Annotated in this window: 223 protein-coding genes, 4 tRNA genes, 4 pseudogenes and 1 riboswitch (2 of these 232 running past the window's edge); of the genes and pseudogenes, 97 read left to right on the forward strand and 134 right to left on the reverse strand. The window is 63.1% G+C overall.

Annotation, left to right across the window (positions count from 1 at the left end):
- Window positions 1-1,354, forward strand: partial view of a calcium-binding protein gene (locus ABVK50_RS13315; protein WP_353641111.1) — the 3' portion only. It extends 143 nt beyond the left edge of the window; only the last 1,354 of its 1,497 coding nucleotides appear in the window; the start codon falls outside the window, past its left edge; its stop codon occupies window positions 1,352-1,354.
- A gap of 354 nt (window positions 1,355-1,708) precedes the next feature.
- Here the strand turns inward: ABVK50_RS13315 and ABVK50_RS13320 are convergent.
- Window positions 1,709-1,793, reverse strand: a tRNA-Leu gene (locus tag ABVK50_RS13320).
- Window positions 1,794-1,987: 194 nt separating this feature from the next.
- Between ABVK50_RS13320 and lipB the strand changes: the two genes are divergently transcribed.
- Window positions 1,988-2,731, forward strand: a complete 744-nt coding sequence (gene lipB / locus ABVK50_RS13325; RefSeq protein WP_353641110.1) for a lipoyl(octanoyl) transferase LipB — start codon at window positions 1,988-1,990, stop codon at window positions 2,729-2,731.
- Window position 2,732: 1 nt separating this feature from the next.
- On the forward strand, window positions 2,733-4,499 hold the full coding sequence (ggt, locus tag ABVK50_RS13330; protein WP_353641109.1) for a gamma-glutamyltransferase: 1,767 nt from the start codon (window positions 2,733-2,735) through the stop codon (window positions 4,497-4,499).
- Between the two features lie 278 nt (window positions 4,500-4,777).
- On the opposite strand, the gene ABVK50_RS13335 is transcribed toward ggt, so the two are convergent.
- The 24 genes from ABVK50_RS13335 to ABVK50_RS13450 form a co-directional block, all read right to left on the reverse strand.
- Window positions 4,778-5,476 (reverse strand): ABC transporter ATP-binding protein, encoded by a 699-nt coding sequence (locus ABVK50_RS13335; RefSeq protein ID WP_353641108.1) that lies wholly within the window; start codon window positions 5,474-5,476, stop codon window positions 4,778-4,780.
- Window positions 5,473-6,762 (reverse strand): lipoprotein-releasing ABC transporter permease subunit, encoded by a 1,290-nt coding sequence (locus ABVK50_RS13340; RefSeq protein ID WP_353641107.1) that lies wholly within the window; start codon window positions 6,760-6,762, stop codon window positions 5,473-5,475. The genes ABVK50_RS13335 and ABVK50_RS13340 overlap by 4 nt, the downstream gene beginning before the upstream one ends.
- Window positions 6,759-8,084, reverse strand: a complete 1,326-nt coding sequence (gene proS / locus ABVK50_RS13345) for a proline--tRNA ligase (protein ID WP_353641106.1) — start codon at window positions 8,082-8,084, stop codon at window positions 6,759-6,761. The genes ABVK50_RS13340 and proS overlap by 4 nt, the downstream gene beginning before the upstream one ends.
- A 646-nt stretch (window positions 8,085-8,730) precedes the next feature.
- The gene (locus ABVK50_RS13350; RefSeq protein ID WP_353641105.1) at window positions 8,731-10,380 is read right to left on the reverse strand and encodes an IS1634 family transposase; all 1,650 of its coding nucleotides are present in this window, start codon (window positions 10,378-10,380) and stop codon (window positions 8,731-8,733) included.
- 152 nt (window positions 10,381-10,532) lie between these two features.
- The gene (locus ABVK50_RS13355; RefSeq protein WP_353641104.1) at window positions 10,533-10,802 is read right to left on the reverse strand and encodes a DUF1467 family protein; all 270 of its coding nucleotides are present in this window, start codon (window positions 10,800-10,802) and stop codon (window positions 10,533-10,535) included.
- Entirely contained in the window at window positions 10,799-11,203 is a 405-nt protein-coding gene (gene mce, locus ABVK50_RS13360; protein ID WP_353641103.1) for a methylmalonyl-CoA epimerase, read from the reverse strand. The genes ABVK50_RS13355 and mce overlap by 4 nt, the downstream gene beginning before the upstream one ends.
- A 157-nt stretch (window positions 11,204-11,360) precedes the next feature.
- Window positions 11,361-13,034 carry a ribonuclease J gene (locus tag ABVK50_RS13365; protein ID WP_353641102.1) on the reverse strand — a complete coding sequence of 558 codons (1,674 nt, stop codon included), beginning with the start codon at window positions 13,032-13,034 and terminating at the stop codon, window positions 11,361-11,363.
- Window positions 13,035-13,174: 140 nt separating this feature from the next.
- Entirely contained in the window at window positions 13,175-14,002 is an 828-nt protein-coding gene (locus ABVK50_RS13370; protein ID WP_353641101.1) for a biotin--[acetyl-CoA-carboxylase] ligase, read from the reverse strand.
- On the reverse strand, window positions 14,003-15,439 hold the full coding sequence (gene nuoN, locus ABVK50_RS13375) for an NADH-quinone oxidoreductase subunit NuoN (protein WP_353641100.1): 1,437 nt from the start codon (window positions 15,437-15,439) through the stop codon (window positions 14,003-14,005). It abuts the gene before it with no gap.
- A 13-nt stretch (window positions 15,440-15,452) separates the two neighbouring features.
- Window positions 15,453-16,997: an NADH-quinone oxidoreductase subunit M gene (locus tag ABVK50_RS13380; protein ID WP_353641099.1), complete on the reverse strand. Its 1,545-nt coding sequence runs from the start codon at window positions 16,995-16,997 to the stop codon at window positions 15,453-15,455.
- Between the two features lie 3 nt (window positions 16,998-17,000).
- On the reverse strand, window positions 17,001-19,004 hold the full coding sequence (gene nuoL, locus ABVK50_RS13385; RefSeq protein ID WP_353641098.1) for an NADH-quinone oxidoreductase subunit L: 2,004 nt from the start codon (window positions 19,002-19,004) through the stop codon (window positions 17,001-17,003).
- Window positions 19,005-19,014: 10 nt separating this feature from the next.
- Window positions 19,015-19,323, reverse strand: a complete 309-nt coding sequence (gene nuoK, locus ABVK50_RS13390; RefSeq protein ID WP_008836435.1) for an NADH-quinone oxidoreductase subunit NuoK — start codon at window positions 19,321-19,323, stop codon at window positions 19,015-19,017.
- Between the two features lie 2 nt (window positions 19,324-19,325).
- Window positions 19,326-19,946, reverse strand: a complete 621-nt coding sequence (locus ABVK50_RS13395) for an NADH-quinone oxidoreductase subunit J (protein ID WP_353641097.1) — start codon at window positions 19,944-19,946, stop codon at window positions 19,326-19,328.
- Between the two features lie 133 nt (window positions 19,947-20,079).
- Window positions 20,080-20,571 (reverse strand): NADH-quinone oxidoreductase subunit NuoI, encoded by a 492-nt coding sequence (gene nuoI, locus ABVK50_RS13400; RefSeq protein ID WP_008836437.1) that lies wholly within the window; start codon window positions 20,569-20,571, stop codon window positions 20,080-20,082.
- A 2-nt stretch (window positions 20,572-20,573) separates the two neighbouring features.
- The gene (locus tag ABVK50_RS13405) at window positions 20,574-20,765 is read right to left on the reverse strand and encodes a hypothetical protein (protein ID WP_353641096.1); all 192 of its coding nucleotides are present in this window, start codon (window positions 20,763-20,765) and stop codon (window positions 20,574-20,576) included.
- Window positions 20,765-21,808: an NADH-quinone oxidoreductase subunit NuoH gene (gene nuoH / locus ABVK50_RS13410; RefSeq protein ID WP_353641095.1), complete on the reverse strand. Its 1,044-nt coding sequence runs from the start codon at window positions 21,806-21,808 to the stop codon at window positions 20,765-20,767. Before nuoH ends, ABVK50_RS13405 begins: the two co-directional genes overlap by 1 nt.
- An 8-nt stretch (window positions 21,809-21,816) precedes the next feature.
- Window positions 21,817-23,898, reverse strand: coding sequence for an NADH-quinone oxidoreductase subunit NuoG (gene nuoG, locus ABVK50_RS13415; RefSeq protein ID WP_353641094.1), 2,082 nt, complete (start codon window positions 23,896-23,898; stop codon window positions 21,817-21,819).
- Window positions 23,899-23,968: 70 nt separating this feature from the next.
- Window positions 23,969-24,685 (reverse strand): NADH-ubiquinone dehydrogenase, encoded by a 717-nt coding sequence (locus tag ABVK50_RS13420; RefSeq protein WP_353641093.1) that lies wholly within the window; start codon window positions 24,683-24,685, stop codon window positions 23,969-23,971.
- 86 nt (window positions 24,686-24,771) lie between these two features.
- Window positions 24,772-26,076, reverse strand: a complete 1,305-nt coding sequence (gene nuoF / locus ABVK50_RS13425; RefSeq protein WP_353641092.1) for an NADH-quinone oxidoreductase subunit NuoF — start codon at window positions 26,074-26,076, stop codon at window positions 24,772-24,774.
- An 11-nt stretch (window positions 26,077-26,087) separates the two neighbouring features.
- Window positions 26,088-27,374, reverse strand: a complete 1,287-nt coding sequence (locus ABVK50_RS13430) for an NADH-quinone oxidoreductase subunit E (RefSeq protein WP_353641091.1) — start codon at window positions 27,372-27,374, stop codon at window positions 26,088-26,090.
- Complete coding sequence (locus ABVK50_RS13435) at window positions 27,375-28,565, reverse strand: NADH-quinone oxidoreductase subunit D (protein ID WP_353641090.1); 1,191 nt, start codon at window positions 28,563-28,565, stop codon at window positions 27,375-27,377.
- Window positions 28,566-28,573: 8 nt separating this feature from the next.
- Entirely contained in the window at window positions 28,574-29,176 is a 603-nt protein-coding gene (locus tag ABVK50_RS13440; RefSeq protein WP_353641089.1) for an NADH-quinone oxidoreductase subunit C, read from the reverse strand.
- Between the two features lie 6 nt (window positions 29,177-29,182).
- Window positions 29,183-29,761, reverse strand: coding sequence for an NADH-quinone oxidoreductase subunit B (locus tag ABVK50_RS13445; protein WP_353641088.1), 579 nt, complete (start codon window positions 29,759-29,761; stop codon window positions 29,183-29,185).
- Window positions 29,752-30,117: an NADH-quinone oxidoreductase subunit A gene (locus ABVK50_RS13450; RefSeq protein ID WP_008836448.1), complete on the reverse strand. Its 366-nt coding sequence runs from the start codon at window positions 30,115-30,117 to the stop codon at window positions 29,752-29,754. Before ABVK50_RS13450 ends, ABVK50_RS13445 begins: the two co-directional genes overlap by 10 nt.
- Before the next feature lie 341 nt (window positions 30,118-30,458).
- Between ABVK50_RS13450 and ABVK50_RS13455 the strand changes: the two genes are divergently transcribed.
- The 8 genes from ABVK50_RS13455 (at window position 30,459) to ABVK50_RS13490 (ending at window position 40,361) form a co-directional block, all read left to right on the forward strand.
- On the forward strand, window positions 30,459-31,661 hold the full coding sequence (locus tag ABVK50_RS13455; RefSeq protein ID WP_353641087.1) for a winged helix-turn-helix domain-containing protein: 1,203 nt from the start codon (window positions 30,459-30,461) through the stop codon (window positions 31,659-31,661).
- A 30-nt stretch (window positions 31,662-31,691) separates the two neighbouring features.
- Window positions 31,692-31,891: riboswitch (cobalamin riboswitch) on the forward strand.
- 37 nt (window positions 31,892-31,928) lie between these two features.
- Complete coding sequence (locus tag ABVK50_RS13460) at window positions 31,929-32,354, forward strand: DUF1636 family protein (protein WP_353641086.1); 426 nt, start codon at window positions 31,929-31,931, stop codon at window positions 32,352-32,354.
- Window positions 32,351-33,388 (forward strand): cobalamin biosynthesis protein CobW, encoded by a 1,038-nt coding sequence (gene cobW, locus ABVK50_RS13465; RefSeq protein ID WP_353641085.1) that lies wholly within the window; start codon window positions 32,351-32,353, stop codon window positions 33,386-33,388. The genes ABVK50_RS13460 and cobW overlap by 4 nt, the downstream gene beginning before the upstream one ends.
- A gap of 14 nt (window positions 33,389-33,402) precedes the next feature.
- The gene (cobN, locus tag ABVK50_RS13470; protein ID WP_353641084.1) at window positions 33,403-36,912 is read left to right on the forward strand and encodes a cobaltochelatase subunit CobN; all 3,510 of its coding nucleotides are present in this window, start codon (window positions 33,403-33,405) and stop codon (window positions 36,910-36,912) included.
- Window positions 36,909-38,231, forward strand: a complete 1,323-nt coding sequence (cobG, locus tag ABVK50_RS13475) for a precorrin-3B synthase (RefSeq protein WP_353641083.1) — start codon at window positions 36,909-36,911, stop codon at window positions 38,229-38,231. The genes cobN and cobG overlap by 4 nt, the downstream gene beginning before the upstream one ends.
- A gap of 2 nt (window positions 38,232-38,233) precedes the next feature.
- A complete protein-coding gene (locus tag ABVK50_RS13480; protein ID WP_353641082.1) occupies window positions 38,234-38,866 on the forward strand; it encodes a precorrin-8X methylmutase in 633 nt (210 codons plus the stop codon).
- Window positions 38,867-38,868: 2 nt separating this feature from the next.
- The gene (locus ABVK50_RS13485; RefSeq protein ID WP_353645940.1) at window positions 38,869-39,600 is read left to right on the forward strand and encodes a precorrin-2 C(20)-methyltransferase; all 732 of its coding nucleotides are present in this window, start codon (window positions 38,869-38,871) and stop codon (window positions 39,598-39,600) included.
- A complete protein-coding gene (locus ABVK50_RS13490) occupies window positions 39,597-40,361 on the forward strand; it encodes a precorrin-3B C(17)-methyltransferase (RefSeq protein WP_353641081.1) in 765 nt (254 codons plus the stop codon). The genes ABVK50_RS13485 and ABVK50_RS13490 overlap by 4 nt, the downstream gene beginning before the upstream one ends.
- Here ABVK50_RS13490 and ABVK50_RS13495 read toward each other — a convergent pair.
- Window positions 40,325-41,092, reverse strand: a complete 768-nt coding sequence (locus ABVK50_RS13495) for a cobalt-precorrin-6A reductase (RefSeq protein WP_353641080.1) — start codon at window positions 41,090-41,092, stop codon at window positions 40,325-40,327. The genes ABVK50_RS13490 and ABVK50_RS13495 overlap by 37 nt on opposite strands.
- Window positions 41,093-41,255: 163 nt before the next feature.
- Between ABVK50_RS13495 and cbiE the strand changes: the two genes are divergently transcribed.
- Genes cbiE through cobM form a run of 3 tightly spaced genes read left to right on the forward strand, consistent with a single transcriptional unit; the run spans window position 41,256 to window position 43,614 of the window.
- On the forward strand, window positions 41,256-42,479 hold the full coding sequence (gene cbiE, locus ABVK50_RS13500) for a precorrin-6y C5,15-methyltransferase (decarboxylating) subunit CbiE (protein ID WP_353641079.1): 1,224 nt from the start codon (window positions 41,256-41,258) through the stop codon (window positions 42,477-42,479).
- Window positions 42,476-42,853 (forward strand): cobalamin biosynthesis protein, encoded by a 378-nt coding sequence (locus ABVK50_RS13505; protein ID WP_353641078.1) that lies wholly within the window; start codon window positions 42,476-42,478, stop codon window positions 42,851-42,853. The genes cbiE and ABVK50_RS13505 overlap by 4 nt, the downstream gene beginning before the upstream one ends.
- Window positions 42,850-43,614 carry a precorrin-4 C(11)-methyltransferase gene (cobM, locus tag ABVK50_RS13510; RefSeq protein ID WP_353641077.1) on the forward strand — a complete coding sequence of 255 codons (765 nt, stop codon included), beginning with the start codon at window positions 42,850-42,852 and terminating at the stop codon, window positions 43,612-43,614. Before ABVK50_RS13505 ends, cobM begins: the two co-directional genes overlap by 4 nt.
- Here cobM and ABVK50_RS13515 read toward each other — a convergent pair.
- A complete protein-coding gene (locus ABVK50_RS13515) occupies window positions 43,581-44,696 on the reverse strand; it encodes a cobalt-precorrin-5B (C(1))-methyltransferase (RefSeq protein ID WP_353641076.1) in 1,116 nt (371 codons plus the stop codon). The genes cobM and ABVK50_RS13515 overlap by 34 nt on opposite strands.
- Before the next feature lie 53 nt (window positions 44,697-44,749).
- Here ABVK50_RS13515 and cobA point away from each other — a divergent pair, with 53 nt between their 5' ends.
- The 5 genes from cobA (at window position 44,750) to ABVK50_RS13540 (ending at window position 49,153) form a co-directional block, all read left to right on the forward strand.
- Entirely contained in the window at window positions 44,750-45,526 is a 777-nt protein-coding gene (gene cobA, locus ABVK50_RS13520) for a uroporphyrinogen-III C-methyltransferase (protein ID WP_353641075.1), read from the forward strand.
- Window positions 45,523-46,836 carry a cobyrinate a,c-diamide synthase gene (locus ABVK50_RS13525; protein WP_353641074.1) on the forward strand — a complete coding sequence of 438 codons (1,314 nt, stop codon included), beginning with the start codon at window positions 45,523-45,525 and terminating at the stop codon, window positions 46,834-46,836. Before cobA ends, ABVK50_RS13525 begins: the two co-directional genes overlap by 4 nt.
- Window positions 46,837-46,954: 118 nt before the next feature.
- Window positions 46,955-47,701, forward strand: a complete 747-nt coding sequence (cobS, locus tag ABVK50_RS13530) for an adenosylcobinamide-GDP ribazoletransferase (RefSeq protein ID WP_353641073.1) — start codon at window positions 46,955-46,957, stop codon at window positions 47,699-47,701.
- Window positions 47,702-47,725: 24 nt separating this feature from the next.
- Entirely contained in the window at window positions 47,726-48,736 is a 1,011-nt protein-coding gene (gene cobT / locus ABVK50_RS13535; RefSeq protein WP_353641072.1) for a nicotinate-nucleotide--dimethylbenzimidazole phosphoribosyltransferase, read from the forward strand.
- Window positions 48,737-48,841: 105 nt separating this feature from the next.
- Entirely contained in the window at window positions 48,842-49,153 is a 312-nt protein-coding gene (locus tag ABVK50_RS13540; RefSeq protein WP_353641071.1) for a hypothetical protein, read from the forward strand.
- Window positions 49,154-49,171: 18 nt separating this feature from the next.
- Here the strand turns inward: ABVK50_RS13540 and ABVK50_RS13545 are convergent, their stop codons facing one another.
- Both ABVK50_RS13545 and ABVK50_RS13550 read right to left on the reverse strand, forming a co-directional pair.
- Window positions 49,172-49,837 carry an SH3 domain-containing protein gene (locus ABVK50_RS13545; protein WP_353641070.1) on the reverse strand — a complete coding sequence of 222 codons (666 nt, stop codon included), beginning with the start codon at window positions 49,835-49,837 and terminating at the stop codon, window positions 49,172-49,174.
- Between the two features lie 79 nt (window positions 49,838-49,916).
- Window positions 49,917-51,200, reverse strand: a complete 1,284-nt coding sequence (locus ABVK50_RS13550) for an MFS transporter (protein WP_353641069.1) — start codon at window positions 51,198-51,200, stop codon at window positions 49,917-49,919.
- 275 nt (window positions 51,201-51,475) lie between these two features.
- Here ABVK50_RS13550 and ABVK50_RS13555 point away from each other — a divergent pair, with 275 nt between their 5' ends.
- On the forward strand, window positions 51,476-51,838 hold the full coding sequence (locus ABVK50_RS13555) for a VOC family protein (RefSeq protein WP_353645939.1): 363 nt from the start codon (window positions 51,476-51,478) through the stop codon (window positions 51,836-51,838).
- A 123-nt stretch (window positions 51,839-51,961) separates the two neighbouring features.
- On the opposite strand, the gene ABVK50_RS13560 is transcribed toward ABVK50_RS13555, so the two are convergent.
- Both ABVK50_RS13560 and ABVK50_RS13565 read right to left on the reverse strand, forming a co-directional pair.
- Window positions 51,962-53,398 (reverse strand): DEAD/DEAH box helicase family protein, encoded by a 1,437-nt coding sequence (locus ABVK50_RS13560; protein ID WP_353641068.1) that lies wholly within the window; start codon window positions 53,396-53,398, stop codon window positions 51,962-51,964.
- Window positions 53,395-54,573 carry an NAD(P)/FAD-dependent oxidoreductase gene (locus tag ABVK50_RS13565; RefSeq protein ID WP_353641067.1) on the reverse strand — a complete coding sequence of 393 codons (1,179 nt, stop codon included), beginning with the start codon at window positions 54,571-54,573 and terminating at the stop codon, window positions 53,395-53,397. Before ABVK50_RS13565 ends, ABVK50_RS13560 begins: the two co-directional genes overlap by 4 nt.
- A 128-nt stretch (window positions 54,574-54,701) precedes the next feature.
- Between ABVK50_RS13565 and ABVK50_RS13570 the strand changes: the two are divergent.
- Window positions 54,702-55,570 (forward strand): annotated as a pseudogene (locus tag ABVK50_RS13570) (DMT family transporter).
- Window positions 55,571-55,597: 27 nt separating this feature from the next.
- Here ABVK50_RS13570 and ABVK50_RS13575 read toward each other — a convergent pair.
- The 5 genes from ABVK50_RS13575 to ABVK50_RS13595 form a co-directional block, all read right to left on the reverse strand.
- The gene (locus tag ABVK50_RS13575) at window positions 55,598-56,164 is read right to left on the reverse strand and encodes a DUF3299 domain-containing protein (protein ID WP_353641066.1); all 567 of its coding nucleotides are present in this window, start codon (window positions 56,162-56,164) and stop codon (window positions 55,598-55,600) included.
- Window positions 56,165-56,510: 346 nt separating this feature from the next.
- Entirely contained in the window at window positions 56,511-58,565 is a 2,055-nt protein-coding gene (locus tag ABVK50_RS13580; RefSeq protein WP_353641065.1) for a bifunctional aldolase/short-chain dehydrogenase, read from the reverse strand.
- Between the two features lie 82 nt (window positions 58,566-58,647).
- On the reverse strand, window positions 58,648-59,604 hold the full coding sequence (locus ABVK50_RS13585) for a sugar-binding transcriptional regulator (RefSeq protein WP_353641064.1): 957 nt from the start codon (window positions 59,602-59,604) through the stop codon (window positions 58,648-58,650).
- A gap of 79 nt (window positions 59,605-59,683) precedes the next feature.
- Window positions 59,684-59,977: a Dabb family protein gene (locus ABVK50_RS13590; RefSeq protein WP_353641063.1), complete on the reverse strand. Its 294-nt coding sequence runs from the start codon at window positions 59,975-59,977 to the stop codon at window positions 59,684-59,686.
- A 96-nt stretch (window positions 59,978-60,073) separates the two neighbouring features.
- Window positions 60,074-60,202, reverse strand: a complete 129-nt coding sequence (locus ABVK50_RS13595) for a hypothetical protein (protein WP_353641062.1) — start codon at window positions 60,200-60,202, stop codon at window positions 60,074-60,076.
- 351 nt (window positions 60,203-60,553) lie between these two features.
- On the opposite strand from ABVK50_RS13595, the gene ABVK50_RS13600 reads away from it, so the two are divergent.
- Window positions 60,554-61,810 carry a cyclopropane-fatty-acyl-phospholipid synthase family protein gene (locus ABVK50_RS13600; RefSeq protein ID WP_353641061.1) on the forward strand — a complete coding sequence of 419 codons (1,257 nt, stop codon included), beginning with the start codon at window positions 60,554-60,556 and terminating at the stop codon, window positions 61,808-61,810.
- Window positions 61,811-61,883: 73 nt separating this feature from the next.
- Complete coding sequence (locus tag ABVK50_RS13605; protein WP_353641060.1) at window positions 61,884-62,906, forward strand: glycerophosphodiester phosphodiesterase family protein; 1,023 nt, start codon at window positions 61,884-61,886, stop codon at window positions 62,904-62,906.
- Between the two features lie 73 nt (window positions 62,907-62,979).
- Here ABVK50_RS13605 and ABVK50_RS13610 read toward each other — a convergent pair whose 3' ends face one another.
- Window positions 62,980-64,014 carry a sodium:calcium antiporter gene (locus ABVK50_RS13610; protein ID WP_353641059.1) on the reverse strand — a complete coding sequence of 345 codons (1,035 nt, stop codon included), beginning with the start codon at window positions 64,012-64,014 and terminating at the stop codon, window positions 62,980-62,982.
- A 168-nt stretch (window positions 64,015-64,182) separates the two neighbouring features.
- Between ABVK50_RS13610 and ABVK50_RS13615 the strand changes: the two genes are divergently transcribed.
- Window positions 64,183-64,554: a hypothetical protein gene (locus ABVK50_RS13615; RefSeq protein WP_353641058.1), complete on the forward strand. Its 372-nt coding sequence runs from the start codon at window positions 64,183-64,185 to the stop codon at window positions 64,552-64,554.
- A gap of 61 nt (window positions 64,555-64,615) precedes the next feature.
- On the opposite strand, the gene ABVK50_RS13620 is transcribed toward ABVK50_RS13615, so the two are convergent.
- Entirely contained in the window at window positions 64,616-66,592 is a 1,977-nt protein-coding gene (locus ABVK50_RS13620) for a bifunctional 2',3'-cyclic-nucleotide 2'-phosphodiesterase/3'-nucleotidase (RefSeq protein WP_353641057.1), read from the reverse strand.
- 106 nt (window positions 66,593-66,698) lie between these two features.
- The gene (locus ABVK50_RS13625; RefSeq protein ID WP_353641056.1) at window positions 66,699-68,006 is read right to left on the reverse strand and encodes an NAD(P)/FAD-dependent oxidoreductase; all 1,308 of its coding nucleotides are present in this window, start codon (window positions 68,004-68,006) and stop codon (window positions 66,699-66,701) included.
- Window positions 68,007-68,207: 201 nt separating this feature from the next.
- Between ABVK50_RS13625 and ABVK50_RS13630 the strand changes: the two genes are divergently transcribed.
- On the forward strand, window positions 68,208-68,870 hold the full coding sequence (locus tag ABVK50_RS13630; protein ID WP_353641055.1) for a 5-formyltetrahydrofolate cyclo-ligase: 663 nt from the start codon (window positions 68,208-68,210) through the stop codon (window positions 68,868-68,870).
- A 3-nt stretch (window positions 68,871-68,873) separates the two neighbouring features.
- Here the strand turns inward: ABVK50_RS13630 and ABVK50_RS13635 are convergent, their stop codons facing one another.
- Window positions 68,874-69,446, reverse strand: a complete 573-nt coding sequence (locus tag ABVK50_RS13635) for an HdeD family acid-resistance protein (RefSeq protein WP_353641054.1) — start codon at window positions 69,444-69,446, stop codon at window positions 68,874-68,876.
- A 276-nt stretch (window positions 69,447-69,722) separates the two neighbouring features.
- On the opposite strand from ABVK50_RS13635, the gene ABVK50_RS13640 reads away from it, so the two are divergent.
- A complete protein-coding gene (locus ABVK50_RS13640; protein WP_353641053.1) occupies window positions 69,723-69,881 on the forward strand; it encodes a type II toxin-antitoxin system prevent-host-death family antitoxin in 159 nt (52 codons plus the stop codon).
- A gap of 29 nt (window positions 69,882-69,910) precedes the next feature.
- Here the strand turns inward: ABVK50_RS13640 and ABVK50_RS13645 are convergent, their stop codons facing one another.
- Complete coding sequence (locus tag ABVK50_RS13645; RefSeq protein WP_008836494.1) at window positions 69,911-70,384, reverse strand: Lrp/AsnC family transcriptional regulator; 474 nt, start codon at window positions 70,382-70,384, stop codon at window positions 69,911-69,913.
- Window positions 70,385-70,530: 146 nt separating this feature from the next.
- On the opposite strand from ABVK50_RS13645, the gene ald reads away from it, so the two are divergent.
- Window positions 70,531-71,646 carry an alanine dehydrogenase gene (gene ald / locus ABVK50_RS13650; RefSeq protein WP_353641052.1) on the forward strand — a complete coding sequence of 372 codons (1,116 nt, stop codon included), beginning with the start codon at window positions 70,531-70,533 and terminating at the stop codon, window positions 71,644-71,646.
- A gap of 232 nt (window positions 71,647-71,878) precedes the next feature.
- On the opposite strand, the gene ABVK50_RS13655 is transcribed toward ald, so the two are convergent.
- From ABVK50_RS13655 to ABVK50_RS13680, 6 genes are all read right to left on the reverse strand, one after another.
- Window positions 71,879-72,349 carry a DUF1203 domain-containing protein gene (locus ABVK50_RS13655; protein WP_353641051.1) on the reverse strand — a complete coding sequence of 157 codons (471 nt, stop codon included), beginning with the start codon at window positions 72,347-72,349 and terminating at the stop codon, window positions 71,879-71,881.
- Between the two features lie 102 nt (window positions 72,350-72,451).
- Window positions 72,452-73,009 carry an OmpA family protein gene (locus tag ABVK50_RS13660; protein WP_353641050.1) on the reverse strand — a complete coding sequence of 186 codons (558 nt, stop codon included), beginning with the start codon at window positions 73,007-73,009 and terminating at the stop codon, window positions 72,452-72,454.
- Window positions 73,010-73,114: 105 nt separating this feature from the next.
- A complete protein-coding gene (locus ABVK50_RS13665; RefSeq protein ID WP_353641049.1) occupies window positions 73,115-73,678 on the reverse strand; it encodes a GNAT family N-acetyltransferase in 564 nt (187 codons plus the stop codon).
- Between the two features lie 4 nt (window positions 73,679-73,682).
- Complete coding sequence (gene sseA, locus ABVK50_RS13670; protein WP_353641048.1) at window positions 73,683-74,534, reverse strand: 3-mercaptopyruvate sulfurtransferase; 852 nt, start codon at window positions 74,532-74,534, stop codon at window positions 73,683-73,685.
- 60 nt (window positions 74,535-74,594) lie between these two features.
- On the reverse strand, window positions 74,595-75,338 hold the full coding sequence (locus ABVK50_RS13675) for an alanyl-tRNA editing protein (RefSeq protein ID WP_353641047.1): 744 nt from the start codon (window positions 75,336-75,338) through the stop codon (window positions 74,595-74,597).
- Window positions 75,338-76,372, reverse strand: a complete 1,035-nt coding sequence (locus tag ABVK50_RS13680) for a cysteine synthase A (protein ID WP_353641046.1) — start codon at window positions 76,370-76,372, stop codon at window positions 75,338-75,340. Before ABVK50_RS13680 ends, ABVK50_RS13675 begins: the two co-directional genes overlap by 1 nt.
- A gap of 294 nt (window positions 76,373-76,666) precedes the next feature.
- Here ABVK50_RS13680 and ABVK50_RS13685 point away from each other — a divergent pair, with 294 nt between their 5' ends.
- A complete protein-coding gene (locus ABVK50_RS13685) occupies window positions 76,667-77,485 on the forward strand; it encodes an SDR family NAD(P)-dependent oxidoreductase (protein ID WP_353641045.1) in 819 nt (272 codons plus the stop codon).
- A 434-nt stretch (window positions 77,486-77,919) separates the two neighbouring features.
- Here ABVK50_RS13685 and ABVK50_RS13690 read toward each other — a convergent pair.
- The 3 genes from ABVK50_RS13690 to ABVK50_RS13700 form a co-directional block, all read right to left on the reverse strand.
- Window positions 77,920-78,004: transfer RNA gene (locus ABVK50_RS13690), tRNA-Leu, on the reverse strand.
- A gap of 13 nt (window positions 78,005-78,017) precedes the next feature.
- On the reverse strand, window positions 78,018-79,010 hold the full coding sequence (locus ABVK50_RS13695; RefSeq protein ID WP_353641044.1) for an alpha/beta hydrolase: 993 nt from the start codon (window positions 79,008-79,010) through the stop codon (window positions 78,018-78,020).
- Between the two features lie 58 nt (window positions 79,011-79,068).
- Entirely contained in the window at window positions 79,069-79,383 is a 315-nt protein-coding gene (locus tag ABVK50_RS13700) for a helix-turn-helix domain-containing protein (RefSeq protein WP_353641043.1), read from the reverse strand.
- A 103-nt stretch (window positions 79,384-79,486) separates the two neighbouring features.
- Here ABVK50_RS13700 and ABVK50_RS13705 point away from each other — a divergent pair, with 103 nt between their 5' ends.
- A complete protein-coding gene (locus tag ABVK50_RS13705; protein WP_353641042.1) occupies window positions 79,487-80,236 on the forward strand; it encodes a hypothetical protein in 750 nt (249 codons plus the stop codon).
- Between the two features lie 24 nt (window positions 80,237-80,260).
- On the opposite strand, the gene ABVK50_RS13710 is transcribed toward ABVK50_RS13705, so the two are convergent.
- The gene (locus tag ABVK50_RS13710) at window positions 80,261-81,184 is read right to left on the reverse strand and encodes a pyridoxamine 5'-phosphate oxidase family protein (protein ID WP_353641041.1); all 924 of its coding nucleotides are present in this window, start codon (window positions 81,182-81,184) and stop codon (window positions 80,261-80,263) included.
- Window positions 81,185-81,191: 7 nt separating this feature from the next.
- On the reverse strand, window positions 81,192-81,815 hold the full coding sequence (locus ABVK50_RS13715) for a glutathione S-transferase (protein ID WP_353641040.1): 624 nt from the start codon (window positions 81,813-81,815) through the stop codon (window positions 81,192-81,194).
- Window positions 81,816-81,911: 96 nt separating this feature from the next.
- On the opposite strand from ABVK50_RS13715, the gene ABVK50_RS13720 reads away from it, so the two are divergent.
- Complete coding sequence (locus tag ABVK50_RS13720; RefSeq protein ID WP_353641039.1) at window positions 81,912-82,820, forward strand: LysR family transcriptional regulator; 909 nt, start codon at window positions 81,912-81,914, stop codon at window positions 82,818-82,820.
- Window positions 82,821-82,877: 57 nt separating this feature from the next.
- Here ABVK50_RS13720 and wrbA read toward each other — a convergent pair whose 3' ends face one another.
- Window positions 82,878-83,477, reverse strand: coding sequence for an NAD(P)H:quinone oxidoreductase type IV (gene wrbA / locus ABVK50_RS13725; RefSeq protein WP_353641038.1), 600 nt, complete (start codon window positions 83,475-83,477; stop codon window positions 82,878-82,880).
- A 184-nt stretch (window positions 83,478-83,661) separates the two neighbouring features.
- On the opposite strand from wrbA, the gene ABVK50_RS13730 reads away from it, so the two are divergent.
- From ABVK50_RS13730 to ABVK50_RS13760, 7 genes and pseudogenes are all read left to right on the forward strand, one after another.
- Complete coding sequence (locus tag ABVK50_RS13730; protein ID WP_353641037.1) at window positions 83,662-84,402, forward strand: competence/damage-inducible protein A; 741 nt, start codon at window positions 83,662-83,664, stop codon at window positions 84,400-84,402.
- 59 nt (window positions 84,403-84,461) lie between these two features.
- The gene (locus ABVK50_RS13735; protein WP_353641036.1) at window positions 84,462-85,691 is read left to right on the forward strand and encodes an FAD-dependent oxidoreductase; all 1,230 of its coding nucleotides are present in this window, start codon (window positions 84,462-84,464) and stop codon (window positions 85,689-85,691) included.
- A gap of 124 nt (window positions 85,692-85,815) precedes the next feature.
- Entirely contained in the window at window positions 85,816-86,655 is an 840-nt protein-coding gene (locus tag ABVK50_RS13740) for a universal stress protein (RefSeq protein ID WP_353641035.1), read from the forward strand.
- Between the two features lie 54 nt (window positions 86,656-86,709).
- Window positions 86,710-87,021, forward strand: a complete 312-nt coding sequence (locus ABVK50_RS13745) for a metalloregulator ArsR/SmtB family transcription factor (RefSeq protein WP_353641034.1) — start codon at window positions 86,710-86,712, stop codon at window positions 87,019-87,021.
- Complete coding sequence (locus ABVK50_RS13750; protein ID WP_353641033.1) at window positions 86,993-87,499, forward strand: SRPBCC family protein; 507 nt, start codon at window positions 86,993-86,995, stop codon at window positions 87,497-87,499. The genes ABVK50_RS13745 and ABVK50_RS13750 overlap by 29 nt, the downstream gene beginning before the upstream one ends.
- 70 nt (window positions 87,500-87,569) lie before the next feature.
- Window positions 87,570-87,779 (forward strand): annotated as a pseudogene (locus tag ABVK50_RS13755) (hypothetical protein); the annotation flags it as partial.
- Window positions 87,780-87,794: 15 nt separating this feature from the next.
- Window positions 87,795-88,628, forward strand: coding sequence for an alpha/beta hydrolase (locus ABVK50_RS13760; protein ID WP_353641032.1), 834 nt, complete (start codon window positions 87,795-87,797; stop codon window positions 88,626-88,628).
- A 37-nt stretch (window positions 88,629-88,665) separates the two neighbouring features.
- Here the strand turns inward: ABVK50_RS13760 and ABVK50_RS13765 are convergent, their stop codons facing one another.
- Both ABVK50_RS13765 and hisC read right to left on the reverse strand, forming a co-directional pair.
- Entirely contained in the window at window positions 88,666-89,139 is a 474-nt protein-coding gene (locus tag ABVK50_RS13765; RefSeq protein WP_353641031.1) for a GrpB family protein, read from the reverse strand.
- A 224-nt stretch (window positions 89,140-89,363) separates the two neighbouring features.
- Window positions 89,364-90,422: a histidinol-phosphate transaminase gene (hisC, locus tag ABVK50_RS13770; protein ID WP_353641030.1), complete on the reverse strand. Its 1,059-nt coding sequence runs from the start codon at window positions 90,420-90,422 to the stop codon at window positions 89,364-89,366.
- 241 nt (window positions 90,423-90,663) lie between these two features.
- Between hisC and gpt the strand changes: the two genes are divergently transcribed.
- The 6 genes from gpt (at window position 90,664) to ABVK50_RS13800 (ending at window position 99,031) form a co-directional block, all read left to right on the forward strand.
- On the forward strand, window positions 90,664-91,161 hold the full coding sequence (gene gpt / locus ABVK50_RS13775; RefSeq protein ID WP_353641029.1) for a xanthine phosphoribosyltransferase: 498 nt from the start codon (window positions 90,664-90,666) through the stop codon (window positions 91,159-91,161).
- Between the two features lie 158 nt (window positions 91,162-91,319).
- Window positions 91,320-91,811, forward strand: a complete 492-nt coding sequence (locus ABVK50_RS13780; protein ID WP_353641028.1) for an NUDIX hydrolase — start codon at window positions 91,320-91,322, stop codon at window positions 91,809-91,811.
- Between the two features lie 100 nt (window positions 91,812-91,911).
- Window positions 91,912-93,465, forward strand: a complete 1,554-nt coding sequence (locus ABVK50_RS13785) for an inorganic phosphate transporter (protein ID WP_353641027.1) — start codon at window positions 91,912-91,914, stop codon at window positions 93,463-93,465.
- 580 nt (window positions 93,466-94,045) lie between these two features.
- Entirely contained in the window at window positions 94,046-97,867 is a 3,822-nt protein-coding gene (locus ABVK50_RS13790) for a vitamin B12-dependent ribonucleotide reductase (RefSeq protein ID WP_353641026.1), read from the forward strand.
- A 102-nt stretch (window positions 97,868-97,969) separates the two neighbouring features.
- Window positions 97,970-98,191, forward strand: a complete 222-nt coding sequence (locus tag ABVK50_RS13795; protein ID WP_353641025.1) for a DUF2188 domain-containing protein — start codon at window positions 97,970-97,972, stop codon at window positions 98,189-98,191.
- A 3-nt stretch (window positions 98,192-98,194) separates the two neighbouring features.
- Entirely contained in the window at window positions 98,195-99,031 is an 837-nt protein-coding gene (locus ABVK50_RS13800) for an HAD family hydrolase (protein WP_353641024.1), read from the forward strand.
- Between the two features lie 251 nt (window positions 99,032-99,282).
- On the opposite strand, the gene ABVK50_RS13805 is transcribed toward ABVK50_RS13800, so the two are convergent.
- Entirely contained in the window at window positions 99,283-100,356 is a 1,074-nt protein-coding gene (locus ABVK50_RS13805) for a transglycosylase SLT domain-containing protein (RefSeq protein ID WP_353641023.1), read from the reverse strand.
- Between the two features lie 916 nt (window positions 100,357-101,272).
- Between ABVK50_RS13805 and ABVK50_RS13810 the strand changes: the two genes are divergently transcribed.
- Window positions 101,273-101,665 carry a hypothetical protein gene (locus tag ABVK50_RS13810; protein WP_353641022.1) on the forward strand — a complete coding sequence of 131 codons (393 nt, stop codon included), beginning with the start codon at window positions 101,273-101,275 and terminating at the stop codon, window positions 101,663-101,665.
- 40 nt (window positions 101,666-101,705) lie between these two features.
- On the opposite strand, the gene ABVK50_RS13815 is transcribed toward ABVK50_RS13810, so the two are convergent.
- The 4 genes from ABVK50_RS13815 to ABVK50_RS13830 form a co-directional block, all read right to left on the reverse strand.
- Window positions 101,706-101,927 carry a hypothetical protein gene (locus ABVK50_RS13815; protein WP_353646069.1) on the reverse strand — a complete coding sequence of 74 codons (222 nt, stop codon included), beginning with the start codon at window positions 101,925-101,927 and terminating at the stop codon, window positions 101,706-101,708.
- 3 nt (window positions 101,928-101,930) lie between these two features.
- Window positions 101,931-104,099: a glycogen debranching N-terminal domain-containing protein gene (locus ABVK50_RS13820; RefSeq protein WP_353641021.1), complete on the reverse strand. Its 2,169-nt coding sequence runs from the start codon at window positions 104,097-104,099 to the stop codon at window positions 101,931-101,933.
- A gap of 153 nt (window positions 104,100-104,252) precedes the next feature.
- Window positions 104,253-104,729: a hypothetical protein gene (locus tag ABVK50_RS13825; protein ID WP_353641020.1), complete on the reverse strand. Its 477-nt coding sequence runs from the start codon at window positions 104,727-104,729 to the stop codon at window positions 104,253-104,255.
- 244 nt (window positions 104,730-104,973) lie between these two features.
- Complete coding sequence (locus ABVK50_RS13830) at window positions 104,974-105,105, reverse strand: hypothetical protein (RefSeq protein WP_353641019.1); 132 nt, start codon at window positions 105,103-105,105, stop codon at window positions 104,974-104,976.
- Between the two features lie 208 nt (window positions 105,106-105,313).
- Here ABVK50_RS13830 and ABVK50_RS13835 point away from each other — a divergent pair, with 208 nt between their 5' ends.
- The 6 genes from ABVK50_RS13835 to ABVK50_RS13860 all read left to right on the forward strand — a co-directional run bounded on the left by ABVK50_RS13835 (window position 105,314) and on the right by ABVK50_RS13860 (window position 109,913).
- Window positions 105,314-105,757 (forward strand): PPC domain-containing DNA-binding protein, encoded by a 444-nt coding sequence (locus ABVK50_RS13835; RefSeq protein ID WP_353641018.1) that lies wholly within the window; start codon window positions 105,314-105,316, stop codon window positions 105,755-105,757.
- Window positions 105,758-105,759: 2 nt separating this feature from the next.
- Entirely contained in the window at window positions 105,760-105,963 is a 204-nt protein-coding gene (locus ABVK50_RS13840; protein ID WP_353641017.1) for a sensory rhodopsin transducer, read from the forward strand.
- Between the two features lie 22 nt (window positions 105,964-105,985).
- Complete coding sequence (locus ABVK50_RS13845; RefSeq protein WP_353641016.1) at window positions 105,986-107,041, forward strand: SDR family oxidoreductase; 1,056 nt, start codon at window positions 105,986-105,988, stop codon at window positions 107,039-107,041.
- A gap of 86 nt (window positions 107,042-107,127) precedes the next feature.
- A complete protein-coding gene (locus ABVK50_RS13850) occupies window positions 107,128-108,918 on the forward strand; it encodes a thiamine pyrophosphate-requiring protein (protein ID WP_353641015.1) in 1,791 nt (596 codons plus the stop codon).
- 116 nt (window positions 108,919-109,034) lie between these two features.
- Window positions 109,035-109,202 carry a hypothetical protein gene (locus ABVK50_RS13855; protein WP_353641014.1) on the forward strand — a complete coding sequence of 56 codons (168 nt, stop codon included), beginning with the start codon at window positions 109,035-109,037 and terminating at the stop codon, window positions 109,200-109,202.
- Window positions 109,203-109,304: 102 nt separating this feature from the next.
- Entirely contained in the window at window positions 109,305-109,913 is a 609-nt protein-coding gene (locus tag ABVK50_RS13860) for a hypothetical protein (RefSeq protein WP_353641013.1), read from the forward strand.
- A 95-nt stretch (window positions 109,914-110,008) separates the two neighbouring features.
- On the opposite strand, the gene ABVK50_RS13865 is transcribed toward ABVK50_RS13860, so the two are convergent.
- The 4 genes from ABVK50_RS13865 to yghU form a co-directional block, all read right to left on the reverse strand.
- Window positions 110,009-110,167, reverse strand: a complete 159-nt coding sequence (locus ABVK50_RS13865; RefSeq protein WP_353641012.1) for a hypothetical protein — start codon at window positions 110,165-110,167, stop codon at window positions 110,009-110,011.
- A gap of 43 nt (window positions 110,168-110,210) precedes the next feature.
- Window positions 110,211-110,351: a helix-turn-helix transcriptional regulator gene (locus ABVK50_RS13870; RefSeq protein WP_353641011.1), complete on the reverse strand. Its 141-nt coding sequence runs from the start codon at window positions 110,349-110,351 to the stop codon at window positions 110,211-110,213.
- 171 nt (window positions 110,352-110,522) lie between these two features.
- On the reverse strand, window positions 110,523-110,933 hold the full coding sequence (locus ABVK50_RS13875) for a hypothetical protein (RefSeq protein WP_353641010.1): 411 nt from the start codon (window positions 110,931-110,933) through the stop codon (window positions 110,523-110,525).
- A gap of 11 nt (window positions 110,934-110,944) precedes the next feature.
- On the reverse strand, window positions 110,945-111,817 hold the full coding sequence (yghU, locus tag ABVK50_RS13880) for a glutathione-dependent disulfide-bond oxidoreductase (protein WP_353641009.1): 873 nt from the start codon (window positions 111,815-111,817) through the stop codon (window positions 110,945-110,947).
- Between the two features lie 176 nt (window positions 111,818-111,993).
- Here yghU and ABVK50_RS13885 point away from each other — a divergent pair, with 176 nt between their 5' ends.
- Window positions 111,994-112,551 (forward strand): type 1 glutamine amidotransferase domain-containing protein, encoded by a 558-nt coding sequence (locus tag ABVK50_RS13885; protein WP_353641008.1) that lies wholly within the window; start codon window positions 111,994-111,996, stop codon window positions 112,549-112,551.
- Between the two features lie 63 nt (window positions 112,552-112,614).
- Here ABVK50_RS13885 and ABVK50_RS13890 read toward each other — a convergent pair whose 3' ends face one another.
- The 3 genes from ABVK50_RS13890 to ABVK50_RS13900 form a co-directional block, all read right to left on the reverse strand.
- Complete coding sequence (locus ABVK50_RS13890) at window positions 112,615-113,592, reverse strand: GH25 family lysozyme (RefSeq protein ID WP_353641007.1); 978 nt, start codon at window positions 113,590-113,592, stop codon at window positions 112,615-112,617.
- A 401-nt stretch (window positions 113,593-113,993) separates the two neighbouring features.
- A complete protein-coding gene (locus tag ABVK50_RS13895) occupies window positions 113,994-114,188 on the reverse strand; it encodes a hypothetical protein (RefSeq protein ID WP_353641006.1) in 195 nt (64 codons plus the stop codon).
- Window positions 114,189-114,291: 103 nt separating this feature from the next.
- Window positions 114,292-114,756, reverse strand: coding sequence for a YbaK/EbsC family protein (locus ABVK50_RS13900; RefSeq protein ID WP_353641005.1), 465 nt, complete (start codon window positions 114,754-114,756; stop codon window positions 114,292-114,294).
- A gap of 252 nt (window positions 114,757-115,008) precedes the next feature.
- Between ABVK50_RS13900 and ABVK50_RS13905 the strand changes: the two genes are divergently transcribed.
- Window positions 115,009-115,305 carry an acylphosphatase gene (locus ABVK50_RS13905; RefSeq protein ID WP_353641004.1) on the forward strand — a complete coding sequence of 99 codons (297 nt, stop codon included), beginning with the start codon at window positions 115,009-115,011 and terminating at the stop codon, window positions 115,303-115,305.
- A gap of 64 nt (window positions 115,306-115,369) precedes the next feature.
- Here the strand turns inward: ABVK50_RS13905 and ABVK50_RS13910 are convergent, their stop codons facing one another.
- From ABVK50_RS13910 to ABVK50_RS13950, 9 genes and pseudogenes are all read right to left on the reverse strand, one after another.
- A complete protein-coding gene (locus ABVK50_RS13910) occupies window positions 115,370-116,305 on the reverse strand; it encodes an alpha/beta hydrolase (protein ID WP_353641003.1) in 936 nt (311 codons plus the stop codon).
- Between the two features lie 125 nt (window positions 116,306-116,430).
- Entirely contained in the window at window positions 116,431-117,876 is a 1,446-nt protein-coding gene (locus ABVK50_RS13915; protein WP_353641002.1) for a PAS domain S-box protein, read from the reverse strand.
- 190 nt (window positions 117,877-118,066) lie between these two features.
- Complete coding sequence (locus tag ABVK50_RS13920; protein ID WP_353641001.1) at window positions 118,067-122,665, reverse strand: translocation/assembly module TamB domain-containing protein; 4,599 nt, start codon at window positions 122,663-122,665, stop codon at window positions 118,067-118,069.
- Window positions 122,662-123,810 carry a BamA/TamA family outer membrane protein gene (locus ABVK50_RS13925; RefSeq protein ID WP_353647046.1) on the reverse strand — a complete coding sequence of 383 codons (1,149 nt, stop codon included), beginning with the start codon at window positions 123,808-123,810 and terminating at the stop codon, window positions 122,662-122,664. Before ABVK50_RS13925 ends, ABVK50_RS13920 begins: the two co-directional genes overlap by 4 nt.
- Window positions 123,811-125,316: 1,506 nt before the next feature.
- Window positions 125,317-126,312: an SDR family oxidoreductase gene (locus tag ABVK50_RS13930; protein ID WP_353640999.1), complete on the reverse strand. Its 996-nt coding sequence runs from the start codon at window positions 126,310-126,312 to the stop codon at window positions 125,317-125,319.
- Window positions 126,313-126,444: 132 nt separating this feature from the next.
- Window positions 126,445-127,954: pseudogene (locus ABVK50_RS13935) on the reverse strand (aldehyde dehydrogenase family protein).
- 135 nt (window positions 127,955-128,089) lie between these two features.
- The gene (locus tag ABVK50_RS13940) at window positions 128,090-129,142 is read right to left on the reverse strand and encodes an aldo/keto reductase (protein ID WP_353640997.1); all 1,053 of its coding nucleotides are present in this window, start codon (window positions 129,140-129,142) and stop codon (window positions 128,090-128,092) included.
- A gap of 125 nt (window positions 129,143-129,267) precedes the next feature.
- A complete protein-coding gene (locus ABVK50_RS13945; protein WP_353640996.1) occupies window positions 129,268-129,624 on the reverse strand; it encodes a hypothetical protein in 357 nt (118 codons plus the stop codon).
- A gap of 259 nt (window positions 129,625-129,883) precedes the next feature.
- Window positions 129,884-130,390, reverse strand: coding sequence for a DUF1993 domain-containing protein (locus ABVK50_RS13950; protein ID WP_353640995.1), 507 nt, complete (start codon window positions 130,388-130,390; stop codon window positions 129,884-129,886).
- A 121-nt stretch (window positions 130,391-130,511) separates the two neighbouring features.
- On the opposite strand from ABVK50_RS13950, the gene ABVK50_RS13955 reads away from it, so the two are divergent.
- Window positions 130,512-131,561, forward strand: a complete 1,050-nt coding sequence (locus ABVK50_RS13955) for a DUF1176 domain-containing protein (protein ID WP_353640994.1) — start codon at window positions 130,512-130,514, stop codon at window positions 131,559-131,561.
- A gap of 51 nt (window positions 131,562-131,612) precedes the next feature.
- Window positions 131,613-131,960 carry a GFA family protein gene (locus tag ABVK50_RS13960; RefSeq protein WP_008836569.1) on the forward strand — a complete coding sequence of 116 codons (348 nt, stop codon included), beginning with the start codon at window positions 131,613-131,615 and terminating at the stop codon, window positions 131,958-131,960.
- A gap of 14 nt (window positions 131,961-131,974) precedes the next feature.
- Here the strand turns inward: ABVK50_RS13960 and ABVK50_RS13965 are convergent, their stop codons facing one another.
- From ABVK50_RS13965 to ABVK50_RS13995, 7 genes are all read right to left on the reverse strand, one after another.
- Entirely contained in the window at window positions 131,975-132,820 is an 846-nt protein-coding gene (locus ABVK50_RS13965) for an alpha/beta hydrolase (protein ID WP_353645938.1), read from the reverse strand.
- Window positions 132,821-132,935: 115 nt separating this feature from the next.
- Window positions 132,936-134,546: a molybdopterin-binding/glycosyltransferase family 2 protein gene (locus ABVK50_RS13970; RefSeq protein WP_353640993.1), complete on the reverse strand. Its 1,611-nt coding sequence runs from the start codon at window positions 134,544-134,546 to the stop codon at window positions 132,936-132,938.
- On the reverse strand, window positions 134,543-135,253 hold the full coding sequence (locus ABVK50_RS13975; protein ID WP_353640992.1) for an XdhC family protein: 711 nt from the start codon (window positions 135,251-135,253) through the stop codon (window positions 134,543-134,545). Before ABVK50_RS13975 ends, ABVK50_RS13970 begins: the two co-directional genes overlap by 4 nt.
- A 5-nt stretch (window positions 135,254-135,258) precedes the next feature.
- Window positions 135,259-135,597 (reverse strand): XdhC family protein, encoded by a 339-nt coding sequence (locus ABVK50_RS13980; RefSeq protein ID WP_353640991.1) that lies wholly within the window; start codon window positions 135,595-135,597, stop codon window positions 135,259-135,261.
- Window positions 135,594-136,874, reverse strand: a complete 1,281-nt coding sequence (locus ABVK50_RS13985; RefSeq protein WP_353640990.1) for a VWA domain-containing protein — start codon at window positions 136,872-136,874, stop codon at window positions 135,594-135,596. The genes ABVK50_RS13980 and ABVK50_RS13985 overlap by 4 nt, the downstream gene beginning before the upstream one ends.
- The gene (locus ABVK50_RS13990) at window positions 136,875-137,804 is read right to left on the reverse strand and encodes a MoxR family ATPase (RefSeq protein WP_353640989.1); all 930 of its coding nucleotides are present in this window, start codon (window positions 137,802-137,804) and stop codon (window positions 136,875-136,877) included. It lies immediately after the preceding gene.
- Between the two features lie 42 nt (window positions 137,805-137,846).
- Window positions 137,847-138,341, reverse strand: coding sequence for a flavin reductase (locus ABVK50_RS13995; protein WP_353640988.1), 495 nt, complete (start codon window positions 138,339-138,341; stop codon window positions 137,847-137,849).
- A 180-nt stretch (window positions 138,342-138,521) separates the two neighbouring features.
- On the opposite strand from ABVK50_RS13995, the gene ABVK50_RS14000 reads away from it, so the two are divergent.
- Both ABVK50_RS14000 and ABVK50_RS14005 read left to right on the forward strand, forming a co-directional pair.
- Window positions 138,522-139,580, forward strand: a complete 1,059-nt coding sequence (locus ABVK50_RS14000; protein WP_353645937.1) for a branched-chain amino acid ABC transporter substrate-binding protein — start codon at window positions 138,522-138,524, stop codon at window positions 139,578-139,580.
- Window positions 139,580-140,584: a P1 family peptidase gene (locus ABVK50_RS14005; RefSeq protein WP_353640987.1), complete on the forward strand. Its 1,005-nt coding sequence runs from the start codon at window positions 139,580-139,582 to the stop codon at window positions 140,582-140,584. Before ABVK50_RS14000 ends, ABVK50_RS14005 begins: the two co-directional genes overlap by 1 nt.
- An 18-nt stretch (window positions 140,585-140,602) precedes the next feature.
- Here the strand turns inward: ABVK50_RS14005 and ABVK50_RS14010 are convergent, their stop codons facing one another.
- Window positions 140,603-140,842 carry a DUF2171 domain-containing protein gene (locus ABVK50_RS14010; RefSeq protein ID WP_353640986.1) on the reverse strand — a complete coding sequence of 80 codons (240 nt, stop codon included), beginning with the start codon at window positions 140,840-140,842 and terminating at the stop codon, window positions 140,603-140,605.
- Between the two features lie 133 nt (window positions 140,843-140,975).
- Between ABVK50_RS14010 and ABVK50_RS14015 the strand changes: the two genes are divergently transcribed.
- The 4 genes from ABVK50_RS14015 to ABVK50_RS14030 all read left to right on the forward strand — a co-directional run bounded on the left by ABVK50_RS14015 (window position 140,976) and on the right by ABVK50_RS14030 (window position 143,839).
- Window positions 140,976-141,692, forward strand: coding sequence for a DUF2259 domain-containing protein (locus ABVK50_RS14015; RefSeq protein ID WP_353640985.1), 717 nt, complete (start codon window positions 140,976-140,978; stop codon window positions 141,690-141,692).
- Between the two features lie 122 nt (window positions 141,693-141,814).
- Complete coding sequence (locus tag ABVK50_RS14020) at window positions 141,815-142,228, forward strand: hypothetical protein (protein ID WP_353646947.1); 414 nt, start codon at window positions 141,815-141,817, stop codon at window positions 142,226-142,228.
- A gap of 61 nt (window positions 142,229-142,289) precedes the next feature.
- Window positions 142,290-143,597, forward strand: coding sequence for an adenylosuccinate lyase (gene purB, locus ABVK50_RS14025; RefSeq protein ID WP_353640983.1), 1,308 nt, complete (start codon window positions 142,290-142,292; stop codon window positions 143,595-143,597).
- Window positions 143,598-143,662: 65 nt separating this feature from the next.
- Complete coding sequence (locus ABVK50_RS14030; RefSeq protein WP_353640982.1) at window positions 143,663-143,839, forward strand: hypothetical protein; 177 nt, start codon at window positions 143,663-143,665, stop codon at window positions 143,837-143,839.
- Between the two features lie 15 nt (window positions 143,840-143,854).
- Here the strand turns inward: ABVK50_RS14030 and ABVK50_RS14035 are convergent, their stop codons facing one another.
- Entirely contained in the window at window positions 143,855-144,667 is an 813-nt protein-coding gene (locus ABVK50_RS14035) for a VOC family protein (RefSeq protein ID WP_353640981.1), read from the reverse strand.
- Window positions 144,668-144,832: 165 nt separating this feature from the next.
- Here ABVK50_RS14035 and ABVK50_RS14040 point away from each other — a divergent pair, with 165 nt between their 5' ends.
- Complete coding sequence (locus ABVK50_RS14040; protein WP_353645936.1) at window positions 144,833-145,381, forward strand: alpha/beta hydrolase; 549 nt, start codon at window positions 144,833-144,835, stop codon at window positions 145,379-145,381.
- Here the strand turns inward: ABVK50_RS14040 and ABVK50_RS14045 are convergent.
- A complete protein-coding gene (locus ABVK50_RS14045) occupies window positions 145,378-146,148 on the reverse strand; it encodes an HpcH/HpaI aldolase/citrate lyase family protein (protein WP_353640980.1) in 771 nt (256 codons plus the stop codon). The genes ABVK50_RS14040 and ABVK50_RS14045 overlap by 4 nt on opposite strands.
- A 103-nt stretch (window positions 146,149-146,251) precedes the next feature.
- Window positions 146,252-146,572, reverse strand: a complete 321-nt coding sequence (locus ABVK50_RS14050) for a DUF1476 domain-containing protein (RefSeq protein WP_353640979.1) — start codon at window positions 146,570-146,572, stop codon at window positions 146,252-146,254.
- Window positions 146,573-146,844: 272 nt separating this feature from the next.
- Between ABVK50_RS14050 and purC the strand changes: the two genes are divergently transcribed.
- From purC to ABVK50_RS14090, 8 genes are all read left to right on the forward strand, one after another.
- Complete coding sequence (purC, locus tag ABVK50_RS14055; protein WP_165025505.1) at window positions 146,845-147,639, forward strand: phosphoribosylaminoimidazolesuccinocarboxamide synthase; 795 nt, start codon at window positions 146,845-146,847, stop codon at window positions 147,637-147,639.
- 36 nt (window positions 147,640-147,675) lie between these two features.
- Window positions 147,676-147,918, forward strand: coding sequence for a phosphoribosylformylglycinamidine synthase subunit PurS (gene purS / locus ABVK50_RS14060; RefSeq protein WP_353640978.1), 243 nt, complete (start codon window positions 147,676-147,678; stop codon window positions 147,916-147,918).
- Between the two features lie 60 nt (window positions 147,919-147,978).
- Entirely contained in the window at window positions 147,979-148,665 is a 687-nt protein-coding gene (gene purQ, locus ABVK50_RS14065) for a phosphoribosylformylglycinamidine synthase subunit PurQ (RefSeq protein WP_353640977.1), read from the forward strand.
- Window positions 148,666-148,701: 36 nt separating this feature from the next.
- The gene (locus ABVK50_RS14070; protein WP_353640976.1) at window positions 148,702-149,106 is read left to right on the forward strand and encodes a hypothetical protein; all 405 of its coding nucleotides are present in this window, start codon (window positions 148,702-148,704) and stop codon (window positions 149,104-149,106) included.
- 70 nt (window positions 149,107-149,176) lie between these two features.
- Window positions 149,177-151,402, forward strand: a complete 2,226-nt coding sequence (gene purL / locus ABVK50_RS14075) for a phosphoribosylformylglycinamidine synthase subunit PurL (protein ID WP_353640975.1) — start codon at window positions 149,177-149,179, stop codon at window positions 151,400-151,402.
- Between the two features lie 14 nt (window positions 151,403-151,416).
- Window positions 151,417-151,650: a BolA family transcriptional regulator gene (locus tag ABVK50_RS14080; RefSeq protein WP_158470159.1), complete on the forward strand. Its 234-nt coding sequence runs from the start codon at window positions 151,417-151,419 to the stop codon at window positions 151,648-151,650.
- Window positions 151,651-151,713: 63 nt separating this feature from the next.
- On the forward strand, window positions 151,714-152,049 hold the full coding sequence (grxD, locus tag ABVK50_RS14085) for a Grx4 family monothiol glutaredoxin (RefSeq protein ID WP_353640974.1): 336 nt from the start codon (window positions 151,714-151,716) through the stop codon (window positions 152,047-152,049).
- A 150-nt stretch (window positions 152,050-152,199) separates the two neighbouring features.
- Window positions 152,200-153,399, forward strand: a complete 1,200-nt coding sequence (locus ABVK50_RS14090; protein WP_353645935.1) for a multidrug effflux MFS transporter — start codon at window positions 152,200-152,202, stop codon at window positions 153,397-153,399.
- 109 nt (window positions 153,400-153,508) lie between these two features.
- Here the strand turns inward: ABVK50_RS14090 and ttcA are convergent, their stop codons facing one another.
- The 4 genes from ttcA to ABVK50_RS14110 form a co-directional block, all read right to left on the reverse strand.
- The gene (gene ttcA, locus ABVK50_RS14095; protein WP_353640973.1) at window positions 153,509-154,351 is read right to left on the reverse strand and encodes a tRNA 2-thiocytidine(32) synthetase TtcA; all 843 of its coding nucleotides are present in this window, start codon (window positions 154,349-154,351) and stop codon (window positions 153,509-153,511) included.
- A 105-nt stretch (window positions 154,352-154,456) separates the two neighbouring features.
- Window positions 154,457-155,074 carry a 30S ribosomal protein S4 gene (rpsD, locus tag ABVK50_RS14100; RefSeq protein WP_353640972.1) on the reverse strand — a complete coding sequence of 206 codons (618 nt, stop codon included), beginning with the start codon at window positions 155,072-155,074 and terminating at the stop codon, window positions 154,457-154,459.
- Window positions 155,075-155,354: 280 nt separating this feature from the next.
- Window positions 155,355-157,076 (reverse strand): adenylate/guanylate cyclase domain-containing protein, encoded by a 1,722-nt coding sequence (locus tag ABVK50_RS14105; RefSeq protein WP_353640971.1) that lies wholly within the window; start codon window positions 157,074-157,076, stop codon window positions 155,355-155,357.
- 85 nt (window positions 157,077-157,161) lie between these two features.
- Window positions 157,162-157,575, reverse strand: a complete 414-nt coding sequence (locus ABVK50_RS14110) for a helix-turn-helix domain-containing protein (RefSeq protein ID WP_353640970.1) — start codon at window positions 157,573-157,575, stop codon at window positions 157,162-157,164.
- Between the two features lie 148 nt (window positions 157,576-157,723).
- Here ABVK50_RS14110 and ABVK50_RS14115 point away from each other — a divergent pair, with 148 nt between their 5' ends.
- Window positions 157,724-158,362, forward strand: coding sequence for an NAD(P)-dependent oxidoreductase (locus tag ABVK50_RS14115; protein WP_353640969.1), 639 nt, complete (start codon window positions 157,724-157,726; stop codon window positions 158,360-158,362).
- A 111-nt stretch (window positions 158,363-158,473) separates the two neighbouring features.
- Here ABVK50_RS14115 and ABVK50_RS14120 read toward each other — a convergent pair whose 3' ends face one another.
- From ABVK50_RS14120 to ABVK50_RS14130, 3 genes are all read right to left on the reverse strand, one after another.
- Entirely contained in the window at window positions 158,474-158,662 is a 189-nt protein-coding gene (locus ABVK50_RS14120) for a DUF3008 family protein (protein WP_353640968.1), read from the reverse strand.
- 67 nt (window positions 158,663-158,729) lie between these two features.
- A complete protein-coding gene (murI, locus tag ABVK50_RS14125) occupies window positions 158,730-159,530 on the reverse strand; it encodes a glutamate racemase (protein WP_353640967.1) in 801 nt (266 codons plus the stop codon).
- A complete protein-coding gene (locus tag ABVK50_RS14130) occupies window positions 159,523-160,386 on the reverse strand; it encodes an RNA methyltransferase (protein ID WP_353640966.1) in 864 nt (287 codons plus the stop codon). Before ABVK50_RS14130 ends, murI begins: the two co-directional genes overlap by 8 nt.
- Before the next feature lie 84 nt (window positions 160,387-160,470).
- Between ABVK50_RS14130 and ABVK50_RS14135 the strand changes: the two genes are divergently transcribed.
- From ABVK50_RS14135 to ABVK50_RS14145, 3 genes are all read left to right on the forward strand, one after another.
- Window positions 160,471-160,800 carry a TfoX/Sxy family protein gene (locus ABVK50_RS14135; RefSeq protein ID WP_353640965.1) on the forward strand — a complete coding sequence of 110 codons (330 nt, stop codon included), beginning with the start codon at window positions 160,471-160,473 and terminating at the stop codon, window positions 160,798-160,800.
- 135 nt (window positions 160,801-160,935) lie between these two features.
- On the forward strand, window positions 160,936-162,147 hold the full coding sequence (locus tag ABVK50_RS14140) for an NADP-dependent isocitrate dehydrogenase (RefSeq protein WP_353640964.1): 1,212 nt from the start codon (window positions 160,936-160,938) through the stop codon (window positions 162,145-162,147).
- 12 nt (window positions 162,148-162,159) lie between these two features.
- Window positions 162,160-162,432, forward strand: coding sequence for a glutathione S-transferase N-terminal domain-containing protein (locus ABVK50_RS14145; protein ID WP_353640963.1), 273 nt, complete (start codon window positions 162,160-162,162; stop codon window positions 162,430-162,432).
- On the opposite strand, the gene ABVK50_RS14150 is transcribed toward ABVK50_RS14145, so the two are convergent.
- From ABVK50_RS14150 to recA, 3 genes are all read right to left on the reverse strand, one after another.
- Window positions 162,413-162,820: a hypothetical protein gene (locus tag ABVK50_RS14150; protein ID WP_353640962.1), complete on the reverse strand. Its 408-nt coding sequence runs from the start codon at window positions 162,818-162,820 to the stop codon at window positions 162,413-162,415. The two genes, ABVK50_RS14145 and ABVK50_RS14150, sit on opposite strands and share 20 nt — an antisense overlap.
- A gap of 49 nt (window positions 162,821-162,869) precedes the next feature.
- Window positions 162,870-165,536: an alanine--tRNA ligase gene (alaS, locus tag ABVK50_RS14155; protein WP_353640961.1), complete on the reverse strand. Its 2,667-nt coding sequence runs from the start codon at window positions 165,534-165,536 to the stop codon at window positions 162,870-162,872.
- A 181-nt stretch (window positions 165,537-165,717) separates the two neighbouring features.
- The gene (recA, locus tag ABVK50_RS14160) at window positions 165,718-166,803 is read right to left on the reverse strand and encodes a recombinase RecA (RefSeq protein WP_353640960.1); all 1,086 of its coding nucleotides are present in this window, start codon (window positions 166,801-166,803) and stop codon (window positions 165,718-165,720) included.
- 281 nt (window positions 166,804-167,084) lie between these two features.
- On the opposite strand from recA, the gene ABVK50_RS14165 reads away from it, so the two are divergent.
- The gene (locus tag ABVK50_RS14165) at window positions 167,085-168,059 is read left to right on the forward strand and encodes a carbohydrate kinase family protein (protein ID WP_353640959.1); all 975 of its coding nucleotides are present in this window, start codon (window positions 167,085-167,087) and stop codon (window positions 168,057-168,059) included.
- Window positions 168,049-168,966, forward strand: coding sequence for a pseudouridine-5'-phosphate glycosidase (locus ABVK50_RS14170; protein WP_353640958.1), 918 nt, complete (start codon window positions 168,049-168,051; stop codon window positions 168,964-168,966). Before ABVK50_RS14165 ends, ABVK50_RS14170 begins: the two co-directional genes overlap by 11 nt.
- A gap of 1 nt (window position 168,967) precedes the next feature.
- Here ABVK50_RS14170 and ABVK50_RS14175 read toward each other — a convergent pair whose 3' ends face one another.
- Window positions 168,968-169,291 carry a TfoX/Sxy family protein gene (locus ABVK50_RS14175; RefSeq protein WP_353645934.1) on the reverse strand — a complete coding sequence of 108 codons (324 nt, stop codon included), beginning with the start codon at window positions 169,289-169,291 and terminating at the stop codon, window positions 168,968-168,970.
- A 64-nt stretch (window positions 169,292-169,355) separates the two neighbouring features.
- Between ABVK50_RS14175 and ABVK50_RS14180 the strand changes: the two genes are divergently transcribed.
- Entirely contained in the window at window positions 169,356-169,853 is a 498-nt protein-coding gene (locus ABVK50_RS14180; RefSeq protein WP_353640957.1) for a GFA family protein, read from the forward strand.
- A 1-nt stretch (window position 169,854) separates the two neighbouring features.
- Here the strand turns inward: ABVK50_RS14180 and sufA are convergent, their stop codons facing one another.
- The gene (sufA, locus tag ABVK50_RS14185; protein WP_353640956.1) at window positions 169,855-170,241 is read right to left on the reverse strand and encodes a Fe-S cluster assembly scaffold SufA; all 387 of its coding nucleotides are present in this window, start codon (window positions 170,239-170,241) and stop codon (window positions 169,855-169,857) included.
- A gap of 172 nt (window positions 170,242-170,413) precedes the next feature.
- Here sufA and ABVK50_RS14190 point away from each other — a divergent pair, with 172 nt between their 5' ends.
- Window positions 170,414-170,719, forward strand: coding sequence for a DUF1236 domain-containing protein (locus ABVK50_RS14190; protein ID WP_353640955.1), 306 nt, complete (start codon window positions 170,414-170,416; stop codon window positions 170,717-170,719).
- Window positions 170,720-170,752: 33 nt separating this feature from the next.
- Here the strand turns inward: ABVK50_RS14190 and ABVK50_RS14195 are convergent, their stop codons facing one another.
- From ABVK50_RS14195 to ABVK50_RS14220, 6 genes are all read right to left on the reverse strand, one after another.
- On the reverse strand, window positions 170,753-171,142 hold the full coding sequence (locus tag ABVK50_RS14195; protein ID WP_353640954.1) for an SUF system Fe-S cluster assembly protein: 390 nt from the start codon (window positions 171,140-171,142) through the stop codon (window positions 170,753-170,755).
- 5 nt (window positions 171,143-171,147) lie between these two features.
- Window positions 171,148-172,389 carry a cysteine desulfurase gene (locus ABVK50_RS14200; RefSeq protein WP_353640953.1) on the reverse strand — a complete coding sequence of 414 codons (1,242 nt, stop codon included), beginning with the start codon at window positions 172,387-172,389 and terminating at the stop codon, window positions 171,148-171,150.
- A gap of 256 nt (window positions 172,390-172,645) precedes the next feature.
- Window positions 172,646-173,914 (reverse strand): Fe-S cluster assembly protein SufD, encoded by a 1,269-nt coding sequence (gene sufD / locus ABVK50_RS14205; protein WP_353640952.1) that lies wholly within the window; start codon window positions 173,912-173,914, stop codon window positions 172,646-172,648.
- A 9-nt stretch (window positions 173,915-173,923) separates the two neighbouring features.
- Window positions 173,924-174,679 carry a Fe-S cluster assembly ATPase SufC gene (sufC, locus tag ABVK50_RS14210; RefSeq protein ID WP_353640951.1) on the reverse strand — a complete coding sequence of 252 codons (756 nt, stop codon included), beginning with the start codon at window positions 174,677-174,679 and terminating at the stop codon, window positions 173,924-173,926.
- A gap of 96 nt (window positions 174,680-174,775) precedes the next feature.
- Window positions 174,776-176,293, reverse strand: a complete 1,518-nt coding sequence (gene sufB / locus ABVK50_RS14215) for a Fe-S cluster assembly protein SufB (protein WP_353640950.1) — start codon at window positions 176,291-176,293, stop codon at window positions 174,776-174,778.
- A 170-nt stretch (window positions 176,294-176,463) separates the two neighbouring features.
- On the reverse strand, window positions 176,464-177,627 hold the full coding sequence (locus ABVK50_RS14220; RefSeq protein ID WP_353640949.1) for a cysteine desulfurase family protein: 1,164 nt from the start codon (window positions 177,625-177,627) through the stop codon (window positions 176,464-176,466).
- A 227-nt stretch (window positions 177,628-177,854) separates the two neighbouring features.
- Between ABVK50_RS14220 and ABVK50_RS14225 the strand changes: the two genes are divergently transcribed.
- A complete protein-coding gene (locus tag ABVK50_RS14225) occupies window positions 177,855-178,529 on the forward strand; it encodes an alpha/beta hydrolase (protein WP_353640948.1) in 675 nt (224 codons plus the stop codon).
- Between the two features lie 156 nt (window positions 178,530-178,685).
- Window positions 178,686-178,829, forward strand: a pseudogene (locus tag ABVK50_RS14230) (DUF1508 domain-containing protein); the annotation flags it as partial.
- Between the two features lie 289 nt (window positions 178,830-179,118).
- Here ABVK50_RS14230 and ABVK50_RS14235 read toward each other — a convergent pair.
- On the reverse strand, window positions 179,119-180,243 hold the full coding sequence (locus tag ABVK50_RS14235; RefSeq protein ID WP_353640947.1) for an anhydro-N-acetylmuramic acid kinase: 1,125 nt from the start codon (window positions 180,241-180,243) through the stop codon (window positions 179,119-179,121).
- A 105-nt stretch (window positions 180,244-180,348) separates the two neighbouring features.
- Between ABVK50_RS14235 and tyrS the strand changes: the two genes are divergently transcribed.
- The gene (tyrS, locus tag ABVK50_RS14240; protein ID WP_353640946.1) at window positions 180,349-181,602 is read left to right on the forward strand and encodes a tyrosine--tRNA ligase; all 1,254 of its coding nucleotides are present in this window, start codon (window positions 180,349-180,351) and stop codon (window positions 181,600-181,602) included.
- A 33-nt stretch (window positions 181,603-181,635) separates the two neighbouring features.
- On the opposite strand, the gene ABVK50_RS14245 is transcribed toward tyrS, so the two are convergent.
- Complete coding sequence (locus tag ABVK50_RS14245; RefSeq protein WP_353640945.1) at window positions 181,636-185,043, reverse strand: AsmA-like C-terminal region-containing protein; 3,408 nt, start codon at window positions 185,041-185,043, stop codon at window positions 181,636-181,638.
- Window positions 185,044-185,135: 92 nt separating this feature from the next.
- On the opposite strand from ABVK50_RS14245, the gene ABVK50_RS14250 reads away from it, so the two are divergent.
- Window positions 185,136-185,603: a peroxiredoxin gene (locus ABVK50_RS14250; RefSeq protein ID WP_353640944.1), complete on the forward strand. Its 468-nt coding sequence runs from the start codon at window positions 185,136-185,138 to the stop codon at window positions 185,601-185,603.
- Window positions 185,604-185,935: 332 nt separating this feature from the next.
- Window positions 185,936-187,207, forward strand: a complete 1,272-nt coding sequence (locus tag ABVK50_RS14255) for a peptidoglycan DD-metalloendopeptidase family protein (protein WP_353640943.1) — start codon at window positions 185,936-185,938, stop codon at window positions 187,205-187,207.
- Window positions 187,208-187,281: 74 nt separating this feature from the next.
- Here ABVK50_RS14255 and ABVK50_RS14260 read toward each other — a convergent pair whose 3' ends face one another.
- The gene (locus tag ABVK50_RS14260; RefSeq protein ID WP_353640942.1) at window positions 187,282-187,440 is read right to left on the reverse strand and encodes a hypothetical protein; all 159 of its coding nucleotides are present in this window, start codon (window positions 187,438-187,440) and stop codon (window positions 187,282-187,284) included.
- Between the two features lie 166 nt (window positions 187,441-187,606).
- Window positions 187,607-187,682 (reverse strand) — tRNA-Val (locus ABVK50_RS14265).
- A 215-nt stretch (window positions 187,683-187,897) separates the two neighbouring features.
- Here ABVK50_RS14265 and ABVK50_RS14270 point away from each other — a divergent pair.
- Window positions 187,898-187,974, forward strand: a tRNA-Asp gene (locus tag ABVK50_RS14270).
- Between the two features lie 40 nt (window positions 187,975-188,014).
- Here ABVK50_RS14270 and ABVK50_RS14275 read toward each other — a convergent pair.
- The 4 genes from ABVK50_RS14275 to ABVK50_RS14290 form a co-directional block, all read right to left on the reverse strand.
- Window positions 188,015-189,202 carry a hypothetical protein gene (locus tag ABVK50_RS14275; protein WP_353640941.1) on the reverse strand — a complete coding sequence of 396 codons (1,188 nt, stop codon included), beginning with the start codon at window positions 189,200-189,202 and terminating at the stop codon, window positions 188,015-188,017.
- The gene (locus ABVK50_RS14280) at window positions 189,183-189,482 is read right to left on the reverse strand and encodes a hypothetical protein (protein ID WP_353640940.1); all 300 of its coding nucleotides are present in this window, start codon (window positions 189,480-189,482) and stop codon (window positions 189,183-189,185) included. The genes ABVK50_RS14275 and ABVK50_RS14280 overlap by 20 nt, the downstream gene beginning before the upstream one ends.
- Before the next feature lies 1 nt (window position 189,483).
- Window positions 189,484-190,038 (reverse strand): hypothetical protein, encoded by a 555-nt coding sequence (locus tag ABVK50_RS14285; RefSeq protein ID WP_353646948.1) that lies wholly within the window; start codon window positions 190,036-190,038, stop codon window positions 189,484-189,486.
- 104 nt (window positions 190,039-190,142) lie between these two features.
- Entirely contained in the window at window positions 190,143-190,805 is a 663-nt protein-coding gene (locus ABVK50_RS14290; RefSeq protein WP_353640938.1) for a hypothetical protein, read from the reverse strand.
- Window positions 190,806-190,936: 131 nt separating this feature from the next.
- On the opposite strand from ABVK50_RS14290, the gene ABVK50_RS14295 reads away from it, so the two are divergent.
- The 4 genes from ABVK50_RS14295 to ABVK50_RS14310 all read left to right on the forward strand — a co-directional run bounded on the left by ABVK50_RS14295 (window position 190,937) and on the right by ABVK50_RS14310 (window position 193,304).
- Window positions 190,937-191,167 carry a transcriptional regulator gene (locus ABVK50_RS14295; RefSeq protein WP_353640937.1) on the forward strand — a complete coding sequence of 77 codons (231 nt, stop codon included), beginning with the start codon at window positions 190,937-190,939 and terminating at the stop codon, window positions 191,165-191,167.
- A 923-nt stretch (window positions 191,168-192,090) separates the two neighbouring features.
- A complete protein-coding gene (locus ABVK50_RS14300; RefSeq protein ID WP_353640936.1) occupies window positions 192,091-192,288 on the forward strand; it encodes a hypothetical protein in 198 nt (65 codons plus the stop codon).
- Window positions 192,288-192,494, forward strand: a complete 207-nt coding sequence (locus ABVK50_RS14305; protein WP_353645933.1) for a DUF1508 domain-containing protein — start codon at window positions 192,288-192,290, stop codon at window positions 192,492-192,494. Before ABVK50_RS14300 ends, ABVK50_RS14305 begins: the two co-directional genes overlap by 1 nt.
- 117 nt (window positions 192,495-192,611) lie before the next feature.
- Window positions 192,612-193,304 carry a hypothetical protein gene (locus ABVK50_RS14310; protein WP_353640935.1) on the forward strand — a complete coding sequence of 231 codons (693 nt, stop codon included), beginning with the start codon at window positions 192,612-192,614 and terminating at the stop codon, window positions 193,302-193,304.
- On the opposite strand, the gene ABVK50_RS14315 is transcribed toward ABVK50_RS14310, so the two are convergent.
- The 4 genes from ABVK50_RS14315 to ABVK50_RS14330 all read right to left on the reverse strand — a co-directional run bounded on the left by ABVK50_RS14315 (window position 193,231) and on the right by ABVK50_RS14330 (window position 196,286).
- Window positions 193,231-193,695, reverse strand: coding sequence for a hypothetical protein (locus ABVK50_RS14315; protein ID WP_353640934.1), 465 nt, complete (start codon window positions 193,693-193,695; stop codon window positions 193,231-193,233). The two genes, ABVK50_RS14310 and ABVK50_RS14315, sit on opposite strands and share 74 nt — an antisense overlap.
- Window positions 193,696-193,786: 91 nt before the next feature.
- Window positions 193,787-194,527, reverse strand: a complete 741-nt coding sequence (locus tag ABVK50_RS14320) for a DUF5131 family protein (protein ID WP_353640933.1) — start codon at window positions 194,525-194,527, stop codon at window positions 193,787-193,789.
- A 160-nt stretch (window positions 194,528-194,687) separates the two neighbouring features.
- Window positions 194,688-195,884 (reverse strand): phage major capsid protein, encoded by a 1,197-nt coding sequence (locus ABVK50_RS14325; protein ID WP_353640932.1) that lies wholly within the window; start codon window positions 195,882-195,884, stop codon window positions 194,688-194,690.
- Window positions 195,885-195,995: 111 nt separating this feature from the next.
- Entirely contained in the window at window positions 195,996-196,286 is a 291-nt protein-coding gene (locus ABVK50_RS14330; RefSeq protein WP_353640931.1) for a hypothetical protein, read from the reverse strand.
- Window positions 196,287-196,315: 29 nt separating this feature from the next.
- On the opposite strand from ABVK50_RS14330, the gene ABVK50_RS14335 reads away from it, so the two are divergent.
- Window positions 196,316-196,597 carry a hypothetical protein gene (locus ABVK50_RS14335; RefSeq protein ID WP_353640930.1) on the forward strand — a complete coding sequence of 94 codons (282 nt, stop codon included), beginning with the start codon at window positions 196,316-196,318 and terminating at the stop codon, window positions 196,595-196,597.
- Between the two features lie 499 nt (window positions 196,598-197,096).
- Here ABVK50_RS14335 and ABVK50_RS14340 read toward each other — a convergent pair whose 3' ends face one another.
- Both ABVK50_RS14340 and ABVK50_RS14345 read right to left on the reverse strand, forming a co-directional pair.
- A complete protein-coding gene (locus ABVK50_RS14340; RefSeq protein WP_353640929.1) occupies window positions 197,097-197,948 on the reverse strand; it encodes a helix-turn-helix domain-containing protein in 852 nt (283 codons plus the stop codon).
- A gap of 495 nt (window positions 197,949-198,443) precedes the next feature.
- Window positions 198,444-199,052, reverse strand: a complete 609-nt coding sequence (locus tag ABVK50_RS14345) for a hypothetical protein (protein WP_353640928.1) — start codon at window positions 199,050-199,052, stop codon at window positions 198,444-198,446.
- 97 nt (window positions 199,053-199,149) lie between these two features.
- On the opposite strand from ABVK50_RS14345, the gene ABVK50_RS14350 reads away from it, so the two are divergent.
- Window positions 199,150-199,398, forward strand: a complete 249-nt coding sequence (locus ABVK50_RS14350) for a glycine zipper domain-containing protein (protein ID WP_353640927.1) — start codon at window positions 199,150-199,152, stop codon at window positions 199,396-199,398.
- 100 nt (window positions 199,399-199,498) lie between these two features.
- On the opposite strand, the gene ABVK50_RS14355 is transcribed toward ABVK50_RS14350, so the two are convergent.
- Together ABVK50_RS14355 and lon are read right to left on the reverse strand one after the other, a co-directional pair.
- Complete coding sequence (locus ABVK50_RS14355; RefSeq protein WP_165025381.1) at window positions 199,499-199,771, reverse strand: HU family DNA-binding protein; 273 nt, start codon at window positions 199,769-199,771, stop codon at window positions 199,499-199,501.
- A 232-nt stretch (window positions 199,772-200,003) separates the two neighbouring features.
- The gene (gene lon, locus ABVK50_RS14360) at window positions 200,004-202,418 is read right to left on the reverse strand and encodes an endopeptidase La (protein WP_353640926.1); all 2,415 of its coding nucleotides are present in this window, start codon (window positions 202,416-202,418) and stop codon (window positions 200,004-200,006) included.
- Between the two features lie 276 nt (window positions 202,419-202,694).
- Between lon and ABVK50_RS14365 the strand changes: the two genes are divergently transcribed.
- The gene (locus ABVK50_RS14365; RefSeq protein WP_353640925.1) at window positions 202,695-204,008 is read left to right on the forward strand and encodes a DUF1513 domain-containing protein; all 1,314 of its coding nucleotides are present in this window, start codon (window positions 202,695-202,697) and stop codon (window positions 204,006-204,008) included.
- 97 nt (window positions 204,009-204,105) lie between these two features.
- Here ABVK50_RS14365 and clpX read toward each other — a convergent pair whose 3' ends face one another.
- The 4 genes from clpX to ABVK50_RS14385 all read right to left on the reverse strand — a co-directional run bounded on the left by clpX (window position 204,106) and on the right by ABVK50_RS14385 (window position 208,345).
- Complete coding sequence (gene clpX / locus ABVK50_RS14370; RefSeq protein ID WP_353640924.1) at window positions 204,106-205,374, reverse strand: ATP-dependent Clp protease ATP-binding subunit ClpX; 1,269 nt, start codon at window positions 205,372-205,374, stop codon at window positions 204,106-204,108.
- 288 nt (window positions 205,375-205,662) lie between these two features.
- A complete protein-coding gene (locus ABVK50_RS14375; RefSeq protein WP_353640923.1) occupies window positions 205,663-206,295 on the reverse strand; it encodes an ATP-dependent Clp protease proteolytic subunit in 633 nt (210 codons plus the stop codon).
- Between the two features lie 146 nt (window positions 206,296-206,441).
- On the reverse strand, window positions 206,442-207,548 hold the full coding sequence (locus tag ABVK50_RS14380) for an FAD-binding oxidoreductase (protein WP_353640922.1): 1,107 nt from the start codon (window positions 207,546-207,548) through the stop codon (window positions 206,442-206,444).
- Window positions 207,549-207,598: 50 nt separating this feature from the next.
- Window positions 207,599-208,345 (reverse strand): sulfite exporter TauE/SafE family protein, encoded by a 747-nt coding sequence (locus tag ABVK50_RS14385; RefSeq protein ID WP_353640921.1) that lies wholly within the window; start codon window positions 208,343-208,345, stop codon window positions 207,599-207,601.
- Window positions 208,346-208,450: 105 nt separating this feature from the next.
- On the opposite strand from ABVK50_RS14385, the gene ABVK50_RS14390 reads away from it, so the two are divergent.
- On the forward strand, window positions 208,451-209,707 hold the full coding sequence (locus ABVK50_RS14390; protein ID WP_353640920.1) for a cytochrome P450: 1,257 nt from the start codon (window positions 208,451-208,453) through the stop codon (window positions 209,705-209,707).
- A gap of 11 nt (window positions 209,708-209,718) precedes the next feature.
- Here ABVK50_RS14390 and ABVK50_RS14395 read toward each other — a convergent pair whose 3' ends face one another.
- The 4 genes from ABVK50_RS14395 to ABVK50_RS14410 form a co-directional block, all read right to left on the reverse strand.
- Window positions 209,719-210,654, reverse strand: coding sequence for a DUF5996 family protein (locus tag ABVK50_RS14395; protein ID WP_353640919.1), 936 nt, complete (start codon window positions 210,652-210,654; stop codon window positions 209,719-209,721).
- Between the two features lie 17 nt (window positions 210,655-210,671).
- The gene (locus tag ABVK50_RS14400; RefSeq protein WP_353640918.1) at window positions 210,672-211,022 is read right to left on the reverse strand and encodes a cupin domain-containing protein; all 351 of its coding nucleotides are present in this window, start codon (window positions 211,020-211,022) and stop codon (window positions 210,672-210,674) included.
- A 3-nt stretch (window positions 211,023-211,025) separates the two neighbouring features.
- Window positions 211,026-212,312 (reverse strand): O-acetylhomoserine aminocarboxypropyltransferase, encoded by a 1,287-nt coding sequence (locus ABVK50_RS14405; protein ID WP_353640917.1) that lies wholly within the window; start codon window positions 212,310-212,312, stop codon window positions 211,026-211,028.
- Window positions 212,313-212,452: 140 nt separating this feature from the next.
- Complete coding sequence (locus ABVK50_RS14410) at window positions 212,453-212,974, reverse strand: CoA-binding protein (protein ID WP_353640916.1); 522 nt, start codon at window positions 212,972-212,974, stop codon at window positions 212,453-212,455.
- Window positions 212,975-213,192: 218 nt separating this feature from the next.
- Between ABVK50_RS14410 and ABVK50_RS14415 the strand changes: the two genes are divergently transcribed.
- From ABVK50_RS14415 to ABVK50_RS14440, 6 genes are all read left to right on the forward strand, one after another.
- Window positions 213,193-213,912 (forward strand): FadR/GntR family transcriptional regulator, encoded by a 720-nt coding sequence (locus ABVK50_RS14415; protein WP_353640915.1) that lies wholly within the window; start codon window positions 213,193-213,195, stop codon window positions 213,910-213,912.
- A 63-nt stretch (window positions 213,913-213,975) separates the two neighbouring features.
- Window positions 213,976-214,950: a sialic acid TRAP transporter substrate-binding protein SiaP gene (locus ABVK50_RS14420; RefSeq protein ID WP_353640914.1), complete on the forward strand. Its 975-nt coding sequence runs from the start codon at window positions 213,976-213,978 to the stop codon at window positions 214,948-214,950.
- 83 nt (window positions 214,951-215,033) lie between these two features.
- A complete protein-coding gene (locus ABVK50_RS14425) occupies window positions 215,034-215,606 on the forward strand; it encodes a TRAP transporter small permease (protein ID WP_353640913.1) in 573 nt (190 codons plus the stop codon).
- A 3-nt stretch (window positions 215,607-215,609) separates the two neighbouring features.
- Window positions 215,610-217,016: a TRAP transporter large permease gene (locus ABVK50_RS14430; protein WP_353640912.1), complete on the forward strand. Its 1,407-nt coding sequence runs from the start codon at window positions 215,610-215,612 to the stop codon at window positions 217,014-217,016.
- Entirely contained in the window at window positions 217,013-218,062 is a 1,050-nt protein-coding gene (locus ABVK50_RS14435) for an L-idonate 5-dehydrogenase (RefSeq protein ID WP_353640911.1), read from the forward strand. Before ABVK50_RS14430 ends, ABVK50_RS14435 begins: the two co-directional genes overlap by 4 nt.
- An 85-nt stretch (window positions 218,063-218,147) precedes the next feature.
- Window positions 218,148-218,642 (forward strand): GNAT family N-acetyltransferase, encoded by a 495-nt coding sequence (locus ABVK50_RS14440; protein WP_353640910.1) that lies wholly within the window; start codon window positions 218,148-218,150, stop codon window positions 218,640-218,642.
- An 8-nt stretch (window positions 218,643-218,650) separates the two neighbouring features.
- Here ABVK50_RS14440 and ABVK50_RS14445 read toward each other — a convergent pair whose 3' ends face one another.
- The 5 genes from ABVK50_RS14445 to ABVK50_RS14465 all read right to left on the reverse strand — a co-directional run.
- Complete coding sequence (locus tag ABVK50_RS14445; RefSeq protein WP_353640909.1) at window positions 218,651-219,559, reverse strand: endonuclease/exonuclease/phosphatase family protein; 909 nt, start codon at window positions 219,557-219,559, stop codon at window positions 218,651-218,653.
- Between the two features lie 149 nt (window positions 219,560-219,708).
- Entirely contained in the window at window positions 219,709-221,262 is a 1,554-nt protein-coding gene (locus ABVK50_RS14450) for a phospholipase D family protein (protein ID WP_353640908.1), read from the reverse strand.
- A 130-nt stretch (window positions 221,263-221,392) separates the two neighbouring features.
- The gene (locus tag ABVK50_RS14455; RefSeq protein WP_353640907.1) at window positions 221,393-222,664 is read right to left on the reverse strand and encodes a branched-chain amino acid ABC transporter permease; all 1,272 of its coding nucleotides are present in this window, start codon (window positions 222,662-222,664) and stop codon (window positions 221,393-221,395) included.
- Window positions 222,661-223,683 (reverse strand): branched-chain amino acid ABC transporter permease, encoded by a 1,023-nt coding sequence (locus tag ABVK50_RS14460; RefSeq protein WP_353640906.1) that lies wholly within the window; start codon window positions 223,681-223,683, stop codon window positions 222,661-222,663. The genes ABVK50_RS14455 and ABVK50_RS14460 overlap by 4 nt, the downstream gene beginning before the upstream one ends.
- Window positions 223,683-224,182, reverse strand: the 3' portion of a protein-coding gene (locus ABVK50_RS14465; protein WP_353640905.1) for an ABC transporter ATP-binding protein. 214 nt of this gene lie beyond the right edge of the window; the window shows 500 of its 714 coding nt (coding positions 215-714); its start codon lies beyond the right edge, outside the window; its stop codon occupies window positions 223,683-223,685. The genes ABVK50_RS14460 and ABVK50_RS14465 overlap by 1 nt, the downstream gene beginning before the upstream one ends.

A 224,182-nucleotide genomic window follows, 5' to 3' on the forward strand; every position in this document is an offset into this window, starting at 1 on the left:
GGCGCTGGCCGACGGCCGCTTCGTGGTGACGTGGACCTCCAGCGATCCCGGCGACGGCTCCGGAAGCTGCATCCGCGCCCGCCTCTTCAATGCCGACGGCAGCACCGCCGGCGACGACTTCATCGTCAATTCGACGACAGCGGACGGTCAATTCAGACCGTCGGTCACGGCGCTGGCCGACGGTCGCTTTGTCGTGACGTGGCATTCCTTCGATCCCGGCGACGGCTCCGGGATCGGCGTCCGGGCGCAGATCATCGATCCGACCGTGTTCATCGGCACCGTGGGCGAGGATGTCTGGCATGGCGGCAGCTTCGCTGACCGCATCAATGGCGGTGGCGGCAACGACACCCTCTCGGGCCTCGGCGGCGACGATCTCATCAACGGCGACGGCGGGAACGATATCCTGAACGGCGGAGCAGGCAACGACAGGCTGTTCGGCGGCAATGACAATGACGTCCTCAATGGCGGGGCCGGCAACGACTTCATGGTGGGCGGCCTCGGCAACGACATATTCGTCGTCGCCGCAGCGGGCGACAGCACCATCGAGAATGCCGGCGGCGGCACCGACACGGTTCGCTCCTACATCGACTGGGTCTTGGCCAACAATGTCGAACGGCTCGAACTGCAGAGCTCTGGCAACATCAACGGCACTGGCAACGCGCTGAACAATACCCTGGTCGGCAATTCCGGCAACAACCTGCTCAATGGCGGGGCCGGCAACGACTTCATGGTTGGCGGCCTCGGCAACGACATATTCGTCGTCGCCGCAGCGGGCGACAGCACCATCGAGAATGCCGGCGGCGGTACGGACACCGTGCGCTCCTATATCAACTGGACGCTGGCCGCCAATGTCGAGCGGCTGGAACTGCAGAGCTCTGGCAACATCAATGGTACTGGCAACGCGCTGAACAACACGCTGGTGGGCAATTCCGGCAATAACGTGCTCAGCGGCGGCGGCGGAAACGACTACATGGTCGGCGGCGCCGGCAACGATACGCTGAACGGCGGGGCCGGCAACGACACGCTGATCGGTGGCGCCGGCAGCGATAGTCTCAATGGCGGCACTGGAAACGATCGGTTCGATTTCGATGCCGTTTCCGACAGCCCGGCTGGACCAGCACTTCGCGATTCCATTGTCGGCGGCTTCGCCCACGGCTTCGACCGCATCGATCTCGCGACCATCGACGCCAACACTCTCGTCGGCGGCAACCAGGCGTTTTCTTTCATCGGCAGCGCCGCATTTTCGGGCGTGGCCGGCCAGCTTCGCTATACAAATTACAGCGGCAACGTGATCATCGACGCCGATGTGAACGGCGACGCCGCGGCCGACATGCAGACGGCACAAACTTCATGACCGGCACCGACTTCATCGTCTGAGCCTTCCGGAAGAGTCCGATCATCGGGCTCTTCCGGCCAGACTTTCGGATACACATCCCGCCGTAGCTGAAACGCAAAAACCCGCCGCCCCTTGTTAGGGACAGGGTTACCTCATACCGCCCCGGTTCGACCTCAACCCGCCCAAATTCCGAGGCGGTGCGAGCTGACGCCACAAGAGGTCAACTGCAGGAAGCAACCAATGGTCGACCGCGCAGCTAGTGCGCAGCGTTCCGCGCCAAACCTTCAGCAGGTACGCACTGTCAGACCAGTATTCGGGTGAAATTGCTGCCAACAATTATGTCGGCAAAATCAATGCGTTATCAATGTTTCCTGGTGCGGTCGAGAAGACTCGAACTTCCACGGGTTGCCCCACAGCGACCTCAACGCTGCGCGTCTACCAATTCCGCCACGACCGCACGTCACGAAAGAACCGGTCGGAACCGGCCAGCGGCATGTAGCAAATCGTTTCCGGCGAAACAAGTGCGTCAACCGCATTATTCGGCACAGAAAAACACGGCGCCGAAAGCGTTTCGCCAACCGCTCTGGCCCACAACAAAACTGGACCTTTTCAGCGCTTGCCGCCATATGATGCAGGCCAAGCGAGAGCCTCATGTCAGAACGCAGCCAGATAACCGGATCGTTCCTGCCCGCGCCGGGTTCCGCGCCGGTCGAATGGCGAATCGAGCCCGGCCTTACCGGATACGCGGAAGCGCTGGCGGTGATGGAGGCCCGCGCCGCCGCGATCCGCGACGGCGCGGAAGGCGAACTGGTCTGGCTCGTCGAACACCCGCCGCTCTACACGGCCGGCACCTCGGCGCGTGTCGAGGATCTGGTCGAACCCGATCGCTTTCCGGTGTTCAACGCCGGCCGCGGAGGCGAATACACCTATCATGGGCCCGGCCAGCGGGTGGCCTATGTCATGCTCGACCTGAAGCGCCGTCGCGAGGATGTCCGCGCCTTTGTCGCGGCGCTGGAGGATTGGATCATCGCCGCGCTGGCGGCATTCAACGTGCGCGGCGAGCGACGAGAGGATCGCGTCGGGGTCTGGGTGGTGCGGCCGGAGCGGCCGGTCATGCCCGACGGATCGGCCGCCGAGGAAAAGATCGCAGCGATCGGCATCAGGCTGCGGCGCTGGGTCAGCTTTCACGGCATCGCCATCAATGTCGAACCCGATCTTTCGCATTTCACCGGCATCGTGCCTTGCGGTGTGGCCGACCACGGCGTGACCAGTCTCGTTGATCTCGGCCTGCCGGTGACGATGGCCGATCTCGACCTGGCGCTGAAGGCCGCCTTTGTCGAGGTGTTCGGGCCGGTTCTGGATGTTGCGGGGGCGCAGCACAGAAGGAGCGCATGACATGAATGGAGGAGTTTTCGGGAGCGCCTTGTGGCGAGCGCTCGCCCTGGCCTTGCTGCTTGCCGGGCCGGCCTCGGCGCAGCAGGCGGCCGATACGGTGGCGCCGGAAGCCAAGACCGGGGTTGAAGCAAAGCCGACGGTTACGGCCAAGAGCCAGATGGTCGTCGCCGCCAACCCGCTGGCGGCCGAGGCAGGACTCAAGGTGCTGCGCGCCGGCGGCAACGCGGCCGATGCACTGGTGGCGGTGCAGACGGTGCTCGGGCTCGTCGAACCGCAATCTTCCGGCATGGGCGGCGGCGCCTTCCTCGTCTGGTATGACGGCAAGAGCGGCGAACTCACCACCTTTGATGGTCGCGAGACCGCGCCGGCCGCGGCAACGCCGGATCTTTTCCTCGGCGATGACGGCAAGCCGCTGGAATTTATGGACGCAGTGGTCGGCGGCCGTTCGGTCGGCGTCCCCGGCGTTCCGCGTCTGCTCGAAACCGTCCACCGGCGCTACGGCACGCGTCCTTGGCAGTCGCTGTTCGAGCCGGCGATCAAGCATGCCGAAGAAGGCTTCGCCATTTCCCCTCGCCTTGCCGCATTGGTCGCCAACGAGGGTGAACGGCTCGACGAGGATCCGGGCGCACGCGCCTATTTCTTCGCGCCGGACGGATCGCCTTTGCCTGCCGGGCATCTCTTGCGCAATCCGGACTATGCCGCGACGCTCAGGGCCGTGGCGGCGGAGGGTGCGGACGTCTTCTACAATGGTCCGATCGCGGCGAAGATCGTCGAGACGGTTCGCTCGCACCCGACCAATCCCGGGCTGCTGACCCTCGACGACATGGCCGTCTACAAAGTCAAGGAGAGGCCGGCGGTCTGCGCGCCCTATCGCGGCCACGAAGTCTGCGGCATGGGACCGCCCTCCTCCGGCGCGATCGCCGTCGGCCAGATTCTCGGACTGCTCGAGCCGTTCGACATCGCCACCCTCGGCAAGGACGACCCCGAAGCCTGGCGGCTGATCGGCGACGCCACCCGCCTCGCCTTCGCCGATCGCGGTCGCTACGTCGCCGACAGCGATTTCGTCTCGATCCCAGAGGGCCTGCTCGACCCCGCCTACCTCAAGGCGCGTTCCGAATTGCTCCGCCGCCCGACGGCGCTGGGCGAGGATGAAGCCAAGGCCGGCGAACCGGCATGGCAGAAAGCCGAACTCCGCATCGACGGCGTCTCTTTCGAAATGCCTTCGACATCGCATTTCGTGATCGTCGACGCGGCCGGCAATATCGCCTCCATGACCACGACCATCGAGAACGGTTTTGGCGCACGACTGATGACAGGCGGCTTCCTGCTCAACAACGAGCTCACCGACTTCTCCTTCGCGCCCGTAGAGGATGGCGACAACGTCGCCAACCGCGTCGAGCCCGGCAAACGGCCGCGCTCATCAATGTCGCCGACCATCGTGCTCAAGGACGGCAAGCCGGTCTTCGCGCTCGGTTCGCCAGGCGGCTCGAGCATCATCTCCTATGTCGCCACCACGCTGATCGGGCTGATCGACTGGAAGATGGACATGCAGGCTGCGATCTCGATGCCGCATCTCGTCAACAGGTTCGGCCCCTACGATCTCGAAAAGGGGACCGCCGCCGAAGGGCTGGCCGCTGACCTCGAGGCGCTCGGCTACAAGGTCGCCGTAAAGGACCTGAATTCCGGCCTGCACGGCGTCGCTATCCAGCCTTCTGGATTGACCGGCGGAGCCGATCCGCGCCGCGAAGGCGTCGCCCTCGGCGACTGAGCGCCGGAGCAGCAAGCGGCGGCGACCCGGCAGTCGCCGCCGAGAACAGGCGATCTCAGAGCGCGCCGATCCATACGGCCATCGAAATCAGAAATGTGCTCATGCAAACCAGCGAGACCACGTCTTGAACCAAATCGGTCATGATTCCCTCCTGTTTTCGGTATGTTCGCAATTTGTTCTCTTTTTATTCAAAAGTCAAATACCCACGCACGCCGAAAAGCGCGAGGGTAAATGAAAGGTAAAGGGTGGTAGACGGTCTGCGAGAGCGCGGCAGAGCCTCAGAGAGGAACGACCTTGCCCTCTTCCAGCGTGACGCGCCGGTCCATGCGCCGCGCAAGTTCATGATTGTGCGTGGCAATCAGCGCGGCAAGGCCGGACTGCCGGACAAGCGCCGCCAGCGCCTCGAACACATAGGACGCGGTCACCGGGTCGAGGTTGCCGGTCGGCTCATCGGCAAGCAGCACAAGCGGGGCGTTGGCCACGGCGCGGGCAATCGCCACACGCTGCTGTTCGCCGCCCGACAGTTCCGACGGGCGGTGATGGCCGCGATTGCCTATCTGCATGTAGTCGAGCAGCTGGTTGGCCCTCTCGCTCGCTTCGGAAGCCGCCAACCCTTTGACCAGTTGCGGCATCATGATGTTTTCGAGAGCCGAGAACTCCGGCAGCAGATGGTGGAACTGGTAGACGAAGCCGATGTCGTTGCGGCGGATGGCCGTGCGGTCGTCGTCCGACAGACGGCCGCAGGCCCTGCCCGCCAGGATGACGTCGCCGGCGTCGGGACGTTCCAGAAGGCCGGCAGTGTGCAGCAGCGTTGATTTGCCGGTGCCCGACGGCGCGACAAGCGCCACCATTTCGCCCCGCTTCAGCGAAAAATCCACGCCGTTCAGGATGGTGAGCTTGCGCGGGCCCTGCACATAGTGCCGCTCGACGCCTTTCAGCTCGATAATGATGTCGCCGGAGCGATTGCCGCTTGTCATTCGTAACGCAGCGCCTCGACAGGATCGAGCTTGGCCGCGCGCCATGCCGGAAACAGCGTCGCCAGGAACGACAGGACCAGCGCCATCAGGACGACGGAAAACGTCTCGCCCGGATCCATCTTGGCCGGCAGCTTGCTCAGGAAATAGAGCTCGGGATTGAACAGCACCGTGCCCGACATCCAGGAGAAGAGTTGCCGGATCGATTCGACGTTGAGGCAGATGACGATGCCGAGAATGACGCCCGCAATCGTGCCGGTAACGCCGATCGCCGCCCCCGTCATCAGGAAGATGCGCATCACCGCGCCGCGTGACGCCCCCATGGTGCGCAGGATGGCTATGTCGTGGCTCTTGTCCTTCACCAGCATGATGAGACCGGAAATGATGTTCAGCGCCGCAACCAGAACGATTAGCGTCAGGATCATGAACATGACATTGCGCTCGACCTGCAGCGCCGAAAAGAAGGTCTGGTTGCGCTGGCGCCAGTCGGACAGGAATATCTGCCGCTGGGCGGCCTCCTCGACCGGCGCCTTCAGCGCATCGACGTTGTCGGGATTGTCGACAAAGATCTCGATCGACTGCGCGCGCCCCTCCATGTTGAAGTAGAGCTGCGCCTCGCCAAGCGGCATGAAGATGATCGAGGCGTCATATTCCGACATGCCGACTTCGAAGATCGCCACGACCGGATAGGCTTTGACGCGCGGCGTGGTGCCGAACGGGGTCACGTCGCCGTCGGGCGAGACCAGCGTGATGGAATCGCCGAGCGCCAGGCCGAGATTGTCCGCCATGCGCTTGCCGATCGCCACACCCTCGCTTGTGTCGAAGCCGACGATGGAGCCTTGGCGGATGTTGTTTGCCACCAGCGTGATCTTGCCCAGATCCTCGCCGCGTATGCCTCGCACCAGGGCGCCGGTTCCAGGTCCCGCATCACCCGACGACAGCACCTGTCCGTCGATCAGCGGAATCGCGTACTTGACGCCCGGCACGCCGTTTATCCGTCCGGCAACCTCCGCGTAGTCCTCGAGCGGCATGTCGACCGGCTGGACGATCAGATGTCCATTGATGCCGAGGATGCGGGTCAGCAGTTCGGCGCGAAAGCCGTTCATGACCGCCATGACGATGATCAGCGTCGCGACGCCCAGCATAATGCCGACGAAGGAGATCGAGGCGATCACCGAGATCACCGTCTCCTTGCGCTTGGAGCGCAGATAGCGCCAGGCGACCATGCGCTCGAACGGCGAGAACGGTCCGGCGCCGGCGGGCTTTGCTGTCGCGACCGTCTCGCTCATGCGGCGCCAAGCCGCTTCGCAGCGGCCTCGATCGGCAGCGTTTCGCGTTCACCGGTGCGGCGGTTCTTGATCTCGATCTCGCCGGCAGCAACGCCGCGCGGTCCGACGATCATCTGCCAGGGCAACCCGATCAGGTCGGCGGTGGCGAATTTGCCGCCCGGGCGCTGGTCGGTGTCGTCGTAGAGCACATCTTTGCCCGCTGCGGTCAGCTTGCGGTAGAGCTCGTCGCAGACGCGGTCGCATTCGGCGTCGCCGACTTTCATGTTGATGACGCCGACATCGAACGGCGCGACCGATTCCGGCCAGATGATGCCGTTCTCGTCGTGGCTGGCCTCGATGATCGCGGCGATCAGACGGGTCGGTCCGATGCCGTAGGATCCCATCGAAACGTTGTGGTCTTTACCGTCGGGGCCGGTCACCTTAGCGCCCATCGGCTTGGAGTATTTGTCTCCGAAATGGAAGATGTGGCCGACCTCGATGCCGCGGGCCGAAAGCCGGTCTCCCTCGCCGATCTTGTCCCATGCAGCCTCGTCGTGCATCTCGTCGGTCGCCGCATAGGGCGTCGTCCAGTCGCGCACGATGCCGGCAATCTCGTCGTCCTTTGTAAAATCCGTCGCCTCGCCCGGCACCTCCAGGTCGAGATAATCGCGGTGACAAAAGACCTGGCTTTCGCCGGTGTCGGCCAGGATGATGAATTCGTGGCTGAGATCGCCGCCGATCGGGCCGGTGTCGGCGCGCATCGGAATGGCCTTCAGGCCCATGCGGGTGAAGGTGCGAAGGTAGGACACGAACATGCGGTTGTAAGCGGCTTTTGCCCCTTCGAAATCCAGGTCGAAGGAATAAGCGTCCTTCATCAGGAATTCGCGTGAACGCATCACGCCGAAGCGCGGCCGCACTTCGTCGCGGAACTTCCACTGTATGTGGTAAAGGTTCAGCGGCAGGTCCTTGTAGGATTTGATGTAGGAGCGGAAGATCTCCGTGACCATCTCCTCATTGGTCGGGCCGAACAGCATATCGCGCTCGTGCCTGTCCTTGATACGCAGCATCTCCTTGCCGTAATCCTCATAGCGGCCGCTTTCGCGCCACAGATCGGCGGACTGGATCGTCGGCATCAGGATTTCGAGCGCGCCGGCGCGATCCTGCTCCTCGCGGATGATGCGGCAGACCTTGTCCAGCACGCGCTTGCCCATCGGCAGCCACGAAAAGCTGCCCGCCCCCTGCTGCCGGATCATGCCGGCGCGCAGCATCAGCCTGTGCGATACGATCTCCGCTTCGCGCGGGTTTTCTTTGAGGATGGGCAGGAAGTAGCGCGACAGCCGCATGAGGGTTCCGTGAAGTGAAGAAATGACGCCGGAATCGGCGGCAAGGCCGGTGCTTGCATGCGCTTCATAGCCATTTCAAGGCCGGATGGAAACCCGCGCGCGCGAAGCCAACCGTGCGCTGTGCGTTTCGCAAGCATGGCCTGCCGAACTATTGTGCAGTGCAGCACATCAAGGGCTGTTTCAGCGCAATATTTCTAGTGACATTTTATTGCAGGTTGGTCTAATGTGCCCCGATAACCGAGAGGGCAGAGCAAAATCTGCCTTCCTACGCGGTCAAAGTCTTGGGAGGATGCGATCTAGGCGCGGTAATTCGCAGCCGCCGGAACACCGGAAAGCAGATCGGACGCGTTCAATTGCAAGGCCTCGTGCCTTGCATTTTTTTTGAGCAATCGGAAAAACTTGTGACCCTTTGCTGAGAAGCCGCGCGAGGCGGCTTCAGCGCATGACCCGAAACCCAAATCGGTTTCACAGAGGGATCATGCCTTAGAGCGTCCTTTGCGTGCCCAAAAGGACGCGCGGCGCTCTAATCGTATTCAGGCCCAACTTAAACACCGCGAATTGGAAAGCGCTGGTGTTTCAATGTGTTGAGGGCGTGCGCAGGGTTGTTAGCACTACGAAGCGCTCGAGGGAGGGTTCCGAAGCCGGCTCAGGCAGCCTGTGCTTCGGCCACGTTCGGCGGCAAGGCGACGCCGGCCGCGCGGAAGACGTTGCCGATAGATCCAGTTGCCGGCGTGCGAACGGTGATCACCTTGCCGTCCTTCTCGATGACGCCGGTCTGTAGGCGGTCGAGTTCCCGCAGGACGTCGGCCCATTCGGGCTTGATGGCGGCCGCTTCGCAGCGCTTGTGCAATTCCTTGCGCAATACGAGGGCGATAAACGAACAGAACACATGGCCGCGGATGGCCTCGTCGGAGGAATGATAGATCGGCCGGGTGCGCATCAGCGCCTTTGCTGTGCGGAACAGCTCCTCCACCTGGAGGAGGTCGCGATATCGCAGGACGGCCTGCAGCGGCGTGATCCTGGCATTGGTGCGCAGCACGAAGATGCCGTCATACCTTGCCTCGTCAGCGATCTTGCCGGCATCGATCTCGAAAGCGCCGGGGCTCGTGCTGCGCAGATAGCGGCGGTAGGCCGAGTTGCCGACAAGCGCCTTGTCGCCCTTCTTCAGCTGGCGGTCGAGGCCCTCGACGATCGCGGCACGATCGGCACGGTCCTTGTCCGCCTCGGCTTCATTGCGGGCGACAATGTAGCGCCGTCCTTCGACGGTCACCTCCTTGACGAAGAGCTGCGTCTCGCCGGTGGCGCGTTCGATCAGCAAAGGCGTGAAGCGCTTGTCGTCCTCGAGCACGACACGGCGCACCAGGACGTCCGTCCTCTCGCGCACGCCGAGCACGTATTCCAGCCCGCGCTCCTCGAGCGCGGCCATCGTGGCAGCGGAAATCATGCCGCGGTCGGCGACGACGCAGACCCGGCCGATGCCGAAACGATGACGCAGCCGGTCGATGACCGGGATCAGCACGCTGACATCGGCGGTGTTGCCCGGCCACATCTCCGAGCAGACGGGTCGGCCCTCGCCGTCGATCACCACGCCGACGATCATCTGGTTGAGATCGGGCCGATGGTCCTTGGAATGGCCATGGGCGCCGAGCGTGGCGCCGCCGGCGCCTTCGAAGGAGAGCGAGGTGGTATCCATAAACACGACACTGAGGTCGGTGAAGAGATCCTTGCGCCTGGCGAACAGCGCTTCCTCGATCTCGTCCTTCACAGTGCGCGGCGAGAATGGCGTCGCATTGGCTTGGCGCGCCTCGGGCAGTTCCTCGCCGAGCCAGGCCATGGCCCGGTAGAAGTGATGCAAGGCAAGATCGTCGGCGCCGGGGATGTCGTAGTCGACGAGCCACTTCTCGCAGGCCCTGTCGGAGCCGGAGGCCATGATGCGGTGAAGCACGGCAGCAAACACGGCCCGTTCGACGGCAAACTCGAACTTCCGCTCCGTCAGCAGCCCTTCGATGACCGCCCGGCAACCGGTGTCCTCCCACAACCGGCCGAACAGCAGCGGTGCGCCAATGCGGCGGGTGTGCAGGCTTGTCGAACTTTGCTCGATGGCCTGCAAGACCATGGCCCGCTCAGCGTAGCGGCCAACTGAAGAGGCGAGCCGATCGAGATCACCCGAGGCCAGGACCGCCTCCTTGCGCCCGAGATTGCGGATGATCCGCTGCTTCATCCGCCCTTCCTCGCGCACGCTCTCGACGAGGTAGAGGTAGGTGTAGCCGCGGATGTTCTTCTCGCGCACGAACATGCAATCAGCATTACCAAAAACGGTGATTCGTCAAGCTCCGCGCTTCAAAGCAGGACATTATTTAGCATTACGCCTAAAAACCGCGCCTAGCTCCACCTCAACAAAAACAACGAGATAACGCAGAAAATGCGCCGGAATCTGCCGGCAACTGTTCAAGTCGGGTCAGGCATGAAGTGCGGAATGTCGTCGATGCCGAGGCCGACGACCTTGGTCAGCACGTAAAACGCGCCGAAAATCAGCAGCGAAACGATGGTGGTGCGGATTATTGCGCGCAGCATATGCGGGCCCTGCGGCGCGCTGGAAACGGTGCCGAGCACCGTCTCGCCTTCATCGTCCTGGGTCTTCAGGCTGAACGGCAGCGTGGCGAACAGAACCAGCCACCAGATAATGAAATAAATGGCGGCAACAGAAATCCAGCTCATGCTTCTTCCAGTTCCACCAGCGTGCCGAGGAAATCCTTCGGGTGCAGGAACAACACAGGCTTGCCATGCGCACCGATCCTGGGATTGCCGTCGCCGAGCACCCGCGCGCCGGCCGCTTTCAACCGATCCCGGGCAGCGTTTATATCGTCGACCTCATAGCAGATGTGATGCATGCCGCCGGCCGGGTTCTTTTCCAGAAAGGCTGCGATGGGCGAATTTTCGCCCAGCGGCTCGAGCAACTCGACCTTGGTGTTGCCGGTATCGATGAACACCACCGTCACACCGTGCTCGGGCAGCGCCTGAGGCTTGGTAAGCTTGGCGTCCAGCGTGTCGCGATAGACAGCGCTTGCCGCGGCAAGGTCCGGCACGGCGATGGCGACATGGTTCAGGCGGCCGAGCATGAGAACTCCGTGTAAACGCTGCGCAAACTGTGACCAGGCAGTAGGCAATGGGCAGTAGGCAGTAGCTAATAGAGAAAGCAAGATCCGAGGGGGAAGCAGAGACTGTTCTACGATCCGATCTTCCCTACTGCCTACTGGCTATTCCCTACTGCCTAAATCATCTCGTCACGAATACCGTCACCAGCGGCTTCTTGCCCCACGCTTCATTGGCGGCCGAGCGCACCGCGCGGCGCACCGATTCCTGCACCAGGTCGAGGTCTTTTCGCCGCTGGCGCGGTATGGAGTCCACCGCGCCGATCGCCGCATCCAGCATAATCTCCTCGAGATCCTCGCCGCCGCGATCGGCAAGCGCGACGCCGATGGCGACCAGATCCGGGTCGCCTGCAAGCTCATACCGCTCGTCGAGCACGACATTGACCGCCACATGACCGGCGAAGGAGAGCTTGCGTCGGTCGCGAATGCCCATCGCCTCGTCGTCGCCGATCAGCTTGCCGTCCTTGTAGACGCGGCCGAACGGCACCTGGTCGATGATCTCGGCGGCGCCCGGCGCCAGCCGCAACATGTCGCCATTGCGCGCCTGCGCGACTTCCGGAACGCCGGCAGCACTCGCCAGCGCGCCATGGGCGACGAGATGAGCCGCCTCGCCATGCACCGGCACGGCGATCCTTGGCCGCGTCCATTCGTACATCTTGCGCAATTCGTTGCGGCGGGGATGGCCCGACACGTGGACCAGCGCCTCGTTATCCTCGATGATCCTGACGCCCTGTTCGATGAGCTGGTTCTTGATCTCGAGGATGGCCTTCTCGTTGCCCGGGATGGTGCGCGATGAAAAGACGACGATGTCGCCAGGCGACAGCGCAACCGTTTTCATCTCGTCACGCGCCAGCTTGGCAAGCGCGGCGCGCGCCTCGCCCTGGCTGCCGGTGCAGATGATGACGAGGTTTTCGCGCGGAATGAAGCCGTAATCCTCTTCAGAGATGAATTCCGGCAGCCCTTCCATGTAGCCGAGTTCGCTGGCGACATCGATCATGCGCTTCAGCGAACGCCCGAGCACCAGAACCTGCCGGCCGGTATCGCGGGCGGCCTCGGCGATTGAGCGGACGCGGCCGACATTGGACGAGAAGGTGGTGACCGCGACGCGGCCCGGCGCCTTTTCGATCACGCCCCGCAGCCCCTGCCCCACCGCCTGCTCCGACGGTGACTCGCCCTCTCGCATGGCGTTGGTGGAATCGCAGACCAGCGCCAGCACGCCTTTTTCGCCGTGCGCACGGAACCGCGCCTCGTCGGTCATCGGGCCGATCTCCGGCGCGGGATCTAGTTTCCAGTCGCCCGTATGGATCACCGTGCCGAGCGGCGAGGTGATGGCGAGCGACACCGGCTCGGGTATCGAATGGCTTACCGGTATCGCCTCGATGCTGAACGGCCCGACGGTAAAGGTTTCGCCGGCCCTGTAGATCGTCACCGGCACTTTTGGCGCGCCGCCATTGTCGCCCTGCCGCTTGGCTTCGAGCAGGCCGGCCGCGAACGGCGTCATCCAGACTGGCGCCTTCAGACGTGGCCAGAGCTCGAGCAGCGCGCCGTAATGGTCCTCATGCGCATGGGTGATGACGATGCCGCGCAGGTTGTTGACCTCTGCTTCGATGAAGCGCGTGTCGGGCAGCACCAGATCGACGCCCGGCAGGTCGGGGCCGGGAAAGGTCACGCCGACATCGACCACGATCCACTCGCGGTTCAAGGCTGGGCCATAGCCGTAGAGAGCGAAGTTCATCCCGATCTCGCCGACGCCGCCAAGCGGTACGAAGACGAGTTCAGCGTTATCGGATCTTGCCATGTCTTTTCTTCTTTCTCTCGTACCGCGACCTCGTTCGCAGCCAGGCAGCACGGGGACGGTTTACTTTCTTTCCGCAGAATGGCTGAAGCTCTTCAATGCCGGCACGAGCGGAAAAAAGTAAACTGTCCCTGTGTGTTACTTCAAGCAGCGCCGGCGGAGGCGACTGCGCCGAAATGCACGTCACCCGCGGCTATTTTCAACATCTCACCGCGATCGTCGCGGATCACGAAGCGGCAATCCTCGTCGATCGTCTCGAACACGCCGCGCACGACATTGCCGTCTACGCGCACGGCGACCTGGCTGCCGAGCCCCGCCGCACAGGAAAGCCAGCGCCGGCGGATCTCAGTGAGCCCCCTGCCCTCGTTCCAGAGCCGCGCATTTTCGCTCCAGGCGTCCGACAGCGGGAGGAACAGCGTTTCGGCGTTGCATGTCGCGCCAAGCGCCTTCAACGAGGTCGCCGGATATGGCACGTCCTCGGGATAGGCGACGACATTGACGCCGATGCCAACCGCGATGGCGCAGCGGTCCTGCCCGAGCATCGAGGATTCCAGAAGAATGCCCGCGAGCTTGGCGCCTTCGGCGAGCACGTCATTCGGCCATTTCAGCTCGAAGCGGTTGCGGCCGGCACTGCCGCCGCCGTCCGGCGCAATCGCAAACCGGCCGTTCGGAACCACGGCGTTGAGCGCGTCGGCTAGCGCCAGTCCGGCGACGAAGCCGAGCGTGGCGGCGATGCGAAGATCGCCACCGGTGATGAGGAGCAGCGTCGCCGCGAGATTGCCGGGCGGCGTCGCCCAGGTCCGGCCGCGTCGGCCGCGGCCGCTTTCCTGCTGCTTCGAAACGATCCAGAGCCGGCCGGGATCGCCCTCACGCGCGCGCTCCAGCGCCATGGCGTTGGTCGAGCCGACCTTGTCGTGGGCTTCGAGCCGGAAGCCTTCTGAAACGCAGGTCGGCGCGAGTACGAATCCCATCTAGAAAAACGTCTTGGCGGCGGCTTGCGCCACCCGCCCGATGGGCCCGCCGATAAGCACGTAGAACAGCACGAACGCCCCGGAAGCGCCGAGCACGAGCCGCAACTCGCCTGCCATCGGCATGAAGCCGCCGACCGGTTCGTCGAACCACATGATCTTGATGATGCGCAGATAATAGTAGGCGCCGACCACGGAGGCGAGCACGCCGATGATCGCCAGCGCATAGAGCCCGGCGTCGATGGCCGCCAGGAAAACGTACCATTTGGCCCAGAAGCCGGCGAGCGGCGGAATGCCGGCCAAGGAGAACATCAGGATGGTCAGGATCGTCGCCATCATCGGGTTGGTCGCGGACAGGCCGGCAAGATCGCCGATCTGCTCGACATTGCCGTCCTTGCGCCGCATGGCGAGGATGAAGGCGAAGGTGCCTAGCGTCATCACCAGGTAGATCGCCATATAGATGATGACGCCCCGCACGCCGGTCTCGGAATTGGCAGCGAGCCCGACAAGCGCGAAGCCGACATTGCCGATCGAGGAATAGGCCATCAGGCGCTTGATGTTGGTCTGGCCGATCGCCGCGAAGGATCCGAGCGCCATCGAGGCGATGGCGATGAAGACGACGATCTGCTGCCAGTCGGCCGCTATCGGCTCAAACGCGCCGACGGTCACGCGCACCATCAGCGCCATGGCTGCCATTTTCGGCGCGGCCGCGAAGAACGCGGTGACCGGTGTCGGCGCACCTTCGTAAACGTCTGGCGTCCACATATGGAACGGCACGGCCGAGATCTTGAAGGCCAGGCCGGCCATAACGAATACCAGGCCGAACACCAGGCCGAGCTGGCGCTCGCCGCCGGCCAAGGCCGCGGCGATGGCGTCGAAATCGGTGTTGCCGGTGTAGCCGTAAACCAGCGAGATGCCGTAGAGCATCATGCCCGACGACAGCGCGCCGAGAACGAAATATTTGAGGCCGGCCTCGGTCGAACGCAGGCTGTCGCGATTGATGGCGGCCACGACATAGAGCGCCAGCGACTGCAGTTCGAAGCCGAGATAGAGCGCAATCATATCGTTGGCGGAGATCATCAGCATCATGCCGAGCGTCGCCAGCATGATCAGCACCGGATATTCGAACTTGTCGAACTTTTCCGCCTTCGCGAAGCCGACCGACATGATCAGTGTCACCACAGAGCCTGTCAGCGTCAGGAACTTCATAAAGTGGGCGAACGGATCGCTGACGAACGAGTTGCCGAACGCCTTGCCCTCGCCGCCGAACAGCAGCATCCAGGCGCCTGCGCCGATCAGAATCGCGACAGCGAGACCCGTCACCGTCGCATTGGCGCGCGGTCCCGAATAAACCCCGACCATCAGCAGCGCCAGAGCGCCGACCGCAATGATCAGTTCAGGCGTGGCCAGCGTCAGGCTCGAATAAAGTTCCGGCGTCATAAGCCCGCCCCTGTCAATGCGCTGCGGCCGGCGCGGCCGCTGCCGGCTGCACGATGGCAGGCTGCGGCTGCGGTACCGCGTCGAGCGATACTGTAACGTTGTTCACGAGGGCCTGAACCGAGGCTGCCGTCGCGTCGAATATGGGCGCCGGATAGACGCCGAAGAAGATGACGAGCACGACCAGCGGATAGATCACCACCTTCTCGCGCGTCGACAGGTCGAGCAGGCCCTTCAGGCTCTCCTTCGACAGCACGCCGAAGATCACCTTGCGGTAGAGCCACAGCGCATAGGCCGCCGAAAGAATGACGCCGGTGGCGGCGAACAGCGCCACCCAGGTGTTGACCCTGAACACGCCGAGCAGCGTCAGGAACTCGCCCACGAAACCGCTCGTGCCGGGCAGGCCGACATTGGCCATGGTGAAGATCATGAACACCACGGCGTATTTCGGCATGTTGTTGACCAGCCCGCCATAGGCGGCGATCTCGCGGGTGTGCATACGGTCGTAGATGACGCCGACGCAGAGGAACAGCGCGCCCGACACAAGGCCGTGCGACAGCATCTGGAAGATAGAGCCCTGGATGCCTTCCTGGTTCATCGCGAAGATGCCCATGGTCACAAAGCCCATGTGAGCCACCGACGAATAGGCGATCAGCTTCTTCATGTCCTCCTGCATCAGCGCCACCAGCGAGGTGTAGATGATCGCCACAACCGAAAGCGCGAAGACCAGCGGCTGGAAGAAGAGCGAGGCATCCGGAAACATCGGCAGCGAGAAGCGCAGGAAGCCGTAGCCGCCCATCTTCAGCAGGATGCCGGCCAGGATGACCGAGCCTGCGGTCGGCGCCTCGACATGCGCGTCCGGCAGCCAGGTGTGCACCGGCCACATCGGCATCTTTACGGCGAAGGACGCGAAGAAGGCGAGCCACAGCCATATCTGAATGCCGGCCGGGAAATCATGCCCGAGCAGCGTCGGGATGTCGGTCGTGCCGGCCTGGAAGAACATCGCCATGATGGCAAGCAGCATCAGCACCGAGCCGAGCAGCGTGTAGAGGAAGAACTTGAACGAGGCATAAACGCGCCGCTTGCCGCCCCACACGCCGATGATGATGAACATCGGGATCAGGCCGGCCTCGAAGAACACGTAGAACAGCACGATGTCGAGCGCCGTGAACACGCCGATCATCAGCGTTTCCAGGATCAGGAATGCGATCATGTATTCCTTGATCCGATGCTCGATCGAGTTCCAGCTCGCCAATATGCAGAGCGGCATCAGGAAGGTGGTCAGGATCACGAACAGCATCGAAATGCCGTCGACGCCCATGTGGTAGGAAATGCCACTGTCCAGCCATTCGGTCTTTTCGACCATCTGGAAGCCGGTATCAGAATAATCGAAGCCGGCCCAGATGAACAGCGACAGCACGAAGGTGAACACCGTCGTCAGCAGCGCGACATTGCGGATGTTGCGGCGCGCGCTGTCGCCTTCGTCCCGGATCAGCAGGATCAGGAAGGCGCCGACCAGCGGCAGGAAGGTGACCGTGGAAAGGATAGGCCAGTCGGTCATGGTCTAAAACGAGCTCCCGAGCATCATCCAGGTGACGAGGGCTGCGACGCCGATCAGCATGACGAATGCGTAGTGATAGAGATATCCGGTCTGTAGCCTGACGACGCTGCGCGTCACGTCGATGACGCGAGCCGAGATGCCGTCCGGGCCGAAGCCGTCGATGATGGTCCCGTCGCCTGTCTTCCACAGGAAGCGGCCGAGGCGCTTTGCCGGGTTCACCAACAGGAAGTCGTAAAGTTCGTCGAAATACCACTTGTTGAGCAGGAAGGCGTAGAGACCGCGGTGCCGGCCAGCCAGCTCCCGCGGCATTTCCGGCGAGCGGATATAGAACTGGTACGCCAGCCCAAAGCCGATCAGCATAGCCACGAACGGCGCGAGCTTCACCCAGAGCGGCACTTCATGGAAATCGTGCAGGATGTGGTTATCCGGCAGCATGAACAGAGCGCCTTTCCAGAACTGGTCGTAGCTCTCCTGGTGGCCGATGAACTGCTCGTGGAAGATGACGCCTGCAAACAGCGCACCGGCGGCCAGCAGGAAAAGCGGCACCAGCATCACCGGCGGCGATTCATGCACATGGTGCATCACGTCTGCGGTAGCCTTGGGCCTGCCGTGGAAGGTCATGAAGATCAGCCGCCAGGAATAGAAGCTGGTCATGACGGCGGCAACCACCAGCGCGATGAAGGCGAAGCCGGCCATGGCGTTGTGGCCGGCGAAGGCGCCTTCGATGATGGCGTCCTTCGAGAAGAAACCGGCCGTACCGATGAGGGTCGCGGGAATGCCGACGCCGGTCAGCGCGAGCGTGCCGATCACCATCATCCAGTAGGTGGTCGGGATCAGCGTGCGCAGCCCGCCCATCTTGCGCATGTCCTGCTCGTCGGAGACCGCATGGATGACGGAGCCCGAGCCCAGGAACAGCAGCGCCTTGAAGAAGGCGTGCGTGAACAGGTGGAAGATCGCCGCCGAGTAGAAGCCGAGGCCGAGCGCCACGAACATGTAGCCGAGCTGTGAGCAGGTCGAATAGGCGATGACGCGCTTGATGTCGTTCTGAACCAGGCCGACGGTCGCGGCGAAGAAGGCGGTGAACGCACCGACGAAGGTGACGACGGTCAGCGCCGTGTGCGACAGCTCAAAGATAGGCGACAGCCGCGCCAGCATGAACACGCCGGCCGTGACCATGGTTGCCGCATGGATGAGCGCCGACACCGGCGTCGGGCCTTCCATGGCGTCCGGCAGCCAGGTGTGCAGCGGCACTTGTGCCGACTTGCCCATGGCGCCCATGAAGAGCAGCAGGCAGACGACCGTCAGCGCGCTTTGCATGTCGAGCGCATAGCCGAGGAAATTCAGCACGGCGCCGCCCTGCGCGCCTGCTTCCGCGCCGTGTCCGGCCGAAGCCAGCGATGCGGCGTTGGCGAAGATCGTGTCGAAATTGACCGAGCCGAACAGCACGAACACGCCGAAAATGCCGAGAACGAAGCCGAAGTCGCCCACGCGGTTGACCACGAAGGCCTTGATCGCCGCGGCGTTTGCCGACGGCTTTTTGTACCAGAAGCCGATCAACAGGTAGGAGGCTAGGCCGACCCCCTCCCAGCCGAAGAACATCTGCACGAGGTTGTCTGCCGTCACCAGCATCAGCATGGCGAAGGTGAACAGCGAGAGATAGGCGAAGAAGCGCGGCCGGTGCGGATCGTGGTGCATGTAGCCGATCGAGTAGATGTGCACCAGGGCCGACACCGTGTTGACGACGACAAGCATCACCACCGTCAGCGTGTCGATCCGCAGTGCCCAGTCGGCTTGCAGGCTGCCGGACTCGATGAAGCGCAGCACCGGAACGGTGAAGGCTTCCGTGTCGCCGAAGCCGACCGCGAAGAATGCGACCCAGGACAGGACGGCCGAAATCACCAGGAAGCCGGAGGTGATGTATTCCGATGCTTTCGCGCCGAGCGACGTGCCGAACAGGCCGACAACCAGGAAGCCGAGCAGCGGTAGGAAGACGATGGCTTGGTACATGGTCTTACCGTCAACCCTTCATCATGTTCACGTCTTCGACCGCGATCGAGCCGCGGTTGCGGAAGAACACCACCAGTATGGCGAGGCCGATCGCCGCTTCGGCGGCCGCGACCGTCAGCACGAACAGCGCGAAGACCTGGCCGACCAGATCGCCGAGGGCGGCGGAAAACGCCACGAAATTGATGTTCACCGCCAGGAGGATCAGCTCGATCGACATCAGGATAACGATGACGTTCTTGCGGTTCAGGAAGATGCCGAACACGCCGAGCGTGAACAGGATCGCCGAAACGGTGAGAAAATGCGCGATGCCTATTTCCATCGTCAGATGCCCTTGCCCGTCTCGACTTTCTTGATTTCGATCGCGGTCGCCGGCGTCCGCGCCACCTGCGCGGTCACGTCCTGCCGCTTGACGCCTTCCCGGTGCCTGAGCGTCAGCACGATCGCCCCGATCATCGCGACCAACAGGATCAGCCCGGCCACCTGGAAGAAGTAGATGTAGTCGGTATAGAGGATGTCGCCGAGCGCCGCCGTATTGTGCCGCGTCGCTATCTCGGGCGTCGGCATCGCCACGGTCGAGGCCAGTTGCGGCGCAAACGTGTAGCCGCCGAGCACGACCACCAGTTCGGCCGCCAGTATCAGCCCGACCATGGCGCCGATCGGCGCATATTGCAGCGCGCCCGACTTCAGTTCAGCGAAATCGACGTCCAGCATCATGACGACGAACAGGAACAGGACCGCCACCGCGCCGACATAGACGACGAGCAGGATCATCGCCAGGAACTCGGCACCGGTCAAAAGGAACAGTCCGGCCGCGTTGAAGAATGTGAGGATCAGGTAGAGAACCGAGTGCACGGGATTGCGCGCGGAAATGACCATAAAGGCCGCCGCGACCGCGATGAAGGCGAAGAGGTAGAAAAATACCGCTTCAAGTCCAATCAGCATGGGTTCCCCCGGGGTTTCCGTATCGGACGGAGCACAAGCCGCGCCCATCCGTTTCCGGTTTTGCGCCCGCCTCCGGGCGGCAAATCCGCGTGTTCCTTAGACGAGCAATTCCGGCCCGTCCATCATTCAATCTTCACCTGTAGGGCGCATCCAGAGCGATGTTGCGCGCCAGCTCTCGCTCCCAGCGGTCGCCGTTGGCGAGCAGCTTTTCCTTGTCGTAGTAGAGCTCCTCGCGCGTCTCGGTCGAGAATTCGAAATTCGGTCCTTCCACAATCGCGTCGACCGGACAGGCTTCCTGGCAGAAGCCGCAATAGATGCACTTCACCATATCGATGTCGTATCGGACCGTGCGGCGCGTTCCGTCATTGCGGCGCGGGCCGGCCTCGATGGTGATGGCCTGCGCCGGGCAGATCGCCTCGCACAATTTGCAGGCAATGCAGCGCTCCTCGCCGTTCGGATAGCGGCGCAGCGCGTGCTCGCCGCGAAAGCGCGGGCTGAGCGGGCCTTTCTCGAAGGGGTAGTTCAGCGTCGGCTTCGGCGCGAAGAACTGGCGCATCGACAGGAAGAAGGCGCCGACGAACTCCTTGAGAAGCAACGATTTGGCGGCTTGTGCAAGTGCCGTCATGATCAGTCTCCGGTAAACAGCGGGGCTACGAAGTAGCCTATCACCGGCAGGAGCACGAACTGGCTCAGCCCGGTTATGTTGAGGACGCGCTTGGTCTCGGGCAAGTCGACGCGCGAGGCAAGCAGGCGCAGCGCGAAGAAATCCGCGACAGCCACAACCAGCCCGATCAGCGCGCCTATAAGCCCGGCCGACATCAGGCCATTCCCGTCAGTTTCAGGAACGCCGCCGTGATCACGACCATGGCGAGCGAGATCGGCAGGAAGACCTTCCAGCCGAGCCGCATCAACTGGTCGTAGCGATAGCGCGGCACGAAAGCCTTCACCATGGCGAACATGAAGAACATCATGGTGACCTTGAGCACGAACCAGACGACGCCCGGCACCCACGTAAATGGCGCGAAGTCGAAGGGCGGCAACCATCCGCCGAGGAACAGGATGGTGGTGAGCGCGCACATCAGGACGATTGCGACATATTCGCCGAGGAAGAACAGCAGGAACGGCGTCGACGAATATTCGATCATGTGGCCGGCGACGAGTTCCGATTCGGCCTCGACCAGGTCGAAGGGCGGGCGGTTCGTCTCGGCCAGCGCCGAGATGAAGAAGATGATGAACATCGGAAACAGCGCCAGCCAGTGCCAGTCGAGGAAGCTGTTCGGCAGCCCGAGCCGCGTGCCGATGCCGTCGCTCTGCGATAGCACAATGTCGGTTAGGTTCAGCGAACCGACGGCGAGCAGCACGGTGACGATGACGAAGCCGATCGACACCTCGTAGGAGACCATCTGCGCGGCCGAGCGCAATGCGCCGAGGAACGGATATTTCGAGTTGGAAGCCCAACCGCCCATGATGACGCCATAGACTTCCAGCGAGGAGATGGCGAACACGTAGAGGATGCCGACATTGATGTTGGCGACCGCCCAGCCTTCGCTGACCGGGATAACCGCCCAGGCGGCGAGCGCTAGCACCGCCGAAATCACCGGCGCGAGCAGGAACACGCCCTTGTTGGCGCCGGACGGTATTACCGGCTCCTTGAACACGAACTTCAGCAGATCCGCGAAGGATTGCAGCAGGCCCCATGGACCGACGACGTTGGGGCCGCGCCGCAACTGCACCGCCGCCCACACCTTGCGGTCGGCATAGAGCAGATAGGCGACGAATATCAAAAGGATGACGATCAGCGCCACCGATTGAAGCAGGATGATCAGGCCGGGCCAGACGTAGAAAGAGAAAAAGGATTCCATAACCGCCCCTACTCGGCCGCCTGTTTGAAGCCGCCCTTCGCCAGGGCCGAGCATTCGGCCATGACTGCGGAGGCCCGCGCGATCGGGTTCGTCAGATAGAAGTCTTTGACCGGCGACGCAAATGCGCCCTTGGCAAGCGGCCCGGCGTTCTGCGCCGCGCGCTGAATATCGGCCGGATCGCCCGCGGCGATCTCATCGATTTCGGCCAGATGCGGATAGTCGGCGGTGAGTTTCGCGCGCAATTGCGGCAGCGAATCGAAAGGCAGCCTGTGGCCAAGAACGTCCGAAAGCGCCCGCAGGATCGCCCAGTCCTCCCTGGCCTCGCCCGGCGCGAAGCCGGCGCGGTTCGTCTGCTGCACGCGGCCCTCGGTGTTGACATAAGTGCCGGATTTTTCGGTGTAGGCTGCGCCCGGCAGGATGACGTTGGCGCGGTGTGCGCCGGCGTCGCCATGCGTGCCGACATAGACGACGAACGCCCCGCCCGTGCCGGTCATGTCGATCTCGTCGGCGCCGAGCAGGAACAGCACTTCCATGGCCGAAATCATTTCAGCGGCACTCTTGCCGCCCTCGCCTGGCACGAAGCCGATGTCGAGGCCGCCGACCCGCGCAGCCGCGGTGTGCAGCACGGCAAAGCCGTTCCATTCGGCGCTGACAGCATCGACGGCGAGCGCAAGCTTGGCAGCCAGCCCGAGCACGGCCGCGCCATCGGTGCGCGCCAATGCGCCCTGCCCGACAATGATCAGCGGCCGCTTGGCATTCTTCAGCACCGAGAAGAACTTGCCCTTGCCGGTCGCCAATTCGTTCAGCGATTCGGAACCGGCCCCTAGCATCTCGTAGTCGTAGCGGAGATCGCCGACCTCGCCGATAGCACCGACTGGCAGATTGCCGATCTTCCAGCGCTTCCTGATCCGCGTATTGAGCACTGACGCCTCGAAGCGCGGATTGGCGCCGATGATCAGCACCGCATCCGCCTGCTCGATGCCTTCGATGGTGGGGTTGAAGATATAGCTGGCGCGGCCGAGCGCCGGATTGAGCATCGCGCCGTCCTGCCGGCAGTCGATGTTCGGGGAGGCGAGCGACTGCATCAGCAGTTTCAGCGCATACATCTCCTCGACGGCGGCCAAGTCTCCCGCGATCGCGCCGATCTTGTCGCCCGAGCTTTTCGCCACCGCGTCCTCGATCGCAGTGAAGGCTTCGCTCCAGGTCGCGGCGGTCAGCTTGCCGTCGCGCCGCACATAAGGCCGGTCGAGGCGCTGGGTCCTGAGGCCGTCCCAGATGAAGCGCGTCTTGTCGGAGATCCACTCCTCGTTCACCTGCTCGTTGATGCGCGGCATGATGCGCATCACCTCGCGGCCGCGCGAATCGACGCGGATCGCCGAGCCGACGGCGTCCATGACATCGATCGATTCGGTCTTGGTCAGTTCCCACGGCCGCGCCTGGAAAGCATAGGGCTTGGAGGTCAGCGCGCCGACCGGGCAGAGATCGATGACGTTGCCCTGAAGCTCGGATGTCATCGCCTGCTCGAGATAGGTGGTGATCTCGGCGTCCTCGCCACGGCCAATCAGGCCGAGTTCGGAAATCCCGGCGACTTCCGTAGTGAAGCGGACGCACCGCGTGCAGTGAATGCAGCGGTTCATGATCGTCTTGACCAGCGGGCCGATATATTTGTCTTCGACCGCGCGCTTGTTTTCCTGGTAGCGCGAGGAATCGACGCCGAACGCCATCGCCTGGTCCTGCAGGTCGCACTCGCCGCCCTGGTCGCAGATCGGGCAGTCGAGCGGATGGTTGATCAGCAGGAATTCCATCACGCCTTCGCGGGCCTTCTTGACCATCGGCGTGTTGGTGAAGATTTCCGGTGTCTCGCCGTTCGGGCCGGGACGCAGATCGCGCACGCCCATGGCGCAGGAGGCCGCCGGCTTGGGCGGCCCGCCCTTCACCTCGATCAGGCACATGCGGCAATTGCCGGCGATCGACAGGCGCTCGTGGAAGCAGAAGCGCGGCACTTCCGCGCCCGCCTCTTCCGCCGCCTGCAGCAGCGTGTAGTGATCGGGAACCTCGATCTCCGTGCCGTCGACTTTCAGCTTCGCCATTTCGTCCCAAACCCTTGCGGCCAAGCCGCATGCTCTGCGCCGGCGCTTGTCAGCGCCGGTCTCAACTCATTCAATGCTTTGTCTTGCCGGCAGCCAGTTTCGCGGCCTGCCCGATCCAGTCGTCGCGGCCGATGCGGCCCTTGAACGACAGATAGTCGTCGACCCAGGCGATCTCTTCCATGCTCCAGTTCGCGATCTGGCCGTAGGTCCAGACGCCAAGCCCGTTCAGCACCTGCTCCAGCTTGGGGCCGATGCCCGAGATCAGCTTGAGATCGTCGGGCTCTTCCGGCTTCTCCATCGCCTTTGGCTGCCGGAAATCTTCCGGCATCAATTCGGCGACTGCTTCGGCCGCCACGCCCTGCCGAATGTCCGCCGCCACCTCGCCGGCCTTGGCTTCGTCGGCAGGCCCTTGGCTGGCCTCTGTCGTCTCCCTGGCCACAGACCGGGCTTCGTCGATCAGCACCTTGGTTGTGGCCTTTGCGCGAACCACAGGCGCTTTCGGCTTCTCGACAAAATCGTCAACGTTCGGCGCGAGGTCTTCCAGGATTGGCATCCAGAGGCGCTGCGAGGCTTCGACCGTGCCCGAAACGGCGCCTGCCCACAGCCCATACGCCTGGCTGGCCAGCCCGAAGCCGAGCGCCGAAAAAGCGGCGGCTCCCGCAAGCGGATGCGCCATCAGATTGACGGCGCCGGCAAAATCCTTCGGCATGATGACAGCCATGTATTCGTTCATCTTTTCGCGATCCGCGTCCGGACCGGCATGTTCGGGTATGGAAGGTGTCGACATCATTGGGCTCCTTCGCCGTTCTTCCGTTCGTCCCGTCCTTGGTGCTTCTTGATCGGACCTTCGGCCCGCACTTTCTGAATCTCGCTCTACTCCGCCGCGACGAGCACAGGCTCGGTTCGGTGCGCGTTACGCGTGAACTCGTCGATGCGCCGCTCGATCTCCGGCCGGAAATGCCGGATCAGGCCCTGGATAGGCCAGGCCGCCGCGTCGCCGAGCGCGCAGATCGTGTGGCCTTCCACCTGTTTCGTTACGTCGAGCAGCATGTCGATCTCGCGCTTCTGCGCCTCGCCGCGCACCAGCCGCTCCATGACGCGCCACATCCAGCCGGTGCCCTCGCGGCACGGCGTGCACTGGCCGCAACTCTCGTGCTTGTAGAAATACGAAAGCCGGGCGATCGCCTTCACGATATCCGTCGATTTGTCCATGACGATGACGGCCGCCGTGCCGAGGCCTGATTTCAGGTCGCGTAAAGCGTCGAAATCCATTGGCGCGTCGATGATCTGCTCGGCCGGCACCAGCGGCACCGACGCGCCGCCGGGGATCACCGCCAAAAGATTGTCCCAGCCGCCGCGGATACCGCCGCAATGGCGGTCGATGAGTTCGCGAAACGGGATCGACATCGCTTCTTCCACGGTGCACGGATTGTTTACGTGGCCGGAAATGCAGAAGAGCTTCGTGCCGACATTGTTGGGCCGGCCGAATGACGAGAACCATGACGCGCCGCGGCGCAGGATGGTTGGTGCGACGGCGATCGATTCGACATTGTTGACCGTCGTCGGACAGCCATAGAGGCCGACATTGGCCGGGAACGGGGGCTTCAGACGCGGCTGGCCCTTCTTGCCCTCGAGGCTTTCGAGCAGCGCCGTCTCCTCGCCGCAAATATAGGCGCCGGCGCCGTGATGGACGTAGATCTCGAAATCGTAGCCGTTCTTGTTGTCCTTGCCGATCAGGCCGGCATCATAGGCTTCGTCGATTGCACGCTGCAGCGCTTCGCGCTCGCGGATGAACTCGCCGCGCACATAGATGTAGGCGGCGACCGCGCCCATGGCGAAGCCGGCGATCAGGCAGCCTTCGACCAGCGTGTGTGGATCGTGCCGCAAAATATCGCGGTCCTTGCAGGTGCCGGGCTCGGATTCATCGGCATTGACCACCAGATAGGACGGCCGCCCGTCGCTCTGCTTGGGCATGAACGACCATTTCAGGCCGGTCGGGAAACCCGCCCCGCCGCGGCCGCGCAGACCGGACGCCTTCATCTCGTTGACGATCCAGTCGCGGCCCTTGGCGATGATGCCGGCGGTGCCGTCCCAGTGCCCGCGCGCCATCGCGCCCTTCAGCGAGCGATCGAACATGCCGTAGATATTGTTGAAGATGCGGTCCTTGTCCTGAAGCATTTTGCGACCCCTCAGACCGGCTTCTTGCCGAAGACGCGGATGTATTCGGCGACGCCGCCCTTGGCCAGCGCCTTGGCCTGCTTGACCCAGTCGTCGCGTTCGATGCGGCCCTTGAAATTCAGGTAGCCGTCGATCCATTCGCGCTCGGCCTTCTTCCAGGCCGCGATCTGGCCGAACGTGTAGATGCCGAGCGAATGCAAGGTGGCTTCGATCCTGGGTCCAACGCCGGAAATCAGCTTGAGATCGTCGACCGCTGCCGGTTTTTCGATGCCCGCCGGCCGGTTCTTGTCGTCGAGCGAGGGTTTCGACGTTCGCCCGCGAACTGGCGCTGCATCGACTTCCTTGCCCGCCGCGCCGGTCGGCTCTCCGTGCAGCAATTCAGGCGACTTGAACGCCGTCGCAGGCCCGGCTTTGGCTATCGGATGCTTCCGCTGCTTCGTCGCCTTTTCGACCGATTCGGCGGCTTTGTTGGCGGCTACCTGGTTTGGCCTTGGCCCTGTCGCACTGACTGCGACCTCTGCCTTCGGCCTCGTCTTGACCGGAGATGGCGATTTCACGGTATTGTTGGTTTCGGCAGCATAAGTCTTGGGTTTTGCCGCCTTCGACGGCGGGACCGATACGCTCGCGGCCTTTTCTTCCTTGGCCGCTGCTTTCGTTTCCTGGTCGCGCGCCGCTTCCAGCACGGCGCTCTCGTCTTTCAGCGTCGTCAGCCCGGAGATCGGCGCGGAATAGATCCGGCCGTTCTGCGGTCCAGGTCTCACCGAGGAGCCCTTGCCCGCTTCGAACGCGTCGATGATCTCGCCCAGCCTCTCGGGCGTCAGATCCTCGAACGTATCCTTGAAGATCATCACCATCGGCGCGTTGACGCAGGCGCCGAGGCATTCGACCTCTTCCCAGGAGAGCGTGCCGGCCTGGTTGGTATGAAACTGCTCGTGATGGATTTTCGAGCGGCACACATCCATCAGTGCTTCCGAACCGCGCAGCATGCAGGGTGTCGTGCCGCAGACCTGCACATGAGCTCTAGAGCCCACCGGTTTCAACTGAAACTGCGTGTAGAAGGTCGCGACTTCCAGCGCGCGGATGTAGGGCATGTCGAGCATGTCGGCGACGTGCTCGATGGCCGGCTTGGTCACCCAGCCTTCCTGTTCCTGCGCGATCATGAGCAGCGGAATTACCGCCGACTGTTCTCGGCCCTTCGGATATTTCTTGAGCCACTGCTTTGCCACCGCTGAATTCGCCTTGTTGAAGGCGAAGGCGGCTGGCTGGACGGCTGGCTCTGCGAGACGGCGGACGGACATTTATCGATCGACCTCACCAAACACAATGTCGATTGAGCCGAGAACGGCGGAGACGTCGGCCAGCATGTGGCCGCGGCAGAGGAAATCCATCGCCTGGAGATGCGCGAAACCGGGCGCGCGCAACTTGCAGCGATAAGGCTTGTTGGTGCCGTCGGAGACGAGATAGACGCCGAACTCGCCCTTCGGCGCCTCGACGGCGGCATAGACTTCGCCGGCCGGCACGCGGTAGCCTTCGGTGTACAGCTTGAAGTGGTGGATCAGCGCTTCCATCGACCGTTTCATGGCGGCCCGGTTCGGCGGCACGACCTTGCCGTCAAGGTTCGATACCGGCCCCGCGCCATCCTTGCCGAGCAGCAGGTTGACGCATTGGCGCATGATCTTGGCCGACTGGCGCATCTCCTCCATACGGATGAGATAGCGGTCGTAGCAGTCGCCGTTCTTGCCGATAGGGATGTCGAATTCCATCTCCGGATAGCATTCGTAAGGCTGCGATTTGCGCAGGTCCCAGGCCGCGCCCGAGCCACGCACCATCACGCCGGAAAAGCCCCATGCCCACGCATCGTCCAGCGAAACCACGCCGATATCGACGTTGCGTTGCTTGAAGATGCGGTTCTCCGTCAGAAGCTCATCGAGGTTCGTAACCGTCTGCAGGAACGGGTCGATCCATTTGCCGATGTCTTCGACGAGTTTCTGCGGCAGGTCCTGGTGCACGCCGCCCGGACGGAAATAGGCCGCGTGCATGCGCGCGCCGGAGGCCCGCTCATAGAACACCATCAGCTTTTCGCGTTCCTCGAAGCCCCACAGCGGCGGCGTCAGCGCGCCGACGTCCATCGCCTGCGTGGTGACGTTGAGCAGGTGCGACAGGATACGGCCGATCTCGGAATAGAGCACCCGGATGATCTGGCCGCGCCGCGGCACCTCGATGCCGAGCAGCCGCTCGACAGCCAGCGAAAACGCATGCTCCTGGTTCATCGGCGCGACATAGTCGAGCCGGTCGAAATACGGGATCGCCTGCAAATAGGTCTTCGCTTCGATCAGCTTTTCAGTGCCGCGATGCAGCAAGCCGATGTGCGGATCGACGCGTTCGACGACTTCGCCGTCCAGCTCCAGCACCAGGCGCAAAACGCCATGTGCCGCCGGATGTTGCGGACCGAAGTTGATGTTGAAGTTGCGGACGTTCGTTTCAGCCATGGGCGCGTTCACTGCTTCGCTTTTTCATCGCCCGGCAGCACGTAGTCCGTACCTTCCCATGGCGACAAAAAGTCAAAGTTTCTAAACTCTTGTCTCAGTTCTACCGGCTCATAGACGACGCGCTTGACCTCGTCGTCGTAGCGAACCTGGACGAACCCGGTCAGCGGGAAATCCTTGCGCAACGGATAACCCTCGAAGCCGTAGTCGGTGAGGATGCGGCGCAAATCCGGGTGACCGGAGAACAGAATGCCGTAGAGGTCATAGGCTTCGCGTTCGAACCAATCCGCGCCGGGAAACACTTCTGTGACCGAAGGCACCAGCGTGTCCTCGTCGGCCATGACCTTGATGCGGATGCGCTGGTTCTGGCGCGGCGACAGCAGGTGATAGACCACGTCGAAGCGCATTGGCCGCGCCGGATAATCGACGCCGCAAATGTCGATGATCGAGACGAACTGGCACTGCACGTCCCGGCGCAGGAAATTCAGCACCGCGACGATGTCGGCCGCCTCGACCGAAAGCGTGAGTTCGCCGTAAGCGACTACGGCGTCGCCGACTTGGCCGTCCAGTTTTTCGCGGATATAGGCCGCGAGGTCGTTGAGAGCTTCACTCATCTCTGCTCACCGCTCGATCGTGCCGGTGCGGCGGATCTTCTTCTGCAGAAGAAGGATGCCGTAGAGAAGCGCCTCGGCAGTGGGCGGGCAGCCGGGGACATAGATGTCGACCGGCACGACGCGGTCGCAGCCGCGCACCACCGAATAGGAATAATGATAATAGCCGCCGCCATTGGCGCAGGAGCCCATCGAGATGACGTAGCGCGGCTCAGGCATCTGGTCATAGACCTTGCGCAGCGCGGGAGCCATCTTGTTGGTCAGCGTGCCGGCGACGATCATGACGTCCGACTGGCGCGGCGAGGCGCGCGGCGCGATGCCGAAGCGCTCGGCGTCGTAGCGCGGCATCGAGATATGCATCATCTCGACGGCGCAGCATGCGAGGCCGAACGTCATCCACATCAGCGAGCCGGTGCGGGCCCAGGTGATCAGCGCTTCCGACGAGGTGACGAGAAATCCCTTGTCGGACAGCTCATTGTTGAGATCGCCGAAAAACGCATCATCGGACCCGACGGGCTTTCCCGTATTCGGGTCGATGATGCCTTTCGGCTTGGGCGCGACCAGCGTGGAGGTATCGTTCAATTCCATTCCAGCGCCCCTTTCTTCCACTCATAGACAAAGCCGATGGTCAGCACGGCCAGGAACACCATCATCGACCAGAAGCCCAGCATGCCGATTTCGCCGAACGAGACCGCCCAAGGAAACAGGAACGCGACTTCGAGATCGAAAATGATGAACAGGATGGAAACCAGGTAGAAGCGGACATCGAATTTCATGCGCGCATCATCGAAGGAGTTGAAGCCGCATTCGTAAGCCGAGAGTTTTTCCGGGTCGGGGTTGCGGTAGGCCACCAGGAACGGCGCCGCAACCAGCGCCAGCGCCACGGCCAGGGCAACGCCGATGAATATGACGATAGGAAGGTATGAACCTAGAAGCGCGCTCATGCTCCGACTTTCCGTTCGCGGCCGACCGACCTGACCATAGCACTGAATCAAACCGCCAAACCGCGACAGATTGCCGACTTAGGCGGGCGCTGAGAACCATGCTGCAATGCGGCGAGCGTTAGCGCAGGCAATCCCGCGAAGCAAGCCAAACATTGGGCGGCATGCGGCGACTTTTTGCACGAAAGCAGACCGATCGGCTCCCTGGCTCGCCTGGCCTTTCAGATAGTCATGTCGTGGCAGGAGACAATGACGTTGCGTCCGTTTCGCAGCTAAAACGAGTGGACGTGCGGACGGGCAACCGTTCAAATGCCGGGCCTTTCGCCTCAATCCGGATCAGGAACATGAAGGAAACCATTTCGCGCGCCATGGCGCGGCGCATCGCGCTTGCCGCGCAGGGCTTTGCCGACAGCAGGCCCGCTGGCGCAATTGCCCGGCGGCATCTCGCTAAAGTGATTGGCCGCACTGGCCTGTTGCAGATCGATTCCGTCAGCGTCGTGGTCCGCGCGCATTATATGCCGCTGTTTTCGCGGCTCGGACCATATGACCGCGAGCTGCTCGACGGGGCGGCGGCGGGCAAGAAGAAGCGGATGCTGTTCGAATACTGGGCCCATGAGGCGTCTCTCCTCCCGGTCGAAACCTGGCCGCTGATGCGCTGGCGCATGGACCGCGCGGCCAGCAACGAGGGCATTTACGGCCGCCTCGCTGAATTCGGCCGCGAGCGCGCCGATCTGATCGAGGCAACCTACCGTAAAGTGGCCGCGGACGGCCCGGTCGCCGCATCCGACATTGACGGCGCGAAAGGCTCCGGCGGCTGGTGGGGCTGGAGCGACGAAAAACACGCCTTCGAATGGCTGTTCTGGGCCGGCCGCATCACCACCGCGTCGCGCCGCGGCTTTGAACGGCTCTACGACTTGCCGGAGCGCGTGCTGCCGGCCTCGATCGTCGATGCGCCCGCGCCCGCACCCGCCGATGCCCATCGCGAATTGCTGCGCATTTCGGCCAGGGCCCTGGGCATCGCCACTGTCGGAGATCTACGCGATTATTTCAGGCTTTCGCCCACAGACGTGAAGGACCGCATCCCGGAGCTGGTCGAATCAGGCGATTTGCTGCCGGTCAGCGTCAAAGGCTGGAAGCAGCAGGCATTTCTCCATACCGACGCCCGCATTCCGCGCAAGGTCGCCGCGCGCGCTTTGCTTGCGCCCTTCGATCCTCTGGTGTTCGAACGCTCACGCGCGGAGCGGCTGTTCGATTTCCACTACCGCATCGAGATCTACACGCCCGCCGAAAAGCGCCGGTTCGGCTATTACGTCCTGCCGTTCCTGCTCGGCGACACGATTGTCGCCCGCGTTGACCTCAAGGCCGACCGGCCGGCCGGCGTTTTGCGCATGCTCGCCGCCTATGCCGAGCCCGGCGCTCCGCCGCAGACGGCAATCGAACTCGCCGAGGAACTGCGCCTGATGATGGCTTGGCTCGGGCTCGAGCGCATCGAGATCGTGCCTTCGGGCGATCTCGGACCGGCGCTGGCCGACATTTTCATGTCGTAACGCCGCGTTGACAGCACCGAGCCCGGACGCCTAAATTCGCGGCCAGACGGTCCTCCTCCCGCAAAGGGGGAGGCTAAGAGGGAATGCGGTGCGGCTTTCAGGCCAACTCCGCAGCTGTCCCCGCAACTGTAAGCGAAGAGCCGAAGGCCGAAAACCACTGGGATTCCCGGGAAGGCGGCCAAGGCGACGACTCGCGAGCCAGGAGACCTGCCGTCCGACGAAATATCCGACCGCCTGGCGGGTGTCCCGGGCAAGGAGCATGATGACTTGAAAGCCGACGGCATTTTTCCGCAACAGGACGGGGACGCAGGCGATGACGGCCATGCCGGCGTCACGGTCGTCGTCTGCTCGTCCTGCCGCGACGAGACCGGCTCCGATGCCCGCCCGCGCGCCGGCGAAGTTTTGGGCGACGCGACGCGGCTCGCCGCAGAGAACAGCAATATCGGTGTCAGGCAGGTAGAATGCCTCGGCAACTGCAAGCGGCGGCTCTCCGCCGCCATTTTGCGCGATGGGTCCTGGAGCTACGTCTTCGGCGACCTGACCGCCGATAGCGCTCCAGACCTGATAACCGGCGCAAAGCTCTTCGCCACCTCGGCAGACGGCCTCCTGCCATGGCGCGGCCGTCCCGACAGCCTCAAGCGCGGCCTCGTCGCGCGCATTCCTCCCCTCGACCTCCTGAAGGACAATTCATGACCGCTTCCGCCGCCCGCGTGCCCTGCACCGTCGTCACCGGCTTTCTTGGCGCCGGCAAGACCACGCTGATCCGCCACATCCTCGAAAACGCCAATGGAAGGCGGCTGGCCATCATCGTCAACGAATTCGGCGACATCGGCATCGACGGCGAGATCCTCAAGGGCTGCGGCATAGATGCCTGCCCGGAGGAAAACATCGTCGAACTGGCCAATGGCTGCCTCTGCTGCACCGTCGCCGACGATTTCGTACCGGCGCTCGACCAGATCCTGGCGCTGGAGCCCAAGGTTGATCACATCATCATCGAGACCTCCGGCCTCGCTCTGCCGAAGCCTCTGGTCCAGGCCTTCCAGTGGCCGTCGGTGAAGAGCCGCGTCACCGTCGACGGCGTCGTTGCCGTGGTCGACGGCCCGGCCCTTGCCGCCGGCAAGGTCGCCTCCGATCTCGACGCCCTGCAGGCGCAGCGCTTCAGCGACGATTCGCTCGACCACGAGAATCCGGTCGAGGAGGTGTTCGAGGACCAGATCGCCTGTGCCGACCTCGTTATCCTTTCCAAGAGCGACCTGCTCGACGCCGCCGGCAGCGCCCGCGCCAATGCCGTCATCGGCGAACACCTCGCGCGATCGGTCAAGATCGTGCCGACCTCGCAGGGCAAGGTCGATCCGTCCGTACTGCTCGGCATGGGGCTCGCCGTCGAGGATGATATCGAGAACCGCAAGACCAATCATGACGATGAGCTCGACCACGAGCATGACGACTTCGACAGCTTCATCGTCGAGCTTCCGGCGGTCTCCAACCCCGACGACCTCGCAAAACGCGTCGCCGCGGCCGCAGACGAGGAAAACGTGCTGCGCGTGAAGGGTTTCGTAGATGTGGGCGGCAAGCCGATGCGGCTTCTGGTCCAGGCAGTCGGCCCGCGCGTCAACCACTATTACGACCGCGCCTGGACCGCCGAGGACGACCGCCGCTCGCGGCTGGTGGTCATCGGGCTGAAAGGCCTCAACCGCGACGCGATCGAACGCATCCTCGTCAGCTAGGACACCGTGCAGCCATGCACATCCTGACCACGACATCCGCCTCGCTTGACGACCTCGTCGAGCCGGTCGATCTGCGGCAGACGCCGGCGGATATCGTGGCCCTGTCTTTCACCGACAGCGATCTGGCGGGGCTGGCGGCCGCGTGGAAGGCCGACTCGGTGAACCTGCCGTCGATGCGGCTTGCCGCACTGCGCGACCTGCGCCACCCGATGTCGGTCGATCTGTGGATCGACAGCGTCGCAGCGCACGCGAAAATCATCCTTGTGCGCATTCTCGGTGGCTACGACTGGTGGCGCTACGGCTGCGATCGGCTGGCCGCGATCGCCCGCGAAAAGGGTATCCAACTGGCGCTGCTGCCCGGCGAATGCCGCGACGAGGATCTGCGCCTCATCGAATGCTCGACCCTGCCGCGCGACGAACTCGACGCCCTGCTCGGCTATTTTCGCGAAGGCGGCCCGGAAAACATGCGCGGGCTGGTGAAGCGATTGGCGGGATTGGCCGGCGGCGAGACAACGGCAACGGTGCCTGTGTCCGTTCCGAAAGCCGGCTTTTACGATCCGGCGCGCGGCGTGGTCGAGCACGCGCCTTACCCTCCCCGTTGCGAGGAGGGTGGCCCGGAGGGCCGGGTGGGGGTGGCACAGAATCGAGCGCAATCGTCTCCACCCCGCTCCGCTTCGCGGATCGACCCTCCCCGCAAGGGGGAGGGCAAGAGCGCCGTCATCCCCATCCTCTTCTACCGTTCCATGCTGCTGGCCGCAGACGTCGCGCCCATTGACGCGTTGGTCCAAGCCTTGCGCGAGCGAGGCATGGCGCCCGTCCCGATCTTCGTTTCGAGCCTGAAAGACCCGGCCTCCGTCGCCTTCGTCGAAACAGCCCTCGCCGACCTCGCGCCTGCCGCGATCATCACCGCGACCGCCTTCGCGACTGGCGCCGAACCGGGCGTCGAAACACTGTTCGATCGCGCCGGCGTTCCGGTCTTCCAGGTCATCGTCGCCACCACGCGGCGCGAGGCCTGGGCGGAAAGCCAGCGCGGCCTCGCACCGGCTGATCTTGCCATGCATGTCGTCATGCCGGAGCTCGACGGCCGCATCCTTGCCGGAGCCATCGCTTTCAAGGCCGAGACCGAAGCGGATGCGGCGCTTGCCTTCAAGGCTTTCGCCAACCGCCCCGAGCCGGACCGCGTGGCGCAGGTCGCCGACCGGATCGCCGCCTTCATCCGCCTGCAGCGCACGCCGCACGCTGAGCGGAAGATCGCGGTGCTGATCCCGGACTATCCCAGCGCGCCCGGCCGCACCGGCTACGCCGTCGGCCTCGACGTGCCGGCAAGCGTGCTCGCCATGCTGCACGACCTGAAGCAACAGGGCTATACCGTTGAGGACATTACAGAATCGCCGCGCGAATTACTGAAGTTGCTTGAGCACGGCGATCAGGGATTGAGCTTGGAGGATTATGCAAGCCTCTCCGGCGATCTGCCCGCCAACGCGCGTGAGGCCGTTGAAGCGGCTTGGGGCGCGGCAGACACTGCGGTAATCGAAGCTTCTGATGCATCCCGCCGCGGCGATCTCACCAGCGAGGCCCAAGGCAGCTATAGCGAAGATACCTGGTTCCCCTTCCGCGCCGCCACTTTCGGCAACATCACGGTCGCCCTCGCTCCCGACCGTGGCCGCTCGGCGGATCGCCGCGCTGACTATCACGACCCGACCCTCCCCCCGAGCCACGCTTTGCTCGCCTTCGGCCTGTGGCTGCGCAAATCGCTCGGCATCCACGCCATCGTCCACGTCGGCGCGCATGGCACGCTGGAATGGCTGCCGGGCAAGACGGTGGCGCTGAGCAGCGGCTGTTTTCCCGAAATCGTCACAGGCTCGCTGCCCGTCATCTACCCCTTCATCGTCTCGAATCCGGGCGAAGCAGCGCAGGCCAAGCGGCGCATCGCGGCCGTCACCCTCGGTCATCTGCCGCCGCCTCTCACGGAGGCCGGGCTGGACGAGAACCAGCAGAAACTGGAGCGGCTGGTCGACGAATACGCACAGGCCGACGGCCTCGACCGCCGCCGCCGCGACCGGCTCGCAAAACTGATCGTCGAAACCGCCGCCAAGACTGGCCTCGCCGCCGAAGCCGGCGTGGCGAAGACCGACGCGCCCGACGAGGCGTTGCGCCGCATCGATTCCTGGCTCTGCGATCTCAAGGATTTCGCCATCAAGGATGGCCTCCACATTTTTGGCCGCGCCCCCGACGACGCGCCGGATGCGTGCCGGCAGAGCGCTGATTCAGAACGCGACGCGCTGATCGCCGCGCTCGACGGCCGGCACATCACCGCCGGTCCGGCCGGCGCGCCGGCGCGTGGCCGGATGGACGTGCTGCCGACCGGCCGCAACCTGTTCACCGCCGACCCGCGCACGATGCCGACGCCGACCGCCTTCGATCTCGGCCGCGCCGCCGCCGAGGAGATGCTGCGCCGCTATCTGCAGGATCACGGCGAGTGGCCGCGCTCGCTGATCATCGATCTGTGGGGCAGCGCATCGCTGCGCACCGGCGGCGAGGAAATCGCCCAGGGCCTGTTCCTCATGGGTTGCCGTCCGCAATGGGATTCCGCGACCGGCCGCGTCACCGGCATCGAGGTGCTGCCGCCCGCTACGGTCGGTCGCCCTCGCGTCGACGTCACCTGGCGCATTTCCGGCCTGTTCCGTGACATGTTCCCGACCCAGATCGCGCTGATCGACGCGGCCGCCGCCGCTGTCGCCGCTCGCGACGAGGCGGCTTCCGAGAACCCGCTCGCCGCCGAAGCGCGCGCGACCGGAAAGGCGCCGTCCCGCATTTTCGGCTCCTCACCCGGCACATATGGCGCGGGCACCGAGGATTTGCTCTCGAGCGGCGACTGGCAGTCCCGCGAAGAAATCGGCCGCGCCTATCTGGAAGCCACCTCTCACGCCTATGGCGGGGTTGGCGGCGAAGGCATGGCCGTGCCCGGCGCATTCGCCGCCCGCATCGCCGAAGCCGATCTTCTGGTGCACACGGGTGACGATCCTGGCCGCGACATTCTCGAAGGCTCGGCCGATGTCGCCTTCATCGGCGGCTTTTCGGCCGCGCTCGCAGCGTTGGGCAAGAACGCCGATGTCATCGTGCTCGACACCACCGACCCGGCGCGAACGCGCGCCCGCTCGATCACCGAAGCGGTGGCCCGCGTGGTCCGTGCCCGCGCGACCAATCCGCGCTTTATCGACGGCCAGATGCGGCACGGCCCGCGCGGCGCGTCCGAATTCGCCGAAACCGTCGACCGGCTGGTCGGCTTCGCCGAAACCACCAACGCCATTCCCGGCGCGCTGATCGAGGCTGTCCACGACGCCTATCTCGGCGATGAAAAAGTCCGCGCGTTCATCCTGCGCGAGAACCCGGCCGCGGCGAAAGTCATCGCTGAACGGTTCGCCTCGGCGCGCCGTCGCGGTCTGTGGCACCCCCTGCGCAACTCCATCGATGACGACCTCGCGGCCCTGATCGCCGAGGCGCAAGCGCTGGAGGCGGCATGACCGGTTTCTCCCGCCGCGGCGCCTGTCCAGCACTTTCCGCGCCGATGCAGACCGGCGACGGCCTGCTCGTCCGTCTGAACTCGGTTGCTGGAGGCATTTCCCCCAACGCGCTGATCGACTTGTGTGAATCGGCTGTGCGTCACGGCAATGGCATCATGGAAGTCACCGCGCGCGGCAGCCTGCAGATACGTGGTTTGACCATTGAATCCGCACTGATTCTGGCAGCCGAGGTCGATGCGCTCGGCATCGCGGTTCGTACAGGCGTTCCCGTCGAGACCGGACCGCTCGCCGGGCTCGACCCGGATGAAGTCGCCGACCCGCGCCCGCTGGCGGAGCGCATCCGGGAAGGCATCGAGGCCGCCGGCCTGGGAAGCCGCCTCGGCCCGAAGGTTTCCGTCGTCATCGACGGCGGGGGCTGGCTGGGGATGGGTACCGTGCTGGCTGATGTCAGGTTGGTAGCAGAACGGCACGAGTCTGGCATCCTCTGGCGCTTGTCGGTGGCAGGCGACGGCAGGACAGCCAGCCAACTCGCCCTGTTGCCAGAAACAGCCGCCGCCGACGCCGCGCTCGCGATCCTCGCCGCCATCGCAGCGCTCGGGCGCGAGGGGCGTGCGCGGGATCTCGAACCTGAGCAACTGGCCGTCTTGACGCAAGGGCGGAACGGTTCGCGCCCTGCGTTGCCCCCCTCTATACCTATCGGCACCTTCCCCCTTGCCGAAAACCTTCACGCCCTCGCCATCGCCCTGCCCTTCGGCAGCGTGCCGGCCGAAACGCTCATCGCGCTCGTACAAGCCGCTGCCTCGCTCGGTGCCTTCGAAATCCGCTTCGCACCGGAGCGCACTTTGCTCGTCCTCGGCCCCGTGCAACCCGCTTGCGCGGAACTCCGAAGCACCGCGGCATCGCTCGGCTTCGTCACCGATCCCGCCGACCCCCGCACGAAGATTGCCGCCTGCCCCGGAACCCCTGCTTGCGGGTCCGGCCACATCGAGACACGAAAAATCGCCGAGGAAATCGCGAAGGAAGATGGTGATACCTTCGACCGCTCCCTCTCCCTTCATGTCTCAGGCTGCGCCAAAGGCTGCGCCCATCCGGCTGAAGCCGCGCTGACGCTGGTCGGCGGCGAAAAAGGAGCCGGACTTGTCGTTTCGGGAACGGCCAAGGGGCTTCCGGCGGCCTACACGCCGGGCTATGACGCCGTGCGCGGCTTTGGCCGGGTTGCCGAACTTCTCCGAAATCAGCGCAGGCCGGAAGAAAATTCCGCGTCCTGTCTTGCGCGGCTGGGTGAAACCCGGGTCGCGGCAGCCTTCAGGCAAGGATAACAATGGTCGAGTACGACTACATTCACGACGGCATGGCGATCTATGAGCGCTCCTTTGCGATCATCCGCGCCGAAGCCGATCTCAGCCGCTTTTCAGAGGCCGAGGCCGATGTCGCGGTGCGCATGGTGCATGCCTGCGGATTGGTCGAAGCGGCGCAACATTTTGTTTTCTCTGAAGGATTTGTCGAGGCGGCGCGAAATGCGCTGATAGCAGGCGCGCCGATCTTCTGCGATGCCGAGATGGTCGTGCGCGGCATAACCCGTGCGCGCTTGCCGGCCGATAACGAGGTCATATGCACTCTGCGTGATCCGCAAACGGCTGAAATCGCAAGAGAAATCGGCAACACCCGCTCCGCCGCCGCGATGCGGCTGTGGGGCGAGCGCATGGCAGGCTCGGTCGTCGCGATCGGCAACGCGCCGACCGCCTTGTTCTACCTGCTTGAGATGCTGCGCGATGGTGCGCCGAAGCCGGCCGCGATCATCGGCATGCCGGTCGGCTTCGTCGGGGCGGCCGAATCGAAGGACGCGCTTGCCGAAAATTCCTATGGCGTCCCCTATGCAATCGTGCGCGGCCGCCTTGGCGGCAGCGCCATCACGGCTGCGGCCGTCAATGCACTTGCGAGGCCGGGCCTGTGACAATGCAACCGAAAGGCCGCCTCATCGGCGTCGGCACCGGACCCGGCGATCCCGAATTGCTGACCCTAAAAGCGGTGCGCGCGCTGGCCGAAGCCGACGTGGTCGCACATTTTTCGAAGCGCGGCAGCAATGGCAATGCGCGCGCCATCATTTCCGAGCATCTGCGGCCTGAAATCATCGAGCTGCCGCTGCTCTATCCGGTCACCGTCGAGGTCGACAAGGAGCACGTCGACTACAAATCGGCGATCAGTGACTTTTATGAAGAATCGGCGAAGGCGGTTGCCGAACATCTGACGGCGGGACGCACCGTCGCCGTGCTCAGCGAGGGCGACCCGCTTTTCTACGGATCGTACATGCACCTGCATGTGCGCCTCGCCGACCGCTTTTCGACCGAAGTCATCCCCGGTGTGACGGCGATGTCGGGCTGCTGGTCGCAGGCCGGTCTGCCGATCGTCCAGGGCGACGACGTGCTCTCGGTTCTGCCGGGCACGATGAGTGAATTCGAGCTGACGCGCCGGCTTGCCGACACGGACGCCGCCGTCATCATGAAGGTCGGCCGCAATCTTTCGAAAATCCGCCGCGCGCTGGAGGCGACGGGCAAGCTCGCCCGCGCAATCTATGTCGAGCGCGGCACGATGGCCAACACCGCATCGATGCCGCTGGCCGACAAGGCGGACGACGACGCGCCCTATTTCTCGATCGTGCTGGTGGCAGGCTGGGCGGGCCGGCCGTGAGCGGAAAGATTTTCGTCATCGGGCTCGGCCCCGGCAATGCCGACCAGATCACGCCGCAAGCGAGCCAGGCGGCGGCCGAGGCCGAGTTCTTCTTCGGCTACGGGCCCTATGTTGACCGGCTAAAACTTCGCCCCGACCAGACGCGCATTGCCTCCGACAATCGCGAAGAGCTTTCGCGGGCCAAGGCCGCGCTTGAAAAGGCGGCTGAGGGCGCAAAGGTCGCGGTGGTCTCGGGCGGCGATCCCGGCGTCTTCGCCATGGCCGCCGCCGTCTGCGAGGCGATCGAGGCCGGCCCGACGGAATGGCGCGACGTCGATCTGACGATAGTTCCCGGCGTCACCGCGATGCTCGCGGTCGCCGCCCGGATCGGCGCGCCGCTCGGCCATGATTTCTGCGCCATTTCGCTGTCGGACAATCTGAAACCGTGGGACCTGATCGAGAAGCGCCTGCAGGCCGCGGCCGGCGCCGGTTTCGTGATTGCGCTCTACAACCCGATCAGCAAGGCGCGCCCGTGGCAGCTCGGCCGCGCCTTCGAGACATTGCGCGGCATCCTGCCAACAACAACACCCGTCATTTTCGGCCGCGCCGCCGGCCGCCCGGACGAGCGGATCGACGTGTTCCCGCTTTCGGAGGCCGATCCGGAAAAGGCCGACATGGCGACCTGCGTCATCATCGGCTCGCCCGAAACAAGAACCATCGAACGCGGCGAGCGGCCGGCGCTGATCTATACGCCGCGCTTTTCCGCAGACTCCAGCCAATGATCGATCATTGCCAGCACCTCGCCGACGCTTGCCCCGGAGCACACGTCCGGCAAAGCAGGCCTGCTGAACAGGATCACTTCGATGCCGACCTTTCGCGCCGCGGCTATCTTGCCGTAGGTTGCGCTGCCGCCGCTGTTTTTGGCGACGATGGCGTCGATTCGGTGCGCCCGCAGGAGGTCAAGCTCGTTAGCCTCGGCAAACGGGCCGCGCGCCAGAATATAGGTCGCGTCCGGCACATCGAGCGGCGGCTCGACAGGATCGACGCTGCGGATGATGTAGGCGTGCTGCGGGGCGGCAGCGAATTCGGCGATCTCCTGCCGTCCGAGCGCCAGGAAGACATTTCGTGGCGTGGTCCCGAGCGCCCTCACCGCTTCGGCCGCATCGTCGACCAGCGTCCAGCGGTCGCCCTCGACCGGTTCCCACGCGGGACGGCGCAGCGCCAGTATCGGAACGCCGGCCAATCGCGCCGCCTCGGCGGCGTTGCGCGAGATGTTAGCGGCATAGGGATGCGTGGCGTCGATCAAAAGGCCGATCTTTTGCTCGCGCAGATAAGCGGCCAATCCTTTCGCCCCGCCAAAGCCGCCGCTGCGGGTCGGCACACGCTGCGCGACCGGGCTTTCCGTGCGCCCGGCCAGAGACAGCGTGATCTCGACCTCGCCGCGCTCGGCAAGTTTGCCAGCCAGTTGCCGGGCTTCCGTCGTTCCGCCGAGGATGAGAATTTTTTTGGTCAACTGGCGCCACGTCCAATGGAATCTGCCCCTCACCCTTACCCTCTCCCCGCGAGAACGGGGAGAGGGGGTCGTCAACGTTGCGGCCATCTCTCCTCCCCCCGTCCTGAGCTTGTCGAAGGATACGGGGAGAGGATGCCGGCAGGCAGGTGAGAGGCGGCGCGGCATGTCAAACAATCAACAGCCCAAATGGCTCACCATCGTCGGCATAGGCGAGGACGGTGTAGCGGGTCTCGGCGACGAGGCCAGGCGCTGCATCGCGGGCGCGGAGGTCGTCTTCGGCGGCAAGCGTCATCTTGAATTGGCGGCTCCCCTGGTGAAGGGGGAAGCGCGCCCATGGCCGACGCCGTTCGATCCGGAAATGCGCGATGTGCTGGCGCTGCGCGGCCGAAATGTCTGCGTTCTGGCTTCCGGCGATCCTTTTTTCCATGGCGTCGGTGCGACGCTGGCGCGGAAAGTGTCGGTGGAGAAAATGCAGGCAATCCCGACGCCCTCGGCGTTTTCGCTCGCGGCAAGTCGTCTCGGCTGGGCGCTGCAGGATGTCGAGACCGTCTCCCTGCATGGCAGGCCTATCGACCTGATCCGCCCGCTCCTGCATCCGAAAACGCGCATCCTTGCTTTAACCTCCGATGCCGCCGGTCCCGCTAGCGTCGCGAAACTGCTGACGGAACTGGGATTCGGCGCATCGCGGCTAACTGTCCTCGAAGCGCTGGGCGGTCCGAACGAGCGGTTGCGCTCGGCACAGGCCAATGCCTTCGACCTGGAAGAAATAAACCCACTCAATGTGTTGGCGCTGCAAGTTGATTCGACGCGCGATGCAAGAATCCTGCCGCTGACGCCCGGCATGGCCGACGATCTGTTCGAGCATGATGGCCAGATCACCAAGCGCGAAATGCGCGCAGTTACGCTCGCAGCGTTGGCCCCGAAACGCGGCGAACTGCTGTGGGACATCGGTGCTGGCTCCGGCTCGATCTCGATCGAATGGATGCTGGCCGATTCGTCCATGCGCGCGATCGCTATCGAGGCTTCGCCGGAGCGCGCCGCCCGCATCCATCGCAATGCGAGTGCCTGCGGTGTGCCCGGACTGGTCATCATCGAAGGTCTCGCGCCCGGCGCGCTTGCTGGACTCGAAACGCCCGACGCCATCTTCATCGGCGGCGGCGGCTCGGAAGCCGGCGTCATGGACGCCGCGATCGACGTCCTGCCCTCCGGCGGCCGTCTCGTCGCCAACGCCGTTACGCTGGAAATGGAAGCGCTGATTCTGGCGCGCCAGGCGGAGCTTGGCGGCGAGCTTACGCGTATATCCGTCTCCCGCGCAGCGCCTGTCGGCTCGATGCAGGGCTGGCGGCCGGCCATGCCGGTCACCCAATGGTCGTGGGTGAAGCCATGATCGTCGCGGGAATAGGCTGCCGCAAGGGCGTGAGCACGGCTGAAATTACTGCCGCCGTGAAAGCGACGCTGGAGACGCATGGGCTCGACGTGGGCGCGCTGTCGTCGCTGGCCACCACTGCGTTCAAGCGGGAGGAGAAAGCCATATTTGCCGCGGGACGTGAGCTTGGACTGCCGGTGATTGTAATGGAGGATGAAGCGCCCTTGCTCGGAGTCAGCACTCATTCCGACCTGTCCCAAGCCCTCGCCGGCGTACCGTCCGTCTCGGAAGCCGCCGCGCTGGCGGCAGCCGGCAAAGGCGCGCGCCTTTACGGCCCGCGCATCGTCATCGGTCCGGTCACCTGCGCGCTCGCAATATCGGGGAACGCTGCATGACGGTCCATTTCATCGGCGCTGGCCCTGGTGCAGCCGACCTCATCACCGTTCGCGGCAGCAGGCTGCTCGCACGCTGTCCCGTCTGCCTCTATGCCGGTTCCATCGTCTCGCCGGAGTTGCTGGATTACTGCGGCGCCGGGACGAAGCTGGTCGACACCGCGCCGATGTCGCTCGACGAGATCGAAGCAGAATATCTTTCCGCGCATCGGGCTGGGCATGATGTCTCCCGCCTGCATTCCGGCGATCTTTCGGTGTGGAGCGCGGTGGCCGAACAAATCCGCCGGCTCGAAAAGCACGGCATCCCCTATACGATGACACCCGGCGTTCCCGCCTTCGCCGCCGCCGCGGCAGCCCTCGGACGCGAACTGACCATCCCGGAAGTCGCGCAAAGCCTGGTGCTGACGCGCGTTTCCGGCCGCGCCTCGCCTATGCCTTCGAACGAGACGCTCGCCGCCTTCGGCGCGACCGGGGCGACGCTGGCGATCCATCTCGCCATCCATGCCATCGACCGTGTCGTTGAGGAACTGTCGCCGCTCTATGGCGAAGATTGCCCTGTGGCGGTCGTATTCCATGCCTCCTGGCCCGACGAGCGCATCATTCGCGGCACGCTGGCGACGATCGCGGCGGAACTGGAGAAGAACCCGATAGAGCGCACCGCGATCATCTTCGTCGGCAGGTCGCTGGCGGCTGAGGGCTTTCGCGAAAGCTCGCTCTACGACGCCTATTATCAGCGCCGTTTCCGGGGGCGGGAGGGGTTATGAGTAGCAGCAAACGGCTTGCGCCCCATCAACTCGCCTTCCCGGTTGAAGATCAGGATTTCGAGTTCAATCTCCGTATCCTTCAGCACTGCCGCCGCCGTGTGCCAGGCGCCGTCCGCAATGGCCGCGCCGATCGGAACGCCGTCGGCTGTCGCTTCGGCAAAGGCTTCGGCGACCGTATTGGCGGCGCGGATTTTTTCCACCAGTTCGCCCGAGGCGCCCGCCTCGCCGGCGACCGCCGCCAGCGCATCGAGATCGGCCGCCCCGCGCTTGGAGTGCAGGTCGAGCATGCCTTGCGCCAGCTTGGTCATCTTGGCGACGCCGCCGGCGATCGTCACGCGCGGCACCGGGTGGTTGCGCAGGTATTTCAGCATCCCGCCGGCGAAATCGCCCATATCGATGAGCTGCACCTCGTGCAGACCGTGGAACTTTTGCGCGGCGATCTCGGAAGCATTGCCGGTCGCGCCGGAAACGTGGGCAAAACCCATGGCGCGGGCGACGTCGATGCCGCGATGGATAGAGTGTATCCACGACGAGCAGGAATACGGAATGACGATGCCGGTCGTCCCGAGGATGGAAATGCCGCCGAGAATGCCGAGCCTGGGGTTCAGCGTGCGTTCCGCCATCTTCTCGCCGTCGGGCACGGAAATCTCGACCTCGAAATCGGCCCCCTCGCCTGCCACTTCGGCAATCGCCGCGGCGATCATCTTGCGCGGCACCGGATTGATCGCTGGTTCGCCCGGCGGGATCGGCAGGCCCGGACGCGTCACAAGACCGACGCCAAGCCCGCGCCTGAACACGACGCCGGAGCCCTTCGCGCCCGCCCGCACCGTGCTCTTGACCAGCGCGCCATGGGTCACGTCGGGATCGTCGCCGGCATCTTTCACGATGCCGGCCATCGCCTGGCCATCCCCCGCCTGAGACGTCGCCAAGGCGAAAGCCACGCGCTGGCCGCCCGGCAGGGTTATCTCGACCGGGTCCGGAAAACTGCCGGTGATCAACGCCGCGCAGGCCGCCTTGGTCGCGGCGGTGGCGCAGGCGCCGGTGGTCCAGCCGCGCTTCAGCGGGCGATCTTCAATTTCCATGGCGCGATCTATAGGCTTGCTAGAGCCGCCCGTCATCGTCGAAAGCGGCATCCATGAGTCTCGAAAAAGCCATTCACCGCCTGAAGCATACACATCCGGTGCTCGAGCCCGGCCATGTCTGGCTGGCGGGCGCCGGCCCCGGCGATCCCGGCTGCCTGACGCTCGACGTTCTGTCGGCGCTGGACCAGGCCGACGCGCTGGTGCACGACGCGCTGGTATCGGAGGAGATCATCGCCATCGCCGAACAGGCCGAAAAATTCTATGTCGGCAAGCGCGGCGGCAGGCTTTCCATTCCGCAGGACGAGATCAACGCCATTCTCATCCGCCTGGCCAGGGAAGGCCGCAAAGTCGTCCGGCTGAAGGGCGGCCATCCGCTGGTGTTTGCGCGCGGAGGCGAGGAGGCGCTGGCGCTGGCGGCGCAAAACATTCCGTATCGCGTTCTCTCAGGCGTCACATCCGCCTTTGGCGGGCTTGCCTCGGCGGGCATCCCGGCGACGATGCGCGGCATCAACGGCGCGATCATCCTCGCCACGGGCTTTGCCGCGGTAAGCGACGACCGCCCGGATTGGGCCGCGCTCGCCCGCACCGGCCAGCCGATCGTCATCTATATGGGTTTGACCCACATGCCAGACACGATCGCTTCGCTACGAGCCGGCGGACTGGCCGACGAGACGCCCGCCGCGTTCGTGGAGAACGCGACCTTGCCGAACGAGCGCACAATCGTCGCGACGCTGGGAACGCTAGTCGAGACGGCGGAGCGGGAAAACGTAACCTCGCCTGCCCTGATCGTCATCGGCCGCATCGTCTCGCTACGCGAGAAGCTGCGATGACCTCCCGCGGCATCATCATCGGCGCGGCGCGTTCGGGCTCGGGCAAGACGAGCGTCACCATCGGCATTCTGCGCGCACTGGCGCGGCGCGGCATCGCCGTGCGCGGCGCGAAATCCGGGCCGGATTATATCGATCCGGGTTTCCACGCCGCCGCCACCGGCCGGCCCGGCGTCAATCTCGACAGTTGGGCCATGCCGCCGGCGCTGCTCGCTTCGCTGGCCTCGGAGGCTGCCCGCGACGCCGAACTGCTGTTCCTTGAAAGCGCCATGGGCCTGTTCGACGGCATACCCGGCGAGCCGGGCCGCTCCGGATCGGCAGCCGATCTCGCCCGGCTGTACAGCCTGCCGGTGCTGCTGGTGCTCGATGTTTCCGGCCAGTCGCAGACCGCGGCCGCTGTGGCGAAGGGCTTCGCGGCCTATGATCCCGATGTGCGGATCGCCGGCGTGGTGCTGAACCGGCTGGGCAGCGAGCGCCACCGCCGCCTTGCCGGCGACGCGATCGAAGCGCTCGGCCTGCCGGTGGTCGGTGCGATCCTGCGCGATCCGACACTCAATCTGCCCGAACGCCATCTCGGCCTGGTGCAGGCGGAAGAGCATGCCGACCTGGTGGCGCATCTCGACCGGCTCGCCGACATGGTCGAGCGTTCGCTCGACCTCGACGCGATCATGGCGCTGGCCGCGCCGATGCCTTCGGCAGCGACGGATGTTTCCGGTGCTCTGCCGCCGCCCGGCCAGCGCATCGCGCTGGCTCGGGATGCGGCTTTTACTTTCCTCTACCCGCATCTGGCGTCGCATTGGCGCAATGCCGGGGCGGAGATCGTGCCGTTCTCGCCGCTCGCCGACGAAGCGCCGCACGCGGATTGCGATGTCTGCTGGTTGCCCGGCGGCTATCCCGAACTGCATCCTGGTAAGCTCGCGGCTGCAGAGAACTTCCGCACCGGGCTGAAGAAATTCGCCGAAACGAAACCTGTCCATGGCGAGTGCGGCGGCTTCATGGTTCTGGGTGAGGCGCTGGAAGACGCCGAGGGCAAAACACATGAAATGCTCGGCCTGCTTGGTCATTCCACGAGTTTCGCCAGGCGCAAGATGAACCTCGGCTATCGCCAGGCAAGATTACTGGCGGATTGCCCGCTCGGGCCGGCGGGCGCGGTGATCCGCGGCCACGAGTTCCATTACGCACAGATGACCGCGCCCGGCAGCGACGACAGGCTGGCCGAGCTCGCTGACGGCCAGGGCAACCCGCTCGGCGCATTCGGCGGGCGCCGCGGCCATGTTTCCGGCACCTTCTTCCACGCGATCGCGAGGGGCTGACAATGCCTTTCCGGGGACAGTTTACTTTCTTTCCGCAGAGAGGCAGCGCCCCGGCAAACTTGGTGCAAGCGGAAATAAGTAAACTGTCCCCAACCGCGCCATTGCGAGCGCCCCGTCGATGAAACATCTTTCCGACATCGCGCTTTGCCTCGTCTTCTTCACCCGGCTGCCGTTGCCGCATTTCGGAGCGGAGCACTCCACCTTCGCGCGTGCGATCTGGGCCGCGCCCGTCGTCGGCCTCGTTGTCGCGCTGATCGGCGGGATCGTCTACGTTCTCGCCGCCTTCCTCGGCCTTGCCGCCGGCCCGGCCGCAGCGCTGGCGCTTGCCGCGACGATGGCCGCCACCGGCTGCCTGCATGAGGACGGGCTGTCTGACACCGCCGACGGCTTCGGCGGCGGCAGGACGCGCGAGAAAAAGCTGGAGATCATGCGCGACAGCCGCATCGGGACCTATGGCGCCTGCGCGTTGGCCTTTTCGATCCTGCTGCGCTGGAGTGCGATTTCTGAACTCGGCAGCCCCGTCGCAGTCTTCTGCGCGCTGATCGCCGCGCATGCCGCGTCGCGGGCGCTGCTTCCGGCCTTCATGCATATGCTGCCGCCTGCTCGCACCGACGGCCTGTCTGCCGGCGTCGGCGCGATCTCGTCCGATACGGCGCTTTCGGCAGCCGCGCTCGGTGCGCTGGCGCTGCTTGCGCTCGGATTGTCCGGCGCGGTCGCTGCCGCCCTCTGCCTCGGCATCGTCTTCTCCCTGTTCCGCGCCCTCTGCCTCGGCCAGATCGGCGGCCAGACCGGCGACGCCGCAGGCGCGCTGCAGCAGGCCGGAGAAATCACCGTGCTTTTCATCGCTTCCGCCGTCTTCATTTGACTCATTTCCGGAGAAATTTCGTCTATGCCCTTCAAATCATTGGATGAGCTGCACGCTGCCTGCCAGGACCTGCCGGCCGGAGACGACCGCGCGGCGACCGCCGTCGCGGCCCGCCAGGACACGCTGACCAAACCGCAGGGCAGCCTCGGCCGCCTTGAAACCATCGTCGCCTGGCTGGCGCGCTGGCAGGGCCGCGGCACGCCCAGGCTGGACAAGGTCAAGGTCATCGTCTTTGCCGGCTCGCACGGCGTGACCGCACAGGGCGTCTCGGCCTACCCGGCGGAAGTCACCGCGCAGATGGTGGCGAATTTCGCCGGCGGCGGCGCCGCCATCAACCAGTTGGCCCGCGCCGCCGGGGCTGGCCTCGACGTGATCCCGCTTGAAATCGACCGGCCGACCGGAGATTTCACGCAGGGCCCGGCAATGAGCGAGGCGGAATTCCTCGACGCCGTGTCGATCGGCCACGCCTCCGTCGCGGGAGATCTCGACCTCGTCTGCTTCGGCGAAATGGGCATCGGCAACACCACGACCGCCGCCGCGGTTGCCGCGGCGCTTTTTGGCGGTGCGCCGGAAAAATGGACCGGCCGCGGCACCGGCGTCGACGATGCCGGATTGCAGCGCAAGATCGCGGCCATCGACAAGGCGCTGAAGCTGCACGCGGACATTCTGGGCGACCCGTTGAAGGTCGCAGCCGCCGTCGGCGGGCGCGAGCTTGCCGCGATCTTCGGCGCGACCCTGGCCGCCCGCCAGCTCGGCATTCCGGTCCTGCTCGACGGTTTTGTCTCGACGGCTGCGGCTGCGCCGCTGGCCAGGTTGCATGACAAGGGGCTGGCCCACGCGCTCGCCGGCCATGTCTCGGCCGAGGCCGGCCACCGCGGCCTCCTCGAAGCGCTTGAGCTTGCGCCGCTTCTCGAACTCGGTATGCGGCTCGGCGAAGGCTCGGGTGCATGCCTCGCCGTCAATATCGTGCGCTCAGCGCTTGCCTGCCACACCGGCATGGCGAGTTTTGCGGAAGCCGGCGTATCGGAGAAGTAGCCGCTGGGTCGCCGGCGAGTCTTTGCCGGCGCAGACCTCCTGCATTGGAACAATTGACGATTGCCGCCGTTTTGCCTCGACCGTTCGAGGCGAAGGGATTTCACCATGGTTGCCAATTTATGGAGACATCACAGCGATGTCGGCGACGATCTGGAAGCGCAGGTCGCCAGGTTGACCCGCGAAGTGGCCTCGCTGAAGAAGACGCTGAGCAAGCGCGGGGCGGCCGCCTATGAAGACACCAGCGAGCGCGCCGCCGATCTCTATGAGGACATTCTTTCCCGCATCAGCGACGTCATGCCGGACGTCAAAAGGCAATCGCGCGCCGTCCAGAAAGCAGCGCATGACAATCCGGTCGCGACCGCGGTAGTTGGCGTCGCGGTGCTCGGCCTGCTTCTCGGCCTGCTCGCCCGGCGGTGATTCTCTTTATTCAGGTTGCTACAAGTAGCACTCGACGCCGCGCCCGCTTTGCCGGGCATAGGCGCTGTGCTCGCCGCACTGCTTGCCGTTCAGCATCAGGTCGAAGGGGCACTGGCAGTTGCCGCCCTGCGGCGCGCGCGCCGGATGGCGGCCGCCGATAAGCGAGCCCCAGGGCCTGGACCCGGCCGGCCGGCTTTGCACCGGCAGCGCCGGCCTTGGCCCCTCTGCGACTGCAGGCGCAGTCGATTGCGGGGCGAGATAGTCGCCATGCACCCAGCCCTTTTGCCCATCGAACAGAACCAGCCGCCATTTGCCGTCGCGCGCCAGCACACCGACCTTCTGACCGGGTTTCAGCGTCGAGACGATCGTCGCGGACGTGCTCGCCCTGGCGCGGAGGTGAACGCGCGAGGTCGTGAACAGCGACGAACCTTCGATCGCTGTCCCGCCGACCGGCCTTTCCGGCCGGGGGATCGAACCGGTTGCCATTTGCGACGGCTTGGGCTGCGGCGCGACCGCGTTCTTGGGAATTGCCGGCGGCGTCGCCCGGCGCTGGACCGAGGCCGCCGGCCTTGGGCCATCGGCGTGACGCTGCCGGCTCGGCGGCTCCTGGGTCATTGCCCAAATGCCGGCTGCCGCCGCGCCGATAAGCAGCCATCTGAGTTTCGGGAGCGTGAATCCAGCCATGCCGGCAATGATGCCGGCAAGGCCTTAAAACGCGGTTGACGGAGCAGAGCCGCGATCCCCGCACATGCGGAACCGGGCCTTATCTTGTTTGCCCATGATCTGATCCCAAAACCGGTTCCCACTTTTGGGGATCATGTCTGACGAAGCCGCGCGAGCGCCACAGCAGGAATACCATCACCGAGACGTTGAGCAGGTTCCAGCCGATGCCGTTCAGGAAGGCGGCCGCATAGGAGCCGGTCAGGTCGTAGATCCAGCCCGACATCCAGCCGCCGAGAGCCATGCCGGCGACCGTGGCCATGACGACCACGCCGACGCGCCGGCCGGCTTCCGCCGCCGGCATGTATTCGCGCACGATGATGGCGTAGCACGGCACGATGCCGCCCTGCGACAGGCCGAAGATGAAGGATACGACATAGAGCGACGCCAGCCCGTCGAACGGAATGTAGAACAGCAGCGCGAGGCCTTGCAGCACCGAGCCAATAAGCAGTGTCCTGATGCCGCCGATCCGGTCGGCGAGAAAGCCGGAGCCGAGCCGGCTGACGATGCCCGCCGCCAGCATCAACGACAGCATCTCGGCGCCGCGCGCCACGCCGTAGCCCAGATCCATGCAGTAGGCGACGATATGCACCTGCGGCATCGACATCGCCACGCAGCAGGCGACGCCGGCTATCACCAGCAGCGCCTGCAGCACCCGCGGCGATATGGAAATCGGTTGTACTCGCGCATTGGGGGCCGCTCCTTCGGCATGGCCATGGCTGCCCCGAGGGTGTCTGCGCCGCAGCAGGAGCAGCAGCGGGATCATCGCGGCGATGCAGATGACGCCGATGCCGATATAGGTTGCGCGCCAGCCGTCGGAGACGAGAAAGCCCTGCATGCCTATCGGCCATACCGCGCCTGCAAGATAGTTGCCGCTCGCCGCCACGCCGACCGCGACGCCGCGGCGGCGGTCGAACCAGTGCGAGATATCGGCGATCAGCGGCCCGAACGTCGCCGACGAGCCAACCCCGATCATGACGCCCTGGATGAGTGTGAACTGGGTGATGGAGGTGGTGAGCGCTGCAAGTATGAAGCCGAAGCCCATCACCAGCGCGGCAATGATGCCAGGCCACATGAAACCGAACCGGTCGATGAAGCGGCCGACGACAAGATTGCCGATCGCAAAGCCGATCATGGTCAGCGTGTAGGGCAGCGAGGCGTCGCCGCGGTCCACGCCGAATTCGGCCTGCACCGCCGGCAGCACCACCACCACGGCCCACATGCCGATGCCGCCCAGCGTCGAGAGCAGCGTGGAGACGGCAAGCCGCCACCAGGCATAGGCGCCGTCTATGTCGGAGGCAGCAGGCGCACCGATTGCAGTGTTCATTTGTCGCCGCATTCCGGTTTTGCCCGCATAGCGGGCTTGTCCTGAGCACTCTTGGCCGGATTGTCTCGATTTGGCAGCGCCACGTCAGCATTTCCGCCGCGCCAGCGAGGGGTCGCTTATGGCAACCGTGGGGTTTGGAGCGTCTTTATCACCCCTGAAATGCGAGCCTCTGATACCAGGAGTAGCTGGGAGTGGCCTACTCCTCATAATGTGGCATGACAAAAGCCGATGCTCTGTATCCCCGTGATCGAGCATATGCGCAATCGGAGGCGAACGTGGCGCTCAACAGACTGGTGATTTACGCCAAGGACGTCGAGGAGATGGTGCGCTTTTATGAGATGCATTTCGGCTTTACAGCAACAAGAACGCCCGGCGACAGAATTGTTGAACTGGTCAGCCAGGATGGCGGGGCGAATTTAATGCTTCATCAAGCAGCCAAAGGGCAACGGAGCGGTCAATCAATCGTCAAGCTTGTATTTGACGTGGAGGACGTGGAAGCCTTTTGTGGTCGCTGCGCAGAAAACGGCTTGGAGTTCGGCGCTATCCACAAGGCGGATGGGTACACGTTCGCCAACGCAAAAGATCCGTGCCAAAATTCGATATCAGTTCCCAGCCGAGCCTTCAGCAACAGCGGCTAGCGACCTTTCACACATCCGATGCATTCGCTTCGCATCGACGCCAGAATGCTGTAGCAGTCATGCCCGGTCGTCTGCCTGCTTGGCATATCAGCGGCATCGCGGTGGCATCCGTCGGGAACAACGTCAAACCTCCGCGCCCATCACCTCCGCGATCTCTTCCAGAAGCCGCGTGTCGTCGCCGGCCATGCCTTCCATCGACATCATCCGCGAAACCACCGTCGCGCCGATCTTTTCCTCCACCGTGTCCTCGGCATAGGCATAGTAGATGATCGCCCGCCGGCCGTCGCGGTGGGCGCGGCCCTCGATCTGCTGCAACTGGATGGCGCTGTGGCGCAGATCGTGGATGACAAGCGAGCGCTCGCGTTCGCCGCCCGGCATCTCGCCCTGGTGCAGCGAGATCGATTCGGTGACGGTGAAGACGACCGCGTCGAGCTGGCCGGTCTGGAACGCCACCCTGGTCTCCTCATTGGCCTCGCCGGAACGCTCGCCATTGATTTCGCCCGCCAACCAGCCACGCGCCCGCAGCTTTTCCGTCAGCATCGCGCTGGTCTCGAGGAAGGCGACCGAGATCGCCACCTGCTGGCCGTTGGCCAGGAGATCCTCGACGAATTCGGCCGTGCCCGCAATCCGGATCAGGCTCGCCTTCTGGCGAAAGCGCAGATCGGCCGCCCAGCCCGCCGGCTTGCGCGTGCTGCCGCCGGCCAAGCCCAGCTCGCGCCTAAACTCGCGCCATGTCGCGTCGTAGAGTTTCTTCCCCGCCGGATCGAGCGCCACCGGGGCGAGCTCGCGCTGCACCTCCGGCCAGCCCGCGATGTCTTCGGGGCGGCGGCGCATGCCGATGGCGTTGCGACCCTTGTAGAGCAGGTCCGACATCAGCTTGCGGTCGCGCTCGTTGGGCTCCCACGACCAATTCTTCCAGCGGCCTTTCACGCGGCCGATGCCGAGCCGCTTCATCAGCTTGCGGAAGTCGTCGAGTTCACCGCTCGAGCCGCCGGTGGCGTAGGCCAGCAGCCTGCCGAGATAGGAGAGTTCGTGCGGCGACTGCCCCGCCGTTGCGCTCATATAGATGGTGAATTTCGAGGCCGCCGCCATCTGCCGGCACACCATCCCCTGCTGTGAATTGGGATTGCGGATGCGATGGCTCTCGTCGATCACCACGATCGGCCAGACGCGCTTCGGCGTACCCAGCCTGGCAAGCTCGTTGTTCTTCGCCCGCGTCGAGCGTTTCGTGCTGACCGCCGGCGGCGCCATCAGCGATTTGGTCCGTTCGAAATTCATGATGGTGACGCGTTTGCCAGCGTCTGGCGAATGCGCGATCGTGCGCCGCCACTGCGGGATTGCGCCCTTCGGGCAGATCACCAGCACATCCTTTTCCGACATCGCCGAGATCGCAAGCCATGCCGACAGCGTCTTGCCGAGCCCCGTCAGATCGCCGAGCAGGAAGCCCGGCCGGCCCTCTTCCCGCGCCGCGAGGATCGCTTCCTTCGCCTCGACCTGGTGCGGCCGCGGGACAAAATCATGGTCGCGGTCCGGCCCGGCCATTGTGATCGAAACGTTCATGCCGCCTGCCCCGCACACCAGCCGGACGACCACGCCCACTGGAAATTGAAGCCGCCGAGCCAGCCGGTCACGTCGACCACCTCGCCGATGAAATAGAGGCCGGGGACCGACTTCGCCTCCATGGTCTTCGAATCAAGGTCGCGCGTATCGACGCCGCCCAGCGTCACTTCCGCCGTGCGGTAACCTTCCGAGCCGGCCGGCTTGACCCGCCACCCATTCACTGCTGCTTCGATTTTCCGGAGCGCCTTGTCGGAGAGATCTGCGAGATTCCCCAGGGCGTTTGCCTGTTCCGCGATCGTTTGCGCCAGCTTCTTGGGCAGGAAGGCGGCAAGCGCGGTCTGCGCCGCCTGCCTTCCGTTCTCGGCGCGGGCCTTGCGCAAAGCCTCGAACACGTCGGTCTGTGGCAGCATCGAGATGGCGATCTCCTCGCCCTCGCGCCAGTAGGACGAAATCTGCAGGATCGCCGGGCCGCTAAGCCCCCGATGCGTGAACAGCATGGCCTCCGAAAATTTCGTCTTGCCGCAGGACACGACCGCGTCCACGGCGACACCGGAAAGCGGCGCCAGCCGCGCCAGCGTGTTCTGGTCGAAGGTCAGCGGCACCAGCGCCGGACGGGTCTCGACGATCCGCAGGCCGAACCGGGCGGCTACATCATAGCCGAAGCCGGTAGCGCCCATTTTCGGGATCGACTTTCCACCGCTGGCGACCACCAGCGACTTTGCGCCGACTGCGCCGTCGTTCAGCGCCAGCGTAAACCCGCCATACGTTTTCTCGATGCTTTCCACCTGCGTCGAAAGGCGCAGTTCCGCGCCGTGGCGCTTCATCTCGCCAACCATCATGTCGATGATCTGCCTTGCCGAGCCGTCGCAGAAGAGCTGGCCGAGCGTTTTTTCGTGCCAGGCTATGCCGTGCCGCTCGACCATGGCGATGAAATCGCGCTGCGTGTAGCGGCTGAGCGCCGAAATGCAGAAATGCGGGTTCTGCGAGAGGAAATTCTTCGGGCTGGAATGGAGATTGGTGAAGTTGCAGCGGCCGCCGCCGGAAATGCGGATCTTTTCGCCGGGCGACGCGGCATGCTCGACGACCAGCACCGAGCGGCCGCGCTTGCCCGCCTCGACGGCGCACATCATGCCCGCCGCGCCCGCGCCGATCACCACAACATCGAAGGTCTGCAAGCCGTATCTCCTGCTGGAACGGCTCACCTACAGCACCCCGGCCGAAGATGGGAGTCGCAGGCGTTGGACTATTCGATTGACGCCGCTAGCCGTTGCGGCCCGGCCGCGCTCTTGCGACACCGCGCGGCATGAACCGGCAATCGAACCTGCTTGCGGCATTCTGGATGGGCTGTTCGCTGGCTTGCATGCTGTTGATGACCATTGCCGGCCGCGAGACCACGCGCGAGCTCGACGTGTTCCAGGTGATGGAGATGCGCTCCGTCATCGGGCTGTTTATGCTCTATCCGCTGATCCGGCTTGCCGGCGGCTTGCGCGCCATGCGCACGCGGCGGCCTTGGCAGCATGTCGGCCGCACATCGCCCACTATGCCGGCCAGTTCGCCTGGCTGCTGGCCCTGACGATGATCCCTCTGGCGCAGCTCATCGCCATCGAATTCACCGCGCCGATCTGGACCGCGCTTCTGGCAGTCAGCTTCCTCGGCGAACGCATGAATGTCTGGAAGATCACTGCGATCGTGCTGGGGCTGGTCGGGGTGACGATCATCGTGCGGCCCGGCATCGATGCATTCGACCCCGGCCAGCTGATCGTGCTCTCCGCCGCTTTCGCCTTCGCCATTTCCTTCGCCATGGTGAAATCGCTTACCCGGACCGAAACAGTCGTGGCGATCATCTTCTGGATGCTGATCATCCAGTCGATCATAGGCCTCGTCCCGGCGATCTATGTCTGGCGGCAGCCCTCGGCCGGCGTCTGGCCGTGGATCCTGGTCATCGCCTTCGCCGGCTCCTTCGCGCACTACTGCATGGCGCGCGCCATGGTCCATGCCGACGCGACGGTGGTGATGCCGATGGATTTCCTGCGCGTGCCGGCGACGGCCGCCGTCGGCTGGCTGCTCTATTCCGAGCAGATAGACCTCTTCACCGCACTCGGCGCTGCGCTCATCCTCACCGGCAATTTGCTGAATCTCGTGGGCAGGAACGGGCGGGCCAAAACAGAGTGACGGCCGACCAGTGCTCCTGCTATCCCCTCACTTCTTCAGGAATCCCCAGGGCGTCGTCGCTTTGGGTGGAGTTGCGGCGGTGTCGGCGTTTTCGGCCCTGGCCACCTTTGCGCGGCCGACGCTATAGCCCGACTGAATGACCGTCACGCCGTCGAGCACGAAGAGTTGCGTCGTTTCGAGACCCGGCTTCAACACGCCCGATATCGACACTGGCTCATAGATTTCGCCCAGTTTGAAGGGCCGCTCGGAAGTGACGTGAACAGTCTGGTTGGGCGGCGGCGGCGGAACGTGGCTGCAAAGGCCGCCCCACGGCAGCAGCATGAACTCATAGACAAGATCGCCTTCGCGATCGACGGGCAGCAGATAGCCGGTCAGTTCGACCGTCTTGCCCTGGAGATCCCACGAAAGCATTTCGCCCTGGCTGGAATTTGACGCGGCCGCACCGGCGGTTTCCGGAAATCCACCATTCTGGCTCTCCGGCCGCAGTTCGCTCCAGCGGATTTTCAGAGCATCGACAGAGGCGTTCGCCGCGCCGAAGAACAAAAGGCAAGCGGCGACCGCTGCGCCTCCCACAAGTTTGAAACGGTTGTCCACCGGCCGCTCTCCACGTCACAAACGAAGTAAAGGCCGTTAGGCGACGTGCGTCAATTGGATGGGTGTGGACGCGCCTACTGAAGGCCGATGAATGGCCCTGTACGCGGCCCAAACAGGCGCCAATTGGTCGGCTGTTCGCAAAAGCCGGCATCATAGGGCCGATCCGTGCATGCCCAGCGGTATGTCTGGGTGGAGTCCGGCCCAAGGCAGCCGGAAGTCGAAAGCGCCGCCGCCAGCATCGCGAGAACTAGGTATAGCCGCATCGTCACTTCTCCGCCGGATCGCCACGCCGTCGATCCGCACCACACCATCTACCCGAAAACTGCGATTCCCGAAACCGGCAATGCTATCTCAGCGCCGCCGCGATATTGCCGCCGTCGACGGTGGTCACGTCGGCCGTCGTCCGCTCGGCGAGCGCCTGATGCAGGAAGGCCTGCGCCACGTCCTCGGCGGTGACCTCCTGGCCCAGCAGATTGCCGGACATGTATTCTTTTTCAGACACTCCGCGCGCGCCCGAGCGGCTGGCGATCATAGCGTCGGTCAGCAGGCCGGAGCGGATACGGTCGGCATTGACGGCGTTCGAGCGGATGCCCTCCGCGCCGTATTCCAGCGCGTATTGCCGGGACAGAAACAGCGTCGCTGCCTTGGGCAGGCCATAGGCGCCGAATTTCGCGCCGGGATTGACCGCCTGCTTGGAGGCGTTGAACAGGAGCACGCCGCCGGTGCCCTGCTCCAGCATGATGCGCACGGCGTTCTGCGCCACCGACTGGTGGGCGAAGAAGTTGAGTTCGAAGCTCTTGCGCAGGATCGCGTCGTCAAGGTCGCCGATCCGGCCTTCCCATGCAGCACCCGCATTGGAGACGACGATGTCGACGCCGCCATAGGTCGCGACGGCCCTGTCGAAGGCGGCGCGCACCTGCGCCGGATCGGTGATATCCGCGCCTACGCCGATCGAATTGTTCCCGGCTTTTTTCGCCGCCTCGGCCGCCTTTTCCGCATCGAGATCGACGACGACCACATGCGCCCCATTGGCGGCGAACAGTTTTGCCGTCGCCGCCCCGATAGCGCCAGCGCCGCCCGTCACCAGCATCACCTGCCCGGTCAGCGGCTTCGGCTTGTTGGAAGCGAGCTTGGCTTGTTCCAGCGACCAGTACTCGAGCGGGAACAGATCCGATTTGGCGAGCGGCCGGAAATCGCCGATCGCTTCGGCGCCGCGCACCGCCTCGATCCACATTTCGCCGACATCGGAGGCGATTCTCGCGTCCTTCAGCGTGCGGCCGTGCCCGAACATGCCGAGACCCGGAACCAGTGTCAGCCGCGGCATCGGGTCGAGCATGGTGCGCGCCACATCGTCCAGCGCGTCGTTCTCCTCGAAATAGGCGCGGTAGTCGGCGGCGTACTTTTCCACGTGCTGCCGGATCACCGCCTTGAAGTCGCCGGCGTTTTCCGCGTCGGGAGCCGGCAGCGCCATCGGGCCGGTCTTGATGCGGATCGACAGATCCGGCGTCGAGACGCCACGTCCGGCATAGTCGGCGATCTTTTCCGAAGCGATGAAATCGAGGATCGCGTCGGACGTGCGGAAATCGCTGATCATGCGGTCGAAGCGGCCTTCGCCGCGCGACACAGCCACCGCGCCGCGCAGCGCCGGCGCGATGTCCTCGGGCTTGGCGAGCTTCCGCGGCAGGGCCGCCTTGGCAGCCGGCGGTTTGCCGTTGGCGGCGACATAATCTTCGGCCGCCGTCACGTAGTGGATCATGCGGTCATAGGCCTGCCTGGCGTCGTCGCCGAAGGTGAAGATGCCGTGCTTGTCCAGGATCAGCCCTTCGACCGACGGATCGGCGTCGTAGATTTCGGCCGCCGCCTTGGCGAGGTCGAAGCCCGGCTTGATATAGGGAACGAAGCCCAGCTTGCTGCCGAACACTTTCCTGCAAAGCGCCTCGCTGTCGGCCTGATCGACGACAGCGAGAATGGCCGTCGAATGCGTGTGGTCGACGAATTTGTGCGGCAGGAACGCATGCAGCAGTGTCTCGACCGAAGGATTGGGCGATGACGGGTCAATGAGATTGGCACGCTGCAGCGCCACCATGTCCTCGTCGGAAAGTTTCTCCAGCGACCGCGCCTTGAGGAGCGGCGCGAGCTTCACGGCCGGCAGGCCGGCGGGCTCAATCACGCCCATGTCCCAGCCGCTGCCCTTGACGCAGAGCACGTCCCATTCGTCGCCGATGAGGTCGGTGACCCTGATCTTGCACGACGTGTTGCCGCCGCCATGCAGCACCAGCCTCGGCTCGCCGCCGAGGAGCCTCGTGGTATAGACGCGAAGCGCCAGGTCGCGCGCGACGCCTTTCTTCGCGTAATCCGCAACAAGGCGTTCGGCTGCGCTGTCATCCCACAGGTTTTTCATAATGCTAGATCCGGTTTCTTCATTCGTTTGTTGAGACAGGAATGCTGTGACGCGCCGATGACGGTCCGCACGCGTCTGCGTATTATCCCGCCATGGCCTTCGCTTGATCCAGCAACCGTCGCGCCATGCCTGATCCAACCACCAGGTGCGAGCAAAGGCCGCCGGCAATGGCAGCGATCAACGGCTCGAATTTCTTGTCTTCCTGCACCACCATCAATCGCTTCGGTATGGCGCGCAAGGATCGCAGATCGGCCGATATGACCCGGCGGTTGTAGCTGCAGTCGAGTGCCGCGCCCTTGGCGTCGATGATCTGCCCGGCGACAACGCCGGCAGCGCCCCTCTGGCGCAAGGCGTCCATCTCGTCGGGGCTGAGCGCTCCGCATTTGACGACATGGCTGTCGGCGTCGACCGTGCCAACCGAATAAAGCGCGAGGTCGCAATCCGAAATACTGGCAAGCTGCTCGCGGATCACCGGTTCGGCGCGCAGATCGCGCGCCAGCGCCTCGGTCGTCAGCACCAGCGGCGCGTAGAAATTGATGCCCTTGGCGTTAAGCCGCCGCGCGATCTCCATCGTGCACTGGTCGGGCCGGTAGGAATATGGCGCGCCGAGATTGCCGCAGAGCTGCACCACCGTCACATCCTGCAGATCCGCGTAGGACATGATGTCGGCGATCGCATAGACCGTCCTGCCCCAGGCGACGCCGATGCGATCGCCCTTGCGGACCAGTTCGAGGAACACGCTCGCCGCCAGCACAGGCACCTCAGCCGTGGGATCGGCGGCCTGGTCATTCTGCGGCGCGATCCAGACGGCATCGAGCTTCAGCGCATCCTCGAGCTGGCGCGCCAGCACGTCTTCGGCGAAAAGCTGGGTAGAGGTCGAGATGTTGACGATGCCTGTCTCGCGCGCCTTGCGCAGGTACATGGCGACGGAAGCCCGCGAAATATCGAGCTGCTTCGCCACCTCGTCCTGCCGCAGGCCATGCGCATAATACAGCCAGGCGGCCTTGTGGATGATCTGTTCTGCCGGACGGATTGCCATTGCGCCTCCCTCTCGACATTAGTCATGGCCGCTGACAAAAGTCAAACTGGCTTACACCTCGGCTCGGCGGTCTGCCTGATCAAGCAGATTGCGCTACGACATCCGCGGAATAGCGCAGTTCGCGCAACGGCCGCACCTCGCGCGTGGCCTCGGCGTAGATCGGATCGGCCTTGTAGGCGGCAAGCGCTTCGGCATCCGGGAACTCGGCATAGACGACGACATCCACCTCGTCGGACAGCGGATCCACTTTGGTATTGAGAGAAACCTCGAAACGGCTGGAATGGGGGATGGCGGCGAGCCGGGAAAGGCCGGTGCGAACGGCTTCCACATCCTCGCGCCGCTTTGCGCTGAAAAACACGATATGCCGGATCAAAATCGCCTCCGCCGGAAGAAATGCGAGGCGTTTTCGGCCGGCGGGGTTCCGGCGTCAACCGCATCCGGGCCGGATGTGCTGAACTGACGCTGCCGCTCAGCCGGTTATGAAACTCATTATATGCCGGAGTTCACGGACCCCCGCATCCAGGTAACGGCCACCATTGTAGCCGCCGTCCCAGATCAGGAAGCCGGTGACGAGGCAAATTCCGATCACATAGCGCATGCCCTACCCCCGAGGCGGACTTTTTTTGCCGCACGATGCCTGCCGTGCACCCACTTTGGTGATTGCCGTCGAAACTGCAAGGCCCGACCGGTTGCGCGATATCTTTTGATTTCGCGTGTGCACATCCAAGCGGCGTCGCCAGCTACGTTCGGCGGACGAGCTCGCCTGGCACAGCGGCGCCAGCCTCCTGTCTCTTGAACTTCCCTTTGGCGGCAATGAAGGTCGTGACCCTGCACCAGGAGCCAAGCCGGCGAATAACCGGAGGTTGCGGATTTCGCCCGGCAGTATCATGATGCGGAACAGCGTGCGCCGGCAAGGCATTGCAATACATGATCTAATCAGAGCTGTGCGATGAAAAGGGACGGCATTGAGGAGACCGCTGCGGACGGGGCCATCCGCCTCCACGCGGGAAATTTCGCCGAGGTCGCAAGAGGGCTGCCCTCCAAAGCGCGAATGGTGCTTTCGGCGGCGATGAACCTCGCACACGGCACGCTGAAGATCACCATGCCCGATGGCCGCGCGGTCGTCGTCGGCGGAAAATCGCCCGGCCCTTCCGCGCAGATCATCCTGAAGAACTGGCGGCTGCCCAGCCGCGCCTTCACCGGCGGCACGATTGGCGTGGCCGAATCATACATGGACGGCGACTGGGAAAGCCCGGACGTGACGAGTTTTCTGGAACTGTTCGTGGTCAACGCCGAAGCCGGCGAGAAGGTCGCCGGCGGCGCGAGTTGGCTGCTCACCACCGTCCAGCGGCTGCGCCATTGGCTCAACGAAAACACCCGCACCGGCTCGAAGAAGAACATCTCCGCCCACTACGATCTCGGCAACGCCTTCTACAGGCAGTGGCTCGACCCGAGCATGACCTATTCGTCCGCGCTGTTTTCGGCCGGCGCCAACGATCTCCAAAGCGCGCAGGTGGCGAAATACCGCGCGCTGGCCAGGGATGTCGGCATCGGCGAGCGCGACCATGTGCTGGAAATCGGCTGCGGCTGGGGCGGCTTCGCCGAATTCGCCGCCCGCGAGATCGGCTGCCGCGTCACCGGCCTGACGATCAGCCGCGAGCAGCATGACTTCGCTGCCGAGCGCATCGCCAAAGCCGGGCTTTCCGACAAGGTCGAGATCAAGCTGCAGGATTATCGCGACGAAAAAGGCAAATACGACCGCATCGCCTCGATAGAGATGTTCGAGGCGGTCGGCGAAAAATACTGGCCCGTATTCTTCGGCAAGGTGAAAGATTGCCTCAGGGCCGGCGGCACCGCCGGCATGCAGATCATCACCATCAACGAGGCGGCCTACAGGCTCTACCGCAAGCGGCCTGATTTCATCCAGCGCTACGTCTTCCCCGGCGGCATGCTGCCGACGCCGGCGATCCTGAAGTCGCTCGGCGCCGAACAAGGCCTGTCCTTCATGCGCGAGCGGGTTTTCGCGCAGGACTACGCCCGCACGCTGGCCGAATGGCGGCTGCGCTTCTGGGAATCCTGGGAAAAGATCGTGCCGCTTGGCTTCGACGACCGCTTCAAGAAGCTGTGGGAGTTTTATCTCCACTACTGCGAGGCTGGTTTTCGCGCCGAATACATCGATGTCAGGCAGGTGGTGTACAAGGCCTGATTGTCGGCTTTCGCCCTGAAAGCGCCTTATGCCCGGCTAGGTTGCTCATTCACTGAGTCCGGTCTGGCAACACATGAAGAAACGCACAATCATCCTTCTTGCTCTGATTGCCGCCGGCGCGGCAATCTACATCAACAACACGTCGCTTCTTTCGAGCCGTGCGGCAGGCGAGCCGGTGATCCTCGCCCATCGCGGTCTTGCCCAGTCCTACGGCCGGACCGGTCTCACCGGCGAAACCTGCACGGCCGAGAGGATGCTGCCGCCACGCCACGACTATCTGGAAAACACCATACGGTCGATGGAAGCGGCTTTCGAGCTCGGCGCGGATGTGCTGGAGCTCGACGTTCATCCAACGACCGACGGCAAGTTTGCTGTCTTCCACGACTGGACGCTCGACTGCCGCACCGAAGGCTCAGGCAGGACGCGCGACCACTCCATGGCCGAATTGAAAAAGCTTGATGTCGGCTACGGTTATACAGCCGACGGCGGCAAGACCTTCCCGTTTCGCGGGCAAGGCGCCGGTCTTATGCCATCACTCGACGAGGTGCTCGCCCGTTTCCCCGACCGCCGATTCCACATCAACGTCAAAAGCAGCGACGCCGCGGAGGGCGAGAAGCTTGCTGCCTATCTGGCGGATCTCCCGCCGCCTCGACGCGCGCTGCTGACCGTCTATGGCGGCAACGAGCCCGTCGCGGCGGTGAAGCAGGCTCTGCCGGACATGCGCACGCTTTCCCGCCATTCACTGACCCGCTGCATCCTGCAATACGCCGCCTTGGGCTGGAGCGGCTATGTACCGGAACGGTGCCGCGGCACGACGCTGCTGATCCCGATCAATGTGGCCGGGTGGCTGTGGGGTTGGCCGGACCGCTTTCTCGATCGCATGGACGCGGCTGAAACTCAAATATTCCTGCTCGGCCCCTATGCCGGCGGCGGTTTCTCGGAAGGTCTTGATGACCCGGAGCTGATCAAAAACCTTCCGGCCGGCTATTCCGGCGGCATCTCCACCGACGCGCTGGACCTCATCGCGCCGGAAATCGCACATCGCCCCGCTTCAACGGGCAGCGATAGCCGCGCTGCCTCCGTCGCCACGAAGTAGGTCTACGCGCCGAATACATTGATGTCAGGCAGGTGGCCTACAAGGACTGAGCGCGCGAACTCCATACCTCGTCTCACCTGATGGCAAAGAGCAGCACCAGGCCGCCGGCATAGACGATCAGCACTGCCCAGCTGTCGATGCCCAACCGCCCCAGCGTCCGGTCCCGCCGCTCGATAAGGCCGGACACGTACAACAGCGTGAGCATTATGCCGAGCAGCGCTGCCATCTGCGAGAAGACGCCGACCTCGTTGAAGATCGGGCCTCCCGCATAGACGGCGTCGATCAGAAAGACGAGCGAGACATCGATGATGTTTGTCCCGAATATGTCGGAAAAGGCCATCGAGTAACGTTTGAGTCGAACGGCAGCCAGGACTGTCGAAATTTCGGGCAGCGAGGTTGCGGCGCCGACCAGCGTTGCGCCGAAAAAATTTGCGCCGAGCCCCGTCTGCTCAGCGAGCACCTCGCTGGTGCGGGCCAGAGCATAGCCGGCGACGAAAATCACGGCTCCCGCTCCCACTGTCAGCAGGATTGCGCTGCGCAGATCATACGGCCTTTCTTCCTCATCCTTCCCCTCCCAGAGATCAGGAAGATTGATCGGACGCCAGCTCGCATTCTCCTTCTGCCTCGCGATCAGCCAGAGCAGACCGCCGGCCGCGAAAAGAACCGCTGTGGACCACGCGCCGACCCCAAAGATGGCCACGTCGCCGACGCCAATTGCGATGGCGACAATCGCCAGCAGCAGGCAGCAGCAGACGCCCTGAAGCAGCACCGTCGGGCGTCCGATCACGAATGAGAGCGCCCGTGCTCCGAGCACGTAATCGCCAATGGCCAGGATGACCACCTGCAATGCGACCCCGCCGAGCAGATTGTTTGTGGCCAGCGCCGCCGCGCCGCTCAGACTGGCGCTGACGGTCACAGCAACTTCGGGCAGCGAGGTGATGCCGCCCAGGATCATCATACCGATCAGCGCCGATCCAAGCCCAGTCAGATTGGCGAGGGCGTCAGCGTAAGTCGCCAGTTTTACGCCGGCCCACCAGACGACTGCGGCGCAGACGCCAAAAATCGCCAGGTTCAGCAACAGGGGAAAGGATGCGAAGTCGAGAGACATTCCGCTCAAACCAAGCCCGGCCGAATGGTTCCCGATGCCTGCGAACTCTGCCGCAAGCCGGAAGATGAAACCATGGCCGTGGAAATGCGTTCGGTTTCATCCAGCGCCCGCACATGATTGCTTTGGACGCGTTCAGTGCGAGCGCCTCAAAGGATAAAGGAGGCCAAGATGAAACGGTTCCTGACGGCTGCCGGCCTGATGCTTGCAAGCACCGTGGCCGCAACGGCTCAGACTTCGGCGCCCGGCTGCGGCGACATCGGCATCACCCCCACCCCGCAACTCGACGAAGCCTGCAATGGAGTCGACAGTTTAACGACATCCACCATTCCCGATGCAGGTTCGCCCGGCCTTCAGCCAGGCAACTCGATCGGCGGAACGACATCCACCCTTCCCGGAGCGCCGGAGGGAATGCCGCCCTTGATTGTTCCGAACGATCCGCTGGGCACAGGAAATCGCGACGCCTCCGGCGGCTTGTCGTCTTCCGGCGACCTGTCGCCCGGCCGCCGATCGGGCGCGATACAATCACCGTCAGTGGACTAGCTTCGGCCGATAAGGCGGCTCGCCATGGGCGGACCGCCTTTCCAGATCGCTCAGACCTGCCCTACAGTGTGATGCGGTACTTCGAGAACCCTTCCGCCCCCTCGCCGGCTGGTTCGATCTTCACGCTCTTCAAATCGGCGATGAAGTCTTTCGCCTTGGGCCCGGTTTCGAAGATCACGCTCGTTCCCTCCATCGGCGCGAACGACCAGTTGGCGTCGGCAGACGGATTGATCGTGCCCTGCTCGACAATGTAGCGCACGATCACGTCGCGGTTGGTGTCCGGCGCCTCGAAAATGAGCTTGGAGGCGTTGATCTCCGGGAAATTGCCGCCGCCGCCGGCGCGGTAATTGTTGGAGGCGACCACGAATTTCTGCGCTGGATCGACCGGCTTGCCGTCGAACATCAGGTCGACGATGCGGTTCGAGCTCGCATTGAGCATTGCGCCCTTGGGATCGTATTTCGGCGGCTGGCCGAGGTCGATCTTGTGGGTCACGCCGTCGATCACGTCGAAATTATAGGACGGGAAATCCGGATTGATCAGCGGCTGGTCGGCCTTGCCCGGCTCGATGGCGTTGAAGATGCCGGCCGACATTTCCAGCCATTCCTTCACCTGCGCGCCGGTGATCGCCACCGCCTGCACCGTATTGGGATAGAGATAGAGGTCGGCGACGTTCTTGATCGCCACGTCGCCGGCGGGCACGTCGGTATAATAGTCCGCGCCGCCGCGGCCGCCGGACTTGAAGGGAGCCGCCGCCGAAAGCACCGGCAGGTCCTTGTGCTCGGTGTCCTTCAGCATGTCCTTGATGTACCAGATCTGCGCCTGGCTGACGATCTGCACGGACGGATCGTCGGCCACCAGCGCGAAATAGGAGTGCAGCGGCGCGGAAGTCTTGCCGACAGGCGTGCGGACATATTTCAGCGTCGCCTCGTGATCGTCCTTGGCCGCGGCTTCGACCTCGGCCTTGCTTTCGACCTCCGGCACCACCTTCTTCTCGACCCGCTTGAAGATCGGCCGCGCCTCGGATGTGGAGCCGGCGATCTTCCATTGATTGCCGTCGCGCTCGAGCATCAGGTCGATCAGGCCGAGATGCGAGCCCCAGAAGCCGCCCATCACGCCCGGCTTGCCGCCGATCGTGCCCTTGGCATTGTCGAGACCTTCAACGCCGTCGAATTTGGTTCCGGGAAAATCAAGGTGGCTGTGTCCCGTCACGATCGCGTCGATGCCGTCGACGCCGGCAAGCAGCAGCGAGGCGTTTTCGAGATTCTCGGCATATTGCGCCGGCCCGATTCCGGAGTGCGACAGCGCGATGATGATCTCGGCGCCCTCTTCCTTCATCCGCGGTACCCAGGCTTGCGCCGCCTTGACGATGTCGCGCGTCATCGCTTTGCCCTGCAGATGGCGCGAGTCCCAGGTCATGATCTGCGGCGGCACGAAACCGATCAAGCCAATGCGGATAGGATGCTCAGCGCCGGCGCCATCCTTGATCTTCCTGTCAAGGATTATGTACGGCTTCAGGAAAAGCTCGTCCTTGGTCGCGTCGGCGGCGAGTTGGCCTTTTGTAAGGTTGGCGCAGACGAACGGAAACTTCGCGCCATCGAGCACCTTGAACAGGAAGTCGAGCCCGTAATTGAACTCGTGATTGCCCATGGTCGAGCAGTCGTAGCCCAGCGTGTTCATCGCCTTGATGATCGGATGGACGTCGCCATCCTTCATGCCGCGCTCATAGGCGATGTAGTCGCCCATCGGGTTGCCCTGCAGGAAGTCGCCATTGTCGACGAGGATCGAATTGGTCGCTTCAGCGCGGATGGCGTCGATGATGGAAGCCGTGCGCGCCACGCCCATCGTGTCGTTCGGCTTGTCGGCATAGTAGTCGTAGGGGAAGACGTGGACGTGCAGGTCCGTCGTTTCCATGATCCGCAGATGCGCCTGGTTGGCCTGGGCGCGCGCCAAAAACGGATGCAGCATCACCAGCGCGCCGCTCGCCGCCGTGCCCGCCAGAAAGGAGCGACGCGAAATCGGGTGAAGCATGTGGGACATTGTGTTCTTCCTCCTGGAACTGAAGTTCGAAAAAATCGACGCAGAAACAGTGAGTTTCGCGCCGAATTTTTTGCAAGTCCAGCAGGATCGGATGACAGGCGCATGACTATCGCAAGGATCTGGCGTCACGCGAATCCGTAAGCGTTTCGGCTTCGCCATCGCCGCTCTGCGCACCCTGCGTGATCAGGCGGGCGCTGCGTTGCCCGGTCGAATAGATCCATAACCAGCTCAGTGAAACCGTCAGCCGGTTCCTGAGTCCGATCAGGAAATAAATGTGGGCGATGCCCCAGATCCACCAGGCGATCCAGCCGGTGAGCTTGATCCGGCCGAAGTCGATAACGGCGGCGCGCTTTCCGATCGTCGCCAAATCGCCGTCGTGCTTGTAGGTGAATGGCCGCGGCGCGGCATCTCCCGCAAGGCGTCTCCGGACCGTCTCCGCGACATGCCTGCCCTGCTGCTTGGCGGCCGGCGCCACGCCCGGCACAAGCCTGCCGTCGGTCCATTCGACATGGGCGGTATCGCCGACGGCGAAGATCTCGGGATGTCCGGGCACCGTCAGATCCGGCTCGACGATGATCCGGCCGACGCGATCGGCGGCAACGCCCAGCCATTCGGCCGCAGGCGAAGCAGCCACGCCTGCCGCCCAGATGATCGTCTTTGCCGGCAGGTGCACTCCGCCGAACACCACGCCATCGGCATTGCATTCCGAAACCGGCCGGCCAAGCTCGACCGTGACGCCCAGCCTTTGCAGCGCATCCTTCGCGTAGGCGGAGAGTTCCGGTTTGAAACCCGGCAGCAAGCGCTCGCCGGCCTCGACCAGCACGACTTTTGCGTCGCGCGTATCGATGTTGCGAAATTCACCCGTCAGCGTATCGTGCGCCAGTTCGGCGATCGTGCCGGCCAACTCCACGCCGGTCGGCCCTCCGCCGATGATCACGAGCGTCATCAGTGCGCGGCGCTTCTCCGGGTCGGTCTCGCGCTCGGCCTGTTCAAAACCGAGCAGGATGCGCCGGCGGATCGTGGTCGCATCCTCCAGCGTCTTCAAGCCGGGCGCGAATGGTTCCCACTCGTCATGGCCGAAATAGGCGTGCCGCGCGCCCGTAGCCAGCACCAGCGTGTCGTAGGCGACCGCATCCCCGCCTTCGAGCAGAACGCGCTTTGACGTCGCATCGACCCCGACGACCGTGCCCAAAAGCGTCGTCACTTCCTTGCGCCTGCGCAGGAGATACCGCACCGGCCAGGCAATTTCCGACGTCGCGAGCGACGTGGTCGCGACCTGGTAGAGCAGCGGCTGGAAAAGATGGTGATTGCGCCGGTCTATGATCGTGACGCGTACCGGCGCGCCGCCGAGCGCACGCGTGAACTCCAGGCCGCCGAAACCGGCGCCCACGACGACGACATGATGAATTGCCATATTGTACTGCCGCAATCCGAAGTGATGCCCACTCGATGATGGGGCGTAGCGCTGCCCGGCACAACCCCGCACTCGCGACCGCGACAATGAGAGGCAATCGCCTCATCCTTGTCATAAATGCTTGGTCGTCCCATGTCGCGAATACACATGCCGCTTGCCGACGCTGGGACTAGCTTCGAGGGCAAAGGATTGAGGTAACCAATGGATCATGATCCCGACGGTGACGGCCCGGCGCAATACGCTTCCCCGCCTTGCTTCTTGCACGAACTGCAGCCCGGCCACAGCGCAAGCCATGCCGATCCGGTCGCCTGGGCGGATGTTGCGCGCTGGCGCAAGGCAGAGCGGGCGCGCCTGATCGAAGCGCGGCTGGCGATCCCGGCCGAAATCCGGGCGGACATGGCGAACACGATCGCTGAGGGGCTCGACGCGGAGATCGGCAACGTCAGCGGAAAAACCGTCAGCCTCTACTGGCCGTTTCGCGGCGAGCCCGATCTAAGGCAGTGGATGGCTTCCATCGTCGAGCGCGGCGGCAGGGCCGCCCTGCCGGTCGTCGTCGAGAAGGCGCATCCCCTGGTATTCCGCGCCTACAAGCCCGGCGACCGGCTGGAAAAAGGTGTCTGGAACATTCCGATCCCGGCCGAGGGCGAAAGCGTCATCCCCGACGTGGTGATTTCGCCGCTGGTCGGCGTCGATCCGGCCAATTACCGCCTGGGCTACGGCGGCGGCTTTTTCGACCGGACGTTGGCCGCCCTGCCGCGAAAGCCGCTGGTCATCGGGGTGGGTTACGACATGCAGCGCATAGCCACAATCTACCCGCAGCCGCACGATATCCCAATGGACCGGATCGTCACCGCGCCTGTTTGAACGTCAGGTCGCGCCACGCTTCAGGCCGAAGCCGAACGCCACCAATGCAGCGCCCTGTATCGTCAGGTCGATCGCCAGCACGAGGCCAAGCACCCACAGCGTGTTGAAGGGCCAGCCCAGCGCCAGCACGATACCTGCAAGCAGCGTGATCAGGCCGGAGAACACGACCCAGCCCCAGCCCTGTTCGGGACGCGACTGAAAGCCTATCCACAGCCTGAGGACCCCGGCCACGACGAGCGTGGCAGCCAAAATCAGCGTCAGCACGGAGGCCGCAAGCAACGGATTGTAGAACGCCAGGAAGCCGCCCACCGTATAGACGATGCCGCTCAGGAGCCACCACGCGAACGATCCCCAGCCTCGCACGCTGAAGGCATGGATGATCTCGGCGATACCGGCCGTCATCATCATCACGCCGACAAAGAAAACGGAAGCAACCGTCGCCACCAGTATGTTCGAAAGCGCAAGAAAGCCCAGCACAAGCAGCCCCACGCCGAGAAGCATGAAAAGCCACCACTTCGAACGCAATTCAGGAACGCCCGAGCCCATGGTTTCGGAAGGGTCGATTGTATGTGTCATTGGAAAGTCTCCTGTAGCCGCCAACAGCAGAATCCTCACCCGGGCAATTTGTACTCCCAGTTGCAGGTTCACGCAACGAAAGGCGGTGGCGGCCAATCCTGCTCGGCGTTGTTAGAAGCCGTCTCGAAAAGCCACTAGTCGTAGAGACGCGGCGATCGCTACATTATTTTTCAACCAACGACATTCCGACGAACAGAAATCGTGACGAGCGAAGGCGAGGAATGTAGGTTTGATAGTATGTTCGGGTGGGGTAGATGAAGAAATGGCCTTCAGAAAATGCCAGTGACAATTTCGAAGATATGTTCGAAGCCTCTTCGCGAAGGTCCTCAGCTTGTCACACGCGACGGCGTAGAGGTAGCTGTCCTGGTTGCAGCTGATGAGTGGAACCGAATCACATCAAAATTGACGGAGCCGCCGTCGGCGTCCAAGAAATAGCTTTCTGATGGCGTTGAACCCGATTGGATTCACGCCATCTCCGGCTTCATGCCCATCGCCGTCCGGTCGATGATCTCGCGCAGCGCGAAGGATGAGTTGATCTTGGTCACATGCGGCATGGCCGAGAGCCATTCCTTGTGGATGCGCTCGTAATCGGCAAGATCCCGGGCGGCGATACGCAGTATGTAATCATATTCGCCGGACATGAGGTGGCACGACAGGATGTTCGGGCAACGCTTTATGGCGGCTTCGAAATCCGAAAGCGTCTTCTCGAACTGCCCCGATAGCGAAATGTGCACGATCGCCGTCAGCTGATGCCCGAGCGCGGCATTTGAAAGGCGGGCGTGATAGCCTCGGATGACACCGCTCTTTTCGAGATTGTCGAGGCGGCGCGAGCAGGCGGATTGCGACAGTCCCACTTTTTCGGCGAGCGCCGCATTGGGGATGCGGCCGTCCTTCTGCAGCGAGTCCAGAATGGCGATATCGATCCTGTCGAGCGACATTGTTCGTGCTTCCTTCGAATAGAACGGATTTTTGTGCAAGGAATAGCGAATGTCGCTCTCGACAACAACCGGATTCGCAAACACTTGCCGCGCTATTTATGGTTTTATGACCCACCCCGCAAAATCAGAAATTCGAGGAGGAACAGATGCGCGTCGGTTGTCCCAAGGAAATCAAGAATCACGAGTACCGCGTCGGCCTGACACCGGGCGCGGTGCGCGAATATTCCGCGCATGGCCACGAAGTTCTGGTCGAGACCGGCGCCGGGGCCGGTATCGGCGCCGATGACAATGCCTATCGCGCCGCGGGCGCTGTAATTGCCAAGTCCGCGGCCGACGTGTTCGCCAAGTCGGACATGATCGTCAAGGTCAAGGAGCCGCAGCCCAGCGAATGGGTGCAGCTTCGCGAAGGCCAGATCCTCTACACCTATCTCCACCTCGCGCCGGATCCGGAGCAGACCAAGGGCCTGCTCGCCTCCGGCGTCACGGCAATCGCCTACGAGACCGTAACCGACGACCGCGGCGGGCTGCCGCTTCTGGCCCCGATGTCGGAAGTCGCCGGCCGCCTGTCGATCCAGGCCGGCGCGACCGCGCTGCAGAAGGCCAATGGCGGCCGTGGCGTGCTGCTCGGCGGCGTGCCCGGCGTTCTCCCCGGAAAGGTCGCGGTCATCGGCGGCGGCGTGGTCGGCCTGCATGCGGCCAAGATGGCTGTCGGCCTCGGCGCGGACGTGACCATCCTCGATCGCTCGATCCCGCGCCTGCGCCAGCTCGACGACATCTTCAATGGCCGCGTCCACACCCGCTACTCAACCGTCGAAGCGCTCGAGGACGAATGCTTCTCAGCCGACATTATCGTCGGCGCGGTGCTGATCCCCGGGGCGGCCGCTCCGAAGCTGGTGACGCGCGAAATGCTGTCGGGCATGCAGAAGGGCGCGGTGCTGGTCGACGTCGCTATCGACCAGGGCGGCTGCTTCGAAACCTCGCACGCCACCACCCACGCCGATCCGACCTACGAGGTCGACGGCATCATCCATTATTGCGTTGCCAACATGCCGGGCGCGGTGCCGGTCACCTCGGCGCAAGCTCTGAACAATGCGACGCTCCACTACGGCCTGCAGCTCGCCAACAAGGGCATCAAGGCGATCCTCGACGATCACCATCTGCGCAACGGCCTCAACGTCCATAAGGGAAGGATCACCAACCGCGCCGTCGCCGAAGCGCTCGGCTACGAGATGGTTGAGCCGAAGGCGGTCCTCGCCGCCTGATATTTCCGGGCCAGAAAGTTTCCTCCTGCCTCGCCCGCCGGTTCGTTGCCGGCGGGCTTTTTTTCTTCCCAAAATGCGCAGACAACAAAAAAGCGGGGCAAAAAACCCCGCTTCCTCGACTGTCGAGATTTCCCGCCGGTTCATCCGCGGTCGGGAAAATCGATCGACAGACATCTTATACCAAGCGAATACGACAGTGATGCGACAAGCGTCGAGCAGGCCGCCGTTTCAATCAAGCCCGCTCGATCCGGCACTGGTAACAATTGTTGCGGGCCGAGCGCATATGGACGTAGGCGATATCGGGCCGCTGCAGCAATTCGTGCGACCGGCCGCAGATCATGTGTGTCGGCACCACCCCGCCGCTGCCGTAAACGATGCGGTCGTCGCTGCCGTAACCGCGCAAAATGTAATCCGGTGTCGCCCGGAACATCGATGGGATGACATCGGTTTCCGGCGCTCGCTCGCATTCCTCGGCGCAGAGAAAGATCGGCCCGGTCTCGGCATAGGGCTGCAGTTCCGGGAACGGGCGGTACGCGAGGATCAGATACTCCTTGCCGGCCGCTACGTTCTTCAGGCAATGTCGGCAAGGCACGCCGACGCCATCGGAGACGCGTCTTTCCGGAACCATGCCGTAGGCGTCGGGTCCGCCTCTCTGCAGCGCGCGGACTTTTTCGGTGGGCAAAGCGACATAGCGCAACAACATGACATCATCTCCATCGCGGGACGAAACCTCGCTATGGAAACTACGGTTTTTGGTGCTTAACCAGCCACCCGATTCATGCCGGCGGCGGGCAGCGCGCGGATATTACCTGAGAAAATCGTCGACGCGGCGCAGGGTAACGCGGCGGTTGCGCCAGTTCTCGTTCTGCGTCGGCACCAGCAGGAAGTCCTCGCCATAGCCGACCGTCTCCAGCGCATAGCGCGGCACCCCGAACTCGCGCACCAGCGTCTGCTTCAGGGACGCGGCGCGGCGCTCCGACAGGACGAGATTCGAGTAGTCGGAGCCGACTGCGTCGGTATGGCCTTCGATCAGGATGCGTGTGTCCGGCCGGCGGCGCAGCAGGCGCTCGACCGCGGTCGCAATGTTCTCGACCTTGCCATATTGCGAATAGGGTATCTCGGCCGAGCCGAAGGCGAAGTTGATCGACTGTATGTCGATTGAGGGGGCCATGCGGCGCAGTTCGGGCCGCTGCTTGAACTCGCGCACCGTGACGCGCTTGTTGGGCGCGATCTTGACCCGCGGCGCGGCCTCCAGCTTGCGCTCGATCTGCGATGCCGACGGCATCGCATCCTGCGCAGAGGCAACGGTGGGCAACGCCAGCAAAGCCAGAGCGGCGGCGGCGAAACGGCGGCGGTTCAGCATTATCGTCTCCTTCAAGGCCATTGTGGCCGATCACGGCTCCGAAAATGGCGCAAGCAAGCTGAAGGGGCGGTGAACGCGCGGTTCACGGGCCGTTGCCGGATTTCTCTACTCCCGCATCACGCTCTGCGCGCGCTCCTCGAACGACATAGGCCGCACATTCTCCTTCTTCTGCCCGACCGGCGAGAAGCCGAGCTTCTGGTAGAGCGGAAGCGCCGCCGGATGGTCGAGCGTGCAGGTCTGCACCGTCACCCTTTGGGGCTTGTACGACCAGGCAGTGTCGATGGCGGCCCCCAGGAACCAGCGGCCGAGGCCCTGCCCCATCGCGTGCTCCATCATGCCGAAATAGGCGAGTTCCACTTCCTGCGGCAGATGCGGCTTCAGGTCGAAGAAGCCGGCCGGGGAGCCGTCGAGATAGAGCACCCTGATGTCGCGGTCCTCGCGGTGCAGGCCGGCCGCGAGTTCCTCGTCGTCGAGCCTGAGAACGTTGACCCAGTGCCATTTCCGCCCGACCCGGTCCATCAGGTAGCGGTAGAAATGCAGCGGGATGTTGCGGGCCCTGAGAAGCGCGATCTGCCGGTTTGCCGGCAGCGGCGGGCTGAAGGCCGGCGGCCGGCCCATTTCGAGGAAGGTCACCGTCACCGGAATGGTCTCCGCAGCCTCGCTGTCCATAAGCTCAATCCTTGCCGGTTTCGACCGGCGTGTCATTCCGCCCGCCCCATTCGGTCCACGACCCGTCATAGAGCTTGTTGTCGGTATGCCCGACCGATTCCAGCGCCAGCGTGATCGCCGCCGCGGTGATGCCTGAACCGCAGGTGGTTACCACCGGCTTCGACAGATCGATGCCGGCATCCTGAAGAGCTTCCTTCAAGCGATTGACCGGCAACAGCTTTCCGTTCTCGGAAAGGGCGAGCGCCGGAACGCTTTTAGCCCCCGGCATGTGGCCGGACCGCACCCCGGCGCGCGGTTCCGGCTCGACACCCTGAAAGCGGCCGGGCGGCCGCGCGTCGGCGATCTGGCTCTCGCCGGTCTTGACGATGCGGCGCATATCGGCGAGGTCGGCGACACGCTCCTTGTCGAAATTCGCAAAGAACACGCAGGGCGCGATCTTGGTCCGCTCCGCTGTGACAGGCCTGCCTTCCGTCTTCCAGCGGTCGAAACCGCCATCCAGCACATAGACCTGGAAAACGCCCATGACCCGGAACATCCACCAGACGCGCGGCGCGGCGAACATGCCCGGTCCGTCATAGACGACGATGGTGTCGTCGGCCGAGATGCCCATCGAGCCGACATGCTGGGCAAAGACCTCCGGCCGCGGCAGTGTGTGGGGCAGCGGCGAATCCGGGTCTACCACCACATCCTGGTCGAAGAAGATCGAACCGGGAATGTGCGCGGCGTCATACTCGGCCTTGGCGTTGCGCTTCTGCGCCGGCAGGTACCAGGAGGCGTCGACGATCGACAGGCCGGGCGTGCCGAGCCGCTGCTCCAGCCAGTCAGCGTCGACGATGAAAGGGCTGGTCTCCGGCATTGGTTCGGCTCCTGTTCGCGCACTTAAATATCGCCGCGCGCGCAAAACTCAAATCGGGATTTACTGGGCCGGCATAGGCCCGAAGCGGATGCGGAAGCGGCGGTTTTCCCGGCCCTTCTTCTCGATTTTACCGATATGGATTTCGCCGACCTCGCCTGTCGAGCGCACATGCGTACCGCCGCAGGGCTGGCTGTCTATGGCTGCGTTGTCGCCGATGCAGACCAGGCGGATCTTTCCGGTCCCGTTCGGCGGGCGCACATTCTTCGATTTGACGAGGGCGGGATTCGCGGCCAGTTCGTCGTCGGTGATGAGCCGCGTGAACACGGGATGGTCGGCCGCGACCAGTTCCATCAGCCGCTGCGTCACCTCCTCCTTGGTGAAGCTCGAATCGGGAATGTCGAAATCGATGCGGCTGTCGTCCTCGCCGACCGATGCCCCGGTGATCGGGAACGGGCACACGACGGTCAGGAGGTGGCATGCCGTGTGCATGCGCATCAAAAGATGCCGGCGCGGCCAGTCGAGGGTGAGCCCGACTTCATCGCCAGCCTGCGGGACGGCCTGGCCAAGCGCCGGCACATGAATGATCTCGTCCTTGGTCTCGCCGGTAATCGTCGCCGCGATCGCGATGTCGCCGCCGCCGTTCAGACGCAGCCGGCCTGTGTCGCCCGGTTGTCCACCCGATGTGGCGTAAAAGATCGTGCGGTCGAGAATGATGCCGCCACGATCGTTGACCGCCACGACTTTTGCGGCGGCTTCGCCGAGATAGGCGTCGTCCCTGAACAGGGCTTGCGTCACATGCGCCATCACGTCACCGCCTCGAACGGCACCGGGATTTGCGGCGTCGCCTCCATCCACTCCGGGATCGGCAGGTTTTTCGAGCGCAGGAATTCGGGATTGAACAGCTTCGACTGATAGCGAGTGCCGTAATCGGCGAGGATGGTCACGATCGTGTGGCCCGGCCCGAGTTCCCGCGCCAGCCTTATCGCGCCGGCTATGTTGATGCCCGTCGAGCCGCCGAGGCAGAGCCCCTCCTCCTGCACCAGATCGAATACGATGGGCAACGCCTCCTCATCCGGCACCTGGAAGGAGAAATCGGGCGAAAAGCCTTCGAGATTGGTCGTGATGCGGCCCTGGCCGATGCCCTCGGTGATCGAGCTTCCTTCGGCCTTCAGCACGCCCTCGGTATAAAAGCTGTAGAGCGCGGCGCCCAGCGGATCGGCGAGTGCGATCTTCACTTCGCGCTTCCGATCCTTCAGGCCGATTGCGACGCCGGCCAGCGTGCCGCCGGTGCCGACGGCCGAAGCGAAGCCGTCAACCTTGCCGCCGGTCTGCTCCCAGATTTCGCGCGCCGTGGTGCGGATATGGCCGTCGCGGTTGGCTATGTTGTCGAACTGGTTGGCCCAGATCGCCCCGTTCGGCTCGGTCCTGGCAAGCTGCTCGGCCAGCCGCCCCGACACTTTCACGTAGTTGTTCGGGTTCTTGTAGGGCACCGCCGGCACTTCGATCAGTTCCGCCCCGAGCACCCTCAGCGCGTCCTTCTTTTCCTGGCTCTGCGTGTCCGGAATGACGATCACCGTGCGATAGCCGAGCGCCTTGGCGACCACGGTGAGACCGATGCCGGTATTGCCGGCCGTGCCCTCGACGATGACGCCGCCGGGCCGCAGCAGCCCCTTTTCTTCGGCGTCACGGATGATGAACAGGCCGGCGCGATCCTTGACCGACTGGCCCGGATTCATGAACTCGGCCTTGCCGAGGATTTCGCATCCGGTCTCTTCCGAGGCGCGCTTGAGACGGATCAGCGGCGTGTTGCCGATGGCGTCGATCACCGAACGATGCATGGGAATTTTCCTTGTGCGATTGCCGTCGAACCCTAGAAATGTGGCGCGGGCGTTTCAAGGCAGGAAATTGCCTGTACCGCCCGCATTTTCGGCCTGGCGTCCTTTGCCTGGGCTTAAAAGTAGTTCGATTGTTTGTCAGCGGCACGAGCACACAGCGATTTTGCCTGTCTCCGTAACCCGCATCGCGAGCATCTTCCCGAAGCAGAGCACGATGCTGCGTCCGGATTCCACGCTTTTCTTTCACGGCGGCGCCAGTTAGGTATCGTCTCGATGCGGTCGACGGATTCTTAAAGCATGGCATTGTACAGGGCCGACCCGGCACACGGCGTGGCATGGATCACTGGCGCCAGCACGGGTATCGGACGTTCGCTGGCGCGCGACCTCGCCGCCGAAGGCTACACGGTCGCGGTGACGGCGCGCGACGAGGAGCGGCTCGCCACCCTCGTCCAGGAAACCGCCGGCCTTCCCGGTCGAATCGTGCCTTTTCCTTGCGACGTGACCGACGAAGCCGCCATGGACAAAACCGTCACTGCGATCGAGCGGGAGGCCGGCCCGATCGTGCTGGCCGTCTTCAACGCCGGCGGCTATTTCCCGACACGCGGCGAACGCCTCGACGTTCTGAACATACTGAAGACCTACGAGATCAATTTCTTCGGTGTCATCTATGGCATGGTGCCGGTAGTCGACCGCATGCGCGGCCGCGGCCGCGGCCATGTCGTGCTGGTCGGCTCGGCCTCATCCTATTTCGGCTGGCCGTCCGCCGCGTCCTACGGCTCGTCCAAAGCCGCGCTCAACAATTTCGCCGAATCGATCAAGCACGATTTCGACAAGATCAACATTCGCCTGCAGATCATGAATCTCGGTTTCGTCGCCACGCCGCTGACCGAACGGGCGCAGTTCAAGATGCCGGCGCTCATGAAGGTGGAGGACTGCTCCAGTCGCATGGCCCAGGCAATCAGGACCGGCGGCTTCGAGCCGAATTTCCCGCGCCGGCTGACCTGGGCGCTCAAAATCGTGCGAATCCTGCCGTTTGGGATGCGCTATAGGCTGGTGCATTGGATAGCGCGCTGGGAGAAGCGCCCCTTGGCCCCTGCCCGGCGGCGCAAAGCGTAGTTTCGCAGTCGAGCCCAGCCGTGGCTGATCACGGCTCAAGTGCTGATGCGAGGGGACTATAATCGATCGCCGGAAACTATGCGCTGTTGGGGAAAAGGCAGGATATTCGCTGCCTTCCCGCGCGAATATTCCTCCGCCACCATCACCTCTATCAAGAGGCCCAGCGCTTCTCGCGTCTGTACGCTTAGCCGATCACTGCCTTGAAGTCGGTCGAATGCGCGCTCAAGATCTTGGCGCGCGCCAGCAAAATCCGATCGCACGATTTCCTCCTGTGAGGCGCCCCCACGCACATCAGAGCAAAAGGCCCGGTTCGTTAAGGAATTGCTGACGGCTTGCGCTGGATTTTATGCATCGGCCGGATTTGCTGTGGGCGACTATCGAAACGTTGAGTGGCGCCAGCGGTCAGCGATGCTGCATGAGCCGGCTTTTTCAACTGGTGCGGACGCCGGGGATCGAACCCGGACGGGAGTTCCCGAGGGATTTTAAGTCCCTTGCGTCTACCAGTTCCGCCACGTCCGCTTGATACAGTGCCCTAAAGGAGCGCCCTGCCGGGAGCAAGGGCAAACGCGCGGTCGGCCATCCGCCCGATGAAGGCTGTCACCCGTTCGGTCTCGGCATATTGCGGCATGTGGCCCATGCCCTCGATGATTTCAATCTCCAGCCCGTCGATCCTGCCGCGCATGGAAAGCCCCTGCGTCTCTGGGTCGAGCACCTGGTCGGCGGTCCCGAACATCAGCCCCGCCGGCATTTTGATTTCACCGTAGCGCTTCTGGATTTCGCGTAGATCCTCCCCCATCGCGACGAAGTCGGTGCAGGTCGCATAAAAATGGCTGGGCCGCAGCCCGATCATGCCGCCGCCCTCGGTCATGTAGTCGGCCGGCGCGGATTGCGGGCCGAAGATGAAGGCCAGCGTCTGCGGCGCATATTTCTGGGCCGCCGGCACGGCGATGGTGTGCGCAATGATCATCCGCTTCAGGGGCGAGCGTATGTAAAGCGGCTGGAAGGCCGGCGGAACGGTTTCGTACGCATGGGTCAGCGGCGAAAGCAGCGCCAGACCGGAAATCAGGTCGGGATGCTTGAGCGCGAGCGCCAGCGCCACCGCGCCGCCGAGCGAATGGCCGACGACCAGCGGCTTTTCCAGGCCCAGCGCCTGAACGAGGCGGGCGATCACCTCGGCCTGTTCGTTGAGACCGCCCGTTGCGCCCGGCGCACGGGTGGAATAGCCGGAACCCGGCCGATCGACCGCGATCAGCCGGTAGCCGGGGCTGAGTGCGGCAAACAGCGGCTGACGGAACTGGTGAAGCTGCGCGCCGAGACCGTGCAAAAAGAGGATCGGCCGCCCCTCGCCCGCCTCGACATAATGCAGCCGATTGCCGTCGATTTCGACAAATTTTCCCGCGGGCGGAACCGTGCGCTCGGCGCGCCGCGCGATCCTCTGCGTGGCGAGGATGAGGTAGAGCGCCCATGCGAAAACCAGCCCAACGGAGGCCAGCGCCAGATAGAAGATAAACCAAAGAACCGACATCACGCCCTCGCACCGGTGGCTGCGCTTCTAGCCGTCCGCGGAGGGCGGGGCAATCCGGTCAGGTGTGCTCCTCTCCCCAGCGCTTCAGCGCAAGAAGCACCGGTCCGAGTTCCCTGCCTTTGTCGGTCAGCACATATTCGTTGCGCGGCGGGTGACTGGCATAAGCCCGGGCGGCGATAATGCCGCTCGTTTCCAGCGTCTTCAGCCGCGCCGAGAGCGTGTTGGGAGAGATCGCCGGAAACGCTGCGGCTAGATCCTGAAAGCGCCGCGGCCCCAGTCTCAAGAGGTCGCGGAGGATCAGGATCGTCCATTTTTCGCCGACGATGTCGAGCGTTCGGGCGACCGGACAGTCGAGGTCATAGGGAGAAGCCATGCTCCGGCATACCGCACCACCTCTCATTTCGGCAAGTTACTATTGCTCATATAGTAACTATGAATAATGATGGACCGGTCGCTATTCAAGCGGAGGAATTCCGATGCCAGCGCCTTCCCTGCTTACCCTTTTCATCCTGTCCGGTTCGCTCGTCATGGTGGCTGCCGTCCTTGTCGGGCTTGGCCGCGCCCTTACGTCGGCCGGCTGGGCGCCCTCGGAGCGGAAGAACGTGCTGTGGACGGTCTCATCCGTCCTGCTGGTCTGGTTGGCGATCGCCATCCTCCTGGCGCAGAACGGAGCATATTCGGCGGCAGCCGACGGGCTTCCCACCATCCAGTTCGGGCTGCTCGTTCCGATCATTGCGGGCGCGGCCCTGCTTTTCGGCTCCAGCACGGTGGCGCGCGTTCTCGCCGCAGTCCCGATGCAGTGGCTGGTCGGCATTCAGCTCTATCGCATCATCGGCGGCGTATTCGTGGTTCTCTGGCTCGCGGGCTCGGTCCCCGGCCTGTTCGCGCTGCCGGCCGGCATAGGAGACGTCGCCGTCGGAGTAATGGCGCCCTTCGTCGCGGTGCGCTACGCTCGCAATGCCGGCCAGGGCCGACGCGCGGTCGCGTGGTGGAACGCCTTCGGCTTGTTCGATCTGGTTGTCGCGGTGACGCTCGGCCTGCTGACCAGCCCGTCGCCGCTCCAGCTCTTCGCGTTCGACCGGCCGAACATCATCATTTCCGAGTTCCCGCTGATCCTGGTTCCGACATTTTTGGTGCCGCTGTCGGTCCTGCTTCACGTCGCGGTCTGGATAAAACTCGCCCGTGAGAAGGAAACCCCCAGCGCCTCATCGTACGCCCGTGGCTGAGGCCGCCTTCAGTGCGGACCGGCTTCAGCCCGCCTTGCGCCAGGCGCCGGTCCGCTCGGTGAAGGGCGAATAGTCGACGAACGCCCATTTCAACGGCGCGGCAGCCCGGCGGCGCCAACCCCGCGCCACATGGAAGCGCCACATGCGCTCCGCCCCTTCGATCATCCGGCCGGCCTCGCCGCTCCAGTCGACCTCGGCGGTCCCCTGCAATTGCAGAAGGTCGCCGCGCTCGAAATCGATGAACAGCAGCCCAGCGCGGGGCTCGCCCAAAAAATTGCCGAGCGTGTTGAAATAGCGGTTGCCGCGGAAATCCGGGATAGACAGCGTATCGCCCGAAACGTCGACGAAACCCGGCCGGCCGCCGCGATGCGATATGTCCGGACCGCCGGCAGCACCGGCCTCGGGCCGCGAGGTTGAGGCGACAAAGAATGTGTCGGCGCGGGAAATCATTGCCCGCGCCTCGCCGTCGAGCGCGGAAAGCGGCTCCGCGTCGGCCGGCCGGCGCTCGGCGGCCTCGACCGCCCGGCCCTGTATGTATTGGGGGCAATTGCCGAAGCTCTGGCGGACGGCGACCGTGAGGCCGCCGGCATCCATCGCGGCTATCTGGCCGTTGGCGCGGTTGCGTCGCCGCGTCGAAAGGTCAATGCCAAGGATAGCGATGTCGCGCCCTGCCACGAAGCCGGCGGCCGCCGAGTCGCGGCTGTCCGGCAGTGCATCGATCCGCAGCGTCTGCGGGTCCGGGGAATGGGCAAAGCCAGGCGCGCCGGTCAGCATCGTGGCCAGCGGCCATCCCTCCTCGTCCGCCACGCCGGCGAAGAGATAGGGCAGCAGCTCGAAAAAACTGCGATGCTGATCGGGCATGAAGCCGCGTATGCCGCCGCCGCCCGCGCCAACGCCGGCCAGTTCCTGGGCGGCGAGCTCGTCCGGATGGAAGGGTGATGAGTCCATGCCGGCCTCACGCGACCTGCGGGATGGGCGACGCCGGCAGCGGCTTGAAATTCGGCAGCGCTTCGACGCCGCGCAGCCATTCGCGGACCGCCGGATAGGGCTCCAGCTTGATGCCGCCTTCCGGCGCATGCGCAATATAGGAATAGCAGGCGAGATCGGCGATTGTCGGGTGCTCCGCCGCCAGCCAGTCGCGGCCGGCGAGATGCCCCTCCATGAATGTCAGCACGCGCCCGCCGATCGCATGGCAGGCTTCTCGGTCGCCCGGCGCGCCGAACAGCGCCATCACCCGCGCCGCAGCCGGGCCGTAGCGCAATTCGCCGGCCGCTATCGAAAGCCAGCGCTGCACCTGTGCCGCGGTTACAGGCTCGTCGGGCAGCCAGTTGCTCTCCGGCGCGTAGCGCCTGACCAGGTAGACCAGGATGGCGTTGCTGTCGCAAAGCACGAGATCGCCATCCTCAAGCACAGGGATCTGGCCGAGCGGATTGAGCTTCAGGAACGCTTCGGTGCGGCGCACATCGGCCGGTGCCGGGGTGAAGCGGAAAGGCAGGCCGAGCATCCGGAGCATCAGCTCGACGCGGTGCGTATGGCCGGACAATTCTATGCCGTGGAGGGTGATTGCAGGTTGGCTCATGGGCGGTCTCCTTCGTTCGCGCCTACTCTACCCTTGCCGCTTCCGGCATCAATCTGGTATCTGCGAAAGTCAGAATTTCATATTGCGGAACAATTGATGGACCGCCTGGACGAGCTTGCGATCTTTGTCGCGGTCATTGACGGCGGCAGCCTGACGGTCGCCGCACGCCGCCTGCGGCGCTCGCCGCCGGCGATCAGCCGGGCGCTGGCGGGACTGGAGGACCGCGCCGGCGTACGCCTCATCGAGCGCACGACGCGCCGCCTGTCGCCGACCGAGGCCGGCCGCGAACTTGCCGAGAAAGCGCGCGCCCTGCTGGGCGACTACGACCGGGTGATGTCAGGCGTTTCTGCCGCGCCGCTTCGCGGCCTCCTGCGAGTGACTGCGCCGGTGCAGTTCGGCCGCCGCCACGTCGCCCGGGTCGTGACAAGCTTCCTCGACGCATTTCCCGAGGTCCAGGTCGAGCTCATTCTCAACGACCGCAATCTCGATCTGATCGAGGAAGGCCTCGATGTCGCCGTCCGCATCGGACCATTGTCGGATTCGGCCCTTCTCGTGCGGCGGGTGGGCGAGGTGCGGCGGGTGGTTGTCGCCAGCCCTGAATATCTTCGCAGCCGCGGCATTCCGGAGAGGCCGGCCGATCTGGCGAAGCACGACACGATCTTCAACTCATTGCGGTCTGGCGCGCGGGAATGGCGCTTCGGCCCGGCGGCGCGCGGGACCGTGGTGCGGCTGTCGCCGCGCCTGCTGGTCAACGATGTGGAATCGCAGCTTCTCGCGGCCAGGGCCGGCCGCGGCATAGCCCGCTTCCTGTCGTACCAGGTCGCCGACGATCTTGCGGCCGGCTCGCTGGTGCGCCTGATCGCCGAGTTCGAGCCGCCGCCCCTACCCGTCCAGCTCGTTGCGCGCAGCGGCCCGCATATGCCGGCGAAAGTCCGGGCGTTTCTCGATCACGCCGCCGCCGCTTTTCAGGAACTGGCGGTCATCAGGCCGTCGGGCGCTGCCTGACGCAAATGCGGGCGGCTCCTTAGGAACCGCCCGCAAGTCATTCATCGGCGAAAGAAATCAGCCGTGCAGCCTGGCGGTGATCTCGGCCACACGCTTGCCCTGGAACTTCGCGCCTTCCAGTTCCTGAGCCGAGGGCTGGCGCGACCCGTCCGTGTCCGACGTCGTCGTCATTCCGTAAGGCGAGCCGCCGCGCACCACATCGTTGCCCGACTGGCCCTGATAGGCATAGGACAGCGGCACGATGATCATGCCGTGATGCTGCAGCGAGGCCTGCGCGGTCAGGATGGCGAGTTCGGCGCCGCCATGCTGCGTGGCGGTCGACGACATCACCGAAGCGACCTTGTTCACCAGCGCTCCCTTGGCCCAGAGCGGCCCGGTCTGGTCGAGGAAATTCTTCATCTGCGCCGACATCGCGCCGTAGCGGGTCGAGATGCCGAGGATGATCGCGTCGTAATCGGCGAGTTCGAGCGGATCGGCGATCGGCGCTTGCTGGTCGAGCTTGTAATAGGCCGCCTTGGCCACCGCTTCGGGAACCAGTTCCGGCACCCGCTTGATCGTCACATCCGCGCCGGCTTCGCGCGCGCCCTCGGCCGCCGCCTTCGCCATCTGCTCCATGTGGCCCCAGCTCGAATAATAGAGCACCAGTACCTTCGCCATTGCGATTCTCTCCGTGGTTTGAAATTTCAACCGGCGCTCTGACGAGCGCGCTGGCCACAACCACGTAATGGCGCATTCGTTCATTGAAAACGTCACAGATGCCGACAGATCGTTCACAGTTCCGTACCCATTGCCGAGCTTGACGGGCCGCTGTATCTGACGACGACCTTCCGGAGAGCACTCAATGGCCGAAATCGTAACCGCCGCCATGGTCGTCATCGGCGACGAGATCCTGTCCGGGCGCACCAAGGACCGCAATATCGGCCACCTCGCCGATATCATGACGGCCATCGGCATCGACCTGAAGGAAGTCCGCATCGTGCCGGACGAGGAAGACGAGATCGTCGCCGCGATCAATGCGCTGCGGGCCCGCTACACCTATGTCTTCACCACCGGCGGCATCGGCCCGACGCATGACGACATCACCGCCGACGCCGTCGCAAAGGCCTTCGGCGTGCCTTGCGAGTACGATGTGAAGGCCTACGCCATGCTGGAGGAGAGCTACGCCCAGCGCGCCATGGACTTCACCGAGGCGCGCAAGCGCATGGCGCGCATGCCGCGCGGCGCGGCCCACATCGACAATCCGGTGTCCATCGCGCCGGGTTTTCGCATCGGCAATGTCCATGTCATGGCCGGCGTGCCCGCGATCTTCCAGGCCATGCTCGACAATGTCGTACCAATGCTGAAGACCGGCACGAAGCTGCTCTCGGCCACCGTCCAGTGCCCGTTCGGCGAAGGCACGATCGGCGGGCCGTTGGCGGAGATCCAGAAGGCGCATCCGGACACCATCATCGGCTCTTACCCAAAATATCTCGACGGAAAGTTCTGGACCGAACTGGTGGTGCGGGCGCGCGACGCCGCGGCGCTGGAGGCGGCGCGTACCGAGGTCGAGGCCATGGTCGCGGGGTTAGCCAGGCCCGACTGACGGGGCGCTTTCGCCGCGGCCGCGATACTTTACGGTGTTTGGCAGCGAGCGGAGGCCGCATGACGACGATCGAAACGGAATGCTGCATTGTCGGCGGAGGACCGGCAGGTATTGTTGCAGGCTATCTCTTCGCCCGCGCCGGCGTGAACACGGTTGTTCTGGAAAAGCACCGCGATTTCCTGCGCGACTTCCGCGGTGACACCGTGCATCCATCGACGCTGGAAATCATGCACGAACTGGGCTTGGCCGAAGCGTTGCTGAAGCGGCCGCACCAGAAACTCCGCAGGCCGGCCGGCGTCTTTGGCGGCAAGCGCTACCAGATCGCCGATCTCGACCACCTCCCGACCCGCTACGACTTCATCGCCTTCATGCCGCAATGGGAGTTTCTCGATTTCCTGTCCGACGAAGCCAAGCGTCTGTCGGCCTTTTCCTTGCGCATGAATTCGGAGGTGGTCGATCTCATCGAGGAGAACGGGCGCATCGCCGGCGTGCGCGCCGTGACGCCGGAGGGACCGCTCGACGTCCGCGCAAAATTGACGATCGGCGCCGACGGACGCCATTCGACCGCGCGGGCCAAAAGCGGCCTTCAGGTCACCGATATCGGCGCACCGATCGACGTGTTCTGGTTCCGTGTCGCGCGCGATCCCGCTCCCGTCTCGGCGGAAGACTCGCTGCTCTATGCCGGCAAAAGCCAGATCGTCGTCACCATCGATCGTGGCGACTACTGGCAATGCGCCTATGTCATCCCCAAGAACGGCGCGGAGAAGGTGCGGGCGGCGGGCCTCGACGCGTTCAAGGCGGCGGCGGCGGCGACTGCCCCCCACCTCTCAGCGCATATCGGCGACGTGGCGAGTTGGGATGACGTGAAGCTGCTCACGGTCGTCATCGACCGGCTCGAAAAATGGTCGCGGCCGGGGTTCGTCTGCATCGGCGACAGCGCCCACGCCATGTCGCCGATCGGGGGTGTCGGCATCAATCTCGCCGTTCAGGACGCGGTCGCCGCCGCCAATCTGCTGGCCGCCAAACTTGCCGCCGGCCAGCTCCGCGACACGGATCTGGACGGCGTGCGCAAACGGCGGCTTTTTCCGACCCGCATTACGCAGTTCATGCAAGTCCAGGTGCAAAACTTTGTGCTGGGACCCATCATCGGCGGAAAGCAGCGTGAACAGAAGCCGCCGCTCGCGATGCGCATCATCGCCCGCGTGCCTTGGCTTCAAAGGAAAGTTGCCCTGCTCTTCGGTCTCGGCGTGCGCCCCGAACATGTGCGATCGCCGCTGGCGAGGCATTAACGCGTTGGAGGCCCCGCCAGCCGAACGGAACATTCCCCGACCGTACCGATTTTCATTATAGTACCGCGGAACGCCTGCTCATCTTTTGGAGCGCAAAGGCGCTCCAGGACGATAGGAGGCTGCCATGCCGTTCAAGACGATCGTCGCCATCATCCAGAGCGCCGAAGATACCGACCGGGTCCTCGATTGCGCAATGCCGCTCGCCGCGCGTTTCGACGGCCATGTGATCGGCGTCCACGCCGAGGCGTTGCCGGTCGCCTATGCCTCGACCATCGGTTTTCCCGATACCGAGTTCCTGCAGGCCACCGCCGAAATGAACAAGGAGCGCGCCAAGAAGCTCGAGGGCCTGTTCAGAGCCCGCGTCGAGCCTGCGGGTCAGTCCTTCGAATGGCGCGGACTGGAGAGTTTTTCGGGCGACAGCGCGCTGTCCGGCATTTCCAGCGCGCGCTGCGCCGATCTGGTCGTTGCCGCCCAGCGCAATCCCGATGCCGATTCCGACGCATCGGCTGACCTGGACACCCTGCTCTACGACGCCGGGCGGCCGGTGCTGGTCGTACCGCATGCGGGGCCGTCGCTCAGCTCGTATAACCGCATCCTGATCGCGTGGAACGGCAGCCGCGAAGCGGCGCGCGCCGCCTTCGACGCGCTGCCCTTCATCGTCGAGGCGGAGCAGGTCGAGATACTGGTCATCGATCCGCCCGAGGATCTCGACGCAACCGCCGATGCCGGCGGCGCCGAAATCGCGGCCGCACTTGCGCGCCATGGCGCCAATGTCGCCGTGGCGATGGAGGAATCCGACGGCAGGTCGGTCGACGACGTGATCAAGGATCGTGTCGGAGCCATGGGCGCCGACCTCCTGATCATGGGCGCCTACAGCCATTCCTGGCTGCGCGAATTGCTGTTCGGCGGCATTACCCGGACGGTCCTGCAATCGATGCCCGTCGCAACCTTCATGTCGCGGTAAGAGCAGAGCATAAAGCCGCTTGCAGGCATCATAAGTTTATGCTTATCATAATGCATGACTTATGACTATGCCGGCATTGCCGCACTTGCCGATCCGACGCGCCGAAAGGTTTTCGAGCTGGTCGCCGAGCGCCCGCGTTCTGTGGCCGATCTCTCGCGAGCGCTGCCGGTGTCGCAACCCGCGGTCTCGCAGCATCTGAAGATCCTGAGGGAGGCGCGCCTGGTGCGCCCGGAAGCGCGCGGCGCGAGCAATGTCTATCACCTTGACCCGCATGGGCTGGGACAGATGCGGGCATGGCTGGACCGGATGTGGGGCGATGCGCTCGAAGCATTCCGCAATGAGATCAACGACAGCAGGGACACATGACAACCCACTCAAGCTTGCACCCGTGCGCAAATCCATCACCGTCGAAGCCCCGCTCAACAAGGCCTTCGAGGTGTTCACGGCAGGCGTCGGGCGCTGGTGGCCGGTTGCTTACTCGATCGGAAAATCGCCTATCGAGGACGTCGTGATCGAGCGCCATTCCGGAGGGCGCTGGTATGAGGTTGGCGAGGATGGCAGCGAGTGCAGTTGGGGTGATGTGCTGGAATGGGATGCTCCGCAGCGGGTCGTCCTCGCATGGCGCATCCGCGCCGACTGGAGCTACGACCCTGATCTGCTGACGGAACTCGACATCCGATTTGTCTCCGTCGGAGAAAAATCGACCCGCGTCGATCTCGAGCATCGCCTGCTGGAGAACCTTGGCGAGGGCGCCGAGGCTGCGCGCCAAACCTTCGACACTGAGCCGGGGTGGAGCACGCTGCTAGCCGCCTACGGGCAGGAAGTTGCCCGCTCCGCTGCCTGACTTCGGCAATATGGCCGAACGCAGGCATTTCGCCCGCCCGATGCCTGCGTTCAGTTCGGCGGCATGACCCTCACTGCGCGCCGGAATGCACAGTTTTGCCCTTCCGGTCCACGTGCCGGAGATCACGGTCTCGTTGCTCTGGCACCCGCGGCTCGATGCCGATCCGGCGCATCGCTGGCTGCGCGTTCGCGACGTTTGCCTAGGAGCAGCCCGCCAGCCAGCGGTCTCGAACTGCATGGTTAACTATCTTAATCGTATTCGACTGCCCTGTCCCGAATAGTAAGGAGAACATTCGATGTCGTGGAATCTCGATGAGACCGTGCAAACCTCTGCGGGCGCTGTAGCAGCGGGTCGACTTGGCAGCGGGCCTGCGCTCGTGCTGGCTCACGGCTGGCCGTGGTCTTCGTTCTCATGGCATCGGATTATTCCGGACCTTGCAAGGCGGTATCGCGTCCATTGGTACGATATGCCCGGATACGGGCGATCCACCAAAGACGCAGAGCAGCGCACGTCGCTCGACGTTCAAGGAGAGGTGTTTGCCGAGATGCTCGCGCATTGGGGCCTTGAGCAACCGATGGTCGTTGCCCACGACATGGGTGGAGCGACGACGTTGCGGGCGCATTTGCTGCATGGCTGCGACTTCGACCGGTATGTTCTGATGAACGTCGTCGCGATGCGCCCCTGGGGATCTGAGTTCTTCGATCATGTGGGTCGCCATGTGGAGGCCTTTCTAGGCCTGCCGCCGCATATCCATAGAGCGGTCGTGGAAGCCTACATCAGGGGCGCAATCGTAAACGACATCCATCCCGGAGATTTCGAGAAGCTTGTCGAGCCGTGGCTTTCCGAGGAGGGCCGAGGAAGCTTCTATCGGCAATTCGCGCAAGCTGACGAAAAATATACCGCCGAGGTCGAGCCGGTGTTCGGGGATATCCGCTGTCCGGTTAAGATCATCTGGGGCGAGGACGATCCGTGGATCCCGCTGGAGCGAGGCAAGGCGCTTCATGCGCTGATCCCGCAGGCCTCGTTCGAAACCCTGCCCGGTGTCGGCCATTTACCTCAGCTCGAAGCCCCGGATCTCGTTCTGGAGCGGTTGAACGCGTTCCTGTCTCCCGAAGGCGAAGACCGATGAAAGGACCGGCTGGCGAAGGTCATCAACGGCTCGATCCTTAGCCTTCTGCGCGCGCCTTGGTCATCGCGGCGACAATGAATTCGTGCTTGGCATTGCGATAGCCGGCGATGTCGTCCTTGAAGGCGACGGCCAGGGATTTCTTCAGGTCTCCGTATGCGCTCGCCGCATCCGGGTGAGCGCGCAGATAATCCCGAAACGACAGAAAAGCATCCCAACGAGGATTAGCAGGTTCCATGACGTGGACGTGATGGGTCCAAGGCCCGGGAACCCCCTTTCGGAAAAACAGCTCATCGGGCAACCAGGATTCGTACTCCGGAATGTAGGTGTAGCCCAAAGCCTGAAGCGGTTCGATGCAGCGGGACCGCACGCCAGCCAGATTGCGGACGCCGACCAGCAGATCGACGATCGGTTTGGCCGCCAATCCCGGCACTGCCGTGCTTCCCATATGTTCTATGGTAAGGACAAGGGACCCGAGTGTCGTTTTCAGATTGGCCCGTTCTTGCTCGAACATCTCGGGCCAAGCCGGATCATAATCGACGACCGATATCGCCCCGCCGCCATACCGTTCCACACGCGGGTCTCCCAGTGGAAGTCAGTCCAGCGTAGAATCACGCTTTCGTAGGACTTGTTCAACCCAATTTGACGTGCCTTGGCAGATGCCCGGAAGGGCATGGGGCGCGGTTTTTCAGCTTGTCGCAAAGTCGGTCGAGAAACAATGACTTCTGCAACGCTGGGTTATCTCAATATCTCTTGGAGAGCCGTCACAAGCCGATCGCATTCAGCGTCTGTTCCAATGCTGATGCGGAGGAAATCCGGTATTCGCTTTGTGGGAAAATGCCGTACCAGAATTGCCCGGCTTCGTAGCTGCGCGCTCAACTCAGCGCCTGATCTATGTGGATGCCTTGCAAAGAGAAAATTCGCGGATGATGGGAGCACGTCGAAGCCAAGCCCTCGTAAGGCGGCTGCCAAGCGGCGCCGAGTCGCAACTATCAGATCACGGTGCCGTTCAAACCAGTCTTGATCTTCCCAGGCGGCGACTGCGCCCGCCAGGCCGAGCCGATCGAGTGGATAGGAATTGAAGCTATCCTTGACCCTTTCCAGAGCTTCGATCAGCGGCCTTTGGCCTATTGCGAAGCCAATCCGTAGGCCGGCAAGGCTGCGTGATTTCGAAAAGGTCTGGATGACAAGAAGGTTCTGGTATTTCCGCACGAGTGGAATAGCGCTCGTGCCGCCGAAATCCACATAGGCCTCGTCTACGACCACAACCTGGTCGGGGTGTTCTCCGACCAAGGCTTCTATTTCTGTCAGCGGCTGTGCGATCCCGGTTGGAGCATTGGGATTGGGGAGGATAATGGCGCCGCAAGGCTGCCTGTAATCCCCAATTCTGACCTGGAAACCATCATCAACGGGCACTTCGTTGAACTGAATGCCGAAGAGGCGGCAGTATGTTCGATAAAAACTGTATGTGATATCTGGAAAAAGCAGGGGGAGATCATGATTCAGGAGCGCCTGAAAGGCGTGCGCCAAAACCTCATCCGACCCGTTGCCGACGAAGACTTCGTTCGGGTCGACATTATGGCTTTGCGCGATTGCTATGCGCAGACGAAAAGCAGTCGGCTCAGGATAGAGGCGAAGAGAATCGTTCAGTTGCTTCGAGATAGCGGCTAGCGCGCGAGGCGATGGACCGTAGGGGTTCTCATTGGTATTCAGCTTGACCACGTCGGGCATGGACGGCTGCTCACCCGCTACATACGGGGTCAACGTGTGGACAACCGGACTCCAGAAACGGCTCACTGTAGCTTCCAACGAAACCTGTCGCGAAATTCCCGATTAAAGCGACGGTTTCGCGTCCGATTTTACAATCGTCGCAGAACGAGGCTTTCGCGACAAGCCTAAAGGCCCGTAAGGGGGTCGCAATCACCCGAACATCATCGCCCCGCAGAAGCGCTTGCCAAACCCCGGCCTTTCCGGTTAATTCCGCCCGCATTCCCCAATCTTCCGCGCTTTGCTGGCGCGCTTTCGGAGTGCGCAGAAAATGTCCCTTCCCGACAAGGCCTTTCCCGTTTCCTGGGACCAGTTCCACCGCGATGCGCGGGCGCTCGCCTGGCGTCTCGCCGGCGCCAACGGCCAGTGGAAGGCCATCGTCTGCATCACCCGCGGCGGGCTGGTTCCGGCCGCCATCATCTCGCGCGAACTCGGCATCCGCGTCATCGAGACGGTCTGCGTCGCGTCCTACCACGATTACACCTCGCAAGGTCAGCTCAACATCCTCAAGGAGGTCACGCCGACGCTGGTCGAGAATGACGGCGAAGGCGTGCTGATCGTCGATGACCTGACCGATACCGGAAAGACGGCCGCGATCGTCCGCGCGATGATGCCCAAGGCGCATTTCGCCACGGTCTACGCGAAGCCCAAGGGCCGGCCGCTGGTCGACACCTTCGTCACCGAAGTGTCGCAGGACACCTGGATCTACTTCCCCTGGGACATGGGCTTCACCTACCAGAAGCCGATCGCCGACGACCACGCCGGCTGAAGCCCGCAATCACCATCGCGCACGGGGAAAAATGCGGCTTTGCCCGCTTAGGCCGCCTTTTTTGGCGGCCGGATGGTTTATTTTTTACTTCTAATACACATATTTAACGGTAATATTCTTGAGACGGCAAACGAATCGGATTGGGACCCGGCGCCTCGATGTTCATCAGCCACCAGCAGCGAAATCACATCGCGGAAAGCATAAGACGCCTGTTCGGCGGCATGCCCTGCCGCGTTCAGGTGGCTGCTCTGCCGTGGCGCAAGACTGCCCAGGGCGTCGAGGTGATGCTCATCACCAGCCGTGACACAGGCCGGTGGGTCATTCCGAAAGGCTGGCCCGACGGCCAGGAGGATCTGTACGAGGCGGCCGCCCGCGAGGCGGCTGAGGAAGCCGGCCTTTCCGGCTCGGTCTCGCGTTTCGAGCTCGGCCGCTACTATTACGGCAAGCGTCAGCCCTCCGGCATTGAAGCGCGCTGCGAAGTGCTTGTCTTCCCGATGGAGGTCCACCAGGTCGCCGAAAAATGGCCCGAGCGCAAGAAGCGCAAGCGCAAGTGGTTTTCGCCGCAGGCTGCCGCGGCCATGGTGCGCGAACCCGATCTCGGCGAACTGATTTCCGCCTTCGGCGTTAATCCACGGGAATCTGCTGCCTGAACAGGCTTGTCCGTACCTTCCGACTTGTTCGCGGCCTGGCATTTCCCTAGCTAGAGCGCGCGGGATCGGCGTGCCGCGTGTTCAAATCGTCAGGACGGGTATGGCCGACACAACAGCAGAAAGCCGCAAGGCGACCCTCGACAAGGATCTGGACAAGCTCAGTCATGTCGAGGAAGCCGCGACCTTCGTGGCGCGCGGCCTCGTCGCGCCCGGACTTGCGCTGCTGTTCATGGCCGCCGTGGCAGCCGCGGCCGCCATCTACGCCTTCGACGAGCCGCGCGCGATCTTCATCGTCGCCGCGGCGGCCATCGGCGCTTATATGGCCCTCAACATCGGCGCCAACGATGTCGCCAACAATGTCGGGCCGGCGGTCGGCGCCAGGGCGCTCACCATGGCCGGGGCGCTGGTGATTGCGGCGACCTTCGAGGCCGCCGGCGCCCTGATCGCCGGCGGCGACGTCGTCGCGACCATTTCCAAGGGCATCATCGACCCTACGGCCGCCGCCGGTCCGACCGCCTTCATGCGCCTGATGCTCGCCGCGCTGATCTCGTCCGCGCTCTGGGTCCACATCGCGACATGGATCGGCGCTCCGGTATCGACCACCCATTCCATCGTCGGCGGTGTTGTCGGCGCAGGCATAGCGGCCGCGGGGCTGGGCGCAGTCAACTGGCCGGTAATGGGCGCCATTGCCGCAAGCTGGGTAATATCGCCCGTCCTCGGCGGCCTGGTCGCGGCTCTCTTCCTCGCCTTCATCAAATCCGCCATCATCTACCAGGACGACAAGATTTCGGCCGCCCGGCGCTGGGTGCCGCTGCTCATCGGCGTGATGGCCGGCTCCTTCGCGGCCTATCTCTGCACCAAGGGGCTGGGCCGCATCCTCGACATCTCCGCTTTCGATCTGGCGGCCGTCGGGGTTTTGAGCTTCGCGCTATTCTGGGGCCTCTCTCAATATTACGTGAACCGCGCATCCGTCGGCATGGAAAACCGCAACCAGTCGCTGCGCAAGCTGTTCAGGCTGCCGCTGATCGTCTCGGCGGCCCTGCTTTCCTTCGCGCATGGCGCCAATGACGTCGCCAACGCGGTCGGCCCGCTCGCGGCGATCGTGCACACGGCGCAATCCGGTGCGATTGCCGGCAGCGTCGGCATCCCGCTCTGGGTGATGCTCATAGGCGCTCTCGGCATCTGTTTCGGCCTGCTGCTGTTCGGCCCGAAACTCATCCGCATGGTCGGTGAGCAGATCACCAAGCTCAACCCTATGCGGGCCTTCTGCGTGGCGCTTTCGGCGGCGCTCACCGTCATCGTCGCCTCCTGGTTCGGCCTGCCGGTCAGTTCCACCCATATCGCGGTTGGCGCGGTGTTCGGCGTCGGCTTCTTCCGCGAATGGTACACGGCCAAATCGCGGCGCAGGCAGGCCTATATGGAACGCAAGAACCAGCGCTGGGCCGCCGAGCGGCGATCGAACGGCATCGAGAAAAGGTTGGTCGGCAAGGCGCGCGAGATAAACAGCAAGGCCTCGCGCGAGGAAATCGCCCGCCGCAAGCTGGTGCGCCGCGCCCATGTCACCACCATCATCGCCGCCTGGGTCACCACCGTACCCGCCGCTGCCCTGATCGCCGCCGGCGTTTTCCATGGTCTCGGCCTTCTCGGCCGCTGACCGGCGAAAGGCGCTCGGCGCTGTTTTTTCTCCCCATTATCCACATCCGCCACGCACAACATGTTGCGGTCGTAAAACTAACACAAACGAGTCCTTGACGGGCGAAAGCGAGTCGCCTTTTATGGGTCATGCGCTCCGAGTATGAGGCGCGGCCGGCGGTGACAGCACCGGTCTTTTTCCCTGATTATCCCTTGCGTTCTGGCGGACTGGCCCGTTTCGGCGGCGGGTCGACGCATGGGATTTTTGCGGGCGTTTTTAAGTCTGGCATAGGTTTGTGACACTGGAATAAATAGGCTGTTAACACTATATTTAGCGTTTGCAGCGATGCTTCGACACCAGATAGAGTGAACTTCTCCGGTCGGGAGACTCACCGTCAGGTATCGAGGAAAGCGCCACGGTTTTCGCCGGAGGGGAGCCGCCGGCCCGCCCGAATCGGCGGGAAAGCGGTTGCGGCGGAGATCGAGGACCGGGGACGCCGGCCCGGATAAAAGGCCGGCATTTGAAGGACGCGCCTTCATGCGGAAACCGCGAGGGTTTCCGGTGGAATAGGTGCTATATATAGGGACTGAAGGGCAGACCAATGCGCATCGAGCGGCGTTTCACCAGACAAGGGCAATCGGCTTATGCGGAGATCGAATTCCGCAAGGCGCTCTCCGAGATCAGGAACCCCGACGGCTCGGTCGTCTTCCGCCTCGACGACATCGACGTGCCGGCGCAGTTCTCCCAGGTCGCCGCCGACATCCTGGCCCAAAAATATTTCCGCAAGGCCGGCGTGCCGGCGCGCCTGAAGAAGGTCGAGGAGACGGGCGTGCCCTCTTTCCTGTGGCGCTCGGTGCCCGACGAGGCCGCACTCGCCGAACTGCCCGAGAAGGACCGCTACGGTTCCGAGACCGATGCCCGCCAGGTTTTCGACCGCCTCGCCGGCACCTGGACCTATTGGGGCTGGAAGGGCGGCTATTTTGCGTCCGAGGAAGATGCCCGCTCCTTCAAGGACGAGCTTTCCTACATGCTCGCCACCCAGCGCGTTGCGCCCAATTCGCCGCAATGGTTCAACACCGGCCTGCACTGGGCCTATGGCATTGACGGCCCCGGCCAGGGCCATTTCTACGTCGACCCGTTCACCGGCAAGCTCACCAAGTCGAAATCCGCCTACGAGCACCCGCAGCCGCACGCCTGCTTCATCCAGTCGGTCGCCGACGACCTCGTCAACGAGGGCGGCATCATGGATCTGTGGGTGCGCGAGGCGCGCCTGTTCAAATACGGCTCCGGCACCGGCTCCAACTTCTCCTATCTGCGCGGCGAAGGCGAAAAGCTTTCGGGCGGCGGCCGCTCCTCCGGCCTGATGAGCTTCCTGAAGATCGGCGACCGCGCCGCCGGCGCCATCAAGTCGGGCGGCACCACGCGCCGCGCCGCCAAGATGGTCGTGGTCGACGCCGACCACCCCGACATCGAGGCCTATATCGACTGGAAGGTCAACGAGGAGCAGAAGGTCGCCTCGCTGGTCACCGGCTCGAAGATCGTCAAGCAGCACCTCGCCCGCATCATGGCGGCGTGCGTCAATTGCGAGGCCGACAATGGCGACTGCTTCGACCCGCTGAAGAACCCCGCGCTGAAGCGCGAGATCAAGGCGGCGAAGAAGAACTCGGTGCCGGAGAACTACGTCAAGCGCGTCATCCAGTTCGCCAGGCAGGGCTACACCTCGATCGACTTCAAGACCTACGACACCGACTGGGATTCGGAAGCCTACCTCACGGTTTCGGGCCAGAACTCCAACAATTCCGTGTCTTTGAAGGACGATTTCCTCCGCGCGGTCGAAACTGACGGCGACTGGAACCTGACCGCCCGCAAGGACGGCCGCGTGCTGAAGACGCTGAAGGCGCGCGAGCTGTGGGAGAAGATCGGCCACGCCGCCTGGGCGTCCGCCGACCCCGGCCTGCACTTCAACACCACGATGAACGACTGGCACACTTGTGCGAGTGCCGGCGCGATCCGCGCATCCAATCCGTGCTCGGAATACATGTTCCTCGACGACACGGCCTGCAATCTCGCCTCCATCAACCTCCTGCCCTACCGGCAGCACGGCGGCAATATCGATATCGCCGCCTACGAGCACACCGTCCGCCTCTGGACCATCGTGCTCGAAATCTCGGTGATGATGGCGCAGTTCCCCTCCAAGGAGATCGCAAAACTCTCCTACGAATACCGCACGCTCGGCCTCGGCTACGCCAATATTGGCGGCCTGCTGATGACCTCCGGCATCCCCTACGATTCGGATGCCGGCCGCGCCATCGGCGGCGCGCTCACCGCCATCATGACCGGCGTCGCCTACGCCACGTCGGCCGAAATGGCCTCCGAGCTCGGCGCCTTCCCGGACTACGACCGCAACGCCCAGAACATGCTGCGCGTCATGCGCAATCATCGCCGCGCCGCCTATGGCGACCGCGACGGCTATGAAAAGCTGTCGGTCAATCCGGTGCCGCTGGTCGCTTCCGACTGCCCGCAGGCCGAGCTCGTCACCCACGCCCGCGCCGCCTGGGACCGCGCCATCGAGCTCGGCGAGGAGCACGGCTACCGCAACGCGCAGGCGACCGTGATTGCGCCGACCGGCACGATCGGCCTGGTCATGGATTGCGACACCACCGGCATCGAGCCCGATTTCGCTTTGGTGAAGTTCAAGAAGCTCGCCGGCGGCGGCTACTTCAAGATCATCAACCGCGCCGTGCCGGAGGCGCTGCGCACGCTCGGCTACACCGAGGCCCAGATCGCCGAGATCGAGGCCTATGCGGTCGGCCACGGCAATCTCAACCAGGCCCCCGGCATCAACCCCGGTTCGCTCAAGGCAAAAGGCTTCACCGACGAGAAGATCGCGGCGGTCAACGCCGCGCTCGGCCAGGCCTTCGACATCAAATTCGTCTTCAACCAGTGGACGCTCGGCGCCGACTGGGTGAAGGAGACTTTTGGGTTCACCGACGAACAGCTCAACGATTTCTCCTTCGAGATGCTGCCGGCGCTCGGCTTCTCGCGCAAGGAGATCGAGGCCGCCAACATCCACATTTGCGGCGCCATGACGCTGGAAGGCGCGCCCTTCCTCGAGGAAAAACATTTGCCGGTGTTCGACTGCGCCAATCCGTGCGGCAAGATCGGCAAGCGCTACCTCTCGGTCGAGAGCCACATCAAGATGATGGCGGCGGCCCAGCCCTTCATCTCCGGCGCGATCTCCAAAACCATCAACATGCCCAATGAGGCGACGGTCGAGGACTGCAAGAGCGCCTACATGCTGTCCTGGAAGCTGGCGCTGAAGGCCAACGCGCTCTACCGCGACGGTTCGAAGCTCTCCCAGCCGCTCAACGCCTCGCTGATCGCCGATGATGAGGAGGATGAGGACGATGCGATCGAGGCGCTGATCGCCGCCCCCGCCGCCGCGCGCGCCGCCCAGGTCACCGAAAAGATCGTCGAGCGCGTAGTCGAGCGCCTTTACCGCGACCGCGAGAAACTGCCGAACCGCCGCAAGGGCTACACCCAGAAGGCGGTCATCGGCGGCCACAAGGTGTATCTGCGCACCGGCGAGTTCGACGACGGCCGCCTCGGCGAGATTTTTATCGACATGCACAAGGAGGGCGCGGCCTTCCGGGCGATGATGAACAATTTCGCCATCGCCATTTCGATCGGCCTGCAGTATGGCGTGCCGCTCGACGAATATGTCGATGCCTTCACCTTCACCAAGTTCGAGCCGGCCGGCATGGTGCAGGGCAACGACGCGATCAAGAACGCCACGTCGATCCTCGACTATGTGTTCCGCGAACTCGCCGTGTCCTATCTCGACCGCCACGACCTCGCCCATGTCGACCAGTCCGATTTCGACAAGACCGCGCTTGGCCGCGGCATTTCGGAAGGCCGCGCCCTGCCCTTCTCCAAGGGCCTGACCCGCGGAGCCTCGCCGCTCAAGGTCGTCTCCGGCCCGGGCGGTGCGGGCCCCGACCCGAAGGGTTTTGGCGGCGGCCAGGCCGGCACGACGGGCCAGCCGGCGCGCTCCGCCCCGGTCGCCTTCTCCGGCTCCAATGTGCGGGCGCTGTCCTCGGCCTCGGCCAATGCCGGCCTGGCGGTAAAGCCCGCGCTGGTCACCGAAGGAGCGACGGCCTTCAAGCGCGACTATGAGGAGCGCGCGCGCGAACTGACGGAGGAAGCGCTGGAGGACGAAGCCTCCGCCGCCTCGGCCCTGTTCACCGACGAGGCCGCCGAAGCCGCCGCCGAGGCCAAGGCAAAAGCCGCCGACCGCCGCGCCAAATCGCTGATGCAGGGCTACACCGGCAATTCCTGCTCCGAGTGCCAGAATTTTACCATGGTACGGAACGGGACTTGCGAGAAGTGCGATACGTGCGGAGCGACGAGTGGGTGTTCGTGAGAAATGAAAGCGAGCTTGGCTGAGCATCAAACGCTTGATCTGTTCCCCTTTTGTTCCTAGAATCCTATTCAGCACTAAGACGCAGGAACCACGGAGGCAATGATGTCGAAGAACTATTGGACTACAAAGAGCTCGGACGGTTGGGCGGTCAAGAAAGAAGGCTCCACTCGAGCATCGTCTGTGCATACTACCCAAGCGGAGGCTTGGTCGGAAGCAAGACGTCTTGCGAGGGGGGCGGGTAGTGAAGCTTTCTTAAAGGATTCGGACGGCAAAATAAGAGCTAGGAATAGTTACGGAAACGATCCATATCCACCAAAGGGGTGACGGTTGCCCAAGAAAGCCTTGCCACTAGCGATTTGCTACGACTTTGATGGTACTCTCGCTCCCGGCAATATGCAGGAGCGAGATTTCATCCCTGCAGTTGGGATGAACAAGAAGGCATTTTGGAACGAGGTGAAGGCGGGCTGCGTTGCTCACGAGGCAGACGAAATCCTCATCTATATGTGGCTGATGCTAAAGAAGGCTGAACAGGCGCAGGTAACGGTTAAAAAGGAGGATTTCGAGAACTATGGTAGAAACCTTCAGCTATTTGATGGCGTCACGGAATGGTTCAAGAGAATTAATTTCTACGGCAAAGAAGGTGGGATAAAAGTCTCGCACCACATCATTTCCTCTGGCATTAAGGAGATGATTTTTGGGAGTCCAATTTCAAAACATTTTGACAACGTTTATGCTTCCTCCTTCTGTTACGATCATCATGGAATAGCAAAGTGGCCTGCACTTGCGTTGAACTATACAACAAAAACACAGTACCTTTTCCGAATAAATAAGGGCAGTCATCACGTCTATGACAACTCGGTTATCAACGAGTATGTCCCTCCGGAAGAGCGGCCCGTTCCCTTCGCAAATATGATTTACATTGGAGACGGCCTGACCGACATTCCCTGTTTCCGGCTGGTCAAGAGCCTAGGGGGAACTTCTATCGCGGTTTTTCGACCTCATACCAAAGGAGCGCAAACCAAATCCAGGAAGATGCTCACACAAGGGCGCGTCAACTTCATCGCTCCTGCCGACTATCGTGACGGCACACCGCTGGATCTGACTGTTAAGGCGACTATGGAGAAGATCGCGGCTGATCAGCACTACAGATCTTTTAGCAAGTGAAGACATTGCGAGTCGTTGGAGCTGCCTTCGATCTTCTGCCTTAGCTGGGGCACATAGGCAGGTAGTATTGAACGTATACCAGCCCCCCTTCTTCGTCATCCCCGGGCGTAGCCCAGGAGCGAAGCGACGCAGCGCAGACCCGAGGATGAAGCGGAGGGATACGCGGCAAAACACGAGCGTCGGCGAAAGAAGGCCCGCATTACCACCCCGTCCCGCGAAGAGCTCGCGCCAGTCCGGGTTCGTTTCCTCGATCAGGTGGGGCGATCTTGCCTTAGCCCGCGCGTGAGCGCTGCTTGCCGCAGCATTGCCCCCGCCAGCCGCTCGCCCAAATCGTAGACGAGATTCTCGATGTCGGCTGCTGTCCAGGGCGACGGGGCAGCCGCTTTCACGCGGGTTTCGACATCGCTGTATTTGCCGATGCGGGCTTCTATGAAGGAGCGCATCCGCTGGTGAAACTGGCCGACGGTGAGCTGCTTGCCTTTGGCCTTGAACATCGAGCCGTTGAATCGCGCCGCCTTGGGGAAGAATTTGCTGGCCTCGACGTCGGGCTTCTCTTCGGCGTTCGACAGGAGCTTTGCCGCGCCGTTGGTGCCAAGAAAATGGGGGAGGTAGAGATCCCTCTCGTCCATGGCCGTCTCGAGGCGGGCTTCGATGCGTTCCTTGGCCGCGAGCAGGTTCTTGGCGGCCAGCGCCGCCGACAAATAGGGATCGCGCCTGAGCTCCAGGATGCGGTCCTCTTCGGCATCATCCTCGACGTAATGGTGTTCGCGGTCGCCGTCGGGGCGGGTGAGGATCATCTCCGCCTCGTCGCCAAGGCCGAATTCCTCGCCATATTTCTTGACGGCCTCGAGCCAGGTCTGGTCGAGGAACTGCATGAGGCCGAGCGCCGACCCCTTGGGCGGGCGGTTGTTGATGTCGAAGGACGACTCCTTTTCAGCGATCGCAAAAAGGGTGTCGGCAGGAAATTGGGTGTCCTTGGCGGCACGCAGGATTTCCGCGGCGATGTGCTGCGAGACCTTGTATTCGCCGAACTCATGCACCGACATGCCCGTGACGATCTGTTCCGCGCCTTCCGAAAGGATCGAGACGGTTTCCTTCAAGGCATCGACCAGCGTGTCTTTGACTTCCTTGCGTTGAGGGACAGTGACATCCGGATCGACGATGTCGAACTCGGGAACGGCAGAGGGGAAATCCAACAAAGGGGATGGAACGACTGTGGAAAGCGTAACCTCGATAACTCCCCCGGGCATTACCCCTGAATGGAGCGGCAGCGGCACGATCGCCACTGTCGCCGCCAAGCCAAGCCCCGCAATTATTTTCGACAAAAGCCCCCCGCTCCCCAAAAGGAGAACGCCCCCGCAAGCAAAAAATTCACGTGTTTTTGGAGTGACGCCAAGGTCCCCCTCCCGTTCCCTGTCGCTGCCCAGCTGCGTTGGAGCAGGTCTATTTCAACGTTGATCCGTCAACGTCGAAAAAGGACAAGAAGAACGGTCAGTGCGTCCGCTGAATAATCATGGTTCGTGGCGGTACAATGGCCACAGTGAGGCAAAACAGGTCATGATGTACAATAGTGCGATTTTAGCAATCGTTGCGCAACCGATGCATTGCTTATGAAACTTCCGGTTGCGAGCAGGACGTTCTTCAGGCGTTCCTTGCTCATTCGCTTCCGCGTCGGCGATCCGGCTCATTCCATATCCGCACCCCAGCGCCCCGGCGTGGTCCAGTCTTAACCATCGATTCTGAAAAACGTAACGCCAGACGCCTGGAGCCTCTCCACGACACAAAGCTTCAGGCGATCCTGAAGCTCGTGCAACGTCCGCAGCAACGTTTCCTTGGCCGCGGCTGGAAAAGCACACGGCGCCGTCACCTTGCCCCTCCTGTCAGCATCTGTCAGGATTATTTTCCTCACTCTCATCCACACCCCTCGCAGCGCTCTTATCCTGTGCTCACCTCCCGCGCGGGAACTCGGGTCATGAACCGGATGAGCGAGGCGGGAGGCGGCGTCCGGGCCGGCCGCGTGAAACGGTGACGCGGCTGGGTGATGAGCCCCCAGGTCCGGGCCCGACGGGAAGGACAGCGTGCGCCAATGCACCCTCCTTCCCAGGGCAAGAACGCCGGCGGACGCAGAAGACCGCGCCGCATTTTCAATTGAGTGAGGCGCGGTCGCTTGCGTCCGCTTCCCGGCCTTTTGGAACAAGGCGCGGGAACGATCCCGCACGCCCATGGACAAGGAGGAACACGATGAAGAACGCAGCAACCGGCCCCGCCGACACGGCGGAAATTACGGCGATGCCGCCGAAAGTTCGCGAAGTCATGGCCGAGGCGATGCGCCGCGCCAACACCTACCTGAAGGCGCCGCATGACTGTCAACGCCGGACCTGCCGCGGCTCGGGAAAATGCCATTTGAGATTGACCGAGGATCTCGCATTCGACTGCGACGCGGGTTTGAGCGGGCTTGGCCACGACATCGGCATGCTCGCGCTGGACCTCGCCTTGGACCTCATCGGGCCGTCGCTGCCGGGCTTGGAAAAGACGCTCCGCTATGCCGATCTCTGGATCGAACACAGTCACTTCATCCAGGAGCGCTTGGATGCTGAGCGCAAGGCCAGGAAGCGCTATGGCCCGCCGGTATGATCAGTTTTTCTTCTCCTATTGTGGGAGAAGGAAAAAGCCCTCATTCCGCCGCCAGCTTGTCCTGCGTTCTGGTCTCGAAATCGCTGGCGTGGCGCTCGTGCAACTGGCTCGCCGGGAAATTCGGACCGACGCGTGGTCGTTCACCCCGCCTGACGGCTACACATCGCGGCGAACCATGCAGTGCTTGGCTGCCGTCTTCGAAGCCATTCGCCTCGTTGATCGCATTAACGCATTTCCGCCCCGAAAAGGAAGGCTTGACCATGGGCTACTCAGGCGCGACTTCGACCTCCAGTCCTCCGGTAGCCGCGCTGACATTAACATTAGTCCCCTCGCCCCTTCGTTGGAACTCAAGGTCGGCCGTGCCTCGGCCGACCCGCAAGCCGGAAAGTCTGATCCGATCGACGAAGTCCGGCAGCAGCGGCCGCACAATGCGCAACCTGTTGGCGAACCCGTCCGGCTCCAATCCCAGGCAAGTGCTGATCAGGAACGGCACGGATCCCGCTGCCCAGGCTTGGGGGTGGCAGGCCACGGGATAGTGCACCGGGACCTGAAAGTCCTCGCGCCGGAAACCGGCCATCACCTCCGGCAGCCTGTGATGCCGAAAGTGCATCGCTGCTTCAATTGTGGCCGTGAAGATCCGCATCGCCTGCGCATCCTCACCATGCCGCCGGAAACCTGCAGCGAGAAACGCGTTATCATGTGGCCATACGGTCCCCAGATGGTAACCCACCGGGTTATAGCGCCGCTCGACCGTGGACAGGGTGCGAACGCCCCAACCGCTGAACATGTCATCCTTCATGAGGCGGTTCACCGACCGATGTGCTTTATCCTCGTCGGCAATGCCCGTCCATAGAGCCTGGCCCGGATTGGAGGAAACCACGGCGACTTGCCGACCGTGCGCTTCCAGAGCCAAGGCGAAAGTTCCCTGGTCCTCGCACCAGAAGTCGCGATTGAACCTTGTCTTCAGCGCCTCGGCTTCGCTGCGCAGACGCTTTGCCCGGTCGGAGTCTCCAGCGCGCTCGAAGAGATCGGCGATGGCGTGCTTGGCTGCAAACACGTAGCCCTGCACCTCGACGAGTGCGATGGGCGGCATTGCAGGAGTCCCATCTGCCTGCACGATCGCGTCTCCGGAATCCTTCCACCCATGGTTAATGAGACCTTTTTCGGATTCACTTTGGTATTCGACGTAACCGTTCCCGCTGATATCGCCGTATTCGGCGAGCCAAGCGAGCGCTCGCTCGACCGGATTCCGCAACTCATCAAATAACGCCAGGTCGCCGGTCCAGGCCGCGAGGCGGCCGAGCAGCAGTAAAAAAAGAGGCGTAGCATCCACCGTGCCGTAGAACGGGGTGTGCGGGATTTCACCGATGCGCGCTAGTTCGCCCACCCGAAGCTCGTGAAGGATCTTGCCCGGCTGCTCATCGCGCCAATGGTCGATGCGCTGTCCCTGATAGCCAGCAAGGAGGCGCAAGGTCTGCGCTGCAATATCCGGCTGAAATGCAAGCATTTGCAACGAAACAATTAAGCTGTCTCGCCCGAACAGCGCTACGAACCAGGGCACCCCTGCAGCAAAATACCGTTTCTCCTCAAGTTGAGAGCGCAGCATGCCAAGGTCAAGCAGCGACCTGTGAACGACGCTGTTGAGCACCAGACTATCGCTGTGTAGCCGCGAATTCTGCTCCACCCACTGTTCTGCCTCTTTTCGCAGCCTTTCGGACAGCTTGGTGACGGTGGTCAGCGGTTGCGATGGGGCTTGCTCTGGGTCGGCCACCTTCGCGCATTCGCGCACGTTGATGGTAACTGCAATAACGCCTGTGTCCCGCGGTGGTACTTTGATGCGAAGAGTCGCCGCGGCTTGTTGCATACGGTCCGGTTCTGGTGAAAACTGAATGGTCACCGTGCGCCTGATCTGGTCGGCGCCGTGGTAAACGAATTTCAGCTTTCCATCTCGCCAACCGCTAGGCTCAAGATTGCCGGGGACCTCCTGCAACAGCTCTCGCACATTGAAGACGTCCTCAAATCCGGCACGGAAGCGAAACGTCACCGGAAGATCGCGCACCTCCTGGCCAAGATTGCGAAACGTCAGGATCTCGTGAGCTGTCGTCTGTTCGGCGTCGAGAATACGTTCCCACCGGATGCCGAGTTCCTCTTTCGGAATGAGCTGGCCGTCTTCCAAGTGCAAGTCGGGATTGGTCAACTCGAATAGCGCCCTGTAACCCCTTTCAGCCGTCGAGGCCAACGGCATGGGACTGATATCGCCTATGGTCATTTCATAGCCGCTGAGAAAGCGACAGTCGTTGAAATACAGGCCGAACCCGTGATCGCCGTCTAGTGGCATCTGCCCATCGGGAGCCACAACATAGTACAGGTTGAGGTTCTTGACCGTAACCGCATCAGCGATGCTGCCAACGATGGCAGGTTGCCCCTTCGTCAATACGCGTTGCTTACGTTCCCATCGCGCCTCTGGCGTATCTCGTGCCAGCGCCTCGGATCTTGTCAGCCTCTTCCTGTTCCGAGTTGCTTGCGAGGCTCCAGTTCCGTCCTGCCGCTCGGCGTTGCCGCCGGCCCGTTGCTTCGAATCAACCATCTAAAACTCTCTCTCTTCTGACCGCGGCGGGCCAGGGAAAGCCACCTTTTTGCATTTGCCTCTGCACGCGCGGCCACGTCCGCGGACTATTCCCGGAGCAAGCGCGGAACGTGCGGTGCGCACCCTCTGCATATGACTATCCGATGGCCTGCCGACCTTTATCTTAACGGCGCGACAGCCATCTCGCTCCACCCAGCCCAACAACTGATCGACAGGCCGCCCATCACGATAGGAGATAAATCCGCCACTGCCGTAGATCGGCACTGCCTCACGCATGCTCCCGAGAAGACCAACAAAGGAAAGATCGAGGAGGTTCGCTTTAACATCCCAAAGCGCAACATCGACCGCAGACATCGCCGAGGCACAGACGCCTCGCCAGCCGATATTGCGTACGGCGCCCACCATCTCCGCCCATATCTGAGGAATATGGAAGGCGTCCGCATCCCCCAGAATTTCGGCAAGAACATCATCAATCACCGCGGAGGCTGCCGCGCTCGCCGAGCCCCGTTTTTGCTCCGGCACTGATCTCTAGGAGACCCAAGGTAGTCGCATTCCATTCCAAGGTGCCGTAGGCCTCTGGTGCATCGGCCGGGATCCAAAACACCGGACCCTCGGCCGTGAAAGCCGCGCCTGGGACCTGACGCGCAACTCTCCGCCCATCAGACAAGCTCCCGCACCGTGCCTGAAGCGATGTAAATTGCGATCTCCTCGTGCCGCACGTTTATGATCTTGCCGCGTTCGCAGCAGCTCGGTAATGCCGTTTAATCCCATCGCCAGAGATGCCGAGAATCTGATCGAGGTTCCAATCGAGCAGGCTGTCGACCAGGACATCGGCTGCAGTTGCTTTGATCATCGCTCTTCTCTGAAGATCATGCGGAACGTCTCGATTTTCTCGGCTGTCCTTCAAACTGAGCTTCGTAACCTATGTTCCGGCGAATAGCTGGCACTGCGGGAACAGCGCGGGCGGAACAAAAGCGGTCACGTCGGGTTTGCCTCCAGACTGTGCTTTGTCCGGGCGCCAACTCGGCCGCGGGCTCTTCGGCAGTCGAGGAGATAGAATCATGCAGAGCAAGCTTCTCGCCGACAACGACGGCCAGCGAACTTTTGCGGTCGTCCTGGAATCGGGTGATAGCGTGATGGAATGTCTTCAGGACTTTGCCGAGCGGGAAAAGCTCACGGCATCGCAATTCACGGCCATTGGCGTTTTCAGCGACGCTGAGATGCGCTACTTCGATTTGGAAGCGAAGGCGTACCGTCCCATTCCCGTGCGTGAGCAAGTCGAGGTCGCAACGCTCAATGGCGACGTGGCGCTCGCTCCGGACGGGAAACAGGCGATCCACATCCATACCGTTCTTGGAAGGCGCGACGGCAGCGCGATTGCCGGCCACCTTGCCGATGCGCATGTCCGCCCCACGCGGGAAATCGTGCTGACTGAAAACCCGGGGCATCTGCAAAAGCGATATGATCCGGAAAGCGGCCTCGTGCTCATCCGGCCAGAGAGTTGAGCATGGCGGCGATCGGATCGCGGATCTGGGCAATCCCGGAAGGTTACATTCCAAGCGCCGGGATTGCGGGTGATTCCGTGCTGGCCTCCCACGAAGCCGCCTGCATCCTCAACGCCGGCTATGTCGGCGCTGAGGTGAGGCTGACGCTGTATTTTTCGGATCCGAGGATCGCGCTGCTCACGACCTTGGCCTTCGCCGAGAAGTGAGTGATCTGGAAGGATCCTGAAAATGCCGGAACGGCAAGAGAATGACCTAACGAACAACATAGTGGTGATCACCGGAGCATCCGCGGGTGTCGGTCGTGCCGTTGCACACCGTTTTGCAAGGGCGGGCACATCGCTGGCCCTTATCGCGCGCGATGAGGCTTCTCTCGAAGAGACAAAGCTTGAGGTGGAATCCCTCGGAGGAAGAGCGGCGATTTTCCCAGCCGATGTCGCCGACGCAGATGCCGTCTTTGCTGCTGCGGAGGCCATAGAGGACCAGCTTGGGCCTATCGAGACCTGGGTCAACAATGCGATGACCACGGTGTTCTCGCCGCTGTCGAAAATGAAGCCGGAAGAATTTCGCCGCGTCACCGAAGTCACCTATCTTGGCTTCGTATACGGTACCATGGCCGCCTTGCGGCACATGCAGCCGCGCGCTCGGGGCACGATCGTGCAAGTGGGGTCGGCGCTGGCCTATCGAGGCATCCCGCTCCAATCCGCCTACTGCGGAGCAAAACATGCGATCCGCGGCTTTACGGATTCGCTGCGTTCCGAACTCCTGCACGACGGAAGCCGCATCAGGTTGACCATGGTTCATCTGCCGGCGATCAATACGCCGCAATTCGATTGGGCTCGTGCGCATATCGGCCATGAACCACGACCAGTGGCGCCGGTGTTCCAGCCTGGCGTGGCCGCGGACGCGATCTTCGAAGCCGCACAAAGTGCCCCACGCGAACTCTGGGTCGGGTCGAGCACCTCTAAGGTGATCCTGGGAAACATGATCTCGCCGCGGTTTCTCGACCATTACCTAGCCAGAAATGCTTATCACGGGCAGGAGACGGCGGCGCCGTTGCAGCCCGGGAGAGATGACAATCTCTTTCGACCAGTACCCCAGCTCCACCGGACGCGTGGCTCCTTTAGCCGGGAAGCGTCAACGTCAGCGGTGAACTTGCCCGGAGAGGCGGTGCGGTTTGCCGCCGTGGTTATCGGCGTGGGCCTGGCGGCAACGGCCGGGTTCTTCACACACAGCGCATGGCGCAGTTCCGGACGCCCGAGGAGATCGAGCTGGAGTTCCGGTTAAGCCTGGTTCGCCTGATCGGAACCGGGGACAATATGCCAAGCGTTGAAGAACATATCTGAACGCAACAGTGCTTACGGAGAACAGCCATGGCCCAAATGGTAGCGGACTTCATGCTCGACCGCCTCCACGAATGGGGTGTCAAGCGCATCTACGGCTATCCCGGCGACGGCATCAATGGCATTCTCGGCGCCCTCGGCCGGGCGGAGGACGAGATCGAATTCGTCCAGACCGCGCACGAGGAGATCGCTGCTTTCGCTGCCTGCGCACACGCCAAATGGACCGGCGACGTAGGAGTCTGCCTGGCGACGTCCGGACCCGGCGCGATTCACCTGCTCAACGGCCTCTATGATGCGAAGCTGGACCATGCGCCCGTGCTCGCCATCGTCGGGCAGCAGAAGCAGATGGCAATGGGAGGCAATTACCAGCAGGAAGTCGATCTCATTTCCTTGTTCAAGGACGTGGCCAGCGAATATGTTCATATGTGCACCCATCCGGCGCAGATGCGCCATCTCATAGACAGGGCGATGCGGATAGCGCTGGCGGAGCGTACGGTCACCTGCATCATCATTCCCAATGACGTGCAGGAAATGGAAGCTCAGCCCTCTCCTCCACGCGAGCACGGGGCACTCTTTTCAGGCGTCGGCTACCCGCAGCCTATGCATATCCCGGGCGATGCCGAACTGAAGCGGGCCGCCGATGCTCTGAACAGCGGCCAGCGCGTCGCCATACTGATAGGTGCAGGAGCCTTGCACGCTGGCTCCGAAGTAGCGACGGTCGCCGAGCTTCTTGGCGCAGGGGTCGCGAAGGCACTGCTCGGACGGGCGGCTTTGCCGGATGATCTCCCCTTCGTCACAGGTGCGATCGGCCTCTTGGGAACGCGGCCTAGCTTCGATCTGATGATGGATTGCGATACGCTGTTCGTCATCGGCTCGAGCTTTCCCTATTCCGAGTTCCTGCCGCCCGAAGGGCAGGCACGTGGCGTACAGATCGACATTGACGGCCGCATGCTGAGCATCCGCTATCCGATGGAGGTGAATCTCGTCGGCGACAGCGCGGCTACGCTTCAGGCCCTCATCCCGCTTTTGAAGCACAAGGAGGACCGCTCCTGGCGGGAGAAGATCGAAGAGAATGTCCGCGACTGGTGGGCGGTGACGGAGGAGCGCGCGATGGCTGCAGCCGATCCCGTCAACCCGCAGCGGGTCTTGTGGGAGCTTTCTTCCCGGCTGCCGGAGAACTGCATCATCAGCGCGGATTCGGGCAGCGTTGCGAACTGGTTCGCGCGCGACCTGAAGCTCAGAAACGGCATGAAGGCGTCGCTGTCCGGCGGGCTCGCTACAATGTGTCCGGGCGTGCCCTATGCCATTGCCACCAAGTTCGCCTATCCCGACCGGGTCGCCATTGGCCTTGTCGGCGACGGCGCAATGCAAATGCTTGGCAACAACGCGCTCATCGATGTCGCGAAATATTGGGAACGTTGGAGCGATCCGCGGCTGGTGATCATGGTGCTCAACAATGGTGACCTGAATCAGGTCACGTGGGAGCAGCGCGTGTTGGCAGGAGATCCAAAATTCCCCGATTCACAGAATGTGTACGCGTTCGACTACGCCCGCTATGCCGAACTTCTCGGGCTCAAAGGCATCCGGGTGGAAACGCCGGATGCCGTGGGTCCCGCCTGGGAAGAGGCCCTGAGCGCCGACCGGCCCTGTGTCTTGGACGTGGTCACGGACCCCAAGGTTCCGCCGCTTCCCCCGCATGTCACTTACGAGCAGGCGAAGAAATATGCTGAGGCGGTCGTGAAGGGAGATCCCGAGGCTATCGGCATCATCTGGCAGTCCTTCAAGCAGGCTGCGCAGGGTGTGCTGCCGACAAGGCACTGATGTGAGAGAGGCATGCCCCCGCGGCGACGCTGGTTCAGTCGGTCGGACGAGGAGGCGATGAAACAGCCGACCATCGAGACAACGCGTTCCGGGCGGGCGACACCGAGGCGGGCGAGGTGCTGTGGGAGACGAAGCCGCCAGCGGGCGGCCAGGCCAATCCCATCACCTTCGAGACGGGCGGCAGGCAGTTCGTCGCGATCCACGCGGGCGGCCATCACTTCATGAAGACGCCGGTGGGAGACTACTTCCTGCCTAAGGGTAAACGGGAGGAGCCGAGCCAATAAGCGTCAGCCAGGCCAACTGGCAGGCTCGGACGGTCCTGCGGCTGCCGGGTTAAGCTTGTGCCGGCATGCCCGGCGCCGGTTCCGCGATAGCCGAGGCAAGCGATGGCGGCAAAGCAAAGCAGCAAAGACCAGATCCCTGCCTATCCGCTCTGGATCACCCTGCCGTACTCGCTGTTCGTCGCCGTCCTCACGCCGTTCTATTGGCTGCGATACGGACCCGGCAATTTCCTGTGGTTCTCCGATATCGCGCTGTTTGCCGTGCTGATCGCACTGTGGACCGGCAATCGGCTCCTCTACTCGACGATGGCGGTCGGCGTCCTGCCGCTCGAACTGGCCTGGTATATCGACTTCTTCACCGGCGGCAGGCTCCTCGGGCTTGCCGCCTACATGTTCGATCCAAAGGAGCCGGTGCACATGCGGATTTTGTCCGGCTTCCATCTTTTCATGCCGGTGCTCATCGTATTCATGCTGATCCGCCAGGGCTATGACCGAAGGGCGTTCAAGGCGCAGACGGCCTTCGCCTGGGGCGTGCTGCTCGCGAGCTATTGGCTCACCCGTCGCGAGGCGAACATCAATTGGGTGCACGGGCCCGGCCCGGAGGCGCAGAAGGTGCTGCCCCCGCGCACTTATCTCGGCCTGTACATGGTGCTGCTGCCCGTGGTCGTATATCTGCCGGTCCATCTCGTGCTGAAGCGGCGTTTCCGGCCGTAAGTCATGAAAAAGCAGACATGGGGACGACGCTTCTAGAAGCTGCCTGCCGGTCTCGCCGGGACGGGTCGGGGAGGCCGAGCGGCGACGCCAGCCGGCTACAGCCTTTCCACGACATCGATGCAAAGCCTCAGACCGTCCTGAAGCTCACGCAGGGTTCGCAGCAGCGTATCCCTGGTCGTGGTTGGAATGCCCAATGGCGCCTGGCCTTCCGAAAAGCCGGCGACCATGCCCCGATTTTCGCGCAGAATCTCCATTGCAGCTTCATAGCGGCCGGCCGGAATACGGCTCTGACCACGCTCATATTTTGCCAAGCTGCTTTGGCGAGATTCTGAGCCGCGTGGCAAGCTGTTCCTGAGACAGGCCGGCCGCCTTTCTCAACCGCGCAAGTTCCCGGCCCTTGGCCCTGTCATAATGGTCAGGTTTTCGCGAGGTCTTCATATCGCTACGTCGTCAAAGCGCGACACTTAGACCCGCCAGTCTCTCCCAACAATGCACCCAAGGTTCCTATCGACCGCCTCCAGGCCACCTTTAATTCCCATAAGAGGAACTCAAAGCAGGGAGCGGCAGGAAGCAAAGAACGAATTCCTGGCCCAGCTTCGCAAAAACCCGCTACTCCCTCGAAGCCAGGCACGGATCGAGCATCACCTGCCCTTCCCCAACACGCGAATAGCCGCCGGCGAAGAGGACGATGTCGCCGGGCTGCATGTCGTTGGTGCTGTAGGTCACACACAACACCCGTACGTCCGGCTCCGCGCACATTGCGAGATAGGCGAGCGCGCGGTCGGACTCGACCGCCGACAGCGCGCCGCGGACCGACATCGTGATGCGCGCATCGACCTGCGGCGCGCGCTCCACCCAGCTGCCGATGGTCTCGCAGGTAGCCGGCTGGTCGGCATAGCCCTCGCTAAGCCGGAACGGCCCGGCGGGGTCGCAACATTCCTGCGCAAGCGGCTGGGTAGCCGCGGCAAGCAGCAGCGCAGGCACAAGCGCCAGCGCCCTTGGCGCGAAGCCCCGGAACATGCCGGATGCCCTCACTCCGCCGCCAGCTTGTCCTGCGTCCTGGTCTCGAAGTCGCTGGCGTCGTGGCGCTCGTGCAGCTGGCTCGCCGGGTTGCCGCTGGTGCGGTTGACCATGCGGCCGCGCTTCACGGCCGGCCGCGCGTAAAGCTGGTCGGCCCAGCGCAGCACGTTCTTGTATTCGTGCACCGAAAGGAACTCGCCCGCCTCGTATTGCCAGCCCTTCACCATGCCGCCATACCAGGGCCAGATCGCCATGTCGGCGATGGTGTATTCGCTGCCCGATACAAACTCGTTGTCGGCCAGACGGCGATCGAGCACGTCGAGCTGGCGCTTAGTCTCCATGGCGTAGCGGTCGATCGCATATTCGATCTTCTCGGGCGCATAAGCATAGAAATGGCCGAAGCCACCGCCGACGAAGGGCGTGCTGCCCATCTGCCAGAACAGCCAGGAAAGCGTTTCGGCGCGCGCGGGCTGCTCTGTCGGCAGGAAAGCCCCGAATTTTTCGGCGAGATGGACGAGGATCGCGCCGGATTCAAAGACGCGGATCGGTGTTTTCCCGCTGCGGTCCATCAGCGCCGGGATTTTCGAGTTCGGATTGATCTCGACGAAGCCGCTGCCGAACTGGTCGCCGTCACCGATCTTGATCAGCCAGGCGTCGTATTCGGCGCCTTTGTGCCCTGCCTCAAGCAGTTCTTCCAGCATGATGGTGACCTTCTGGCCGTTGGGCGTCCCGAGTGAATAGAGCTGGAACGGGTGCTTGCCCACCGGCAGTTCCTTCTCGTGCGTCGGCCCGGCAATCGGGCGGTTGATGCTGGCGAAGGCGCCGCCGCTCGGCTTGTTCCAGGTCCAGACCTTCGGTGGGGTGTGTTCGGCATTATCGGTCATATTCAGAGCCTCTCAGGTGCTATCGGGTAGCGGGTAATTCGGCGGGAAGTCTCAACATATTGGCGCACCATCGCCGTTTCAAAGGGTGACCACCTCTGGACCAAGACTTTGCCGGTGTCGGGAACCCCTCCCCGCCTCTGCCGTTCCCCGGACATCCCCAAACAGAGGAGACCAGGATGAGCATTTCAGGAAAGCGCGTAGCGATTCTCGCCACCCATGGTTTCGAGCAGTCGGAGCTCGAAGTGCCATTGCAGAAGCTGAAGGAAGCAGGCGCACAGGTCCACGTCGTCTCGCTCGAAGCGGGAGAGATCAAAGGCTGGGCCAAGAAGGACTGGGGAAGGCCGGTGCCGGTCGACAAGACGCTCGATTCAGTCAGTCCGCAGGATTATGACGCGGTGGTCCTGCCCGGCGGTCAGATCAACCCTGACCTGCTGCGTGTCGAGCGGAAGGCAATCGACTTCATCAAGGGGGTCTGGCGCAACAACAAGGTCGTCGGCGCGATCTGTCATGCGCCCTGGCTGCTGATCGAGGCGGATATCGTCAAAGGCCGGCGGGTCACCTCGTACCATTCAATCAAGACCGACGTGATAAACGCCGGCGGCCGATGGGAGGATTCTGAAGTGGTCACCGACCAGGGCCTGGTCACCAGCCGCAACCCGGGCGATCTCGACGCCTTTTCGCGAAAGCTGATCGAGGAGATCGGCGAAGGCGTCCACCAGCGCCGCGCAGCCTGAGAGGCCACTCGGCCAACGTATCGAGCTTAGGGCGTCGACAACCCCGTGTCGACGCCGCGGCGGCTACCCCGCATTCCGGCCGAGCCAGGCCCGCCACTCGCTCTCGTCGCCGTGGAACACGTTCAGATCGATGCGGCCCTCGACGCCGTGCGAAAGCCCGGAGCCCGAATATTGCCAAAACACCCATTTGCGGTCGGGATAGACTTTTGACGGGTGCGCCGCCACCGAGCGCAGCCAGAACGGATGGTTCGGAAATGCGTCCGTCAGATTGTCGCGGTAGAAATCCGGCGCGGTGTAGATGATCGGGCGTTGGCCGTAATGCGCCTCGAGCTTGTCCATGAAGACCTGCATTTTCTCCAGCACCTTTGCGCGCGGCGGGCGCTTCCGGCAGTTCTTGGATTCGCCGTTCCACTCGACGTCGATCACCGGCGGCAGCGCGCCGGCAACTTTCGGCACGTTTCGGATGAACCAGTCGGCCTGCTCGCCGGCCGTGCGGCACCAGTAGAAGAAATGGTAGGCCCCGCGCCTCAGGCCTGCCTCATGCGCCGCGCGCCAGTTTTTCCTGAACATGGGGTCGAGATGGTCGCCGCCGTCGGTCGCCTTGATATAAGCGAAATTCGCACCCTGCGAGCGGAGCTTCGGCCAGTCGATCTCGCCCTGCCAGCGCGATACGTCGACGCCGTGCACGGCAAGCTTCTGCGGCGACCGTTGGCCAAAATTGATCGGCTTGGCGTCGCGGAAGCGATGCCGGTGGATTTTTCCGCCGGTGAACGGGACTTCACGAAAAGTCGGCTTCGGCGGCGCAACCAGCGCGATCGCCTCCACCGAAGCATCGGCGATCTCCTTCACCTGTGCAGTTTGCACGGCAGCCTCTGCCGGCGCGGCGGCACCGACTTCCGCCTGCGGTACGGCCGCGTCAGGTCGCGGGATCGAACTGGTGGTCTCGAGCGACGGCGCCAGGCCGTCAATGCCGGAACTTGATGTGCACCCGGCTATGCCAAGGCATGCAAGGAGGGAGACGACGATGGCTGTCGAACGCATTTGGACCCGTACGCAAAACAAGACAGACCGAAGGCGGACGCCAGCGGAGAGGATTTCACTAACGGGAGATTACCAAGAAAGATTGAATCCAAAGTTTCCGCGCCGGTTAACGATAGCGCGGGCGCTTCGTCCTCTTGAGGAGAGGCCGATCCGCACCGCGCATCGGTCAGTGCTCGACCTGCTTTGGCGTAAAGAGGTGCGCCCTTCGAGGCTCCCCATCGGGTCGCACCTCAGGATGAGGACCGCAGGAGCACCGTCTCAAGGCCTGCAATTTCAGGGATGGGCAACGTCTCCGGCGGACGATTGCAAACGGCCCTAATCCTTAGGTGCGAGCGCAGCGAGCCTCGGAGGACGCACCCAATATCGGAGTTCTGTTTAAGCTTGTGCCGTGGCTCCTGCCGCTACACGCACCAGCCCTGCTGTAGGCGAGTTTTCGCAATCAGATGGGCCGGCGGAACGCGAAGCCTCTCGCCGCGGTCGCGGGCCCGTTCCAGAAGCATGCGCACCTCGTCCGGGCGCACCCGGTCGCGCTCCATGACCAGCTTGATCAGCGGATCGCTCAACAGTTCGTCCAGTGTGTCCCTGGTCTCGGTCATCTGTCGCTCCTCGATCGCCGCCCGCACGTTAGATAGGGTGGCGATGATGGCGCGCCAATGTCGCTACGATGACGATCCGGTGTCGCGGCGAAAAAAGTGCGTCTCAGCCGCTGATGCGACCGTGCGGCATGCCGTACATCAGACGCTCGAAGCCGTTGCCCGAGACATGGACCAGCGTGCGATGGTCGCCGCCCTCGAAATAAATGTCGCCGCGGCGCTCGAGCCCGTCATCCACCACGCTGGCGACCCGATAGGGCGCGCCGAAGATCGGCACGGCGCCGGTGTCGCAATCCGGGAACAGCGCGCTGGCTTCTTCCTCCGTGGCGAGTTCGACCCGCTCGCCGACCATTTCGCCGACCTTGGCGAGGTCGACCTGGCGCGAAGCAGGCACCACGGCCAGCAAATAGCCGCTGTCCCATTTCAGCACCACGCCTTTGGCCAGCGCATTGCCGGGCACGTGGCTCGCCTCGGCGGTCATCGCCGACGAACCGGTCTTGCTGTGCCTGGCTGTGTCGTACGGCACGTGGTTGTCTTCGAGATATTCCTGCATTGTCAGCGCAATACCCATGGCCGTTTCCTTTCGGTTGGCTCGCTGCAAGGCGACGGGCTGGCGAAAGCAGCGGCGGGGAAATTGCGCGGAGATGGTCGCCGGAGACCGTATCGCGCCTTGACCAGTTCGTCGCCGTTCGCCGGCTGGCCGCCCTTTTTGCGGGCGGTTCGATCAGCGAAAAGGATACACCCGCGGGCTGGCACCGGCAACTAGCCGGGCAATGCCCGTTGCATTCCGCCCGTCATGCGCCAGATTTGCCGGCAGAGGCTCATGGAGGTTGCGGTGCAGGGTGAGCGCAAGGCGATGCTGGTTCGGATCAGCGGCAGGGTGCAGGGCGTGAGTTTTCGCATCTGGACGCGTGAGGAAGCGGAGCAACTGGGATTATCCGGTTGGGTTCGCAACGAGGCCGACGGGTCGGTGAAGGCGCTGATCGCCGGATCGGAGGCTGCGGTATCAAAGATGCTCGCCCGGCTCTGGCAAGGCCCGCCGGGCGCTTCCGTTTCCGGCGTTGTTTCCGAAAGCGCCGATCCGAGCCAGGCTTCGAACGGCTTTCGGATCACCGGTTAGCCGCTTTTGCCAAAAATGGCCGGCGAAGCCACGCTCGCCGGCCAAAAACCTCCGCTGCCGATGGTTATTTTCCGGCCACCAGCTCGTCCCAGCTCTTCACCGCGGTCTCGCCGTTCAGGAAGGGAAGCACGGTGCCGGCAAGTTCCGGCGCGAAGAATACGTCGTAATGGGTACGGTTCGGAATGATCGCCAGCCGGTTCTGCGACAGGTTTTCGCGCATCCAGCCGGCGTCCTTCAGTCCGCCGCCGAGCAGCTGATAGAATTTGATCACATGCTCGGGCCGGTACATGTCGCTGTCGCCGAACACCAGCATGACCGGCATCTTGAGCTTGGCCGCATCCGCCGACCAGTCATAGGGCTTGCGCATCAGATTGCCCATCTGGTCGAGCAGCTTTGGAAAATCCTCCGGCTTCGGCGCCACCGCGACATAGGAGGTGTACATCGGCGTTTCCTTCATGAACTCCGCCGCCGCCCCCGTGAGTTGCACCTGCTGGGCCTTTATCTCAGGATAGAAGCCGTCATCGGCAAAGCCGGCCGAAACCAGCGCCAGCCGCCGCACCACATCGGGATGCTGCACGGCCAGCCGGAAGGCGGCGCCGCCGCCAAATGAATAGCCGAGCACGTCGACTTTTTCGTAGCCGAGTTCGTCGAGCAACGCGGCCAGATCGTCGCCGATATCCGGAAGGCTGATGTCACGCTCGCCAAGCGCCGTGCGGCCATGGCCGTGGAGATCGACCGCAATGACCTGCCTGCCTTCCGAAAGCGCGGGCAGCACGGGGCCGAACATATCGATCGAACCGAGCCCGCCATGCAGAAGCAGCAGCGGCTCACCCTCGCCACGGATCTCGTAATAGTAATTGACGCCGTTGACCTCGGTATACCCGGTCTTCGACGGCGCTGCCGTGGCGGTTTCGGCCTTTTTGGCTTCCCCGGCAAAGGCAGCCGGCGCAGCGAGCAATGCTGCGGCAGAAGCAATAAGGGCGATCAGCGTGGATTTCATGGTGTCGGTCTCCTTGGCTTTCGCAGGTCCGCTGACCGGCCTGCGTTGTCGATACCCCAAGGACGAAGGGCAGTGCCGAATGCCGACACGGCGCTCGAAATTTTGGCAGAGTGATTAGCCCGGCTTTAGTCGAGTGTGGCGGCGATCAGTTCAGGCCCGTGCTCATGGTCTTCGCTCGAGGCTTCGAGATAGGTCATTGGCGCGCGCAGCGTCCATGTCACCCCGTCGGGCGCATAGACCACAGCTCCCTCGCCGCCAAGGGCGGTGGGCGTCACCTTCTCCAACACGATCTTGCCAAAGCCATGTTCGGTGACTTCGGCGACGGCCGGGCCGCCGACTTCGGTCCAGGTAAGGCAAAAACTCTTCTTTCCATCGCCGTCGCGGTCGAGCTTCCATTTGACCTTGATGGTTCCGCCAAACGCCGAAAGGGCGCCGTATTTGGCCGAGTTGGTCGCCAGTTCGTGGAAGGCGATACCCAGATACTGGACTGCGTTCGGCTGCAGCACGATAGACGGCCCCGACATCGTGATGCAATCCTCGTTGCCGAAGGGCTTCACCTGCGCGAGCAACAATTCGAATACGGTTGCACCGCGCCACTCGGCGAGAACAAGAAGGTCGTGCGAACGGGCAAGCGCCATGATCCGGTCACGCACCTGTTTCTCGAATTCCAGCGAATCCCGCGATCTCTTGCTGGTCTCGCGGATCATCGACAGGATCACCGCATACTGGTTCTTCACCCGGTGATTGACCTCGCGCATCAGCATCAGAATACGATGCTGGCTCTCCCTTCGCTCGCTGATGTCCCGCGCGATCTTCGACGCGCCGATCACGCGCCCGACGGAATTCCTGACCGGCGACACCGTCAACGAGATAGAGACCTTCGAGCCGTCCTTGCGGACTCGGACGGTTTCGTAGTGGTCGATCCGCTCGCCTTTGCGGATGCGCTCGAGGATGCCAGGCTCCTCGTTCTGCCGGTCGTCCGGGATCAGCATGGTGATGGGATTCCCGATCGTTTCCCGCTCCGTATAGCCGAAGAGCCGCTCCGCGCCCTTGTTCCAGCTTTTGATGATGCCATTCAGATCCTTGCTGATGATGGCATCGTCCGAAGATTCGACGATGGCCGACAGCAGCTGTTGGCTCTCCTCACGCTTTTTCTGCACGCTGAGATCGACCAGCATGTTCAGCGCGCCGATCATTTTGCCCGATGCGTCGCGCAGGGGGGTCGGAAAGGCTAAGAACGGTATGCACGTGCCGTCCGGACGTTCAGCTATGGCCTCGCCGCCTCTAACCTCTCGTTCCTCACGCAGCGCGACCGCCATGGGGCATTCTTCATGCTTCATCGGCGTGCCGTCCGGCCAGCGAAGCCGCCACGAGCCGCACCATTCGTCATGGCCGATGCGCGGGCGGTGGCCCCAAAGCTCGGCGGCGGCTTCGTTGAAGAAGGTAATCCTTCCGGACATGTCCGTGGTATAGATGGCGGCGGGGAGCGCCATCAGCACGTTGCGCCAATGCGTCGCGGTCGGCTCCAATGCGTGCAGCGTCGCGACGATGTCCTGTTGCGGGATATTCAAGACGTCTCCCCGGCAGGGCGGATACGGCACATAGAAATCTGCGTCAGATCGTTGTTGGCGGTCTGCAATGGAGCCCCCGTTGCAGCGAATTCCGGGAATTCGCCCTCTTGTAACATGACCGAATGCCCCGAGAAGAAGAAGGTTCCCTGCCCCGGCGAAATTTTTTTCGACTCCGGAAGAAATCGCCGGCTCAGTAATCCTTCTCGTAAAATATGCCGGCGCCGGAATCGCCGCCGGCTCCGACGGAGGCGCGCGCCTTCAGATTGTCGGTTATGTCCAGATTGATGGTGGCACGCGTTGTCCCGCTCGCCCCTGCTTCGACGCCGAGATAGATGTTGTCCTGAATGTAGCGCCCGGCCCGTACGGCGGCGTTGCCCTCGGCGTCGGTGACGATGTCGAGGTCGTCGAGCCCGGTGGCGGAGCGCAGGCTGCCGAGCAGGGAAGTATTCGAGCCGCCCGCCAGTTCGGCCGCAGCCGCGGCAAGCTGCGCGATCTGGAAGGGCGACAATTCGTTGATGCCGCGGTTGAAGATCAGCCGCGCCAGCACCTCGTCCTCGGGCAGTTCCGGCTGCGAGGAAAAGCTGATGTCCGGATCGGAGACACGTCCGCTGACCGTGATGAACACGGTTATGTCATTGCCGCCCGAACGCGCGACGAAGTTGATGAACGGATCGAGGTCGCCGACCAGCGTCACCGTGCCCTCATCGAAGGTGATGCGCTGGCCAAGGATGGAAAGCCGGCCGCGGATCAAATTGAAGCCGCCGACCGGCTGGATGTCGGTCGCCGGCCCGGTCAGCCGCACCGTGCCGCCGAGTTCGGCGTCGAGCCCGCGCCCGCGCACGAAGATGCGGGAGGGCGCGCTGACCGCGATGTTCAGCCTCACTACGCTTGGCCGCGCCGACGGCGTCGGCGTGCCGTCATCCGCCCTCGCCCGATGCAAGGTTTCGGCCACCGGTCTGGGCGGGTTGATGTGGATAACGTCTATGGCCGCCGCTCCGCCGCCCAAACTCTCCGGCACGGTGATCTCCGCGCGCTCCACCGCTATGTCGCCTGAAAGCAGCGGGTCGCGAGTCAGCGGGCCAGTCAGTGCCAGGCTGCCGCTCAGCGTCGCCACGACGAGATTGCCGTCGGCGTAGCGCGCCTGGTTGAGGTTGATCCGGACATCGGCGGGGAAGCCTGCCTGCGCGTTGGTCGAAACCGATCCGGAAACCGAGAGCGAACCCCCAGCCGCGATGGCTGCCGACCCGCTGCGGATGGTGACGCGATCGCCGTCGATTGCCGCCGACACGGCGATGTCGCGCAGCCGGATGTTTGTCTGCGGATCGATGAATTGCGCGCCGGTGGTCGAGACCGTGCCGCGAATGGCCGGTTGCATCAGGCTTCCCGAAATCGTCGCGGCGAGCGACACCGTGCCGGAGGCTTGCGCGCCACGCTCCGCCAGGAAGCGATCGGCGAGCGACAGCGGCGCTTGGCCGTCCACGGTGACGGAGATGCCGGTTCCGGAAAGCGGCAGCCGGCCGTTGGCGGTGAGCGAAAGCCCTTGCGGGCCGCTCACTCTCGCCGAGGACAGCGTCACCACATCGTTGGCGAAGCTGCCGGATGCGGTCGCTTCGAGCGGCGACAGTCCGGCCGCGTCGAGAGCGGAGGCGCGCAGGCCGGCGCCGTGCAATTCGAACGATGCCGCTGGCCGGGCGAGCGGTCCCGTCACCCGGGCAGTGCCCGACAGGCTGCCGCCGAGATTGTGGCCGGGAGCGGCTGCGTTGAGGACGGCGAGCGGGAAAGCGTTGAGCGAGATATCGAGCGCCAGCGCCCCTTCGCCGAGCGGCACGCCACCCCTGACGGTGGCGCGAAGCCCTTCCGGGCTGGTTATCGCGGCGTCGACATTCAGCCTTTCGGCGCTCGACGTGCCCGTGGCGTCCAGGCTGACCGTGCGAAGCCCGGCCTGGCGCAACGCGGAGGCGGCAATCGACCTGCCGTGCACATTGAAGCGGATATCCGGTCTGGCGCGCGTGCCGCCAATCGTCGCCGTGCCGTCGATCGTGCCTCCCAGTGCGAGATCGGGACGGACGGTGTTGGCGATTGCCAGCGGCAAAGCAGCGATCGTTACGGAAAGGTCGAGGCTCTGCGCGATCGTGCCTTGCGCGCTCACACGCCCGCCGCCAACATCGAAGGCCAGATTGCCGACAGAAATATCCTGTCCCCTGACCTCGAGCACCGCCGGTTCGACGAGGCGCGCCGCAAGCCCGCCTTGCGCCAGCTCCACGGTCTGGAGACCGAGCCGCCAACCGCCATCGACCGGCGACAGCGCGCCGGACGCTGTGGCGGTCGCGCCGTTTTTGAGCGTGGCATCGGCGGAGAAGTTGGTGGTCGCGCCGCTGCTTTCGGCGGTAGCCGAAAGCCGGGCCACCTCTATGCCGGCCGCGGTGACGTCACTTGCCTGCAGCGAGCCGTTGGCGACCGGCACGTTAAAGAGGTCGGCGACGCTCGCCTGCAGATCGGCCCGGCCGAGGCTGACTGTATCGGCGACGAGATTCTCGGCGTTCGCCTTTATTGTGGCGTTCTGCCGGTCCTCGACGGGCTCGAGAGTAACATCGGCGTTTACCGCGCCAGTCGCCTGAACCAGCAACAGCGCGGCGGCCGTCGAAATGTCGGCGGAGGCAATTTTCAGCGTACCATCGAACAGGCCGGCGGGGGTCTGGGTGACATCGCCGGTGATTCGCGTGCCGCCGGCGGAAAAATCCAGCGCACTCAGCCGGCGGCCGTTTTCGTTCAGCGCAACGCCGCTCGAAAGCTGCACGCGCGTCCCGTCGAGGAAGGCGTTGCCGGTCACCTGGCCGTCGAGGTCGCCTTCCCGCAGCGTGCCTTCGAAGCCGAGCACCGCCTCGCGCAAATTCTTGCCGACCAGAGAGCCCTCGGCCACTTCGGCTCCGAAAGTAAGACCGATCAGCCCATCGGAACCCGATGCACGGCCCCTGGCCGTCAGACGGCCGGCCGCATCCTCCGAGACGAGCGCCAGATCGGTCAGCGCCAGGTCGAAATTAAAATCTGCAGCGCCTGTGGCAAAGCTGCCGTCGGCCGTCATTGAGACCTGCTCGTTGAAGACGCGCAGACCGTCGGCGACGAGGCCTGTTTCGCCGCGCGCGACGCGGCCGGTGATGCGGGTCTCACCCTGCAGCAGATTGTCGGCGGCGGGGCTGTCGATCGTCAGTCCGGTGGCGACGCCGTCCACAGTCAGGTCGAAACCGCCGGTGACCGGCTCGAGCCTGCCGGAAGCGTCGAGATCGAGCCCGCCAGAGACATTGCGTCCCGCCAGTTGCGAAAATGGCGCGATGCTCGTCGCGTTGACGGCGATGTCGCCGCGAAACGCCAGTTCAGCGATGTCGCCCGCCAGAGAGACGCTGAGGCCGTTGCCGGAAAGCAGCGCGCGAGCGAGTTTTACCGGCCCGCCCGCCCGCCAATCGCCTTGGATGTCCAGGTCGATCGCGTCGCCGAGCGCTTCGGCGATGTCGGCCCGCGTCGCGGTGATGCCGGTGGCATCACCTTCGACCGCGAAGCTGATCCGTCGCTCCGTCGGTTGGCTGATGTTCTCGGCCACCCCATTCGCCGTCAGCGTTATATTTTGCGCGGCAAAGGTGTCGGTAGCGATTTCAGCGACGGTCAGCGACCCGGTCCAGTTCTCGTCGGCATTCTCGCCGAAGGCGATCGTCAGCGCGGCGCGATCGACCGTGGTCTGGCCGCCGGGCACGGGCAGCACGACGCGCTCGGCGCCTTGATTGTCGATCGAGGCATCGAGCGTGAGCCTCTGCAGGAAATTGTCAGCGGTGGTTTCGGCCGCGGCCGTTAGGCTCAGCGCGCCGCTGCGCAGATCCAGGCTTTGGAGCGCAAGCCCGCCGCCGGTCTTGAACACGCCGTCGGCTGCAAGCGTCGTCTCGGCGCCGAAGAATTCACGGAAGCGCGGCGGGATCAAACGCGCGATCGGCCCCTCGACATTGGCGACGAACCCTAGCCCGCCCGATTGCTGGCGAAGCCGCGTCGTGCCGGTCAGGACGCGTTGGGCATCAGCATCGAGTGTCAGCGCGAGGTCGAGTTCCGCCAGCGGCCCCTCGCCCGCCAGCGTCAGCGCCATCGGCGGCCGGCCTTCTATGTCGAGCGCGTTTGCGACGATACCGTTTGCCGGCTCGGTCAGGGAGAGATCGAGGTCGAGCACCTGCGTATCGTTGGCGTATAGAGCTGTCAGCGCGAGTTGTCCGCCAGGCCCGTCGAGGCGAGTGACGTTGAGTTCGGTATCGAGCGAGCCGCCGGCGAGCCGGAGCCTGCCGGTCACCGCGAGTTGCGACGCAAGGCCAAACACGTCCTCGCCGAAGGTGATGCTGGGGACTTCGAGCGCGCCCAAAGTGACTGAAAGCGGCAGTTCCGGCACACGGAACGAGCTCGCTTCGGGCGCGGGCAGGCCTTCTTCCGGCAGCGGCCGGCGCAGCACGTCTATGCTATCTGCGGCAAGCGTCTGGATGTCGAGGCGTCCGAGCAGCAGCGCCGAGCGGGTCCAGACGATGCGGGCATTGGTGATGCGCAGCCATATGCCTTCGCGGTCGGCGATGGTGATCTCATTGATCGTCGCATTGGACGACAGAACGCCCTGAATGCCGTTGATCCGGATCTGGCGGTTCGGCGTCGAAAGCTGGTCCTCGACGAAACCGATGAAGTAGGATCGGTCTTCCTGCTCCGTGTCCTGCGCGACGGCGGGAAGCGCGAAGAGAAAAAGGGCGATGGCCAGGATGATGCGGGTCAAAACGCTTGTCCTAATCCGATGTAGAAAGCGACGTCCGGGTCGTCCGGCCCCGGGTCGAGCGGCATTGCAAGATCAAGCCTTATCGGGCCGAGCCCGGTAATGTAGCGCAGACCGGCGCCCACGCCGACCTTCAAGTCCTCGGAAAATTCGGGAAATGAATCGGCAGCGACATAGCCGGCATCGGCGAATGCGACGACCCCGATGGAATCGGTGACGCGGGCGCGCAACTCGGCCGATCCCTCGATCAGCGAGCGCCCGCCGGTGACCCCGCCCTCCGGAGAAGGGATGCCGATGCTGCGATAGGCGTAGCCGCGCACAGAACCGCCGCCGCCGGCGAAGAACAGTTTGTCCGGCGCTGTTTCGTCGACCGGCGACCCGACCACCGAACCGAGCTTCAGCCTTGCGGCGGCGACGATCAAATCGTCTTCCAAAAAGCCATAGTAGACGCGGCCTTCGACGGTGGCGCGGAGCGCGGCGTTGCCGTAGTTGAACTCGAAAAAGGGGTCGGCGAGCGCCTCGATGTAGTAGCCCTCGGTAGCGTTGGCCGAATTGTCGCGCCGATCGAGGATGAGGCCGCCCAGAAAGCCGACGGTGTTGAAGTCGCGTTCTCCGAAGTCGTCATCGAAGCGTGCATGCTCGCCATAGGCGAAAAGACGCGCCGAGAGGTGTTCTGAAAACATGTGGTTGAAGCCCACCTGCGCAATGACCGCGCTGCGCGTATAGGGGTCGAGCACTTCGCGGTCGCCGATCAGCGAAGCGACGAAGTCCGTATCAGGCGTATAGACGCCCGGCTTGGTGAAGGTGGCGGCGAGGCGGTAGGTGAAGTCGGCTGGATCGAAGCCGCCCCCTCGCCGGCATCGTTGCCGATGCCGGCCACCCTGGCGTCGAAGCGCAGCCTTTCGGCCCTGCCGAACAGGTTGCGGTGCAGCCAGTAGGCCTCGAAACCCGCCCCGTCGAGTGACGAATAGCTGGCGCCGACGCCGAAGCGACGAGGCAGCCTCTCCTGCACGACGACGCTGATTGGCAGCAGGCCATCCTCGCCGATCGCATCCGCCTCCTCGATGCGCTGGGCGCGGAACACGTCGAGCTTGGCGAGCCGCGTATTGGCCCGTTTGATGTCGTCGGGATCGTACTCCACGCCGTATGGGAGGTCGGTCATATAGGCGACGAAAGCCGGGTCCATGCGCTCCGTGCCCTGGACCGTCACCGACCCGTAAGCCGCCCTGCGTCCCGGATCGAGTTCAAGCGTCGCATCGACCAGATTGACGTCGTGCGCTGCTTCCACCCGGCGTTCGACGGTTTTCGCCTTGGCATGGCCCTGCTGCCGCCACGCCTCCACCGACAGGTTTTCCGCCTGCAGGATAACGCCCGATCGTGCGATCTGGCCCGGCGAGAAGCCTTCGCTCTCCGGCGCTTCGACCTCGTCGTCCGGATCGACGGGCGGCGGTGCACGATTGATAATTCTGGTCTGGCCGAAATGGAAAAGCGGCCCCGGATCGATAGCAACCCGCACCGCGGCGGGATCGGGCAATTCCGTGTCGGGCGGCAGATCGGCCGCTTCCCGCCCGTCAACCAGGATGCTGATCGAGCCGCCATAGCGGCCCTGCGCATAGAGTGCAGCGAGGATACGGCGATAGTCGCCGCGCGCCCTGGCCAGAAGCCCGGCCGCGCCGGAGGCAGGCTTTTCGCGATCCTGCCACAGCGTTGACGCGCCCTTCAGCGTGTCCTCGATGTCGTCGCTTTCGGCAACTGCCGCAACCGCGAAATCGATCGAGTAGCGTTGCGGCTCGCCTATGACATCCTCGGTCTCGTCAGCTTTGGGCTCGAAAATCTTGATGCCGAACAGCTCGAACGCCGAAGCGGGTTCGGCAATCGCCAAGGCGACAACGCAAACTGCCGTGATTGCCCGCAGGCGACTAGAGCACCACACTCGCACAGACGTCCTCGATGCACCCCCCACCGCTCGCGCGCAACCATAACGGTATCGGCGCGGCTCTGCATCCAATAAATGTCGGCAATGCAAAGCGCTAGCCGCAGACGTGACCGATCTGCATCAGCCGTCCGCTGAGACAGGCCTGGTTCGACGGCAGAACGTGGGTAAATAATTGCGTCTCCGGCTACGGATGCGGTGGAACCGTGGCGGCACGCTCGACTACTATATGCGCGCCTTCGACTTGAGCGACAGCCGCAAACTGTGGTGATGGCCCCTTGCAGTGAACAGATTTCCGCCCCGATGAATTTTTTATCACCACGAAATCAATAGCTTGTATGATTAATTCGCTTTTCCCGCTCCCGATTTGTTCACACATCCGGCCGCTCCCTCATACTCCGTCCCGGCAGCTTGCTGGTGGGGACGGGTGTACACGACCGGCATCCAGGCAAGTGTGGCGCCGGAGACGATACCCGCTGGGTCGCGCGGATCGCTCCGGCCCCGGGTCGCGCCTGTGCGCCCGCGCTCCGTCCCAGCATACGGGACAGGAGCGATGGGCCGGACAGCGATCAGGGGAGAAAACGCCGGCGGCGCATGGCAGCGCGTCAACTAACTAAATTGATTAGGCGTCGTTGCCATGCGCCGCTCCCCACGCCCCGGCTTCGAGAAGAAGCGCGGGAACGCGCCCGCGCGCCCGGCAACTATCCAACAGCAGGGCGCGTCAGTAGCCGCCGATGATCGGCAAAATCTCACCTGTGATGTAGCTGGAACAATGCGACGAGGCGAGGAATACGTAGGCGGGCGCGATCTCCTCGGGCTGGGCCGGGCGCTTCATCGGCGTGTCCGAGCCGAATTTCGACACGTCTTCAGCCTCCTTTTCGGAAGGATTGAGCGGCGTCCAGACCGGTCCGGGCGCGATCGCGTTGACGCGGATGCCCCGCGGCACCAGTTGCGCCGCCAGTGCCCGTGTGAAGGCGTGGATGCCGCCCTTGGTCATCGAGTAGTCGATCAGTTGCTTGCTGCCCGTTATGCCGACGACCGAACCCGTGTTGATAATGGCGGAGCCCGGCTTCAGATGCTCCACCGCCGCCTGAGCCATATGGAAGTAGCCGTAGAGGTTGGTCTTGATCGTCGTGTCGAAATGTTCGGGCGTCAGGTCCTCGAATTTCGCGGCATGAACCTGAAAGGCTGCGTTGTTGACCAGCACATCCAGGCCGCCGAGTTCGTCCACAGTCTGCTTCACCGCCGCCCGGCAGGCTTCGCGCGTCGAGATGTCGCCGGGAATCAGGATGCAGCGTTTGCCCTCGGCCTCTACCGCCTTTTTCGCCGCTTTGGCGTCTTCGTGCTCGTCGAGATAGCTGATGGCGATTTCGGCGCCTTCGCGGGCGAACAGCACCGCCACCGCCCGGCCAATGCCGCTGTCGCCGCCGGTGATCAGGGCGATCTTGCCCTCGAGCTTGTGGGAGCCGATGTAGAACGGTGCGTCGTACATCGGAGCCGGATCGAGCCGCGCTTCGGAGCCCGGCTTGGGCTGGTGTTGCCTGGGGAAAGGCGGCTCCGGATAACGCCGCGCACCGGCCTGCATGGCGCCCTGCGATTCTCTGCCGGAACTTTTCTTCGCCTTGTCAGCGGCGTCGATGCCGCTCTGGATTTCCCGCTGTTTTTCGGAAGTTTCGGCCGCCTGCGCCGGAGTCTTGGGTTTCGCATCCTTGTCCATTGGTTCGCTCGCTTGACTGGTCAGTGTGCGTGCCTAACGCCCGAGCGGCAAAACTGTTCTCCGGAAAGCAACGCAAAAGCCCGACGCGTGGAAAAACGCGTCGGGCTTGGAGAAATCGACGGCCGAAGCAGCTCAGTCGATGTCGAACGAAACGCCCTGCGCCAGCGGCAGCGCCTTGGAATAGTTCACCGTGTTGGTGGCGCGGCGCATGTAGGCCTTCCACGCGTCGGAGCCGGATTCGCGGCCGCCGCCGGTTTCCTTCTCGCCGCCGAACGCGCCGCCGATCTCGGCGCCCGAGGTGCCGATATTGACGTTGGCGATGCCGCAGTCGGACCCGTCGGCGCTAAGGAAGCGTTCGGCCTCGCGCATGTCCAGCGTGAAGATCGACGAGGAAAGCCCCGCGCCTACTGCATTATGCTTGGCCAGCACTTCGTCGAAATCGGAATATTTCATCACGTAGAGGATCGGTGCAAAGGTCTCTTCCAGGACTGGGCCGGTCTGATCGGGCATTTCGACCAGCGCCGGCCTGACGTAGAAAGCCGCTGCCTCACCGGTGTCGACCCGGCTGCCGCCGGTGACCTTGCCGCCCTCGGCACTGGCTCGCTCGATCGCTTTTTCCATGCCGCGGAACGCCGCCTCGTCGATCAGCGGTCCGACAAGGGCGTTGGTGGTCAGCGGATTGCCCACCGACACGCTTTCATAAGCCTTCCTCAAGCGCTGGACGAGCGCGTCATAGATGCTCTCGTGCACGAAAAGCCGGCGCAGCGTGGTGCAGCGCTGGCCGGCCGTGCCCATGGCGCCGAAGGCGATGGCCCGCAACGCCATGTCGAGATCGGCCGACGGGCAGACGATGCCCGCATTGTTGCCGCCGAGCTCAAGGATGGCGCGGGCGAAGCGCTTCGCCAGACGCGGCGACATCGCGGCCCATGCGGGTCGAGCCGGTGGCCGAAACGAGCGCCACTTTGGGATGGTCAACCAGCACCTCGCCGACGGCACGGTCGCCGATCAGCAATTGCGCCAGCCCCTCGGGCGCGTCGCCGAACCGCGCCATTGCGCGCTTCAGGATCGCATCGCAGGCGAGCGCCGTCAGCGGCGTCTTTTCCGACGGCTTCCAGACGACGGCATTGCCGCAGACCAGCGCAAGCGCTGCATTCCACGACCAGACCGCGACCGGGAAGTTAAACGCGGAAATGACGCCGACGACGCCAAGCGGATGCCAGGTTTCCATCATGCGGTGGCCGGGGCGCTCGGTAGCGATGGTCAGGCCGTAGAGCTGGCGCGAAAGGCCGACCGCGAAATCGCAGATGTCGATCATCTCCTGGACCTCGCCCAGCCCTTCGGACGGGATCTTGCCGGCTTCGATCGAAACCAGGCGGCCGAGCTCAGCCTTGTGGGCGCGCAGTTCCTCGCCGAGCAGCCGCACCAGCTCGCCGCGCCGCGGCGCCGGCACGAGACGCCAGTCGCGGAAGGCGGCGTCGGCCTGTTCGATGATACGGCCGGCCTCGGTGGGCGATACCGAGCGGACGTCGGCGATCTTCTCGCCGGTGATCGGGCTTTTGGCGGGCAGGTCTCCGCCGGTGAAGCTCTCCTTCGAAACGCCGAGGCTCGTCAGCAGTTCGGTGGTCTCTTGTGCGATTGTCATCGTGAAATCTCTTCCTGCTGTTCGCAATTGGGCTCGCACGGGCTGGAATTCGCCCGCTGCGAGCGTCAGATGGCGCTTGTTAGTTCATTTGCGCGCCGCCGTGAACTCACCAGCGCGCGCAATCCGCCGCACCAATCAAGGGCACGGGTTTCCGGTGCGCTGGTGGATTGCGTCAACCGCTCGCTGCATCTCGTCGGTCCAGCGCACCTCCGCGGCGTCGAGCGCCATATTAAGCTGCGGGATGCTGGTCGCGCCGATGATATTCGAGGTGACGAAAGACCGGCTGGTGACGAAAGCGTTGGCGAACAGCGCCGGCTCCAGGCCGAAGCTGCGGGCAAGGTTGTTGTATTCGAGCTGCACTTCCGCCGCGTTGGGCGTTTCGTAACGTTGGCCGCGGTTGAAAAGCTGCGAACGCGATCCCTCAGGCCGCGCGCCATGGTCGTATTTGCCGGTGAGATAGCCTTGCGCCAACGGCGAATAGGCGAGCAGCGACACCTCCTCGCGACCGCAGACCTCGGCCAGATTGACCTCGAAGGTGCGGTTGACGAGGTTATAGGCGTTCTGCAGGCTGGCAACTCTTGGCCCCACGCCCTTGTCGCTCTCTGCAACGAACCGCATGACGCCCCACGAGCTTTCATTCGACAGGCCGAAATGCCGGATCTTTCCAGCCTCGACCAGTTCGGTGAATACCGCCAGCGTTTCGGCGATAGGCGTTTCGTCCTCGTCACGTGGCGCCGGCCAATTGCCGACCCGCGTCGGATTCGATCCCCACGGAACCTGCCGCTCCGGGAAATGGATCTGGTAGAGATCGACATAATCGGTCTGGAGCCTGGCAAGCGATTTATCGATCGCGTCGAATATATCGGCCCGCACCAGCTTCGATGGGCGGTCGCCGCGGAACCAGTCATTGGCCGTGCGCCCGACTACCTTGGAGGCGACGATCACATCCGCCCGGTTCCGGCGCGCCCTCATCCAGTTGCCGATATAGGCTTCGGTCCGCCCCTGCGTCTCGGGCTTGGGCGGGATCGGGTAAAGCTCGGCGGTATCGAGGAAATTGACGCCGCGCTCGAAGGCGAGGTCCATCTGGGCGTGGCCTTCCGCCTCGGTGTTCTGCTGGCCCCAGGTCATCGTTCCGAGGCAGATTTTGGAAACATAAAGATCGGTGCGGCCAATACGGCGCTGTTGCATGATTTGAAATCTCCGGCAGGAAAATGGTTTGGGCGGCAAAGCGCTGGGGGTGAGAAGCGCATCATAGCCACCGCTCGACTGCACGCCAAGAGGCCCCGCGATGCACACTTCTCCGTCTGACGCGATTAGCGCTTCGCGGCGGCCCGCCGCTTGGCGTCGTCTATCAGCATATTGGCGACCTGCATGCGCACCATGGCGCGCTGGCGCAGATGCGGCGCGACGCGGTCGGGATGGTTCTTGAAGGCGAAGCTACGCCGCAAACGGCCGAAATCGGCAGCCGCCCTGGCCTCGTCGAGGCCAAGTTCGACGGCAATGGCGGCCGGCTCGATGGAAGGCAGGCCTTCAGCGGGAACAGCGTCGCCCGCCAGCAGCGGTTCGGCCTGGCTGAGCAGCGCCGCCAGTTCCGTCTCGAACTCCTCATTCGTCCGGCGATATTCAGCGGCGGCTTCGTCGCTCGAAACCTTGATCCGGCCGGAATGCAACTCGTCGGCGACCGACAGATAGTCGAACGGGATCGACGGCTGCCGTGCCGTATCGTCAACAGCCGGCTTGGCGACAAAGAGGTCGTCAAGCAGCGAAGCGAAGTCGCGGTTTGCGCCTGTTCCGATAACAGCCTCCTCGCCTTTCCCGTTTCGTCTCGGTCACCGTTAGTAGAATCCGGTTAAAAATCACTCCGAAACATGCGGACGAATTTACCGGACATGGCGGCGACTGGCGCGAACCTCGGCCGCCCTGCCCGGGTCAGACCCCACCGATGAAATCGGGCTTGCCAAGCGGTACGCCGTTGTGGCGCAGGATGGCGTAGGCGGTGGTGACGTGGAAATAGAAGTTCGGCATCCCGAACTGGAGAAGATACTGCAGGCCGGTAAACTTCCGCTGGCCGCCCAGCAATCTCATTTCGACTGTCCTTTCCTCGGAACCGTCTATGTCGGCGGGCGAGAAGCTTTCGAGATACCGCACCGTTTTTGCGATCCGCTCCTGAAGCTCGGCAAAGGACGCTTCTTTGTCCTCGTAGCTCGGGATCTCACGACCAGCCAGGCGAGAGGCAATGCCCTTGGCGTTATCGCTCGCAATCTGGATCTGCTGGGTCAGCGAGAGCATGTCAGGCGCGAGCCGCGCGGAAAGAAACACGTTTGGGTCGATCTTGCGTTGCGAGGCGTTTTCCTCCGCCTTGGCAAGCACTTGCGACAGCGCTTTCAGCCGGTTGATCAAAACCGGAATCGAAGCCTGGTACATCGAAATCGTCATCTGAAATCCCTCGGAACAGGCCGGAATGGCCCGAACGGAGATAGTGATCCGCCAGCAGGTCTTTCAAGCGCCATCACGACGCCGCAATCCATGCTAGCCTGCCTCATCGAGGGAGATTCCGATGAAAAAAGCGATTCTCGCCGCCGCTATGTCGATGTCGATCGCAGCCGCCGGCGCGCCATCGGGCGGACACGCCGCCGAACCGGACTATCTCGACGACCGCTCCGACGCGGAAGCGATCGTGAACTCGTTCTACAACGCCATCAACCGCCGCGAATTCTCTCGAGCATGGAGCTATTTCGGCGAGACCAAGCCGTCGGCGGATTTCGAGAGCTTCGTCGCAGGCTTCGAGGACACGAAATCGGTGCGCGTCGTCACCGGCGAGGCGAGCGTAGAGGGCGCTGCGGGAAGCACCTACTTCAACATCCCCGTCGCGATCGCGGCAACCGGCGCGGACGACACTAAGCGGGTTTTCGCCGGCTGCTATACGGCGCGGCTGATAAATCCGCAGATCCAGGAGCCGCCATTTACAGGGTTGCATCTGGAGCGCGGCGCGTTGAAGCCTGCCGACCAGTCAGTTGAGGAAGCGCTCCCGGCAAAATGCGGCGACGGACCGCCGCCCCCGGAACGTGACGCCGAACTCGAACAGGCAAAGAAGGCCTTCGCGGCCAGCCATGGCGAGGAATGCGCTTCACCGGGCAGAGATGCACAACCCACCGAACCCGAGCGCTACATCATCAAGTTCCATAGCACCGGCTATCCTGACGGCGACGAGCAGGAGGCGCGACTGTTCCGTTTCTTTTGCTCGTTGGGCGCCTACAATGAAGGCCATTACTATTATCAGGCCGACAAAGTTCAGGGCGTCAGGGAAATCCATTTCGCAACGCCTGAACTCCAGATTCAATACGAAAACGGCGACAGCGAAGGAAAAGTTGAGGCCATAAACATCATCGGCTATCGAAGCCAAGGCGAACTCATCAATTCGTTCTACGATGAATCGACGAAGACCATCACGTCTTATACCAAATGGCGCGGGGTTGGCGACGCGGCGGCCAGCGGGATCTGGCTGTTCCGCGATGGCGAATTCAGCCTCGTCCAGTACGATGTCGATGCCACCTATGACGGCGAGATCAACCCGGAAACCGTGCTCGACTACAACACCGCACCTTAGCGCCGCCTATGCGCCCGCTTGCCGACCTCCATCAATCCAGGGAGAAAACGCATGCTCTACAAAGGCAATTGTCACTGCGGCAAAGTCGCTTTTGAGGTCGAGGGAGAACTCACCGCCGCTGTGGCTTGCAATTGCTCCATCTGCTCCCGCAAGGGCGCATTGCTGTGGGCCGTGCCGCGCGACAAACTGCGCCTGACCGGTTCCGGAAACGGCATGGGAACCTACGTGTTCAACAAACATGCCATCGAGCACCGCTTCTGCCGGACGTGTGGCATGCATCCCTTCGCCGAGGATGCTGCCTTGGAGGCCGAGCCCTCAGCCTACATCAACATACGCTGCCTTGAAGGCGTTGATCTTGCTTCCGTGCCGGTAATCGATTTCGACGGCCGCTCGATGTGAATGCTACAAGCGGCTCACCGGGCGGAAAGCATCCAGTTGAGCGTTTCGCGCCAGTCGAGCATGCGGATCGGGGTGCCGTGGGTCCCGGTCTCGAAACGAACGAAGCGGACTGGATAGCCGGGCGATTTCGCTGCAATCGAGCGGAAGAATGCTTCCTGTTTCTCGACCGGAAAGACCGTGTCGCGACTGCCATGACCGAAGAACACCGGCACTTTGGCGCGAAAAGCGGGGCTGGCGAGAAAGCCGTTATACCAATGCGAGCCGAGCAGCAGCAGACCGGATAGTCGCGGGCCGATCGCCTTGTCGCCCGCGAGGCTCCAGCACAGCGCGCCGCCCATCGAGCCGCAGGCAACGAATATTTTCGCGCCGGGCGACTGCCCAACATAATGGGCGATCAGCGCTTCGATTTCCGCCACGCCTTTCTCGTCGAAATCTGAAAAATCCGGCGACAGATAAAGCCCGTCGTTTCGGGCCATCAAATTCTTGATGCGGTTGAAGTTGCCGCCGAAGCTGAAGTCGTCGACGCCTTGCTTTCGACTGCCCCCCTGCCCGTGCAGGTAGATGGTGATGAATTTCGCGCCCTGGCGCCTTCCGACCGCAACATGGCGGACATTGCCCGCGCCGGTCCTCAGCACCAGATCCTGCTGCGCCTTGCGCACGCCGGTCGAGATGTATTTGCTGTGTGCGCGCCGCTCGGGGATTTGGTCGCGACCATTGATGTCGCGCATCTCGTTGTAGTCGACGACCGTATGGGCGCCGTTCCGCGAGAGGATGGCTGGATAGGCGAACAGTTCGTCCTTGTAGGGTTTCAGGGTTTCGGCGGAGGCAACCGAAGGGAGAGTGGATAATAGGAGAATCAAGACAAAGCGGCAAAACCGGATGTGGGATTTTTGCACACTTGCTCCTCGATGCGACGGTCCGATCGCATTCTTGTCGTCAAACAATGTCAACAGCAAGATGGATTGACGGCAGGGTTCAGTCCTGCAGTACGCCACCGGCGTTTTCCAGCGCATCCCTGGTGTCGACATCGATGCCTGCGCCCTCGCCGATCTCGACATCGACGACGTTCAAGCTTTCCGCCTCGACCAGATGGCGCGCACCCGTATCGCCCTCAAGCAGCGAAACGGCATGGAACAGCGAACGCGGCAGGATCACCGGATTGCCGCGCTTGCCATTATGTACAGCCCTGACGATCGCCGCGCCGCCCGATTTCTCGAAAGCTCCGATCAGATGATCAAGGTCGCCGGCTGAGACGCCCGGCATGTCGGCGAGCACAATCATCGCGCCTGCTGCGTCGGCCGGCAGGCTTGCCACGCCCCGTTTCAGCGAGCCGGAAAGGCCCGAGGCGAAATCCGGATTGTGGACGATCCTCACGTCGAGGCCGGACAGCGCCGTGCGAATACGGTCAGTTTGGTGGCCGGTAACAACAGTCACACCCGCTGCCCGCGATGCCAGCGTGCGCTCGGTCGAGCGGCGAACCAGCGGCCGCCCCTCGAACAGCGCCATCAGTTTGTTCGGACCGCCCATGCGGCTTGAGCGGCCCGCGGCGAGCAGCACGATCTCGACCTTCGGCTCCACCGGCGCGGCCGGCGCCTCGCGCGGCTGTGGCCGCGTCGGGATCTCCATCAGAAGCCCGCCGACGCCCATGCCGGCAATGTCCGCCGCCGTCACGTCGAGACCGGCGATGAGGCGGTCGAGCACCCAGTCGAAGCCGTTTTCCTTGGGGCTGCGGGCGCAGCCCGGCGCGCCAAGCACGGCCTTGCCGCCGATCCTGCCGAGCACCAGCAGATTGCCCGGATCGACAGGCATGCCGGTGCGGATCACCTCGCCGCCAGCGGCGCGGATCGCAGCCGGGATGACATCGTCGAAATCGCAGACCGCCGAGGCGCCGAAAACCACCAGTAGATCGCAATTTCCGGCCAGTTTCGCGATGGCCGCCGCAACCGCATCCGCCTCATGCGGCGTCCGCAGTTCTTCGACGACGCGGCTTTGCGAACGAGCCAGCCGAGCCTCGGTGATGCGCGTGGTCTTAGCGAGCACGCTATCCTTAAGGCCGGGCAGCACGGTCTGGACGATGCCGACCCGCTTTGGGCTGAAAGGATGAACGGCGAAAATCTCGCCGCGCCGGCAAAGCTCCGTCACAGCCTCGACCGTGTCGTTTGGGACCGCAAAGGGGATGATCTTCACCGTCGCGACCATCTGGTCCTGCTCGACCGCCGCGAAATTCGCCAGCGTTGCGATGGTGATGGCTGGATCTACGGCGTTGATCGCGTCGATCATCGCCGCGTCGACCGTGAAGACGCCTGCTTCGCGCGCATGAAGATTGACCCGGCCGGTGGATGGCGGCCTGACTTCGACGCCGCGAGCCGACATACCCGCCGCGACCCCCGCCGCCGCCTCGTCCTCGCTGAGATCGTCCGGCGCAAGCACCGCTGCGACCACTTCGGTGACGTCCGCCGCCCCCAACGCTGCGATGTCCTCCGCCGTCAGCACATGCGCCTTGCGCAAGCGCCGGCCAGCAATCTGGATGGAATGCGCCAGCACCGCGCCTTCGGCATCCTTGACTGGGACAGGGCCGAACTTCACGCCGCTTCGCCCTTGGCGCCAGCGGCGGCCCCGCGAGAGCGGAAGGCTTGGATCACTTGCGCCAGCACAGCCACTGCAATTTCCGAAGGGCTGGCCGCGCCGATGTCGATGCCGATTGGCGCGTGGATGCGCGCGATCTGGTCCGCCGTCGCACCTGCGGCCAGCAGGCGCTCGACCCGCTTCGCGTGCGTTTTGCGGCTGCCCAGCGCGCCGACATAGAAGCAGCCGGCATCGAGCGCCGCCTTGAGCGCGAAATCGTCGATCTTTGGGTCATGAGTGAGCGCGGCAAGCGCGGTATAACCGTCGAGAGGCCGCGCGGACATGACATCCTGCGGCCATTCAGGATGAAGCGTCACGTCGGGAAAACGATCCTTCGTGGCGAACGCCGTCCTAGGGTCGATGATTTCCAGCGGATAGCCGGCCACGCGCGCCATCGGCGCCAGGGCCTGGCTGATATGGACCGCACCAATCACCACCAGGCGCGGCTGCGGCAGATGCGCGTTGAGGAAAAATGTCCGGCCATCGGCCTCGACCGAGCCCGACACTCCGGTGCGGAACGCTTTGGCGATCGCCTCGCCAATTGCGCCTACAACAACATCGCCCTCCAACACGATGCGGTCGCCGCCGTCGCCAAGATCGGTGACCAGGATCGCCGCGCGTCGCGCCCGGCGCGCTTCATTCAACTGTTTCAGGGAGGCGAAATCCATAGTGCTCAGCCCAGCTTCTCGACGTAAACCTTGATGCGCCCGCCGCAGGACAGGCCGACCTGCCAGGCGGTTTCATCGGCGACACCGAATTCGAGCATCCTGGCCTTGCCCGTCTCGATCACATCGGCCGCTTCGGCGACCACCGCGCCTTCGACGCAGCCGCCCGAAACCGAACCCTGGAAGTTGCCGTCAGCATCGACTACCAGATGACTGCCGGCCGGGCGCGGCGCCGAGCCCCAGGTCTCGACCACGGTGGCGATCGCCACCTCCTTGCCGTCCTGCAGCCAGCTTTCGGCTATGGCCAGCGGATCGCGGCTTTCGTCCAGATTGGCGCGCTCGTTCATGGTCGCTCCTCCGTGAGCAGAATATGTTGCGCCGAGCGCGGCCTGCCAATAGCCGTCCAGCGGCGCGGGTCGACGTCGCGATTCGAGGCCTTGTCCAGCGAGGCGCAAAGGTCGGCCAGCGCGTTCAGATTGTGCACCGCGCGAAACTCGTCGACATGCGGCAGCATGGCCCTGACGCCGCGGGCGCGCGGCTCGAAACCGTCGAAGCGCAACAGCGGGTTCAGCCAGATCAGCCGGCGACAGGATTTTCTCAGTCGCTCCATCTCTTCGCTCAGGCCGGCGACATCGTCGCGCTCGAGCCCGTCGGTAATGAGCAGCACCACCGCCCCCTGCCCCAGCACGCGGCGCGACCACAGCCGATTGAATTCGTGCAGAGCGTCGCCGATGCGAGTGCCGCCCGACCAGTCCTTTACCGCCGCCGAAGCCTCGGCAAGCGCCTCGTCGGGGTCGCGGTGGCGCATCTGGCGCGTCAGGTTGGTGAGCCGCGTGCCGAACACGAATGTGTGCACGCGCCGTCGCTTCTCGGTCAGTGCATGCAGGAAATGCAGAAAGATCCGCGTGTACTGGCTCATGGAACCGGAAATGTCGGCCAGCACCACCAGCGGCGGATGGATTTTCCGCCGCGTTCGGAATTTGGGCAGGATCAGCGTGCCGCCGGTGCGCGCGGCCGAACGCATCATGGCGCGCGGATCGATGATGCTGCCGCGCTGGTCGAGCTTGAAGCGGCGCGTTGCCACCATGTCGAAAGGCAGCGTGAGCGCCGATATAGCGCGCTTGGCGTCGCCAATCTCGGCTGCGCTCATCTGGGCGAAGTCCTTGCCGCGCAAAACCTCGTTGCCGGAGAAGGTGAAGCGGGCGTCGACCTCGATCTCGGGAATCTCGCGCGGCAGCTGGTTCTTGCGGTGGCCTTCGAACATAGCCTCGCTGACGCGACTTTCGGCGGCGCGCGGTTTTTCCCGCTCGCGATGATCGGGCGCTACCGGCGAAAACATCGCCAGCATCTTCTCGATCAGTTCGCGAGATTTCCAGAACAGCCGGAACGCCTCGTCGAATATGGCGTGATCCTCGTGGCGGGTGACGAGGACGGCATGCAGCGTCCAGTAGAAATCCTCGCGGGTTCCGATGCCCGCTACCAGCACCGCCTCGATCGCATCCTTCACCGAAGCCGGGCCGACCCGCATACCGGCCTTGCGCAAGGTGCGGGCGAAATACACGATATTGTCGGCGATGCGCCCTTCCGGCTTTGCCGAGTTTGGAACTGAGGAGAAGCTTGCCATCTACTCCGCCGCCGAGAGCTCCGCCTTCACTTCGTGGAGAAGACGGCGGCCCTCGCCCTGTTCGATACGGGCTATATCGTCCTGGTATTTCAAGAGAACGCCGATCGTATCGGAGACGGTCTCCGGATCGAGCGCGATCTTGTCGAGTTCTGTGAGGGCGCCGGCCCAGTCGATGGTCTCGGCAACGCCCGGCACCTTGAACAGATCGATCTCGCGCAGCTTCTGGATGAAGCGGACAACTTCCGCCGAGAGCCGCTGGTTGGCTTGCGGCACCTTGCGCCGCACGATCTCCAGCTCTCGTTCTGCGTCGGGATAGTCAACCCAGTGATAGAGGCAGCGGCGCTTCAGTGCGTCGTGGATCTCGCGCGTCCGGTTGGTGGTTATGATGACGATCGGCGGCTCTTCGGCTTTGATCGTGCCGAGTTCCGGCACCGTCACTTGGTAATCCGAAAGAATTTCAAGCAGGAAGGCCTCGAAGGCCTCGTCGGTGCGGTCGAGTTCATCGATGAGGAATACCGGAGCGGCGCCCTCGGCTCCGGTCAGCGCTTCCAGAACAGGCCGGCGGATCAAATATTTCTCGGAGAAGACGTTGCGCTCCATGTCGGACCGCACGACCGAGCCTGCCGCCTCTTCCATGCGGATCTCGATCATCTGGGCCGCATAGTTCCATTCATAGACCGCCGAGGAGACGTCCAGCCCCTCGTAGCATTGCAGGCGGATCAGCTTGCGGCCCAGCGCCTGGGCCAGAACCTTGGCGATCTCGGTCTTGCCGACGCCGGCCTCGCCTTCCAGGAAGAGCGGCCGCTTCATGCGCAGCGAGAGGAACAGGACAGTCGCCAGCGAACGGTCGGCGACATAATCCGCGCCGGCCAGCATATCGAGCGTCTCGTCGATCGTCTGCGGCGCGGGACGCGGTTGCAACTCGCTCATTCGACCTCCGGAAATGCAAGGGGGCGGCTCCGGGTTCAAACCCTAGAGCATGCGGTATCCCCTGTTGAAATAGATCAGCGGTTCGAGCGTATCGCCGATGCGCAACCCTGTCACCTTGCCGAAAAGCACTCGGTGGGTGGCGTGATCCTTGGTGTCGACCAGTTCGCAGTCGAACACGGCGAGCGCGTCCACCAGCGTCGGTGCGCCCGATGCGATCGTATCCCAACGCGCCAGGTCGAAGCGCTCCTGGGGCGGCAGACCGCTGAGGCCCGAAAATGCAACCGCCAGCGGCTGCTGGTCCGCGCGGAGCGTGTTCAGCGCGAAATTGCCGTTCTTCAGGAAGGCTTCGTTCTTGGGATTTTCACGGTTGACGCACACCAGCACCGTCGGCGGCATGTCCGAAACCGAGCAGGTGGCGATTACGGTAGCGCCTCGCTTTCCGGCCGGGCCGGCGGTCGTTACCACATGCACTGCGCCGGCGAAATTCGCCATCGCGTCGCGATAGGCCTGCGGCTCGATGTCGGTTTTCTTCAGCACCTGCGATTTCCCGTGATTTGCGTTGCCCGCTATATATGGCCATGAAGCGCGCGTCACAAGCGAAGCCGGCAAGCGCCTGCCGCGATTTGGCGTGTTGCACGACGCAGGGCCAGCGATTAGGTCTTGGCCGCAGATGACGCCGTTGGCCGGCTACCGGCGCCTGGAGGAAAATTGGCTCGCCTGCGATTTGCGATCACGGTGTCGGCGGGGATGCTGCTTTCGGGCACGGCGAGCGCCGAGCCGCTTGCGATCGGAGTTTCCGCGCCGCTCAGCGGGTCTTCCGCCATACTGGGAGCGCAGGTCCTGGAAGGCGCCTCCGCCGCGGCCGGAACGGCAACGCTTGAAATCGCCGACGACGCCTGCACGGCAGCAGGCGGAGCGGAAGCCGCGCGGCAGTTCGTCGAGGCGAAGGTGCGGGTCGTTGTCGGCTTCTTGTGCACGGAAGCGATCGAGGCGGCGCTGCCAATTCTGAAAGAGGCAGGCATTCCGGTCATCACCGTTGGCGTCAGGACCGACAGCCTAACAGACCGCCGCGAAAAGACCGGCTGGCCGGTTTTCAGGCTCGGACCGCGCGCCGACGGTGAGAACGCCGCGGTCGCTGCAATCCTGCCGAAGCTCTGGCGCGATAAGCTTTTCGCCATCATCGATGACGGCACGATCTATGGCCGCGAGCTTGCCGAAAGCGTGCGCGCCGCCGCCGAACAGGCCGCGCTCAAGCCGGTATTCGTCGACAATTTCCGGCCGCAGATGGACAACCAGGTCGGCCTCGTCGGGCGCCTTCGCAGAGCCGGCGCCACGCATGTCTTCGTCGGCGGCGACCGCGAGGATGTCGCGATCATGGCGCGCGATGCCGCGGCTGTCGACGCTGACATCATCTTTGCCGGCGGTGAAGCGCTGCGCGCCGCTCCGGGCGACGTTCCGCTGGCCGAAGGAACGCTGATGATCGGCCTGCCCGAATGGTCCGAAATCGCCAGCAAGGAATCGCTCGCGGTACTCAGGGAGCGCCAGACCGCCCCCGACGGCTACGTTCTGCCTGCATTCGCGGCGGTCGAAATCGCCCGCGCAGCCCTTGCTGATGCCGACGCCACCGGCAAAACGCCGGGAGATATCCTTGCAGAGGGGGAATTCAAGACGGCGATCGGACCTGTCCGTTTCGACGACAAAGGCGACCTCGCCGACAATCCCTATCGCGCCTTCCGCTATGGCGGTGAGCGCTTCGTTCCATTGGGAGACGAGTGATGTTCCACCACGGGCCGCGCAATCTGATCACCGATGTCGCCGGCGTTTTGGTCGGCAATGCCGACGACGCGCGACTGAAATCGGGCGTCACAGTAGTGGTCTGCGAGGAGCCGACGGTGGCCGGCGTGCAGGTGCTGGGCGGCGCGCCGGGCACTCGCGAGACAGATCTCCTCGAACCGCACAATGCGGTTGAGAAAGTGCATGCGCTGGTATTGTCGGGCGGATCGGCGTTCGGACTCGACGCCGCCTCCGGCGTCCAGGCGGCGTTACGTGAAAAGGGCATCGGCCTGGAGGTGCGCGGACAGCGCGTGCCGATCGTGCCGGCGGCCATTTTGTTCGACCTTTTCAATGGCGGCGACAAGGAATGGGGCCGCTATCCGCCATACCGGGAGCTCGGCTATGAGGCGATGCAGGCGACAAGCCGCGACTTTGCGCTCGGCACGGCCGGAGCCGGAACCGGCGCGCTCGCGGCCGGTCTGAAGGGCGGCCTCGGCTCTGCTTCGACTGTGCTCGACAGCGGGATCACCATCGGCGCGCTGGTCGCGGCCAACCCTACCGGTTCCGTCACTGTTGGCCAGAGTCACCATTTTTGGGCGGCCCCCTTCGAAATCGGCGACGAGTTTGGCGGGCTCGGCTATCCCTCGCCGATGCCCCAGGATGCGCGGAAGATAGCGCTTAAGTTCCGCGACGGGGCCGTCGGCGGCAATACCACGATCGCAGTGATCGCGACCGATGCGGTCCTGACCAGTGCCGGCGCAAAACGGCTTGCTATCGCCGCTCATGACGGCTTCGTCAGGGCGATATGGCCGACGCATACCCCAGCCGACGGCGACCTGGTCTTTGCTCTGGCGACGGGAAGGAGTGGCAAGACGCTTGAGCCGAACGACGCCATCGACATGTATGCGGCGGCGGGCGCGACGATGGCACGCGCCATCGCCCGGGCGGTCTATGCCGCGACGCCCGCCGAAAACGACCTGGTGCCGGTATGGTCCTCCCGCTCCTGAGCGGAGCTACACAGGCTGCTATTCTTCCTCGAAGGTGACGGCGACGTTGGAATTGGCCGACAGCCGCACCTTGTCGCCTTCCACCTCGGCGATGAGGCTGGCCGGTATGAAGTGGTGATGCCCTCGATGGGAGCCCTCGCCGCTGTCCTTGCGGGTCAGCTTGATGCGCTGCCCCTCCACCTTGTCGACCGTGCCGATATGGACGCCATCGGCGCCGATCACTTCCATATGCTCGCGAATGCCGCTCATGTCGGCCATTGTCTGCCTCCTTGCTTCTGACCTGACGCCCTAACGATCGGCGGCAGGATTGGATGCATCGGTTCCCGCTGTGAACGCGACGTTAGGGTTCGCGCGCGATATTCGGTCGATCCCGACGGCCTGCGGAGAAACTATGCGAACCGTTCTAGCCCTGCTTGTTTTTCTGACGGCCACGCACACTTCGCTGGCAGGCGATGTTGCGGAGCTGGAAATACTGGGCTTCAGCGAAGACGGCTCGGTTTTTGCTTTCGAGGAATATGGCGTACTCGACGGATCCGGCTTCCCTTACTCCAACCGCTATTACATCGATGTCGATAGCGACGAATTCCTGCCTGGAACGCCGATCAGGGTGCGCCTTGAAGACGAGACCGCCACAGTGGAAAAGGCTCGTGGACAGGCGCGCGAGCGTGGAGAAAAGGTTGTTCCTCAATCGGTCCTGGAGGCAAACCGCGGCTTCACCGCCGGCTTCAATACCGTTACCGAACTGTCGGCCGACCCCCACCGGATGCTGGTAAATCCCCGGCCAATCTTCTATCCGGTCGACCATCCACTGGAGTTCCGGCTCGAAAATGTCCCGCTCAATAACACCGAGCGATGCCAAAACCATGGCGAGATCAACGGTTTCCGCCTGCTGCGCATAGGTGCTTCGGAGGGCGGCCGTACACAAGTCCTGCACGAGGACAAGTCGATCCCGCAGAGTCGCGGCTGCCCCCATGGTTACGGCATCGGCGCGGTGCAGACATTCTACCACGCAGGTGGGCAGTCAGCCTATGCCGTGGTCATCTCGGTGCACTCGTACGGCTTCGAGGGCCCGGATTTCCGCTGGATCGCGGTCACGGGGCGGTGGTGATCCTGCCGGTCGACAGCGCTGCCCACGGCCGCCGTGAAAGCAGCGCGTTTTCGGCGCGACTGCGCCGCGCTGTGCCTTCTATCGGCACTGCTCTAGCCGGGGCGGCGCTGTGGGGGCTGGCGATGGGCGCCGGCGCCTACGCCAATCTCCTTCTGGCTGCGTGGGAAACCCCGGCCAAACTTCAATTCGTGGCCGTATTGTTTGCGGCTGGTGGTGCGCTTGCGTTCCCGTTGGGGCTCTTCCTTGCCCGGTTTCTGTCGGAAGGGCGGCGCGTCGAGGCCTCCTTCGCGGCAGCGTTTCTCTGCTTCGCCGCCGCTACCGTGGCGGTGACCGCCGTCGTCTACGCCATCCAATACCGCTCGTACTATTCCGCATGGCATGCGGACATTTTCTCCATTACCTGGACGTTCCAGCTGGTCTTCACGACGCTGGCGGCGCTCTATCAGTTCTTGGTGCTCGGGGTGCGGCTGTTCTTCCCGTTCGGTTTCTTGGCGCTGTTCGCCGCCGCCTTCTGGTTTGCGCGCCGTTCACGTTGAGCATTCCGGCCACCTCTGTTAGGAGGCGGCAGGATTTGCCTTCAACAGAACTGGACCCAGGATGATCCCTCGTTATTCGCGGCCCAAAATGGTCGCCATCTGGTCGCCGGAAACCCGTTTTCGCATCTGGTTCGAGATCGAGGCGCATGCCTGCGACGCGCTGGCCGAACTCGGTGTGATCCCGACGGAGGCCGCAAAAACGATCTGGGAAAAAGGCGGCGCAGCCAAATTCGATGTCGAGCGCATCGACGAGATCGAGCGCGTCACCAAGCACGATGTGATCGCGTTCCTCACCCACCTCGCCGAGTTTGTCGGCCCCGATTCGCGCTTCATCCACCAGGGAATGACCTCCTCGGACGTGCTCGACACCTGCTTCAGCATACAACTCGTCCGGGCGAGCGACATTCTGCTCGCCGACATCGACCAGCTTCTGGCCGCGCTGAAGCGCCGTGCTTTCGAGCACAAGGACACGGTCACGATCGGCCGCAGCCACGGCATCCATGCCGAGCCGACGACGTTCGGCGTCAAGCTGGCCCAGGCTTATGCGGAGTTTTCGCGCTGCCGCGAGCGGCTCGTCCATGCGCGCGAGGAAATCGCCACCTGCGCGATTTCGGGCGCCGTCGGCACCTTTGCCAACATTGATCCACGGGTGGAAGAGCACGTCGCGGCAAAGCTCGGCCTGAAGCCGGAGCCGGTGTCGACGCAGGTTATTCCGCGCGACCGGCACGCAATGTTCTTTGCCACACTTGGCGTGGTCGCCTCCTCGATCGAGCGGCTGGCGACCGAAATCCGCCATCTGCAGCGGACCGAGGTGCTGGAGGCGGAAGAGTATTTTTCGCCGGGCCAGAAGGGTTCATCGGCGATGCCGCACAAGCGCAATCCCGTATTGACCGAGAATCTGACCGGGCTGGCGCGCATGGTGCGCTCCTTCGCCATGCCGGCCATGGAGAACGTAGCGCTGTGGCACGAGCGAGACATTTCGCACTCCTCTGTCGAGCGCATGATCGGCCCGGACGCCACAGTGACGCTGGATTTTGCGCTGGCCAGGCTTACCGGCGTCATCGACAAGCTGGTCGTCTACCCGGAAAACATGCTGAAGAACCTGAACCGGTTCCGCGGCCTCGTGCACTCGCAGCGCGTGCTTTTGGCGCTGACCCAAGCCGGCGTTTCGCGCGAAGACGCCTATCGCCTCGTGCAGCGAAACGCCATGAAGGTCTGGGAACAGGGCGCTGATTTCCTTGAAGAACTCCTGGCCGACAGCGAAGTGACGGCCGCTCTCCCAGAAAGCGAGATCCGCGAAAAATTCGATCTCGGCTACCACACCAGGCACGTCGACACGATTTTCCGGCGGGTGTTCGGCGAGGCCTGATTAAGGAACCCGCCAGCAGTATCCTGCGTTGTGCGCCCGGTTCAACCAGGATAGGCGCGGCGAGAATGGCCAATTACGACACGACCACGGCAAACGGTAAGGTAGTGTGGTTCGCCGCCGGAGCACTGGCAGTAGCCGCGCTGGTGGCGCTGTTCCTCTATGCGGACGGCTATTTCGATCGGTCGAGCAGCGTCGAGCTGAGGATAGAGGTGCCCGAGAACGGGATCATCGAGGGCCAGTAGCCCATTTCCTCTCGATTATCCCTTGTCGGGCACGACACGGACTACCGTTCCCCAGGGATCCTGGACGGATTTCTCCGCCTCAGCATCGGCCGAGCGCATCTCGACCCAGGAAAGGCCCGCGCGGCTTGGATCGCGCATTCCCGCACCGGCGCTATGCCAGCGGTTTGCGCCGATATGATGGTGATAGCCGCCCGACGACAGGAATACGGCGTCCGCGCCGTACCGCGCCACGGTGTCGAAGCCGAATTCACCATGCCACCACGCTTCGGCCGCAACGGGATCGCCGACGCGCAGATGAACGTGGCCGACGACGCTGTTTTCCGGCGCGCCCTGCCAACCCGGATCACCTGCCGGAATTGCAGCAATCAGCCCATCGATATCGAGCCTCTGGGTCGCCATCTCGATCGACGGACCGTTCCACTTCCATGCTTCCCGCGGCCGGTCGGCATAGATCTCGATGCCATTGCCCTCCGGATCGTTTAGGTACATCGCCTCGCTGACAAGGTGGTCCGAAGCGCCGCTCACCGGAATGCGCTTTCCGATCGCGTGCTTTACCCAGCGGGCGAGATCGGCGCGGGTTGGCAGCAGGAAGGCCGTGTGGAAAAGGCCGGCGCTGCGCGGGTCGTCCGGCTTGGCGGCCGGATCGGCCTCGATGTCCAATAGAGGCCGGCTTCCCGCGCCGAGGCTGATCGTTCCGCTATCCCGCGACAAGTCCTCGAGGCCGACGACATCGCGATAGAATTTTGCGAGCGCCTCGGCGTCGCGCGCCTTCAGGCCCACGCGGGCCACGCTGACTGGCGTTGTCGCGGCAAACGGCATTTCTGACATGTCGGGCTCCTGTAGCCTTCGGAAAATCGAACTTGCCGCGAACATCGGCGTGCGCGGCGCTGCGCACAAGCACCGCGGCAGCGAACACGCTGTTCATTATAACGCCGCGTTTGACGAGCGTCCTGAAAGGTTGCGCGGCCGCCGCGGCGTGGCTACATGCGCGCCATGAAGGTCAAGGACGCAGATATACTCATCGTTCCCGGTTACACCAACTCGGGACCGGAACACTGGCAGAGCCGCTGGCAGGCCAGGCTATCGACGGCAAGACGCGTCGAGCAGGCGGAATGGTCGAAGCCTGTGCGCGAAGACTGGACGGCCGAGGTCGCCAAGGCCGTCAATGAAGCCGAGAAGCCGGTGGTATTCATCGCCCATTCGCTCGGCGTCTCGACGGTCGTCCAGGCCATCCCTCAATTCCGGAAGCCCATCGCCGGCGCGTTCTTCGTGGCGCCGCCCGATGTCGCCAACCCGTCCATCCGGCCGAGGCATCTGATGACCTTCGGCCCCTATCCGCGCGAACCGCTGCCCTTTCCGTCGATCGTGGTTTCGAGCAGCAACGACCCGTTCTGCCCGATCGAGGTCGCCGAGGACATCGCCGCCGCCTGGGGTTCGCTGTTTATCCATGCCGGCGAGGCCGAGCACATCAATGCCGAAGCCGGCTACGGCCCATGGCCCGAGGGCACGATGGCCTTCGCCAACTTCCTGACGAGGCTTTAACCGATCGAGCCGCGGGCGGCCTTCAACAGCGTCTCCGCGCCCAGCGCAATATATTTCGGCTCGCTGCCCAGCGCCATGAAGCGATAGCCCATCGAGACGAAGCGGCCGGCCATGTTCGGGTCGACCACGTAGATCGCCGCGTGCTTGCCCGCTTCCCTGGCGCGCCGCGCGATCGAGGCGATCGTCTCCATCATGTCTTCGAGACTTCCATTGACCGTCGCGCCATTGCTCCAGGCGATCGAGAAATCGGCCGGCCCGACGAATATGCCGTCGATGCCTGGCGTGTCGAGAATTCCGTCGAGCGCAGCGAGCGCAGCGCGGGTTTCGATCATCGCGAAGCACACGGTGCGCGCATTCATATCGCCAAGCCAGGCATTGAGGTCGCTGCCCTTGTACCGCGGGAATGCATATGTAGGACCCCAGGAACGCTCGCCGATCGGCGGATACTTCATCGCCGCAGCAAACTGGCGGGCGTCGGCGACGGAATTCACCATCGGTGCGATTACGGCTTCGGCGCCGAAATCCAGCGCGCGGCTCGCCATATCGAAGCGCCCGACCGGAATGCGGACGACCGGGTGCTTCTTCGCATGCATGATCGGCAATATGCCGCGAACCACGCTGTCTTCGTGATGCCCGCCATGCTGCATGTCCAGCGTGACGGCGTCGAAACCCTGTGCGGCGACGATTTCAACGGTCAGAGCGTCCGGAACGCCCGACCAGGCTGTGAACAAGGTTTCGCCGGCTTCCAGTCGCGTTACCAATTGCATGGGGAACTTTCCTCGATCGGGGACCGCATCTTCACTCGGAAATCCGTAAACGCAAAGAAAAACCGCCCGCTAAGGCGGACGGTTTCATTGGTCCACGGCAGGGTCAGCTGTTCTTGATCTGCTCGATCGCCTGCGCCAGCAGTTCTTCCATGGTGCGGTGGATCTGGTGGTCCGACTGCTCTACGCCGGCGGCGTCGAAATCCTTGCGAATCTTGCGGAACACGTCGTGGTCGCCCGCTTCCTCGAAATCCGAGTTGATCACTTCCTTGGCGTAGGCTTCGGCATCGTCGCCCAACTTGCCAAGCTTCTCGGCGGCCCAGAGACCGAGCATCTTGTTGCGCCGGACCGTCGCCTTGAAACGCTGTTCCTCATCCATCGCGAACTTTTTCTCAAATCCCTTTTCGCGATCGTTCATGCTGCTCATGGCTGTTCCTCCCGGGGGTGGCTGCGATTCGTCGTTGCCGGTCAATATGGGCTTCCCCAGCACAAACCAAAAGGTCGCGCCCCGGTCAATATGCCCTGCCTTCTGCTGCAGTGCGGCATTTCGCTCGGGAAAGCGGTTGATTTGCCTTATTTGCCGATTGAGGAATTGGCGGGATTGGGATAGAGACCGCGTTGAAACCCGTCATTGCCGCGCATGAGCGCTGACGCAAGGGTCGGTTGCTAGGCGCCTGCCCCAATCCAGAGAAAAACCAGATGAAAAATCGCCGCCGCATCTACGAAGGCAAGGCCAAGATCCTGTATGAAGGACCCGAGCCGGGAACGCTGGTCCAGTTTTTCAAGGACGACGCCACCGCCTTCAACAAGAAGAAGCACGAGATTGTCGACGGCAAGGGCGTCATCAACAACCGCATCTCCGAGCACATCTTCAACCATCTGAACCGGATGGGCATTCCGACGCACTTCATCCGCCGGCTCAACATGCGCGAGCAGCTGATCAAGGAAGTCGAGATCATCCCGCTCGAGGTGGTGGTCCGCAACATCGCCGCCGGCTCGCTGGCAAAGCGCCTCGGCATCGAGGAAGGCACCGTGCTGCCGCGCTCGATCATAGAGTTCTATTATAAGGCCGATGCGCTCGACGATCCGATGGTCTCGGAAGAGCACATCACCGCCTTCGGCTGGGCAAGCCCGCAGGAGATCGACGACATCATGGCGCTCGCCATCCGCGTCAACGATTTCCTCTCCGGCCTGTTCATGGGCATCGGTATCCAACTCGTCGACTTTAAGATCGAATGCGGCCGCCTGTTCGAGGGCGACATGATGCGCATCGTCGTTGCAGATGAGATTTCGCCGGATTCCTGCCGCCTTTGGGACGTGAACACCCAGGAGAAGATGGATAAGGACCGGTTTCGCCGTGATATGGGCGGTCTCGTCGAGGCCTACCAGGAAGTGGCCCGGCGCCTCGGCATCATGAACGAGAATGAGCCGCCCCGCCCGACCGGTCCGGTTCTGGTCGCTTCCGCCGACGGCCCGAAAGGCAAGCCGCACTAACCGGCTCATTCAACACCAGACAGGAGCGTAACAGGCGTGATCAAGGCCCGTGTGATCGTAACTCTCAAGAACGGTGTCCTCGACCCGCAAGGCAAGGCCATCGAGCATGCATTCGACAGCCTTGGCTTCGCAGGCGTCGGATCCGTGCGCCAGGGCAAGGTGTTCGATATCGAGATCGACAGCACCGACCGCGCGAAAACGGAAGCCGACCTCAAGGCCATGTGCGACCGATTGCTGGCGAACACGGTTATCGAGAACTATACTATAGCCATAGACTGAGGTTGCGCCGGACTCTGAACTACTGCGCGAGCTCGCCGAACCCCAAAGACCATTCACCACATGAAATCAGCAGTCGTCGTTCTTCCTGGCCTCAACCGCGACCGCGACATGATCGCGGCGCTGACAAAAATCTCGGGCAAAGCTCCGGTCACGATCTGGCAGACCGACACGGAAATCCCGGATGTCGACCTGGTCGTCATTCCCGGCGGCTTTTCCTATGGCGACTATCTGCGCTGCGGCGCCATAGCGGCGCGCATGCCGGTTATGCGGGCGGTGGCGGAGAAGGCTGAAAAGGGGGTACAGGTGATCGGCGTCTGCAACGGATTCCAGATTCTGGTCGAGGCCGGCATGCTTCCCGGCGCGCTGATGCGCAACGACCATCTGAAATTCGTCTGCCGCGAAGTGAAGCTCCGGGTCGAGAACGCCAATACGAGCTTTACCCGCAACTATGAGCCCGGCCAGATTATCCGCGCGCCGGTCGCGCATCATGACGGCAACTATTTCGCCGACCCCGAAACGCTGGCCCGTATCGAAGGCGAAGGGCGAGTTCTGTTCCGCTATGCCGAAAACACCAATCCGAACGGCTCGATCAACGACATAGCCGGGATCGTCAACGATCGCTGCAACGTGCTTGGCCTGATGCCGCATCCGGAAAACCTGATCGAAGCCGCGCATGGCGGCAGCGACGGCCGCGCTTTGTTCGAAAGCGCGCTCGGCATGGCTGCCCCGCAACCCGAACCGGCCTGATACCGGACAACTCTCCAGACAGGCGGATCTTTGCGGATGAAGAAATTTGCGATCGTCGCCGGCGCAGCTGCATTGCTTCTGTCGCTGGCGGCCTGCCAGTCCAAGACGCCCACGCCTGCCGAAACCGGGAAAAGCGCTTCGCTGCGGGCCATGGAAACCGTGGCGATCGCCGCGCATAAATGCTGGTTCGCAGCCAAGGACCCAGCCTTCAAGGCGTATCGCATGGCCAACGAGCTGAACTCGTTCAGCGGTACGCCGCGTTTCCTGCTGGTTCCGGCGAAGAACTATGGCGGCAAGCCGCTGCTGGTGGTCCAGGCCACGGGAAACTCGTCCCGTGTCGATGTATTCGGACCGCTGATGGGCGAGCCGCTCGGCACTCGTATCGGCGCCGACATCGGCCGCTGGGCGGCAGGCAATGACGATTGCGGTGAAACCGCTTGATAGCTTCGCGCCATTTTGCAAGCGCGGATCGCATTAGACAGACTTCCAGCCCGAGCAACCGGACAGGACCATGACCATTTCCAATACCGTGAAGATCAATGATGAGCTTATCGCCGCGCACGGGCTGAAGCCCGACGAGTATCAGCGCATCCTGGATCTGGTAGGCCGCGAGCCGACCTTCACTGAACTCGGCATCTTTTCGGCCATGTGGAACGAGCACTGCTCGTACAAGTCCTCCAAGAAATGGTTGCGTACGCTGCCGACCACCGGCCCGCAGGTCATCCAAGGGCCTGGTGAAAACGCCGGCGTCGTGGACATCGGCGACGGCGACTGCGTGGTCTTCAAGATGGAGAGCCACAACCATCCCTCCTACATCGAGCCCTACCAAGGTGCCGCAACCGGTGTCGGCGGCATTCTGCGCGACGTCTTCACCATGGGCGCGCGGCCGATCGCGGCAATGAACGCGCTGCGTTTCGGTGCGCCAGATCATCCCAAGACCAGGCATCTGGTGTCGGGCGTGGTGTCCGGAATCGGCGGCTACGGCAATTCCTTCGGCGTGCCGACGGTCGGCGGCGAGGTCAATTTCGATCCTCGCTATAATGGCAACTGCCTGGTCAACGCCTTTGCTGCCGGCCTCGCCAAGACCGACGCGATCTTCCTGTCGCAGGCCAAGGGCGTCGGCCTGCCGGTCGTCTATCTCGGCGCGAAAACCGGCCGCGACGGCGTTGGCGGCGCGACTATGGCGTCGGCCGAATTCGATGACAAGATCGACGAAAAGCGGCCCACCGTTCAGGTTGGCGACCCCTTCACCGAAAAGTGCCTCCTCGAGGCGTGCCTCGAACTGATGGCGTCGGGCGCCGTTATCGCCATCCAGGATATGGGCGCCGCCGGGCTGACCTGCTCGGCCGTGGAAATGGGAGCCAAGGGCGACCTCGGCATCGAACTCGAACTCGATAAGGTGCCGGTGCGCGAGGAGCGCATGTCGGCCTACGAGATGATGCTCTCCGAAAGCCAGGAGCGCATGCTGATGGTGCTCCGGCCGGAAAAGGAGGAGGAGGCCGAGGCGATTTTCCGCAAATGGGGACTGGATTTCGCCATTGTCGGACACACGACCGACGATCTGCGCTTCCGTATCATCCATCAAAGCGACGAAGTCGCAAACCTGCCGATCAAGGAACTCGGCGACCAAGCCCCGGAATATGACCGGCCATGGGTTGAGCCAAAGATTCCCGCTCCCCTCGCCGCCGACGACATACCGCAAGCCGATATTGCTGACGCTTTGCTAAAAATGCTCGGCGGGCCGGACCTCTCCAGTCGTCGCTGGGTTTGGGAACAATACGACACGCTGATCCAGGGCAATTCGCTACAAATTCCGGGCGGCGACGCCGGCGTCGTGCGCGTCGAGGGCCATGCCACCAAGGCGCTGGCCTTCTCCTCCGACGTGACGCCCCGCTATTGCGAGGCGGATCCCTATGAGGGCGGCAAGCAGGCTGTCGCCGAATGCTGGCGCAATCTGATAGCGACGGGCGCCATGCCGCTGGCGGCCACCGACAATCTGAATTTCGGCAATCCCGAGCGGCCGGAAATCATGGGCCAGTTGGTCAAGGCGGTGCAGGGCATCGGCGATGCCTGCCGAGCGCTCGGCTTCCCGATCGTGTCGGGCAATGTCTCGCTCTACAACGAAACCAACGGCCGGGGCATTTTGCCGACGCCGACCATAGGCGGCGTCGGCCTGATCCCGGACTGGTCGCAGATGACGCGGATCGGCTTTGCCCGCGAAGGCGAGATGATCCTGCTGTTCGGCGCGCCCGCTTGGTGGGGTACGCATCTCGGCCAGTCGGCGTATATGCGCGACATCCACGGCCGCGCCGACGGCCCGCCGCCGCCGGTTGATTTGATTCACGAGAAGAAGGTCGGCGATTATGTCCGCAAGCTGATCCGATCGGGCGTGGCAACGGCAGTGCACGACCTTTCCGATGGCGGGCTGGCCGTCGGCTTGGCCGAGATGGCGATGGCCTCGGGCATCGGCGCGACCGTGTCGCAGCTGGCACAGGGCGATCCGATCCCGCAGTTTTTCGGCGAGGATCAGGGTCGTTATCTGGTCACGGTCAATTTTTCCGCGCAAAGCGACCAGTTCGAAGCGATGCACGCCGAACTGAAGGAACTCGGCATTTTCGCCCCGTGGATCGGCACTACGGGCGGCCGCGAATTGAAACTCGGGCATGCCCGTGCCATATCAGTTGCGGATCTGAAGGCCGCACATGAAGGCTGGTTCCCCCGATTCATGGGGAACTGAACGGGGAAAAACCAATGGCGATGGACGCGCACGAGATCGAAAAACTGATCCGGGACGGTATACCTGACGCAAAAGTGACCATCCGCGATCTGGCCGGCGACGGCGACCACTACGCGGCCGAAGTGGTGGCCGAAAGCTTTCGCGGCAAGAGCCGCGTGCAGCAGCACCAGATGGTCTATGACGCCCTGAAGGGCAATATGGGCGGCGTTCTTCACGCGCTTGCCCTTCAAACCAGCGTTCCGGAGTGATACATAGGCGGAAACGTGGTTTGTTTGCTGGCTCTTCCAGCCGGCGAAAACGGGAAAATTGAGATGAGCGGAATCAGCGAATACATAGACAATGAGGTGAAGAGCAACGACGTGGTGGTCTTCATGAAGGGCACGCCCGGCTTTCCGCAGTGCGGATTTTCGGGTCAGGTCGTGCAGATCCTCGATTATGTTGGCGTCGACTACAAGGGCGTGGACGTCCTGACCTCTAACGAACTTCGCCAAGGCATCAAGGATTATTCCAACTGGCCGACGATCCCGCAGCTCTACGTGAAGGGCGAATTCGTCGGCGGTTGCGACATCATCCGCGAGATGTTCCAGGCTGGCGAGTTGCAGAGCTACCTCGCCGAAAAGGGCATCAGCGCCAAGGGCGCTGCCTGATCAGGGAACCAGACCGATAGATTCCGGTTTTCCGGAATCGTTTTTGCAGGATGCGCCGGGCCCTCCGGCGCATTTCCTTTTTGGGCATTGCATTAGGAAGCTCTCATGGACCAGCAGGCTACACCGACCATCGTGGCGCCCAGCCTGTCGATCCCTCGCTGGGAGTTCATCGCGCTTGCCGCAGCACTCATGGCGCTAAACGCGCTTGCCATCGACATTATGCTGCCCGGGCTGCAGCAGATCGGCGCCAGTCTCGGCGTAGCCGACGAGAATGCGCGCCAGTATGTCATCACCGCTTACATCACCGGCTTCGGCTTGGCGCAGCTTTTCTTCGGCCCGCTTTCCGACCGGTTCGGGCGGCGCGTGCCGTTGCTTGCGGGCCTTACGGTCTATGTAGCGGCCGCTTTTGCCTGCGCGTTCGTGCCGACCTTCGGGGCACTGCTTGCGTTCCGTTTCGTCCAGGGCCTTGGCGCAGCGGCTACCCGCGTCATCGCAGTTTCAGTGGTACGTGATACGTTTGGAGGGCGCGCCATGGCTGAGGTCATGTCGCTGGTCTTTATGGTGTTTATGATCATCCCGGTTGTCGCACCCAGCGTCGGCCAGATCATCATGCTGGCAGGCGAATGGCACATGATCTTTGCATTCATGGGCTTTGTCTCGCTCGCCTTCACCATCTGGACCTGGAAGAGGCTGCCAGAGACGCTGCACGCATCGTTTCGCCGACCCCTCACCGCCGCTGCGATCACTGGCGGCTTCCGCATCGTTCTGACCAACCGCGTCGCCATCTGCTACACCGTCGCCATCACGGCCCTTTTCGGAGCATTGTTCGGCTTCATCAATTCCGCGCAGCAGATCTATGTGGGCATTTATGAAGTGGGCGCGCTGTTTCCGATCTATTTCGCGGCCGTCGCAGGGTTGATGGCCCTGTCATCGTTCCTCAACGCCCGCTTCGTCGGAAAGTTCGGCATGCGTCGGCTGGCCCATGGCGCGCTGCTCGGCTTCCTGGGGGTCACGGGCCTGGCGTTCGCTCTGTCGCTGCTCGGACCGCTTCCGCTGTGGCTGTTCGTGACGCTTTTTGCCCTCGCCATGTTCCAGTTCAGCTGGATCGGCTCCAATTTCAACGCACTCGCCATGGAGCCCCTCGGCCATGTGGCGGGTACCGCCTCTTCCGTTCAGGGCTTCATGCAGACGGTTGGCGGTGGCATCGTCGGCGCCGTGATCGGCCAGAGTTTCAACGGCACCGTGGTTCCGATGGCGGCAGGCTATTTTCTCTTGGGACTGGCGGCGCTTGGAATGGTTTTGGTGGCGGAAAAAGGAAGGCTATTCCAGCCGCACAATCGGCCGGTTTGATACCTTCGAGGCCGCGCGTCCCTTCGGACGTGCAATGGACGCTCCAGATCTGGTCTTTCCGAAAGCCGATTCCGGTTTTCGGGTCACGCGCCAGCGCCTTCGGGTTCCTTCAGCTCAGTCCGGCAAAATCGAACAGTTTGCGGTCGAGGAGATGCGACGGCCTGACGTTTGCCAAGGCGCGGATCATGGTGTCCTTGCGGCCGGGCATCCGCTTTTCGATGTCGTCCAGCATCTGCTTCATGAGATTGCGCTGCAGCCCTTCCTGACTGCCGCACAAGTCGCAGGGGATGATCGGGAACTTCATTGCGTCGGCGAATCTTTGCAGGTCGGCCTCGGCGCAGTAGGCGAGCGGGCGCAGCACCGTCACGTCGCCTTCGTCGTTCACGAGCTTCGGCGGCATCGCCGCCAGCCGGCCGCCATGGAAGAGATTCATGAAAAAGGTTTCGAGAATGTCCTCGCGGTGGTGCCCGAGCACTAGCGATGAGCAGCCCTCTTCGCGCGCAATGCGATAGAGATGGCCGCGCCTGAGCCGCGAGCAAAGCGAACAGTAGGTGCTGCCCTCGCCGATCTTGTCGGTGACGATCGAATAGGTGTCGCGATATTCGATCCGGTGGCGGATGCCGTGGCCTTCCAGGAAGTCCGGCAGGATGTGCTTCGGGAAATTCGGCTGGCCCTGATCGAGATTGCAGGCGATGAGTTCGACCGGCAGCAGGCCGCGCCATTTCATATCGAGAAGCAGCGCCAGCAGCCCATAGGAATCCTTGCCGCCCGAAAGCGCGACCAGCCAGCGCTCGCCGGGCCGCACCATCGCGAACTCGTCGATCGCCTGCCGCGTCTGGCGCAGCAACCGCTTGCGCAGCTTGTTGAATTCGACCGAGGAGGGCGCATCCCGGAACATTGGGTGGCAGCTTGCATCGTCGGTTTCGACGACCAGATCGGGCATCATATTCATGGATGGTCCAGCCTGCTCGCCTCAATGCGTCCGGCTTACCGGACCATGCGGGTAAAGAAAAGGCCGCCCCAAGGCGGCCTTTTCACTGAGAACGGAGTATCCCGATTAACGGGAATAGAACTCGACGACCAGGTTAGGTTCCATCTGGACCGCGTAGGGAACATCGGCCAGGCCGGGGACGCGGGCGAAGGTCGCGACCATCTTGTTGTGGTCGACGTCGATGTAGTCCGGCACGTCGCGCTCGGCGAGTTGCACCGATTCCAGGACCATGACCAGCTGCTTCGATTTCTCGCGAACCTCGATCACGTCGCCGGCCTTGCAGCGGTACGAGCCGATATTGGTGCGCTTGCCGTTAACATTGACATGGCCGTGGTTGACGAACTGGCGAGCCGCGAAAATGGTCGGCACGAACTTGGCGCGATAGACGACAGCGTCGAGGCGCGATTCGAGCAGGCCGATCAGGTTATCCGGCGTGTCGCCCTTGCGGCGGTTGGCTTCCTCGTAGGTCTTGCGGAACTGCTTTTCCGAAATGTCGCCATAGTGGCCCTTCAACTTCTGCTTGGCGCGAAGCTGCAGGCCGAAGTCGGAAAGCTTGCCCTTGCGGCGCTGGCCGTGCTGGCCGGGACCGTATTCACGCTTGTTGACCGGGGATTTCGGGCGGCCCCAGATGTTTTCGCCGAGACGGCGGTCGATCTTGTACTTTGCTGATTCGCGCTTGCTCATCGCATTCCCTTTCAAAAAGATACACCCGCAACCTCATGTCACGAGTGAAGGAAACGCGCCCTCCTCTGGCCTCCGTTTTCGAAGCCTGACAGGATTTCCCACGCACGCTTTGCGAAGAAATCCACGGGACACGTCAATTCAAGCAAGACCAGGAGAGTGTATGTGGTTTCCGTCCGGTCTTGCGGCATTACAACAGAAGCGCCGGACCTTTCGGCCCGGCGTTGGTGGCTGCATAGGCGATGAGCCGGACGATGTCAATGCGTTCGTCACCGACAGCGGCTCAGGCCACCTTCCTGGCCGGTCGGCGCGCCAGAAGCTTGCGCAGCTCGTCGCTCCCGGCGAATCGCGCCACGCGAACCGGTTCGAATTTCCCCCTGATCAGCACCGTATCGTGCGGCGCGCCTTCCCTTGATTTGTCCAGCAGCGACAATGCCTCGGCCGATGCCACCAGCGTGCAGTCAAGCCGTTTGGCCTCGGCCTCGAGCCTTGCCGCGACATTGCCGGTATCGCCCAGGAACGGCAGCCCGTCGGTGCCGCCTTTCCAGCCCGCGCCGACGACAGCCACGCCGACATGCAGCCCCATGCCGATGCGAAACGGCTCGGGCAATTCAGCCCTGAGTTCCCCGTTCAGCGCGTCAATCCCGTCCCACACCCGCAATGCGGCGCTGAAAGCGTCGCGCGCCGCTTTCTCGGCGGTTCCATCAACGCCGAAGACGCTCATGATGCCGTCGCCGGCGATGTTGGTCACGTGCCCGCCGCTTTCTCTGACCGCTGTCGATACCATCTGGATGTAGCGGTCGAACAGGAATAGCACGTCATAAGGCAGGCGGTCGTCGGCAAGCCGTGTCGACTGACGCATGTCGACGAACAGGGCAGCGATCTCCATCTCGCGGCCACTCCCAATCGCGCCGAAGCGGCGCGAGGCCAGGACCGGATCGCTCGCCGGATTGACCAGCGGAACGACCGTAACGTCGCCGGTCGGCCGGATCTGGCAGGCAAGTCGCACGTCCGGAGGAGCGCCGATGCTGGTCAGCAGGCGAAGCTCGTCTCCGCTCGGAGGCGAAAGATTCTCGGTCCCGGCAAGGATCCCGACGCGGCAGGTCGAGCAGCGTCCGCGCCCCCCACACACCGAAGCGTGCGGGATACCTGCCCAGCGGCTGGCTTCGAGTACCGAAAATCCGGCCGGGACCGACACCATGCGGCCATTCGGATAGGTGACGCGAATCGAGCCGTAGCGCCGCGCATGCCAGTTGCGGCCCGCGCGCAGGGCGAATACGCCCACGAGCAGCCCGATATAGCCGGCGAGAATGGCATCGACGATGCGGGTCACCTCCGCCCAGTCGGCCGCCTGCCGGCTGCCCGGCCGATCGATCACATGCTCATCGAGCGATGCCGGCGCGTTGGCGACTACGTAGCGCATGTCTAGGCCGGCATTTAGGAAACCGAGAGCGGCGAGCACCGGCACCAGCGTCGCCAGCGCGGCCAGCGCAGGCACCGCGCGCGGATACCATCGCTTGGATCTCAGCCAGGCGCGAATGCCCAGGCAGCCATGGATCCACACGATCACCAGGAGAAGATATTGTCTCGGCAGACCGAAATCGGCCGCCACCACCCAATAAAGATACAGCACGCGATCGTAGCCGACACTCAGATCGTAGATGCTCTCGCCGATCCGAATGGCGGCGGCATGGGAGATCAAGAGCAACGGTATCGACAGGCCGAGGGCAATCTGCACTGCCTCGCTTGCCGGCATGCGGAAATGACGGCGCCGGTAAAGTGAGTAAAGACCCAAACCAACGTGGATAGCGACGGCGCCGTAGAGCAGCGCAAGGCCCGGTATTGTCTGCCAGGGATCCAACAGGAGTTTGGCGGCCGCCTGCATCGTCCCGGCGGATCTGATCCCGAAAGCATGGTTCAGGAGATGGGAAGTCGCGTAGGCGAACAGGACCAAACCGGTCGCAAGCCGCAGCGGCCGCACCATCCCGCGTTTGGGGTTACTCACTATCCTGTTCTCCGAGGCAACCCGTTGGGCCGGACGGGTCTGCCTATCGACCAGCCAGCGAAAGCGCGTCAAGCGCAAAGCGCAGCTATAACTGCCTCGCGTCGAAATTCGCGCGCGCGGCCTTGAGCTTGTCGCGGTTTCGCGCCGCCCACATGCCGAGCTCTCCGATCGGCACTGCTATCGAATGGCCGAGTTCGGTCAGAGCATATTCCACTTCCGGCGGCGTGGTCGGCCTGACGGTGCGGCGGACAAGGCCGTCGCGTTCGAGTGAACGCAATGTGACGGTGAGCATGCGCTGGGAGATGCCCTCGATCGACCGTTTCAGCGCGTTGAAGCGCACCGGGGAGCCCTGCAGGCTGATTATAACCAGCAGGCTCCACGTGTCGCCGACACGGTCGAGTACGTCGCGCACCGGGCAACTGCCGGCTTGATCGCGCTCAAATCCCGGATGCGAAGTCAGGAGCGGCGCTGACGCAGCAGCCTTGGTGTTGGCGTTCATGCGGTTCCCTCCGGGTAACGTGGGTAGAAAATGATGCGTTCTTTTCGCCCTGCGCGGCGGCAGCTATATGGGCACTTCCAATAACCTGCTTACCAAACATACCTACTTCGTCGCGCTGACGGAAGGTTTTTAACCAAGGAGACTTTGCATGAAAATCGCCCTTATCGGAGCATCCGGTTTCGTCGGCAGCGCCGTTCTTGAGGAGGCAGTGTCGCGCGGCCACGACGTGATCGCGCTGGTGCGCAATCCTGACAAGGTCGAGAAATCACCGCGCGTGACGGCCAGGAAGGTCGACGCCAACGATACCAAGGCGCTCCCCACTGCGATCGGCGATGCCGATGTCGTGATTTCCGCCTTCGTCGGCCCGCGCGGCGATCCGGACCAGTACACGAAGCATCGCGCCGGATCGGCCTCAATCATCGAAGCGGCGAAGACCGCCGGGAAACGCCTGATCGTGGTCGGTGGCGCCGGAAGCCTCCATGCGACGGATGGCAGCCAGTTCGTCGATTCCGATCAGTTCCCGAAGGAATACAAGAATGAAGCGCGTGCCGCGCGCGACGTGCTCAACGACATCAAGAAGGAAACCGCACTCGACTGGACCTTCGTTTCGCCCGCCTTCGTCCTCAAACCCGGCGAACGGACCGGAAAGTTCCGCCTCGGGGCCGATAGCCCGATCTTCGACGATAAGGGTGAAAGCACCATCTCGGCCGCCGATCTCGCCGTCGCTCTCATCGACGAAACCGAGCAGCCGAAACACACGCGCAAGCGTTTCACGGTTGGTTACTGACCAAAGCGTTGGTTACTGACCAAAGCGCTCGGTTGCGCGTCCTTGGACGCGCAACCTTTGCATCGCGCCTACCGAGAATCGATTCCGATTTTCAGGCCGATGCGCCGGGCGTCAGTCCTTCGACACGTGCTCGGGCTTGCCCTTTCGCTTGGTCGAGGCCATTTCCTTGAGCTCCTTCTCGGACATGGACTTGACCATGCCCTTGGAGGCGCCTTTCAGCTCGCTTTTCTTGGTTTCGCCACGCTTGGCCGACAAGGCCGCGCCGGCCGCCTTCTGCTGAGCCTTGGATTTCGCAGGCATCTGTTCGCTCCCGTGACTGCTCTTCTGGAGGAACTCGGCAAGGCAGGCGAGGTTCCTTTCGACCGCTTCAGGCGACCGTCAGCCCAAAACCTTGCATCAGCCGGCGGATGGCGAAATCCGGTCTGCCCGAGGTGAAGACGGCAAGGTCAACACCTTGGATAACTTCGGCGCTTCTTTCAACAGGCGCACGCCCGCCAAGCAGCGACATCGCGCGCCTTGCGATTGCCTCGGCGGGATCCAGCCAATCCACTGGCCATGGTGCGGTCTTGCGCATCCGGTTGACGAGAAAAGGGTAGTGCGTGCAGGCGAGTACCACGATATCGGTCCGGCTGCCTTCGCGCTCGATGAAGCAAGGGGCGATCTCCGCCCGTACCGCCTCCTCGTCGACGAAGCCGTGGCGCATATATGCCTCGGCCAGCGCGGCCAGGTGCGTGCTGCCGACCAGCCGGACATTGCATTTGGAGGCCCATGTGGCGATCAGGTCACGGGTATATTGCCGCTTAACCGTTCCCGGCGTGGCCAAGACCGACACGAGGCCCGAGCGGGTCCGCTCGGCGGCCGGCTTGATCGCCGGCACCGTGCCGACGAACGGCGTATCGGGATAGGCCGCGCGCAGTTCGGCAAGCACCAGCGTCGAGGCTGTATTGCAGGGAATGACGAATATTTCGGGGTCGTGCTTGGCGATCAGACCGCCGCAAAGTTCCACGATGCGCGCGCTTAGCGCCTGCTCTTCCCAATCGCCATAGGGGAAGGCTGCATCGTCCGCCACATAGACGAAGCGGCGGTCGGGCATCAGCACGCGGGCTTCGCGCAGCACGGTCAGCCCGCCAATGCCCGAATCGAACATCAGTATCGGCCGGTCAGTCATTCTCGGGCGCCTCCCCGCTTGCCTTGCGCCTGCCGCTTCCGGCGCTGGCGTCGGCCTCGGCCTTCCGCGCAGGATAGCCCGAGCCGCGCGGTTCCTTCGGCGAAAAATAGTCGAGCGAGGCGACGACGCCACGCAGCACTTCGAGTTCCTTCTCCGAAAAGCCGGCGCGGGTCAGCACAGCGCGCACCTTGTCGACCATTTTCGGCTTCTTGGCCGGCGTGCGGAAATAGCCGCGAGCGTCGAGCGCGGCTTCGAGATGCTCGAACAGCCCATATAGGTGCTCCTTGGCGGCGGGCTTGACCACCGGCCCTGTAAAAGCCGTGTCGGTCTCCCGCTCAAGTCCGGACTTCATCCATTCATAGGCCATCAGAAGCGTCGCCTGGGCAATGTTCAGCGATGCATATTCCGGATTGACAGGGAAGGTGACGATCTCGTCGGCCAGGCTGATCTCCTCATTGGCGAGGCCGAATTTTTCCCGCCCGAACATGATGCCCGTGCGCTGGTCGGCACGGTGCCGCGCCCGAAGCGCCCTGCCCGCCTCGACAGGCCCGCGCACCGGCTTGAAGCCGTCGCGCTCGCGCGCAGTGGTGGCGAAGACGAATTCCAGGTCGGCGAGCGCGGAGGGCAGGTCGTCGAACACGGCGGTATTTTCGATCACATGGGTGGCGCGGCTCGCCGCGGCCGTCGCCTTCTCGTTCGGCCAGCCGTCGCGCGGCTTGACCAGCCGCAGTTCCGATAGCCCGAAATTGGCCATGGCGCGCGCCACCATGCCGATATTCTCGCCCATCTGCGGTTCGACGAGGATGATCACCGGCCCTGTGGCCGCCGACGTTTCCTCGCCATTCTTGATTGTCATGAAAGCGCGATCCTTCGTTTGCGCGTGTGGCGCGTCCCTGCCATATTCCACTTGGAAGATGAAGCCCGGGCTAACGGCAGAACGATGGCAAGCGAGCTTGCTGACCGGATGCGTACGCAGACGAAGGACTACGCCGGGACCGGCGAGATCCGCATGTTCGGCGGCATCTGCTTCACCCTGAACGGCAACATGCATTGCTGCGCCATGCGGGACGGCAACGGCCTGTTTCGGGTCGGTCCGGAGCAGGAAGCGCAGGCGCTTGCGCGGGGAGCCCGTGGCATGGTGCATGGCGGGCGCGCGATGAAGGGTTTCGTCGTCGTCTCGGCCGATCAGCTCGGCGAAGACAAGGCGCTCAAGGACTGGATCGCAATCGCCGCCGATTTCGTCGAGAAGCTCCCGCCGAAGAAGAAATAGTTCCCAAATCGCTTGTCGCGACGCGCCGTTTCAACAGCGTTTGCGCACGCATTCCTGCTTTGCTATAGGGGCCGCACTCCCTTCAGCGAAGCCCGGAAAATCGGCGCTCCGATCCCGAAAACGAGGTAATTTTTCATGGCGAAGATCAAGGTGGCCAACCCCGTCGTCGAACTTGACGGCGACGAGATGACCCGCATCATATGGCAGTTCATCAAGGACAAGCTTATCCACCCTTATCTCGACATTGACCTCGAATATTACGATCTGGGCGTCGAGCATCGCGACGCGACCAACGACCAGGTTACGGTTGATGCGGCCAATGCCATCAAGAAGCACGGCGTCGGCGTGAAATGCGCTACGATCACGCCCGACGAGCAGCGCGTCGAGGAGTTCAACCTCAAGAAGATGTGGAAGTCGCCGAACGGCACGATCCGCAACATTCTGGGCGGCGTGATCTTCCGCGAGCCGATCATCATGAAGAACGTGCCGCGCCTGGTGCCCGGCTGGACCAAGCCGATCATCGTCGGCCGCCACGCCTTCGGCGACCAGTACAAGGCCACCGATTTCCGCTATCCCGGCAAGGGCAAGCTGTCGATCAAGTTCGTCGGCGAGGATGGCCAGGTGATCGAGCACGAGGTCTATGACGCACCCTCCTCCGGCGTCGCCATGGCCATGTACAATATCGACGAATCGATCCGCGATTTCGCCCGCGCCTCGCTGAACTACGGCCTGCTACGCGGCTATCCGGTCTATCTCTCGACCAAGAACACCATCCTCAAGGCCTATGACGGCCGCTTCAAGGACATCTTCCAGGAAGTCTACGAGGCCGAGTTCGAGGAGGAATTCAAGTCGAAGAAGATTTGGTACGAGCACCGCCTGATCGACGACATGGTGGCGTCGAGCCTGAAATGGTCGGGCGGCTATGTCTGGGCCTGCAAGAATTATGACGGCGACGTGCAGTCCGACACCGTGGCGCAGGGTTTCGGCTCGCTCGGCCTGATGACTTCGGTGCTGATGACGCCGGACGGCAAGACGGTCGAGGCCGAGGCCGCGCACGGCACCGTCACGCGCCACTACCGCCAGCACCAGAAGGGCGAGGAAACCTCAACCAACTCCATCGCCTCGATCTTCGCCTGGACCCGCGGCCTCGCCCATCGCGCCAAGCTCGATGACAACCAGGACCTCAAGAAATTCGCCGACACGCTGGAGCGCGTCTGCGTTCAGACGGTAGAAGCCGGCTATATGACCAAGGATCTGTCGCTGCTCATCGGCCCCGACCAGCCTTGGCTCTCAACCACCGGATTTTTGGACAAGATCGACGAGAACCTGCAGAAGGCGATGGCCTGAACGGACAGCGCAATGAGCCGGCCGGTCGCCTACGGCGCGGACTACAGCGCTTATGTGCGCATCGTCCGGCTCGCGCTTCACGAAAAGCAAGTCGCCTACTATCTTATCCCGGTCGATGTCTTTGCCGAAGGCGGCCCCCGGCCTGGTACCCTAGACCATCATCCGTTCGGCCGCATCCCGGCTTTTGAGCATGACTGGTTGCGGCTCTACGAAACGATGGCAAACGCCCGCCATATTGACGAGGCGTTTGGCTGCCCTGCGAGCTTTACTGCCGCTTTCTCTTGAAGTCCTCAATCATACGTGCATTGAGCGCTTCGAACTCGCGCAGGAGAGCCCGGCATGTTTGCTCTTTTGCCGAGCAGGCGACGTTCATTTGTAGTTGTATCGCTTTCCCGTCCTGAACTGGGCGCCGACAGACCGCGGTTGGGTGCGCGGGATGGGTCGCAAGCGTAAACGTCCATACGATGGAATTGGCGCGGTCCTGGAAGGCGACAAACAGCCGGTCACGAGTGATTTCCGGAAGCTTTTCGGCCTTGGTGACACGCTCGAACAGTTCCGTCGGAGAACCTCCCGGTCTGCCGCACATGTCTCCGGCGAACACTGGCCCAAGGCCTACGCCGACCAAGATCGACGCCGCTTGAAAGAGCACGATGGACCGGCTGGCATAAATCATTGGATTGGGGAGCGGGGCGGAACAGGAGCCTCCATGGAACGAGTAATTCTCACGCCGCTTCCATCGCGGCCTTGACTGCCGCGATCGCCTCGCCTGATTTCGCCGCATCCGGGCCGCCGGCCTGCGCCATGTCCGGGCGGCCGCCGCCGCCCTGCCCGCCGAGCGCCGCGGAGGCCGCACGCACCAAATCGACGGCGCTGAACCGGCTGGTGAGGTCGTCGGTGACAGCCACCACCACGCTGGCCTTGCCGTCTTCGCCCGCGCCGACGAACACCACGACGCCCGAACCCAGCGACTGCTTGCCGGCATCCGCCAGCGGCTTCAGATCCTTCGGCGACACGCCTGAAACAGCCTTGCCGAGAAACCCGACGCCGGCGACGGTCTCGCAGTCGCCGCCCGCGTCGGCAGATGAGCCGCCGCCCAGCGCGAGCTTCTTGCGCGCGTCGGCGAGTTCTCGTTCGAGCCTGCGCCGCTCTTCCAGGACGGCCTCGACGCGCGCGACGGCGTCGGCGGGCGATACCTTCAGCGCCGCCGCGACCGCCTTCAGCCGGCGGTCCTGCTCGTCGAGGTGTCGGCGCGCCGCTTCGCCCGTCAGCGCCTCGATGCGGCGCACGCCGGATGCCACCGCCGCCTCCGAGACCAGGCGGATCAGCCCGATATCGCCGGTGGCGTTGACGTGCGTGCCGCCGCAAAGCTCGACCGAATACGGCTTGCCGGCCTTGTCGCCATGCGTTGCGGTTCCCATCGAAACCACCCGCACCTCGTCGCCATATTTTTCGCCGAACAGCGCCATGGCGCCCTCGGCTATGGCGTCGTCGACACTCATCAGTCGCGTCATGACAGGGCTGTTCTGCACCACGATTTCGTTGGCCATCGCCTCGACGTGTTCCAGTTCCCCAGCCGAAATCGGCTTTGGGTGCGAAAAGTCGAAGCGCAGCCGCTCCGGCGCGACCAGCGAGCCTTTCTGCGCGACATGGCTGCCCAGCACCTCGCGCAGCGCCTCGTGCACGAGATGCGTCGCCGAATGGTTGGAGCGCAGCCGGGTGCGGCGGGCATGGTCGACTTTCATGCCGACGGTCGCGCCGGCTTTCAGCGCGCCATCGGCCACCCGGCCGAAATGCACGATAAGGCCGTCGCCCTTTTTCTGCGTATCGGTGATTTCGACCGAAAAACCGTCGCCGGTCATCACGCCGGTATCGCCTATCTGGCCGCCGGATTCGGCGTAGAACGGCGTCTGGTTGACGACGATCGCAATTGTATCGCCGGCCGACGCGCCCTCGACGACAGCGCCGTCCTTGACCAGCGCCAGCACGATGCCCTCGGCCTCCTCTGTGTCATAGCCGAGGAATTCGGTCGCGCCGGTCTTTTCCTTGACCGCGAACCAGACCGTCTCAGTCGCCGCTTCGCCAGACCCTGCCCAGTTGGCGCGGGCCTCGGCCTTCTGACGCTGCATGGCGGCATTGAAGCCGTCGAGATCGACCGAAACGCCACGCGGGCGCAATGCATCCTGCGTCAGATCGAGCGGGAAGCCATAAGTGTCGTAGAGCCTGAACGCGGTCTCGCCATCAAGGCGGTCGCCGCTGCCCAGTTTCTCGGTCGCCTCCGACAAGAGTCCGAGGCCGCGCGCCAGCGTCTTGCGGAAACGGGTTTCCTCGAGCTTCAGCGTTTCGGAAATCAGCGCTTCGCCGCGCGCAAGCTCGGGATAGGCCAGCCCCATTTCGCGAACCAGGGCCGGAACCAGCCGCCACATCAGCGGGTCGGCCGCGCCGAGCAATTGTGCATGGCGCATGGCGCGGCGCATGATGCGGCGCAGCACATAGCCGCGGCCTTCATTCGAGGGCAACACGCCATCGGCGATCAGAAAGCTCGAAGCGCGCAGATGGTCGGCAATGACGCGATGGCTCGCCCGGTTCTTGCCTTCCGCCTTGACGCCGGTCGCCTCCTCGGAGGCGCGGATCAGCGCCTTGAACAGGTCGATATCATAATTGTCATGCACACCCTGCATGACCGCGGCGATACGCTCCAGCCCCATGCCGGTGTCGATCGACGGGCGCGGCAGCGCGACGCGCTGTTCCTTCGTCACCTGCTCGAACTGCATGAAGACGAGATTCCAGATCTCGATGAAGCGGTCGCCGTCCTCGTCGGCGCTGCCGGGGGGGCCGCCCGGAATCTGATCGCCATGGTCGTAGAAGATTTCCGAACACGGACCGCATGGTCCCGTGTCGCCCATCGCCCAAAAATTATCGCTGGTGGCGATGCGGATGATCCTGTCCTCGGGCAGGCCGGCGATCTTGCGCCAGAACCCGGCCGCCTCGTCGTCAGTGTGATAGACGGTGACCAAGAGCCGCTTGGCGTCCAGCCCGAACTCCTTCGTGATCAGGTTCCACGACAACTCGATCGCGCGTTCCTTGAAGTAGTCGCCGAAGGAGAAATTGCCGAGCATCTCGAAGAATGTGTGGTGGCGGGCGGTATAGCCGACATTGTCGAGATCGTTGTGCTTGCCGCCGGCGCGCACGCACTTTTGCGAGGTCGCAGCGCGCGAATAGCTGCGGCTCTCGAGGCCGGTGAAGACATTCTTGAACTGCACCATTCCGGCATTGACGAACATCAGCGTCGGATCGTTGCGCGGCACAAGCGGGCTCGAGGCCACGACCTCGTGCCCGTTCTTGTTGAAATAGTCGAGAAATGCCGACCGGATTTCGTTCACGCCACTCATGTCACAGCCTTTGTTGCCGCCCTGCCGGGGAAATTGGACATGGCCTTTTAGCGGGCGCTTCTGGACCTGTCCATAAACACGAATTTGCGGAAAACAGCCGCTTTGCGGTGGTATCCGGCAGGCTTATTCAAAACGAAACCGCCGGCCCGAGGGCCGGCGGTTCACAAAAATCGGAGGCCGGCTACATCTCGCCGGCTTCGTCCTCGAAGCCATCGCCGGGACCGCCTTCGAGGAATTTCTCCGCGATCAGTCCGGCATTCTGCCGCAGCGCCAGTTCGATCTCGCGCGCCGTATCGGGATTGTCGCGCAGGAACAGCTTCGCGTTCTCGCGGCCCTGGCCGAGGCGCTGGGAATTGTAGGAGAACCACGCGCCCGACTTTTCGACCACGCCGGCCTTGACGCCGAGATCCACAAGCTCACCGGTCTTCGACACGCCTTCCCCATACATGATGTCGAACTCGACCTGCTTGAAGGGCGGCGCCAGCTTGTTCTTGACCACCTTGACCCGGGTTTGGTTGCCGACCACCTCGTCGCGGTCCTTGACCGCGCCGATGCGGCGAATGTCGAGTCGCACGGATGCGTAGAACTTCAGCGCATTACCGCCCGTCGTGGTTTCAGGCGAGCCGAACATGACGCCGATCTTCATGCGGATCTGGTTGATGAAGATGACCATGGTATTGGAGCGCGAGATGGAAGCGGTGAGCTTCCGCAGCGCCTGGCTCATCAGCCGCGCCTGCAGGCCGGGCAGCGAATCGCCCATCTCGCCCTCGATTTCCGCTCGCGGCGTCAGTGCCGCCACCGAATCGACGACCAGCACGTCCACTGCGCCGGAGCGCACCAGCGTGTCGCAGATCTCAAGCGCCTGCTCGCCAGTGTCGGGCTGCGAGATCAGCAGGTTTTCGAGATCGACCCCGAGCTTGCGCGCATAGACCGGGTCGAGCGCGTGTTCGGCGTCGACGAAGGCGCAGATGCCGCCCTTCTTCTGCGCCTCGGCCACCGTGTGCAGGGCCAGCGTCGTCTTGCCCGAGCTTTCCGGCCCATAGATTTCGATGATGCGCCCGCGCGGCAGGCCACCGACGCCGAGTGCTATGTCGAGCCCGAGCGAGCCGGTCGGCACCGTTTCGATCTCGACGATCTTCTCGTTCGCCCCTAGGCGCATGATCGAGCCCTTGCCGAAGGCGCGCTCGATCTGTGATAGCGCGGCGTCCAGAGCCTTTGATTTATCCACCGATTTGTCCTCTACCAGCCGCAATGAATTCTGAGCCATGATACATTACCCCTTGGTCGTCAATGAAGGCCCGACAATCCGGTATCCCTGCAAATTCGTACCTCTTTTGTTCTCATTTGGCAATAGGGATCAAGGGATTGATTCCATTACGTTTTCCAATTTTGTTCCAGTTTTGTACTTGTCGAATCGTTCCGGATGGGCCGATCAACCGGCCCAGCCAGGCCGCCAAGTTACGATTCGGGCGGCCTGTTGCCCGCAGGGGATGCTGACACTAATGTCGCGCCCCAACCTAGAAGAATAGACGGTCGGCAGGCGCTTTCATGTCCTTCCCGAAAATTTTGGCCGTCGGCGGCGCGCATATCGACCGGCGGGGTCAGGTCACAGGCGCCTATGTGCCGGGCGCGTCCAATCCCGGCGTAATGGCCGAGGACGTCGGCGGCGGCGCGTTCAACGCCTTGCGCAATGCGGTTCGCCGCGGCGCGAGCGGCGCTATCATGTCGGTTCGCGGCGGCGATGCCGCGGGCGAGACCGTTTCGCGCGCCATCGCCTCGGCCGGGATCACCGACCTGTCGGCGATCTTCCTCGACCGCGCCACGCCGAGCTACACTGCCCTTCTCGACCGCGGCGGCGATGTGATCGCGGCCCTTGCCGACATGGCGCTCTACGAAGGGGCATTTCCCAAGCAGCTTCGCCGCGCCAGCTTTCGCGCGGCCGTGGCCGAGGCCGATGCCCTGTTGTGCGATGCCAATCTGCCGGCCGACGCTCTTGCACGGCTGGCCGGGCTGGTGTCGGGCAAGCCGCTCTTCGCCATTGCCATCTCGCCGGCCAAGGTCGCGCGGCTCACCGGAATCCTGGAAGCTCTCTCATGCCTGTTCATGAACTTCCGCGAGGCTACCTGCCTTGCCGGATTGCCGGACGATGCGTCCGTCAACGAAATTGTCGCCTGCCTACGCGCAATGGGACTTTCGAGCGCCGTCATCAGCCGGGGCGGCGCGCCAACTGTCGCGTTCGACCGCTCCGGCGCCTTTTCGATCAAGCCGCCGCGCCCGCGCAAAATAGCCGACGTGACCGGCGCGGGCGACGCGCTGGCCGGCGCGACGATGGTGGCCTTGCTGCGCGGCCTGCCCCTTCGCGGGGCGTTGCGCGAAGGCATGGCGGCGGCGGCGCTGGCAGTCGAAAGCCCAGCCTCGGCGCCAGAATTTTCGGAGGGCGACTTCGCCGCAGCGCTTGCCCTTGTGCCTGAAGCCGGGGCGTTGCATCAGGACGGCATGATCGGAGAGACCAATGATGCCTGAGAAAGCGCGGCCCTTCATCGACATCCACCCGCCCGTCGCCGAAGCGCTCGCCGCCGGCAATCCGGTTGTGGCGCTGGAGAGCACCATCATCACCCACGGCATGCCCTATCCCGACAACAGCGCCATGGCCGCCAATGTCGAGAAGATCATCCGCGATGAGGGCGCCAATCCGGCCACCATCGCCGTTATCGGCGGCAGGCTGAAGATCGGGCTTTCCGATGCCGAGCGCGAGGCGCTGGCCCAGACAACGGGCGCGATGAAGCTGTCGCGGGCCGATCTCGGCTTCGCCCTCGCGCAAGGCCGCACCGGCGGCACCACGGTGGCGGCGACGATGATCGCCGCGCACCTCGCCGGCATTTCGGTCTTTGCCACCGGCGGCATTGGCGGCGCGCACAAGGGCGCGGAAAAGAGCTTCGACATTTCGGCCGATCTTGACGAACTGGCGCGCACGCCGGTGATCGTGGTGTCGGCCGGTGCCAAGGCGATACTGGACATTGAAAAGACGCTGGAAGTGCTGGAGACGCGCGGCGTTCCGGTGGTGGCGTTCGGCTCGGACGTCATGCCCGCCTTCTGGTCGCGGCAGTCGCCCTTCGCCGCGCCGCTGCGGCTCGACACGGCCGACGCGATCGCGGATTTCTTCAAGACGCGGCGCGTTTTGGGGACCGATGGCGGCATGCTGATCGCCAACCCCGTGCCGGAGGCAGACGAGATCGCTGCCGAGGTAATGGCCGGGCACATCCTGGCGGCGCAGCGGGCCGCCGAGGCACAGCGCATTTCCGGCAAAGCGGTGACGCCGTTCCTGCTGTCGAAAATCCTCGAACTGACCGGCGGCGCAAGCCTGAAAACCAACATCGCGCTGGTCGAAAACAATGCCAGGCTGGCGGCGCGGATAGCGCGGGCGCTATAGTCTATTTCCTGGCGCGCAGAGCCGCTTCATAGGCTTTTTTCGTCCAGGCCGTCATTTCTTCAGGATCGTCGACCGCCGACAGCGGGATGGACCAGTAGGGCATCGCCGTCGGCTTGCGGTTTCTGTGGCCGTCATAGATCCACTGCCGCGAGCCTGCCGCGGCAAAGTCGACCGCGCTTTCCCGATCGGCTTTGAGCAGGATCTCGCCGTCGACCTCCAGCCCAACGATCAGGCCGTTATGGTAGACGCCCTTGCCTCCGAACATCCGCTTGATAGTGACCGGGCCAAGCCCATCGAAAATTTCCACAATGTCGGCATCTTGCATCGGCGGCGATCCTCTTTCACTGTCGCAGCCAGTTTTATCATCATCCAGCGGGGGAAAACACTCGATGCCGATGCTGCTCAAGGGTTCCTGCCGCTGCGGCGCGGTCCGCTTCCAGGTCGCCAGCCACACACCGGTGCCCTTCATGCTGTGCTACTGCTCGATCTGCCGCAAGCAGCAGGGCGGCGGCGGATATGCGATCAACCTCGGCGCGGATTCGGCCACGCTTCAGGTCGAGGGCGAGGAGCATCTCGGCCTCTACCGGGCGGAAATCGAGGATGAGGAGCGGACGCATTGCGAGGTTTCGACCGGCGAGCGCCGCTTTTGCCGGGAATGCGGGGCGGCGCTATGGCTCTACGATCCGACCTGGCCGGAACTGGTGCACCCATTCGCCTCGGCCATCGACAGCGAGTTGCCGATAGCGCCGGAACGCGTGCATATCATGCTGAAATACAGGGCTTCATGGGTGGAGCCGAACATCCGCCACGGCGATAAGACATTCGATATCTATCCGGAGGATTCGATCGCCGATTGGCACAGGAAGCGCGGACTTTGGATTGAGTAAGCTACGCCGCGCTTTGCGCGCGCGCATCGGCGAGCTGCTTCAGATCGGCGGGCTTGAGTTCGACCGATTCGCCGCAGCCGCAGGCGGAACTCTGATTGGGATTGGTGAACGTGAATCCGGTGCGCAGCGTCGTCGCCTCGAAATCCATCACCGTGCCGAACAGGAACAGCGCGGCTTCCGGCGCAACATAGACATGGGCGCCGTCGCGCTCGATGTGGTCATCCTTGGGGTTGGGCTCGGTCACCAGGTCGACCGTATACTCCATGCCGGCGCAGCCGCCCTTTTTGATGCCTAGGCGAACGCCCTTAGCATTTTCGCGCGTCGCCATGATCTCGTTCACGCGAGCGGCGGCCTTTTCGGTCATGCTGATGACGGCGAAGCGTCCCATATTCCTGTCTCCATTCCATCCAGGTTCAAGGCCTGACGGATGTCGTGTTCTTATCCCAATGTGGTGAAGATTCCCACCCCATGCAAGCCCGTGATCGCCCGTAACATACTTCACATCTGCGGAACCGTTCCGACCGATGGTGGTTAAGGCACGTCAAACTCAGGAGGTTGAAATGACTTTCCGAAGCACGATTGCCGCCACCATCCTGCTCACAGGAACCGGCCTCGCGGCTGCCCAGACCGTCGTGGTCACGCCCGAACAGGAAACCGTGGTCCGAGAATATGTGAAGGCCAATCCGGTCGTGGTCGATCGTCCATCCAACTTTGAACTCGTAGTCGGTGCGATCATCCCAGATATCCTCAAGCCGGGCGAACTTGCCGAAAACACGCTGGAGAACAAATATCAGTACGTCGTCATGGACGGCCGTACGGTGCTGATCGAGCCAGAAACCCGCAAGGTCGTGCACATAATCGACTGAATGCGCAGGGCGTCCTGTTTCAATCAGGGCGCCCTAATACCACCCTACCGCCACCTGCGCCTCTTCCGACATGCGATCAGGAGTCCAGGGCGGGTCAAAGGTCATGTTGACCTCCACATCGGAAACGCCTTCGACGGCGCTGACCGCGTTCTGCACCCAGCCCGGCATTTCGCCGGCCACCGGGCAGCCGGGCGCTGTCAGCGTCATGTCGATCTTGACCGAACGATCGTCCTCAATGTCGATCTTGTAGACCAGGCCGAGTTCGTAGATGTCGGCGGGGATTTCCGGGTCATAGACGGTCTTAAGCGCCGAGACGATGTCGTCGGTCAGCCGCGCCAGTTCTTCCGCAGGGATCGCCGATACGGACGGAACAGCAGCGGATGCTTCCGGCGTTGGTTCGGTTCTCACAGTCGCGTCGTCCATGCTCATCACCCGAAAAATTTCCGCGCCTTTTCGAGCGCTTCGGCCAGAATGTCGATTTCGGCCTTTGTATTGTACATGCCGAATGACGCCCTGCATGTGGAGGTTACGCCAAAACGTTTCAACAGCGGCTGGGCGCAATGGGTTCCGGCCCGCACCGCCACGCCCTGCCTGTCTATAACCATCGCAACGTCGTGCGAATGGATGCCCTGAAGCTCGAAGGAGACGATTGCGCCCTTCCCCGGCGCGTCGCCGAATATGCGAAGCGAATTGATCGAGCGCAGCCGCTCATGGGCATATTTCTTAAGCTCGGCCTCGTGTGCGGCTATCCGCTCGCGACCGATCTTGTCCATATATTCCAGCGCGGCGCCCAGCCCGATCGCCTGGACGATCGGCGGCGTGCCGGCCTCGAAGCGATGCGGCGGGTCGTTATAGGTGACTTCGTCTTCGGTCACCTCGAAGATCATCTCGCCGCCGCCCTGGAAGGGACGCATGCGCTCCAGAATTTCCTTCTTGCCGTAGAGCACGCCGATGCCGGACGGGCCATAGACCTTGTGACCGGTGAATACGTAGAAATCGCAGTCCAGATCCTGGACATCGACCGGCATGTGCACGGCCGCCTGGCTGCCGTCGACCAGCACCGGAATGTTTTTCGCGTGCGCGATGCGGCAGATCTCCTTGATCGGCGTCACCGTGCCCAGCGCGTTCGACATATGGGTGATGGCGACCAGTTTGGTCCGGTCGGTCAGGCGCTTCTCGAATTCCTCGATGTGGAACACGCCGAGATCGTCGACCGGAACCCAGACCAGCTTCGCCCCTTGGCGCTCGCGGATGAAATGCCACGGCACGATGTTGGAGTGATGCTCCATGATCGACAGCACGATCTCGTCGGCCTCACTGATATTCGGTATCCCGAAACCATAGGCGACCGTGTTGATCGCCTCGGTGGTCGATTTGGTGAAGACGATCTCTTCCGTGCTGCCGGCGTTCAGGAAGCGGCGCACGCTTTCCCGAGCCTTTTCATAGGCATCGGTGGCCGCGTTCGACAGGAAATGCAGGCCGCGATGAACGTTGGCATATTCCTTGGTGTAGGCATGGTTGATCGCGTCGAGCACGGCCTGCGGCTTCTGCGCCGATGCGCCATTGTCGAGATAGACCAGCGGCTTGCCGTAGACCTCGCGCGCAAGGATCGGAAAATCGCGGCGGATCGCCTCGACGTCGTAGGCTGCGTGTTCTATTTTCTGGTCCACGTCTTTGCCTTCTTACGAACTACTTTGGTGCGCCCGCTGCGCTCGCACCTCAGGATGAGGGAGGTTGGTGCGCCTCATCCGCTATTCTGTCCTTCGAGGCCCTTTCGACAAGTTCAGGATCGCGCCTCAGGATGAGGAGCCGGTGCGCGCCTCATCCCATTTGTCTCGCGCGGAACTCAGGTGTTGTCAGAGCCAACTTTCCTCGTCCTGAGGTGCGAGCGGAGCGAGCCTCGAAGGACGCACCGCACAGCCAATTTCACCCATGCGCCGCGAACCATCCGTCGAGTATCGCTTCCAGCGCCTCGACCACCGGCTCGTCTTCCAGCTCCTCGATCACTTCCGCCAGGAACGCCTTGACCAACAGCCCGCGCGCTGTCTTCTCGTCGATGCCGCGCGCCATCAGGTAAAAAAGATGGTTGTGGTCGATTTCGGTGACGGTCGCGCCATGCCCGCACTGCACGTCGTCGGCAAAAATTTCCAGCTCCGGCTTGGTCGAGAACTCGCCGTCGTCCGACAAAAGCAGCGTGTTGCAGGCCATCTTGGCGTCGGTCTTCTGCGCATACTGAGCGACGTTGATGCGGCCCTGGAATACGCCCTTCGCCCGTCCGGTGACAACGTTGCGGATCACCTCGGTCGAGGACGTATGCGGCACCGAGTGGTCGAGCACCATGGTCACGTCGGTGTGGCCGTCGCCGGCCAGCAGGTTGACGCCGCGAAGCTTGAACTCCGCGCCCTCGCCCTTGGCGTCGACCACAACCTCCTGCCGCACGAGCTTGCCGCCGGCGTTCATGACGAACAGCGTCAGCTTCGAATTCTTGCCGAGTTCCGCCTTGAATTGCGCGAGATGCGTCGCCGTCTCCGGCTGGTCCTGCACGATGATCCACAGTATCTCGGCATCGTCGCCGAGCAGCAACTGGCTGACCGAGCTGGCGAGCGCCGCTCCGCTGCCGGTCTGGCGCTCGACGATCGTCGCCCTGGCGCCGGCGCCGACCCGCACCGGCAGCCGCACATGCGTCTGTCCGCCGGCCTGCACGTTCTGCAACTCCAGCGGCGCCTCGAGCCGGCTGCCTTCCGCTATGTCGACAAAATAGCCGTCGCCGACAAATGCGATGTTCAGCGCGCCGATGGCGTCGTCCGGGCCATAGATTTCGAGCGCCGGGGCGAAGCTACCGTCGGCCAGCTTTTCGGCAAGTGGCTGGACGGTTACGCCGTCGATTTTCGCAATATTGGCGGACGCGATGCCGTTCAGCACCGGCAGCACCAATGAGCCATCGAGCAACGGCGCAACCGCCTTCGCGTTCGCCGTCTCGTCATGCGGCGGCACGCTGGTCAGGAGCCGGCGCAGATCGGTGTAGTGCCAGGATTCGACACGCTTGGTCGGCAGGCCGGCCTTGACCGCCTCGATGGCGTTGTCGCGCTTGACCATCACCGCGCCGTCGCCGGGGAGCAGCGAAAGCCGCTCGCCGAACGCGTCGATGATCGCCGTTTCGGCGAGCGTGCGCTGGGGCGTGATTTGAAGGTTCATGACCGTCACCTATGCCGCCTTTTCGATGATCCCGGCATAGCCGTTCTCTTCCAGTTCGACCGCCAACGACTTGTCGCCCGACTTGATGACCTGGCCGCGGTAAAGCACGTGGACCGAGTCCGGCACGATGTATTCGAGCAGGCGCTGATAGTGGGTGATGACGACGATGGCACGGTCAGGCGACCTCAGCGCATTGACACCGTCGGCCACGATCTTCAGCGCGTCGATGTCGAGGCCCGAATCGGTCTCGTCGAGCACGCAAAGCTTCGGCTCCAGCAACTTCATCTGCAGGATCTCGGCGCGCTTCTTCTCCCCACCGGAAAAGCCGACATTCAGCGGACGCTTCAGCATCGCCATGTCCATGTTGAGCGAGCCGGCCGCTTCCTTCACCCGCTTCAATAGCTCCGGGATCTTCAGCGGCTCCTCGTCGCGCGCCTTGCGCTGCGCATTCATGGCAACCTTCAAAAACTCCATCGTCGCCACGCCCGGTATCTCCATTGGATACTGGAAGGCGAGGAATATGCCCGCCGCGGCGCGCTCGGCGGGGTCCATCTCAAGGATTGAGTGGCCGTTATAGAGAATGTCGCCCTCGGTCACCTCATAGTCCTCGCGGCCCGCCAGAATATAGGACAGCGTCGACTTGCCGGAGCCGTTAGGTCCCATGATGGCGGCCACTTCGCCTGCCTTCACCGTCAAATTGAGGCCTCGGATGATCTCGGTGCCGTCCTCGACGATACGCGCGTGCAGGTTCTTGATCTCAAGCATCTTTTCTTCCGTTCAAACTGTCGCGCCCTGCGGCGCCGAGTAGATTTTGTCGAGAATGTTTCTGGTGTTCAGCACCCTCGTGCTGGACTGCCTCAATCACCCCACGCTTCCCTCAAGGCTGATGCCGATCAGCTTCTGCGCTTCGACTGCAAACTCCATCGGCAGTTCCTGGATGACCTCCTTGACGAAGCCGTTGACGATCAGCGCGATCGCCTCCTCCTGCGGAATGCCGCGCTGCATTACGTAGAACAGCTGATCCTCGGAGATCTTCGACGTCGTCGCCTCGTGCTCGAACTGCGCCGTTGAATTCTTCGCCTCGATATAGGGCACCGTGTGCGCGCCGCAGTCTTCGCCGATCAGCAGGCTGTCGCACTGCGTGAAGTTGCGCGCGTTCGATGCCTTGCGATGAGCCGAGACCTGGCCGCGATAGGTGTTCTGGCTGAAGCCGGCGGCGATGCCCTTGGAGATGATGCGGCTCGATGTGTTCTTGCCGAGGTGGATCATCTTGGTGCCGCTGTCGACCTGCTGATAGCCGTTCGAGACCGCGATCGAATAGAACTCGCCACGGGAATCGTCGCCCCGCAGGATGCAGCTCGGATATTTCCAGGTGATCGCCGAGCCGGTCTCGACCTGCGTCCACGATATTTTCGAGCGGTCGCCGCGGCAGTCGCCGCGCTTGGTGACGAAATTGTAGATGCCGCCCTTGCCCTGCGCGTCGCCGGGATACCAGTTCTGCACCGTCGAATACTTGATCTCGGCGTCGTCCAGCGCGATCAGTTCGACCACCGCGGCGTGGAGCTGGTTCTCGTCGCGCTGGGGCGCCGTGCAGCCTTCGAGGTAGGACACGTATGCGCCCTCTTCCGCGATGATCAGCGTGCGCTCGAACTGACCGGTGTTCTTCTCGTTGATGCGGAAATAGGTCGACAGTTCCATCGGGCAGCGGACGCCCTTCGGCACGAACACAAACGATCCGTCGGTGAAGACGGCCGAGTTCAACGTCGCGTAGTAGTTGTCGGAGGTCGGCACGACCGAACCGAGATATTTCTTCACCAGTTCCGGGTGCTCGCGGATCGCTTCGGAGATCGAGCAGAAGATGACGCCGGCCTGGGCCAGTTCCTTCTTGAACGTCGTAACGACCGACACGGAATCGAACACCGCGTCGACGGCGACGCGGCCGGACTTGTAAACATTGTCGTTGGCTTCATCGAGCTCGGAATCCGCCGGCTTCTGCACGCCGGCCAGGATCTCCTGCTCGCGCAGCGGGATGCCGAGCTTTTCGTAAACCTTCAAGAGCTCGGGATCGACTTCCGCGAGCGATGTCGGCCCCGGCGTCGACTTCGGCGCGGCGTAGTAGTGGATGTCCTGGAAGTCGATCTTCGGATAGTCGACGCGCGCCCAGGTCGGCTCCTGGAGCGTTACCCAGCGGCGATACGCTTCGAGACGCCAATCCAGCATCCACTGGGGCTCGTTCTTCTTCGCGGAGATGAAACGGATCGTGTCTTCGGACAGGCCCTTGGGCGCCTTGTCCATCTCGATCTCTGTCTCAAAGCCGTATTTGTATTGGTCGACGTCAATCTTTCGGACCCGATCGATCGTGTCCTGCACAGCAGGCATCAGCGTTCTCCATCCACGCCGGGTTCAAGGCCCGGCAGTTTTCAAACTATGGCGCCGCTGGGACGGCGTAAGTTCAATATAGTGTGTCCCTCCGGGCATTTCACCCGCCGGGACCGCAAACCAGCGTCCCGAAAACACACCGCTCATGGCCTTGCGGCCGTTTCCGCCGTTCAGGCGGCCTTGGTCCTGCCGGCGCGCCGCGCCAAAAGGTCGCTCAGCGCCCCCGCAAACCGCTCAATTTCGGCTCCCGTGGTCGCTTGCCCGATCGAAACGCGCAGCGCGCCTTCCGTATCGGCGTAGCCCATCGCTTTCAAGACATGGCTCGGCCCGACGCGTCCCGAAGAACATGCGGAGCCGGCCGAAAGTGCTATGCCCGCCAGATCGAAGGCGATCTGCGCTGTCTCGGCCTTGATGCCGGGGATTGCGAAGAACGCCGTGTTGGCCAGGCGCTCGGTGGTGCGACCGAATATCTGCGCGTCGGGCGCTGCGGCCAGAGCCAGATCCTCAATGTGGTCGCGCATGGCGCGGACGGCTTCTATGTGCGCGAGATTTTCCATCGCACGCCGCGCGGCCGCGCCGAAGCCGGCAATTCCCGGCAGGTTCTCGGTGCCGGCGCGATGCCCCTTTTCCTGACCGCCGCCGGCAATAAGCGGCTTCGGCATCATCAGGTCCGAGGCGCCGACAATCGCGCCAACCCCTTTCGGGCCGCCGATCTTGTGCGACGACAGTATGAGGAAATCGGCGGAACCGGCCGTAATGTCGAGCGGAATCCGCCCCGCCGCCTGCACGGCATCGAGCACTAGCACGCCGCCCGCGGCCTTCGCCAGCGCCACGATCCGGCCAAAAGGCTGCACCACGCCGGTTTCGTTGTTTGCGGCATGGACGGCGACCAGCGGCAGGCCTTCACTCCGGTCGTGGCTGTCCAATGCGGCCTTCAAGGCCGTCATATCCATCACACCCTGCGCGTCGACACCGATCCGCGTCACGCTCTCCGGAGCAAAACTCCCGCCCGCCAGCAGACAGGGGTGATCGGCCTCGCAGATATAGAGCCGCGACATACGGATGGCGCCGCGCCCCATGCGCCAGTCCGGCGAAAGCAGCGTCGCCGCCGCTTCCGTGGCGCCGGAGGTGAAGACGACATGCTCAGGCCTGGCATTGACCAGCGCGGCGACATCGCGGCGCGCCTCCTCGACGACCCTGCGGGCGGCGCGGCCTTCGCTGTGCACCGACGACGGATTGGCTGTAACATCGAGCACGGCAAGCATCGCCTCGCGCGCCTCTGGCAGCAGCGGAGCGCTTGCATTGTAGTCGAGATAGGCGCGTGGTGCGGCCATTCCGCTCAATCTGTCCTGTCAGCCTGCATTCGGGCGCGGCCGGACGTTATTTCCTTGAAATTCCAAGGCGAGCCGTCCTATTTACCCGCTTTGCCGACCGGGTGGCATCGGCTACCCAGTTTTGAACAATTCTAAACTAGCTTCTAGAAAGACGCCTGTCGTGCGTCAAGGCCAGAGGAAGAATTGTTCCAGCCGGCAAGCGCTTTTGTGTTGGATTGGAGTCGTTCATGCCTGAGGTCATTTTTACCGGTCCGGCGGGTCGCCTGGAAGGCCGCTATCAGCCGTCGACCGAGAAAAACGCGCCGATCGCGATCGTGCTCCATCCACACCCGCAGTTCGGCGGGACGATGAACAACAAGATCGTCTACGACCTCTTCTACATGTTCCAGAAGCGCAACTTTACGACGCTGCGCTTCAATTTCCGCTCGATCGGCCGCAGCCAGGGCGAATTCGACCACGGCACCGGCGAACTATCGGACGCGGCCGCAGCCCTCGACTGGATCCAGTCGCTGCATCCGGATTCGAAGAGCTGCTGGGTCGCCGGTTATTCCTTCGGCGCCTGGATCGGCATGCAGCTCCTAATGCGGCGGCCGGAGATCGAGGGTTTCATCTCGGTCGCCCCGCAGCCCAACACCTACGACTTTTCCTTCCTGGCTCCCTGCCCTTCATCGGGACTGATCATCCATGGCGATGCCGACAAGGTCGCACCGCCGAAAGATGTTCAGGGCCTGGTTGACAAGTTGCATACGCAAAAAGGCATCACCATCACGCAGAAGACCCTGCCCGGGGCCAACCATTTCTTCTCGAATGACACCCAGTTGCTTATCGACGAATGCGCCGATTATCTTGATCGGCGTTTGGCCGGCGAATTATCCGATCCGCGACCGAAAAGACTGCGGTGATCTATAAGTTACCGCTAACAAAGCCTCATACAAAACTACTCGATTTGTGCGTGTCGCCTCGGTGGAAAGTCTAGCCTGTCACTCGACAGCCGACTTACTGCATGGCAGCTTTTGCTTGTGACCGAATCACAATCTCACATGAGGGGGATACCGCCCGTGAGCAAATTCGAAATCTACAAGGACAAAAAGGGTGAAACACGCTTCCGGTACCGCGCCGCCAATGGCGAGGTGGTGTTCAGTTCGGAAGGCTACAAGGCGAAAGCCTCGGCGACCAAGGCCATAGAGTCGATCAAGAAGAACGCAGCCACGGCAGCGGTCGAAGAGGCCGCCGCTCCCGCCAAGAAGGCGCCTGCGAAAGCCGCAAAGCCTGCGGCGGCAAAAGCCAAAGCCGCTCCCGCCAAGTCGATCGCGAAGAAGGTTGTGGCCAGGGCAGCGGCCGCGAAGCCTGCTGCGGCGAAAGCCAAACCGGCGGCAAAGGCCAAGCCCAAAGCTGCAAAGGCACCCGCCAAATAACCGACGGTCGACCTGCTTCGCACTATCACCCGCCTCCGGTCCCGCCTCGGCGAAACCGGAGGTTTGCTGTTGAGATCTAAGGGTTCGCGATCACGCCGCCGCTGACCGGCTGGCGGCAGCCTGTGGTTGTCGGGAAAGTCAGCGGCAGGCCTTTCAGCGAGCGCACCGCCAGATAGGCCCAGGCTTCCGCCTCGGTCGCATCGCCGTCGAACCCTGCTTCTTCCGCGACGATCACCTTTGCGCCGGCCTTCTCCGCGCCCGAGCGCAGGTCGTCGACAATATGCGGGTTTTTCCGCCCGCCGCCGCAGACGATCCAGAGTTTCGGCCTGTCCGGCATGTGCTCGGCCGACTTCAGGATCGCCTGGGCCGAGACCGCGGCGAGCGTTCTGGCACCGTCCGAAAGCTCCAGGCCGCGCGCAAGGTCGAGCGTAAAATCGTTGCGGTCCAGCGATTTGGGGCCGGATTTCTCGAAGAACGGATTCTGCAGATAGCGCCCGACCACGACGCTGACCACGCCGCCTTCGCTAGCGATCACCCCATCGGCGTCGAACGGCACTCCGCCCTCCCTGCTGACCCATTGGTCGATCAGCGTGTTCCCTGGGCCGGAGTCGAAGGCGATCGGCGCGCCAGCTTCCGGCACATAGGTCACGTTGGAAATCCCGCCGATATTGACGAACACGACCGGGAACTTTCCCGCGAAAGGTTCTGGCAGCGATCGTGCCAGCGCCGCATGATAGGCCGGCACAAGCGGCGCTCCCTGCCCGCCTTTCGCCATGTCGTTGGCGCGCATATCGTAGACCACGGGAATTCCGGTTTCGCGGGCAAGCAGCGCACCGTCGCCGAGTTGGACCGTCACACCGGCCGTCGGCCGGTGCAAGACCGTCTGGCCGTGAAAGCCGATAAGGTCCGGCCTGCCCCAGTCGCCGGCCTCCGATTTCAGAAACGCCCCGACCGCGCGAGCGTGCCTCAGGCTGATCTCGCCTTCCAGTTCGACGAGGTCGCCCGGCCGGTCCTCGCGCCTGACGATCGCCTTCGCCGTTTCGAGCCCCGCCTCGATGCGTCGCCTGAACGCTGCCTCGTATGGCACGAACATTGACGGCCCCGCCTCGATCTGGTTTTCGCCGTCGGTCCTCACGAACGCGATGTCGATGCCGTCCATGGACGTGCCGCTCATCAGGCCGATTGCGCAGAGTGCCGCCATTTTCGCCACCGTTCTTGTGATTCCCAAGCGCCGGATGCTAAACGCGCGCATTCACTCTTGCCATGGCGGGCGCGTCCCCGCTGCGACGTTTCCCGGGATAGAAAAATGTCCGCCTTCAAGTCCGACTTCCTGCGCACAATGTCCGAGCGCGGCTTCATCCACCAGACTTCGGATGATGCCGGCCTCGACAGGCTTTTCGCAACGGAAACGGTGACGGCCTATATCGGCTTCGACGCGACTGCCAAAAGCCTGCATGCCGGCTCGCTAATCCAGATCATGATGCTGCACTGGCTGCAGAGGACAGGCCACAGGCCGATCGCCCTTATGGGTGGCGGCACTTCAATGATCGGCGACCCCTCCTTCAAAGACGAGGCGCGCAAGCTGCTCACACCCGCTGATATAGAGGACAATCTCGCTGGCATCCGCCGGAATTTCGCCCCCTACCTGAATTTCGGCGATGGCCCGGGCGACGCGCTGATGATCAACAACGCCGACTGGCTGATGGAGATCAACTACGTCAATTTCTTGCGCGACGTGGGCCGGCATTTCTCGGTCAACCGCATGCTCGCTTTCGATTCGGTGAAGATGCGGCTCGACCGCGAGCAGTCGCTGTCCTTCCTCGAATTCAACTACATGATTCTGCAGGCCTACGACTTCGTCGAGCTCTACAAGCGCTTCGGCTGCCGTCTGCAGATGGGCGGCTCCGACCAGTGGGGCAACATCGTCAACGGCATCGATCTGGGCCGGCGCATGGAGGATGCGTCGCTGTTCGCACTCACCACGCCGCTGCTCACCACCTCCTCCGGAGCGAAGATGGGCAAAACGGCATCGGGCGCCGTCTGGCTCGATCCGGAGATGCTGAGCGTTTATGACTTCTGGCAATACTGGCGGAACACCGAAGACGCCGATGTCGGCCGCTTCCTGAAACTCTACACGACGCTGCCAATGGACGAGATTGCCCGACTTCAGGCGCTCGGCGGCTCCGAGGTCAACGAAGCCAAGAAGATCCTCGCGACCGAGATCACCGCGCTGCTTCACGGCCGCGAAGCTGCCGGGCGGGCGAGCGAAACCGCGCGCAAGACTTTCGAGGAGGGCGTCACCGCCGACACGCTGCCAACGGTGGAGATCGGCAGGGATGTCCTGGAGGCCGGGATTGGCATTCTGTCGCTGTTCGTGACGGCGGGGCTCGCGTCCTCCAACGGCGAAGCGCGCCGCCATATCCAAGGCGGCGCCGTGCGCCTCAACGATCAGCCCGTCGCCGACGAGCGGCGCATGGTCACACAGGCCGATCTCACCGCCGATGGCGTGGTCAAGCTGTCGTTCGGCAAGAAGAAGCACATTCTGGTGCGGCCGGCGTGAAGACCGCCGGCAGGTTAGATTAGCCGGGCGATCTCATTGATACTCAAAGATCGATCGGAAAATCCCCGGTGCGATGACGGATAGAGGGTTGACCTGGAGTTGTGGCGACTTGACCGGGCCTTCCAGCTTGTAGGTGACGCCGATCAGGCCGCGGTCGCGGCCGTTTCCTAAAATCACGCCGAAAAACGGGATCTCGCCAAAAATGCGGTTCAGGCCATAGGCCGGCATGAAAGTGCCGGTCATGTCCATACGGTCATCCTTGTCATAGAGCGTGCCCTGGAAAGTCGTTCCGATCATCGGGCCGCGCAGCACGCCATTCTCCAGCTTCAGATAGCCATTGCCCTTGTCGATCTGCGTGGCGCCGCGCTCGAACTGCACGCGAGATGTGTCGATGTCCCTGCGGACGGCCTGGTTCAGGCTGCGATCGCCACCCGCCGGTGCGGTCGAGACGATCGAGGCCAGCTTGGGTTCGTTGACGACCCAGAAATTGGTCGCGTCGACGCGGCCACGCATCGGCCCGTCGCCCTTTCCTGCAAGGGCAAGACTGATCGCGCCGCCTTCCATATGTTCATAGATGTTGAGGAATCGCAGGATAGCGCCGGCGTCCGACGACTGCATTTCGAGCTTCCGGCTGCCGCTTTCGGAAGCGTTCTGGACCGTCACCTTGCCGCCCGAGCCCGACACGGCCGAGACCTTCAGCCCGTTCACCTTCGCTCCGGCGCCGCTGTAGTCGAGCTTCACATTGGACAGCCTCTCGCCGTGAAAGCCGCCCAGGCTCTCCACGGCGAGTTTCAGCGAAACCGGCGCCGAACCGCCCGATTTCATCGCGCTCGCAGCGTCGGAGGTAAACTGCTTGATCAGCGAGCGCGCGTCGAACGACGTCCCGCTCACGGCGACGGAATAGCCCTTGCCGGCGCGTTCGACAGTTACGTCGACATTATCGCCGCGGTTCAGTTGTACCTTGTCGAAATCGGCTTTCGCCAGTCCGCCATTCGCCAGCGTCAATGCGCCCTCGATGGCGAAGGATTTGCCCGACAGCGAGAAATCCGAAAGCGTGGTGGTTTCGCCATCCTTGGCAAGGACAAAGCTCGCCTCGGCAGCGACGCCCGGCCCTTTGCTCCAGCCCGCCCAGGGTATGTCCAGCCTGGCTTTCGTTAGATCGGCCTTCACCTGCTGCGTTGCGCCCTGCCCGTCGAGTTCGACGCGCACCGGCCCTGAGACCATCAGCGACAATCCCGGCGCCAGCGCGTCACGCGCTTTGTCGTCGAGCAGAAGCGCTATCTTGCGCTGGCGTTCGGGGCCTGCGGGACGGAGCGGCTCGACCAACTCGATCTCCGCCTCGGCCCCGTTGAGCTTGCCCTTGGAGGATATGACCGCCTTGTCCGGGTCGACGGTGATCGTGCCGTCGGCATCGCTCAGGGTTTGGCCATTGAACGGCTTGGCCACGGCGAGGTCGGTATAGTTGAGCGTCACCAGCCAATCGAGCGTGCTGCGGTCGATGCCCTTGTGCAGCGGAATGTCGGCCTTCACATTTCCCGAAACCTGCCCGGAAAAATCGTCGGGCGTCAGCTCGGTGAAGCGCATTCCGTTGATCGGCTCGAAGGAGGCGAGTTCGGTGACGGCAGCCGCGTCTCCGGCCACATCTATGTCGAGCGCGCCGATCACCGGCCGGCGGTTCGCCTCCTTGATCGCCAGCGTTCCATTGCTTGCTGCGACGCTGCGGCCGCTCGGCATATAGACCGTGCCCGATGAAAGCGCGATGTCGACGTCGTGGCCGGCGAATTCGACCACGCCGTCGGCGTCGCGGACCGGCGGTATCAGCCCAGCGGTGTCGAACCGCGTGCCCTGGACCCGGAAACGGCCCGAAACCTCTTCCGGCGACAGCGGCACGCCATTGCCGAGCCGGCCGGGCAGCACACGAAGCTGCATGCGGCCGTCGGGCACGCGCCCGCCGAAAACATGATCCAGCACCCATGATCGCGCCTTGTCGGCCGCCAGCCACGGCCAAAGCTGCTTCACATGCGAAACCTGCATATCGCTCACCGTGAAGGCCAGAGCGAAGCCTGGCGCCTTGCCCGGCACGAAATCGAGCGAGGCCGAGCCGAGCGCCTCGCCGGGGCCGCTCTTGATCGCCACCTCTTCGGCGACCAGCCGGTTGCTGCCTGGCTTATAGACGCCGTTGATGCCGGTCCTGAAATTGAGCGCCGGCTCCGGCGAATCGTCGGGCGCGAGCGTGGCGCTGCTGCTCACGAGTTCGTATCGGTAGGCTGGCTCCTCGCCGGTTTCGTCGCTCGGAGGCTTGGGTCCGATGCCGCCGTTGAATTCGAAATTGTTGCGTCCGCTTGCGAGGTGGAGCCGGTCGACCTCGATTTTGCCGGAGCCGGCGACGAGTGTGGCGTCGGCCGAAGCGCTGCCGGTGAAGACGCCCCGCGCCCCAAGATCGAGGGCCGATTCGTGCAGCATCAGCGCCGCTTTGAGCTGGGCCGGCTCGGCGCCGATCCCTTCCTGTCCGGAAAGCTTGACGTCGATCGCGCCGAGGCGGTTCAAGCCTTCGCTGGCTTGTTCGCCGGGCGCAGCCGGTTCCGGTGCGGCGGCCGCCAGTTGCAAATCGAGCACGCCGATGCGCCGCGAAACCGGGTCGCGCACAGCCGACCCCTCCAACGTCACGGCGCGGCCGTCAATCTCGGCTGCGGCGGAAAACGCCAGCTTGCCGGGGCCGGCTGCCGCCAGCGTCGCGCTGACGATCCTAAGCACCCTTATCCCGCCGTCTTCCGGCAGCACGATCTCGACATTCTCAAGGTCGAGACGGTCCGTCGCTCCCGGATGCACCGCGTCGAGCGCGCGATGGACCCGGTCGAACGCCACCTCGATCAGGCGGTCTGGGTCGATCAGGCCCTGCTCGTTGCGCAGCACATTCGTCCAGTCGACGCCGTCAGATTCGGGCATGGCCGCCGCCATGATGCGGGCGTCGGAGATCGAGGCGCTGCCCAGTTGCACATTGCCGGAAAGCAGCGACAGAAAATGCACGCCGAAGCGCATGACGCCGGCGTCAACCATCGGTGCGCCGTCTTCGCCCTTCTTCAGGCTGACGTCGCGCACTTCGAGCGCCACCAGGCTCGGGCCGTCGAGCGACAGGCGCGCCGGGCCGACCGCTGCGTCGACATCCATCCCAGCGATTGCGCTGATCGCCTTCTCGGCCTCCAGGCGCAGCCGCTCCGAACCGAGGCCGGAGACGCCTGCTACATAAACCAGGCCGGCGATCAGTCCGAGCACGGTGACGGCGATTGCGATCCCGACGGTGCAGGTATTGGCTGTGCGGCGAATCAGGCTCGGCTTCGGCGGCCTGAGATCCTGTCCCTCAGCCGAAGGAAATGCGCCGAGGTCTGCGATTTCGTCGCGCCTGAAGCGAATTTTCTCGTGCTTCCGAAGTTCGTGATCCACACGACATCCTGCGTTGAATTCCGACGTGGACGAATCCGCTGGCGGCATTATAACCCTGTCGGCTCGCGCATGACATCAAACAGAGGCACGAAATGACCGAACTCTCTCCGGGACAGGACGCACCGCAATTCGAACTGCCGCGCGATGGCGGCGGAACGCTGACGCTCTCGGCCCTGCGGGGCAAGGCCGTTGTCCTCTATTTCTATCCCAAGGACGACACCAGCGGCTGCACTGCCGAAGCGATCGATTTCTCGGCGTTCAAGCCGGATTTCGAGAAGGCCGGCGCGGTCGTCATCGGCATGTCGCCGGATAGCGCCAAAAAACATGACAAATTCAAGGCCAAGTACAGCCTTTCGGTCGATCTGGTCGCCGACGAGGAGCGAAAGGCGATCGAAGCCTACGGCGTCTGGGCCGAAAAGAGCATGTATGGCCGCAAATATATGGGCGTCGAGCGCACCACCTTCCTGATCGACCGGGATGGCAAGATCGCCAGGGTGTGGCCGAAGGTGAAGGTGCCTGGCCACGCCGCGGAAGTGCTTGAGGCGGTACGGGCGCTCTAACCTCCCGGAACCGTTTCTTCTTGGCGGCGTTTGCTATCTGGAAACGATCGAACGCGGGAGAAGTGCATGTTGCGCGGCGTATTGCTCTGGATGCTCGGCATCCCGATACCAATCATCATTCTGCTCTGGCTTTTTCTCGACTAGGATTTTCTCGGCCGAAGCGATTGACGACGACCGTCGATAAAAGCCCCGCCACCTCGGTGGCGGGGCTTTTGTCTGCGCCGACCTCTCCCTCTCCTCGAGAGGGGGCATTCTCGCGCCGGGCAAAGCTTTGTTAACCCTAATAATGTGTAATCGCCGCATTGTAGGTCTCGGGTGTGGAAGTCGGTCCCGTGAAAAAATCCGGTCAGGCAGCGGTTTTCGGCAGGCGCAAGGAGCCGCACACGATCATCATCGCCCGCGGCGACGAGATCAGACACTTCACCATCCGTCCCTGGATCGCGGCCTTCCTGGGCTCCGCAGTCGCAGCAGCCGCGATCGGCTACCTGCTCGCCACCTCCTATCTCGTGCTTCGCGACGATCTGATCGGCGCGGCCACCGCCCGCCAGGCGCGCATGCAGCAGGCCTATGAGGATCGCATCTCGGCGCTGCGCGCGCAGGTCGACCGCATCACCAGTCGGCAGCTGCTCGACCAGCAATTAATGGAAACCAAGGTCAGCGAGCTTCTTCAGCGCCAGTCGCAGCTCACCCAACGCCACGGCCGGCTGGAGCCTATTCTCGGCCGCGCCACCACCGCCCCGCAGTTGCCGGCCACGGTTCCGGCGCCAGCGGCCAAGCCCGAGATCCGCGCTGGCCTGACGGCGGCGGAGAGCCCTTTTGAACTCGCCGGCATGGTTCCGGCCGCCGCGAAGCCTTTCTCTTTCTGGTCGACCCGCAACGCCTCGCGGCCCGACGAGAGCTCCGCCGACCAGGCCGACCGGTTGTTCATCGCCATTAACCAGTCGCTACGCTCGATCGAGACCGAGCAGCTCGCGCGCATCACCACGCTCGCCGACAGCGCCTACCAGACGGCGGATGCGATCTCGGACGCACTGGAATCGGCCGGGCTGCCGGTCGACGCCGACTTTGGCAAAGACGGCGTCGGCGGGCCGCTGGTCGCGGTCGGCAATCCGATAGGTTTCGAGACCAAGGTCCGCGAACTCGATGAGGCGCTCGACCTGCTCGAGCGTATGAAGAAGGAAGCGCAGCGGCTGCCCATCGCCAATCCCGCGCCCGGTCGCGCCATCTCCAGCACGTTTGGAGTACGCAAAGATCCCCTGCTCGGCACGCCCGCGCATCATTCCGGCATGGATTTCCGGGCCCCGGTCGGCGCGCCTGCCCGGGCGAGTGCCGCCGGCACCGTCGTCAAGGCCGGTTGGAACGGCGGCTACGGCCGCATGGTCGAGATCGAGCACAGCAACGGCTTCACCACGCGCTATGCGCATCTGAGCAAGATCGGCGTCAAGGAAGGCCAGGTGGTCAGCCGCGGTCAGGAAATCGGCAGGGTCGGCAGCAGCGGCCGCTCGACCGGCCCGCATCTTCATTACGAGATCCGCCGCGATGGCGAGGCGATCGATCCGCTGCGTTTCCTGAAAGCCGGCAAGAAGGTCAGCAACTTTCTCTGACCGCGGCGGCCGCAGCCCAATTCGCGCTGAGGATAACTCCGGCTATCGACGGAGCCGTTGAGTGCCTGTGCGGCTCAGCGACCGGGCAGCGGCGGCAGCGCAATGCCGTAGCAATAGCCGGCATCCTCCATCCTGGGATTGCACGGCTTGCCGGTCATTTGCGCCGACGGCGACTGGCAACCGGAAATGGCAACTGCGGCGGTGAGAAGCGTCCAGACAAGCACACGTGGCATCGTTGCTGCTCCCTCAATAGCAGCCAATTCGTACCATGAGCGAAGACATCTTTACAGCCTCGCTGAAACCGGGAATTGAGCAAGTTGCCGTGAAGCACGCGCGGGCACGGAGCGCTGCCGGCAACCCCTCCAGGGCCCTTACGGCGGAGGAAGGTGACGGAGAGAGTGGTGGGCGATGACGGGCTCGAACCGCCGACATCTTCGGTGTAAACGAAGCGCTCTACCAACTGAGCTAATCGCCCGACGCGTGGCGGACGTTTAAGCGGTTCGCCCTGTCTCCGCAAGCTCAAATCGCGCCGCAGCGGGCTACCGGCTGGGCGATGCCGCGGCGTTTTGGCTACCTCCGCAAAAGCGCGCATCGAATGCCTTTATTGAGCCGTCGCACCGCTTGACAGGCCATGCCGAACGCCTTAATCCCACGCCCAACGACGCCGCACATCTGTTGCAGCGTCAGTGCGCGGGTGTAGCTCAGTCGGTTAGAGTGCCGGCCTGTCACGCCGGAGGTCGCGGGTTCGAGCCCCGTCACTCGCGCCATTCTCTTTCAATGGCTTAGCGCTTTCGCGTTTTGCCTGTTTCAACTTTCCGCTCCGCCAAGTTTCAACTTTTTGTGCCGGTTCCGTTCATCGGTGAGCAGGCGGCGGCCCTTTCGCCGCGCCTCGTCGGCGGAGCGAACCGCCGCCAAATTGGTTGGCATGTAGGTCCGCTGCAGGGCCTTGCTGGTATCGATCGAGTTGCCCATCTTCGCCGCCAGCGCAGTCATGGCGACGTCACCGGCGTTCGCCTCCCGCGCGCCCGAGCGGCGCATGTCCATCAGCTTCCGAGTCTCGCCAGGTCCAAACACCAACCGGCGCAAATCGGCGAAATCGTCGACGAGGCTGTCTTTGCTATAGGGCACGCCGGAGCGTGGGCGCCCGCCCTTGGGTCCCGGTTTGTGACCACGGGAGCGAAACAGCGGCGCGTCGGGCATGACGGATGCGCCGAGCTGGTCGAGATAGGCTAGCACCAGCCGTTGCGTGCGAGGCGTCAGCGTGCCGATAACCGCGACACCTGTCTTGTCGCGGTCGATGGCGAACCCCCAATCGGTGCCGGCCTCAAAAGCATCGGCTGGCGTGAGCGTCCGCACGTCGACCGGCGCGAAGCCGGTATCCCAGGCGACTGCGATGATGCAGGCGAGCCCACCATAACCGAGCCGCCAGCCGCCCTTGACCAGACGGACAGCTTCCCCCTCGCTCCACACCTGATTGCGCGGCTTCGGCGTCCTGCGTCGGATCGCCATAGAAGGATCCTGCTCGGGACACAGCCGCATGCCCGCCATCACGCCGTAGAGCGCACGCCAGGTCTTCATCGCACGATAGGCTTCGCCAACGCCATGGCGGCGCAGCAGCGCATGATACCAGTCGTCGAGCAGCTCGAAGGTGACGGCCGACGGCGGTTGGTCGCCAAAAACAGGATCGATGTATTTCCAGCCGCGTTCCCAGTCCTCACGAGTTCTAGGTTTCTTCAATTTCCAGCTGTCGGTTCGCCGCAAGCGCTCGAATGCATCGCCGACCGAATCGGCGGGATAGACGCGGCGCGTACTCGGTGCGATCCCCTTGCGGTGCTCCTGCCAGCGTCGCTCCCATTCCTCCGCGATTTTCCAAGCGTCGGGTCCATTCGATCCGCAGCGCACGTTCTGGAAGCCGGCTTCGACCATCCTTGGCGTTGCGAGCCAGTAGCCGCGGCCCTTTCGGACGACGTAGTGCTTAAGCTTGATCTTGGCCAAGGCGAGCTATCCTCTCGCGCATCAGTGATGCGCGGTCTGCCGGCGTCGATGCGGTGGCGAGCCCCGCGCGGCGGTCCAGCCACATGTCGATTGCCACCAGGTCGAAATGACCCGTGACCGGGCAAGGGGCCGGCAGCCCCAGCTGCATCAACTTCTCCAGCTTCTCGTGGAACTCATCGAGCGGTAGGCCGAGGCGACGAGCTGCTTTTGCGGCGGGAACTAGCCGAGGATCAACACGATAGCGGATCGAAACTGAATGCGTTGCCGGCGCCGCCATCATCCTACACCTTCAGCCCCAGTCGCACTTGCTTGTCGACGAAATCGACTAGGATGGCGCGAACGCCGTTCTGGCGCCCGCCATGGCTAACGAAGAGATCGAAGGCGCGGCCACTGCCTATTGGGCTGTGCACCACGCGCGCATCGCCATCGGCAAACACGCACAAAACGGTCAGCGGCTCGGCGAAGAGACAACCAGGCAGACGCTCATCGTTGCCGGAATCAGTCCAACGCGTGGCGGCCCATCCCGCGACGCTCGGCTCAACGCCCTGCGCTACCAGAGCGCCCATCGTTCCGATCCGCAGCGCGCTGCGCAGCGATAGCTTGTGTGCCACGCCGTTTGCCTCTGCGCGCTTGTCTGTCTCTACGAGACGTAAATGTTGCCGCTGGAACCAAGAGCGAATTGTGTTTGCGGCCACTCCGGTCGCGCTGGCGACCTCCGAAATGCGGAACCGAGGCTCGTCGATATCGACCATGCTTTCCTCACGCGCTTGCATCGGCTTTTCGTATAGCAGATGCGGGCGCATAAGGTAAAGCTGTAATCTGTGGAAACCGTTCACGGCGGCAACGCTTTTCCGCACCTTTGTTCTCGATTGGAACAATGGTGGGAAATCCCACCTCGTTCGGCCAGGGAACGAGGTGGCGAATTTGTTACAGGTGTTTGTCACACGTGAGAGCCACTGAAACACGCCCCTTGCGGTTCGGCCGCCGCCATTTGCTCGATGTCGGCGGTGATACTATTGAGTATCTCCCACTGGTTGAAATCCCACCTCTCATGCACGCGCAGCTTCGCCATCATCCCGGCCGGCGTTAGCGCGCGTATGTCGAGCATGCTCTCGGCGATGTCGCCAGTGGCGTTCATCAGCCTTTCCGCCTCAGCCTCCACATGTGGCCAACCGCATTGACGGCGGATTTCGTCGCGTCGTGCCTCCCAGTCGGCGGCAATGCGGGCGTTTTGCGCCTCGTGTTCTCGCATCCGAAGATGTAGCGGATTTGCGAGAAGGTGGTCGAGCTCTTCGCGGCTCTTGGCCTTTCCCGCTTGATCAAGAAAGTCCAGGAAATCGGCCTTAACGTCGGGCGGGAAAGGAGCACCTTCCGGTTTCGGACCGCTTTTGCTCTCGACTTGTTGATAGAGCTCTTCACGTTTATCGGACGCAGCGTCGAATAGGTCGCAAATCCTGTACACCTCGGCCTCGAGCGCGAGCAGCTCGGCGTCAGCGTTCATGTTCCCGACCGGAACATGAGCAGATGCAGATCCTGTACCGGCGGCTGTCGTCGAGATCGCCGCGATCGCGCCCAGGACGCTGCGGCGGGTGATTGCGGGCATACCTTCGGCGGCTGCCCGAACGGATGTGTTCGGCATTTGTTGCTCCCAAAAATCGTTAATGCTAAGTACACATGTTTCATGCAACGTTGCACGAATTCAGTCAACACAAAAAGTGCAACATGGGGACGAGAATGTTAACTTCCGCGCAATGCCGGGCCGCCCGAGCGCTGATCGAATGGTCTCGCGACCAACTCGCCGACGCATCAAAAGTCGCGGTGAGGACCATTGTCGATTTCGAGCGAAACGCCCGAGAGCCTCGGGAGGTCACAAAGGATGCTCTGAGGCGCGCCCTTGAGATCGCCGGCGTGATCTTCGTCGACGAGAATGGCGAAGGACCAGGCGTGCGACTACGGAAGAGTTGATGCGAAATGGCGAACACTCAGCCGACACCGGCCTCGATCGGCCGAATCGCTAAAATCTGCTGGTTCGCAATATTTGCTCCGGACCGTTTCGAGGATCTAGAACGCGAGGACAACGCGGTTCTGAACCGGATGACCACGCCCTCGCCCCGTGCAGGGATACGCACCGTGAGGAGGGCGTTGTGGGAATCATTTGTGTGGGTGGCTTCGGCCGTTGCTGCCGGGCTGGTGATAGGATGGCTCTTTGCGTCCTTCACGGTTCCGACCGGGCGAACAATCGCTCTATTTGGAGGCGCAGGCGCTTCGATACTTCTTTGGGGGTCGTTGGCACCAAAGGGGTGGGACATTCAGACATTTGGAGGTGTCAGCCTGACTGAGCGGTTTAATCGCTGGATATTTCGCGGTCTATATTGGTTGGGAACAGCGCTGCTTGTCATTGCTGCCGTATTGAGTTCTTAAGGCGGCAGGGCATTGCCTTCGGTGAGATGGCGGCTTGCGCGCGGGCAATCCGCGAATCATGCAAAAGCACCGTTGAGGAGTGTGAAGCTCCCCAATTTCGGCCTTAACCGCTTGATTTTGGGGAGTTGTCCCCGACGTTCACACACAAATCGCTGTGTACAACGTGTCAGCCGCCGTTGATTTTATTGGGTTTTCTGATTGGGAGACCGAAACGAGAACAAAGTACCCTGGGCGGACGGTGTTTCCAGGCTTGACTGGCGTCTCGCATCACAACCATGATTTAGGCTGACATGTGACGGAAAAGAGGCCGCCGACGGTTTCCCTCCCAGCGGCAGCCCCTTGAAATCACATCCCGCCAGGTTGGTTCCCAGGCGCGGGACGAGGCTCTGTCGAGCCAGACAAATGTGTCTGGCAAAACGCCATTGGTCAAGCCTGGGATCACACAATGTGATGAAAGGAAAGCCAAGATGGCTATGCATCACCCACCTAGCAAGCAACTGACGTTCAATGACGCTGTGGAGGTCTGGCTACTGCACCAGGCCGGCTGGTTCCAGCACCGGATCGCGGCGAAGTTCGACGTCAATCCAGCGCGAATCAACGAGGTCCTGAAGGAACGGGCTCACGTCGGCAGTCATGAAGCCGCCAGCAGGAAAGGGGCCGCGTGATGAAGCGACCCTATCCCTCATTCTGGATGTACAAGGACAATCAGGACCAGTGGCGCTGGACCTACCATGCTCGAAACGGCGAAGCGATCGCCGTATCGAGTGAGGCCTACGTACGCCGGGTCGATTGCCGGCGTAGTATCGCTCTGATGCAGGAGAGCGCTCCAGCGCCTGTCTGGCTACCAACGGACCTGAGCGGCCAGCAATAGAGTGAAGGCTCGGTGGGCCGGCGCACCGGCCCACCGAGCCCTTTCACGGGAGGGGTGAGATTTCGCGCCCGCGCCGCAATTTACCAAGAGTAGTCCCAGATAGCGAAGGATGGCCCTATGACCGCACAGGAAAACCGCGCCCCAAAGGGAATGGTGTTGGCCACCAGCTTGCCCGACTGGGGAGAAAAGACAGTACTCAAATACATGCACAAACAGCACGCCGATTCGTTGCTTTCTGGCAACCTGCGATTTTCGGCCGCCTCGTCATATTGGGAAATGGAATACCCGATAGGCGATCCACGAGAGCTCCGATCGAGCGTTCATATCGCCTCTTATTCGCCGCGTGCACAGGATGGATTATCGCCATTCGGCCCTCAGGTACGGGGGAATTTCACAATGACAAACGTTACGTTTGAACACGAATGTGACGACGCGTTGGTGAGTTGTTTTACTTTGGGATCGTTTGAGGAAACGAGCGCGGGCCTCCTCAATCGGGAGCCATTTCACTACGACGCCTGCATAGAAATCACCGATCTGCATGAACTTCTATGCATTGCGTCTCGGTCCGGCGTATTAGATCCAGGCGGCACCGGGACGGACGCAATCGGGGGCATTCATGCCGCGCCTGTCGAATACATGGAGATCGATAAAAAGAATGTGACGCAAGCAGGCTGGATTCCTCCTAGCCCGTTCCGAAAAAGCATCAAATATGGATGGCAAAAAGAGATACGGGTGATTATGCCCAAGTACTGCGAAGAGGCATTCTTAAGGGTTCCAGAGGCTGCGCACCTGTTTCGTCGAGTCGTATAGGAAATGAGAAAAAGGTATTGAAGTTTTCACAAAGCTCGTGAGAGGAGCGCCGGGCGGACGCGGACGAGACCGGCGCTGCCCATATCGCCAGAGGCACCGCCATGAGCGCGATCCAGCCCGGCTGCTGAAACACTTGCCAATGACCGCCGTCGAAAATCGCGCCCATCTGCTTTGACCAGTTGTCGCGCGCGCCAATGACGCCTACCGCGCCGACCTGCGGACGGTCGACCTTCACCCAGCCGATCGAGGCATTGCCGGCTTCAAAGATCGGCACGAGGCCGCCAGCGGCTGCGACGAACGCCTCGCTGCTCTCCTTGCTGTCATATGCTCCTCGATAGGCCGCAACAGGGTCTGGAAAGCCCAGATGTATCGCCCAGTCGGCAACAACCATGCAACAGTCGCGCTGCCCCCAGGCCCAGCCCCTGGCCAAGATCCTGTCGCGGAAAGCATGGAGCTCGGCTGCCATCGCCGGCCAAGCGGTTCTAGTATCCACGGCGTTCGGCATCGGCCAGCAGGTCACTCTGCATGATCGGCACGCCGATCGCCTTGATGGTCTCGACGACAGGCGCGTACCAGTCGGAATCGGCCGATGGCGTCAGCCAGCCCTCGCCTACAATCACCTGGCAAAACTGCCGCAGCGCAGCGCGGTCAACGCCAGGGATCGCGTCAAGATCGAGCGGGCCGAGCAGCGCGTACACAGTCAAGTATTTGGTCTGGGCCGGCGCGGCGAGCAGCGCCGGAATACGCTGGTTTGCCTCAAGCTGGCGCTCCACACCGACGCCGAAAGCAATGTGACCGGGAGCCCGACGGCCGCCGTAGTAGCGGGCCGAGAGGTACGACAACATGCGATCAGCGCGCTTGGTCATCACCACAAACCTTTGATAGCGCTCCGCCTCCATGACGGCGAACACCCGATCAAGCCACGCATCGGGGGCACTTTCGTGGAAGGCGTCGCCATGCGGGCAGACGTCGAAATAGGCGTGCGGCGGCGTTCGCCTTGGTAGGTCTATCTCTCCTTCGTTGAAGCGCAGCCGGCCGTTCCACACTGGCCCACGCCGCGTCTGCACAACGAGGTCGCCGGTTTCCGGAACGGCATAACAATTGAGGCAGCTCGGCGAAATCGGGCTGCAGCCGGTCCAGGGATGCCAGGGAAGACGTCTCGGCAGCGCGAGAAGGCGGGCGGTCATGGCTTCGGGCCGCTGATAATCTTCCTGTGCGGTCACGTTCGATCACTCCTTTGCTGATCGCCGGTGTGCGGGTTCGGCGACGGCTGGCCAGGCACAACCCAGCCGTCGCCTGTGATGGCGGCGGCACTGGACGCTCACCGCCATCGTCGGCACGCGCAACAGCCTCAGGTCAAAGCTGCGCGCGACCGCCTTCAAATCAACCGCTTGCTGCAGTAGACAGTTGGCCGTAGATCATGGCCGCAGGCATGGTCACTGCCAGCGCCAGGCGCTTCTCTGCACGCACGGTCAGCATGTTCTTGATGAAGTTGTCGCGGTCCTCGCTCGAAACGAGAATCTCGATCTCCATGCGGTCGTAGATCGTCCCCGCGCGCCGGAAATCGCCGACGAGGAATTCACCTTCGGGCATGCTGTTGCTGGCCACGACCGGCAGGCGCCACAGAATTTCCGGCGTATCGCCGAAAGGCCCGGTGGAGAGATAGCGGCCATCGCTGTCTTTGATGCCCGTCATCCGCTCCCAGTCGAGGGTGTTGAGAATGACGCCGTTGGCCGCAATTTCGGAGCCTGGGGCTGCGAGCTGCGCCTTGGCTTGCAGCACAACATCGATGTCGGTGTCGCTGCTTGCCTGGAACGGCGGGTTGAACGTCGTTGCAGCACCGATCAGCCCTGCGAGGTTCTCCCCGGTCCCGTCGCCCGACAGGAGCTGTGCCTCCTCGATGATGTCGAGGCCGTAGCGCAATTCGCCGTCGATTACGCCCTGCAGCTGCCCCGCATCGTCCATCGCCTGCCGCGAAACTGGCACCCAGTGCGCGATTGTACGAACAGGCGCTTCCTCGCGGGTCCAGACATAGACCGATTCCGGTTTCTGTGCGCCTTCCGAAACGACGCTCGCGTTGTTCGTGCGGGTCGTCTGGCGGGCATACTCGACAAGGTTCGATCCGGTGGTCGTCTCGTTCAGCAGGTCGCGGACTGTGAGGCGCCGGCGGGCGATCTGTATCGGATCAGTGCGCACGTCACGAGGGATCAACGCGCCGGCCGAACCGGTGGCCGAGGTAATGGCCTGCTCGACGCGGAAGCGGTGCCGGCCGTCGTGATTGCCCCGCAGTCCTTTGTAGGCATCCGACTGTACGACCTGCAGACCCCAGGACTGCACTCCACCCTCACCGCGGTGCCTGCCTTGGCCGGCGAGCGATTGTTCGAGATCCTGCTGCCGGGTTTCCAGCGTCTCCATGCGGCCACTGTAGTCATTGCCGATGCGGGTTAGTTCCGTACGAACTTCGCCAAGCATCTGCCTGACGCGATCGTCGACTTCCATGCGAGGCTGGCCAATGAGGCCCTTCGGGGTAGACATAGCCAGCAGCTGGGCCGCGGCATTGGGCATGCGATTTCGTGACATTCGGATTTTCCCTCATCAAGCGGTGAAACTGACCAAATGGTGCGCGGCCAAACGCGATGGACGAAGGGCGAAAACGCGAAAAATGAAACGGTCACTCAAGGCTTTGCGCCCTCAAACGCGATTAAAACGCGATGCGATGCGGCGTGCGCGCGCCATGCTGACCAGCCATCGGCCGCCACGCTTCAGACCGATTCGCCGCGTTCGGCACCAGCTGCGCAGCGTGTCCTGCGGCACATTCAGGCGCTCTGACGCTACGGCGGTGTCCACCAGGTCGTCGGCCTTTTCGATTGGTCGCTCGAACGGGTCGGCCGGCTCGTGCCCGGTGATCTTCACCCGAAGATCCTGCATCTCGGCGATCAAGCGATCGAGCAGCAGCAGGTCGATGTTAGACGGAACATTCAACGCCGGACTCCGCCGCCTTGGAACGCGCCTTGTTCGATCCTGTCGGCGTAGGTGCGGAAGCATCTGGCGGCGAGAGCATCGCCAACCAGCTGGACGTGCGCCCCGGCGGCGAATGTCGTCAGGCGATCGACCTGGACATCAGTCGGCACTCCGAGCTGGCGCAACAGAGCGATGGCATCGCCGAGCACCTGGTCGGCGAGTGCTTTCGGCTCAAGGAGGTCGTTGATCGCAGGCATGGTCAGTCCCTTTCGCTGTCAGCGTGGATGGAAGTCGGCACCCGCCGGCGGCGGGCGCGAAGTCGGGCCGCGTGAGCCGCCCGGCTGGCGCGTCGGCACGCGGCCGAGCAGAAGCGCGGCACGCGCCCCTGCGGCCTCGGCGGAGCATCGAATGCATCGCCGCAAGTCCAGCATGTCAGGGCCGGCGGCGCATCCTCGTCGGCGCGGGCGGCGTGCCAGGCGCGCCGCTGATCGGCTGCGTGGTCACGGCGGCACGTCGCCGAGCAGAAGCCTTTCGGTCGTCCGGTTCGCTTCGGCGCCGGTATTAGCTCTCCGCACCGCTTACAGCTCCTCGAAGGTGCCGGCAGGCCGGGAATGTCCGGCTGGGAAGCCGATAAATTTAATGGGTCAAAAACGGGAGAAATTCCCGGCTCAGTCTGCGCCTTCATGATCTAACCCATTGTTTTTGTTGAGCGTAGAGAGGAGGAGGGAGCAGAGAGAGGCCCAAAATTCGCCGCGGCAAGGAAAAAACCTGCGAATGAGGGGGACGCGGGTCTGGGGGCGGACAGGGTTCCAGACTTTCGACCCACCCCCCTCATGACGCTGCCCCATCGCCGCCATCCTTCCGCGAGCCGAAGCGTTCGGGAAACAGGTGCGGATTGGCGAGCATGAAGGCCGTAGGGCGCGACAGCGCGGCCTTCGTCGCTGCCGTCGTGTCCGCCCTTTCCGCGCTTGCTGGCGAGGCCAGCGGGCGGGGCGGCAGCGCCTCCCAGCGCCGCTCCCGGAGGTAGGCCGCGAAGCCGCAGAAGTGCTTGCGGCCGATCGCCCGCGTCGTCTTCACGAACCGATCGATCTCAGCCACTGCGGCGGCGCGGTCGTCTGGTGTCAGCGCGGCCCACTCGGCAAGCGCCTCCTCTCGGCTGTCGGCAAAGCCCGATGGCCAAGCGCGGCGTGCCTTCTCGAAATCGTCCTCGCGCGCACGCTCTCTCTCAGTATCGTTAATAGGGGTCGTTAACATTGGTGCCCACTCATGGGTGGGCACCCCCTGCCCACTCATGGGTGGGCAGGGGTGCTCATTGGTGGGCACCCCTGCCCATTGGTGGGCACCCCCCTTAACGCCCTCATTTTTGGTCGTTTCGACAGCCTCGATTTTGTCGGGCTGGTCGAGGATCACGCGGTATTCGTGAGCGGTGTCCGCCCCGTTGTCGCGGGTGATGATCCTCTGTTCGAGGTAGCCTGCCACGACCAGGCGGGCGATGGAGCGCTGCACGGTCCCGCGTCCGCAACCGATCTCGCGCGCCATTTTCACCTGCGATCGGCAGCACCAGCCGCGATTGTCGGTGTGCCGACCGAACAGGGCGATCACTTGAAGGTCGCGCCCCACGAGCGCCGGGTCGGTCACGGCCGCGGCCGGAATGATGGAGAAGCGTTGGCGGCCGTGGCTCATGCCCGCCGCCCATTCGCCGCTGAAATTGCCATCACGGCGTCATGTGCCGAGAGGCCAAACCGCCGCTTGAGCGCCGGCACGATCGGCCGCTCGCAGGTGCCGCTGTGATCGCGCAGCCAAGCCGCCGCCTCGTCGATCGACGCAGTCGTTTCGTGGCAAAGACCGGTCGTGCCACCGACCGGAAAGCTCCCCGCTAGAGTTTCAACTTTGCTGGTTTTTGCCGGCCGATCGACACCACGAGGAATTGAAACCTGCGATATATTGGCTTTGGTTCCGACCGGCCTGTCACGCCGGAGGTCGCGGGTTCGAGCCCCGTCACTCGCGCCATCTATTCAATCACTTAATTCAGGTGGTTCATGAAAGCTCCGAACGGTCCGCGAACCGTTCGGAGCTTTCATCGTTGTTGCAGACACATGGCCTCGGTCGGAGTTGGCCGGGACGTTCAACTGCGTTTCAGCCGGAAACGTCACGCAGCCCATCCGCGGAAATTGGGCTCTACGCCGTCGGTTCGTCAAACCCACTTCTTTGTTGCGAGTTCCAGAACCACAGGCCGAGCACCGCGCCGAAGAAGAAGGTATGGGCGATGAACTGCACGACCGGGTCGGCTTCCATGAACCACGGGAACGCGGTCGGCGCGATCACATAGAAATTCAAGAGCCACAGGGCTAGGCCGTAAATCAAGCCGAGGCCGATCAAGGCGGCCGCACCTCGTAGCATCGTCGCAACCGCGCCGAATATGAGCCCGTATATGATTGCGAGCACCATGTGCACGACAACACCGGCAAAACCTGCCGTCATAAGCGAGTAGCCGGGATCAAGGGCCGCCGAACCAAGAGCGATGGCGCCGATCATGCGCAAGGGCATGAAGAAAGCGTTGGCTCCCATCATGAATGCGCTCACCAGCATTTCGAAAACAGCAAATACCAGACCGGCGACGACGCCCGCCACCAGACCCTGCTGGAGACCCCATTTGATATCGCCTTGCGTCACGGGTGTATGGATATTCGCGGTAAGCCATGGCAATGCCTCCTTCTGTTGGAGTGCATATCCGCAAACAGGGAACGCCGGGGCGTATTGGCTGTTCCAGGTCTCAGCTGGTTTCACGGTGATTTGAATGAGCGGCCTCGCTGCCTGGCCCGCGGAACAATCGGCCCCATAGCAGGTTTGGTAGGCAGTCCAGGTCCAAAGAGGGAATGCCCAAATGCGTAATATGCTAATCGCCGTGGCCACGGTGGCCGCCTTGACCGCGTGCAGCCAGACTGAAAGGGGTGCCGTGATCGGCGGGGCCACCGGCGCCATAGTGGGCGGCGCGGCGACTGGCGACGCCGGCGGAGCGGTGGTGGGCGGCGGCATTGGCGCGGTGGCTGGCGCGCTGATCGGCAACGCCAGCGAACCCGGCAAATGCTATTACCGCGATCGCTACGGCCGTCGCTTTATCGCCGATTGCTGAGCTTGCTTCGGCTAGGCCATCGCCGTATCGCGTAGCGGATCGCAAAAAAGAAAAGCCGGGCGAACCCGGCTTCTCGGACTGCAAACTTTGCGCAATCAAATTAGTTGACGGCGTCCTTGAGGCCCTTGCCGGCCGAAAATTTCGGAACGGTGCGGGCGGGGATCTTCACTTCGGCGCCGGTCTGCGGATTGCGGCCGGTCGAAGCAGCGCGTTTTGACACTGTGAAATTTCCGAAGCCGACGAGGCGGACATCGCCGCCCTTCTTGAGTTCGCCGGTGATCACGGAAAACACCGCTTCAACGGCGGACTGCGCATCGCCCTTGGAAAGATTTGCCGACTCGGCGACCGCAGACACTAGTTCGTTCTTGTTCATAAAATTTCCTTCCATGAGAAAAACCGGGACAAACGACTCGACCGGCAGGAAACGGACTGTAGAAAGAACTGTTCCTCCAACCAAGCCGGAATATCACCGAAAGCCAAGAAAAAGCGCGGAATTCCGCGGTTTTTCACACGAAAAAGCCGGGCGCGAGGCCCGGCTTCTTGGTTGCAGTGCACAATCGGCGGTTTTAGCCACCTTTACGCGTCCGAAGGGACGCCTGGGCCGCTTAGTGGGCTAATGCCTTGCCGGCGTCGTCGACAGCTTCCGCAGGCGTCGCCACGGGGCCGGCTGGCTCGGTCCATTCGATCGGTTCCGGCATCCGGACAAGGGCGTGGCGCAGCACTTCGCCGACCCGTGAGACAGGGACGATTTCCATCCCGCTCTTCACATTGTCGGGGATGTCGGCCAGATCCTTGGCATTCTCCTCGGGGATCAGCACCTTCTTGATGCCGCCCCTGAGAGCAGCAAGGAGCTTTTCCTTAAGGCCGCCGATCGGCAGCACCCGGCCGCGAAGCGTGATCTCGCCGGTCATCGCCACATCGGCCCGGACCGGAATGCCGGTCAGGATCGAGACGATCGAGGTCGCCATGGCGACGCCCGCCGACGGACCATCCTTGGGCGTGGCGCCTTCCGGCACGTGCACATGGATGTCGCGCTTGTCGAACAGAGGCGGCTCGACGCCGAAATCGATTGCTCTCGAGCGGACATAGGATGCCGCCGCGGAGATCGATTCCTTCATCACCTCCTTGAGGTTGCCGGTCACTGTCATCTTGCCCTTGCCGGGCATCATGACGCCTTCGATGGTCAGCAACTCGCCGCCCACTTCCGTCCAGGCAAGCCCGGTGACGACGCCGACCTGGTCGTCGGCCTCGACCTGGCCGAAGCGGAAGCGTGGCACGCCGAGATAGTCGGAGAGGTTGTCGGCGGTGATCTTCACCGACTCCTTCTTCGTCTTGATGATCTCGGTCACCGCCTTGCGCCCGAGCTTCATCAGTTCGCGCTCCAGGCTGCGCACGCCCGCTTCGCGGGTGTAGGTCTGGATGATGCCGCGGATGGCATCGTCGCCGACGGAGAACTCCTTCGGCTGCAGCGCGTGGTCACGGACGACCTTGGGCATCAGATGCCGCTTGGCGATCTCGACCTTCTCATCCTCGGTGTAGCCCGCGATACGGATGATCTCCATGCGGTCCATCAGCGGCGCAGGGATATTCAGCGTATTGGCCGTCGTCACGAACATCACGCTCGATAGGTCGTATTCGACCTCGAGATAGTGATCCATGAAGGTCGAGTTTTGTTCCGGATCGAGCACTTCGAGCAGCGCCGAAGACGGATCGCCGCGGAAATCCTGGCCCATCTTGTCGATTTCATCGAGCAGGAAGAGCGGGTTGGATTTCTTCGCCTTCTTCATCGACTGGATGACCTTGCCGGGCATCGAGCCGATATAGGTGCGGCGGTGTCCGCGGATCTCGGCCTCGTCACGCACGCCGCCGAGCGCCATGCGGATGAACTCGCGGCCGGTAGCCTTGGCGATCGATTTGCCGAGCGAGGTCTTGCCGACGCCGGGAGGGCCGACGAGGCACAGGATGGGGCCTTTCAGCTTCTTCTGGCGGCTCTGCACGGCGAGGTACTCGACGATGCGGTCCTTGACCTTGTCGAGGCCGAAATGATCGGTATCGAGCACTTCCTGGGCAAAGCCAAGATCCTGCTTGACCTTGGAGTGCTTGCTCCAGGGCAGCGACAGCAGCCAATCGAGATAGTTGCGCACGACCGTCGATTCCGCCGACATAGGCGACATCGAGCGCAGCTTCTTCAGTTCGGCATCCGCCTTTTCGCGGGCCTCCTTGGAAAGCTTGGTCTTCTTGATGCGCGCCTCGATCTCGGCGGCCTCGTCGCGGCCGTCCTCGCCCTCGCCGAGCTCCTTCTGGATCGCCTTCATCTGCTCATTGAGATAGTACTCGCGCTGCGTCTTCTCCATCTGGCGCTTGACGCGCGAGCGGATGCGCTTTTCCACCTGCAGAACGGAAATCTCGGCTTCCATGAAGCCCATGGCCTTCTCGAGCCGCTCGCGAACCGAGAGCGTGCCGAGCATTTCCTGCTTTTCGGTGATCTTGATCGCAAGGTGCGAGGCGACCGTATCGGCGAGCTTGGAATAGTCGTCGATCTGGCTTGCCGCGCCGACCACTTCGGGCGAGATCTTCTTGTTCAGCTTGACGTAGTTCTCGAAATCGGAAACCACCGAGCGGGCAAGCGCCTCGACCTCGACCTCTTCCTCTTCGGGCTCGGCAAGCACGACGGCCTTCGCCTCGTGGAATTCCGCACGCTCGGTGAACGACGCTATCTGCGCGCGCGAAGTGCCTTCGACCAGCACCTTCACGGTGCCGTCCGGCAGCTTCAGAAGCTGCAGCACATTAGCGAGCGTGCCTATGTCGTAGATCGCATCGGCTTCGGGATCGTCATCGGCGGCATTCATCTGGGTCGCGAGAAGAATCTGCTTCTCACCGCCCATTACGTCTTCCAGCGCCTTGATCGACTTTTCACGCCCCACGAAGAGCGGCACGATCATATGCGGAAACACGACAATGTCGCGCAGCGGGAGGACCGCATAGACACCGTTGCCGGAAGACCGGAGTAATTTGGCCATTGTCCAACCTTTCATGTCGCGGCCGCACATTGGCCAACCGCGAATCTCATATTAACGGCCGCGAACCGATCCGCCTATACGCCGAATGGCTACGGAAAGTTCAGCACGGATTTTGGTCCCGGCCCGACTGTTGGTTAGTTGGCGTCCGGTTGCGCAAAGATCAAGGGCAGAAACAAATACGTGCACCAGCCTTGCAATTTTGCCGCCCTTGTTTTCATGCTTGCGGCGCTGGCAGTTTTTTCGCTTGGCTATGGTGAAAGTGTGACCGGAAGTGCCATGACCGTTGATCGACGCTCGATACTGACCGGCGGCGCCCTGCTTGCTCTGGCCGGCGCGGCGACTGGCGCCGGAACTGCCGATGCTGCTTCTCGGGCGCAAGCCAGGGCTGTTCCGAAGGAGCTGAAGAACACAGCCGTCTACGTGCCTGGCTACTTTCCGGATCATGCATTCGCCAACGGCAAACCGCTCGCCAACAATCGGCGTTTCAACCGCGCCATCAAGGGCCAGGCGACCTACAAGATGTTGACGCGGGTCGGATTCGACGGCTCCATAAGGCAGACGCTGCTGCCGGTCGCCGCACACGACGTCGAGGTTGCGCCGGACCGCTCGATCGGCGTTCTCTGCTCTATGGACGGCGAGCAGCATACCGCCTTCGACCCGGAGACGCTGGAGCTTGCGGCCCTCGGCCCTTCGCTCGGCGACGGCTGGCATGGCGGCGGGCACGCCGTCTATCTCAATGGCGGCAAGACGGTGATCCTCTCCGAGCGCGCGCCGTCGGTACCCTATCAGGGCAAGCTCGAAAGACACTACGGCCGGCTTACGGTGCGCGACCCCAAGACGCTGAAAATCGCCGAGACCTATTCGACGCACGGCATCGATCCGCACGACATCCGGCTGACGGCGGATGGCAAATACATCGTTGCGGCGAATTACGGCTCGACGATTTCTGCCAAGACCGGAAAATTCACCATCCCGCGCGGCGTCGTTCAGGCGTCGATCACCGTGGTGGAAGTGTCCAGCGGCAAGCTGGTCGACAAGCGCATCACCGGCCGGGACGAGACCGAGTTGCGCCACCTTGCCGCCGGACGGCTCGACCGCATCTTCGCTATCCAGGCGCGCTACGGCAGCGATCGCGACGACGCACGCCAGCTCAAGGGCGAGAACGTCGCCTATGAAAGCGACATCACGACGGACCCCGGCTACAACTACATGTCGGCAGCGACGCTGAAATATGACGCGTCCCGCAACCGGCTCACCAAGATGGGCGACGCCGCCTCGACCAAGCTCATGCGGCACGGCCTGTCGATCCGCTACGATGAACGCCATGACGAGGCGATCGCCACATATCCAACCACGCATCATGTCATGGTATTCGATGGCGCCACGGGGGCCGTGTCGAACAGCCTGGACACGCGTACGGTCGGCCTGCGCTATCCCGCCGGGATCACCTTTCTGCCGGACGGCAAGCACTACGCCGTCACCGGCCATTGGGAGAACATGTTCGTTTTCGAGCGCGGCACGCACCGGCTTGTGCGCGAACTCTGCCTCTATCCCGTGTTCTTCGGCCACAGCCATATCTGCGCGGTTTGAAATATCGGGTGCGTCCTTCGAGGCTCGCTTCGAAGGACGCACCATAAGGAAACGGCGCCCGAAGGCGCCGCTGCAAACCACTATTATACTCTGAAGATCAGGCGCTTACGCCCTTCTTCTCCTTCTCGGAGTAGATGTAGAGCGGCCGGGCGCTGCCGGTTACCACTTCTTCCGAGATCACAACTTCCTGCACGCCTTCCAGCGCCGGAAGCTCGAACATCGTGTCGAGCAGGATCGCTTCCATAATGGAACGCAGGCCGCGCGCGCCGGTCTTGCGCTCAATGGCGCGCTTGGCGATGGCCGAAAGCGCGTTCTCGTGGAAGGTCAGATCCACGTTCTCCATCTCGAACAGCCGCTGGTATTGCTTGACCAGGGCATTCTTCGGCTCGGTCAGGATCTGGATCAGCGCCGGCTCATCGAGATCTTCCAGCGTCGCCAGAACCGGCAGACGGCCGACGAATTCGGGGATCAGGCCGAATTTCAAGAGATCCTCGGGCTCGACGAGGCGGAAGACTTCACCGCTGCGCCGATCCTCCGGAGACGCGACGGTGGCGCCGAATCCGATCGAGGTTTTCCGGCCGCGATCCGAGATGATCTTGTCCAGGCCGGCGAAGGCGCCGCCGCAGATGAACAATATGTTGGCGGTGTCGACCTGCAGGAACTCCTGCTGCGGATGCTTCCTGCCGCCCTGCGGCGGCACGGAGGCGACAGTGCCTTCCATGATCTTGAGCAGCGCCTGCTGCACGCCCTCGCCCGAAACGTCGCGGGTGATCGACGGGTTGTCGGACTTGCGCGAAATCTTGTCGATCTCGTCGATATAGACGATGCCGCGCTGCGCCCGCTCGACATTGTAGTCGGCCGACTGCAGAAGTTTCAGGATGATGTTTTCGACATCCTCCCCGACATAACCGGCTTCGGTCAGCGTCGTCGCGTCGGCCATGGTGAAGGGCACGTCGATGATGCGGGCAAGCGTCTGCGCCAGCAGCGTCTTGCCGCAGCCGGTCGGGCCGATCAGAAGGATGTTGGACTTGGCCAGTTCGACATCGTTGTTCTTGGAGGCGTGGGCGAGCCGCTTGTAGTGATTGTGGACGGCTACCGACAGCACGCGCTTGGCGTAGGGCTGGCCTATCACATAATCGTCAAGGACCTTCAGTATCTCTTGCGGAGTAGGCACGCCTTCGCGCGACTTCACCATCGAGGTCTTGTTCTCCTCGCGGATGATGTCCATGCACAGTTCGACGCATTCGTCGCAAATGAAGACGGTCGGGCCGGCGATCAGCTTGCGTACTTCATGCTGGCTCTTGCCGCAGAATGAGCAGTAGAGCGTGTTCTTGGAGTCGCCGCCTCCGTTGCTGACCTTGCTCATCTTTTCCAAGTCCTTTCAGTGCAACCCGGCCGGTCCTCTGGCTGAGCGTCTCCATACCTAATTATCGCGGGAATCAGCCGCTGCCAACCTCTGGCGCCCCGCAACGAACCTTGTACGAACACAATTCAGCAAACGATAATGATTCGCGGCACCCCAGCCTGAAAGCTAAGCCGCCGAAACTCAACATCGGCTTAACGTAGGTTGCTGTCCCCGCCGAGGGAACAACAAATTGTGTTCGAATTGCCGCAGGGCATCAAAAACGCGCCAGGATTTCTATCGCCGGTGCGATCAGACAGCCGGCGCGCCCTCGATCAGCTCGCGCGACGAGATCACCTTGTCGATCAGGCCGAAGTCCTTGGCCTCGTCGGCGGTGAGGAAATGGTCGCGGTCCAGTGTCTTCTCGATCGTATCGTAGTCCTTGCCCGTGTGCTTGACGTAGACCTCGTTCAAGCGGCGCTTCAGCTTGATGATGTCCTGCGCGTGGCGCTCGATATCAGAGGCCTGGCCGGAGAAGCCGCCGGACGGCTGATGCACCATAATGCGGGCGTTCGGCGTGGCGAAGCGCATGTCCTTATGGCCGGCGCAGAGCAGCAGCGAACCCATGGAAGCCGCCTGCCCTATGCACAGCGTCGACACCGCAGGCTTGATGAACTGCATGGTGTCGTAGATCGCAAGCCCGCTCGTCACCACGCCGCCCGGCGAGTTGATGTAGAGCGAGATTTCCTTCTTCGGGTTCTCCGCTTCGAGAAACAGAAGCTGCGCGCAGACCAGCGTCGCCATGCCATCCTCGACCGGGCCGGTGATGAAGATGATGCGCTCCTTGAGGAGGCGCGAGAAAATGTCGTAGGCGCGCTCGCCGCGATTCGTCTGCTCGACCACCATCGGCACGAGATTCATGGCGGTTTCGATTGGGTGCCTCATGGATTAGCCTTCTTGATAGGGATTCCCGTGCCTGCAAGCCGGAATCGATCTGAATTGTCCCCTGTTAAATAGGATGTCCGCTCCGCCTTGTGCAAGGGCGGCTTCGAAGGTCCCGCCGTTAAGCTTGCCGCTTATCAAAACCGGGTTCAGACTGCCTCGGCCCGCAGCCATCGCTTCAACCCGTCCGCGTCGCCGTTAGCGACCGCCCGCGCCACCCGCCGACCGACCGCCGCGCCGAATTTGTAGCCATGGCCGGAACAGGCCGATACGATCAGGCATTTGCCGGTTTCGTTCGCCAGAAAGCGCTCGTCGGCTGTGAAAGTGTAAGCGCAGGTGACCACCTCCGTCACCGTGTACTCGCCAATGCGGGCGATGGGTGGCTGGAAAAGATTGCGGATCGCCTCGCCCTCGCCTTCGACCGGGAGGCGGTTCCAGTCGGCATCGCTGGTCGGAACCTTGTGCAGCCCTGAACCGAACTTCATGCCGGCGCGGCCGGACGGCGGCACGATATAGCCGTCGGTCTTGCCGCCGACATCGAGGATGACGGGCGCGGCCTCCCAGACGGCTTTCAAATCGGCCGGTGGTTCGACATAAGCGAGCGCGGTCCGGTAAGTCTTGAGATCGGAGCCGAGGCGCGGGAAGAGCTTCAGCACCCAGGCCCCGGCCGCGACGATGATCTTGTCCGCCCGCATCGTCTCTCCGGATTCGAGCGCGATCTCGCCCAGGCCCTCGTCGACCGCCACGACCTTGCTGTTTTCGTAGATATTGACGCCATTGTTGCGCAGCCAGTTCGCCAGCCCTGCTGCGATCTTGCGGCAATGCAGCGCGCCGCCCTCCGGCGAGAAGAAGGCGTAGCGAAATGTTCCCGGCTCGAGAAACGGCCAGCGCGCAGCGGCCTCGCCGGCGGTCAACAGATCGATCGGGTAGCCGCCCGCGACCAGCCCGTTGCGAAACTGCTCGGCCTCGTCGCCTGTTTCGCGCGAAACGCAGACGAAGCCACGCGGATCGAGATGGCTTTCGCCCAGATCCGCCCAAAGCTCGTCCCAGGCATCATAGGCTTCGGTGATCAGCCGCCCGTAGCCCGTCGCTGCGCCATAGGCGCGGCGGATGATGCGGTGATGATCGCCAGACGCGGCGAGCGGGTTGGGGATCGGCCCCTGCTCGACAATGCTGACGCCGTGGCCGGCCTTCGCCAGCGCCCAGGCGGTGGAGAGGCCAGCTATGCCAGCGCCGACAATGATGATGTTCGCCATTCAATCTCCGAGCCAGGACCATTGCGGGATACGCCTGCTTCGATCGAGCCTCAAAAGTGCGCAACGATCACGGCGCGTTGTCCCCATATCATGACGATGCCGCTCAGCGCCATGAAGCAGATGACGATGGCGCGGAAATCGCGCGCGCGCATCTCACGGAGAAACCGCCGGGCCAGCCAATTTGACGCCAGCGCGCCCACACCCGCCGCCGCTCCAAACAGAAAAAGCTTGCCGTTCATCGAGCCAAGGGCCGAATAGGTGCCTAGCTGAACCATGTGCATCGGCAGCGACACCGCGGTCTTGGTGCCGACCATGCGCTCCTTCACGATTCCGGCGTTGAGATACAAATTGTTCATGACCGGTCCCATGGCTCCGACCAGGCCGGACAGGAAGCCAACCAGCAGTTCGGCCGGAAAGAACCACCACAGAGAGATCTCGAACGTCCGTTTCCTCGCGCCCAGTCGATATTGTAGCACGGTTGAAATCAGGAACAGCCCGACGATGATCTGAAGCCATTCGGCCGAGGTCGACGAGAATGCGGCTGCGCCGAGCAGGCCGCCAATGGCGGCGCCGGGAAGCGCCCAGCCAACCACGCGCCATTCGACGTCACGCCTGAAAACGAACGCGCGTCCGCTCGCGGCAACCAATGTCGCCAGCGTCGTCACGGGCGCAACCGCCTGCGCCCCAGCGACGAAGCCGACCAGCGGCACCAGGAGCATCGCCCCGCCTCCTCCGCCGATGGTCGAGATTATCCAGGCGATAAAGCCGGAGGCCGCGAGGAGGAGGTAGATAGTCATGCAGCGCCCAAATGCGTTTCCGGCAGAAGTAGCGCACCACCCAGACATGTCTATTTCGAGCAATGCATCTGGTGCTCCGACCGATGGTCTTGATAGAAGTTCTAAATGACCCCGAGTTCTGCTGCGCCGCCCTATCTCGACTTCGATCCCGCCACGCGCCGCCTGCGGCTTGACCCACACGAGCCGGGCTTCGTCCAGAACCCCTATGATACTTATGCATGGCTGCATAAGACCTCACGCACCTTCTTCTGGGAGGATTACGGCTTCTGGTGTTTTGGCGGTTATGAGGATGTCAGCCGGCTTTTGCGTGACCGCCGCTTCGGCCGCGAGTTCCCGGGCGGCTACATGGCTGGCGCCGCTGCGTCCGGTGAGCGAGGCCACCTCGCTGCATTCGATGCGGTCGAGGCCAATTCCATGCTGGAACTCGAGCCGCCGGTCCACACGCGGCTAAGGACGCTTGTCAACCGCGCTTTCGTCTCGCGCCAGGTCGAGCGGCTTCGGCCGCGCGTAGAGAGCCTGGCAAACAAACTGGTCGACCGGTTTGAGAGGGATGGCCAGGTCGATTTGCTGTCGGCCTATGCCGCGCCGCTGCCGATCACCATCATCGCCGAAATGCTCGGTGTGCCCGTCGAGATGGGGCCGCAACTACTCGACTGGTCGCACGACATGGTGGCCATGTACATGCACGGGCGGACCCGCCAGACCGAGGAGAAGGCGAATGCCGCAGCGGCCGCCTTCTCGGACTTCCTGCGCTCCTATGCCGCCGAGCGCCGCAAGAAACCCGGCGACGATCTCTTGAGCCTGCTGATCTCGGCACATGAGGACGGCCAAAAACTTAGCGAGGACGAACTGGTATCGTCGGCGATCCTGCTGCTCAACGCCGGCCACGAGGCGACGGTCCACCAGACCGGCAATGCCGTCAACGCGATCCTCGCGCAGGGCGGCGATCCGCGCCGCTTCTTCGTCACGCCCGAAGCGACCGCGGCGACTGTCGAGGAATGCCTGCGCTTCGATGCGCCGCTGCATATGTTCACGCGCTACGCCTATGGCGAGATCGACGCGGGCGACGGGGTGACGGTGCAGCCGGGCGACCAGATCGGCCTGCTGCTCGCCTGCGCCAATCGCGATCCTCTCGCCTTTGTCGAACCGGCGGCCTTCAATCCGGGCCGGCCTGACCAGAAGAACGCATCTTTCGGCGCAGGCATTCATTTCTGCATCGGCGCGCCACTGGCCAGGCTGGAACTCCAGGCGTCGCTGAAGGTGCTTTTCGACCGCCTGCCGGGACTGGCGCTGGCTGAGGAGCCGCGCTTCCGCGACACCTATCATTTTCACGGGCTGGAAGAACTAAAGGTGAGATTCTGACGCTCGCCACGCTATAGCGGGCGGGGCCGGCGCGGTTCGCCGGGAGCGCATTCCAGCGCCTTTCGGTCCCAACCACCAAGATCGGCAGCCGCCCGATAGGTTGATTCCAGGAAGACCATGAGCGCGGCTTCGGGATCGCTCGCGCGCCGCACGGCATCATACGGAAGCAGAAATTCGCCGAGCTTGTTGTCGAAATAGGCAGCTTCCGGCGAGACATGGGCGTCGGCACACCTATCCGGAGCGGGATAGGCATAAGAATAAAACGCCGGGAAGTCGATCGTCCCTCCGCCCGGCCAGAACCCGGCGGATGAAACCTCGTGGCTGTAGGCCTCCCGCGTCACCTCGTCCGGCAAGGCCGGCACCCCGCCGGGGTGCAAGGGAGCTGGGCGGCCCGAAAAGCGGGTCACCGCGAGATCGAAACTCCCCCAGAACAGATGCACGGGGCTGACCTTTCCGAGAAAGGCGGTCCGAAACCGCTTCAGCACCCGATCGACGGCGACGCTCGCATGGAAGAAGCGCGTCACCGCGTCGGCATCGTACGGACGTTCTGCATGATCGTCCTCGAACGGTACCGGGTTCGGAATCTCGTTCGGGCGGCCGTCGAAGTCGGCCACACCGCCCAATTTTTGCACCATGTCGATGAACTGCGCGTGAAAGGCTGCGACCGCCATAGGCTGGAGGGCGAACCGCGCGGTCCGGCCATCGGTCGCGGTTCCGATGACCGCATGCTCGATCAGATCGAAGGCGATTTCGATGCCGCCCGGACCGTCAGGAACGATCGACGTCGTGAAGCCGCGCGCGTCGATGTAGAAGGTCGCATGCCAGGAATGGTTGACCCAAGGCATGCGGGCAAGCCGGTATTTGCCGACGATCTGCGTGTAGAGGTGGAGCGCCGAACAGGTTTCACGCCAGGGCTGGTAGGGAATATCGGGCCACGGAATTTTCAACCTCTCTCCTCCTGGGCCTACACCCTCACCACATATTCCTTGCGTGTGGTTTCAACCACTTCCCAGGTACCCTTGAAGCCGGGGCGCAGGACAAAGCTGTCGCCGGCCCTGACCGTACGCGCTTCGCCGCCGTCCTCGGCGATGACCGAAACGCCGGACAGGATGTGGCAGAACTCCCACTCGTCATACTCGATCCGCCATTTGCCCGGCGTCGACTCCCAAATGCCGGCATGAACGCCGCCTTCGGCCTCCTCGACATTCCACGTCCGGAATTTTGGATCGCCCGAAATCAGCCGCCCATCAGCGGGCGCGCCCGCTTCCGGGTTCGTGCCGGATATGCCGATGGTGCGAAAATGCGAGACATACATGGCTCACTCCAACTTCGAAAATACCTGCTCCAGATCCGCGATGATGTCCTCGACATTCTCGATGCCGACCGAAAGCCGAACCACGTCCGGACCGGCGCCGGCCGCGATCTTCTGCTCGTCGGAGAGTTGGCGGTGGGTGGTCGAGGCCGGATGGATGACCAGCGATTTGGTGTCGCCGATATTGGCCAGGTGCGAAAACAGTTCCAACCCTTCGACCAGCTTGACGCCCGCCGCATAGCCGCCCTTCAGGCCGAAGGTGAACACTGCGCCCGCGCCGAGCGGCGAGTATTTCTGCTGCAGCGCATGGTTCTTGTCGTCCGGAAGCCCGGGATAGGAAACCCAGGCGACCTGGCTCTGCTTCGACAGCCATTCGGCAACTTTCTGCGCGTTGTCGCAATGGCGCTGCATCCGGAGTGGCAGGGTTTCCAGGCCCGTTAAGATCAGGAAGGCGTTGAAGGGAGCGATCGCAGGGCCGAAATCGCGCAAGCCGAGCACGCGGCAGGCGATGGCGAAGGCGAAGTTGCCGAAAGTCTCGTGCAGCACCACGCCGCCATATTCGGGCCGCGGATCGGACAGCATCGGGTAGTTGCCGGATTTCGACCAGTCGAACGTGCCGCCGTCGACGATCACGCCGCCCATCGAATTGCCGTGGCCGCCAATGAATTTCGTCAGCGAGTGCACGACAATATCGGCGCCATGCTCGATCGGACGCAGCAGGTATGGAGTGGCCATGGTGTTGTCGACGATCAGCGGCAGACCGTGCCTGCGCGCGATCTCGCCGATCGCCGCGATGTCGACGAATTCGCCGCCTGGATTGGCCAGACTCTCGACGAAGATGCCGCGGGTCTTGGCGTCTATCTGGCTCTGGAAGGTTGAGATGTCGTCGACATCGGCCCATCGGACCTCCCAGCCGAAATTCTTGAAGGCATGGCCGAACTGGTTGATAGAGCCGCCATAGAGCTTGCGCGAGGCGACGAAGTTTTCGCCGGACCGCATGATGGTGTGGAAGACCAGCAATTGCGCTGCATGACCGGAAGCCGTCGCCAGCGCCGCGGTTCCGCCTTCGAGTGCTGCAACGCGCTCCTCCAGCACCGCCTGGGTCGGGTTCATGATGCGGGTGTAGATGTTGCCGAAAGCCTTCAGGCCGAACAGCGAGGCGGCGTGATCAACATCGTCGAACACATAGGCCGTCGTCTGGTAGATCGGCGTGGCGCGCGCGCCGGTCGCCGGGTCGGGCTTGGCGCCCGCATGGACCGCCAGCGTGTTGAAACCCGGAATGCGCTGAGACATTTTTCCTCCAAAACCCGGTAATGAAATCCGTTGCCTATTCTTGGCGAAGCCTAACCCGAAATGCAAAGAACAAAATGCCCGCGGCACGGCTCGTACGCATCGCCAGAGCCGCCCAGATCCGCGATCGGCGGAATGGTTTGCTATTTCTGGCGGACGCCGAAACTCTGGAAGCCCGAACGCATGATCGGCTTCTTTGACGACAACACGCCGGAATTGACGCCGTTCCAGCCGATCTCGCCGGCAAGCCGGGCATATTCGATCTTCGGGCAACGGTTCATCACAACCCTGATCCCTGCCGCTTCGGCCTTCGCCGCCGCCTCATCATGGCGGATGGTCAGCTGCATCCAGATCACCTTCGGTAGCGGATCGAGCAACAGAGCTTCATCGACGATCGCCGGCACCGCACTGGACGGCCGGAAGATGTCGACCATGTCGATCGGTTCCGGGATATCGGCTAGTTTTGCGTAAGTCATGCGCCCGAGGATTTCTTTCCCTGCCTGCCCCGGATTGACGGGAAACACGGAAAATCCCTTGGCGATCAGGTATTTCGCCACGAAGAAGCTCGGCCGAACGTCATTGGCCGAGGCGCCAACGATGGCGATCGTCTTCACCGAATTCAGGATTCCGGAAATGTAAGAATTGTCGTAGGAATCGTGGTTCATGCGCTCAATCTGACCTGTCACCGGCAATTTGTATCGCCCTCGTATCGATGTTCTTTCTCCATCGCCACGACAAAGCTGCCAGCGGTTCCTCCTTTCGAGCGATACCCGCCCCACTTTCATCATCTGCTGCTTGACTCCTCGAATTTTCCGAAGCACGTTGCCTAAATCGGTCAGACCAATTTACCACTGGTCGACGACGCATGGGAGGAAACTCGGCAATGCCGATCCAGGCGGTTGAACCACGTCGGCTTTACCGGCAGGTCGCCGATCAGCTCAGGCAGCTGATCGAGGCGCGCGAGTTCGCCGTCGGCGACCGCCTGCCGACCGAACGCGAACTCGCCGACCAGCTGGGCATCTCCCGTCCGACCGTCCGTGAAGCGCTGATCGCGCTCGAGGTAGAAGGCTGGATACGCATCAGGGTCGGGTCCGGCATCTATGTCACCGATCCGCCACGGGCCGCGACAGCGGTCACGGGAATGGACGAAGGTCCGTTCGAACTTTTGCGCGCGCGTGAATTCATCGAAGGGGCGATTGCCGCCGAAGCCGCACTCCTGGTCCAGCCCGCCGATATCGAATTTCTGGACGACGTACTTACCCGGATGGAAGACATGAGCCATCCGACCCGCACTACGATCGCGCTAGACCGCGAGTTCCATACGACCGTGGCCGGTATTCTGGGGAATGCCGTCCTGGTACGCTTCATCGGCGATTTGTTCGACCAGCGCATGAATCCATACTTCGAGCTCCTGTCGAGCTATTTCGAGAACAAGGACTCGTGGCGCGCGGCTGCCGCGGAACACCGCGCAGTGCGCGATGCGATTGCGGCACGCGACCCCGAACGGGCGACGACCGCCATGCGGGAGCATTTGCGGTTGTCGCAACTCAGATTCTCACGCAATTTCGGTGAGAGATCCGTAACCAGGGAGGTTGCGGAATAGAAGTCGGCCGGCCGGGAGGACATCTGGCCGGAGCAGTCAAATCCATCACAGGGAGGAATACGAATGTTGAGGAAATACGCAGTTCTTTTCGGCACGATTGCCGCTATCGCCATGCCCATGGCTTCGGCGTCGGCGCAAACGGCCCTGAAATGGGCCCATGTCTATGAAACGTCCGAGCCCTTCCACACGGAATCGGTATGGGCGGCGGAAGAAATCGCGAAACGCACCGACGGCCGCTACAAAATCGACGTCTTTCCGGCCTCGCAGCTCGGCAAGGAAGCCGACATCAATCAGGGGCTGACACTCGGCACCGTCGACATCATCATCTCCGGGTCGAGCTTTGCGGCGCGCGAATTCCCGCCGATCGGCGTGACCTATTTTCCCTTCATCTTCCGCGATGCCGACCACCTGCTCGCCTATACCAAGAGCGACAAGTACAAGGAGCTGACCGGCGGCTACGAAGAAGCCTCCGGCCACCACATCACGGCGACGACCTACTACGGCACCCGCCACACCACCTCGAACCGGCCTATCGAGAAATGCGCAGACATGCAGGGGCTGAAAATCCGCGTGCCGGACGTACCGGCCTATCTTGCCATGCCGCGCGCCTGCGGCGCCAACACCGCCCCGATCGCTTTCGCCGAAGTCTATCTCGCACTCCAGCAGGGCACCGTCGAGGCGCAGGAGAACCCGCTCACCACGATCGAGGCCAAGAAGTTCTACGAGGTCCAGACCCACATCAACCTGACCGGCCACATCGTCGACCACCTCAACACCATCGTGTCGCAGTCGCGCTGGTCGCAGCTGTCCGACGAGGACAAGGCGATCTTCACAGAGGTGATGCAGGAGGCTGCCAAGCGCGCGACCGACAAGATCGTCGCGCGCGAGAAGGAGCTCGTCCAGGTATTCAAGGACCGCGGCCTGACGGTGGTTGAGGTCGACCGGGCCGATTTTGAGAAGAACGTCATGGAAAAGGTCACTTTCGAGGAATTCGGCTACCGCAAGGAAGACTGGGAAGCGATCCGCGCAATCCAGTAAACCGACTTCAACAGGCTCGGCGCGAGAAGCGCCGGGCCTGTTCCAGTCCGCCGCCCCGTCCTCCCTTAGCCGGAGCCGTGCCGATGACCGAGGAAATCCATACCCAGGTGACAGCCGAGGAACTGGCGCAGGCTTTCGAAGAGGAAGTCGCGCCCGCCGATCTTTCGCGCTACGCGCTCGAGGACTGGGTGACGCTCGCCGTGTTTTGGGGCATGTCGCTCTGCGTTTTCCTGCAGTTTTTCACCCGTTACGTGATGAATGACAGCTTCGCCTGGACGGAAGAGATCGCGATCAACTGCCTGGTCGTCGTGGTTTTCCTAGGCTCGGCCATGTGTACGCGCATGACGCGTCACATCCATGTCGACCTGCTCTACAAATACGTTCCGGCGCGGATTGGGCGGGTGCTAGCGCTTGCCGTTAGCCTGATCGCCATCGGCTTTTTCGCCTACATGTCGTGGCTGCTGTGGCGCTATGCCGGCATCGTGCACCGCGAGCGGATGGTCACGATCAATCTGCCGCGCAACATCGTCTTCTACACCGTCTTTGCTGCCTTCGTCCTCATGTGTCTGCGCCAGATACAGGTGTTCGTGGCCGACGTCAGGCGCGGCTATTCCGTGCTCGAGCGCCCCGCCGATTTCGATGGATACGGGATCTGAACCATGCTGCTCCTGATCGGATCCTTCCTTCTCCTCATGATCGGCGGCACGCCTGTCGCCGTCTCCATGGCGGTGGCCTCGCTGCTCTATCTCGTCTTCTACAATGTCGCGCCCGATATCATCACGGCGCAGCGCATGATCGCAGGCGTCGAGAGCTTTCCGCTGCTGGCCGTGCCTTTCTTCATTCTTGCCGGCAATCTGATGAACACCGCTGGCGTCACCGGCCGCATCTACACATTCGCGCTGGCCGTCGTCGGCTGGATGAAGGGCGGGCTGGCGCAGGTCAATATTCTGGGTTCCGTGGTCTTCGCCGGCATGTCGGGCGCGGCCTTGGCCGACGCCGCCGGCATCGGCACGATCGAGATCAAGGCAATGCGCGATCACGGCTATCCGGTCGAGGCGGCGGTTGGCGTGACCGCGGCGTCCTCAACACTGGGGCCGATCTTTCCGCCATCCCTGCCCTTCGTCATCTACGGTATGATGGCGAACGTCTCGATCGGCGCGCTGTTCATGGCCGGCATCCTGCCCGGGCTGGTGATGATGGTGCTGATGATGATCACGGTCGCGGTCTTCGCCTATCGCCGGGGATGGGGTTCCGACACGCCCTTCAGCCTGCGCCGGCTCGCCGCCGCATCGGCCGAAGTTCTGATGGTCGCCGCCTTTCCGGTACTCGTCTACCTGCTTTCGCTCACTGGCATCTCGCTCAATCTCGCGGTCGGCATCGCGCTCGTCGTGCTGATCGCGCTCGACTGGTATTTCGATTTTGCCGCCGTAATGGCGCTTATGACGCCGGTTATCCTGATCGGCGGCATGACCATGGGCTGGTTCACGCCGACGGAGGCCGCGGTCGCGGCCGTCATCTGGTCGCTCTTCCTTGGCCTCGTGCGCTATCGTTCGATGACGCTGCGCTCGCTCGCCAAGGCGAGCTTCGATACGATCGAGACCACCGCCTCGGTGCTTTTCATCGTCACCGCAGCGTCGATCTTCGCATGGCTTTTGACCGTCAGTCAGGCCGCGCAGTATTTCTCCGACTTCGTGTTCTCGCTGACCGATAACAAATGGGTCTTCCTGATCCTGGTGAATTTGCTGCTCCTCGGCATCGGCTGCTTCCTCGACACGATCGCGGCGATCACCATCATAGTGCCGATCCTGATGCCGATCATCGCCAAGTTCGACATCGATCCGGTACATTTCGGGCTGGTGCTCACGCTCAACCTGATGATTGGGCTGCTGACGCCGCCGATCGGCGTCGTCATGTTCGTGCTTTCACGCATTTCCGGGCTGTCGACCGAGCGCACCACCATGGCGATCCTGCCCTGGCTCGCGCCGCTGCTGATCGCGCTTCTCGTCATAACTTTCATTCCAGCTCTTTCACTGTGGCTGCCGACGCAACTGGGATTGATCCGATGACCGACCACGCAATCGCCGCGACCCTGTTCGGACCCCAGGACCTGCGGATGATAGAACATCCGCTCGGGCCGCTCGCGCCGGGCATGGTGCGGGTGCGCTTCGGGGCGGGCGGGATATGCGGCTCCGACCTGCACTATTTCCGCCATGCACGGACCGGCGATTTCATCGTCACCTCGCCGCTGATCCTCGGCCACGAGATTGCCGGCGAAATCGTGGAGATAAATGGCGCAGCGCCGGGCTTGAGCGTCGGCGACCACGTCGCGGTCAATCCGTCGCGCTGGTGCGGACATTGCGCCCGCTGCCTGGAGGGCCGCGCCAATCTCTGCGAAAACATCTACTTCATGGGTTCGGCTTCCAAGACGCCGCATATGCAGGGCGGCTTTGCCAGCGTGTTCGACGCGGTGCCGGCGCAATGCGTAAAGGTTCCATCGCACGTGGCCTATCAGGCGGCCGCGCTCGCCGAGCCGCTGGCGGTCAGCCTGCACGCGGTAGGGCGGGCGGGTGATGTCAGGGACAGGAGCATGATTCTGTTCGGGGCCGGGCCGATCGGGCTTTTGACCATGCTCGCGGCCAAGCTCAAGGGCTGCGGAGAAATCACCGTCGCCGACATCGCGGCGGCTCCCCTCGCCTTCGCCACCAAACTCGGCGCTGACCGGACTGTCGACCTCTCAGGCGGCGACGCCGGGTTGCAGGCGCTGGCGGCCGAAAAGCCGTTCGATGTCGCTTTCGAGATCTCGGGCACCGCGGCCGGCCTCGCCGCGGCAATCGCCAGCGTGCGGCGCGGAGGAACGGTCGTCCAGGTCGGGAATCTTCCGGGCGGCCAGATCCCCGTGCCCGCCAATGCGGTGATGGCCAAGGAAATCGACCTGAAGGGCACGTTCCGGTTCGGAGAGGAGTTCGGCCGGGCGGTCGACCTGATCGTCAGCGGCGAGGTCGACGTGCTGAAGCTGGTGACCGCCGAGCGCACCCTGTCCTCGGCTCCGGACGCATTCGGCCTCGCAGCCGACCGCTCGCAAAGCGTCAAGGTCGTGCTCACCGCCGGCTGAGCGTCTCCCGGTCACGCATCCCGCTTGGCAACCACCGCCCTACCCGGTAGGAACTGCGGCTGCCGGTCCAGCAGGAGGAAACGAAGTGGCACACGACGATCTGTCGGAAATTTCCGCGGCCTCCCATGCCGCGGTTCTGGCGCTCAACAATGCCCATGCGGCGGAATTGTCGTGGCTGGAGCCCAATGAACTGTCGCGCCTGCTCGGCGAGTCGTTTTATGCAAGGCGGATCGGCGAAGTCGACGCTTTCCTGCTCGCCTTCGACCAGGACGCCCGCTACGACAGTCCGAATTTCGAATGGTTTCGCGCCCGTTACCCGCGTTTCGTCTACGTGGACCGCGTGGTGGTCGCCGGCCATACGCGGGGGCGCGGCCATGCCCGCCGGCTCTATGCCGATCTCTTCGACCATGCCGCGCGCTCCGGCCACGATCTGATCGCCTGCGAGGTCAATGAAGATCCGCCGAACCCTGCTTCCGACGCCTTCCACGCCGCCCTCGGCTTTTCCGTCGCCGGGCAGGCGCGGATCCATGGCGGCAAAAAGGCGGTGCGCTATTTCACGCGGCCGCTCGCGCCCGCTTGAGCCGACGATCAGGAAGGCTGCAACTCCGGCTGCCTGATGCCCAGGGCATCCAGCGCCGCCGGAATATCGATCGTCGCCTTAAGCGGCAGATGATCCGACGCCACCTCCGACAGCGGCGTGTGGTGCGCTTCGAGCGCAGTGACCAGTCCGGGCGAGCCGATGACGCGGTCGAGCGCCACCATGGGATAGTAGGACGGAAAGCTCATCGGCGCGGCGGGCAGCGGCCCGAAGAGCGGCCTTAGATCGTGCAGCGACGAACGCGGCCCCGGCCGCCATTCGTTCAGGTCGCCGAGCAGCAGCGTTGGGATACGGGTGCCATCGTCGACAGCGTCGACTATGGCGCGTACCTGCCAGCGGCGCACTCGCCGCAGGAGCCCGAGATGGGCGGCCACCACCCGCAACGGCCCGGAAGGCAGTTCCAGAACCACCACCAGCGCACCGCGTGGCTCGGCGCCGGGCAGCGCCAGCCGCCTGACGCTGCGCACGACGCCTGTCCTGATGAGCAACGCATTGCCGCGCCATCCATGGCCGTTGGGGGCGAGCGAAGTCCTCACCAGCGATAGCCCGGAAGCCGCCTCCAGCGCCCGCAGGTCCAGAAGGCCGCGGCGCTCGCCAAAACGCTGGTCGGCTTCCTGCAGCGCCACTACGTCCGCGCCGATCTCGGCGATGACCGCCGCCACCCGCTCGGGATCGAAGCGGCGGTCGACGCCCAGGCACTTATGGATATTATAGGAGGCGACGGTGACCTGATGCCCGGCGGCCTGGCCCAGCCTGTGCGGGTCGGCTGCGCGCGCCGCAAGCTGCTGATGACGGATGCGGTTCTTGATCTGGGCCTTTATCGATCCCAGGCGGCGTGGCGCGCGCTTGAGTAGATCGAGCTGGACCGGATCGAAGAAGCGAAAGCGTCGAAGAGGCATTCAGTGTCTTTCAAGCCGAAGGGGATTTTTTGACTCTAGAGCCTGATCCATTCCGATGGAATCGCAATAGGCCCTGATTTGCTGTTTTGCCGCATGATCTTATCTGAAAGTCTGAAACTTCTGCTCGCGGATACGGTTCGATCAGGCCTCTAAAGTTGCTCCTCGATAGGCAGTAGTCCAACCAGCATCGCGATCATGCGCCGCCGCAGGCTGGCCTCGGGCTCGGCGCTCAGGATCTTCGCTGCGCCGACCGGCCCATCTTCCCATCCTATGGCGCCGTTTCCAAGCACAACGCGGTAGCTTCGGCGCGGCGACATCTCCTGCTCAAACACCGCCTGCACCTCCTTGGCCAGTTCTGCATGGTCAAACATGATGCCCATTTCAGTATTGAGGGAGGCCGAGCGCGGGTCGAAATTGAACGAGCCGACGAAGCCGGTCCTGTCGTCGACCAGAAACGCCTTTGTGTGGAGGCTGGCGCCGCTCGAACCGAACAGGGAAATATCCTGCCGCGCTTCTCGCGGACGAAGCTCGAACAACCGGATGCCGCCTTCGATCAGCCGTTTGCGGTATCGCGCATAGGCGCCGTGGACCGCCGAAACGTCGGTCGCGGCCAATGAATTGGTGAGAACGGAAACGCTCACGCCTTGGGCGACAAGGTCCAGCAGTATGTTTGCGCCATCTTCGCCGGGAATGAAGTAGGGCGATACGATCTCAAGCCGGCTCCTGGCGGAGGCGACCGCCGGCATAACGGCCTTTATAAGCCAGTTCTCCCGTTTTCCGTCAAAGGCTTTCTCCGGTGGGTCGGAGACGACGCGCGCACTTGCGGTCCAGTGCAGCTTCTGGATACCCGCCAGCATGTCCTGGACGTCTTCTTCCTCCAGCACGCGGCCCAGATAGGGAATTGCGGCTGCATGTGAAGGCGACGATTGCAGCGCCTGGCGCAGTTTCGGCAGATTGCCCCTTCGTGAGCCCGCGAGCGTCTTGATCGGAATGACGACGCTGCTGTTCCAGTAGGCGTCGAATATCGCTTCGGTCTGCTGAACCGCCGGCCCTACCATCAGGATGTCCATATCGCGGAAATTCGAGGCTTCGGCGGCGTCGAAATAGGCATCGCCTATGTTGCGCCCACCGACGATGGCGAGCCGGCCATCGACGATCCACGCCTTGTTATGCATGCGCCTGACCACGCTGTAGTAGCGCAGCAGCATTTCCAGGCCGCGACGAAACGAGCCGTCACGGCTGCGGCAGGGATTGAACAGCCGCACCTCGATGTTCGGGTGGGCGTCGAGCGCGCAGTAATTGGCGTCGCGGCCATTGACGTTGACGTCGTCGAGCAGCAGGCGCACGCGCACGCCGCGATCCGCAGCCATGAGGACCTCATTAGCCAGCAGTCTGCCGGTCAGATCGTCCTTCCAGTAATAATATTGTAGGTCGAGGCTTCGGCCGGCATTGCGCGAAGCCGCGGCGCGAACGGCAAAGGCATGCAGATTTCCACTGAGCAGTTGCAGGCCGGTTTCGCCCGGATGCTTCCCGAGCAGCGGCGCAATCGCGGCGTCGAGCGCCGCCTGTCCTTCGGACACATCGAGGCTGATCGATGGCGCACCCTGTTCGTGGCGGGCGAACCGGCCATAGGAATAGACCGCAAGATAAAGGAACAGCACCAGTCCCGCCAGTACGGCCAGCGCTATCGACAGGGTGCCCATTCTATTGTCTTGACCATCTCCGCGGACCGATGCGGCCATTAATACAAGGCGGAAGCATGGCGAATGTTCCATCGGCCGGGCAATGTCGGGCAACAATGGTCATGCCCGCCGCAAGTCCAAGTTGTTTGGCCTATTCGTATTTCATCACTTTCTCGGGCAGCAGGCCCCTGGGCGCGAAGCGCAGCACGAGAATGATGGTCAGCCCGATCACGAAAACGCGCATCTGCAGGGCTCGGGTCGGCAGGTCCGACGGCGGCGCGATGTCGAATATCTGCTGTACCCAGCTTGCACCGTACCGGAACAGGATGAGTGCCGCCGGCTCCGACATGGTCCAGATCACATAGACTAACAGCGCGCCGAAAATCGTCCCGAGATTGTTTCCCGACCCGCCGAGCACGACCATGATCAGGACGAGGAAGGTGTGGTTGATCGGGTTGAAACCGCTCGGATCGAAGATACCGCCAAAGGTGACGAGTGCTGCGCCGCCGACTCCCACAATGATGTTTCCGAGCACGAACATCTCCAGTCGGCGGCGGTTCACATCCTTGCCGACAGCTTCGGCGGCCGTTTCATTGTCGCGGATGGCGCGCATCATCCGGCCCCAGGGCGAAGCCCAGCCGCGCTGCAGCAGGATGTAGATCGCGACGATCAGTATGGCGGTCAGCGCAAGATAAGCGGAGCGCGCCGCCACGAAGCCGATCTCGTTGGGGGTCGGAACTGGCCAGGGCAGCGGCGACACGGTCAGCGTGCCCCTGGTCAGCCAGTCGGCGTTCTTCAGGAATGACTTGACGATCTCGGCGATGCCGAGGGTTGCGATGGCGAGATAGTCTGACCGCAGGCCGAGCGTGATGCGGCCGATGAACCAGGCCAGCATGCCGGCGACGAGACCGCCGAGCACCCAGCCGAACCCGACCGGCAAGCCGAAGCCGCCGACGAAACTGGAGCCTTGCTCGATCAACGCTGCCGCGGGGCTGAGCCCGTTCTGCACCGTGAGGTAGGTTATGGCGGCGGCAAGGACCGTGAGGATGGTGCGGAGCTTTTTCGGTACGCCGATACGGTCGGCACGGCTGACGAGATATGTGGCTGCGACTCCGATTGCTAAATAGATCCCTGTGCGCAGCAGCATGCCCGGCGCCTCGGACTGCCAGAAAACGGGATTGACCGGAAACGAGACCAGCATGCTGGTGAAAGCGGCGATGGCGATGAAGCCCATGACGCCGGCATTGAAGAGCCCGGCATAGCCCCACTGAATGTTGAGGCCTAGCGCGACGATGGCGAGGCAGCTTGCCTCGACCAGCATTCGCACGCCATAGGCGTTGCCCTGCCAGACGAATACGAGCGCCACGATGACGGCGAGGCCGCCGAGGAGCGTGACCGTACGCATATCGATCACCCGCGTCACAGCACCCTCCCCCTGAAAATGCCGTGAGGACGCCAGATCAGCACGGCGACAAGGATGAAGAACGGCACGACCAGCTTGTATTCCGTCGGCACAAAGGCGAGGTTCGCCGGGATTTCCAGCCATTCCGGCAGATGCGGCTTCAGCGGCCGCAGCAGGATCGCCCAGTTGAACACGGAAAGTGTTTCGGTGAAGCCGACCAGCAGGCCGCCGCTGATCGCGCCATAGGGCTGCCCCACGCCGCCAACGATCATGGCGGCGACGATCGGCAGCAGAAGGTTGAAACTCAGATCGGGCTTCAGGCTCACATCCATGGCGAGCAGCGTCCCGGCCGCCGCCGCCAGGCTGCCGGCGATGACCCAGGTGGTCCGCACGACATGGCCGGTGCTGATGCCGGAAATGCGCGCCAGATCGGCATTGTCGGACATTGCCCGCATCGCCTTGCCAGTGCGCGAGCGCGTCAGGAACAGGTGCAGAGCGATGATGCTTACTATCGTAAAGACGATCAAAAGCAGTTGCGGCTCCGTCACGATGATGGCGCGTCCGCCGAACGGAATGCGATAGATGTCCTTCGCAGTGACATACATCTGGCGGGGTGCGGTGCCGAAGAACAGCCGGATCACGCCCTGCAGCATCAGCATGACGCCGAAGGAGGCGATGACCAGCGTGATCGGCTTGTAGCCGACGGTCCGGAGCGGCGCGTAGAACCTTTTGTCGAGGAAGATCGTGACGGCGGCAGTGACAATCATCGCCAAGGGCATGACTATAAAGGCGGTAGGCAGGCCGACCAGCACGCCAAGGCCCGGCATCAGCATGGTCAGCACGAAGGCCACGAAAGCGCCGAGCGTCATGATGTCGCCATGGGCGAAATTGGCGAAACGCAATATGCCCGAAACCAGCGTCATGCCGACTGCGCCGAGCCCGTAGACCGAGCCGATGATCAGCCCGGCGACGACCACCTTGTTGATGAAGAACACGATCTCGTTGATTGGCATCGCCGCCAGCAAGCCGACGTCTTCCATCAATGCACTCCCCCGCCGAGGAAGCTTTCGGCCACTTCCGGATTGTCGAGCAGGGCCTGCCCGGTGTCGGTGAAGGAATTTCTTCCGCCGGCCAGGACGAAACCCTTGTGGGCAATGGCCAGCGCCTGGCGCGCATTCTGCTCGACCATCAAAATGCCGACGCCACTCTCGTTGATAGCGATGACGCGCTCGAATATCTCGCCCATATAACGCGGCGACAGGCCGGCAGTCGGCTCGTCGAGCAGCAGCAGCTTGGGCTCCATCATCAGCGCGCGGCCGATAGCCACCATCTGGCGCTGCCCGCCCGACAATTCGCCCGCAGGCTGGCGATGCTTGTCGCGCAGCGGCGGGAAATATTCGAAGATTTTCTCGATCAGCGGCCGGAAATCGTCGCGGCGAATGTAAGCGCCCATTTCGAGGTTTTCGCGCACCGAAAGCGTCGGGAAGACGTTGAACTCCTGTGGCACGAAAGACAGGCCGCGCCGCACCAGCGTCTCGG

This window comes from Mesorhizobium sp. WSM2240 (assembly GCF_040438645.1).
Classification (GTDB): domain Bacteria; phylum Pseudomonadota; class Alphaproteobacteria; order Rhizobiales; family Rhizobiaceae; genus Allomesorhizobium.

Bases quoted from the DNA above. Each gene is read 5' to 3' on its own strand.
- lipB (WP_353641110.1), top strand. From the start codon at position 1,988: ATGTCAGAACGCAGCCAGATAACCGGATCGTTCCTGCCCGCGCCGGGT.
- ggt (WP_353641109.1), top strand. From the start codon at position 2,733: ATGAATGGAGGAGTTTTCGGGAGCGCCTTGTGGCGAGCGCTCGCCCTG.
- ABVK50_RS13335 (WP_353641108.1), bottom strand. From the start codon at position 5,476: ATGACAAGCGGCAATCGCTCCGGCGACATCATTATCGAGCTGAAAGGC.
- ABVK50_RS13340 (WP_353641107.1), bottom strand. From the start codon at position 6,762: ATGAGCGAGACGGTCGCGACAGCAAAGCCCGCCGGCGCCGGACCGTTC.
- proS (WP_353641106.1), bottom strand. From the start codon at position 8,084: ATGCGGCTGTCGCGCTACTTCCTGCCCATCCTCAAAGAAAACCCGCGC.
- ABVK50_RS13350 (WP_353641105.1), bottom strand. From the start codon at position 10,380: ATGTTCGTGCGCGAGAAGAACATCCGCGGCTACACCTACCTCTACCTC.
- ABVK50_RS13355 (WP_353641104.1), bottom strand. From the start codon at position 10,802: ATGAGCTGGATTTCTGTTGCCGCCATTTATTTCATTATCTGGTGGCTG.
- mce (WP_353641103.1), bottom strand. From the start codon at position 11,203: ATGCTCGGCCGCCTGAACCATGTCGCCATCGCCGTGCCGGACCTTGCC.
- ABVK50_RS13365 (WP_353641102.1), bottom strand. From the start codon at position 13,034: ATGGCAAGATCCGATAACGCTGAACTCGTCTTCGTACCGCTTGGCGGC.
- ABVK50_RS13370 (WP_353641101.1), bottom strand. From the start codon at position 14,002: ATGGGATTCGTACTCGCGCCGACCTGCGTTTCAGAAGGCTTCCGGCTC.
- nuoN (WP_353641100.1), bottom strand. From the start codon at position 15,439: ATGACGCCGGAACTTTATTCGAGCCTGACGCTGGCCACGCCTGAACTG.
- ABVK50_RS13380 (WP_353641099.1), bottom strand. From the start codon at position 16,997: ATGACCGACTGGCCTATCCTTTCCACGGTCACCTTCCTGCCGCTGGTC.
- nuoL (WP_353641098.1), bottom strand. From the start codon at position 19,004: ATGTACCAAGCCATCGTCTTCCTACCGCTGCTCGGCTTCCTGGTTGTC.
- nuoK (WP_008836435.1), bottom strand. From the start codon at position 19,323: ATGGAAATAGGCATCGCGCATTTTCTCACCGTTTCGGCGATCCTGTTC.
- ABVK50_RS13395 (WP_353641097.1), bottom strand. From the start codon at position 19,946: ATGCTGATTGGACTTGAAGCGGTATTTTTCTACCTCTTCGCCTTCATC.
- nuoI (WP_008836437.1), bottom strand. From the start codon at position 20,571: ATGACGGCACTTGCACAAGCCGCCAAATCGTTGCTTCTCAAGGAGTTC.
- ABVK50_RS13405 (WP_353641096.1), bottom strand. From the start codon at position 20,765: ATGTCGGCCGGGCTTATAGGCGCGCTGATCGGGCTGGTTGTGGCTGTC.
- nuoH (WP_353641095.1), bottom strand. From the start codon at position 21,808: ATGGAATCCTTTTTCTCTTTCTACGTCTGGCCCGGCCTGATCATCCTG.
- nuoG (WP_353641094.1), bottom strand. From the start codon at position 23,898: ATGGCGAAGCTGAAAGTCGACGGCACGGAGATCGAGGTTCCCGATCAC.
- ABVK50_RS13420 (WP_353641093.1), bottom strand. From the start codon at position 24,685: ATGTCGACACCTTCCATACCCGAACATGCCGGTCCGGACGCGGATCGC.
- nuoF (WP_353641092.1), bottom strand. From the start codon at position 26,076: ATGCTTCAGGACAAGGACCGCATCTTCAACAATATCTACGGCATGTTC.
- ABVK50_RS13430 (WP_353641091.1), bottom strand. From the start codon at position 27,374: ATGTCCGTCCGCCGTCTCGCAGAGCCAGCCGTCCAGCCAGCCGCCTTC.
- ABVK50_RS13435 (WP_353641090.1), bottom strand. From the start codon at position 28,565: ATGGCTGAAACGAACGTCCGCAACTTCAACATCAACTTCGGTCCGCAA.
- ABVK50_RS13440 (WP_353641089.1), bottom strand. From the start codon at position 29,176: ATGAGTGAAGCTCTCAACGACCTCGCGGCCTATATCCGCGAAAAACTG.
- ABVK50_RS13445 (WP_353641088.1), bottom strand. From the start codon at position 29,761: ATGGAATTGAACGATACCTCCACGCTGGTCGCGCCCAAGCCGAAAGGC.
- ABVK50_RS13450 (WP_008836448.1), bottom strand. From the start codon at position 30,117: ATGAGCGCGCTTCTAGGTTCATACCTTCCTATCGTCATATTCATCGGC.
- ABVK50_RS13455 (WP_353641087.1), top strand. From the start codon at position 30,459: ATGAAGGAAACCATTTCGCGCGCCATGGCGCGGCGCATCGCGCTTGCC.
- cobW (WP_353641085.1), top strand. From the start codon at position 32,351: ATGACCGCTTCCGCCGCCCGCGTGCCCTGCACCGTCGTCACCGGCTTT.
- cobN (WP_353641084.1), top strand. From the start codon at position 33,403: ATGCACATCCTGACCACGACATCCGCCTCGCTTGACGACCTCGTCGAG.
- cobG (WP_353641083.1), top strand. From the start codon at position 36,909: ATGACCGGTTTCTCCCGCCGCGGCGCCTGTCCAGCACTTTCCGCGCCG.
- ABVK50_RS13480 (WP_353641082.1), top strand. From the start codon at position 38,234: ATGGTCGAGTACGACTACATTCACGACGGCATGGCGATCTATGAGCGC.
- ABVK50_RS13485 (WP_353645940.1), top strand. From the start codon at position 38,869: ATGCAACCGAAAGGCCGCCTCATCGGCGTCGGCACCGGACCCGGCGAT.
- cbiE (WP_353641079.1), top strand. From the start codon at position 41,256: ATGTCAAACAATCAACAGCCCAAATGGCTCACCATCGTCGGCATAGGC.
- ABVK50_RS13505 (WP_353641078.1), top strand. From the start codon at position 42,476: ATGATCGTCGCGGGAATAGGCTGCCGCAAGGGCGTGAGCACGGCTGAA.
- cobM (WP_353641077.1), top strand. From the start codon at position 42,850: ATGACGGTCCATTTCATCGGCGCTGGCCCTGGTGCAGCCGACCTCATC.
- ABVK50_RS13515 (WP_353641076.1), bottom strand. From the start codon at position 44,696: ATGGAAATTGAAGATCGCCCGCTGAAGCGCGGCTGGACCACCGGCGCC.
- cobA (WP_353641075.1), top strand. From the start codon at position 44,750: ATGAGTCTCGAAAAAGCCATTCACCGCCTGAAGCATACACATCCGGTG.
- ABVK50_RS13525 (WP_353641074.1), top strand. From the start codon at position 45,523: ATGACCTCCCGCGGCATCATCATCGGCGCGGCGCGTTCGGGCTCGGGC.
- cobS (WP_353641073.1), top strand. From the start codon at position 46,955: ATGAAACATCTTTCCGACATCGCGCTTTGCCTCGTCTTCTTCACCCGG.
- cobT (WP_353641072.1), top strand. From the start codon at position 47,726: ATGCCCTTCAAATCATTGGATGAGCTGCACGCTGCCTGCCAGGACCTG.
- ABVK50_RS13540 (WP_353641071.1), top strand. From the start codon at position 48,842: ATGGTTGCCAATTTATGGAGACATCACAGCGATGTCGGCGACGATCTG.
- ABVK50_RS13545 (WP_353641070.1), bottom strand. From the start codon at position 49,837: ATGGCTGGATTCACGCTCCCGAAACTCAGATGGCTGCTTATCGGCGCG.
- ABVK50_RS13550 (WP_353641069.1), bottom strand. From the start codon at position 51,200: ATGAACACTGCAATCGGTGCGCCTGCTGCCTCCGACATAGACGGCGCC.
- ABVK50_RS13560 (WP_353641068.1), bottom strand. From the start codon at position 53,398: ATGAACGTTTCGATCACAATGGCCGGGCCGGACCGCGACCATGATTTT.
- ABVK50_RS13580 (WP_353641065.1), bottom strand. From the start codon at position 58,565: ATGAAAAACCTGTGGGATGACAGCGCAGCCGAACGCCTTGTTGCGGAT.
- ABVK50_RS13585 (WP_353641064.1), bottom strand. From the start codon at position 59,604: ATGGCAATCCGTCCGGCAGAACAGATCATCCACAAGGCCGCCTGGCTG.
- ABVK50_RS13595 (WP_353641062.1), bottom strand. From the start codon at position 60,202: ATGCGCTATGTGATCGGAATTTGCCTCGTCACCGGCTTCCTGATCTGG.
- ABVK50_RS13600 (WP_353641061.1), top strand. From the start codon at position 60,554: ATGAAAAGGGACGGCATTGAGGAGACCGCTGCGGACGGGGCCATCCGC.
- ABVK50_RS13605 (WP_353641060.1), top strand. From the start codon at position 61,884: ATGAAGAAACGCACAATCATCCTTCTTGCTCTGATTGCCGCCGGCGCG.
- ABVK50_RS13610 (WP_353641059.1), bottom strand. From the start codon at position 64,014: ATGTCTCTCGACTTCGCATCCTTTCCCCTGTTGCTGAACCTGGCGATT.
- ABVK50_RS13615 (WP_353641058.1), top strand. From the start codon at position 64,183: ATGAAACGGTTCCTGACGGCTGCCGGCCTGATGCTTGCAAGCACCGTG.
- ABVK50_RS13620 (WP_353641057.1), bottom strand. From the start codon at position 66,592: ATGTCCCACATGCTTCACCCGATTTCGCGTCGCTCCTTTCTGGCGGGC.
- ABVK50_RS13625 (WP_353641056.1), bottom strand. From the start codon at position 68,006: ATGGCAATTCATCATGTCGTCGTCGTGGGCGCCGGTTTCGGCGGCCTG.
- ABVK50_RS13630 (WP_353641055.1), top strand. From the start codon at position 68,208: ATGGATCATGATCCCGACGGTGACGGCCCGGCGCAATACGCTTCCCCG.
- ABVK50_RS13635 (WP_353641054.1), bottom strand. From the start codon at position 69,446: ATGACACATACAATCGACCCTTCCGAAACCATGGGCTCGGGCGTTCCT.
- ABVK50_RS13640 (WP_353641053.1), top strand. From the start codon at position 69,723: ATGCCAGTGACAATTTCGAAGATATGTTCGAAGCCTCTTCGCGAAGGT.
- ABVK50_RS13645 (WP_008836494.1), bottom strand. From the start codon at position 70,384: ATGTCGCTCGACAGGATCGATATCGCCATTCTGGACTCGCTGCAGAAG.
- ald (WP_353641052.1), top strand. From the start codon at position 70,531: ATGCGCGTCGGTTGTCCCAAGGAAATCAAGAATCACGAGTACCGCGTC.
- ABVK50_RS13655 (WP_353641051.1), bottom strand. From the start codon at position 72,349: ATGTTGTTGCGCTATGTCGCTTTGCCCACCGAAAAAGTCCGCGCGCTG.
- ABVK50_RS13660 (WP_353641050.1), bottom strand. From the start codon at position 73,009: ATGCTGAACCGCCGCCGTTTCGCCGCCGCCGCTCTGGCTTTGCTGGCG.
- ABVK50_RS13665 (WP_353641049.1), bottom strand. From the start codon at position 73,678: ATGGACAGCGAGGCTGCGGAGACCATTCCGGTGACGGTGACCTTCCTC.
- sseA (WP_353641048.1), bottom strand. From the start codon at position 74,534: ATGCCGGAGACCAGCCCTTTCATCGTCGACGCTGACTGGCTGGAGCAG.
- ABVK50_RS13675 (WP_353641047.1), bottom strand. From the start codon at position 75,338: ATGGCGCATGTGACGCAAGCCCTGTTCAGGGACGACGCCTATCTCGGC.
- ABVK50_RS13680 (WP_353641046.1), bottom strand. From the start codon at position 76,372: ATGCATCGTTCGGTGATCGACGCCATCGGCAACACGCCGCTGATCCGT.
- ABVK50_RS13685 (WP_353641045.1), top strand. From the start codon at position 76,667: ATGGCATTGTACAGGGCCGACCCGGCACACGGCGTGGCATGGATCACT.
- ABVK50_RS13695 (WP_353641044.1), bottom strand. From the start codon at position 79,010: ATGTCGGTTCTTTGGTTTATCTTCTATCTGGCGCTGGCCTCCGTTGGG.
- ABVK50_RS13700 (WP_353641043.1), bottom strand. From the start codon at position 79,383: ATGGCTTCTCCCTATGACCTCGACTGTCCGGTCGCCCGAACGCTCGAC.
- ABVK50_RS13705 (WP_353641042.1), top strand. From the start codon at position 79,487: ATGCCAGCGCCTTCCCTGCTTACCCTTTTCATCCTGTCCGGTTCGCTC.
- ABVK50_RS13710 (WP_353641041.1), bottom strand. From the start codon at position 81,184: ATGGACTCATCACCCTTCCATCCGGACGAGCTCGCCGCCCAGGAACTG.
- ABVK50_RS13715 (WP_353641040.1), bottom strand. From the start codon at position 81,815: ATGAGCCAACCTGCAATCACCCTCCACGGCATAGAATTGTCCGGCCAT.
- ABVK50_RS13720 (WP_353641039.1), top strand. From the start codon at position 81,912: ATGGACCGCCTGGACGAGCTTGCGATCTTTGTCGCGGTCATTGACGGC.
- wrbA (WP_353641038.1), bottom strand. From the start codon at position 83,477: ATGGCGAAGGTACTGGTGCTCTATTATTCGAGCTGGGGCCACATGGAG.
- ABVK50_RS13730 (WP_353641037.1), top strand. From the start codon at position 83,662: ATGGCCGAAATCGTAACCGCCGCCATGGTCGTCATCGGCGACGAGATC.
- ABVK50_RS13735 (WP_353641036.1), top strand. From the start codon at position 84,462: ATGACGACGATCGAAACGGAATGCTGCATTGTCGGCGGAGGACCGGCA.
- ABVK50_RS13740 (WP_353641035.1), top strand. From the start codon at position 85,816: ATGCCGTTCAAGACGATCGTCGCCATCATCCAGAGCGCCGAAGATACC.
- ABVK50_RS13745 (WP_353641034.1), top strand. From the start codon at position 86,710: ATGACTTATGACTATGCCGGCATTGCCGCACTTGCCGATCCGACGCGC.
- ABVK50_RS13750 (WP_353641033.1), top strand. From the start codon at position 86,993: ATGAGATCAACGACAGCAGGGACACATGACAACCCACTCAAGCTTGCA.
- ABVK50_RS13760 (WP_353641032.1), top strand. From the start codon at position 87,795: ATGTCGTGGAATCTCGATGAGACCGTGCAAACCTCTGCGGGCGCTGTA.
- ABVK50_RS13765 (WP_353641031.1), bottom strand. From the start codon at position 89,139: ATGTTCGAGCAAGAACGGGCCAATCTGAAAACGACACTCGGGTCCCTT.
- gpt (WP_353641029.1), top strand. From the start codon at position 90,664: ATGTCCCTTCCCGACAAGGCCTTTCCCGTTTCCTGGGACCAGTTCCAC.
- ABVK50_RS13780 (WP_353641028.1), top strand. From the start codon at position 91,320: ATGTTCATCAGCCACCAGCAGCGAAATCACATCGCGGAAAGCATAAGA.
- ABVK50_RS13785 (WP_353641027.1), top strand. From the start codon at position 91,912: ATGGCCGACACAACAGCAGAAAGCCGCAAGGCGACCCTCGACAAGGAT.
- ABVK50_RS13790 (WP_353641026.1), top strand. From the start codon at position 94,046: ATGCGCATCGAGCGGCGTTTCACCAGACAAGGGCAATCGGCTTATGCG.
- ABVK50_RS13795 (WP_353641025.1), top strand. From the start codon at position 97,970: ATGTCGAAGAACTATTGGACTACAAAGAGCTCGGACGGTTGGGCGGTC.
- ABVK50_RS13810 (WP_353641022.1), top strand. From the start codon at position 101,273: ATGAAGAACGCAGCAACCGGCCCCGCCGACACGGCGGAAATTACGGCG.
- ABVK50_RS13815 (WP_353646069.1), bottom strand. From the start codon at position 101,927: ATGGTCAAGCCTTCCTTTTCGGGGCGGAAATGCGTTAATGCGATCAAC.
- ABVK50_RS13830 (WP_353641019.1), bottom strand. From the start codon at position 105,105: ATGATCAAAGCAACTGCAGCCGATGTCCTGGTCGACAGCCTGCTCGAT.
- ABVK50_RS13835 (WP_353641018.1), top strand. From the start codon at position 105,314: ATGCAGAGCAAGCTTCTCGCCGACAACGACGGCCAGCGAACTTTTGCG.
- ABVK50_RS13840 (WP_353641017.1), top strand. From the start codon at position 105,760: ATGGCGGCGATCGGATCGCGGATCTGGGCAATCCCGGAAGGTTACATT.
- ABVK50_RS13845 (WP_353641016.1), top strand. From the start codon at position 105,986: ATGCCGGAACGGCAAGAGAATGACCTAACGAACAACATAGTGGTGATC.
- ABVK50_RS13850 (WP_353641015.1), top strand. From the start codon at position 107,128: ATGGCCCAAATGGTAGCGGACTTCATGCTCGACCGCCTCCACGAATGG.
- ABVK50_RS13860 (WP_353641013.1), top strand. From the start codon at position 109,305: ATGGCGGCAAAGCAAAGCAGCAAAGACCAGATCCCTGCCTATCCGCTC.
- ABVK50_RS13865 (WP_353641012.1), bottom strand. From the start codon at position 110,167: ATGGAGATTCTGCGCGAAAATCGGGGCATGGTCGCCGGCTTTTCGGAA.
- ABVK50_RS13870 (WP_353641011.1), bottom strand. From the start codon at position 110,351: ATGAAGACCTCGCGAAAACCTGACCATTATGACAGGGCCAAGGGCCGG.
- ABVK50_RS13875 (WP_353641010.1), bottom strand. From the start codon at position 110,933: ATGTTCCGGGGCTTCGCGCCAAGGGCGCTGGCGCTTGTGCCTGCGCTG.
- yghU (WP_353641009.1), bottom strand. From the start codon at position 111,817: ATGACCGATAATGCCGAACACACCCCACCGAAGGTCTGGACCTGGAAC.
- ABVK50_RS13885 (WP_353641008.1), top strand. From the start codon at position 111,994: ATGAGCATTTCAGGAAAGCGCGTAGCGATTCTCGCCACCCATGGTTTC.
- ABVK50_RS13890 (WP_353641007.1), bottom strand. From the start codon at position 113,592: ATGCGTTCGACAGCCATCGTCGTCTCCCTCCTTGCATGCCTTGGCATA.
- ABVK50_RS13895 (WP_353641006.1), bottom strand. From the start codon at position 114,188: ATGACCGAGACCAGGGACACACTGGACGAACTGTTGAGCGATCCGCTG.
- ABVK50_RS13900 (WP_353641005.1), bottom strand. From the start codon at position 114,756: ATGGGTATTGCGCTGACAATGCAGGAATATCTCGAAGACAACCACGTG.
- ABVK50_RS13905 (WP_353641004.1), top strand. From the start codon at position 115,009: ATGGAGGTTGCGGTGCAGGGTGAGCGCAAGGCGATGCTGGTTCGGATC.
- ABVK50_RS13910 (WP_353641003.1), bottom strand. From the start codon at position 116,305: ATGAAATCCACGCTGATCGCCCTTATTGCTTCTGCCGCAGCATTGCTC.
- ABVK50_RS13930 (WP_353640999.1), bottom strand. From the start codon at position 126,312: ATGGACAAGGATGCGAAACCCAAGACTCCGGCGCAGGCGGCCGAAACT.
- ABVK50_RS13940 (WP_353640997.1), bottom strand. From the start codon at position 129,142: ATGCAACAGCGCCGTATTGGCCGCACCGATCTTTATGTTTCCAAAATC.
- ABVK50_RS13950 (WP_353640995.1), bottom strand. From the start codon at position 130,390: ATGACGATTTCGATGTACCAGGCTTCGATTCCGGTTTTGATCAACCGG.
- ABVK50_RS13955 (WP_353640994.1), top strand. From the start codon at position 130,512: ATGAAAAAAGCGATTCTCGCCGCCGCTATGTCGATGTCGATCGCAGCC.
- ABVK50_RS13960 (WP_008836569.1), top strand. From the start codon at position 131,613: ATGCTCTACAAAGGCAATTGTCACTGCGGCAAAGTCGCTTTTGAGGTC.
- ABVK50_RS13975 (WP_353640992.1), bottom strand. From the start codon at position 135,253: ATGGATTTCGCCTCCCTGAAACAGTTGAATGAAGCGCGCCGGGCGCGA.
- ABVK50_RS13980 (WP_353640991.1), bottom strand. From the start codon at position 135,597: ATGAACGAGCGCGCCAATCTGGACGAAAGCCGCGATCCGCTGGCCATA.
- ABVK50_RS13985 (WP_353640990.1), bottom strand. From the start codon at position 136,874: ATGGCAAGCTTCTCCTCAGTTCCAAACTCGGCAAAGCCGGAAGGGCGC.
- ABVK50_RS13990 (WP_353640989.1), bottom strand. From the start codon at position 137,804: ATGAGCGAGTTGCAACCGCGTCCCGCGCCGCAGACGATCGACGAGACG.
- ABVK50_RS14005 (WP_353640987.1), top strand. From the start codon at position 139,580: ATGTTCCACCACGGGCCGCGCAATCTGATCACCGATGTCGCCGGCGTT.
- ABVK50_RS14010 (WP_353640986.1), bottom strand. From the start codon at position 140,842: ATGGCCGACATGAGCGGCATTCGCGAGCATATGGAAGTGATCGGCGCC.
- ABVK50_RS14015 (WP_353640985.1), top strand. From the start codon at position 140,976: ATGCGAACCGTTCTAGCCCTGCTTGTTTTTCTGACGGCCACGCACACT.
- ABVK50_RS14020 (WP_353646947.1), top strand. From the start codon at position 141,815: ATGGGCGCCGGCGCCTACGCCAATCTCCTTCTGGCTGCGTGGGAAACC.
- purB (WP_353640983.1), top strand. From the start codon at position 142,290: ATGATCCCTCGTTATTCGCGGCCCAAAATGGTCGCCATCTGGTCGCCG.
- ABVK50_RS14030 (WP_353640982.1), top strand. From the start codon at position 143,663: ATGGCCAATTACGACACGACCACGGCAAACGGTAAGGTAGTGTGGTTC.
- ABVK50_RS14035 (WP_353640981.1), bottom strand. From the start codon at position 144,667: ATGTCAGAAATGCCGTTTGCCGCGACAACGCCAGTCAGCGTGGCCCGC.
- ABVK50_RS14040 (WP_353645936.1), top strand. From the start codon at position 144,833: ATGAAGGTCAAGGACGCAGATATACTCATCGTTCCCGGTTACACCAAC.
- ABVK50_RS14045 (WP_353640980.1), bottom strand. From the start codon at position 146,148: ATGCAATTGGTAACGCGACTGGAAGCCGGCGAAACCTTGTTCACAGCC.
- ABVK50_RS14050 (WP_353640979.1), bottom strand. From the start codon at position 146,572: ATGAGCAGCATGAACGATCGCGAAAAGGGATTTGAGAAAAAGTTCGCG.
- purC (WP_165025505.1), top strand. From the start codon at position 146,845: ATGAAAAATCGCCGCCGCATCTACGAAGGCAAGGCCAAGATCCTGTAT.
- purQ (WP_353640977.1), top strand. From the start codon at position 147,979: ATGAAATCAGCAGTCGTCGTTCTTCCTGGCCTCAACCGCGACCGCGAC.
- ABVK50_RS14070 (WP_353640976.1), top strand. From the start codon at position 148,702: ATGAAGAAATTTGCGATCGTCGCCGGCGCAGCTGCATTGCTTCTGTCG.
- purL (WP_353640975.1), top strand. From the start codon at position 149,177: ATGACCATTTCCAATACCGTGAAGATCAATGATGAGCTTATCGCCGCG.
- ABVK50_RS14080 (WP_158470159.1), top strand. From the start codon at position 151,417: ATGGCGATGGACGCGCACGAGATCGAAAAACTGATCCGGGACGGTATA.
- grxD (WP_353640974.1), top strand. From the start codon at position 151,714: ATGAGCGGAATCAGCGAATACATAGACAATGAGGTGAAGAGCAACGAC.
- ttcA (WP_353640973.1), bottom strand. From the start codon at position 154,351: ATGAATATGATGCCCGATCTGGTCGTCGAAACCGACGATGCAAGCTGC.
- rpsD (WP_353640972.1), bottom strand. From the start codon at position 155,074: ATGAGCAAGCGCGAATCAGCAAAGTACAAGATCGACCGCCGTCTCGGC.
- ABVK50_RS14110 (WP_353640970.1), bottom strand. From the start codon at position 157,575: ATGAACGCCAACACCAAGGCTGCTGCGTCAGCGCCGCTCCTGACTTCG.
- ABVK50_RS14115 (WP_353640969.1), top strand. From the start codon at position 157,724: ATGAAAATCGCCCTTATCGGAGCATCCGGTTTCGTCGGCAGCGCCGTT.
- ABVK50_RS14120 (WP_353640968.1), bottom strand. From the start codon at position 158,662: ATGCCTGCGAAATCCAAGGCTCAGCAGAAGGCGGCCGGCGCGGCCTTG.
- murI (WP_353640967.1), bottom strand. From the start codon at position 159,530: ATGACTGACCGGCCGATACTGATGTTCGATTCGGGCATTGGCGGGCTG.
- ABVK50_RS14130 (WP_353640966.1), bottom strand. From the start codon at position 160,386: ATGACAATCAAGAATGGCGAGGAAACGTCGGCGGCCACAGGGCCGGTG.
- ABVK50_RS14135 (WP_353640965.1), top strand. From the start codon at position 160,471: ATGGCAAGCGAGCTTGCTGACCGGATGCGTACGCAGACGAAGGACTAC.
- ABVK50_RS14140 (WP_353640964.1), top strand. From the start codon at position 160,936: ATGGCGAAGATCAAGGTGGCCAACCCCGTCGTCGAACTTGACGGCGAC.
- ABVK50_RS14145 (WP_353640963.1), top strand. From the start codon at position 162,160: ATGAGCCGGCCGGTCGCCTACGGCGCGGACTACAGCGCTTATGTGCGC.
- ABVK50_RS14150 (WP_353640962.1), bottom strand. From the start codon at position 162,820: ATGATTTATGCCAGCCGGTCCATCGTGCTCTTTCAAGCGGCGTCGATC.
- alaS (WP_353640961.1), bottom strand. From the start codon at position 165,536: ATGAGTGGCGTGAACGAAATCCGGTCGGCATTTCTCGACTATTTCAAC.
- recA (WP_353640960.1), bottom strand. From the start codon at position 166,803: ATGGCTCAGAATTCATTGCGGCTGGTAGAGGACAAATCGGTGGATAAA.
- ABVK50_RS14165 (WP_353640959.1), top strand. From the start codon at position 167,085: ATGTCCTTCCCGAAAATTTTGGCCGTCGGCGGCGCGCATATCGACCGG.
- ABVK50_RS14170 (WP_353640958.1), top strand. From the start codon at position 168,049: ATGATGCCTGAGAAAGCGCGGCCCTTCATCGACATCCACCCGCCCGTC.
- ABVK50_RS14175 (WP_353645934.1), bottom strand. From the start codon at position 169,291: ATGCAAGATGCCGACATTGTGGAAATTTTCGATGGGCTTGGCCCGGTC.
- ABVK50_RS14180 (WP_353640957.1), top strand. From the start codon at position 169,356: ATGCCGATGCTGCTCAAGGGTTCCTGCCGCTGCGGCGCGGTCCGCTTC.
- sufA (WP_353640956.1), bottom strand. From the start codon at position 170,241: ATGGGACGCTTCGCCGTCATCAGCATGACCGAAAAGGCCGCCGCTCGC.
- ABVK50_RS14190 (WP_353640955.1), top strand. From the start codon at position 170,414: ATGACTTTCCGAAGCACGATTGCCGCCACCATCCTGCTCACAGGAACC.
- ABVK50_RS14195 (WP_353640954.1), bottom strand. From the start codon at position 171,142: ATGGACGACGCGACTGTGAGAACCGAACCAACGCCGGAAGCATCCGCT.
- sufD (WP_353640952.1), bottom strand. From the start codon at position 173,914: ATGAACCTTCAAATCACGCCCCAGCGCACGCTCGCCGAAACGGCGATC.
- sufC (WP_353640951.1), bottom strand. From the start codon at position 174,679: ATGCTTGAGATCAAGAACCTGCACGCGCGTATCGTCGAGGACGGCACC.
- sufB (WP_353640950.1), bottom strand. From the start codon at position 176,293: ATGCCTGCTGTGCAGGACACGATCGATCGGGTCCGAAAGATTGACGTC.
- ABVK50_RS14220 (WP_353640949.1), bottom strand. From the start codon at position 177,627: ATGGCCGCACCACGCGCCTATCTCGACTACAATGCAAGCGCTCCGCTG.
- ABVK50_RS14225 (WP_353640948.1), top strand. From the start codon at position 177,855: ATGCCTGAGGTCATTTTTACCGGTCCGGCGGGTCGCCTGGAAGGCCGC.
- ABVK50_RS14235 (WP_353640947.1), bottom strand. From the start codon at position 180,243: ATGGCGGCACTCTGCGCAATCGGCCTGATGAGCGGCACGTCCATGGAC.
- tyrS (WP_353640946.1), top strand. From the start codon at position 180,349: ATGTCCGCCTTCAAGTCCGACTTCCTGCGCACAATGTCCGAGCGCGGC.
- ABVK50_RS14250 (WP_353640944.1), top strand. From the start codon at position 185,136: ATGACCGAACTCTCTCCGGGACAGGACGCACCGCAATTCGAACTGCCG.
- ABVK50_RS14260 (WP_353640942.1), bottom strand. From the start codon at position 187,440: ATGCCACGTGTGCTTGTCTGGACGCTTCTCACCGCCGCAGTTGCCATT.
- ABVK50_RS14280 (WP_353640940.1), bottom strand. From the start codon at position 189,482: ATGATGGCGGCGCCGGCAACGCATTCAGTTTCGATCCGCTATCGTGTT.
- ABVK50_RS14290 (WP_353640938.1), bottom strand. From the start codon at position 190,805: ATGCCCGCAATCACCCGCCGCAGCGTCCTGGGCGCGATCGCGGCGATC.
- ABVK50_RS14295 (WP_353640937.1), top strand. From the start codon at position 190,937: ATGTTAACTTCCGCGCAATGCCGGGCCGCCCGAGCGCTGATCGAATGG.
- ABVK50_RS14300 (WP_353640936.1), top strand. From the start codon at position 192,091: ATGGCTATGCATCACCCACCTAGCAAGCAACTGACGTTCAATGACGCT.
- ABVK50_RS14305 (WP_353645933.1), top strand. From the start codon at position 192,288: ATGAAGCGACCCTATCCCTCATTCTGGATGTACAAGGACAATCAGGAC.
- ABVK50_RS14310 (WP_353640935.1), top strand. From the start codon at position 192,612: ATGACCGCACAGGAAAACCGCGCCCCAAAGGGAATGGTGTTGGCCACC.
- ABVK50_RS14315 (WP_353640934.1), bottom strand. From the start codon at position 193,695: ATGGTTGTTGCCGACTGGGCGATACATCTGGGCTTTCCAGACCCTGTT.
- ABVK50_RS14325 (WP_353640932.1), bottom strand. From the start codon at position 195,884: ATGTCACGAAATCGCATGCCCAATGCCGCGGCCCAGCTGCTGGCTATG.
- ABVK50_RS14340 (WP_353640929.1), bottom strand. From the start codon at position 197,948: ATGAGCCACGGCCGCCAACGCTTCTCCATCATTCCGGCCGCGGCCGTG.
- ABVK50_RS14350 (WP_353640927.1), top strand. From the start codon at position 199,150: ATGCGTAATATGCTAATCGCCGTGGCCACGGTGGCCGCCTTGACCGCG.
- ABVK50_RS14355 (WP_165025381.1), bottom strand. From the start codon at position 199,771: ATGAACAAGAACGAACTAGTGTCTGCGGTCGCCGAGTCGGCAAATCTT.
- lon (WP_353640926.1), bottom strand. From the start codon at position 202,418: ATGGCCAAATTACTCCGGTCTTCCGGCAACGGTGTCTATGCGGTCCTC.
- ABVK50_RS14365 (WP_353640925.1), top strand. From the start codon at position 202,695: ATGACCGTTGATCGACGCTCGATACTGACCGGCGGCGCCCTGCTTGCT.
- clpX (WP_353640924.1), bottom strand. From the start codon at position 205,374: ATGAGCAAGGTCAGCAACGGAGGCGGCGACTCCAAGAACACGCTCTAC.
- ABVK50_RS14375 (WP_353640923.1), bottom strand. From the start codon at position 206,295: ATGAGGCACCCAATCGAAACCGCCATGAATCTCGTGCCGATGGTGGTC.
- ABVK50_RS14380 (WP_353640922.1), bottom strand. From the start codon at position 207,548: ATGGCGAACATCATCATTGTCGGCGCTGGCATAGCTGGCCTCTCCACC.
- ABVK50_RS14385 (WP_353640921.1), bottom strand. From the start codon at position 208,345: ATGACTATCTACCTCCTCCTCGCGGCCTCCGGCTTTATCGCCTGGATA.
- ABVK50_RS14390 (WP_353640920.1), top strand. From the start codon at position 208,451: ATGACCCCGAGTTCTGCTGCGCCGCCCTATCTCGACTTCGATCCCGCC.
- ABVK50_RS14400 (WP_353640918.1), bottom strand. From the start codon at position 211,022: ATGTATGTCTCGCATTTTCGCACCATCGGCATATCCGGCACGAACCCG.
- ABVK50_RS14405 (WP_353640917.1), bottom strand. From the start codon at position 212,312: ATGTCTCAGCGCATTCCGGGTTTCAACACGCTGGCGGTCCATGCGGGC.
- ABVK50_RS14410 (WP_353640916.1), bottom strand. From the start codon at position 212,974: ATGAACCACGATTCCTACGACAATTCTTACATTTCCGGAATCCTGAAT.
- ABVK50_RS14415 (WP_353640915.1), top strand. From the start codon at position 213,193: ATGCCGATCCAGGCGGTTGAACCACGTCGGCTTTACCGGCAGGTCGCC.
- ABVK50_RS14420 (WP_353640914.1), top strand. From the start codon at position 213,976: ATGTTGAGGAAATACGCAGTTCTTTTCGGCACGATTGCCGCTATCGCC.
- ABVK50_RS14425 (WP_353640913.1), top strand. From the start codon at position 215,034: ATGACCGAGGAAATCCATACCCAGGTGACAGCCGAGGAACTGGCGCAG.
- ABVK50_RS14430 (WP_353640912.1), top strand. From the start codon at position 215,610: ATGCTGCTCCTGATCGGATCCTTCCTTCTCCTCATGATCGGCGGCACG.
- ABVK50_RS14435 (WP_353640911.1), top strand. From the start codon at position 217,013: ATGACCGACCACGCAATCGCCGCGACCCTGTTCGGACCCCAGGACCTG.
- ABVK50_RS14445 (WP_353640909.1), bottom strand. From the start codon at position 219,559: ATGCCTCTTCGACGCTTTCGCTTCTTCGATCCGGTCCAGCTCGATCTA.
- ABVK50_RS14450 (WP_353640908.1), bottom strand. From the start codon at position 221,262: ATGGGCACCCTGTCGATAGCGCTGGCCGTACTGGCGGGACTGGTGCTG.
- ABVK50_RS14460 (WP_353640906.1), bottom strand. From the start codon at position 223,683: ATGGAAGACGTCGGCTTGCTGGCGGCGATGCCAATCAACGAGATCGTG.